The 174,735-nt window shown below is 52.4% G+C and carries 166 protein-coding genes and 1 pseudogene (1 of these 167 only partly in view); 78 read left to right on the forward strand and 89 right to left on the reverse strand.

What is annotated here, in order from left to right; translation table 11 throughout:
• From rsgA to recR, 4 genes are all read left to right on the forward strand, one after another.
• Positions 1-753: the 3' portion of a ribosome small subunit-dependent GTPase A gene (rsgA, locus tag EDD53_RS10680; protein WP_123793238.1), read on the forward strand. It extends 294 nt beyond the left edge of the window; only the last 753 of its 1,047 coding nucleotides appear in the window; the start codon falls outside the window, past its left edge; its stop codon occupies positions 751-753.
• A gap of 84 nt (positions 754-837) precedes the next feature.
• Complete coding sequence (locus EDD53_RS10685) at positions 838-2,604, forward strand: DNA polymerase III subunit gamma/tau (protein WP_123793239.1); 1,767 nt, start codon at positions 838-840, stop codon at positions 2,602-2,604.
• 75 nt (positions 2,605-2,679) lie between these two features.
• Positions 2,680-3,024, forward strand: a complete 345-nt coding sequence (locus EDD53_RS10690) for a YbaB/EbfC family nucleoid-associated protein (protein ID WP_123793240.1) — start codon at positions 2,680-2,682, stop codon at positions 3,022-3,024.
• A 9-nt stretch (positions 3,025-3,033) separates the two neighbouring features.
• Entirely contained in the window at positions 3,034-3,630 is a 597-nt protein-coding gene (recR, locus tag EDD53_RS10695; protein ID WP_123793241.1) for a recombination mediator RecR, read from the forward strand.
• Between the two features lie 59 nt (positions 3,631-3,689).
• Here recR and EDD53_RS10700 read toward each other — a convergent pair whose 3' ends face one another.
• Positions 3,690-4,424, reverse strand: a complete 735-nt coding sequence (locus EDD53_RS10700) for a DUF1013 domain-containing protein (RefSeq protein ID WP_123793242.1) — start codon at positions 4,422-4,424, stop codon at positions 3,690-3,692.
• Positions 4,425-4,571: 147 nt separating this feature from the next.
• On the opposite strand from EDD53_RS10700, the gene EDD53_RS10705 reads away from it, so the two are divergent.
• Entirely contained in the window at positions 4,572-5,213 is a 642-nt protein-coding gene (locus tag EDD53_RS10705) for a ribonuclease T2 family protein (RefSeq protein WP_123793243.1), read from the forward strand.
• A gap of 32 nt (positions 5,214-5,245) precedes the next feature.
• Here EDD53_RS10705 and EDD53_RS10710 read toward each other — a convergent pair whose 3' ends face one another.
• Positions 5,246-6,220 carry an NAD(P)H-quinone oxidoreductase gene (locus EDD53_RS10710; protein WP_123793408.1) on the reverse strand — a complete coding sequence of 325 codons (975 nt, stop codon included), beginning with the start codon at positions 6,218-6,220 and terminating at the stop codon, positions 5,246-5,248.
• Between the two features lie 11 nt (positions 6,221-6,231).
• Complete coding sequence (locus EDD53_RS10715) at positions 6,232-6,933, reverse strand: COQ9 family protein (protein ID WP_123793244.1); 702 nt, start codon at positions 6,931-6,933, stop codon at positions 6,232-6,234.
• 109 nt (positions 6,934-7,042) lie between these two features.
• Between EDD53_RS10715 and rpsU the strand changes: the two genes are divergently transcribed.
• The gene (gene rpsU, locus EDD53_RS10720) at positions 7,043-7,249 is read left to right on the forward strand and encodes a 30S ribosomal protein S21 (protein WP_058263026.1); all 207 of its coding nucleotides are present in this window, start codon (positions 7,043-7,045) and stop codon (positions 7,247-7,249) included.
• A 154-nt stretch (positions 7,250-7,403) separates the two neighbouring features.
• On the opposite strand, the gene EDD53_RS10725 is transcribed toward rpsU, so the two are convergent.
• From EDD53_RS10725 to EDD53_RS10770, 10 genes are all read right to left on the reverse strand, one after another.
• The gene (locus tag EDD53_RS10725) at positions 7,404-10,022 is read right to left on the reverse strand and encodes a nitrate reductase (protein ID WP_425464062.1); all 2,619 of its coding nucleotides are present in this window, start codon (positions 10,020-10,022) and stop codon (positions 7,404-7,406) included.
• Complete coding sequence (gene nirD, locus EDD53_RS10730; RefSeq protein WP_123793245.1) at positions 10,019-10,351, reverse strand: nitrite reductase small subunit NirD; 333 nt, start codon at positions 10,349-10,351, stop codon at positions 10,019-10,021. The genes EDD53_RS10725 and nirD overlap by 4 nt, the downstream gene beginning before the upstream one ends.
• Positions 10,348-12,780, reverse strand: a complete 2,433-nt coding sequence (gene nirB, locus EDD53_RS10735) for a nitrite reductase large subunit NirB (protein WP_123793246.1) — start codon at positions 12,778-12,780, stop codon at positions 10,348-10,350. Before nirB ends, nirD begins: the two co-directional genes overlap by 4 nt.
• A gap of 4 nt (positions 12,781-12,784) precedes the next feature.
• Entirely contained in the window at positions 12,785-14,461 is a 1,677-nt protein-coding gene (locus EDD53_RS10740; protein ID WP_123793247.1) for an ABC transporter ATP-binding protein, read from the reverse strand.
• Positions 14,462-14,466: 5 nt separating this feature from the next.
• On the reverse strand, positions 14,467-15,549 hold the full coding sequence (locus EDD53_RS10745) for an ABC transporter permease (RefSeq protein WP_123793248.1): 1,083 nt from the start codon (positions 15,547-15,549) through the stop codon (positions 14,467-14,469).
• 71 nt (positions 15,550-15,620) lie between these two features.
• The gene (locus tag EDD53_RS10750) at positions 15,621-16,979 is read right to left on the reverse strand and encodes a CmpA/NrtA family ABC transporter substrate-binding protein (RefSeq protein ID WP_123793249.1); all 1,359 of its coding nucleotides are present in this window, start codon (positions 16,977-16,979) and stop codon (positions 15,621-15,623) included.
• 271 nt (positions 16,980-17,250) lie between these two features.
• The gene (locus EDD53_RS10755; RefSeq protein ID WP_123793250.1) at positions 17,251-18,423 is read right to left on the reverse strand and encodes a CmpA/NrtA family ABC transporter substrate-binding protein; all 1,173 of its coding nucleotides are present in this window, start codon (positions 18,421-18,423) and stop codon (positions 17,251-17,253) included.
• Positions 18,420-19,004: an ANTAR domain-containing response regulator gene (locus EDD53_RS10760; RefSeq protein WP_123793251.1), complete on the reverse strand. Its 585-nt coding sequence runs from the start codon at positions 19,002-19,004 to the stop codon at positions 18,420-18,422. Before EDD53_RS10760 ends, EDD53_RS10755 begins: the two co-directional genes overlap by 4 nt.
• Positions 19,005-19,174: 170 nt before the next feature.
• Positions 19,175-19,843: a dioxygenase family protein gene (locus tag EDD53_RS10765; protein ID WP_123793252.1), complete on the reverse strand. Its 669-nt coding sequence runs from the start codon at positions 19,841-19,843 to the stop codon at positions 19,175-19,177.
• Between the two features lie 3 nt (positions 19,844-19,846).
• Positions 19,847-20,446, reverse strand: a complete 600-nt coding sequence (locus EDD53_RS10770) for a dioxygenase family protein (RefSeq protein WP_123793253.1) — start codon at positions 20,444-20,446, stop codon at positions 19,847-19,849.
• Between the two features lie 74 nt (positions 20,447-20,520).
• On the opposite strand from EDD53_RS10770, the gene EDD53_RS10775 reads away from it, so the two are divergent.
• On the forward strand, positions 20,521-21,309 hold the full coding sequence (locus EDD53_RS10775) for an IclR family transcriptional regulator (RefSeq protein ID WP_123793254.1): 789 nt from the start codon (positions 20,521-20,523) through the stop codon (positions 21,307-21,309).
• A gap of 2 nt (positions 21,310-21,311) precedes the next feature.
• Here the strand turns inward: EDD53_RS10775 and EDD53_RS10780 are convergent, their stop codons facing one another.
• Both EDD53_RS10780 and EDD53_RS10785 read right to left on the reverse strand, forming a co-directional pair.
• On the reverse strand, positions 21,312-22,190 hold the full coding sequence (locus EDD53_RS10780; protein WP_123793255.1) for a beta-keto acid cleavage family enzyme: 879 nt from the start codon (positions 22,188-22,190) through the stop codon (positions 21,312-21,314).
• A gap of 1 nt (position 22,191) precedes the next feature.
• The gene (locus EDD53_RS10785) at positions 22,192-23,529 is read right to left on the reverse strand and encodes an aspartate aminotransferase family protein (RefSeq protein WP_123793256.1); all 1,338 of its coding nucleotides are present in this window, start codon (positions 23,527-23,529) and stop codon (positions 22,192-22,194) included.
• Between the two features lie 80 nt (positions 23,530-23,609).
• On the opposite strand from EDD53_RS10785, the gene EDD53_RS10790 reads away from it, so the two are divergent.
• The 8 genes from EDD53_RS10790 to EDD53_RS10825 are packed head-to-tail and all read left to right on the forward strand — an operon-like array spanning position 23,610 to position 31,070.
• Positions 23,610-24,776 carry a CaiB/BaiF CoA transferase family protein gene (locus tag EDD53_RS10790; RefSeq protein ID WP_123793257.1) on the forward strand — a complete coding sequence of 389 codons (1,167 nt, stop codon included), beginning with the start codon at positions 23,610-23,612 and terminating at the stop codon, positions 24,774-24,776.
• Positions 24,773-25,648 (forward strand): SMP-30/gluconolactonase/LRE family protein, encoded by an 876-nt coding sequence (locus tag EDD53_RS10795; RefSeq protein ID WP_123793258.1) that lies wholly within the window; start codon positions 24,773-24,775, stop codon positions 25,646-25,648. The genes EDD53_RS10790 and EDD53_RS10795 overlap by 4 nt, the downstream gene beginning before the upstream one ends.
• Before the next feature lie 4 nt (positions 25,649-25,652).
• A complete protein-coding gene (locus EDD53_RS10800) occupies positions 25,653-26,552 on the forward strand; it encodes a dihydrodipicolinate synthase family protein (protein WP_123793259.1) in 900 nt (299 codons plus the stop codon).
• A complete protein-coding gene (locus EDD53_RS10805) occupies positions 26,549-26,833 on the forward strand; it encodes a (2Fe-2S)-binding protein (RefSeq protein ID WP_123793260.1) in 285 nt (94 codons plus the stop codon). The genes EDD53_RS10800 and EDD53_RS10805 overlap by 4 nt, the downstream gene beginning before the upstream one ends.
• Positions 26,833-28,233 (forward strand): NAD(P)/FAD-dependent oxidoreductase, encoded by a 1,401-nt coding sequence (locus tag EDD53_RS10810; protein WP_123793261.1) that lies wholly within the window; start codon positions 26,833-26,835, stop codon positions 28,231-28,233. The genes EDD53_RS10805 and EDD53_RS10810 overlap by 1 nt, the downstream gene beginning before the upstream one ends.
• Entirely contained in the window at positions 28,230-29,333 is a 1,104-nt protein-coding gene (locus tag EDD53_RS10815) for an NAD(P)/FAD-dependent oxidoreductase (RefSeq protein WP_123793262.1), read from the forward strand. The genes EDD53_RS10810 and EDD53_RS10815 overlap by 4 nt, the downstream gene beginning before the upstream one ends.
• Positions 29,330-30,106: an SDR family NAD(P)-dependent oxidoreductase gene (locus tag EDD53_RS10820; RefSeq protein WP_123793263.1), complete on the forward strand. Its 777-nt coding sequence runs from the start codon at positions 29,330-29,332 to the stop codon at positions 30,104-30,106. Before EDD53_RS10815 ends, EDD53_RS10820 begins: the two co-directional genes overlap by 4 nt.
• Before the next feature lie 22 nt (positions 30,107-30,128).
• The gene (locus EDD53_RS10825; protein ID WP_123793264.1) at positions 30,129-31,070 is read left to right on the forward strand and encodes a hypothetical protein; all 942 of its coding nucleotides are present in this window, start codon (positions 30,129-30,131) and stop codon (positions 31,068-31,070) included.
• 83 nt (positions 31,071-31,153) lie between these two features.
• Here EDD53_RS10825 and EDD53_RS10830 read toward each other — a convergent pair whose 3' ends face one another.
• Together EDD53_RS10830 and EDD53_RS10835 are read right to left on the reverse strand one after the other, a co-directional pair.
• Positions 31,154-32,113 carry an MBL fold metallo-hydrolase gene (locus tag EDD53_RS10830; protein ID WP_211331612.1) on the reverse strand — a complete coding sequence of 320 codons (960 nt, stop codon included), beginning with the start codon at positions 32,111-32,113 and terminating at the stop codon, positions 31,154-31,156.
• Between the two features lie 48 nt (positions 32,114-32,161).
• Entirely contained in the window at positions 32,162-33,616 is a 1,455-nt protein-coding gene (locus tag EDD53_RS10835; protein WP_123793265.1) for an FAD-binding oxidoreductase, read from the reverse strand.
• A gap of 146 nt (positions 33,617-33,762) precedes the next feature.
• Here EDD53_RS10835 and EDD53_RS10840 point away from each other — a divergent pair, with 146 nt between their 5' ends.
• Positions 33,763-34,419, forward strand: coding sequence for a GntR family transcriptional regulator (locus EDD53_RS10840; RefSeq protein ID WP_170162744.1), 657 nt, complete (start codon positions 33,763-33,765; stop codon positions 34,417-34,419).
• 55 nt (positions 34,420-34,474) lie between these two features.
• On the opposite strand, the gene EDD53_RS10845 is transcribed toward EDD53_RS10840, so the two are convergent.
• Positions 34,475-35,176, reverse strand: a complete 702-nt coding sequence (locus tag EDD53_RS10845; protein ID WP_170162745.1) for a TetR/AcrR family transcriptional regulator — start codon at positions 35,174-35,176, stop codon at positions 34,475-34,477.
• Between the two features lie 261 nt (positions 35,177-35,437).
• On the opposite strand from EDD53_RS10845, the gene EDD53_RS10850 reads away from it, so the two are divergent.
• Positions 35,438-36,475 carry an efflux RND transporter periplasmic adaptor subunit gene (locus EDD53_RS10850; RefSeq protein ID WP_246002357.1) on the forward strand — a complete coding sequence of 346 codons (1,038 nt, stop codon included), beginning with the start codon at positions 35,438-35,440 and terminating at the stop codon, positions 36,473-36,475.
• A 6-nt stretch (positions 36,476-36,481) separates the two neighbouring features.
• Positions 36,482-39,526, forward strand: coding sequence for an efflux RND transporter permease subunit (locus EDD53_RS10855; protein ID WP_123793268.1), 3,045 nt, complete (start codon positions 36,482-36,484; stop codon positions 39,524-39,526).
• 119 nt (positions 39,527-39,645) lie between these two features.
• Here EDD53_RS10855 and EDD53_RS10860 read toward each other — a convergent pair whose 3' ends face one another.
• On the reverse strand, positions 39,646-40,536 hold the full coding sequence (locus EDD53_RS10860) for a hydrogen peroxide-inducible genes activator (RefSeq protein ID WP_123793269.1): 891 nt from the start codon (positions 40,534-40,536) through the stop codon (positions 39,646-39,648).
• Between the two features lie 99 nt (positions 40,537-40,635).
• On the opposite strand from EDD53_RS10860, the gene katG reads away from it, so the two are divergent.
• Positions 40,636-42,813 carry a catalase/peroxidase HPI gene (gene katG, locus EDD53_RS10865; protein ID WP_123793270.1) on the forward strand — a complete coding sequence of 726 codons (2,178 nt, stop codon included), beginning with the start codon at positions 40,636-40,638 and terminating at the stop codon, positions 42,811-42,813.
• Between the two features lie 386 nt (positions 42,814-43,199).
• On the forward strand, positions 43,200-44,435 hold the full coding sequence (locus tag EDD53_RS10870; RefSeq protein ID WP_123793271.1) for a GAF domain-containing sensor histidine kinase: 1,236 nt from the start codon (positions 43,200-43,202) through the stop codon (positions 44,433-44,435).
• A gap of 39 nt (positions 44,436-44,474) precedes the next feature.
• On the opposite strand, the gene EDD53_RS10875 is transcribed toward EDD53_RS10870, so the two are convergent.
• The 4 genes from EDD53_RS10875 to EDD53_RS10890 all read right to left on the reverse strand — a co-directional run bounded on the left by EDD53_RS10875 (position 44,475) and on the right by EDD53_RS10890 (position 48,682).
• Positions 44,475-45,617, reverse strand: a complete 1,143-nt coding sequence (locus tag EDD53_RS10875) for a lytic murein transglycosylase (protein ID WP_123793272.1) — start codon at positions 45,615-45,617, stop codon at positions 44,475-44,477.
• Positions 45,618-45,785: 168 nt separating this feature from the next.
• Positions 45,786-46,214 (reverse strand): response regulator, encoded by a 429-nt coding sequence (locus EDD53_RS10880; RefSeq protein ID WP_246002358.1) that lies wholly within the window; start codon positions 46,212-46,214, stop codon positions 45,786-45,788.
• Positions 46,207-47,376: a GAF domain-containing sensor histidine kinase gene (locus EDD53_RS10885; RefSeq protein ID WP_123793273.1), complete on the reverse strand. Its 1,170-nt coding sequence runs from the start codon at positions 47,374-47,376 to the stop codon at positions 46,207-46,209. Before EDD53_RS10885 ends, EDD53_RS10880 begins: the two co-directional genes overlap by 8 nt.
• Before the next feature lie 115 nt (positions 47,377-47,491).
• Positions 47,492-48,682, reverse strand: a complete 1,191-nt coding sequence (locus EDD53_RS10890; protein WP_123793274.1) for an ROK family transcriptional regulator — start codon at positions 48,680-48,682, stop codon at positions 47,492-47,494.
• A gap of 182 nt (positions 48,683-48,864) precedes the next feature.
• Here EDD53_RS10890 and EDD53_RS10895 point away from each other — a divergent pair, with 182 nt between their 5' ends.
• From EDD53_RS10895 to EDD53_RS10905, 3 genes are all read left to right on the forward strand, one after another.
• Entirely contained in the window at positions 48,865-49,881 is a 1,017-nt protein-coding gene (locus tag EDD53_RS10895) for a sugar ABC transporter substrate-binding protein (protein WP_123793275.1), read from the forward strand.
• 133 nt (positions 49,882-50,014) lie between these two features.
• Positions 50,015-51,085 carry an ABC transporter permease gene (locus EDD53_RS10900; protein ID WP_123793276.1) on the forward strand — a complete coding sequence of 357 codons (1,071 nt, stop codon included), beginning with the start codon at positions 50,015-50,017 and terminating at the stop codon, positions 51,083-51,085.
• Positions 51,085-51,852: an ATP-binding cassette domain-containing protein gene (locus tag EDD53_RS10905; RefSeq protein ID WP_211331613.1), complete on the forward strand. Its 768-nt coding sequence runs from the start codon at positions 51,085-51,087 to the stop codon at positions 51,850-51,852. Before EDD53_RS10900 ends, EDD53_RS10905 begins: the two co-directional genes overlap by 1 nt.
• 93 nt (positions 51,853-51,945) lie before the next feature.
• Here the strand turns inward: EDD53_RS10905 and aptA are convergent, their stop codons facing one another.
• Positions 51,946-53,262, reverse strand: a complete 1,317-nt coding sequence (gene aptA / locus EDD53_RS10910) for an omega-aminotransferase AptA (protein WP_123793278.1) — start codon at positions 53,260-53,262, stop codon at positions 51,946-51,948.
• A 178-nt stretch (positions 53,263-53,440) separates the two neighbouring features.
• On the opposite strand from aptA, the gene EDD53_RS10915 reads away from it, so the two are divergent.
• Complete coding sequence (locus tag EDD53_RS10915; RefSeq protein WP_123793279.1) at positions 53,441-54,007, forward strand: cupin domain-containing protein; 567 nt, start codon at positions 53,441-53,443, stop codon at positions 54,005-54,007.
• 57 nt (positions 54,008-54,064) lie between these two features.
• On the opposite strand, the gene EDD53_RS10920 is transcribed toward EDD53_RS10915, so the two are convergent.
• From EDD53_RS10920 to EDD53_RS10985, 14 genes are all read right to left on the reverse strand, one after another.
• Entirely contained in the window at positions 54,065-54,871 is an 807-nt protein-coding gene (locus EDD53_RS10920) for a sugar phosphate isomerase/epimerase family protein (RefSeq protein ID WP_123793280.1), read from the reverse strand.
• A 54-nt stretch (positions 54,872-54,925) separates the two neighbouring features.
• Positions 54,926-55,903 (reverse strand): ABC transporter ATP-binding protein, encoded by a 978-nt coding sequence (locus EDD53_RS10925; RefSeq protein ID WP_123793281.1) that lies wholly within the window; start codon positions 55,901-55,903, stop codon positions 54,926-54,928.
• Positions 55,900-56,892 (reverse strand): ABC transporter ATP-binding protein, encoded by a 993-nt coding sequence (locus EDD53_RS10930; RefSeq protein ID WP_123793282.1) that lies wholly within the window; start codon positions 56,890-56,892, stop codon positions 55,900-55,902. Before EDD53_RS10930 ends, EDD53_RS10925 begins: the two co-directional genes overlap by 4 nt.
• A 1-nt stretch (position 56,893) precedes the next feature.
• Positions 56,894-57,769, reverse strand: coding sequence for an ABC transporter permease (locus EDD53_RS10935; protein ID WP_246002359.1), 876 nt, complete (start codon positions 57,767-57,769; stop codon positions 56,894-56,896).
• The gene (locus EDD53_RS10940; RefSeq protein ID WP_123793283.1) at positions 57,762-58,682 is read right to left on the reverse strand and encodes an ABC transporter permease; all 921 of its coding nucleotides are present in this window, start codon (positions 58,680-58,682) and stop codon (positions 57,762-57,764) included. Before EDD53_RS10940 ends, EDD53_RS10935 begins: the two co-directional genes overlap by 8 nt.
• 76 nt (positions 58,683-58,758) lie before the next feature.
• Complete coding sequence (locus EDD53_RS10945) at positions 58,759-60,384, reverse strand: ABC transporter substrate-binding protein (RefSeq protein ID WP_123793284.1); 1,626 nt, start codon at positions 60,382-60,384, stop codon at positions 58,759-58,761.
• A 309-nt stretch (positions 60,385-60,693) separates the two neighbouring features.
• The gene (locus EDD53_RS10950; protein ID WP_123793285.1) at positions 60,694-61,902 is read right to left on the reverse strand and encodes an aspartate transaminase; all 1,209 of its coding nucleotides are present in this window, start codon (positions 61,900-61,902) and stop codon (positions 60,694-60,696) included.
• A gap of 90 nt (positions 61,903-61,992) precedes the next feature.
• On the reverse strand, positions 61,993-62,766 hold the full coding sequence (locus EDD53_RS10955) for an SDR family oxidoreductase (RefSeq protein ID WP_123793286.1): 774 nt from the start codon (positions 62,764-62,766) through the stop codon (positions 61,993-61,995).
• A gap of 41 nt (positions 62,767-62,807) precedes the next feature.
• Positions 62,808-63,569 (reverse strand): LamB/YcsF family protein, encoded by a 762-nt coding sequence (locus tag EDD53_RS10960; RefSeq protein WP_123793287.1) that lies wholly within the window; start codon positions 63,567-63,569, stop codon positions 62,808-62,810.
• Positions 63,566-63,970, reverse strand: a complete 405-nt coding sequence (locus EDD53_RS10965; protein WP_123793288.1) for a hypothetical protein — start codon at positions 63,968-63,970, stop codon at positions 63,566-63,568. Before EDD53_RS10965 ends, EDD53_RS10960 begins: the two co-directional genes overlap by 4 nt.
• 1 nt (position 63,971) lies before the next feature.
• Positions 63,972-64,949, reverse strand: a complete 978-nt coding sequence (locus EDD53_RS10970; protein WP_123793289.1) for a 5-oxoprolinase subunit C family protein — start codon at positions 64,947-64,949, stop codon at positions 63,972-63,974.
• Complete coding sequence (gene pxpB / locus EDD53_RS10975) at positions 64,946-65,599, reverse strand: 5-oxoprolinase subunit PxpB (RefSeq protein WP_123793290.1); 654 nt, start codon at positions 65,597-65,599, stop codon at positions 64,946-64,948. Before pxpB ends, EDD53_RS10970 begins: the two co-directional genes overlap by 4 nt.
• Positions 65,596-66,972, reverse strand: a complete 1,377-nt coding sequence (gene accC, locus EDD53_RS10980) for an acetyl-CoA carboxylase biotin carboxylase subunit (RefSeq protein ID WP_123793291.1) — start codon at positions 66,970-66,972, stop codon at positions 65,596-65,598. The genes pxpB and accC overlap by 4 nt, the downstream gene beginning before the upstream one ends.
• Positions 66,969-67,403: an acetyl-CoA carboxylase biotin carboxyl carrier protein gene (locus EDD53_RS10985; protein ID WP_123793292.1), complete on the reverse strand. Its 435-nt coding sequence runs from the start codon at positions 67,401-67,403 to the stop codon at positions 66,969-66,971. Before EDD53_RS10985 ends, accC begins: the two co-directional genes overlap by 4 nt.
• Positions 67,404-67,637: 234 nt before the next feature.
• On the opposite strand from EDD53_RS10985, the gene EDD53_RS10990 reads away from it, so the two are divergent.
• Complete coding sequence (locus EDD53_RS10990; RefSeq protein ID WP_123793293.1) at positions 67,638-68,312, forward strand: 4-carboxy-4-hydroxy-2-oxoadipate aldolase/oxaloacetate decarboxylase; 675 nt, start codon at positions 67,638-67,640, stop codon at positions 68,310-68,312.
• A 302-nt stretch (positions 68,313-68,614) separates the two neighbouring features.
• On the opposite strand, the gene EDD53_RS10995 is transcribed toward EDD53_RS10990, so the two are convergent.
• Positions 68,615-69,124 carry a gluconokinase gene (locus EDD53_RS10995; protein ID WP_211331615.1) on the reverse strand — a complete coding sequence of 170 codons (510 nt, stop codon included), beginning with the start codon at positions 69,122-69,124 and terminating at the stop codon, positions 68,615-68,617.
• Positions 69,111-69,902 (reverse strand): SDR family oxidoreductase, encoded by a 792-nt coding sequence (locus EDD53_RS11000; protein ID WP_123793294.1) that lies wholly within the window; start codon positions 69,900-69,902, stop codon positions 69,111-69,113. Before EDD53_RS11000 ends, EDD53_RS10995 begins: the two co-directional genes overlap by 14 nt.
• A gap of 139 nt (positions 69,903-70,041) precedes the next feature.
• On the opposite strand from EDD53_RS11000, the gene EDD53_RS11005 reads away from it, so the two are divergent.
• The 3 genes from EDD53_RS11005 to gndA are packed head-to-tail and all read left to right on the forward strand — an operon-like array spanning position 70,042 to position 73,468.
• Positions 70,042-70,992 carry a 2-hydroxyacid dehydrogenase gene (locus tag EDD53_RS11005; RefSeq protein WP_123793295.1) on the forward strand — a complete coding sequence of 317 codons (951 nt, stop codon included), beginning with the start codon at positions 70,042-70,044 and terminating at the stop codon, positions 70,990-70,992.
• A 2-nt stretch (positions 70,993-70,994) separates the two neighbouring features.
• On the forward strand, positions 70,995-72,026 hold the full coding sequence (locus EDD53_RS11010; protein ID WP_123793296.1) for an L-idonate 5-dehydrogenase: 1,032 nt from the start codon (positions 70,995-70,997) through the stop codon (positions 72,024-72,026).
• 29 nt (positions 72,027-72,055) lie between these two features.
• Positions 72,056-73,468, forward strand: a complete 1,413-nt coding sequence (gndA, locus tag EDD53_RS11015) for an NADP-dependent phosphogluconate dehydrogenase (RefSeq protein WP_123793297.1) — start codon at positions 72,056-72,058, stop codon at positions 73,466-73,468.
• 82 nt (positions 73,469-73,550) lie between these two features.
• Here the strand turns inward: gndA and EDD53_RS11020 are convergent, their stop codons facing one another.
• Positions 73,551-74,456, reverse strand: a complete 906-nt coding sequence (locus tag EDD53_RS11020; protein ID WP_123793298.1) for a LysR substrate-binding domain-containing protein — start codon at positions 74,454-74,456, stop codon at positions 73,551-73,553.
• Positions 74,457-74,687: 231 nt separating this feature from the next.
• Between EDD53_RS11020 and EDD53_RS11025 the strand changes: the two genes are divergently transcribed.
• The 3 genes from EDD53_RS11025 to EDD53_RS11035 all read left to right on the forward strand — a co-directional run bounded on the left by EDD53_RS11025 (position 74,688) and on the right by EDD53_RS11035 (position 77,635).
• The gene (locus EDD53_RS11025) at positions 74,688-75,668 is read left to right on the forward strand and encodes a TRAP transporter substrate-binding protein (RefSeq protein ID WP_123793299.1); all 981 of its coding nucleotides are present in this window, start codon (positions 74,688-74,690) and stop codon (positions 75,666-75,668) included.
• A gap of 12 nt (positions 75,669-75,680) precedes the next feature.
• The gene (locus EDD53_RS11030) at positions 75,681-76,265 is read left to right on the forward strand and encodes a TRAP transporter small permease subunit (RefSeq protein WP_123793300.1); all 585 of its coding nucleotides are present in this window, start codon (positions 75,681-75,683) and stop codon (positions 76,263-76,265) included.
• 65 nt (positions 76,266-76,330) lie between these two features.
• Positions 76,331-77,635, forward strand: a complete 1,305-nt coding sequence (locus tag EDD53_RS11035) for a TRAP transporter large permease (protein WP_123793301.1) — start codon at positions 76,331-76,333, stop codon at positions 77,633-77,635.
• Positions 77,636-77,708: 73 nt separating this feature from the next.
• On the opposite strand, the gene EDD53_RS11040 is transcribed toward EDD53_RS11035, so the two are convergent.
• From EDD53_RS11040 to EDD53_RS11060, 5 genes are all read right to left on the reverse strand, one after another.
• A complete protein-coding gene (locus tag EDD53_RS11040; RefSeq protein ID WP_123793302.1) occupies positions 77,709-78,755 on the reverse strand; it encodes an L-idonate 5-dehydrogenase in 1,047 nt (348 codons plus the stop codon).
• Between the two features lie 10 nt (positions 78,756-78,765).
• On the reverse strand, positions 78,766-80,043 hold the full coding sequence (locus EDD53_RS11045) for a TRAP transporter large permease (RefSeq protein WP_123793303.1): 1,278 nt from the start codon (positions 80,041-80,043) through the stop codon (positions 78,766-78,768).
• Positions 80,043-80,540, reverse strand: a complete 498-nt coding sequence (locus EDD53_RS11050) for a TRAP transporter small permease (RefSeq protein ID WP_123793304.1) — start codon at positions 80,538-80,540, stop codon at positions 80,043-80,045. The genes EDD53_RS11045 and EDD53_RS11050 overlap by 1 nt, the downstream gene beginning before the upstream one ends.
• Positions 80,541-80,619: 79 nt before the next feature.
• Positions 80,620-81,597: a TRAP transporter substrate-binding protein gene (locus tag EDD53_RS11055; protein WP_123793305.1), complete on the reverse strand. Its 978-nt coding sequence runs from the start codon at positions 81,595-81,597 to the stop codon at positions 80,620-80,622.
• 26 nt (positions 81,598-81,623) lie between these two features.
• Entirely contained in the window at positions 81,624-82,340 is a 717-nt protein-coding gene (locus EDD53_RS11060) for a GntR family transcriptional regulator (RefSeq protein ID WP_246002361.1), read from the reverse strand.
• Positions 82,341-82,471: 131 nt separating this feature from the next.
• Here EDD53_RS11060 and uxuA point away from each other — a divergent pair, with 131 nt between their 5' ends.
• From uxuA to EDD53_RS11085, 5 genes are all read left to right on the forward strand, one after another.
• Positions 82,472-83,683, forward strand: coding sequence for a mannonate dehydratase (uxuA, locus tag EDD53_RS11065; RefSeq protein WP_123793306.1), 1,212 nt, complete (start codon positions 82,472-82,474; stop codon positions 83,681-83,683).
• Positions 83,680-85,149, forward strand: a complete 1,470-nt coding sequence (locus EDD53_RS11070; RefSeq protein ID WP_123793307.1) for a mannitol dehydrogenase family protein — start codon at positions 83,680-83,682, stop codon at positions 85,147-85,149. Before uxuA ends, EDD53_RS11070 begins: the two co-directional genes overlap by 4 nt.
• A 270-nt stretch (positions 85,150-85,419) precedes the next feature.
• Positions 85,420-86,481: a methionine ABC transporter ATP-binding protein gene (locus tag EDD53_RS11075; RefSeq protein WP_123793308.1), complete on the forward strand. Its 1,062-nt coding sequence runs from the start codon at positions 85,420-85,422 to the stop codon at positions 86,479-86,481.
• On the forward strand, positions 86,471-87,145 hold the full coding sequence (locus tag EDD53_RS11080) for a methionine ABC transporter permease (protein ID WP_123793309.1): 675 nt from the start codon (positions 86,471-86,473) through the stop codon (positions 87,143-87,145). Before EDD53_RS11075 ends, EDD53_RS11080 begins: the two co-directional genes overlap by 11 nt.
• A 39-nt stretch (positions 87,146-87,184) precedes the next feature.
• Positions 87,185-87,961, forward strand: a complete 777-nt coding sequence (locus EDD53_RS11085; RefSeq protein ID WP_123793310.1) for a MetQ/NlpA family ABC transporter substrate-binding protein — start codon at positions 87,185-87,187, stop codon at positions 87,959-87,961.
• 76 nt (positions 87,962-88,037) lie between these two features.
• Here the strand turns inward: EDD53_RS11085 and EDD53_RS11090 are convergent, their stop codons facing one another.
• Genes EDD53_RS11090 through EDD53_RS11115 form a run of 6 tightly spaced genes read right to left on the reverse strand, consistent with a single transcriptional unit; the run spans position 88,038 to position 93,817 of the window.
• A complete protein-coding gene (locus EDD53_RS11090) occupies positions 88,038-88,502 on the reverse strand; it encodes a phosphatase domain-containing protein (protein ID WP_123793311.1) in 465 nt (154 codons plus the stop codon).
• Positions 88,499-89,044, reverse strand: coding sequence for a histidine phosphatase family protein (locus EDD53_RS11095; RefSeq protein WP_123793312.1), 546 nt, complete (start codon positions 89,042-89,044; stop codon positions 88,499-88,501). The genes EDD53_RS11090 and EDD53_RS11095 overlap by 4 nt, the downstream gene beginning before the upstream one ends.
• Positions 89,041-90,108, reverse strand: a complete 1,068-nt coding sequence (locus EDD53_RS11100; protein WP_211331616.1) for an MBL fold metallo-hydrolase — start codon at positions 90,106-90,108, stop codon at positions 89,041-89,043. Before EDD53_RS11100 ends, EDD53_RS11095 begins: the two co-directional genes overlap by 4 nt.
• Positions 90,109-91,158 (reverse strand): ABC transporter ATP-binding protein, encoded by a 1,050-nt coding sequence (locus tag EDD53_RS11105; protein WP_123793313.1) that lies wholly within the window; start codon positions 91,156-91,158, stop codon positions 90,109-90,111.
• Positions 91,146-92,849 (reverse strand): ABC transporter permease, encoded by a 1,704-nt coding sequence (locus tag EDD53_RS11110; protein ID WP_123793314.1) that lies wholly within the window; start codon positions 92,847-92,849, stop codon positions 91,146-91,148. Before EDD53_RS11110 ends, EDD53_RS11105 begins: the two co-directional genes overlap by 13 nt.
• Positions 92,849-93,817 (reverse strand): ABC transporter substrate-binding protein, encoded by a 969-nt coding sequence (locus EDD53_RS11115; RefSeq protein WP_123793315.1) that lies wholly within the window; start codon positions 93,815-93,817, stop codon positions 92,849-92,851. The genes EDD53_RS11110 and EDD53_RS11115 overlap by 1 nt, the downstream gene beginning before the upstream one ends.
• Before the next feature lie 171 nt (positions 93,818-93,988).
• On the opposite strand from EDD53_RS11115, the gene EDD53_RS11120 reads away from it, so the two are divergent.
• Positions 93,989-94,753, forward strand: a complete 765-nt coding sequence (locus EDD53_RS11120) for a DeoR/GlpR family DNA-binding transcription regulator (RefSeq protein ID WP_123793316.1) — start codon at positions 93,989-93,991, stop codon at positions 94,751-94,753.
• Between the two features lie 29 nt (positions 94,754-94,782).
• Here EDD53_RS11120 and EDD53_RS11125 read toward each other — a convergent pair whose 3' ends face one another.
• Entirely contained in the window at positions 94,783-95,256 is a 474-nt protein-coding gene (locus EDD53_RS11125; protein ID WP_123793317.1) for an Lrp/AsnC family transcriptional regulator, read from the reverse strand.
• Between the two features lie 190 nt (positions 95,257-95,446).
• Here EDD53_RS11125 and EDD53_RS11130 point away from each other — a divergent pair, with 190 nt between their 5' ends.
• On the forward strand, positions 95,447-96,508 hold the full coding sequence (locus tag EDD53_RS11130; RefSeq protein WP_246002363.1) for a Leu/Phe/Val dehydrogenase: 1,062 nt from the start codon (positions 95,447-95,449) through the stop codon (positions 96,506-96,508).
• 78 nt (positions 96,509-96,586) lie between these two features.
• Here EDD53_RS11130 and EDD53_RS11135 read toward each other — a convergent pair whose 3' ends face one another.
• Genes EDD53_RS11135 through EDD53_RS11150 form a run of 4 tightly spaced genes read right to left on the reverse strand, consistent with a single transcriptional unit; the run spans position 96,587 to position 100,390 of the window.
• On the reverse strand, positions 96,587-97,567 hold the full coding sequence (locus EDD53_RS11135) for an ABC transporter ATP-binding protein (protein ID WP_123793418.1): 981 nt from the start codon (positions 97,565-97,567) through the stop codon (positions 96,587-96,589).
• Complete coding sequence (locus EDD53_RS11140) at positions 97,567-98,532, reverse strand: ABC transporter ATP-binding protein (protein ID WP_123793318.1); 966 nt, start codon at positions 98,530-98,532, stop codon at positions 97,567-97,569. Before EDD53_RS11140 ends, EDD53_RS11135 begins: the two co-directional genes overlap by 1 nt.
• Positions 98,529-99,443, reverse strand: a complete 915-nt coding sequence (locus EDD53_RS11145) for an ABC transporter permease (protein WP_123793419.1) — start codon at positions 99,441-99,443, stop codon at positions 98,529-98,531. Before EDD53_RS11145 ends, EDD53_RS11140 begins: the two co-directional genes overlap by 4 nt.
• Positions 99,444-99,457: 14 nt before the next feature.
• Positions 99,458-100,390 carry an ABC transporter permease subunit gene (locus EDD53_RS11150; protein ID WP_123793319.1) on the reverse strand — a complete coding sequence of 311 codons (933 nt, stop codon included), beginning with the start codon at positions 100,388-100,390 and terminating at the stop codon, positions 99,458-99,460.
• On the opposite strand from EDD53_RS11150, the gene EDD53_RS14860 reads away from it, so the two are divergent.
• The gene (locus EDD53_RS14860) at positions 100,332-100,496 is read left to right on the forward strand and encodes a hypothetical protein (RefSeq protein ID WP_170162732.1); all 165 of its coding nucleotides are present in this window, start codon (positions 100,332-100,334) and stop codon (positions 100,494-100,496) included. The two genes, EDD53_RS11150 and EDD53_RS14860, sit on opposite strands and share 59 nt — an antisense overlap.
• On the opposite strand, the gene EDD53_RS11155 is transcribed toward EDD53_RS14860, so the two are convergent.
• The 13 genes and pseudogenes from EDD53_RS11155 to EDD53_RS11215 all read right to left on the reverse strand — a co-directional run bounded on the left by EDD53_RS11155 (position 100,463) and on the right by EDD53_RS11215 (position 116,219).
• Positions 100,463-102,100, reverse strand: a complete 1,638-nt coding sequence (locus EDD53_RS11155; protein ID WP_123793320.1) for a peptide ABC transporter substrate-binding protein — start codon at positions 102,098-102,100, stop codon at positions 100,463-100,465. The genes EDD53_RS14860 and EDD53_RS11155 overlap by 34 nt on opposite strands.
• A 112-nt stretch (positions 102,101-102,212) precedes the next feature.
• On the reverse strand, positions 102,213-103,136 hold the full coding sequence (locus EDD53_RS11160) for a LysR family transcriptional regulator (protein ID WP_123793321.1): 924 nt from the start codon (positions 103,134-103,136) through the stop codon (positions 102,213-102,215).
• Positions 103,137-103,146: 10 nt separating this feature from the next.
• A complete protein-coding gene (locus EDD53_RS11165; RefSeq protein ID WP_123793322.1) occupies positions 103,147-104,190 on the reverse strand; it encodes an ABC transporter ATP-binding protein in 1,044 nt (347 codons plus the stop codon).
• Entirely contained in the window at positions 104,187-105,179 is a 993-nt protein-coding gene (locus EDD53_RS11170) for an ABC transporter ATP-binding protein (protein ID WP_123793323.1), read from the reverse strand. Before EDD53_RS11170 ends, EDD53_RS11165 begins: the two co-directional genes overlap by 4 nt.
• Positions 105,180-105,182: 3 nt before the next feature.
• Positions 105,183-106,180, reverse strand: a pseudogene (locus tag EDD53_RS15085) (ABC transporter permease).
• Positions 106,177-107,157 carry an ABC transporter permease gene (locus EDD53_RS11180; RefSeq protein ID WP_123793324.1) on the reverse strand — a complete coding sequence of 327 codons (981 nt, stop codon included), beginning with the start codon at positions 107,155-107,157 and terminating at the stop codon, positions 106,177-106,179. Before EDD53_RS11180 ends, EDD53_RS15085 begins: the two are co-directional and overlap by 4 nt.
• A 126-nt stretch (positions 107,158-107,283) precedes the next feature.
• Complete coding sequence (locus tag EDD53_RS11185; RefSeq protein WP_123793325.1) at positions 107,284-108,843, reverse strand: ABC transporter substrate-binding protein; 1,560 nt, start codon at positions 108,841-108,843, stop codon at positions 107,284-107,286.
• Positions 108,844-109,215: 372 nt separating this feature from the next.
• Positions 109,216-110,712 carry a mannitol dehydrogenase family protein gene (locus EDD53_RS11190; RefSeq protein ID WP_123793326.1) on the reverse strand — a complete coding sequence of 499 codons (1,497 nt, stop codon included), beginning with the start codon at positions 110,710-110,712 and terminating at the stop codon, positions 109,216-109,218.
• 123 nt (positions 110,713-110,835) lie between these two features.
• Positions 110,836-111,840 (reverse strand): ABC transporter ATP-binding protein, encoded by a 1,005-nt coding sequence (locus EDD53_RS11195; RefSeq protein ID WP_123793327.1) that lies wholly within the window; start codon positions 111,838-111,840, stop codon positions 110,836-110,838.
• Positions 111,841-111,848: 8 nt separating this feature from the next.
• Entirely contained in the window at positions 111,849-112,682 is an 834-nt protein-coding gene (locus tag EDD53_RS11200) for a carbohydrate ABC transporter permease (protein ID WP_123793328.1), read from the reverse strand.
• Positions 112,683-112,692: 10 nt separating this feature from the next.
• Positions 112,693-113,631, reverse strand: coding sequence for a carbohydrate ABC transporter permease (locus EDD53_RS11205; RefSeq protein ID WP_123793329.1), 939 nt, complete (start codon positions 113,629-113,631; stop codon positions 112,693-112,695).
• A gap of 147 nt (positions 113,632-113,778) precedes the next feature.
• On the reverse strand, positions 113,779-115,074 hold the full coding sequence (locus tag EDD53_RS11210) for an ABC transporter substrate-binding protein (RefSeq protein WP_123793330.1): 1,296 nt from the start codon (positions 115,072-115,074) through the stop codon (positions 113,779-113,781).
• Positions 115,075-115,187: 113 nt separating this feature from the next.
• The gene (locus EDD53_RS11215) at positions 115,188-116,219 is read right to left on the reverse strand and encodes a LacI family DNA-binding transcriptional regulator (RefSeq protein ID WP_123793420.1); all 1,032 of its coding nucleotides are present in this window, start codon (positions 116,217-116,219) and stop codon (positions 115,188-115,190) included.
• 441 nt (positions 116,220-116,660) lie between these two features.
• On the opposite strand from EDD53_RS11215, the gene EDD53_RS11220 reads away from it, so the two are divergent.
• Positions 116,661-117,245 carry a cupin domain-containing protein gene (locus EDD53_RS11220; protein WP_123793331.1) on the forward strand — a complete coding sequence of 195 codons (585 nt, stop codon included), beginning with the start codon at positions 116,661-116,663 and terminating at the stop codon, positions 117,243-117,245.
• Positions 117,246-117,413: 168 nt separating this feature from the next.
• On the opposite strand, the gene EDD53_RS11225 is transcribed toward EDD53_RS11220, so the two are convergent.
• From EDD53_RS11225 to dctP (EDD53_RS11235), 3 genes are all read right to left on the reverse strand, one after another.
• Positions 117,414-118,718, reverse strand: coding sequence for a TRAP transporter large permease (locus EDD53_RS11225; protein WP_123793332.1), 1,305 nt, complete (start codon positions 118,716-118,718; stop codon positions 117,414-117,416).
• On the reverse strand, positions 118,715-119,362 hold the full coding sequence (locus EDD53_RS11230; protein ID WP_123793333.1) for a TRAP transporter small permease: 648 nt from the start codon (positions 119,360-119,362) through the stop codon (positions 118,715-118,717). Before EDD53_RS11230 ends, EDD53_RS11225 begins: the two co-directional genes overlap by 4 nt.
• A gap of 80 nt (positions 119,363-119,442) precedes the next feature.
• Positions 119,443-120,447 (reverse strand): TRAP transporter substrate-binding protein DctP, encoded by a 1,005-nt coding sequence (dctP, locus tag EDD53_RS11235; RefSeq protein ID WP_123793334.1) that lies wholly within the window; start codon positions 120,445-120,447, stop codon positions 119,443-119,445.
• A gap of 419 nt (positions 120,448-120,866) precedes the next feature.
• Between dctP (EDD53_RS11235) and EDD53_RS11240 the strand changes: the two genes are divergently transcribed.
• From EDD53_RS11240 to EDD53_RS11250, 3 genes are all read left to right on the forward strand, one after another.
• Positions 120,867-122,156 (forward strand): 4-aminobutyrate--2-oxoglutarate transaminase, encoded by a 1,290-nt coding sequence (locus EDD53_RS11240; RefSeq protein ID WP_123793335.1) that lies wholly within the window; start codon positions 120,867-120,869, stop codon positions 122,154-122,156.
• Entirely contained in the window at positions 122,146-123,618 is a 1,473-nt protein-coding gene (locus tag EDD53_RS11245; protein ID WP_123793336.1) for an NAD-dependent succinate-semialdehyde dehydrogenase, read from the forward strand. The genes EDD53_RS11240 and EDD53_RS11245 overlap by 11 nt, the downstream gene beginning before the upstream one ends.
• Positions 123,619-123,860: 242 nt before the next feature.
• The gene (locus tag EDD53_RS11250) at positions 123,861-124,127 is read left to right on the forward strand and encodes a hypothetical protein (RefSeq protein ID WP_123793337.1); all 267 of its coding nucleotides are present in this window, start codon (positions 123,861-123,863) and stop codon (positions 124,125-124,127) included.
• A gap of 57 nt (positions 124,128-124,184) precedes the next feature.
• On the opposite strand, the gene EDD53_RS11255 is transcribed toward EDD53_RS11250, so the two are convergent.
• Positions 124,185-124,601, reverse strand: a complete 417-nt coding sequence (locus EDD53_RS11255) for an acyl-CoA thioesterase (protein ID WP_123793338.1) — start codon at positions 124,599-124,601, stop codon at positions 124,185-124,187.
• 307 nt (positions 124,602-124,908) lie between these two features.
• Between EDD53_RS11255 and EDD53_RS11260 the strand changes: the two genes are divergently transcribed.
• The 6 genes from EDD53_RS11260 (at position 124,909) to EDD53_RS11285 (ending at position 129,731) form a co-directional block, all read left to right on the forward strand.
• Positions 124,909-127,194 (forward strand): bifunctional salicylyl-CoA 5-hydroxylase/oxidoreductase, encoded by a 2,286-nt coding sequence (locus EDD53_RS11260; RefSeq protein ID WP_123793339.1) that lies wholly within the window; start codon positions 124,909-124,911, stop codon positions 127,192-127,194.
• On the forward strand, positions 127,191-127,934 hold the full coding sequence (locus EDD53_RS11265; protein ID WP_123793340.1) for an SDR family NAD(P)-dependent oxidoreductase: 744 nt from the start codon (positions 127,191-127,193) through the stop codon (positions 127,932-127,934). Before EDD53_RS11260 ends, EDD53_RS11265 begins: the two co-directional genes overlap by 4 nt.
• Entirely contained in the window at positions 127,931-128,353 is a 423-nt protein-coding gene (locus tag EDD53_RS11270) for an acyl-CoA thioesterase (protein ID WP_170162746.1), read from the forward strand. The genes EDD53_RS11265 and EDD53_RS11270 overlap by 4 nt, the downstream gene beginning before the upstream one ends.
• A gap of 15 nt (positions 128,354-128,368) precedes the next feature.
• Entirely contained in the window at positions 128,369-128,785 is a 417-nt protein-coding gene (locus tag EDD53_RS11275) for a RidA family protein (protein WP_123793342.1), read from the forward strand.
• Positions 128,775-129,161, forward strand: a complete 387-nt coding sequence (locus tag EDD53_RS11280; protein ID WP_123793343.1) for an acyl-CoA thioesterase — start codon at positions 128,775-128,777, stop codon at positions 129,159-129,161. The genes EDD53_RS11275 and EDD53_RS11280 overlap by 11 nt, the downstream gene beginning before the upstream one ends.
• 105 nt (positions 129,162-129,266) lie before the next feature.
• Positions 129,267-129,731: a MarR family winged helix-turn-helix transcriptional regulator gene (locus EDD53_RS11285; protein ID WP_123793344.1), complete on the forward strand. Its 465-nt coding sequence runs from the start codon at positions 129,267-129,269 to the stop codon at positions 129,729-129,731.
• Positions 129,732-129,764: 33 nt separating this feature from the next.
• On the opposite strand, the gene EDD53_RS11290 is transcribed toward EDD53_RS11285, so the two are convergent.
• From EDD53_RS11290 to EDD53_RS11300, 3 genes are all read right to left on the reverse strand, one after another.
• On the reverse strand, positions 129,765-130,574 hold the full coding sequence (locus EDD53_RS11290; RefSeq protein ID WP_123793345.1) for an SDR family NAD(P)-dependent oxidoreductase: 810 nt from the start codon (positions 130,572-130,574) through the stop codon (positions 129,765-129,767).
• Positions 130,571-131,413 (reverse strand): fumarylacetoacetate hydrolase family protein, encoded by an 843-nt coding sequence (locus tag EDD53_RS11295; protein WP_123793346.1) that lies wholly within the window; start codon positions 131,411-131,413, stop codon positions 130,571-130,573. The genes EDD53_RS11290 and EDD53_RS11295 overlap by 4 nt, the downstream gene beginning before the upstream one ends.
• Before the next feature lie 69 nt (positions 131,414-131,482).
• Positions 131,483-131,908 (reverse strand): cupin domain-containing protein, encoded by a 426-nt coding sequence (locus tag EDD53_RS11300; RefSeq protein ID WP_123793347.1) that lies wholly within the window; start codon positions 131,906-131,908, stop codon positions 131,483-131,485.
• Positions 131,909-132,250: 342 nt separating this feature from the next.
• On the opposite strand from EDD53_RS11300, the gene EDD53_RS11305 reads away from it, so the two are divergent.
• From EDD53_RS11305 to EDD53_RS11340, 9 genes are all read left to right on the forward strand, one after another.
• Positions 132,251-133,045 carry a cyclase family protein gene (locus EDD53_RS11305; protein ID WP_123793348.1) on the forward strand — a complete coding sequence of 265 codons (795 nt, stop codon included), beginning with the start codon at positions 132,251-132,253 and terminating at the stop codon, positions 133,043-133,045.
• A complete protein-coding gene (locus EDD53_RS14865) occupies positions 133,046-133,192 on the forward strand; it encodes a hypothetical protein (protein ID WP_170162733.1) in 147 nt (48 codons plus the stop codon).
• Positions 133,189-133,635, forward strand: a complete 447-nt coding sequence (locus EDD53_RS11310) for a MarR family winged helix-turn-helix transcriptional regulator (RefSeq protein ID WP_123793349.1) — start codon at positions 133,189-133,191, stop codon at positions 133,633-133,635. The genes EDD53_RS14865 and EDD53_RS11310 overlap by 4 nt, the downstream gene beginning before the upstream one ends.
• Positions 133,636-133,646: 11 nt before the next feature.
• Complete coding sequence (locus EDD53_RS11315; RefSeq protein WP_123793350.1) at positions 133,647-135,791, forward strand: thiamine pyrophosphate-dependent enzyme; 2,145 nt, start codon at positions 133,647-133,649, stop codon at positions 135,789-135,791.
• Between the two features lie 11 nt (positions 135,792-135,802).
• Positions 135,803-137,353, forward strand: coding sequence for an indolepyruvate oxidoreductase subunit beta family protein (locus EDD53_RS11320; protein WP_123793351.1), 1,551 nt, complete (start codon positions 135,803-135,805; stop codon positions 137,351-137,353).
• Between the two features lie 668 nt (positions 137,354-138,021).
• The gene (locus tag EDD53_RS11325) at positions 138,022-138,471 is read left to right on the forward strand and encodes a TRAP transporter small permease (RefSeq protein ID WP_170162747.1); all 450 of its coding nucleotides are present in this window, start codon (positions 138,022-138,024) and stop codon (positions 138,469-138,471) included.
• Positions 138,468-139,781, forward strand: a complete 1,314-nt coding sequence (locus EDD53_RS11330) for a TRAP transporter large permease (protein ID WP_123793353.1) — start codon at positions 138,468-138,470, stop codon at positions 139,779-139,781. Before EDD53_RS11325 ends, EDD53_RS11330 begins: the two co-directional genes overlap by 4 nt.
• Positions 139,782-139,838: 57 nt before the next feature.
• Positions 139,839-140,810, forward strand: coding sequence for a TRAP transporter substrate-binding protein DctP (gene dctP / locus EDD53_RS11335; protein ID WP_211331617.1), 972 nt, complete (start codon positions 139,839-139,841; stop codon positions 140,808-140,810).
• Between the two features lie 649 nt (positions 140,811-141,459).
• Positions 141,460-142,140 carry a GntR family transcriptional regulator gene (locus EDD53_RS11340; RefSeq protein ID WP_170162748.1) on the forward strand — a complete coding sequence of 227 codons (681 nt, stop codon included), beginning with the start codon at positions 141,460-141,462 and terminating at the stop codon, positions 142,138-142,140.
• A 74-nt stretch (positions 142,141-142,214) separates the two neighbouring features.
• Here the strand turns inward: EDD53_RS11340 and EDD53_RS11345 are convergent, their stop codons facing one another.
• The 10 genes from EDD53_RS11345 to EDD53_RS11390 all read right to left on the reverse strand — a co-directional run bounded on the left by EDD53_RS11345 (position 142,215) and on the right by EDD53_RS11390 (position 153,552).
• Positions 142,215-143,267 carry an aldo/keto reductase gene (locus EDD53_RS11345; protein WP_123793356.1) on the reverse strand — a complete coding sequence of 351 codons (1,053 nt, stop codon included), beginning with the start codon at positions 143,265-143,267 and terminating at the stop codon, positions 142,215-142,217.
• Positions 143,268-143,285: 18 nt separating this feature from the next.
• A complete protein-coding gene (locus EDD53_RS11350) occupies positions 143,286-143,639 on the reverse strand; it encodes a TIGR04076 family protein (protein WP_123793357.1) in 354 nt (117 codons plus the stop codon).
• An 18-nt stretch (positions 143,640-143,657) separates the two neighbouring features.
• Positions 143,658-145,637, reverse strand: a complete 1,980-nt coding sequence (locus EDD53_RS11355) for an ABC transporter ATP-binding protein (RefSeq protein WP_123793358.1) — start codon at positions 145,635-145,637, stop codon at positions 143,658-143,660.
• Positions 145,634-146,518 carry an ABC transporter permease gene (locus tag EDD53_RS11360; protein WP_123793359.1) on the reverse strand — a complete coding sequence of 295 codons (885 nt, stop codon included), beginning with the start codon at positions 146,516-146,518 and terminating at the stop codon, positions 145,634-145,636. The genes EDD53_RS11355 and EDD53_RS11360 overlap by 4 nt, the downstream gene beginning before the upstream one ends.
• Positions 146,515-147,435, reverse strand: coding sequence for an ABC transporter permease (locus EDD53_RS11365; RefSeq protein WP_123793360.1), 921 nt, complete (start codon positions 147,433-147,435; stop codon positions 146,515-146,517). Before EDD53_RS11365 ends, EDD53_RS11360 begins: the two co-directional genes overlap by 4 nt.
• 11 nt (positions 147,436-147,446) lie before the next feature.
• Entirely contained in the window at positions 147,447-148,952 is a 1,506-nt protein-coding gene (locus EDD53_RS11370) for an ABC transporter substrate-binding protein (RefSeq protein ID WP_123793361.1), read from the reverse strand.
• Positions 148,953-149,274: 322 nt separating this feature from the next.
• Positions 149,275-149,976: a GntR family transcriptional regulator gene (locus tag EDD53_RS11375; RefSeq protein WP_123793362.1), complete on the reverse strand. Its 702-nt coding sequence runs from the start codon at positions 149,974-149,976 to the stop codon at positions 149,275-149,277.
• Positions 149,977-149,988: 12 nt separating this feature from the next.
• A complete protein-coding gene (locus EDD53_RS11380) occupies positions 149,989-150,894 on the reverse strand; it encodes an ABC transporter permease (RefSeq protein WP_170162749.1) in 906 nt (301 codons plus the stop codon).
• A gap of 4 nt (positions 150,895-150,898) precedes the next feature.
• Entirely contained in the window at positions 150,899-151,873 is a 975-nt protein-coding gene (locus tag EDD53_RS11385) for an ABC transporter permease (protein WP_123793364.1), read from the reverse strand.
• Between the two features lie 77 nt (positions 151,874-151,950).
• On the reverse strand, positions 151,951-153,552 hold the full coding sequence (locus EDD53_RS11390; RefSeq protein ID WP_123793365.1) for an ABC transporter substrate-binding protein: 1,602 nt from the start codon (positions 153,550-153,552) through the stop codon (positions 151,951-151,953).
• A 126-nt stretch (positions 153,553-153,678) separates the two neighbouring features.
• On the opposite strand from EDD53_RS11390, the gene EDD53_RS11395 reads away from it, so the two are divergent.
• Positions 153,679-154,692: an ABC transporter ATP-binding protein gene (locus EDD53_RS11395; RefSeq protein ID WP_123793366.1), complete on the forward strand. Its 1,014-nt coding sequence runs from the start codon at positions 153,679-153,681 to the stop codon at positions 154,690-154,692.
• 2 nt (positions 154,693-154,694) lie between these two features.
• A complete protein-coding gene (locus EDD53_RS11400; RefSeq protein ID WP_123793367.1) occupies positions 154,695-155,711 on the forward strand; it encodes an ABC transporter ATP-binding protein in 1,017 nt (338 codons plus the stop codon).
• 20 nt (positions 155,712-155,731) lie between these two features.
• On the opposite strand, the gene EDD53_RS11405 is transcribed toward EDD53_RS11400, so the two are convergent.
• Positions 155,732-156,109 (reverse strand): RidA family protein, encoded by a 378-nt coding sequence (locus tag EDD53_RS11405; protein ID WP_123793368.1) that lies wholly within the window; start codon positions 156,107-156,109, stop codon positions 155,732-155,734.
• Positions 156,110-156,194: 85 nt separating this feature from the next.
• Here EDD53_RS11405 and EDD53_RS11410 point away from each other — a divergent pair, with 85 nt between their 5' ends.
• From EDD53_RS11410 to EDD53_RS11425, 4 genes are read left to right on the forward strand one after another with little or no spacing between them, the layout of a single operon-like run.
• The gene (locus EDD53_RS11410; protein WP_123793369.1) at positions 156,195-157,484 is read left to right on the forward strand and encodes an NAD(P)/FAD-dependent oxidoreductase; all 1,290 of its coding nucleotides are present in this window, start codon (positions 156,195-156,197) and stop codon (positions 157,482-157,484) included.
• Position 157,485: 1 nt separating this feature from the next.
• Positions 157,486-159,495, forward strand: a complete 2,010-nt coding sequence (locus EDD53_RS11415) for an alpha/beta hydrolase domain-containing protein (protein WP_123793370.1) — start codon at positions 157,486-157,488, stop codon at positions 159,493-159,495.
• A gap of 15 nt (positions 159,496-159,510) precedes the next feature.
• A complete protein-coding gene (locus EDD53_RS11420; protein WP_123793371.1) occupies positions 159,511-160,689 on the forward strand; it encodes a pyridoxal phosphate-dependent aminotransferase in 1,179 nt (392 codons plus the stop codon).
• The gene (locus tag EDD53_RS11425) at positions 160,686-161,114 is read left to right on the forward strand and encodes a hypothetical protein (RefSeq protein WP_123793372.1); all 429 of its coding nucleotides are present in this window, start codon (positions 160,686-160,688) and stop codon (positions 161,112-161,114) included. The genes EDD53_RS11420 and EDD53_RS11425 overlap by 4 nt, the downstream gene beginning before the upstream one ends.
• A gap of 350 nt (positions 161,115-161,464) precedes the next feature.
• Here EDD53_RS11425 and EDD53_RS11430 read toward each other — a convergent pair whose 3' ends face one another.
• Positions 161,465-162,028, reverse strand: a complete 564-nt coding sequence (locus tag EDD53_RS11430) for a nuclear transport factor 2 family protein (RefSeq protein WP_123793373.1) — start codon at positions 162,026-162,028, stop codon at positions 161,465-161,467.
• Positions 162,029-162,182: 154 nt separating this feature from the next.
• On the opposite strand from EDD53_RS11430, the gene EDD53_RS11435 reads away from it, so the two are divergent.
• From EDD53_RS11435 to EDD53_RS11500, 14 genes are all read left to right on the forward strand, one after another.
• Positions 162,183-163,331 (forward strand): amidase, encoded by a 1,149-nt coding sequence (locus EDD53_RS11435; protein ID WP_123793374.1) that lies wholly within the window; start codon positions 162,183-162,185, stop codon positions 163,329-163,331.
• Positions 163,328-164,467, forward strand: coding sequence for an acyl-CoA dehydrogenase family protein (locus EDD53_RS11440; RefSeq protein WP_123793375.1), 1,140 nt, complete (start codon positions 163,328-163,330; stop codon positions 164,465-164,467). The genes EDD53_RS11435 and EDD53_RS11440 overlap by 4 nt, the downstream gene beginning before the upstream one ends.
• An 11-nt stretch (positions 164,468-164,478) precedes the next feature.
• A complete protein-coding gene (locus EDD53_RS11445; RefSeq protein ID WP_123793376.1) occupies positions 164,479-164,850 on the forward strand; it encodes a hypothetical protein in 372 nt (123 codons plus the stop codon).
• Between the two features lie 3 nt (positions 164,851-164,853).
• The gene (locus EDD53_RS11450; RefSeq protein ID WP_123793377.1) at positions 164,854-166,146 is read left to right on the forward strand and encodes an aromatic ring-hydroxylating oxygenase subunit alpha; all 1,293 of its coding nucleotides are present in this window, start codon (positions 164,854-164,856) and stop codon (positions 166,144-166,146) included.
• Entirely contained in the window at positions 166,139-166,630 is a 492-nt protein-coding gene (locus EDD53_RS11455) for an aromatic-ring-hydroxylating dioxygenase subunit beta (protein WP_123793378.1), read from the forward strand. Before EDD53_RS11450 ends, EDD53_RS11455 begins: the two co-directional genes overlap by 8 nt.
• Positions 166,630-167,391 carry an SDR family NAD(P)-dependent oxidoreductase gene (locus EDD53_RS11460; RefSeq protein WP_123793379.1) on the forward strand — a complete coding sequence of 254 codons (762 nt, stop codon included), beginning with the start codon at positions 166,630-166,632 and terminating at the stop codon, positions 167,389-167,391. Before EDD53_RS11455 ends, EDD53_RS11460 begins: the two co-directional genes overlap by 1 nt.
• A gap of 10 nt (positions 167,392-167,401) precedes the next feature.
• On the forward strand, positions 167,402-168,361 hold the full coding sequence (locus EDD53_RS11465; RefSeq protein WP_123793380.1) for a PDR/VanB family oxidoreductase: 960 nt from the start codon (positions 167,402-167,404) through the stop codon (positions 168,359-168,361).
• Between the two features lie 11 nt (positions 168,362-168,372).
• Positions 168,373-168,876 carry a flavin reductase gene (locus EDD53_RS11470; RefSeq protein WP_123793381.1) on the forward strand — a complete coding sequence of 168 codons (504 nt, stop codon included), beginning with the start codon at positions 168,373-168,375 and terminating at the stop codon, positions 168,874-168,876.
• Positions 168,877-169,148: 272 nt separating this feature from the next.
• The gene (locus EDD53_RS11475; protein WP_123793382.1) at positions 169,149-170,159 is read left to right on the forward strand and encodes a TRAP transporter substrate-binding protein; all 1,011 of its coding nucleotides are present in this window, start codon (positions 169,149-169,151) and stop codon (positions 170,157-170,159) included.
• Positions 170,159-170,689 carry a TRAP transporter small permease gene (locus EDD53_RS11480; protein ID WP_123793383.1) on the forward strand — a complete coding sequence of 177 codons (531 nt, stop codon included), beginning with the start codon at positions 170,159-170,161 and terminating at the stop codon, positions 170,687-170,689. Before EDD53_RS11475 ends, EDD53_RS11480 begins: the two co-directional genes overlap by 1 nt.
• Positions 170,690-170,713: 24 nt before the next feature.
• Positions 170,714-171,994, forward strand: coding sequence for a TRAP transporter large permease (locus tag EDD53_RS11485; protein ID WP_123793384.1), 1,281 nt, complete (start codon positions 170,714-170,716; stop codon positions 171,992-171,994).
• 14 nt (positions 171,995-172,008) lie between these two features.
• On the forward strand, positions 172,009-173,028 hold the full coding sequence (locus tag EDD53_RS11490; RefSeq protein ID WP_123793385.1) for a ketopantoate reductase family protein: 1,020 nt from the start codon (positions 172,009-172,011) through the stop codon (positions 173,026-173,028).
• An 11-nt stretch (positions 173,029-173,039) separates the two neighbouring features.
• The gene (locus tag EDD53_RS11495; protein ID WP_123793386.1) at positions 173,040-173,795 is read left to right on the forward strand and encodes a class II aldolase/adducin family protein; all 756 of its coding nucleotides are present in this window, start codon (positions 173,040-173,042) and stop codon (positions 173,793-173,795) included.
• A 200-nt stretch (positions 173,796-173,995) separates the two neighbouring features.
• A complete protein-coding gene (locus EDD53_RS11500) occupies positions 173,996-174,448 on the forward strand; it encodes a MarR family winged helix-turn-helix transcriptional regulator (RefSeq protein ID WP_246002369.1) in 453 nt (150 codons plus the stop codon).
• Positions 174,449-174,735: the final 287 nt, after the last annotated feature.

The following is a 174,735-nucleotide window of genomic DNA, read 5'->3' on the forward strand; positions in this document are numbered from 1 at the left end:
ATTGCGGCCAATATAGACACGCTGTTCATCGTCACATCCTGCAATGCGGACTTCAATGAGGCCCGCCTAGAACGCTATGTCGCTTTAGCAATTGAAGCCGAAACGCGCCCTGTGATCGTGATGACCAAAGCCGACATGCCCCTTGGCGATCCCGCAGATTATGTCGCACGCGCTAAAGCCATATCGGATCGCGTCGAAGCTCTCGCAATCAATTCGAAAGCTAGAGATGACATCGATCGACTGTCTCAATGGTGCCAATCGGGTCAAACCGTGGCCCTTGTAGGATCTTCTGGCGTCGGAAAATCCACCATCGGGCGCACATTGACAGGCGAAGATTTACTAACCGCAGACATCCGTGAAGATGATGCGAAAGGCCGCCACACCACCACAGCGCGATCCATGCACTTGATGCATGCAGGTGGCTGGATGGTCGACACGCCAGGCATGCGCGAACTCGCTTTGCATGATGCAGCAGCAGGCATCGCGACGCTGTTTGAAGACATCACTGATCTTATCTCTGATTGTAAATTTTCAGACTGCCAGCATAAGACTGAACCAGGCTGTGCCATTCGCGCCGCTTTGGACAATGGCACATTGGATCAACACCGCTTGGAGCGCTGGCAAAAATTGCGCGATGAAGACGTGGAAAACACCGATACAATCGCGACAGCCAAAGAACGTGGGCGCAAGTTTAGCAAAATGCAGCGCACAGCCTTTAAGGCCAAGCGTATGCGCCGCGGCGACTTCGACTAAGCCTATCGAACCGCCCTCCCAACTTGGGTTGCGACTTTGCCCATTGGCGCATAGTTTAAGACCAAGAGTTTGAAGGATCCTGATATGACCGAAACGGACACTGGCTATAAAGTTCTGGCGCGCAAATACCGCCCTGAAACTTTCGCGGATCTTGTGGGCCAAGATGCGATGGTACGCACGCTGAAAAATGCCTTTGATGCGGATCGGATCGCGCAGGCCTTTATCATGACGGGCATTCGCGGCACGGGTAAAACCACCACTGCGCGGATCATTGCAAAGGGCCTGAACTGCATTGGCCCTGATGGAAACGGCCAGCCCACAACAGAACCTTGCGGTAAGTGCAAACCATGTATTGGCATTTCCGAGGGGCGTTTTTTCGACGTTCTTGAAATCGATGCCGCTTCATCAACGGGTGTCGATAACATTCGCGAACTCAATTCTATGGCGCGCACCCGCCCCGCCGAAGGGCGCTATAAGATCTTCATCATCGATGAGGTTCACATGCTTTCGACAGCAGCCTTTAACGCGCTGCTAAAAACGCTCGAAGAACCGATGGATCACACCAAATTCATCATGGCCACAACAGAAATCCGCAAAGTCCCCGTGACCGTCCTGTCGCGTTGTCAGCGCTTTGACCTTCGCCGTATTGAACCAGAAGTGATGATCGCCATGTTGCGTCGCATTGCCCAAGCAGAAAACGGTGACATTTCTGATGAAGCTTTGGCTTTGATCACCCGCGCCTCAGAGGGCTCAGCTCGTGATGCGCAATCCTTGCTGGACCAAGCAATATCGCATGGAGCAGGTGAAACCACAGTGGAACAAGTCCGCGCTATGTTAGGGCTGGCGGATCGGGGCCGAGTTCTAGATCTGTTCGATATGATCATGGCAGGCGATGCGGCGGGCGCTTTGGAAGAAATTGGCGGACAATACGCCGATGGTGCTGACCCCTTGGCCGTGATGCGCGATCTTGCCGACATCACCCATTGGGTATCTGTGATCAAGATTACGCCCAATGCCGCCGATGATCCCACCATTGGCCCTGACGAGCGCACGCGCGGGCTGTCTATGGCAGAACAAATTCCCATGCGTGTTTTGTCTCGGATGTGGCAAATGTTGCTAAAGTCGCTCGAAGAAATCGCAGCCGCACCAAATGCTATGATGGCCGCTGAAATGGCCGTGATTCGCCTAACCCATGTGGCGGATCTCCCCATGCCTGATGATTTGGTACGTAAACTTAATGACCAAAATCCTCCTCCCCGTCCGCCCTCTGGCGGTGGCGGGGTTGGCGCGCCTGCGGGGGGCGGTTCTGTCACCGCGTCTGGTCAATCTATGTCGGGTGGTCAAATCACCCATGGACCAACCATGAGTGGCGCTGCGGTCCAAGCCTTGGCACAAGCACCCGAAGAAAGCCTGGCCCGCTATGGCCGGTTTGAAGATGTCGTAGAACTTGTTCGCCATCACCGCGATGCCAAGCTTTTGATCGAAATCGAAAACTATGTGCGCCTTTCAAAATACGCACCGGGTAGAATTGAATTCGAACCCGCCGATGACGCCCCCCAAGATTTGGCTGCGCGTTTGGCCAGCCGCTTGCACGCTTTCACTGGTGTGCGTTGGGGCGTGACGATTTCACGTGCGCCTGATGGCACCAAGACGATTTACGAGGTCAAAAACGCCAAAGAGCTGGCCCTGCGCGAACAAGCCCGCGCCCATCCGATTGTTGCCAAGGTTTTTGAACTGTTTCCACAGGCCAAGATCGCCAACATCCGCACCCCCGAAGCCATCGCGCAAGAGGCCGCAGTTGAGGCTTTGCCAGAGGTCGAAGACGAATGGGATCCCTTCGAAGAAGACTAGCCCACTGGCAACCCCGCCTTGAAACAGTGGCGGTCACACCGTATCTCGATAGAGAAATCAAATAAGGAGAGCAGCATGCTCAAAGGACTTGGCGGGCTTGGCGATATGGCCGGCATGATGAAAAAAGCGCAGCAGATGCAGCAAGATATGGCTGACATGCAAGAGCAGCTGGAAAACGTGACGGTTGTCGGCGAAAGCGGTGCAGGCTTGGTCAAGGCGACAGCAAACGCCAAAGGCACGCTCACTGCGCTGGATATCGACCCATCCATTTTTCACCCCGATGAAAAAGAAGTGGTCGAGGATCTGATCTTGGCTGCGATCAAAGACGCGCAAGGCAAAGCCACAGCAAAAGCGCAATCTGAAATGGCAAAAATCACCGAAGGCCTTGGGCTTCCGGCTGATTTCAAAATGCCGTTCTAAGCCACGGATATGGACGCGGGCCGCAAAGACATTGATGCGCTGATCGATCTGATGGCCAAGCTGCCAGGGCTTGGGCCGCGCTCTGCCCGGCGTGCTGTTTTGCATTTGATCAAAAAACGCGGGCGGCTCATGGGGCCCTTAGCGGATGCGATGAAAGCCGTGTCAGAAAACGCCCGCGAATGCGTGAAATGCGGCAATATCGGCACGGGCACGATCTGCGATATTTGCGCCTCAGAAAAGCGCGCAACGGGTCAAATCTGCATCGTCGAAGATGTGGCGGACCTGTGGGCCATGGAGCGCGCTGCGGTGTTTCGCGGACGTTACCATGTGCTTGGCGGTACGTTATCGGCGCTGGATGCCATCGGCCCCGAAGAATTGCGCATCCCCCTACTGATATCGCGTGTGCGTGACGAAGGCATCACCGAAATCATCTTGGCATTGAATGCGACTATCGATGGCCAGACCACTGCGCATTACATCGCAGATGAACTCAGCGGCACCTGCACAGTGACATCGCTGGCCCAAGGCGTGCCTATCGGGGGTGAATTGGATTATCTTGATGACGGCACAATTACTGCCGCTTTGAATGCGCGCAAAGGGTTTTAAAAAGTCATAAAAAAAGGCCCGCAACACTGCGAGCCTTTTTTAAGTTATTCACCTTGCGCTTAGTCTTTGTCGTCACTGTCAGGCAAGTTGAAAAAGCTGTCTGCATCTGGAAGCGGCTCATCTTTTTCTTCTTCGGTATTCTCACCCAAAGTAAAGGCTTCGAGGCCTGAGATCGCTGTTGGGATACGTGGCTCTGCATCCATTTCCAAAGATTGCTCAGTGGACAACAATTTGCGGCGCTCGTCATCTGACATTGCGTTGCCTTCAGCTGCACGTTTGGCGGCGGCTTTTTGCACGGCCGCATCAAGTTCGGATTGCTTACACAGACCCAATGCAACAGGGTCGATAGGCTGCATGTTGTTGATGTTCCAGTGTGTGCGTTCGCGGATCGCTTGGATCGTTGGCTTGGTTGTGCCCACAAGTTTGGTGATCTGCGCGTCGGCCAATTCTGGGTGGAATTTCACCAACCACAAAATGGAGTTCGGGCGATCTTGGCGCTTAGACAAAGGCGTATAGCGCGGGCCACGGCGTTTTTCTTCTCCAGTTGCGGCTGGGTTGAATTTCAACGCCAAGCGCGACATCGGATCATTTTCCGCTTTGGTGATTTCAGCTTGGGTCAACTGGTTGTTGGCAATGGGATCAAATCCTTTCACGCCAGCAGCTACATCACCATCGGCGATGCCTTGGACTTCCAATTCATGCAAACCACAAAAGGCCGCGATCTGAACAAAGCTCAGCGTGGTGTTGTCAACAAGCCAAACGGCTGTGGCTTTCGCCATAATAGGTTTTGCCATGGATACTCTCCTTGAATACCGTAAATGCGAGGGCCCCAGATACAACTTCTCCGTCGCCTGAAAAGGCTTTCCCAGTAAGGGACGGTTCACATTGTGTGGGGAACTTGGGGACTGTATACTGCGAATAACGGCAAGAGGGAAGAGAAAATGCGTAAAGCAATCGTTACTGGGCTGCTGCTCGCTGGAGTGACCTTTGGCACACCAGCCTTTTCTGATGGCGAACGCGCGGGTGATTTTGATTACTATGTACTTGCAATGTCTTGGTCGCCAACGTGGTGCGCACTTGAAGGCGAAGATCGCAATTCGCCACAATGCGACCGCAAGCTTGGTTGGGTGTTGCATGGACTTTGGCCGCAGTATGAACGTGGCTGGCCCTCATATTGCAACACAAGTGAGCGCGATCCATCACGGCGTCAGACAGCTGCGATGGAAGATATAATGGGCACCGATGGTGCGGCTTGGTATCAATGGAAAAAGCACGGGCGTTGCGCAGGGCTGCCTGCCCAAGATTACCTAGACACCGCCCGTGATGCTTTTGATTCCGTGACCCGACCTGACGCATTTCGCAATCTAGACAAAGATGTTTTGCTGCCTGCATCCGTGGTTGAACAGGCGTTTATGAGCGTCAACGACGGGATGGACCGCGACGAGATCACAGTGACCTGCAAAGCCAACCGCATCCAAGAAGTACGCATTTGTCTGTCAAAAGATCTAGAATTGCGCAGCTGCGGTCAAGATACGATCCAAGACTGCACTTTGGACAAAGCACGCTTAGACCACATCGACTAGGTGGCAGCACCCATGGCAATCCATCTAACAGCTTAGGCGACTTTTAAAACGATTTTGCCGATATGCGCGCTACTTTCCATCAAGCGGTGTGCCTCGACCGCGTCATCCAAAGCAAATTCAGAATGAATAACGGGCGCGATTTGACCGCTTTCGATTAAGGGCCAAACTTGGCTGCGCAACTCCTGCGCAATCTTGGCTTTTGCAGCAATCGATTGGGGGCGCAGTGTTGATCCAGTCAAGGTCAGTCGCTTGGCCATTACGGGCAGAAAGTTGATTTCCGCCTTTGGCCCTGTCAAAAAAGCAATATTGACCAAGCGCCCATCGGGGGCCAGTGTCTGGATATTGCGGGCAATATAATCGCCCCCCACCATGTCCAAAATTACATCAGCGCCACCTTGTGCAGCTAGGGCTTTGACAAAATCTTCTTCATGGTAATTGATCGCCTGTTCTGCCCCCAATGCAACACAGGCCGCGCATTTTTCAGCCGATCCTGCTGTCACAAAGACCCGAGCCCCAAAGGCCTGCGCCAATTGGATAGCCGTTGTACCGATGCCAGATGAACCGCCATGCACCAATAGACGCTCCCCCGCTTTTAGGGCGCCGCGCATAAAAACATTCGTCCAAACGGTGAAAAATGTTTCGGGCAAACAGGCCGCATCGCGCTGAGAAAGCCCTTTCGGTATTGGCAAAACATGCGACGCTGGCGTCGCAACGAATTCCGCATAACCACCCCCCGGCACAAGCGCACAAACGTGATCACCGATTTGCACGCCAGACACGGCAGCGCCCATGGCGACCACTTCGCCCGACACCTCAAGACCCGGCAAGTCAGACGCACCCTTTGGTGGATCGTACGCACCTGCGCGCTGCAAAGCATCGGGGCGATTTACACCTGCATAAGCAGTTTTGATGACGACCTCATCGGCCAAGGGCTGCGGCACGGGGCGCTGGCACATCATCAAAACATCGGGCCCACCTGCACGTGTAATTTCAACGGCCTTCATCATATCTGGTCGCGTCACGAGGGGTCTCCTGTTTTCGTGCCAGGCACATCTGTCCGCCCTGCCCCTGCTGGCGCTTTGATCAAGCCAAACAACGCGTTTGGTAAGGCAAAGAGCGCCGCGGCCGCTTTGTTGTCGCGCAATCCTGCTTTGGCCTTTTCGATCGACATCACGTCTTCAATGCGGCGATCCAGAAACTCTTTGGTGTCCTTAAAGGCTTCGCTGTCATCCCCAAGCCAAAACAGAACGGTCGACGTGAACACCCCCGACAAGGTTGCGCGTTTTGTGTACCAATTCACATCGTCAGACGTGTCACCCAAGACCTGCCAAATGGCATCCGATGTTTCCCACACCAAACGCACGCCTTCTGGTGCATAGATGGGCAAAGAGAATAAAGACATTCCGCGACGCACCACTTCGCGGTCGACCGCTTGTATGCGCAACCACACACAGTGCGCGATCTTTTCGCTATAGCGCAAACCAGACATGTCAGCGGCCTGAACAGCGACCTGCATGGCGCGATCACCACCTTTATGATAGGCTGCGGCCAAATCAACTGAACCACGCGGCGCGGCAACCCGCGCCATTTGCGCAGAGATCCCCGAATCAGCCACCGCCGCCTGAAAGGTTTCGGCCCCCCAGCCATCGAAAACTACATGAGGAATGGCAGCTTCTACCAGTTTTTCACGGGTTGGATCGGGGTAAGCAGTGCTTTGCATCGGATCTCTCCTTTTGGACTAGGTCTATGGTAGACAAACTAGCGTGCCTTTGCTATAGGGCCAGTTCCTGCAATTCATGCAAATCTAACTAGGAAGGTGGTGACACCACATGCAGGTTAGCGTTCGCGACAACAACGTCGATCAAGCTCTCCGTGCCCTGAAGAAAAAACTTCAGCGCGAAGGCGTTTTCCGTGAAATGAAGCTTAAGCAACATTTCGAGAAACCCTCCGTCAAAAAAGCACGCGAGAAAGCCGAAGCCGTCCGCCGTGCTCGCAAGTTGGCTCGTAAAAAAGCTCAACGCGAAGGCATGCTCTAAAGCGCATCCAATCAAACTTGTAACTCAAGTTTAATTGGAAACGCTGTAGGATCGTTTCGATCTGACGTGCGAATGGTCTTTTTCGAAAGGCATATAAAAATAAGACCCCCGATGTTTGCGCATCGGGGGTTTTTCATTGCCTGCCTAAGTCGATTTATTGTGCAGCGATTGGCGTTTTAAGATTGGCCAAAATATCCGCCAACTCGGGCCTGCATGACCCGCAATTGGTGCCCGCCTGCAAGGCAGCACCGATTTGATCGACATCGCCCAAGCCACCCGTTTCGATGGCATTGATAATCGTATTCAGCCCAACGCCGAAACAAGAACAAATCACAGGCCCAGTATCAACACGATCAGCAGGCGCCTGCCCTGTGATCGCCTGATCAGGCAGTTCGGCCAAATAATCACGCATCACAGCAACGGGCTTGGGCGCGATGAATAAAGCCGCTTCGAGCCCGTGATCCCCGAAAAAGGCGACGCGAAAACCACCTTTTTTGGGATCATGCACCGATTGCATCGATAAATCTGTCAGCCCAAACAGTCTTTGCGCCGATTGCACCCAATCTTCAGGCGTATCAACGCCTGCCAGTTCACAACGCCAGCCCTTATCGGTGCGTGACTTTGCCCAATAGGCGCAATCGGGGGTGATATCGTGGCGCGACACAGCAAACCCGTACCACTGCGCATTGTAGCGCGTCACAGCCACGGCGGCGGCTTTGCTTTCAGGCTGGCCTGAAATCGGATCAACTGCATCAGGCACCAGTGCATCTATGCGCCCACTGGGAGCTGTTTCACCCGTCCAATGCATGGGCGCAAATGTTTGCCCGCGCCCCACGCGATCAGTGATCAAGGCACGCAAAATTGCACTACCAGTCGCATTGCGCACGCCAACAAGATCAGCTGATTGAATGCCAAGATCACGCGCATCATCGGGATGTATTTCGAGGAAAGGCTCAGCCAGATGCGCAGACAGACGGGCGGATTTTGCAGTGCGCGTCATCGTATGCCACTGATCGCGGTTCCGCCCTGTGTTGAGCCGAAAGGGGTGCGCTTCAGTGACAGGCGCAGCCAAAGAGCGCGCCGACAAAGGCAACATTTTACCCTTTCCATTCGCAGTGAAAAAGTTGCCTTTTTCAAAGAACCGCCCGCCTTGCTTAGCCGCGTCTGGCCAGCGAAATGGCTGTAAGGCGTCATAGTCTTGGGTCCCTAAATCGGCTTTATTCGAGATATCGAAATCACGCCCAAAGCCCCCTGCGATACCAGACAAGGCCGCATGTTCACGAAAGATTTGCGCTGGATTTTCATAGTCAAAGGCCTTGACCCAACCCATACGGCGGCCCACTTCGGCGATGATGGCCCAATCCGCGCGCGCAGATCCAGGCGCTTTTAACACGCTGCGCTGACGGCTGATCGTACGATCTGAATTGGTCACCGTGCCATCTTTTTCGGCCCAAGCCGCAGCGGGCAAAACTACAGTTGCCAATCTCGCTGTATCCGTTTGCCCTGTCACATCACTGACAACAGTAAAATCACACCCTGCAATGGCTTTTCTGACGGCATCCGCATCAGGCATGGAAACTGCAGGGTTGGTGTGGATGATCCAGAGCGCCTTGATATCGCCGCGCCCTACGGCACGAAACATATCGACGGCTTTGCGGCCTGCCGCTTGCGGCATTTCTGGGGCGTCCCAAAACTGGCGCACGGCATGGCGATGATCCGCGTTTTCTAAATCGAGGTGGCAGGCCAGCATATTGGCCAAACCGCCCACTTCGCGCCCGCCCATGGCATTGGGTTGGCCCGTGACCGAAAACGGCCCGCTGCCCGCAAATCCAATGCGCCCTGTGGCCAAGTGGCAGTTCAAAATAGCGTTTACTTTATCACTGCCAGAAACAGATTGATTGACCCCTTGGGAAAAGACTGTGACGACCTTTTCGCTGCTCAACCAAAGTTTTGTGAAGGCCTGCAAATCGGCATCGCTCAGGCCCGTTTGCGATACATCACAGGCCTGCGCAGCCTCTAAGGCTGCATCAAATCCATCCACATTGGCATTAACATACTCGGCATTCACCCCGCCTTGGGCATGGGTTTCGGCCAACAGATAATTGAACAGCGCAACATCACCACCTGAAGCAATAGCAAGGTGCAAATCCGCCCCATCGCAGGTCGCAGTGCGCCGTGGATCAACCACCACGATTTTCATCTGTGGGCGCTGCGCTTTGGCCGCTAAAATGCGTTGATATAAGACAGGATGGCACCATGCCAAATTAGACCCTGTCAGCACAATCACATCGGCAAGTTCCAAATCTTCATAGGTGCCTGGCACAGTGTCAGTGCCAAAAGCCCGTTTGTGCCCCGCGACTGTTGATGCCATGCACAGCCTTGAATTGGTGTCGATATTGGCTGTCCCCATAAAACCTTTGGCCAGCTTATTGGCGACATAATAGTCTTCGGTCAGCATTTGCCCCGACAGATAAAAAGCCACGCTCTCGGGCCCGTGTTTCGCGATTGTCTCTTTGAAACGGTCAGCGACCAATTGCAGCGTGCTGTCCCAATCTTTGGTGTTTCCATTGATCATGGGCGCGGTGAGCCGCCCTGAAAGTCCAACGGTTTCGCCCAAGGCAAGCCCCTTTGAGCACAAGCGACCAAAGTTGGCTGGATGATCTGGATCACCTTTTACCTCTAGCCCGCCTGTATCAGTCTTGCGCAAAAGAACACCACATCCAACCCCGCAGTAAGGACAGGTTGAACGCGTCAGATCGTCCATCTTACTCATGCGGCAGCTCGTGCGGAAACCGCTTCTGCATCCAGCATCAAACGGTCATTTTCCACCCGCAGCGGATAGGTTGGAATTTGCCCGTCATCTGCCCCTTGAGCTTGGCCAGTTTCGAGGGAAAAGACCCAATTGTGTAAAGGGCATGTCACGCTTTTGCCATGCACGATGCCTTCACTTAAAGGCCCGCCTTTATGGGGGCATTTGTCAGAGGCGGCAAAGACATCTGTCGCGCTGGTACGGAAAAGCGCCACACATCCTACGGGGGTTTTCACCAAACGCGCGCCACGCACTGGGATGTCATCGATATGTCCTACGTCGATCCAACTCATTGTGCTGCCTCCAAAGTGAGATCCGCGAGGGGTTGATATTTTTCAGCCTGTGCGGCGTGTTCTGCCCAAGGGTCTTTGCGGTAAATAGATTGCGATAGTTCAAAGCGTTCGACCAAGGCTGTGCGATTATCCAGATCGTCCACGACCTGTTCTTTCACCCAATCCAGCCCCACTTTCGCGACCCATTTGTACCCACGATCCAAATATTTCGCGTGCTCACGGTAAAGCTGCATATAGGCTGTGGTCACTGCGATGGCTTCATCTTCTGTGGCAACTTTGGCCAGCAATTCCGTTTCGCGTAGATCCATACCAGCAGCCCCCGCGACAGAGACTTCGTAACCTGAGTCAACGCAGATGATTCCCACGTCTTTACAGGTCGCCTCAGCGCAGTTTCGCGGACAGCCAGAGACGCCGAGCTTGAATTTATGCGGCGTCCAAGAGCCCCAGAGTTTCTTTTCCAACTTGATGCCAAGCCCAGTGCTGTCTTGTGTACCAAAGCGACAATGGTCTTTGCCGACACAGGTTTTCACTGTACGCAACCCTTTGGAATAAGCATGGCCCGACACCATCCCAGCTTGGTTCAGATCGTACCACATTGCTGGCAGGTCTTCTTTGCGCACCCCTAAAAGGTCGATGCGCTGACCGCCTGTGACCTTGACGGTTGGCACATTGTATTTGTCGGCAGCATCGGCAATGGCACGCAATTCATTGGCCGTGGTGATCCCGCCCCACATGCGCGGCACAACGCTATAGGTGCCGTCTTTTTGGATATTTGCGTGGTTACGTTCATTGACAAAACGGCTTTGCGGATCGTCTTGGTATTCTATCGGCCAATCAGCCAATAGGTAATAGTTGATCGCAGGGCGGCAGACGTGACAGCCATTTGGCGTCTTCCATCCAAGCTCTTGCCACACCGCATCTTGCGATTTCAATTCTTGGCTTTTGATCAAACGGCGCACATCTTCATGGGTCAGATCACTACAGCCACAAATAGATGCGGCGGCAGGGATTTTGAAATCATCCCCGAGCGTGACGGCCAACACTTGTTCGACCAAACCTGTGCAAGTCCCACATGATCCACTGGCTTTGGTAACTGCCCGCACATCGCCCAGAGTTGTAGCACCCTCTGCGATGGCATCGACGATCTGACCTTTACAAATGCCATTGCAGCCGCAGATTTCTGCGTCAGCCGGTAAGGCTGCAACGGCCTGCAACGGGTCCACAGTGGCCCCCTGCGCATTTGGCCCAAAGATCAATGTATCCCGCATGTCGGTGATGTCAGTCTTGTCGCGGATCAGACCAAAGAACCAATTGCTATCTGCCGTGTCACCGTAAAAGACAGCGCCGATAAGCGCGTTATTTTCGATCACCAAGCGCTTGTAAACGCCGCGCGCTGGATCGCGAAACACGATGTCTTCGCGATCTTCGCCTTCGGCAAAGTCACCCGCGGAAAACAGATCACAGCCCGTGACTTTCAGCTTGGTTGAAAGTTCTTTTTGCACGAAAGCAGCAGGCTTCCCAAGCAAGGTTTGCGCTGCAACTTTTGCTTGGTCATACAAAGGCGCGACCAGTCCAAACAACGCGCCGTTATGTTCAACACATTCGCCGACGGCTAAGATATTTTCATCACAGGTGACCATTTGATCGTCCACATGAATACCACGACCAACAGCAAGACCTGCGCTTTGCGCAAGGGCCACATTGGGGCGGATGCCAACAGCCATAACCAATAGATCACAGGGCAATTGCGTACCGTCATCCAAAAGTAGGGCTTTGACTTTGCCGTTTTCACCCAAGATTTCTTTTGAATTGGCGCCACATTTAACAGTGATGCCCTTTTCAATCAAAGCGCGGCGCAACAAGTAGCCAGCAGCTTCGTCCAATTGGCGCTCCATCAGGTGGCCCATGATATGCACAACGGTGACATCTACGCCACGTGCAGCCATACCTGCCGCGGCTTCAAGGCCAAGGAGCCCCCCACCGATAACCACAACCTTATTGTCAGCCCCAAGCCCCATCATCCGCTCGGTGTCTTCAAGGTCTCGGTAGGCAATTACACCGTCTAAATCACGGCCAGGCAATGGGATCATGAACGGGTTTGAACCCGTGCCAAGAACCAATTTATCATAGCTCAACACATCACCATTTTCGGCAGTAACCGTTTTTGCACATGTATCAATAGAGGCAATGCGTTCGCCAAATCGGCAGGTGATACCTTGATCCGCATACCAATCGTCATCATGGGTGACGATCTCTTGATAGGTCTTATCGCCAGCCAAAACGGGCGACAGCATGATGCGGTTATAGTTGCCGCGCGGTTCGCCATTAAACAGCGTAATATCAAAGGCATCAGGGGCCTCTTCCCCCAAAGTTTCGAGCATACGGCCCGTGGCCATACCTGCACCGATGACGATCAATTTCTGTGTCATGAATTTACTCCGCTGCAGCCGCGACGGGCTTTGGTGTTGGTTTTGCGCCATGCTCGTATTCCTCAAGGAAATCGAGAACTTCTTGGCGGTAATTGTAATAATCTGGATGTTGCAACAGCGCTTTGCGCGTGCGCGGGCGCGGCAGTTTCACATCAGTGATTTTGCCAATCGTCGCCTGCGGCCCGTTGGTCATCATCACCACGCGGTCGGCCAAAAGGATAGCTTCATCCACATCATGTGTTACACAGATGGCGGTCACTTTGGTACGTGACCACACCTCCATCAGCACCTCTTGCAACTCCCAACGCGTCAAGCTGTCAAGCATCCCAAAGGGTTCATCCAGCAGCAACAGTTTGGGTGACAGAGCAAAAGCACGGGCGATGCCCACACGCTGCTTCATCCCATTCGACAGGCTGGCCGCTTGTTTATCCATACTGTCTGCAAGACCGACCCTTTCAAGATAGTATTCAACCACATCTTGACGTTCAGCACGGGATGCTTTGGGGTAGACCTTATCGACCCCAATCGACACGTTTTCTTTGGCTGTCAGCCACGGGAATAGGTTCGGCGATTGAAACACCACGGCGCGTTCAGGGTCCGCGCCCTCAACGTTCCAACCATCCAAACGGATCGCGCCTTTTGAAATCGGGTTCAGCCCTGCGGCCATCGTCAAAACAGTGGATTTTCCACACCCAGAATGGCCGATCAGCGAAATGAATTCGCCCTTGTTCACCTTTAGATCAAAATCTTCGACGACAGTCAGCGGACCTTTCGGGGTTGGGTAGACTTTGTGCAGCTGCGAAAAATTCAAGAACCGATCTTCGATCATGCCTTCTTGTGCAGACTTGACCGCAGAAGGCACCCCATGGATCGGCGTCACATCCGGCAAGACCCGTGCTTCTTCGACTTTGGCTTCGATACCGATATCCATCAAATATTGCGTGATGGTATTGCGCAGCGCCTTGAACGCTTCGTCAGTGTTCATCGCCATGCGGTCACGCGGGCGTGGAATGTCGATTTCAAACGGGGCAGCCAAAGTGCCATCGGGGTTCAGCACAATCACGCGATCCGCCATTAAAATAGCTTCGTCCACATCATTGGTGATCAACAGGCAAGTCTTTTTATCTTGTTCCCAAATCTCAAGAATTTCGTCGGCCAAATTGGCTCGTGTTAAGGCATCAAGTGCCGACAAAGGTTCATCCAGCAACAGCATTTCTGGATCAAGCGCCAAAGCCCGCGCCACAGAAACACGTTGCCGCATACCACCCGATAACTCCGCAGGGCGGCGGCCTGCTGCATGCGATAGACCTACCATAGCGATGTAGTGGTCTGCTTTTTCAGAGCGCTGCGCTTTGTCCAACTTTGGAAAGGCTGTATCCACAGCCAGCATGATATTGCCCTTTACAGTGAGCCACGGCATCAAAGAATAGCTTTGAAATACCAAGCCGCGTTCAGGGCCAGGTCCAGAAATTGGCGCGCCTTTAAAGGTCACGGTTCCTGTGTCAGGCTTATCCAATCCCGCGATCATATTGATCAATGTGGTTTTGCCCGTGCCTGAAAACCCAAGGATTGCAACAAATTCCCCCTTAGCCACATCAAGTGAGATATTCTTCAAAATCTCAACCCGATCAGTCCCTTGGCCGTAGCCTTTGCACAGTTTGTCGAATGTCAGAATACTCATGGCGATTACCTGTTGTTCGAGAATGTGAAGAGGGATTGCAAAGCGAACATCACGCGATCCAACAAAAAGCCGATGATCCCAATGGTCAGTACTGCGACGATGATTTTGGCCAAAGATTGTGACGATCCGTTTTGAAATTCATCCCAAACGAATTTCCCCAGACCAGGATTTTGCGCCAACATTTCTGCAGCAATCAAAACCATCCAGCCCACCCCAAGGCTCAAGCGCAGGCCGGTAAAAATCAGGGGCAAGGCTGAGGGCAAGACGAGTTTGGTGATCTTGGTGTAAGTGTTCATTTTCAGCACTCGGCTGACGCTAACCAGATCCTTATCGATGCTGGCCACACCCAAGGCCGTGTTGATCAATGTTGGCCAAAGCGAACACAGCGTCACAGTAATGGCTGACACCAAAAATGACTTCGCAAACAGCCCGTCATTTGTCGCGTAAACCGCAGACACAATCATAGTCACGATGGGCAACCAAGCCAATGGCGACACAGGTTTAAAGATTTGGATCAAAGGATTGATGGCTGCGTTTGCGATAGGCGATAGCCCCGCCAAAATCCCCAAGGGGATGGCGACGGCAGAGGCGATCAAGAAACCAAAGAAAACAGTGCCAATAGATGTCCAGATTTGGTCATAGTAACTCGGAGCGCCCGTATAGCCGATGTCTTTGACCTCATCTGCGCGTCCCGCTGCGATGAGCTTGTCATTCCGCTCGGCGACGCGTTCCATAAACACGGCTTCGCGTTCAGCTTTGCGCACAGCATCTTGATGCAAGTTGACCGCTTCGGCCCACACAGCAGCAGGGCCAGGAATTGCACCGAGTGAGGTTTGAACCTTGGGCGCAAGCGTGCCCCACAGCAAAAGAAAGGCGCAGATGGCCAAAAGCGGTACACAAAGTAGACGCCAAATTTCTTTCACCTGCCCCTTGGGGTTGTCGCCAGCCGCCGCGCGCAGCAGCGGTGTGACCCAAGTCAAACCAATCACGCCAAACCATTTATCAGCGGTATTGATACGCGAAAAAAGACGGGCTTTGCGGGCTTCTTTTTTGGCTTCGATTTCAAAGTTGGGATCAACGGTGGTCATGGCACTTGGGCTCCGATTGGGCAAAACTTACAGGCAACTGTGCGAGCACCCCCGCACAGTCATTATTGAGATTATTCGACAGTATCGCCGACGACCGTTTGACCCGATTTCAAACCAATCGTGAGGCTATCGATATAGGCGTTTGGGGTGCGGCCGTCATAGATAACGCCATCGATGATATCACCCTCAGGCGTCGCTGGACGGTAGCCGTCAGTGTCCCATGGGAAATCAGCTTCATTGGCAAGACCCTCGTCAACAAGACTGCGTGCGGCAGCCAGATAGACATCTGGGCGGTACACGCTTTTGGCGATGTCATCATACCATTCGTCTGTTTGGGTTTCGGCAATTTGCCCCCAGCGGCGCATTTGTGTCAGGTACCAAACCGCATCTGAATAATAGGGGTATGTTGCGTTGTAGCGGAAGAACACGTTGAAATCAGGCACCTCGCGCACATCACCTTTTTCGTATTCAAACGTGCCCGTCATAGAGGCCGCGATCACGTCAGGATCAGCGCCAACATATTCAGGGCGGCTGAGCATTTCTACAGCTTCCATACGGTTGCCATTTTCGTTTTCATCCAACCACATGGCCGCGCGGATCAAGGCACGCACGATTGCTTTTGTCGTGTTGGGGTTTTCTTCGACAAACGCTTCGGTCAGGCCGAATACTTTTTCTGGATTGTTCTTCCAGATTTCATAGTCGGTCACCACAGGCACGCCAATGCCCATCGCCACTGCTTGCTGGTTCCACGGTTCACCCACACAGTAACCGTGGATGGTACCCGCTTCTAACGTGGATGGCATTTGTGGTGGGGGTGTCACGGATAGAAAAGCTTCGGCCGCAATTTGACCCGTGGTGTTGTCTGGGCTGTAGTACCCTGGATGGATACCACCTGAGGCCAACCAATAGCGCAATTCGTAATTATGCGTGGAGACTGGAAACACCATGCCCATCTTGAACGCTTCGCCGCGTTCGGCAAACTCTTCGATGACAGGTTTCAACGCTTCAGCGCTGATCGGGTGTTCTGGCAAACCATCAGGCTGGCTGGAAATATGTGGGCGCATCAAGTCCCAAACCTCGTTCGAAACCGTGATGCCGTTGCCGTTCAAATCCATCGAAAACGGGGTGACGATATTGGCTTGGGTGCCATACCCGATGGTTGCCGCGATCGGCTGACCCGCCAACATATGTGCGCCTTCCAGCGTACCGTCGATCACACCGTCTAGCAAAACTTTCCAGTTGGCTTGGGCCTCTAGGGTGACGAACAAACCTTCGTCAAAGAAATATCCCTGCTCGTAAGCCACAGCCAAAGGCGCCATATCGGTGAGCTTGATAAACCCGAAGGTCAACTCGTCAATTTCCAACTCCTGCGCAAAAGTAGGCGCGCAAAAGGCTGTGGTTGCCGCAAGAGACATTAAAATTTTTCGCATTGGTGTGTCCTTCATAATGAGGTCTGACAAGCTGAGGTGATGGGAACGCCAGAAAAACAAAAAAAGCCGCATCGATCCTGCGCTGGTATGCACAAGTTCGAGCGGCTTTGCTCATAGATCCCAATCAATGGGGAATTCTGCGACAGACACCGTTGTCCGTCTGGGTCCTAGTAAAGGTGAACTCCACGCGAGCAGGCAACCTGAATTTTTGTCAAACGGGGTAGGAATTCTGCATCCCAGCGCAAATGCAAAATTGGCGCCCGTTTATTAGTCACTCTGACGTATTTGGGTTAAAAATGCGCCGATCAAAAAACTGATTGGGCAAAAGAGACAAGCGACCAAAGCCAGAATCAACATCCTGAGGCGCGGCAAATCCGCCCTCCACCTTGCGCGCCTCGAGTGGCACATCCATGCCTGAGCCAGCCAAAGCGTCGCGAAAGAGATCGCCGCGAAACACCGAAGACGCAGCGCTTTGGGATTGCTCACGATCCAACCCAGTGCGGCGCGCCAATTGCAAGGCGATCCATTCGGCTTGCGATGTCCAAGGATATTGCGTTGCCCCGCCATGAAAGATCACAAACGACGACTGGCTGCGCCGTTCACCTTGGGGTGAAATGACAAACTGCCCCGTCAGGCCACGATCCAAAATATCAGCAGGCACATTTAAATAGCTGGGCCGCGCCAAGATTTCAGAGGCCACTGTCAAAGACGCAGGCTCAGATAGCCACCGCCCCGCGCGCACAACGGCTCGGATCAACTGATTGCGAAGGGCAGGATTTACCTCAGCCCAGTCGCTGCGCATGGCCAAGACCTTTTCAGGGGAAAACGACCAAATGGACGCCCCCGCCAAAAGCAGGGTTCCCAGCCCCTGTTCGACCGCTAAAGATCCCCAAGGTTCGCCGACACAAAACGCGTCAATTTCACCCATACGCATGGCTTTGCCCATCAACGATGGAGGAACGGTTTTGATATCGACATTTTGCGGCGCAGGCAGCCCCAGCGCATTGAGCCAATAAATCAATAATTCGGAATGCATTGAAAACGGAAAAGGCACACCAATGCGCAAAGGCGTAGCACTGGCGGCAATCAAAGCGCGCCCAGCAACGGCGGCATCGTTAAAGTCAAATGTATAGCCCGCGCCGCGCATCTTTTCTGCCAAAGCGTTGGTTACGCCGATCACAGTCCCATTGGCAGATAAAACACTCACGGCGGACATAGGCACCGCATGCCCCCCGAGCCCCAAAGACGCGGCAATCGGAACGGGCGATAACATATGGGCGGCATCCACAGCGCCAAAATTCAACATATCGCGCACAGATGACCAAGACGGTGCAGCACGCAGATCCAGATCCAGCCCTTCTTCGGCGGCGAAACCGAGCTCTTGCGCGATAATCAACGGGGCCGCATCTAAAAGCGGGACATATCCAACCGACAGCTGCGTCATGACAAAAGATCCGCCGCTGTCACCAAAGAATGCGCGACATCGGCAACCTTGCGTCCTTGATCCATCGCGGCGCGACGCAGCAAACCATAGGCTGCATCTTCATCCACGCCGCGCGCCTTCATCAAAAGACCTTTGGCGCGATCTATAACTTTACGGTCTTCTAAAGCACGTTTGGATTGTTCCAATTCATTGCGCAGGCGCCCGAACATATTGAACCGCGCGATGGCGGCATCAAGCACAGGCCGCAAGCGCCCAGCACTAAGGCCATCGACCACATAGGCAGACACCCCTGCTTCGATGGCTGCCTTGGCCAAACCATCCGTATCAGTATCAACAAACATCGCTACTGGGCGGCTCATCGGGTCAGAGGCAATGGTCAATTCTTCCAAACTGTCACGCGAGGGATTGCTGACATCAATCAACACCACATCTGGATTATAGGCTTTCACCTGACGCGCTAAACCTGTCGGGTCTTGTATGACTTTGATGTTCTCAAGGCCGATGTCGCGCAGGGCGTCAACAATGCTGTGGGCACGTTGCGTATCTTGTTCGACAACAATGATGGAAAGATGTTTTAACATATCTCTATGTGGGTCAGCCGCTGCACAGATGCAAAGCTCTAGTGGCTATTTTAACAGCACAAATCGCAAGGCGCCCATTTTTTGAGCACTCCGATATGTGACTTTATGCTATAGAGTTTGATTTGTGGGCAGGGCTTCCCCTGCCCCACATGTGTTTTGCTTGGAATTATCTATTCGAAAAACGTAGCATTGCGGCCACCCATCACGATGTCAAAATCAAATGCCTCATCGACATCCGCGCCTGCCACATCACGCGGCTTGCCGATGTTGCGTTCAAAAGCACCGCCCATCAAAATCGCCATTGGGTCTGCGGCATTGTTTGGCTCATCGGGAAAATACATCTGGGTGATCAAGCGCGAAGACCCACCGCTGATGGACATGTGAATATGTTTCGGACGCCAACGACCGATATCAGGGCGGGCAAGATAAGCACCAGGGCTGATGGCCCAGAACTTATAGCGCCCGTCTTCATCGGTTAGAACGCGACCTAGGCCAAGGTGGTTTTCATCCAATTTCAACCCTGAATGATCTTCGACATGGCGGTAACGACCGTAGTGATTGGCGCTCCAGATTTCCAGCAAAGCATTGGCCAAGGGGCGACCACTTTGCGTACGCACAGTGCCCGTCACTTCAATCGGGACACCCGCTGCACGTGGGCGATCAGGGGCTGTGCGGGTCATATCCCATTCATGAGACCGCGTGATAAACCGCGCGGGCACAACGGGTACAAAGCTGCTGCGCGCTTGTTCGGGGATCAATCGCAAGCGTTGGCGCGGTGTGCGCTGGTCTGATGTATTATCGGTTGGGCCAATGCCCAAAATGCGGCCTTGAGGGGTCATATCTCAGCTCTCCAAATCATCAAAGAAAGGGGTTTCGCCTGCGCCAGCCATAATGATGTCGAACACATAGACTTCGGCGCCACTGGCTGTACGCCCATCGTGACGGGCAATAAGTTTAGGCGCGTCATCGCCGACAGATTGCAAGACAGGGTCGGCATCGTTACCAGCGTGGTCGCTGAAAAACATCTGCGTCACAATGCGACTGATCCCATCAGAAAAGATGGTGATGGTGATATGAGGCGCGCGGCCATCTGTTGCACCAGGCAGTATGGTTTTAAATTCATATGCGCCAGAGGCGCTGCGCAGCCGACCGTAGCCGTGGAACCAAGGGTCAATATCAGGGTGGCCTTCGGTTTCAGGCGTTCGGTAGAGGCCCTTGGCATTGGCCTGCCAAAATTCCAAAATCGCTCCATTGGCCAGTTCCCCGTGGCGATCCAATACACGGCCGCGCAAAATAATAGGCGTACCTGCGGCTTGCCCGACCAAACCAGGATCAACCCGCGTCAGGTCCTCCAAGGCGGGATCCGCAAAATAGATCGGAAAATATGGCCCACAGGTGTCTTCGTTTGTGGGCGCTAAAAGATTGGATGCTGCATCACTCATCGAGTGTCCCCCATTGTCTTTGGTGTGTTTTGTAGATTAAACGCTATAGACCGCAACTGTGAAAGGGATTGCTTATGCCCAAGGCGTCCAACCATGATGTGTACTTTGTTCCCGGCTTGCATCGGGGGCTTCGTGTTCTCGAAATACTTGGCGCGGCTGATGCGCCTATGTCGCTCAGCGATATCGCCCGCGCGATGGAACTTAGCCGCTCGTCGGCCTTTCGCTTGGTCTATACATTGCGCCAGATGGAATTCATTCGCGAGGCAGAACAGACCAACACTTTCACCCTTGGGTCGCGGGTTTTGAACCTTGGATTTGCCTATCTCAACCAACAGCCGATCACCGCCATCGCGCGCCCCATATTGGAACGACTGCGCGATGAAACTGGCGTTTCGACCCACCTGAGCGTTTTGGAAGGGGATGACGTTTTGTATCTGGTCAGCCATCAAGCGCGGACTGGATATGTGTCGAACATGCGCACGGGCACCCGCACGCAAGCCTATGCCTCTGCCATTGGCTGGTGCTTGCTGGGGGCGTTGAACGCGGCGCAACTGCAAGACTTCGCCGCGCGTCAAACATGGAACAGGTTCACTGAACACACACCGCTGGATGCCGAGGCATTGATCGCGCGCGTCAATGCTGTGCGTGCCGACGGATATATCGTATCGCGTGGATTTCGCGAACCAGGCGGATCGAGTGTAGCCGTACCTGTGCGCGATAACACAGGCAATATTGCCGCCTGTGTGAACCTGTCTGGCCCCGACAGCGGGTTTGACTTCGACAAAATCCACAGCTTCTTTTTGCCCCAAGCCCAAAAAGCGGCGCAAGATATTGCGCGCGCTTTGGGGTATCAGGGCAGTTAAGATCACCCCGAAATTCCAAGGATGTCACGGGCCTCGTCGGTGCTGGCCAAATCGCCGCCCAAGTCGCCTATGATGCCAGCCGCTTTCGTGACCAATTGCGCATTGCTTTCACAGTACTGGCCCTTGGCGATATGGGCTGTATCTTCCATACCGATGCGAATGTGACCGCCCAATAACCAAGCTTGCGCTAGCATTGGGAAAGCATTGCGCCCGATTCCAAAAGCAGCCCATTGGGTGCCTTCAGGCAATTGGCTGACGAGATAGGCCATGGTGGCAGGATTGGCGACAGCGCCAAAGCGCACCCCCAAGACCATCTGCACCATCAAAGGCGTTTTCAACACGCCGCGTGCCACAAAGTCTTTCACCATATGCAAATCACCACTGTCGAATATTTCGATTTCAGGGGTGACGCCCGCGTTATAAATGCGCCCAGCCATGATTTCCAAATTTCGCGGTGTGTTGATCACAGAAGCTTGGCCCGACCACATGGTATTGAAATCCAATGTACAAATCTCAGGTTTGAGCGCTTCCACATGGGCGACACGTTTTTCGGGCACACAAAGAGTTGACCCTTCTGCGGCCACCTTAGGATCAATGTCAGACGGGATAAACCGCCCGCCTTCGCCCGTTGTCAGGTTCAGCAAAACATCTTTGTTTTCAGCGCGAATGCGTTCAAACAGTTCAGAATACAAATCAAGACGCATCGACCCTTTTGTCGTTTCTGGGTCACGCACATGCAGGTGAACGATTGCAGCGCCCGCATTGGCGGCATCCAAAGCCTGACGCGCAATCTGTTCAGGTGTGACAGGCAAATTGGGGCTGATTTCTGGCGTCATTAGGTTGCCAGTAATAGCGGCGGTCAAGATAGTTTTGCGTGCCATTTTATGCGTCCTTCCAATCAGAAACTGCGGCTTTAAGAGTCTCGACGATCAGATCAATTTCAGCTTCCGTAGATGTGTATGAGGGGGCCAAAAGCACGTGATCACCGTTTTTGCCATCGATGCAGCCTTGCGAAGGATATGTCATGACACCACGCGCTTTGGCGGCTGCACCGATCTGCATTGCCACGCCTTGAGCGGGATCAAAGGGGGCTTTCGTGTCGCGATTTTCCACCATTTCGATGGTCCAAAACAGTCCGCGCCCACGGATATCGCCCACATGCGGATGATCTTTGAAAGCCTCACGCAGACCAGATTCAAGCTGTGCGCCGCGTTTGATCACATTGTCCAAAAGGTTATCTTCTTCAATTACGTGCTGCACCGCCAAAGCGCCCGCCGTGGCAATCGCATGTGACATGTAAGTGTGGCCATTCCAAAGTTTGCCACTGCCATCCTTGATCACATTCACAACCTTTTCAGCCGCAAGAACCGCCGCAATGGGCTGGAACCCAGCGCCCAAACCCTTGGCCATTGTGGTGATATCGGCAGCGATGCCTTCTTGTTCTAGGGCATAGGTTGTGCCCGTGCGCCCCATACCGCTCATCACCTCGTCGGCGATCAAAAGCACGCCATGCTTGTCGCAGATTTCGCGAACCCGCGCCCAATACCCTTTGGGAGCAGGCTGGGTGCCCAAAGATGCGCCAACAACAGGCTCTGCGACAAAGGCCATCACAGTTTCCCCGCCTAACCGCGCGATTTCTGCATCCAAAAGATCTGCCATGCGGTATCCAAAATCTGTTTCATTCTCACCATCATGCTGCATACGATAAGGGTACGGCGCGTCAATGTGATTGACCTCGATCAAAAGCGGCGCAAAAGGCGCACGTCGCCCTGCATGACCGCCTGTCGCCAAAGCGCCCAGAGTGTTTCCGTGATAGCTGGGCTTGCGTGCGATAATTTTGTGGCGCTCAGGCTCACCTTTTTCAACGCAGTACTGGCGCGCCAATTTAAGCGCGGCTTCCATCGCTTCAGAGCCTGACCCAAGGTACATCACGCGCCCAGCGCCCGTCCCTTTGGGGGCGCGGTCAACCAAAAATGATGCCAAATCTTCGGCGGGTTTATTTGTAAACGACCCAGTGTGGGCGAAAGCCAGCTGATCAACTTGGCTTTTGATTGCTTCGCGCACCTTTACATTATCATGCCCAAGGCAGGAAACAGCCGCCCCACCACAGGCATCTAAGTAGCGCCGCCCCTGATCATCTATAAGATAATTTCCATCACCTGACACAACCACAGGCAAGTCAGACGCGAGGTCTCGGTGAAAAACGCTGCTATGGGTCATGTCGATCCCCTCTTTTGTCTTGTATATAAACTCACGTTTTGTATATTAAACAAAGGATCACATCGCAAGGCATATCTCTGATGACAAGCGCATTGAGCACCATAAAGGTTTTGGACTTAACACATGTGTTAGCAGGCCCCTTTTGCAGCTACCAATTGGGACTTCTGGGCGCAGATGTGATCAAGGTCGAAGATCCGAACAATCCAGATTGCGCAAGAGGGCGTGGACCTGACGATTCGCTAAATGCTGCTGGGCTTGGGCTGAACTACCAAGTGCAAGGCGGCAACAAACGCAGCCTTGCATTGGATTTACGCCAGCCCGAAGGCATCGACGTGTTTCGCGCCTTGGCCAAAAACGCAGATATCGTCATTGAAAATTATACCACTGGCGCTTTAGAAAAGTTGGGCCTTGGCTATGAGACCTTACACAAGATCAATCCAAGGCTGATCCATTGCTCCATTACAGGCTACGGGGATACAGGCCCACAAGCCGAACACGGCGCTTATGACAATGTTATTCAAGCCACCAGCGGCACCATAGCCCAATGTGGCGGCATCAAACCTGGCGTGTCTTTTGTAGATTATGCCACGGGCTATGCGGCAGCTTTTGCTGTGACAGCCGCCCTGACGCAACGCACACAAACAGGCAAAGGCACACATATATCTGTGTCAATGCTGGAGGTGGCCATGCAAATGATGGCGCCCGAAGCCGCGGCAGCACAGCACGCGGCACCTGTATCGCGCGGCAAAGAGGCAGGCATTGCAAGTTACGACACCAAAGACGGCCGCTTGATGTTAGGCGCATTTCGTCCTGTGCAATATCGCAAACTCGCAGCCCTATTCAAAAGCCTTGGCCACCCGCTGCCAGCTTTGGAAACAATCGCTGATTGGCCAGACGTCTGGGCCATAGATGAAAACACCAAAGCCGCAATCGGCAATATTTTCATGACTGCCGATGCTGACATGTGGGTTTCGCGTCTGCGTGCAGCGGATTTACCTGCAGAAAAATTTAAGACCTTAAGTGAAGCCGTAAATCTGCCCCAACTGGCAGCACGGGGCTATTTTCAAAACGGTCACGATGGCGCGGGCCCAGCCCTGCCCCTGACCGCGTTTCATTTGGGCGGCGAAAGTGCAACATTGCATAAAGCACCACCAGCCCTTGGCCAAGATTCACAGGAAGTTTTGATCGAAATGGGCTGGGATCAAGAGAAAATAGAAAAACTGTATGAAGCAGGCATCGTGACATGATTCAATTAACCGCCACACTTTGGACCGAACTGCCCGATGCGTTGCACCATACAGGGGAGCCATCGCCTTGGGCCAAAATGACACGCCCAGGCCTGCAAATGCATTCCTTTTTGGAGGCTGCTTTTTTTGACGCGGATAACAATCTGTGGCTCAGTGATGTGCCCTATGGGCGGGTGTTTAAAATCACACCATCAGGCCAGTGGACCACAGTGCACCAAATTGATGGCGAACCTCATGCTATGCGCATCGCGCCTGATGGGCGTCATATTGCGGTGGATTACAAACACGGCCTGATTGAACTCACAGGCAAAGCCGATTTTGATGTGATAAGCACAGGCGAACCTGAATTTTTGGGTCTGTCTGACATGACATACGGCGCTGATGATGCACTTTGGTTTACGGATAGCGGGCGATCAAGCCTCAGTGATCCAACTGGGCGCGTTTATCGTTGGCAAGATGACAAGTTGCGTTTGGTGCTTGATTGCGTGCCCTATTCCAATGGTATCGCAGTATCGCCTGACAATGCTTGGGTCTATGTGGCCGCCACCCGCGCCAATCAGGTTTGGAAATTTTCAACACGCCTGCCCGAAATAGGATCGCCCATGGTGGGGACATATTTACAACTGTCAGGCGGGCTTGGCCCCGATGGGCTGGCCTGTAACAGCCTTGGCTGGCTCGCCGTAGCTCAAGCCCAAGCGGGGCGTGCCTATGTCTATGACCCAATGGGCGATCTGATTGCCGACATTCGACTGCCGCGCGGCGCATGGACAACCTCAGTCACATTCGATCCGCTAGATCCTTATCGTCTCATCATCGTTGACGCCCAATTTGCTGGCGTTTTCACCTGTAACATCCCGAATTCTAGGACTTAATCACATGAAAAAAGAAGACCTTCACGGCTATGTCCCCGCCATCGCAACGCCCTTTAATGAAAAGGGTGACATTATGGAGGACGCTTTTGTCGATCTGTTCGAATTCCTCATTTCACGCGGCGCGACTTGTATCTGTATCGCGGGCGACAACGGGGAAAGCTGGGCTTTAAATGCCGAAGAACGGGGCCGTTTGGTGCGCTTGGCGAAAGACACATCCAAAGGCCGCGTGCCTGTGATGATGGGGATTTCAGCCCCAACCATCGATGCCTCATTGGCCTATGTGAAAGCTGCCGAAGACAATGGCGCGGATGTTTTGTTGTCCATGCCGCAGACCTATGTTTTGAAAGCATCCGAAGCAGAACTCATGGGCCGCTTCGATAAAGTATCAGCCGCAACAGATTTGCCGTTGGTGCTGTACAATTCACCCCGCCGTATGGGCTTTTCACTGACCATCGATCAAACTGAGACATTGCTGAACAACCACAATGTGATCGGCATCAAAGAAAGCCAGCGCGACTTTTTCTATCACACGCACCTGTTGGCGCGTTTGGGCGATAAATTGTCGGTCATGACTGGCCCTTGCCACTACATCATGCCTGCCTTTGGTCTGGGTGCGAAAGGCTTTATCGCCACGGGTCCAGAGTTCACCGATCTTTTGCCATCTGAAATGGCAAGCGTCGGCACTGGCGCCCCCGATGCGACATATCGCAAAGCGCACAACCAACTAACGGTTCTTTATGAACTCTTGATGGGTACAGCCACTTGGCCTGCCTCTTTCAAAGCGGCACTCAATCTGATCGGTCAACCAGCTGGTGTGCCACGCGATCCTGTGCATGCGGCAACATCTGCGGATATCGACAAAATCAAACGCACATTCGATCAATTGGGCATCTCATATAAATGATCCGACTTGTCCCAAACCAGTCAGACCAGATTGAAAGATCTGGTCTGGTGACCTTCTCGTTTGAAGGCAAGCCTGTGCAAGGGCACGCAGGCGAAATGCTTGTGTCTGCCTTGCTGCGTGCAGGGTATCTAAACCTGCGCCACGCCCCTATGGATAAAGCGCCGCGCGGGGCCTTTTGCTGCATGGGCCTGTGCCAAGAATGTGCTGTGCGTATTCAAGGCCAAACGGTTGAAGCCTGCCGCACCGAAGTCGCGGAAAATCTGATCGTGGAGCGCATCTGATGTCAGATCATTTTGATATCGCAATCGTCGGCGCGGGGCCAGCTGGCGGCAATGCCGCTTTAACGGCGGCGCAATCCGGTTTGCGTGTCGTTTTATTAGATGAACAACCTGCTGCGGGCGGTCAGGTTTGGCGCGGGAAATCTCCAAGCATTCTTTCCGCTCCGATGACGCCCGAGACCAAAGCAGGCAATGATCTGCGCCATGCAATAGACCAAAGCCAAATCAACCATATGTCGGGCACCCGCGTTTGGGACATCCGCCGCGATGGCGATAAGTGGTCATTGCAAATCCTGTGCGACGCGCAATCGTTGCAGATCACCGCGACATCTGTGATCCTTGCCACGGGCGCGCGCGAATATGTTCAGCCTGTGACAGGATGGACCACGCCTGGCGTCATCGGCCTTGCAGGTGCCACGGCTTTGTTCAAACAATCGCTCTCATTGCCTGGTGATAAAACTGTCGTGAGTGGCACAGGGCCGCTTGTGTTTTTCGTTGCCAGCGAAATTCGCCGATTGGGCGGCACTGTTGCGGCGATCGTGACGCCAAACACACGCGCCGATTGGGCACGCGCCTTGCCATCCATGTTGCAGCACCCCAAACTTTTGGCGCGGGGCGGGGTTTGGATGGCAGACCTGATGCTGGCGGGTGTGCCCATTCTTTGGGGGCATGCCGTGTCAAAGGTCTGTGGCGATGACCACGTAACATCTGTGCAAACCCAAGCTTTAGAAAGCGACAAACAAGGCCCCATATTCGAGGCCGACAGCCTATGCCTTGGGCACGGTTTGATTCCGCAAATAGAGGCAGCTCAGATGTTGGGCGTGCCCATCCATCATGACCCTGCTTTGGGCGGCTGGGTGCCTGATGTCTCCCCTGACGGCGTGACACCCGTTAAAAACCTTTATCTTTGCGGCGATGGTTGCGGTATTCGCGGCGCCCTTGCGGCGGGTCTTCAAGGGACACTCACAGGCGCACGTGTCGCGCGCGATTTGGGCAAAACAGCCCCTGCGCCGTCAATCCGAGCATGGCAACGCGCCGCAGGGTTTGGCAAAGCGATGACGGGCCTGAGCATCGTGAAACCAAAACTTGAAGCACTGACCAGCGACGACACGATCCTGTGTCGCTGCGAAAGTTTGAAACGGTCGGATATTCGCGCTGAAATCACCACAGGCGCAAAAAGCACCAATGCGGTGAAATCGGGGCGTCGTGCGGGCATGGGCCCTTGTGGAGGTAAATACTGCCAAACGGTGATTGCAGCTTTGATAGCCAAAGAAACTGGTAAACCTATCGGCGCCATTCCTCCGTCGACGCCGCGCCCTCCTTTGCGTCCTGTCCCATTAGGGCAAGCTGCAGGGGACTTTCATTATGATGACCTTCCCATCCCGAAACCGGCACCGCTATGACTGATCAAACGCACTATGACATCGCGATTATCGGGGGCGGCATTATGGGCTGTTCCACAGCATTGCGCCTTGCCTCAGGCGGCATGTCTGCCATCGTTTTGGACCAAGGCGATCTGGGCCAAGGCGCCTCTGGCGTCAACGCAGGCACGCTGAGTTTACAGATCAAGCGCGTCAAGTTGATGCCTTATGCTCTCAAAGGTCATCACCTTTGGGAAGAAATGGGCGATGCAGTGGGCTTTGCTAAAACCGGAGGATACACGCTGGCATTCAATGCGCGCGAAGCTGAAATGCTACACGAACGCCAAACAATGAAAGCCAAGGCAGGCGCGCCGATCGAATTTGTGTCGAACAACCGATTGCGTGCAGCAGAACCCAACTTGACCCAAAAAGTCCAAGCGGCAAGTTTTTGCCCCGAGGATGGCTATGCCAATTCATCTTTGACGGGGCAATATTACCGTGGTCGATTGCAAGACGCAGGCATCCCCTACCGTGAGGGCTGCAAGGTGACAGCCATCGATCAAGGCGCGGCCTTCACTTTGCACACAGCGCAAGGCAAGATCACAGCGACACGTATTTTACTGGCCGCTGGTGCTTGGCTAAAACCCTTAGCAGCCCTGTTGGATGTGGACCTACCTGTAAATGCACGGGTCAACACGGTGTCTGTAACCGAACGCATGCCCCCTTTGATGAGCAGCGTCATAGGGCACGCCACGGGCCTTTTGACCATGAAACAAAAAGCCAATGGCACAGTGTTGGTTGGTGGCGGGTGGCAAGGATTAGGCACGCCGCAAGACGGGCGCGGCACTGTCAACACGGCGACTGTAAAACCCAATCTTGCCCTTGCACAATATGCGGTGCCCGCCTTGGCTAAGGCCCGCGTGACACGGAGTTGGACAGGCTTTGAAGCGAATGTCCCAGATTTTTACCCGCTCGCAGGCGCATTGCCGAATGTGCCCAACGCCTTTGTGCTGGGATGCGTGCGCGGAGGCTATACCATCGGGCCTTACATTGGGCAGTTGATGGGAGATTCCATATTGGGCCGCGAGCCCGAAATGCCCCTGTTTGATCCAGGGCGCGATTTTGAAAAGGATACGATATGACCCAAGACCCAAGCCGTTTGGATGGAAAAGTAGCAGTGATCACAGGGGGTGGCAGCGGAATTGGCGAAGCAACAGCGCATGTTTTTGCGCAGGCTGGTGCAACAGTGATCGTCACAGGCCGTCGTATAGAGCCTCTTGAAAAAGTGGCCAAAGATATCGGCGGTCACGCGATTGCATGTGATGTGTCCAACCAAGATGACGTGCGCGCTATGTTCACCAAAGCCAAAGACATCGCAGGACGCGTCGACGTACTTTTGAACAACGCAGGCGGCCCCGGCCCTATCGCACCTGTTGCTGAGGTTGACATGAATGAATGGATAACCTGCATGAACATCAACTTGGTTGGTGCGATGTATTGTTTGCAAGAGGCCGCCAAAATCATGACCGCGCAGGGTTCAGGATCGATTATCAATATGTCATCCTTAATGGGCATCCAAGGCTACCCGATGAGATCGGCTTATGTTGCGTCTAAATTTGCTTTGATTGGCATCACTGAAACCATGGCCCGCGAACTTGGGCCTGTGGGGGTGCGTGTGAACGCCCTGATGCCTGGTGCTGTGTCTGGTGCAAACATGGACCGTATTTTGGCCAAACGCGCCGAAGCAGAAGGCCGCCCAGCCGCAGACATAGAACGTGAAAACTACACTGACGTTGCAGCCCTAAAACGCTGGGTCGCGCCAGAAGAAGTTGGCCGCGCAGCGCTTTACTATGCGAGCGATCTGAGCTCAGCCATCACTGGCGACAAAATGAAAGTAGATTGTGGACGTTTCTAACGCCACGAAGGGAGGATTTAGAATGAACATTGAAACTTTGACATTACCCTTGCCTCACGATTGGTTTGCCGCCCAAACGTCATTGCCGAAAAACCGTTTTCGCATGTCGCGTTTGAAATCAAGCGGCAGTGCGATGCAAGGTCTCGCCGCACGCGTTGCACAAGCGGCAGGGGCAGCAGATGTTGCCCCTTCAGATAGTACTTTGGACAGCGCGCAAAAACTTTTTGACAGCTACTTTCGGGTCGAACGTGCTGCGGGTTCGCCGGTGGATATGCTGCGTGCAGCCATGGCACAGGCTTTGCCTGTCTGTGTTGCTGATATCGAATCGGGCGCCGAACTGACCGAAGAACAGCTTGAGACTTTGGCGCGCGGTCTACACCGCCTTGCCGATTGGGCTTTGATTCCTGGGGATATGCCAGAGTTCACCCCAACCATCCGCACCGCCGATGCTTTGTTTCGTTGGAAGCAGCAACATCAGCTGTTTTTCTTGATCATTCACGGAATGCTTTATCTTTTACACGTTCTGGAAGAAGCTCTTGACCGCGAACACGCCCCAGTCACGCAAGCGATTTTGAGCGACTTTGCCGACCTGATGCAGGCATCGACTGTTGCCTTTCATCTTGCTGCGGATTTTTCTGCGGACAGCTACGAAAACCTGATCCGTCCTGATATGACAGCCCATGATCCGCATTTTTCAGGATTGTTTTATGCCGACCACAAAGAATTGGTCGTCAGCCTGCGCGTGCTAAAGCGTGTTCCTGATGATTTTGAAGAGGAATTGGCACGGATCAATGATGCGATCAGCGAAACATATGACGCACATGCCCGTGTGTGTTTGCGCTTTGTCGGGGACACAGCCAGCCTTGCATCGAAAGATGACAGTCGTGTCGCCGCCGAGAGCATTCGTGGTAAATATATGAACCGCACCAAGGTGATCGCGGGACTGAACAAACCGCGCCACTAAAAGATGACCACGTTTGATGGATAGAAAAAGCCCCGCAGAAAATTTCTACGGGGCTTTTTACATCTACGCCTGACTGACGCGATCTATTGTTTGCTTTTCTCAATTTCTAAACGCTCGACAGCGCCAGATCGTAGCGTTGCGATTTGATCCAATAGACCTTGGCGATTAACCATCACATGTGGATCGCCTTCGGCGCGCTCTGCCAAAGCCTGACGATCTTCATTTAGACCATTAGAAAATCCATGCGTGGTCAGGTGAACATCGATGCCTGCGTCACTATCTTGAGCACGTTCGTTCAGGTCATCCAGACTTTCGATAAAGGCCTCAACCTGCGATGGGCCTTCGATTGCATTCAGGCCCAGCCCCCCGATTGTGACCGCCCGATAGGTTTCACCTGCATCTTGAACGTCAAACATGTAAGACGCCGTGCCCCAAGTATGACCGGGAGTTTCCAGCGCCGTAAAAATGTTGTCGCCCAAGGTGATTTTGTCATCCGTGGCGACAACCAGATCAGTTTCGATCATATCCCAAGCGCGGCGCCCACCTTGCGATGCTGCGGCATCTTTGGCGGCTTCATCCCAGCCTTTTTGCGTCATCACAAAGGTCGCATTTGGCAAAAGCGGTTTCAAAGCCGCCGCCCCGCCCACGTGATCAAAGTGACCATGGGTCATCAAAACATATTTGATATCAGCAAGATCAGTGCCCGTTTTGGCAATATTTTCCAGCAGTGGCTTGGTAAAAGGACCATAAAGTGTGTCGATCAACACGGTGCCTTCCGTCGTGTGTACCAACCACGATGACACCCAACAAATGCCAACATAGTCAACATTATCAAAGGGCGCCCATGTGTCTTGGATTTGCGCCTCTGGTGTGCCGAGCCATTTCCCGAGATCTGGTGGCATTTGACCTGTACGGCCAAATTCACCGAACTTCGCCATGATCGGCCCTGAGGGACATCCATCAAACAGCGCTTGACCAAAAGCTGGCATGGCGGTTCCCATGGCCAAGGCAAGTGCCACCCCTTTTGCAATCTTAAATTTCATCGGTCTTCCTCCCTTTAGACTGCGCAAAATGCGCGGTTATTCTGTGCATTACACTGGAATAAACTTTCCTGGATTCATCAAGTTTTGAGGATCAAGAGCCTGTTTAATCAACCGCATAGCATCCAGTTGACTGGGCTCTTTTAGCTTCAGCATCACGTCAAGTTTGCTTTGACCAATGCCGTGTTCTGCTGAAAACGATCCGTTAAGACGCGACAACACCTCAAACGCATAGTCTTTGGCCGCTTCCAAAGGCAACTCATCCCAGTTTTTGCCTTTTGCAGCGGAAAGCGTGTAATGCAGATTGCCATCCCCGAGGTGTCCTACAGTAATGGGTTGAAACCCAAGCTCGGCCATTTTGACATCCATCTCAGCAACAAAATCGTGGATCACAGCCAAAGGCAACGAAATGTCCAAAAAGTAGGCTGGTCCATTTTCGGTGATTGATTCAAGGATCGATTCGCGCATTGTCCAAAGATCAATCCGCTGCTGTTCTGATTGAGCGATCATCGCATCCACGACAACCTCGTCTTCCATCAGCTCTGCCAAGGTGGCAAACACCAGATCTTGCAAACGGGTTTCCCCCTCTTCCCCGGGCTGTGCGTCATCTTTGCGATTTGATCCCACTTCGAAAAATATTCCTGTCTTAGCAGGCGCTTCCAAGGGGCGCTTTGTGTTTGGAAAAGCGTGGCAGATCACATCGATGGCCACATCTGGCATGTATTCAAAGGCCTCCACTGCGCCGCCTGTGCGATCTTGCAAAGCATTCAAAACGCGGGGCGCGTCGGCCAAAGCGGCCAAGGACAAAAAGCCCGTTGTGCGGGCTTGTGGCATTGCGGCAAGTTTAAAAACCGCAGCCGTGATAATGCCCAAAGTACCTTCAGCGCCGATCAAAAGGTTTTTTAAGTCATAGCCCGTGTTGTCTTTGCGCAGTCCTGTGAGCGCGTTGATGATTGATCCATCTGGCAGCACAGCTTCGATGCCGATGCAGGATTCACGGGTGGTGCCATATTTGACAACATTCGATCCCCCTGCATTTGTAGATAAAGCGCCGCCGATCATAGCGCTTCCCTGTGCGCCAAATGTGAGCGGAAAAACGAGATCGTTTTCGGCTGCGCATTCTTGAGCGTTTTGCAAAATAACGCCCGCTTCCAGCGTCATGCTGCGCCCATCAAGATCGAGATTTCGGATCGTATTCATACGCTCTAGCGATAGGATCAGGCTTTTGTCGTCAGGCAAGGACACCCCGCCGCCGCACAGCCCCGTGCGCCCGCTTGATGGCACGATTGAAACACCAAAGGCGTGGCATAGGGCAACGATTTGTGCCACTTCATCTGTGGACTTAGGGCGCACGATTGCGAGCGGAGTGCCAGAATGATAGCCTGTCCAGTCTTGGCGGTAAGGTGCGGCCAATTCGTCATCGCCAAGCATCACATGTGACGCCCCAAGGACTTTTACACAATCATTCAAAAAATCTGCGTGCTTTTGGTCCATCGTATCAGGCATTCAATTTGTCCTATGGTTTGATCAGTCGTTGATTGAGTCGCGCTCAAAACTACCATGTTACATGGTGGTGCAGGCTGTCAATTAACATTGACCAAACCATGACCCTAGGCCACAAAGTATCTGACCTTTATCTCAAGTGCAGGCATATGGACCCGATCCCGTTACAAACATCCGTTACCGAACAAACCGCGCAGCGCCTACGCGAAGCGATTATCCTAGGGGAATTCCCTCTTGGCACGAAGCTATCGGAGCAAAAACTAGCAGATCAATTGCAAGTCAGTCGGTCACCTGTGCGCGAAGCCTTGGTTTTGTTGCAAACTGAAGGGCTTGTGCGTGTTTTTCCAAAACGCGGGACCTTTGTTTTTTCGCCTGACGACAACCTAACGCGCGATTTATGTGAACACCGCACCCTGTTGGAAACCGCCTGTGTGGCTCTTGCCATCGAACGCAACCACGCCCGCCTTTTGAAAGACCTCAAAGCCAGTTTCACCCATATGCAAAACGCTGTAAGTGCCGAAAACACCATAAATTATTCCCGTGGTGATCTCGCATTTCATCGTGCCATCATCAAACACAGCGGCAATAGTTCGATGATAAAAGTCTATGAAACTACAATCGGCCCCATCATGGCGCTGCGCACGCATCTGTTTACCATTACGGGCATTCAGCTAGACAGATCCATGGAGCAGCACCAGCAGATCATAGAAGCCTGTGCCGCGAGAGATGTGGGCCGCGCTCAAGCTTTGTGCACGTCTCATATCCGCCACCTATCAGATCATGTATTTGAAGCGCAGCTCGGATAACCAAGTGGGCCTGTGGCATCGATTTGCGGAACACCACAAACACGCAAATACTGCGCTAATCTTGATCTATTGATGACTTTGCATTGATGGTGCTTTGAACCAACGAACAGGCTGCCGTGATATCCATTTCGGGCAAGGGTTTTTGTGCAATCTGCGCTGCTTCATCGGGGGATAGGCCGAGGCCGCGCAAGATAGCGGTGACCACATGTGATCCATGGGAATCGGACGCCTCGCCCAGACTCACGCGCAAAAATGCAAAAAGAGTTGCCCCTGCAACCATATCGAGTGCGACATTCAAAGGACCGTCAACAAAGCGGCCTTGATCAATGCCCTGTCGGATTTGCCGCGCCATGTAGCCGCTGATCAAGCGTTCAGGTCCAGCAGCTTCAAGCCCAACTTGGGTTATGAAACTGGCCAACAACGGATTGCTGCGCGCAAATTGGATCATCAATCCAATGCTCGCTGCGATTCTTTCAGCGGGATCTTCAAAATCACCTACGGCGTCATGAACCAGCGCGATAAATTCGTCGCGCAGCTGATCATTTACGGCCAAAAGCAATTCTCTGTTGCTTTGAAAATAATTGTAGAAAGTACCACGGGAAACACCTGCTGTTGCAATGACATCATCAATAGCAGACGCGCCAACACCTTTTTGCGCAAAGACAGGCATGGCACTTTCAATTAAACGCTGGCGCGTTTTGGCACGTCGATCCGCCCCTACCCGTTTACGATGATCTGTTTCTTGATCGCCTGACATCAGAATCTCCCTTGGCTCTCGCAGATAGCACATTTTCGTGAGGTTGGAAATGACACTTGCATCAAATTGACAAAAATGTCACTTCACAAGCAAGTTATTCCGACTGAGGTCTTGGCTCATTGCTAGGCATAGCGGCGGCGCACCAAATGAGTGCGGGTCGCAGCTTGTGCAAATCCACTTCAAGAGCGTGAGGTGGGTCGTTTTGTTAAGACTTCATCGGGCAAAGTCCCGCCTATGGCGAAGCACACAAAGGAATCTTCAATGAGACAACATCTCATGACTGCACTATTGGCCTGCATCTGCGCCCTGCCCACAACGGGCAACGCCCAATCACCGAACGTCAAACTTGAAACAGTGGTTTCAAATTCAGCCGAAGTACCACGCGTGTTCTTTGGGCGCGTTGTTGCGCGCGAAACAGTAGATCTTGCGTTTCAAGTCGGTGGTCAAATCGTCGAATATCCCGTCGAAGAGGGGACTGCGGTTAAAGCAGGTCAATTGGTAGCGCAATTGGATCAAGAGCCTTTTGAATTGGCGCTCGAACAAGCGACAGCCCAAAAGGTTCAAGCGGATCGCACAGCACAACGTTACCGTGAACTGGCGGGAAGCTCGGTCACGGAAACCACATTGCAAGACTCCGAAACTGATGCCGAACTGGCAGGAATTGCCTTGAGAACCGCCCAGCGCAACCTTGAGCAAACCACACTGCATGCGCCGTTTGATGGGATTGTTGCCGCACGCATCGTGTCAAACTATTCCACCGTTGCTGCTGGCACTTCGGTCGTGCGCTTGCATGACATGTCCGATCTACGGATCGAAATTGATGTGCCTGAAACCTTGGTACAAAGCGTTCGTCCTGGTCAATCGCTGAACGTGACTGCGCAATTCCCATCAATTGACAAAGCCTTTCCACTTGAGCTGCGCGAATTCAATGCTGAAACAGAACAAACTGGTCAAACCTACAGCATCACTCTTGGTATGACGCCACCTGAGGGCCTGAACATTTTGCCTGGTGCCTCTGCTAAAGTGACGGTTTATTTCAGCACTGGTGAAGAAGGCATCATTGTTCCAGCTTCTGCGATCATTACAGAAAATGACGGTTCAACCAGCGTGATGGTATTCGACCCCACGGGCGCGAATGAGGGCACTGTGACAACAACCCCTGTTGAAATCACTCCAACAGATACAGGCAAAGTCCGCATTCTGTCTGGTTTGAGCGACGGCCAAGAAATCGTCATTATCGGCGCAAATGCTTTGAGTGATGGCGACACTGTGCGCCGTTTCATCAGCTTCGAGGAGTAAGCTGTCATGAATATCGCACGCACATCCATCGACAGACCCATCTACACGTGGATCATTATGCTGATCTGTCTGCTTGGTGGCATCTGGGGTTTTAACTCACTTGGACGCCTCGAAGACCCAGCCTTTACCATTAAGACTGCCATCGTGGTCACGCAATATCCTGGTGCATCAGCTGAAGAAGTTGCTCTTGAAGTATCTGAACCTATTGAATCTGAAATTCAGAAAATGGGCGAAGTCGACGACATCCAGACCATGAACCAACCGGGTTTGTCATGGATCACCGTCAATATGCGCGATCAATATGGCGGCACTGAATTACCCGCGATTTGGACAAAACTACGCAACCGTGTAGGGGGTGCGGCCCTGCCCAGCGGAACATCCACACCCTTTGTGAACGATAGCTTTGGCGACGTCTACGGCATGTATTTTGCCGTCACAGCACCTGGATTTTCCAACGCTGAGATCAATAATCTTTCCGCATATCTTCGTCGCGAACTGTTAAGTGTTGAAGGCGTTTCAGATGTCGCGCTGTCGGGGGTGCCCAATGAAGTGATTTTTGTGGAACCTGACCTTGCGCTGTCCACCTCTTTGGGCATTTCAAGTTCGGTCATTCAAGGCGCGATTTCAGGCGCGAATGAAATGGTCGATGCAGGCCAAATTCAAACATCCGAAGGGCGCACTATTGTCCAGCGCCCACATGGTTCTGATAGCGAAGCAGAAATTGCGTCCCTCTCAGTGGGTATCGGTGGGAAGGTGGTAACACTTGACGACTTTTCCAATGTCTACCGTACGCAAGAAACCAACCCCGATCTCATCGTGCGTCACAATGGGGTTGCGGCCTTTACCTTGGGCGTTGCGGGTATTTCCAGCGAAAACATTGTTGAGGTGGGCAAACGTGTCGATGCGCATCTTGAAAAACTGCGTGTCGATATTCCCTTGGGTGTCTCAATCGAACCGATCTACCAGCAGCATACTGTCGTTGAAGATGCTTCAAATGCATTCTTGATCAACCTTGCCATGTCCGTGGCGATCGTTGTGGTCGTTCTCGCCATCTTCATGGGCTGGCAAGCCGCGGTTGTTGTGGGCTCGACACTCTTGCTGACTGTTGTCGGAACGCTTTTGTTCATGGCGCTAGGCGGCATTGAAATGGAACGGATTTCTCTCGGGGCACTTATCATTGCTATGGGGATGTTGGTCGACAACGCGATTGTGGTTGCTGAAGGCATGCAAATTGCGATGCGCAACGGCAAGTCATCGCGTGATGCGGCCACTGAAGCGTCGCAGAAGACGCAAATCCCTCTGCTTGGCGCGACGATTATTGGTATCATGGCATTTGCGGGCATTGGCCTGAGCCCTGATTCAACTGGTGAATTCTTATTTTCACTCTTTGCCGTGATCGGGATGTCACTGCTCTTGTCATGGGGGCTCGCCATCACAGTCACGCCTTTGCTTGGCCACTACTTTTTCAAACAAGGCGAAGCCGACCAAACCGACACTGGGTACAATGGCGCTTTGTTCCAAGTTTACGCCAAAGTTCTGCGGCTGTGCTTGCGTCTACGTTGGCTCGTTGTTGCAGCTTTGGTTGTGACGACGGTGGTCTGCTACGCGCTGTTTGGCCAGATCAAGCAACAGTTCTTTCCCGACAGCAACACGCCATTGTATTTTGTTCACTACAAGCTGCCGCAAGGGGCTTCTATTCACCAGACATCAGGCGATATTGCTGTGCTGGAAGAGTGGTTGGAAAAGCGTGAAGATGTGACAACAGCCACCTCTTTTATCGGCATGGGCGCTTCACGCTTTATGCTGACCTACAATTCTGAAGATCCTAACCCAAGTTACGGGCATATGATTGTTCGTGTATCATCTTTGGATGTCATCGAAGCTGAAATGGATGCGCTAGAAGCCTATGCCGCTGAGGCCATTCCACAAGGTGAATTCCGCGCAAAACGTTTGGCTTTCGGTCCAGGAAGCGGCGCGCCCATCGAAGTGCGGTTCTACGGTAAAGATGCTGATATTTTGCGCGACTTGGCAGATGAAGCCATCGAGCGGATGACAAATGCATCCGAAAACATCCTCACACCTCGTCAAGATTGGCGTGAACGTGAACTGGTTTTGCGCCCGATCTACGCAGATGATCGCGCACAAGATGCGGGGATTTCACGATCAGACATTGCAAGAACACTTGAGTTCGCGGTCGAAGGCTTGCCCACAGGCACCTTCCGTGAGGCTGACCGCCAAGTGCCCATCGTATTGCGCGCTCCGCAGGACGATATCGCCTTAACCGATTACGTCATTTACTCGGAAAGCGGCAAGGGCTTCGTACCTATGATGCAAGTCATTGACGGCTTTACATTCGAGGCCCAAGATACACTGATCTTCCGCCGTGATCGGGCCGATGTCATCACTGTTGGCGTGGATATCCCGCGTGACTTAACAGCAGCAGAAGTACAAGCCGAGATTCAAGAGGTTATTGAAGCCATGACCATTCCCGACGGATATTCGATGGAATGGGGAGGGGAATTGGAAAGTTCAAGCGATGCGCAAGCCTCACTTGGGAAACAATTGCCCTTTAGTATTATCATCATGGTTCTGATTTCCGTGTTGTTGTTCAACGCTTTGCGCCAACCAATCATCATTTGGCTGCTTGTGCCGATGTCCGTGAATGGTGTCAGCTTGGGGCTTTTGGCCACGGGAATTCCCTTTACCTTTACGGCTTTGCTGGGGCTTTTGTCATTATCAGGCATGCTAATCAAAAACGGCATCGTATTGGTCGAGGAAATCGATTTGACCCGCGAAGCTTCGCCTGAAATGTCACTGACCGATGCTATTGTTTCGGCATGCACATCGCGTTTGCGCCCAGTATTCTTAGCAGCCGCGACAACGATTTTGGGGATGCTGCCACTGATCAGTGATGCCTTTTTCAAATCTATGGCAGTCACGATTATGGGCGGCTTGGCCTTTGCATCGGTGCTAACATTGATCGCCGCACCTGTGCTGTACTACCTGCTGTTCGCCAAATCTGATGCCAAAGAAAAGGCAGCTGCGGCCTAAGTTGGCTGACAGAATTGCGCAAAGCCGCACTAAAAATCTAACGGGGTCAGCACGCTGCTGGCCCCGTTTTTTTACTCAAACACAGCTGCCATCACCCCAACAACTTCGAAACCTTAGACTCAAGTGGCGGCAGCCCTTCGCACGATATTTGCGATCTCGGTCAGCTTGTCAGCCAATGGGGTTGTCCTGCGCCAAACCATTCCGATACGCCGCGAAGGGCTAGGTGATTGGAACCGCGCGACCGACACATCTGCACGCTGGGTTTCTAAGGCAATTGCCATTTCTGGGATCAGCGTTATCCCCATGCCTGAGCCTACCATCTGCACCAAGGTGGACAGCGAACTGCCTTCCATCAGATAGCGCGGGCGCGCGACTGAAACATCGCAAAAACTCAGCGCTTGATCGCGAAAACAGTGCCCTTCTTCGAGTAAAAGCAGCCGCATGTCCTGCAAAACCTTCGGACTGGGCACGGGTTTGTCGATGTCATTTATAGGGCGAACAAGAACAAAATCTTCTTCGAACAGATCAATTTCTTGCAACGCAGGTTCTGATATCGGCAAAGCAACAATCGCCGCGTCTAGTCGCGAGTCTTGTAAATCTGCGATCAAAGATTTTGTCACAGATTCGCGCGGAAAGAGTTCAAGTGCAGGCATGGTTTCGGCCAGTGAACTCATCACCTGCGGCAAAAGATAGGGGGCGACAGTTGGAATAACACCTAGGCGCAACGCGCCTGTCAGCGGCCCCAAAGCAGATCGCGCGAGATCGGTCAGCTCACCAACTTGCACTAAAATCTGGCGCGCTCGCACTAAAAAAGTCTGGCCAAGACTTGTCAAATGAATGCGCCGCGCCCCACGTTCAACCAATGGCGATCCAAGCATTGCTTCCAATTCTTTAATTTGCACCGAAAGAGCTGGTTGGGAAATTCCGCAGGCCTCGGCTGCGCGACCAAAGTGTTCATGGCGCGCCAAAGCATCGAAATATCTGAGGTGTTTGAGGGTTAATCCAATCATAGGAAAAAGTTATCGTATTTAAAAGAATAATCAATTGGAATTTATAGAGATAGCAAGTTAGCCTGACTTAGAACGAGACAAATGTCACATGGAGGCAATATGGACGGAAGTAACACAAGCAAGGGCGGCTGCCCTGTAATGCACGGTGGCAACACTGGAATCGGCAACCATCCTGCGAAATGGTGGCCTAAAACGCTGAACTTGGACATTTTGCACCAGCATGATGTCAAAACGAACCCGATGGACAGCGATTACAATCACCGCGAAGCTGTCAAAGCGCTGGATTTCCAAGGCGTCTGGGACGATGTTGATAAACTTTTGACAGACAGCCAAGTTTGGTGGCCTGCTGACTGGGGTCATTATGGCGGCCTGTTCATTCGCCTGTCTTGGCACGCAGCTGGATCTTACCGTCTTGGTGATGGTCGTGGTGGCGCAGCAACTGGCAACATCCGTTTTGAACCGCTGAACTCATGGCCTGACAATGCCAGCCTTGATAAAGCGCGTCGCATTCTTTGGCCCGTCAAGAAAAAATACGGCAATGCTTTGTCATGGGCGGATCTTTTGGTTCTTGCTGGGACTGTGGCCTATTCGAACATGGGCCTAGAAGTCTACGGCTTCGCCTTTGGTCGTGAAGATATCTGGGGTCCAGAGATCGACATCAACTGGGGCCATGACAGTGAAATGCTAGCGCCAACCGATGAACGCGTCGAATCCGTGGAGGATGCAACCTCGCTGTACAATCCGTTATCAGCCTCACACATGGGGTTGATCTATGTGAACCCAGAGGGCGTAAACGGCAATCCAAACCCTGCTGAAACCGCGAAATACGTGCGAATGACCTTCTCACGCATGGCGATGGACGATGTGGAAACCGCTGCTTTGACAGTGGGCGGGCACACTGTTGGAAAGGCCCACGGCGGTCTCGCGGCTGACGAAGTAACGGGCGGCCCTGCAGATGGCGATGTCATTAATGCGGGCTTTGGTTGGAGCGATCCTGGCTTTGACGGTAACGCAAATACAGCCCACACATCAGGCCTTGAAGGCGCTTGGACAAGCAACCCAACGCAATGGGACAATGGCTATTTGGACTTGCTGTTCAAATACGAATGGGAATCCAAGAAATCACGCGCAGGCGCTTGGCAGTGGGAACCGATTGATATCGCAGAAGAGGATATGGTTCCAGACGCCACAGATCCTTCGATCAAGCACAACCCGATCATGACGGATGCGGACATGGCCATGAAGGTTGACCCTGTCTATCGTGAGATTTGCGAGAAGTTCCACAAAGATCCAGCTTACCTATCAGAAACCTTTGCAAAAGCATGGTTTAAACTGACGCACCGCGACATGGGTCCAAAAGCAAACTACTACGGTCCATTCGTGCCGAAAGAAGATTTGATCTGGCAAGATCCCATTCCTGCTGGCAACACGGATTATGACGTCAATGCAGTAAAAGCCCAGATTGCAGCGAGCGATTTGAGTGTCGCCGACTTGGTTGCGACAGCATGGGACAGCGCAAGAACATATCGCGCATCAGACATGCGTGGCGGAGCCAACGGCGCGCGTATCCGTCTCGCACCTCAAAAAGATTGGGCAGGCAATGAACCGCAACGTCTTGCGAATGTGCTTAGCGTTCTTGAACCTATCGCTGCAAAAGCTGGCGCATCTATTGCCGATGTCATCGTTTTGGCGGGCAATGTTGGCGTGGAAAAAGCCATCAAAGCGGCAGGTCATTCAATCGAAGTGCCCTTTGAAACTGGCCGCGGCGATGCAACTGACGAGATGACAGATGCTGACAGCTTTTCAGTTTTGGAACCTGTCGCAGACGGTTTCCGTAACTACATGCAGTCAGATTTTGGCACATCGGCAGAAGAGCTATTGCTTGATCGTGCACAGTTGTTGGGACTGACAGCCGCTGAGATGACTGTGCTTGTTGGCGGCCTTCGTGTTATTGGTGCCAACTTTGGTGGATCTAAACATGGGGTCTTTACACAGCGCGAAGGACAACTGACCACCGACTTCTTCGATACGATCACCGATATGGACTACAAATGGGCCACTGCCGCCGATGGTGGCACATATGTACTGAAAGACCGCGCAACGGATGAAGTGAAATACACTGCAACAAGCGCAGATCTTGTATTTGGATCGAACTCCATTCTGCGCGCCTTCTCTGAAGTCTATGCTCAAAACGGCAATGAAACAAAGTTTATCCGCGACTTTGTTGCTGCTTGGACAAAGGTCATGAACGCTGATCGATTTGATCTGTTGGCGTAACGCTTCGATGCTTTGAGCAGACAAGTTTGCCAAAGCGGCACAGCACATAAAAACAAGTAGGCCCCCACATGCGATCGTGATCGGTGTGGGGGCCTTTTTGAATGCTCCGCAATCGTATCCGATTTCCGCAATCCAAAAGCCCAATTCGATGAAGCGCAACTGCCCCTTCCCCTGATCCAGCAGCGTTTGTGAGGGTTAACCACAAGGTGACCACTCGATTAGACCCAAAGCGGGCTATTCCATCCCACCCAGCCCGCCTCAATTGGCACATGACGGAGCCTTGTCTCGGCGCAACAAGCCCACTATCGTAACTTTCGAACCGTGCCGACTATTCTTATCAAATGGGGCGCAGGTCTCATCGCAAAGCCAAGCTTGAGGAAGCCATAATGAATGATTTAGCCGAACGGCAAGCAACCATTCAGGACCATGCTGCCTTTTTGGAAGGAACGCACAAGTTCCAAAACGATATCGAAATGCTGGCCGATAGTGCTTTGATCGGCACGATTTTAGAAACCGTAATGTTGGCAACGAATATGCGATTTGCGGCCGTAGCACGGGTGACCGACGATCATTGGGTGGCCTGTCGTACGGTTGATGAGGTCAACTTTGGCTTACGTCCAGGCGATGAGATCGAAATCGAGTCAACCTTTTGTCAATACGTTCGCGACACTTCAACCAAGGTTGTTTTCAACGACACCGCGACCGATGACGCATATCGCGACCATCCTATTGCAGCTAAATTCGGCATCGTGAGCTATGCCTCTATCCCGATCCTTCGCAGCAATGGGACATTCTTTGGCACGCTGTGCGCCATCGACCCAGAACCACGCGATGTGCAGCAACCCCGCTCGATCGCGATGCTGGAAATGTTTGCCAATATCATCGGTCAAAGCCTTGAGGCAGAAGAGCGTTTAGAGGCACAAGAAGACATGGTCGCGCATGAGCGAAAGTTAAGTCGCATTCAAGAAGAATTCGTTGCGGTTCTAGGCCATGATTTGCGCAATCCAATTGCGGCGCTTGATGTCGGTTTCAGGCATCTAAGCAACGAACCGATGACAGAAAAAGCGCAAACCATCCTGCCGATGATGCGATCTTCACTGCGCCGTATGAACGATTTGATCGAAAACATCATGCTTCACGCCAAGGCGCGATTAGGGGGCGGCATTCGTATTACTGCGCTACCCAATGCTCCACTGGCCGAAGCTGTAACGCAGGTTGTCGAAGAAGCCCGTGCTGCAAACCCCAAGCATGAGATCACGCTGGATTTGAATTTCGATAGGCCAGTCAGTTGCGATGCGCCGCGTGTTGCGCAAGCGATTTCTAACCTTTTGTCGAATGCCGTTCGGTACAGCGCACCCAACACACCTATTTCCGTGCATGGCCTTGCAACCGAAGACGCGATCGAAATCAGTGTCGCGAACAACGGCCCCGAGGTGCCTGAAGATTTACGTCAAGATTTGTTCAATCCCTTCCAGCGCGGAGTGCACGCAGCAGGCGAAGGCTTGGGGCTTGGGTTATATATCGTATCGTCAATCGCCACAGCGCATAACGGTCGGGTCGAGGTCATTTGCGAACGTGACGTGACGACTTTCAGCTTCAAGATCCCCTTGCTGTCCACCTGATTGCAAACGCTCAGACATCTGCCAACTGGTGCCTAGATATCAAAGGCTACGCAGTAATTCTATCGAAGGTACGCCCGTCACGGGCAAGCCGCGGCTGCGTTGGTAGGCGCTGATTGCTTTTTGGCTATTCGGGCCAATCACGCCATCAACCCCATCCGTGTCAAAGCCAGCGGCCGTAAGGCGTTTTTGCAAGGCGACGCGGTCTTCCTTGGTCATCCCGTTTTCATCAGGCGGAAATGCTGTTCGCAATGGGCCAGCGCCGCCAATACGGTCTGCGAGATGGCCCACCCCGATCGCATAAGCATCCGAATTATTGTATCGTTTGAGCGCGCTAAAGTTGCCAGTCACAGCAAAGCGCGGACCGTTGGCTTGCGGTTGAACAATATTGCCTGATGATACTGTCGCACCGACTTCATTTCCCCATTTTACACCACGGGTCCAACCATTGCGCGCAAGGTAAGCGGCGGTTGATGCCAACGCATCGCTGGGGTCGTCTGACCAGATATCGCGCCGGCCGTCATTTGTAAAATCGACTGCAAAGGCTTCATAAGATGTGGGAATAAACTGCGTGTGCCCCATCGCGCCCGCCCAGCTGCCCGTCAAGCGATCCGCTGTGATATCCCCGTTTTGCAAGATCTTTAGCGCGGCGATCAATTGCTTTTCGAAAAACGCGCCCCGCCGCCCGTCAAATGCAAGAGTCGATGTGGCAGATACAACTGGAACGTCACCACGGCGTTCGCCGTAAAAGCTTTCCAGCCCCCAAATAGCCGCAAGTATTTCTGCATCTACACCATATCTGTTCTCAAGCGCGCTCAGCGTTGTCCTATGACGGGCAAAGGCTGTTCTTCCTTTTGTAATCCGTTCCTCTGAGACTGCGATGGCGAGGTAGTCTTCTAGGCTGCGCTTGAATTCAGTTTGGTTTCGGTCGCGGGTCACGACACCTGGAAGATAGCCTGTATTGCGAAACCCAGCGGAAAGCGTTGATTGTGACAGGCCATAGCTGGCAGCACGCCCGCGAAACGCCGCGACCCAAGCATCATAGGCAGGGTTTGCAACGGGTCGAAGATCGGCCGATAGTCCAGCGCCATTAGAAACACTGCGACCTACTGGCTTGATTGGACTACAGCCCGTCACGATGAGCGCTGCGATACCAATTCCGAAATGACGTCTTGTGAGATTCATTTTATGCCTCTGCCTGCTCGTTTTGATGACCACCGTACTTCAATTGGTCTAACATGCCAACGACAGCAGCAATGCCTGCAAGACGACAGGCTTAAAAGTGCTCAGTGCAGCGAAGCATCAACCCAGAAAGTGTCTCGGAAATTCGCGGCTATTCATAGAGCATAGGGTCTATTCAATGATCTCACTGTGCTTGGCTTGGAACAAAGTGCGCGCAGCAATTTCGAGTTGCGCGGCACACATAGGTTTATTCAGGAATTCTTTAATCATACTATAGTTCTTTGAGCGCTGCACATCCACGGGATCGAGGGATGTGGTCAGCATCATCACCACACAATCCGTGAAGGCTGGACCGAATTCGAGTACAGCAGCATCTAGGAAATCAAACCCACTCATTCGCGGCATATTCACATCGAGAAAGATGACATCTATCGGATCGCGATTTGGGCGTCTCAAGTAGTCTAACGCATCCTCGGCCATCTGGAAGCTCAACACATTATCAACAATGCCTGAACGTTTTATGATCCGCTTGTACAAGAGTTGATCAACGCGATCATCATCTATCGTCATGACTGTACCGATGCGCAAAGGCTTATCCATCGACTTTCTCCGCAAATTGCAGCGCAAATGTAGATCCGCTTATTCCGTTGGATTCTATCATGATTGCGGCTTGATGATTTTCCGCCACCCGTTTGCACAAAGATAGCCCAATGCCAGTGCCACCATATGTTTCCCTCAGGTTTAAGCGCGAAAACAGCCCGAACACCTGAGACTGATCTTCAGGTCGGATGCCAATACCGTTGTCACTCACTTTGATGGTGTGCATGCCGTTTTGCGTTTCAACGGATACTTTGACCTGCGGAACCGTGTTCGGCTTTTGAAACTTGATTGCATTGGCGATCAGGTTTTGAAACAACATCAAAAGTTGATTTTGCAAGCCATAGATGGTCGGCAAGGGGTCACATTCAATCTGAGCGCTGGTTGCCAAAATGTCAGCTTTTAGGTTTCGAAGGACATCGTTTAGGATCGTATTTAGATCGACCTGTGCAAAATCTTCCTTGGCACCGACTGTCCTAGAATATGTCAGCACATCTTCAACATGCCGTCCCATACGGGCGACGGTTTCGAGACCCTCGTCAACAAGGATTTGATTGTCCGCACATAGTTTATCGCGGTCTTCGTTGATTTCTTCTAAAATCATTCCAATCGTATTGGCTGGTGATTTTAAGTCGTGCGAAATGGCGTATGTAAATTCTTGCTGTTCGCGCCGCAGCCGTTCACTGGTGAGCATCGCCGCCTTGAGTCGCACCACATCAGACACACAACCCGCGATTTTTGTGGCACGCGCGATCTCATCATCGGTCCACAGGCGCTTGTCAGGCTGCATCATGCAAAGTCCCCCTAGAACTTCACCGCTTGGGGCTTCGATAGGGATACCAAGATAGGCCAAAGGCTGCTCGGGCGACAATGCTGGCGTACCGATCAGCAAAGGATGCTTATATGCATCAGTGACAATCACTGGCGCACGGGTGAGATAGACATGCTGACAGTAGGTCATGCCCATCGGAAGTTGGCGCAGGTCGACCAGTTCAGGCGGATGGCCAACTTGGCTTTTATAGTAAATTCGATCTTTTTCCAAATCAGCAATCGAGATATGTGCGACTGGCACCCCGATGAGTTCCGTCGCCAAGCTGGTAAGATTGTCGAAGCTTTCCTCTGGATCGGCATCAACCAATCCGAGTTCTTCTAATGTAAAATGCATTGTGCGAGGCACCTATTGTTTAGAGCTTCCCGCAATGCTGATGTCATAACCTTAAGGTAGGGTTGACGAAATAAATAAAAATCTGGGAAATTTCAGAAAGTTACGCTCAGACATATCAAGCGCTTGAGTTTGAGTTCAACAAAAATTGCTCTCGAATAGGTCCACATGCTGCGCCTTGGGCCCTCGCAGCCCCTCCGATACTGCCCGATTCAATTTTCGGCGGGATGAGACCACGCGTATCTTGGGTCACGACGTAGCGCCTGACGCGGCTAACCAATTCCTCACGGAAACTTTCGGGGAATGACCCATCAATCACGATTGCTTCGAAATCAATCACAGCACAAATAGACAAACTGGCCCGCGCCAATTCTTGGGCTGTTTGCAGTAACCAAGGTTCGACATAGCGCGCCAAACGATCCCAGCTTTCGGGATCATCCCAAAGCTGACGCGTATCGATATCCACTTCGCGCAGTCGCGTTTCCAACTGATGTATCGAAGCCGTATCAACCAATTGCATACTTTCGCCAAGCGGGCTGATACTGCGCAAAGATCCCAGCGCACCTGCGTTCCCCTGACGCCCCGCATAGACGGAATTGTTCAAAACTATTCCGCCTCCAACGAATGCTCCGATAAAGAAATAAGCGTAGTCGCGAAAATCGGGACCGCGGCCATAGGTGTGTTCCGCCTGACACGCGGCGGTAGCATCGTTCATGACCATAACGGGCAAAGAAGTAACCTTAGCCACCTCCGCAACCAAATCGACATCGCGCCATGACTGAAACGATTTCGCGGGCGCGCCGTCGAGATCAGTCCAGTTCCACATTTCAAATGGCGCTGCGATACCGATACCGCTGATCCGTGCGATCGCTTCTGGTGTCATTTTCGCTGTTAAGTCTTTTATACCCGATTTGAGAAACTCAAGAACCTTTTCTGGCACAGGATAATCATAAGTTACTCTCAATCGGCCAGTTGCGCCCCCGCGAAAATCCATCAAGATCAGATCGGCAGATCGGCGACCTATCTTGAGCCCAAATGAATATGCCCCGCCTGCGGCGAGACGCATGGGAATAGAGGGTTTGCCAACTTTTCCGCGAACAGGATCGCCACGTTCAATCAATCCCTCGGCTTCTAGACGGCGCAAAATGCCCGAAACTGTTGGTGGAGAAAGGCCGGCAAGCTTGGCGAGATCACTACCAGCGATAGCATCGTTGCGTTGTATCAACGACAATAGAAGGCGTTCGTTGTGGTCGCGCACGCCTTTCTGGCTTAAGCCAACACTAAGTGTTCTTACCATTTGGTCTTCCATCCCCTGCACTATACTTGCGCACTCCAAGGAGGAACATACACGAAATGCATTAATAAATAAAGTTAACTAATTAATTGACAGAAGCGCTAGAATCGCGTTTCTTAGAAAACAAGCGAAAGCCATGGGCGATCGTTCAGGGCCGAAGACATACTTCGGCGGGGAAAATAGTCTGGGAGGACATCATGAAAAAACTACTTATCGGTACGGCACTTGCTGCAATCACAACAGCTGGCTCAGCTATGGCTGACGATCACACATCAGCTTGCTTGATCACAAAAACAGATACCAATCCGTTTTTCGTAAAAATGCGCGAAGGCGCAACAGCGACAGCAGAAAAGCTTGGAATTAAGTTGAACTCTTACGCAGGTCAGATCGACGGCGACAACGAATCCCAAGTGGCTGCAATCGAAACCTGCATCGCAAACGGCGCGTCCGGTATCTTGCTCACACCGTCTGATTCAGCAGCGATCGTACCATCAGTAGAAGCTGCACGCGAAGCTGGTCTTCTGGTTATCGCCTTAGATACGCCTCTTGACCCAATCGACGCAGCAAATGCAACTTTCGCCACAGACAACTTCCTTGCGGGTGAATTGATCGGCGCTTGGGCCGCTGCATCCTTGGGTGAAGACGCCGCGAATGCTAAAATCGCTATGCTCGATCTGGCGATCAGCCAACCAACAGTTGGCGTTTTGCGCGACCAAGGCTTCTTGACCGGTTTTGGCATCGACACAGTAGACGTAAGCCAATGGGGTGACGAAACAGATGAGCGTATCATCTGCAACGAAGTCACATCAGGCAACGAAGAAGGCGGTCGCCTTGCGATGGAAAACTGTCTTGCTGTCGATCCTGAAATCAACGTCGTTTACACAATCAACGAACCAGCGGCTGCTGGCGCATATGAAGCACTGGCCGCAATCGGTCGTGAAGATGATGTGTTGATCGTGTCGGTTGATGGCGGTTGCCCAGGCATCAAAAACGTCGCAGATGGCGTTATCGGTGCGACATCTCAGCAATACCCACTTTTGATGGCGTCTTTGGGCATCGAAGCGATTGCACAATTCGCAGCGGACGGCACTTTGCCACAAAACACAGAAGGCAAAAACTTCTTGGACACAGGCGTTTCGCTGGTCACAGATAAGCCTGCTGAAGGTGTTGAAAGCATCTCTGTCGCTGAAGGCACAGATCTCTGCTGGGGCTAATCTTAAATTGAAATAACCACATTGGTTTTTCACCATTATGATTATGGGGCCAGCATCAGTGTTGGCCCCATAACATTCACGAGCCGAATACGCGGGCCTTTAGCCCAAAAAGACCATTAGGGGAGGATCGGCCATGGCCGAAGCTGACAATTACGAAGACACCGTAAAGGGCAAAAAAGAAGTGGATTTTGCCCAATTCGAAGACACTAAAAGTGGATTGCTTGGGCGCATCCAGCATGCTCTACATGTCAATCCAGCCCTCGTTCCCCTGATCATACTTGTTTTTGCAATCGCGCTTTTTGGCCTCTTGCTTGGACAACGCTTTTTCTCTGCGGGCACGCTCACCTTGATTTTGCAGCAGGTGCAAATCGTAGGCGTTTTGGCGGCCGCACAGACTCTTATTATTCTCACAGCAGGCATCGACCTTTCCGTTGGCGCAATCGCGGTGCTCAGCTCTGTCATCATGGGTCAGATGACATTCCGCTACGGTGTTCCAGCTGAGATCAGCATCTTGATCGGCTTCGCATTCGGCGCAGGCATCGGTGCTGTCAGCGGTTTTCTTGTCAGCCGTATTAAAATCCCACCCTTCATTGTGACTTTGGGAATTTGGCAGGTCGTATTGGCAGCTAACTACCTATTTGCAAACAACCAAACCATTCGTTCATCTGATCTACGTGCTGAAGCACCTGCTTTGTTGTTCTTGGGCAATCGTGTCGAAATTGGCGGCGCAAACTTTACCTTTGGCGTGATCTTAATGATTTTGATCTTTATCGCACTGGGCTACGCCTTACGCTCAACAGCATGGGGGCGTCACGTCTATGCGGTTGGAGATGATCCAGAAGCAGCACAATTGGCTGGGGTCAACGTCAAACGCACCTTGATGAGTGTCTACATGCTCACAGGTCTTATCTGCGCGGTTGCAGGCTGGGTCATGATCGGGCGCTTTTCATCCGTATCGCCATCGGCCTCCACTGGGGTGATCGGAAACATTCAGTCTATCACGGCTGTGGTGATCGGCGGGCTGTCACTGTTTGGCGGACGAGGATCGATTTACGGCGCACTATTTGGCGCAATGATTGTGGGCGTGTTTGAACTTGGCCTGCGCATGGCAGGGGCCGACCCACAATGGACGTTCATGTTGATCGGTATGCTGATTATTGGCGCCGTCGGATTGGACCAATGGATCAGAAAGGTATCAGCGTAATGGAACCCATTCTTTCAGGTAAAAATCTGGTCAAACGCTACGGCAAAGTGACTGCTCTCGACCACTGTGATTTTGAACTATACCCTGGCGAAATCCTGGCCGTGATTGGCGATAACGGGGCTGGTAAGTCTTCGCTGATCAAAGCTTTGTCAGGCGCCACAATTCCAGATTCAGGTGAAGTCTATCTTGAAGGCAAGCAGGTAAATTTCCGTTCACCTATTGATGCGCGCGGCGCGGGCATTGAAACGGTTTACCAGACCCTTGCGATGTCCCCTGCCCTGTCGATTGCGGACAATATGTTCATGGGCCGCGAATTGAAAAAACCAGGCGTGATGGGATCTGTCTTTGGACAATTAGACAAAAAGCGGATGCAAGATTTTGCCCGTGATAAGCTGTCTGAACTTGGCTTGATGACAATTCAAAACATCAACCAAGCTGTTGAAACGCTATCAGGCGGTCAACGCCAAGGCGTTGCAGTCGCGCGTGCCGCCGCCTTTGGATCAAAGGTCATCATCTTGGATGAACCGACAGCGGCGCTTGGTGTGAAAGAATCTCGCAAGGTGTTGGAACTGATCCTTGATGTGCGTTCGCGTGGCATTCCGATCATCTTGATCAGCCACAATATGCCGCATGTGTTTGAGGTCGCAGACCGTATTCATGTGCACCGCTTGGGCAAACGCCTATGTGTAATCGATCCAAAAGACTACACCATGTCAGACGCGGTGGCGTTTATGACTGGCGCGAAAGAAGCCCCAGTGGACGCTTGATAACGACTTCCTTCCCAAGGGAAATTGGCCAGCTTGTTTTACACAAGCTGGCCTTTCTTTTGCGTATAAAGTTCGCAAATCCAAACAGAATGCTTAGGCGATATTTTTCAAAACACCCGCGAGTTTGCCAAAGAGGGTTTGAATTTCTTCTTCAGAAATAATCAGCGGCGGCGAGAGTGCGATGATGTCCCCCGTGACACGGATCATCACGCCTTCGGCCCAAGCCGCCTTCATCGCTTCCATACCGCGCGCGCCGACAGCGCCCGCACGGCTTTCCAACTCAATCGCACCAACAAGACCCAAATTGCGAATATCTTTTACATGCGGAAGTCCCTTAAGGCTGTGCACACCGTCTTCCCATTTGGGGGCCATCGCCGTGGCGCGGGCAAACATGTCATTGTCTTCGTAAGACTTCAGTGTCGCAAGCGCTGCTGCTGTGGCCAACGGGTGACCTGAATAGGTATAGCCATGGAACAGTTCAATCGGCGTGCCAGTGTTGTCCATCGCTGAGTTGTAGATTTTCTCATCGATGATCACAGCGCCCATCGGCACCACCCCGTTGGTCAGGCCCTTGGCAGTGGTAATCAAGTCTGGTGTCACGCCAAAATATTCAGCCGCAGAGGCCTTTCCAAGTCGGCCGTAAGCGGTGATCACTTCGTCAAAGATCAACAAGATACCGTATTGATCACAAATTTCACGCAGGCGTTTGAGATAGCCAACAGGTGGCATCAAGACGCCCGTCGATCCCGCCATTGGTTCAACAATCACCGCAGCAATGGTGCTTGGGTCATGCAATTCGGCAATGCGCACAAGGTCTTCGGCAAGCTCGGCACCATGTTCGGGGCAGCCTTTGGTAAAGGCGTTCTTTTCAAGGTTATGTGTATGTGGCAGGTGATCGACACCCGTTAGCAACCCACCAAAGTGCTTACGATTGTTCACAATGCCACCCACAGAAATGCCGCCAAAACCGACACCGTGATAGCCCCGCTCACGTCCGATCAAGCGCGTGCGCGCCCCATCGCCACGCATACGATGATAATGCAGTGCGATTTTCAACGCCGTATCCACGGATTCAGACCCTGAGCCCGTAAAGAACACATGGTTCAGCGGATCGGGAAACATGCTGGCAAGTTTTGAGGCCAGTTCAAATGACTGCGGTGTGCCGAAATTAAAATGCGGCGCGTAATCCAAAGTCGCGACCTGTTTTTGCACGGCTTCGACGATCAATGGATCGTTGTGACCTGCGTTTACACACCACAGACCCGCTGTTGCATCCATAATTTGGCGGCCGTCTGCGCTGGTGTAATACATCCCGTCCGCCCCAACGATCATACGTGGATCGTCGTGAAAATCACGATTTGGCGTAAAGGGCATCCAAAAGCTAGACATCTTGTTTTGCGCTGCGGTCATAGCGAATCCTAAATCTGTTGGAGGGTGGCGTGATATGTGCCAATTGATATTGCTTTTCAATCATATTGAAGCGGTCACAAAACTAATCAAGCCTGATTTCACACCCACGAATTTATGTTGTTTTTGCGGGAACATGATGCAAAGTGATTTGTATAGAAAGCGGAAAATCACCAGAGCCATGACAGATTCAGCCTCAAACCACGATCAAATGGTCGCACGCCGCCTGCGCGTTGTGCGTCAAGCTCAAGGTCTATCCCAACGTGAACTCGCGCGGCGTACGGGGGTGGGCAGTGGTACGATCAGCCAAATTGAATCCAACACAACGCAGCCTTCTGTCGCGGTGCTCAAAAAGATCCTTGATGGCATTCCCATGGAACTCGCGACGTTTTTCAGCTTTGAATTACTCGGGGGCGATACGCCCGTATACCGTAAATCAGATCACGTGGATATCGGTGCGCGGGGGATCGAATATCGGTTGATTGCGGCCCAACGGCCCAACCGAAAAATCCAAATGCTGCATGAATTTTATCAGCCAGGAACAGCATCAGGGGGCCATCCGTTGGTGCATGAGGGAGAAGAATGCGCCGTAATCTTATCTGGCGTATTAGAGATCACAGTTGATGATGAAGTTTTCGTTCTGCGCGCAGGGGACGCCTATTATTTCAACAGCACACGCCCGCACAAGTTCAAAAACATTGGCGACACAGTCTGCGAAGTTGTCAGCGCCTGTACGCCAAGTTTTTGATCGAAATAGACGATCCCCCAACCAGTGTCAGGGGATCGCGTTTTTCAGTTTTAACGCTTATCCAACAATGGATTTCAAATAGGCAATGGATGTTGGGAAATCGTCCATTTCGTGCGGCTGGCAAGCTGCTTCCAAAACCAATGTTCCTTTGTAATCGTCGGCGATCAATGCTTCGACTTGACCTTTAACATCTGTCACGCCTTCGCCGTAACGCATCCAAACCATTTTGCCGTCAACCACAGCACCGTCTTTCAAGTGCACGTTGCGGATATAAGGTTTCAGCTTTTCATAGCCTGCGCGGAAATGTGTTTCTTCGGCTTCGTACAGATTGCCTGTGTCCCAAACATAACCGAAATCTGGGTGGTTCACCGCTTCAAGCAGGTTAAAACAAGCGTCAGATGTATCGGCCCAGCTGCCTGGCAGATTTTCAAGCTGCACAGTAAAGCCACGCGCCACAGCCACTTCAACCGCGTTTTTAATAAGCTCAACAACCTGTTCGAACTCATTTTCGATAGGTGTTTCTGAACGCGTTGGGCCGAAGACGATCAAGGTTTTAATCCCCATTTCATCAGCCAAATCCAAGCTCATTGGAAGCAAGTGATTGGTGTGAAGCGCCGTCAGTTCACTTTTCAACGGCACCTTAAACAAGCCGGGTGAAACAGCAGTATAGTTGATGTTAAAAGCTTTGGATTGCTCTTTCAAACGCGCGAAGGCATCGCCTTCGAACATAGGAAAACGCTTACCTTCGACAATGCGCAGTTCAAAAGAAGAAATGCCTTGTTCGGCTGCACGGCCAAAGATTTTTGGCAGACCCTCACTTGAGGCATCGGGGTAAACTTCATTGGTTACGCAAGTAATAATCATTTTTGGTCTTTCTTAGTCTGGATAGATGGGAGAGCATTCGCGCGGTTGCGCAAACTATTGATTGTAAAGATGGCAACTCACGGAACAGCCTGTACCGTGAGACCTAAGTGCAGGTGCTTGCGTGCTGCAAATATCACCTATGAAACGATGGCAACGCGGATGAAAAGCACAGCCGCTGGGCGGATTCAGTGGCGAAGGCACCTCACCTGTCATCGGAATTTCATCACGCTTTTCCGTCGGATCGGCAGATAAAGCGGCTGATAGCAGTGCTTCGGTATAGGGATGCGATGGGGCGTCAAAAACATCATCAGTCGGACCTTGTTCGACGATTTTCCCCAAATACATCACCGCGACACGGTCAGCCAGATAGCGCGTTGTCGCCAAATCGTGGGCCACAAGAATATAGCTAAGCCCGTATTCCGCCTGCAAATCTTTGAACAGATTGATGATCTGAGACCGAATAGAGACATCAAGCCCCGAAACGGGTTCGTCCAAAATAATCAAACGAGGGCGTGAAATAATCGCGCTGGCAATTGCGATACGTTGACGTTGCCCCCCTGAAAATTCATGGGGGAACTTACGCGCGTCTTGTGGGCGTAATCCAACAGCATCCAACGCTTCATTTACGCGGCGATCCACTTCGTTTGAGCCAACCTTTTCGTTTACAATCAGAGGCTCTGACACAAAATCGCCGATCCGAACGCGCGGATTAATTGACGACCAAGGATCTTGGAACACGGCTTGTACACGCGATCGGTAGGCCTTAAGCGCATCACCTTTGAGGGTATTGATGTCTTCGCCATCATATAAAATACGACCGCTGGTCGGATTTTGTAGCTTCAGCAAAAGCTGGGTGGTCGTGGTTTTCCCACAACCAGATTCCCCAACCAAAGCCAAAGTTTCACGCTCACAGATGTTGAAATTCAGATCTGTGGCCGCTTTGACCGTTTTGGTTTCACGTTTGAAAATACCGGTTTGAACATCAAAATGTTTGGACAGGTTTTCGACTTGTAGAATTGGTGTATTTGTCATTGGTCAATCACCCGCCAGCAGCTTGCTAAATGTTCTCCGTCGCCATCTGCGTCAAAAGTTGGCGGCAGCTCATTAAAGCAACGACTATCCGCCTTGTCACAGCGCGGTGCGAATGGGCAGCCCGTTAGGGTTTCCATCGGCGCAGGTGGCTGGCCCTTAATGGTACGCAGGCGCCCTTCGTGACCCCGCAATTTTGGAACCGCTCCGATGAGGGCTTCGGTATAGGGATGTGCTGGTTTGGCAAAAATGCGTTCGACAGTGCCAGATTCAACGATCCTGCCGTAATACATCACCACGATTTTATGGCACAGATTGGCGACGATCCCGAAGTCATGGGTGATAAAGATAATCCCCATACCTGTATCATCTTGCAGCTCTTTCAACAGGCGCAAATATTGCGCTTGCACAGTCACATCCAAAGAGGTGGTCGGTTCATCTGCAATGATGATTTTTGGTTCGCAAGAAATCGCAATCGCGCCGACAACACGTTGACGCATGCCGCCACTCAATTCGCCAGGATAGCAATCCACGCGGTGCTCTGGCGCGGCCACTTTCACTTTTCGCAGCGCATTGATCGCCCGTTCACGCATGGTCTTTTTAGGACCAGGCGCGTGCAGACTTAAGGCTTCGGAAATCTGATTTCCCACCGTAAAGGACGGATTGAGCGAGGTTTGCGGATCCTGTAAAATCATAGCGATTTCACTGCCGCGCACCTTGCGCATTTCGGCCTCCGACAGTTTTAAAAGATCGCGACCTTCCAGTTCGATACTGCCAGATTCCACCTCGGCTGCGTGCTTTGGTAAAAGCCGCACAAGTGACGTGGCAGTCATAGATTTGCCCGAACCAGATTCCCCAACAATGCCCAAGGTCTCGCCCTTGTTCAGCGTGAAATTATGACCGTTGACGGGGTAGAATGTGCCAGCTTTGGTTGAAATTTTCACTCGAAGATCTTTGACTTCAAGCAGCGGTGCCTCTTGTACATCGGTCATATTATACCTGCCTTTGTCGTGGATCGAGTTGTTCGCGCAGCCAGTCACCCAGCATGTTGGCCGACATTACGGTCAATAAGATTGCAAGACCTGGAAAGAAGGAAATCCACCAATCAGTCGCAATGAAATCACGGCCATCAGAAACAAGCAGTCCCCATGTGGGTGTTGGGCGAGGAATGCCGATACCCAAAAAGCTAAGGCTTGCATCCAGCATGATGGCGATACCGACTTGAAGGGTTGCCAAAACGACGATGGTGTTGAGAACATTCGGCAAAATATGACGAAACAGGATGCGAATATGCGAAGATCCTGCGACCTGTGACCGTGCTACAAAATCGCTCTTGCGCAGCAGTAACACTTCGGCACGTACTTGACGGGCGAAATAGGCCCAAAGCGCGAAGCCCACAACAATCACAACAGACAGAAAGCTTGCCCCAATCGCAGCAGCCAAAGCCAAGGCCAGCAGCATAGCAGGCAAAGCCAAGGAAATATCCACAAGGCGCATGACCAAACCATCGAACCAGCCGCGCGCATAGCCTGCGATTAAGCCCAAGGTCGTCCCCACGACCACACCAACAGTGATACCAATCAAGGAAACACTCAGCACGTACCAAGATCCGTGCAGGATGCGGCTTAGAATATCGCGGCCCAATCTATCAGTGCCCAGCATATATTCCCATGTGCCGCCGAACCCAACAGGGGGCTGCAAACGCGCACGTAGATTTGGCACATAGGGATCATGTGGCGCAATGTATTCTGCGAAGAATGCTGGGATAATGAAGACTGTGAGCAGGATCACAATCGGAATCAAGGGCAAGGACCGAAGTCGAAGCCAAAGGCGAAGAGCAGAGGCTCTTTTGACAGAAAGATCAGTCATTGCGAATCCTAGGATCGATAGCGACGTAGAGGAGGTCTACGACGAGGTTAGAAATCATGTAGATAACGGCGTAGGCCACGATCACAGCTTGAACGACGGGGAAGTCACGACCACGGATCGCTTCGATTGCAACCCAGCCCATTCCCGGCCATGAGAAAACCGTTTCGATCACAACAGAACCTGTCAGGATTGATGCAGCGAGAATGCCGAAATAGGTCAAAGGCACCACAGCCGCATTGCGCAAAGCATGTTTCCAGACCACGCTAAATTCGCCGACACCTTTGACACGCGCCAGTTTGATGTATTCCGCATCCAGCACTTCCAGCATGGCCGAACGCGTCAAGCGCGCAAGGGCAGACACTTGGAACCAAGCGATGGCAATCGCGGGCAAAATGGCATGTGCGAAAGTACCGGTGCCTGATGTTGGCAGCCAGCCCAACCAAACCGAAAACACCCAGATCAAAACGATCCCAAGCCAAAAGTTCGGAATAGATTGCCCCAAAAGCGCAAACATCTGTGCCCCATTGTCAACGGGGGAGCCTTTGTAAACAGCAGCAGCAACACCCAAAGGCAATGCCACAACAAGGCTGATCAAAATGGCGATACCACCAAGTTGTAATGTGGCTGGCATACGGGCCAGAACAAAGCCCATGGCGTCTTCGCCAGGCCATTTTAGTGAGGTTCCGAAATCTCCTTGGACAGCATTGCCCAAAAAGGTAAGATATTGTTGCCAAAGGGGTTTATCTAATCCCCAATCGCGAATGAAGGCATCTATTTGTTGTTTGGTCGCATCGTCTGGCAGCAAAGCATCAACAGGATTCCCTGAAAGATGCGTGAGTAAAAACACGATGATTGTGATGACCCAAAGCGCAAACAAGCTCGATCCGACTCGGCGTGCGAGGTATTTTAACACTGCGTATTCCTTGGAGTTTTGCGCAAATATTTGATGCGAAGCCCCCGAAAGGGCTTCGCGGATTGCACATTTGATCTTATTTCAAATCGATCAGTTCGAAGTGGCTAAGGCCTGAGGATGTAGATCCTGGGAAAGTCCAGCCTTCGACCAAATCGCTGCTGACAACAACAGTGGCAGGCACTGCCGCCATCGGGATATGCGCGTAGCTTTCATAGATGGATGTGAACATCTCATTCAAAATAGCATCGCGTTTTTCAGGGTCTGTTTCAGTCAACAATTCACCACCCAAAGCGTTGATTTCTGGGTCACCCAAATCGAGGTGTGGACTGGCGTGTTCAGTGAAAAAGATCTGAACCCCAAGGGCCGCAGGGCGCACTGGCGCATTGCGCATCGGGGTCACGAAATCAGCGGTAAAGCCGCGGATCGCCGTATTCCCTGTTGCCCAATCTTGTTCACGCATTTCGGTTTCGATACCGACCACATCAAGATAGGCCTGTACCAATTCCGCCATTTGAGCGAATTCTGGGTTCCCTGCGAGGCTGGTTACAACCAACGGAATCGCAGCGTTGTCAAAGGCTTCTGGGTATCCAGCCTCTTTCAACAAAGCCATCGCTTTTTCAGGGTCATAGCCGTAGTCTTCGTCGAAACGATCCGCAAGTTCTTGCGAGTAGCCAGGAAAACGTGGGTCCATCGTGTAGACAGGCAAAGCTTCGACGCCTTCACCGTAGAGCACTTCCAAAATACCATCACGGTCCAAAGCGCGGTTCACAGCTTCGCGCACGCGCGCATCGGCCCATGCGTAAGATGTAGCGTCACGTGTTTCTTCAGCTTCGGGCTTCATGAATTTACCCGTGAACAGCATAGTAGATTGCATCGCCCCCGCACTGGACGACAAAACAGTTTCACCCGCTTCAGCAGCGTCATCGCGTAGATCGCGTGGTAAAGTCACCGCATGGGCTTCGCCCGCGGCAAGCATAGCCAAACGTGTTGATGGCTCAGACACCCAACGGAATTCGATTTCGTCAAATTCAGGAGATGCGCCAGACCAGTGATCTTTGATCGAGCTAAATGTCATGGATTGGCCGACATCACGCCCTTCATATTTGAACGGGCCAGATCCAGCTGGCGCGGCCTCGTAGCCTTCCATGCCCTCTGCATCGAATTGCGCTTTGCTGTAGATCACCAAAGAACCGCGACCCGCATGTGAGAACAAGAAATCAGGATCAGGAGTTGGCAGATCGAAACGCACTGTATGATCATCGATAGCTGTCAAAGTGGTTTCTTTAAGTGCGCTGATACCGCTGAGTTTCGCGTCATCGCCTGTGTGAATTTCAAAGCTGTGTACAACATCAGCAGAGGTCACAGGCCCCCAGTCGTCGCTGAACACCGCATTTGGATGCAGTTTGAACGTCCAAGAGGTAAAGTCCTCGTTGTGTTCCCAGCTTTCAGCCAATTGACTGTTGTCATACTTGCCAGTCTCAGCGCTATTGCCTACCAGCGTTTGCATTGATGGGAAAATGAAGGCCCCTGTTGTGGTCCAATACAAATTGGAATCAGCACCCAAAGGGCTGACGGCGACAACAACTTTGTCCTGCGCCGTTGCAGCAGTAGACATGCCACCCGTCAAGATGGTGCCAGCCAAAAGCAGTGACGCTAATGCAGTTTTAGATTTCGAAGTAAACGTGGTCTTTTTATGTATCATGTCTCGTTCCCTGTTTTAAGAATTGACGTGTTGGCCCGATTTATTCGTGGCTCTGTTGATTCATTTCATCAGTATGAGGGGCTAAGATGGCGCGGTATAATACCCATCTCAGGTGATGACATTGCGTTTGGCTATGACTCAAACATTCATGTCTTCGATTGATCGCAAATAGGCGCCAAGATCGCCACATCAGCAGACACCATCAAGCGGAGTAAAGCCTGATGGGGCATACAGGTGATGCGGTCTGCGGTCCCTAATGCGAATAATATCCAGCCAAGATCAGGGGATACGATCTTGGCTGGAATACGGTTAGCTGAGCGCTGCGCAAGCCTCGGCAATTTTGGCGCAAGCGGCTTCGATCTCTTCCATAGAGGTCGCAGTCGAGATGCGGAAATACGGTTCAAGCCCATAAGCGCCCCCATGCACTGAAGCAACGCCAGCAGTGTCGAGCAAGTAGAGGCCGAAATCCAAATCGTTTTCGATTTTTTTGCCCTCTGGTGTGGTCTTGCCAATGGCACCTGCACAGCATGGGTACAGATAGAATGCACCATCAGGCAGCGTGCATGTGAGTTCTGGAATTGCGTTGATCAATTCATGGGCACGGTCACGGCGCGCACGGTAAACTTCAACAGCCTCATCAACGCCAGATTGATCCGCGGTCAAAGCGTAAGCTGCAGCAGCTTGGCTGACCGATGATGGGCAAGATGACATTTGCGATTGCAATTTGTTGATCGCATTAACCAATTCTAACGGCCCAACTGCGTAGCCAATCCGCCAGCCTGTCATAGCATAGGATTTAGACACACCGTTTGACACAAGCGCTTGGTTTTTCAACTCAGGGCAAACGCCCAAGATGCTGCACACATCAAAGTCTGCGTACCAAATGCGGTCATAAATTTCGTCACACATCACCAAAACATGGGGGTGCTTGACCAAAACATCACCCAATGCGCGCAACTCGGCGGCCGTATATGCCGCACCTGTTGGATTGGATGGAGAATTCAAAATAACCCATTTTGTTGCTGGCGTGATTGACGCTTCAAGCACTTCAGGCGTCAATTTAAACCCAACATCTTCACCACATTTCACGATCACGGGCGTGCCGCCATTGGCGATAACCATATCAGGGTAAGACACCCAGTAAGGTGCAGGAATGATAACTTCGTCACCCTCTTGAACAGTGGCCATCAAGGCCACAAAAAGCACTTGTTTCGCGCCACCGCCCACACAAATTTCGTTGAGTTCACAATCAATGTTCAACCGCGTTTTATAGTCATGTTGAACAGCTTTACGCAGCGCTTCGGTTCCGTTTACGGATGTGTATTTCGTATCGCCAGCGTTGATCGCTTCGATCGCCGCATCTTTGATGGACTGTGGCGTGTCAAAATCTGGCTCGCCCACTGTAAGGTTCAAGATTTCGCGCCCCTGCGCTTTCAGATCACGCACTTTTTGTGCGGCTGCAGTCGAGGGAGAAACGCGAATACTGGTAACGCGGTCTGCGAGTTTAATAGAGGTCAAGGCCTTGCTCCTGATGTTATTGTGGACCCTTTGGCCCAATGTCTGCGCTAAGGCTTTCACCGCAGATCGGCGAAAGCCCTGTCGCATTCTTTATTTTTTACCCGTCAAGATAACTTCATCACCGACGCGTTTCCCTGTGCGCAAGCCGCCTGGAACTTGCAGCGTTGGCAAAAGTTCGATCATACCGATATTGACGCAATTCGGTGTACCGACTGCATATTCAACAGCATCTGCCACGTCCGATACCTGCGGCATTTCCATACCTTCAAAGTATTTCTCTTTAGCTTCTTCAGCGCTAATCTTTTCAACACGCGCGAAGATATCTGTTTCAACACGACCAGGTGAGATTTCGGTCACACGCACGCGACGACCAAAGGCATCAACGCGCAGTTGGCGTGACACAGTATGCATCGCAGCTTTGGTCGCGTGATAGGCGATGTGGCCGCCGAATTCATAAAGACCCGCCATGGACGTAATGTTGACGATATGACCTGAATCGCGCTCCATCATGCCAGGCAACAGCAAGCGGCATAGGTGCAAACCAGCACGCAGGTTCACGTCGATCTGTTCATCGATATCGAATTCATCTGATTGCAAAATACTGCCTGGGCGTGACACGCCAGCACAGTTCACCAAAACATCGATATCAAGGTCTTTGACCAGCTCTGTAATCGCGGCTGTATCTGTAACATCGATAGCATGTGGGATAACGCCGCAAAGTTCTTTTAGCTCATCCAGTTTTTCAGCATTGCGCCCGACAGCATGAACGACCAGCCCTTTAGCGCGAAGACGTTCTGCAATGCCCCACCCCATACCTGCGGATGCACCTGTAACCAGTGCCGTTTTGTATTCTGAAAATGCCATGTGAGTTTTCCTTTGTTGTCGCGTTCGTAAGCGTGGGTTTGTTATTGTTGTGACAAAGGCGTGATTGCCCCGCCCTGTTTGGTGATTTCGGCGCGCAGACGTGTCGCAAGGTCCACAGCGCCAGCTGTGTCGGAATGAATAAGAATAGAGTCGACAGGCATGGGAATGACCTGCCCTGTGGTTGTCGTAAGCTCCCCAGTTTTCAAAACCTCGACAACACGTTCGACCACTTGCGCGGGGTCATGAATGACAGCGCCTTCTTGCGATCTGGGGGCCAATTGACCGTTTGGCAGATAGCCCCGATCAGCCAAAAACAAGCGCACAACACGCGCGCCACGGTCCAAAGCTGCCGCCTCCATCGCGCTGCCAGGCAAAGCCAAAAAAGCGATTTCAGGATCGAAATCCATCGTGGCACCCACGACTGATTTGGCGACATCAGGATCGCAACTGGCCAGATTACCCAAAGCGCCATGTGGATTCATATGCGTGATTTGGTGATCAGCCCTGCGGGCCAATCCTTCAAGTGCACCCAGTTGGTAGAGGATATGCGATTCAAGTTCTGGCAGCGGCATGTCGATCTTGCGGCGTCCGAACCCCAAGAGGTCTGGAAAGCTGACATGCGCCCCCAAATCCACACCATGTTCTCGCGCCAACCGAATGGTGCGGTCCATGATCATGGGGTCGCCCGCATGATAACCGCAAGCCACATTGGCGGAACTGATGTGCTGCATCAAAGCTGCATCATCGGCCACAGTGTAGGCACCATAGCCCTCACCAAGATCGGAGTTTAGGTCGATTTTCATTTGGATACCTCAAGATTAAACACAACATCACCAAAGCCAAAAACAGTGCCGCTTTCAGGGGCTGCCTGCATCACACGACCCGCAACGGGGGCCCCGACAACAGCCCGCGCGACACCATATTCGATGTACCCGAGCGTATCGCCCGCTTGGACCTCTGTGTCGGTGCCAATCTCGGCCAAACCATCATCAACGCCCCGTGGCAAAAACCGACCAATGCAAGGGCTTTTCGCAGATTTGGTTTGAACTTGAACGGGCGCGGGTGCTTGGGACAAAGCGCTGGGATGCGCTTGATGTTCAAGGTCAAGTTGCAGTGATTGATCAGCGGATTTCACTTCAAGCGAGGACACACCATTGGCACGCATCGCATCGATAAGGCGATCAAGGTCAGCCTGTACAAACATATCAATTCCACCCCATCATCTGTTGGGTCATCGCGGCCAGATCTTTGCGATACTGGTCCATCAGTAGGTCTTCGTCTTTTGCGGCTTGAGCCGCCTCCGCGAGAGTCACTTTTTCAAATCGCAACCTGTCACTGGGACGCGCTTGCCCAATACGCCATAGATCTTGTTCGATCACGGCAGCGATCTTTGGGTAGCCGCCCATGGTCGCAGAATCTGCCAGCTGAACAATCGGCTGCCCTCCGCCAGGCACTTGCACGATCCCAGGAACGATACCGTGTGAGCGCAATTCACCCGTTGTTTGGCGATCAAGTTCAGTGCCTTCTAAACGATAGCCTTGACGGTTGCTTTGTGCCGTGACTGTGTAGGCTTCTGACCAAAATGCAGCCTGCGCGGTGGCGCTAAAACTGTCGTGTTCGGAAGATGGCACAGCGCGCAAAACAATATCTGTATCGCCCAAACGCTTCGGAGAGGGTAAAGCCAGACTTAGGCCCAGCTTGGGCAAAACAGGCATATCTGATGCGCAGGGTTCAAGCTGATCATTTGCCGCAAGGACACGCCCTTCAAAGCCGCCAAAATTTTCGCGTAGCTGAGTGCTGAAGGACCCAAGGATTTGCGGCACATTGATACCGCCTGCCAGTGCCAGATACACCTGAGCGCCGTTCGTGATTGGGCCAAGGTTAAGGGTTTGACCTGCCTCAGCAACACCTGCAAAAGCACGTGGCAAAATACGGTCATCTAGGTGCGCATCGCAGGCCCCACCAACCAAGGCAAAAGCACAGCGCTTAGTGAATTTAAACGACGCTGGGCTCAGAGGAATTTCCAGCGTCGCAGCTGTGGCATCATTGCCCAGCATCAGGTTTGCAAGACTATGCGCCATGCGGTTCATCGCGCCCGCGCGCCCCAAGCCTTGTTTCCAATACCCATCCCGTCCTAGGTCTTGGATCGTCGCCAAAGGTGGGAGTGAAACAACTTCAATCATGCGATCACCTCCTTAGGCAAAAAGCGAATTCTATCGCCTGGTTGCAACAACGCAGGCTGTGGTTTGTTGGGGTCGAAAAACGATACTTCAGCGCTGCCGATTGTGTTCCAACCGCTGGGCCCAGCCGATGCCGATACACCCGTTTGCAAGCCAGCAACGGACAAAGACCCACCGGGCAAGCGCGGCAAAGGCACTTTACGTCGTGGCGTTTCCAAGCGCGGATCAAGTCCGCCAAGGTAGCAATATCCTGCATGACTGCCGACGGCATAAACCGTGTAATCTGATGCGCTGTGCAATTTGATCACCTGATCGATTGTCATATCGGTCATCTGCGCAACTTCAGCCAGATGTGGCCCGCCTGAGCCGCCATATGTCAGATCGATCTCAAGCAATTTTCCATCGACCTCGTGCCGTTTCCCTGTATTCCAAAGATCACAAAGGTCGCGTTCGATACGGTCTAAATCTTGGGGTACGTGATCCAATAAAAGGGTCAAATTTGTCATGCCCGGAACAGATTCCAGCACACCGTCCCATGTTGATGCAGCATGTGTGAGCGCCCAAATGCGCTCTTGATGCGTCAAATCAAAGGGGCAATCGACTTCGAACAAAACAGCACGGCTGCCAATCATAGATAGTCTGGTGGCGCTCATGACTGGGCCTCCGTTTTGTTGTCTCGATTATCAAGCCAATGTTCGAGGTGGTGAATGCTCACGCCCCCTTTGGCAAAGCCTGCGTCTGCTAAAAGCGCGCGGTGCAAAAGGATATTGGTGCTGACGCCCTCAATTTTCATTTCAGCCAAAGCGCTGCGGGCACGTGCCAAAGCTTCGTCGCGGGTCGCGCCATGCGTGATGACTTTTGCCACCATAGAATCGTAACTCGCAGAAATTTTGGCCCCTGTCGCAATATGCGTATCGACGCGCACACCCGGCCCACCCGGAACATGCATTAAATCGACTGTGCCTGGGCTGGGCGCGAATGTATCGGGGTCTTCGGCATTGATACGGCATTCAAAAGAATGCCCTTCTGTGCGCACATCGGACTGCGCGAGCGTCAAGGCCGCGCCGCGTGCCACATCGATTTGCATAGCAACGATATCAAGACCCGTAACCATTTCTGTGACGGGATGTTCGACTTGAATCCGTGTGTTCATTTCGATGAAAAAGAACTCACCGTTTTCATACAAGAATTCGAACGTGCCAGCGCCAACATAGCCGATCTCACGACAAGACGCGGCACAACGTTCACCGATTTTGGCGATCAAGGCGCGGTCGATATCTGGAGCGGGAGCTTCCTCGATCATTTTCTGGTGGCGCCGCTGCATTGAACAATCACGATCGCCAAGCCACAAAGCTGTCCCGTGGGAATCTGAGATGACCTGAATTTCCACATGGCGCGGCTTCTCAAGAAACTTTTCCATGTAGATATCGGGGTTGTTGAAATAGCGCTGCGCCTCTTGCTTGGTCAGCATAAATGCATCCGCCAAAGCGCCCGCGGATTTCACAATCCGCATGCCACGCCCACCGCCACCACCTGCGGCTTTTAAGATAACGGGATAGCCGATCTCATTTGCGATGCGTGTTATCTCATCAATGTCGTTGGGCAACACACTATCAGGGCCCGGCACGCAAGGCACGCCGCTGGCGATCATCGCTGTTTTGGCTGCAACTTTGTCTCCCATACGGCGCATTACATCAGCACTCGGACCGATCAATGTCAGACCCGCATCAGCAACGGCTTGAGAAAAGTCAGCATTTTCAGATAGAAACCCGTATCCAGGATGGATCATATCCGCGCCAGTGATTTTAGCTGCCGCCAAGATGGCTGAGATATTTAGATAGCTTTTTGAGGCCGTGGCAGGCCCGACACAAATCGCATCATCGGCAAGATCCAGATAGGCGGCACCGCGATCTGCTTCGGAAAATGCGCAAACAGCGCGCAAGCCAAGACGGCGACAGGCACGAATGATGCGCAATGCAATTTCGCCACGGTTGGCGATGAGAACGGTGTTTTGTGATTGTGTCATGGCTGCACCTCGAACAGGGCTGTACCCGCGTCGACCTGATCTCCGTCTTCAACAAGAATGGCTTTTACTGTGCCCGCCTGTGTGGCGGTGATAGAGGTCATCACCTTCATCGCTTCGATCATGCACAGCGTTTGGCCCAGCTCGATTGTATCACCTTCGCGTACAAAGACTGTGCCGTCAGATTCGCTGCTCAAATGACAGCACCCTGCCATCGGCGCGTCGATTGTTGGCGTCTTTGTAGCGGTCGCTGTCTGCGCTGTATCGACGGTCGGTTGCGGACTGTAAGGCACTGCGCCCTGCCCTGAAGCCTGCGACGTCACGCTGCGACGAATGCTTAGATCTGTGTCTGCTGTGCTTGTGGAAAACTCGGACAACCCGCGCGCTGCGGCCCATTCCATTTGTGCAATTATGGCTTCGATTTCGATCGGCATAAAAAGCTGATCCCTGTTTTTTGTTTCGTATTGTCATTCTTGCTTAGCACCGTCGCTTCGCAATGATGTCAGATCGGTTTTAGATGACCGCGTTTTTTTTTCGATATGACATGCATTGGAAATGCCGATCACGTCAGAGGCAGGTGATCTTATGCGCCAGCAAAGGAATTGGCTAAATTGGGCAGGACGATTGCTGCAAACAGGCAGCGCAAAATACACGGAAAGTACACCTAAATGCCACATATCATTACGAAATTCGAACGCGCAGATCCCGCTGACGTGAAAGCACTGTCCAAATTTGGCAGCGCCACAATCCACGAAGCACAAGGGCGTTCGGGCGCACTGAGTTCACGCATCAAGCCAATTCACCGCGATATGCGCGTATGCGGTCCAGCTTTCACCGTTGTGTCTGCACCACGCGACAACTTGATGTTGCAACTTGCCATTCACTACGCAAAAGCGGGCGATGTAATCGTTGTATCTGGCGGTGCTTACGAAGAAGCGGGTAGCTTTGGCGATGTGTTGGGCAACGCATGTGTGGCCAAAGGGATTGCGGGCGTGGTGACGGACACTGGCGTGCGTGACACTCAAGAATTGATCGCATTGGGTCTGCCTGTGTTTTCACTATCCGTTTGCATCAAAGGCACGGTGAAAGAAACTTTGGGTCAAATTAACGGTGACATCATTGTTGAAGGCGAAACCATTCGTCCTGGTGATGTGATTTGCGGCGATGCAGATGGTCTGGTCATGGTGCGCAAAGAAGAAGCAGCACGCGCCGCGAAACTGTCACAAGAACGCGAAGACACAGAAGCCGATTTCATCGAAGCCTATAAATCAGGTCGCACAATCATCGACGTCTGTAACCTAGAAGCTGTATTGAAAGCCAAAGGCCTGACAACAGATTTGTAAAAAGAACCTCCCAGTTCCTCGTCACCTTTAAGCAGTTTTGGGTGACACCTTTACCGCTCGGGCTTGCCTCGAGCGGTTTTTTTATGGCCACACTGTAAGGGTAGAAAATGAAGTGGCGTTCTGCGGGACAGCCGCTGACACCAAGGTGTCACCAAAAGGTTCGACATAATTTCAGTCGCGAATTCTGTCATTTTCGACAATTTCGCGACTGAATTTTTTGACATAAAACCCACGTCTTTTCAAATGAACATGTGGTCTAAATGCGTAACATGATCGAAGTGAAAACAGGGTGCCGCAGGGCTTTAGGACCCAAAGCCATCGACGATATTTTGCACGATGTCGTCGACAGATTGATCAATATTCACCACCAGACCGCGTTCGTCAGGCTGCATAGGCTCCAGCGTATCAAGCTGAGTGGTAAGCAGTGAGGGTGGCATGTAGTGATCTTTGCGATCATTGAGCCGCGAAAGCAAAAGATCACGGTCACCTGACAGGTGAACGAAAGCCAATTCGGGCAAGTTTGACTTTGACCGCAAGTGATCGCGATAGACACGGCGCAACGCGGAGCAGCCCAAAATCAAGCCATCCGCGGCCTTGGAAAGCTCGCTTGCGCAGACATCAAGCCAAGGCCAACGATCTTCGTCAGTCAATGGCTGGCCTGAACTCATTTTATCAACATTCTCCTTTGGATGCAGATCATCTGCATCCAGATAACGAAACCCTGTGAGGTCAGACAAAGCCTGCCCCACAGTCGATTTTCCGCAGCCTGAAACCCCTGCGATCACAAGATGGCGTGTTTTAAAGTGAGACACTGATCGCCCCGTCTACATACAAACAATGCCCGTTCACAAAACTGGATGCCGGCGAGGATAGGAAAACACAAGCACCTACAAGTTCTTCAACCTTGCCCCAACGCGCCGCAGGGGTGCGTTTTTCAAGCCATGCAGAAAACTCAGGATCGGCAACAAGTGCTGCGTTCAACGGTGTATCGAAATAGCCAGGCGCGATGGCGTTACATTGCAACCCAAAACCCGCCCAATCTGTCGCCATGCCTTTGGTCAAATTCGCCACAGCGCCTTTTGTAGCTGTGTAAGGCGCGATACCAGGGCGCGCCAAGGCGGTCTGAACAGAACAAATGTTGATGATTTTTCCTGATTTGCGTTCAATCATATGGCGCGCAACAGCCTGCCCGACGTGAAAGACGGATGCGACATTTGTTTGCAGCAACATATCGAACTTATCGGCAGGAAAATCAGCCAAGGGCGTGCGGTGCTGCATGCCTGCGTTATTAACCAAAATATCAATCGCGCCGTGATTTGCCTCGAAATCATCAACAGCGACACGCACCGCATCGTGATCGGTTGCATCGAACGGCAGTGTCAAAACATCTGCATCGGGCACTTCTTTGATCAAATCAGCATGGGCTTGCTTTAATTTATCTGTGTTGCGCCCGTTTAGGACAATTGCTGCCCCTGCTTTGGCCAAACCCAACGCCAAGGCAAAACCAATTCCCTGTGACGATCCTGTCACCAAAGCACGGCGCCCCGTTAATCCAAAGGCGGTCTCAAGAAAATTATTTGGTGCAGACATTGCGGTTCTCCAGTTTGGTGTCGACAAGTTGTTTTCATGTACATATGTTATCGTTAACAATTCAAGTCAAGAAGAACCTCACATTGGTGACTCGCACGATATCCCAATGGGTCAGTTCTCACGTTCAGGAGACGACAGCATGACAAAACCGATCATTCTACAAATGGGCGCTTACCCAGAATGGGACGAGATCCCATTAAACGCGCAATATGATGTACGCCGCTACTTTGATGCAGCAGACAAAGACGCTTTCCTTGCTGAGCACGGCAAAGACATTCGTGCGATCGCAACACGCGGCGAACTGGGCGCAACACGCGCACACATCGAAGCTTGTCCGAATCTAGAGCTGATTTCAGTTTACGGCGTCGGCTATGATGCTGTTGATCTGCAAGCCTGCCGTGACCACGGTATTAAAGTGACAAATACACCCGATGTTTTATCCGCCGATGTCGCTGATTTGGCTGTTGCGATGATGCTTGCCAGTTCCAGAAAACTGGTCGAAGCGGATGCATGGGCACGCAGTGGCGACTGGGAGAAAAAGGGCGGATTCCCACTCAACCGCCGCGTTTGGGGGCGTCGCGCTGGCGTTCTGGGCCTTGGACGAATCGGTCACGAGATCGCCAAACGTCTTGCTGGATTTGATATGGATATCTCTTACTCTGGCTCTGCCCCAAAAGACTACGGCAGCGCTTGGACCTTTTATAAGTCCCCTATCGAACTCGCGCAAAACTGTGATTTCTTGTTTATCGCATGTTCTGCCTCAGCCGCCACGCGCCATATTGTAAACCAAGATGTGCTGAATGCTTTGGGCGAAGAAGGCACAGTAATCAACGTGTCGCGCGCGTCTAATATTGATGAAGACGCTTTGATCAAGTCATTGGAAACAGGCACCATTGCAGGGGCCGCCTTGGATGTTTTCGAAGGCGAACCTGCGCTCGATCCAAGGTTCAAAACCTTGTCCAACATCGTTCTTCAACCACACTGTGGTTCTGGCACATTTGAAACCCGCAAAGCGATGGGTGCCTTGGTGCGTGAAAACCTAGACTGCCATTTCGCAGGCCGCCCCCTCCCAACACAAGTGGAGCTATAATCATGAAAGCTGTTGTTATTCATGACAAAAAAGACCTTCGTATCGAAGAAAGCCCTACCATGCCGCTTGGCGCGGGCGAAGTGCGTTTGAAAACAGCTGTGGGCGGCGTGTGTGGGTCAGACCTGCATTATTACAATCACGGCGGATTCGGCACTGTGCGCCTCAAAGAACCGATGATCTTGGGTCATGAGGTCTCTGGCCATGTGGTTGAATGCGCGCCTGATGTGACTGGATTGAAAGTGGGCGATCTTGTTGCCCTTTCCCCCTCACGCCCTTGCGGTAATTGCAAATATTGCCACGAAGGCTTGGCAAACCAGTGTGAAAATATGCGTTTTTACGGATCGGCGATGCCTTTCCCGCACATTCAGGGTGCCTTTCGCCAAGACATTGTAGCGCTTGCGTCTCAATGTGTTGTCGCCAACGGGCTAAGCGCTGGCGAAGCGGCAATGGCCGAACCTTTGGCTGTAACATTGCACGGGGTTAAACGTGCGGGCGACATTTTGGGCAAGCGCGTTTTGGTCACGGGCTGTGGTCCGATCGGGCTTTTGTCCATCCTGTCTGCTCGCTACGCAGGCGCATCTGAAATCGTTGCCACAGACCTGAGTGATTTCACCTTGGATATGGCACGCAAAATCGGCGCTGACGTGACAATCAACACAGGCACAACCCCTGACGGATTGGAGACATATGCGCAGGGCAAAGGCACATTTGATGTCTTGATGGAATGTACTGGCGTTGCCGCGGCAATCGCACCTGCAATCGCCGCAATGCGCCCACGTGGCGTGGTCGTTCAGTTGGGTCTTGGTGGCGACATGGCCCTGCCTATGATGCAAGTCACCGCAAAAGAGCTGGATCTACGCGGCTCATTTCGGTTCCATGAAGAGTTTGCGACAGGTGTTTCAGCCATGCGTCAAGGGCGCATTAATGTGAAGCCGCTGATCACCCATGAGGTGACATTGGAAAACGCCGAGGATGCATTCAAGATCGCATCAGATCGACGCTCAGCGATCAAAACCCAAATCAAATTCACATAGAATGGTATCGCCAAAGGGAGAGCCAAAGAATGACACATAAACCTGAATATGGCCTAATCGGTTTGGGTACGATGGGCGCAGCCTTGGCGCTAAATATAGCAGAAAAAGGCAATAAAATCGCGGTCTATAACCGGACCACCAAAGTGACCGACGAATTCATTGCCGCAAGCGGTGCCTTGCGTGATCAATTGGTTGCAACTGCGTCTTTAAAAGATTTCGTCGCAGCCATCCAAGCCCCGCGCAAGATCATCTTGATGGTGCCTGCTGGCCCAATCGTAGACGCGCAAATAGAGGCCTTGGTTCCTTTGCTGGATGCGGACGATCTCATTATTGATGCGGGCAACGCACATTATGCAGATACCAACCGCCGCTTTAAAGAAGCAGAAACAGCCGCCTATAATTTCCTTGGAATAGGTGTATCTGGTGGCGAAGAAGGTGCGCGCCACGGTCCATCCATCATGGTAGGTGGCGCGCAATCTGATTGGGAGGCTGTCGCACCAGTTTTGCGCGCCATTTCCGCGAAATACGAAGACACGCCCTGTGCTGAACACATGGGGGCTGGCGGCGCTGGTCACTATGTAAAGATGGTGCACAACGGCATCGAATACGCAGACATGCAAATGATTGCAGAAGCCTACGCCGTTTTTCGCGATGGATTAGGCTGGACCAGCACACAAGTTGCTGAAGCTTTTGAACAGTGGAACACAGGCCCGCTGGCATCTTACTTGGTCGAGATTTCGGGGAAAGTATCGCGTGCTACAGATCCTGTGACAGGCAAGGCAATGCTTGATGTTATTCTCGATCAAGCGGGTCAAAAGGGCACAGGCCGTTGGACCGCGATCGAAGCACAGATGCTAGGTGTGCCTGTTCCAGTGATCGAAGCTGCTGTGGCTGCACGCAACCTTTCAGCCAAGCGCGACACGCGGATACAAGGTGCTGAACGTTTCGGCAGCCCACTGCAGCCTTTGACATCAGATGACATCACACCCGAAATGCTGGAAAAAGCGCTGACCGCGGGCAAGATCTTATGCTACGCGCAGGGGTTCGAAATGTTGGATGCTGCGTCTCGCCATTTTGAGTGGTCTTTACCCATGTCAAACATCGCACGCGTCTGGCGTGAGGGCTGTATCATCCGGTCTGATATGTTAGGGGATATGGCCGAAGCGCTGGACAAATCAAGCTCACAAAACTTGATTTTCTCTGCGCCCTTCTGTGACATGTTGATGGATTGCGAAAGCGCATTGCGTGCCACAGTCTTGGCTGCGACCAAAGCGGGTATTCCGGTTCCCGCACTGGCAGCTGGCCTATCATGGTTCGACACCATGCGCACCGCCCGCACGCCTGCAAATATGATCCAAGCGCAACGTGATTTCTTTGGCGCTCACGGATTTAAGCGACTTGATGATGTGGACGCACCGCATGGCCCTTGGGCCGCACAATAAAAAGCCTAGCTTATAAAAAGCAAAAGCCCTGATCGTGACACGCATCAGGGCTTTTGTGTTTTCAATATGCGGCAAAATTCGACTAGGCGGACAGTTCTTTGGCCAGTTCAACCAAGCGATCTTGCACCACAGAGGCAGCTTCAGATTGCGGCAATTGGGCAGAAACGCACACCGACATATTGACGGTCATATTGGGTTTATGAATCCGCAGACTTTGCGCTTCGGGAATGCGCCTTTGGACGGCTCTCGCAGCAGATTGTGGCAAGATCGTCGCGCATAACCCCTCACCGATGGCATTCGATAGCACCGAAATAGATTCCGTTTCCGCGATAGGCCGTTTGTTCAGTCCTGCGCGGGCCAAAGTTGTGTCGATCACTTGGCGAATGGTATGGATCTTACTTGGCAACATCAAAGGCGTGGCCAGTGCATCAGAAAGTTTGATTTCGGACGCCCCTTCAATCAATGCCTTATCAGCAGTTACAAAGTGCAATTCTTCTGTGCAAATGCGCTTAAATTTTAAGCTAGGCATATTGCCAGGATCAAAGAGCAAAGCGACATCCATTTTGCCCGTCATCACCAATTCACTCATGGCACCGCCGCCGACATTTTCGTTAATATACAAAACGATACCAGGATACTCTTGGTGAATGGTGTGAATCAGCTGCGCCGCCAATAACGACCCTAGCCCCAAGGGCGCAAGTCCAACACATACAACGCCCGAAATTTCTTCCGACGCGCTGGCGATTTCAAGTTCGGTTTGATCAAGTTGGCGCAAAATCAACTGACAATGGCGGTATAACACCTTGCCTGCTTCAGTCGGAACAACACCACGTTTGGAACGCAATAACAAAGGCTTACCAAAATGGGTTTCCAATGCCGCGATCTGTTGACTCAAGGCAGGCTGCGCGATGTGCAAAATAGCGGAAGCCCGTGTGATGCTGCCGATATCGACAATCTTCACGAATGCGTTGAACCGTCTGATATCCATCATAATCCCCTATTGTAAGTCGCCTGCGGCTCGCTACGATTGCAGGCGTTGCATGTCAAGAATATGTCGCCTTCATACTCAAACGCAATCATGTCAGACCAAAGCGGTCTTATTCAAGCCTGTTCCGAGTTGATAGCGTTTCCTAGCGCTAGGTTCCATTTTGAATCACCTCAGCGAATGTTGGACATCAGTACCAGCACAGCAAATAACCAACCTACAGGGAGATGTGTCATGACCATCTTTAAATCGATCGCCTTGAGTGCCGCCGCCGCAATTTCCTTTGCCAGCATCGCCTCAGCCGAAACCAAATTGAGCCTTTCAGACGTTTTGCCTGAAGGTAACTTCCAAGTCGAAAATGCCAAAGTCTTTGCAGATGCAGTCGCAAAAGCAACTGACGGAGAGGTCACGATTACCGTAAACGCAGCTGGATCCCTTGGCTTCAAAGGCCCTGATCAATTGGGCGCGGTGCGTGACGGTCTAGTCGATATGGCTGACATCAACATCAGTCAGCAAGTTGGCTTGAATCCATTGTTTGGCGCTGAAGGTGTACCCTTCTTGGTGAGCTCAATGGATGAGTTGAAAGAATACCATTCTTTCTTGCGTCCAGAGTTTGAAAAGCTCGCGGAACAATACAACCAAAAGATCCTCTACATGGTGCCCTCGCCTGCGCAATATGTTTACCTGAAAGTCGAAGTCGATGACATCGACGGCTTTAAAGGTATCCCAGTGCGCGGTGCCGATAAGAACACTGTAGAAATCGTGACAGCAGTTGGTATGGCTGGCGTTGTGATGCCTTGGGGCGAATTGATCCCAGCTTTGGCATCTGGTCGCGTTGATGGTGTTGCGACATCGGCAACCTCTGGTGTGGATGGCAAATTCTGGGAATTTCTCGACTACATCTACCCAACAAACCACACTTGGGGCTCAAACGCTGTGACCATCAACTTGGACACATGGAACGAAATTTCCGAAGAAGACCGCGCAGCCATCGAAGCTGTCGCAGCCGAACTTGAACCAACGTTCTGGGATGTGTCTCGCCAAGGCGATTTGGATTCCATCGCAACGATGACCGAAAACGGTATGACTTTGGTGCCACTGTCAGACGATCTTTTGGCGGAAATCACTGAAAAAGCGACAACTGTGCAAGAAGAATTCTTTGAGCGCGTTCCTGCCGCAAAACCCATTGTAGATGCCTACCTTGCGTCTAAATAAGATTGAATACTTATGACTGAAAACTTCAACGGATCACATACCACACAATCCGTCGGACTGCCTGCGGCCCTGCAAAGGGCCGCAGATGCAGTTTCACTGGCTGGCGGTTGGATTGCAGGACTTTGCATCATCGGCCTTACGCTATTGGTTCTAATCGATACGGGCCTAGCTGGGCTCAGCCGCATCTTGCCCTTCTTGCCCAACGGCACGGGCATCGGCTGGGAATATAGCGCTTATTTGATGGGGTCAGCATTTCTATTGGGGTCAGGCATGACCCTACGCGCAGGCTTGCAGTTGCGTGTGGAACTCACCCTATCGCCAAACAGAAAGCGCCTGACCCATGTGCTGGAAACTTTCTCAGCACTCTTGGGAACGGTGATCACTGGATCACTCACCATTTGGTTGTTCAACTTTACCAGCCGCACCTATGGATACGGCGAAGTCTCAGACAGTTTTACGCCTTTGTGGATCCCACAAGCCGTCCTGACACTCGGCGCGGGAGTTTTGGCATTTCAAATGTTCGCACGCCTTGTGACATGTCTGTCAGGCGGGTCGATCAACAACCCAGATTTGGGCGCAGGCACCGCGATCAAATAAACTTACACGTATGACTGGCGCAAAATCACGTGCCAAAAACCAATACTAGACTCTAAGGAAATACCATGGGCGCTATCGTCTCCAGCCTTTTCGGGCTTCTGTTTGGCACGCTCGCATCGGGCGCTTGGATCGGCATCTCCTTGCTGACTACAGCCATCGGACTTGCACTGATTTTCACAGGCATCCCTGTCGACAAGTTGTTCCCACAATATGTGTTCAACATTCTAACCACGCCCGATCTTGTTGCTTTGCCTTTGTTTATTTTGATGGGCGAGTTTCTATTTCGCACTCGCCTCTCTCAGTCTCTGTTTTCGGGTCTGGCGCCATGGGCGGGCCTATTGCCCGGACGTTTGCTGCACGTCAATATCGTAGGCTGTTCCATTTTCGCAGCGATTTCAGGATCATCTGCTGCGACCACTCAGGTCGTTGGGCGCATGACCTTGAAAGAGCTTTTAAAGCGCGGCTACGACCCTGAGCTCGCAATCGGCGGCTTGGCTGGCGCGGGGACTTTGGGCTTCTTGATCCCGCCTTCGACAGTGATGATCATGTACGGCGTCTTGGCCAACGAATCTGTTTTGCGCTTGTTCACCGCCGGCTTTATTCCCGGTCTCTTGCTGTCTTTGGCCTTTGCCAGCTACATCATGATCCGCACCACTCTTAAACCAAGCTTGATCCCCGAAAGCGAACGCGCCTTGCGCCACATGCCCTTGAGCAAACGCTTTGCTGCGCTCAAAGAACTGGCGCCTGTGCTGTTCCTAATCCTATGTGTTTTGGGCTCTATGTACGGCGGCATCGCCACCCCATCCGAGGCTGCTGCTTTGGGTGTGTTAGGCGCATTCCTAGTGTCTTGGTCCCAAGGGTCGATTTCACTGCGCGTGTTGCGTGATGTTGTTTTGGGCGCAGTTCAAACATGTTCGGTTATGGGTATCATCATTCTCGGCGCGTCTGTTTTAGGCAATATCACATCGACACTCGGCATCCCTGCAGCAGTTGCAAATGTTGTGACAGCATTGGACCTTGCGCCGATCCTATTGATCATCGCTTTGATCGCTTTATACCTTGTGCTCGGGACAGTTCTGGAAGGCTTTTCGATGATCGCGACCACCCTTCCCGTGGTTCTGCCCTTGGTTGAAGCGGCTGGTTTTGACAAAGTCTGGTTCGGTATATTTATGGTGCTCGTGGTCGAGATGGCGCAGATTACACCCCCTGTGGCCTTTAACTTTGCCATCATCCAAAACATCACAGGACGCAGCACAAGCTATATTGCGCGTGTGACATTTCCATTCTTGGTGATCATGATCATGTTCGTGATCTTGCTGGCACTTTTCCCACAGATCGTAACGTTTTTCCCTGATTTGATCTTGGGCTAAACACTATCCATACATCACAAAACAAATGGCGCGCCCTAAGGCGCGCCATTTTACGCTTAACGATGATCGCTTTTTATGCGCCCCGTAGATCCAACTGAACCTTGATTGCAGCTTCTCTGTTCGAGGCCATTTTAAAGGCCTCTAACGCGTCCTCCATCGGATAGACTTGCGTCACCATCGGTGAAACATCTATCTTTCCGCTATTGATAAGCGCGACGGCCTCTGCAAACTCTGGATGGAAACGATGGGTGCCAACAAAGCGAATTTCCTTACCAACAATCGCGTTCACAGGCAGGCTTAGATTGCCCGCCACGCCCACTTGCACAATCCAACCACGCGGACGCACGACATCAATCGCACTGCGAATTGCAGGCTCAGCCGCCGAGCATTCAAACACCACGTCGAAACCTCCATTTTCGCCTGCGTAGTCTGCAAGCGCATCGGGAGAGGACGCGATATTGATACTTTGGGTTGCGCCCATTTCAAGCGCTTTGCTTAACGTGAAATCAAACAGATCGGTCACAATAATAGCAGCAGCGCCTTGGAGCGCGGTCACAGCGCAGCACAGCGCGCCGATCGGCCCTGCTCCCGTGACCAAAACCTTTTTACCTTTCAGGCTGCCCACTTGACTGGCGGCATGCAAACACACAGCCAAAGGTTCCGCACAGGCGGCACTCGATAGCGAGGTATCTGGGTCAACTTTAAAACACTGATCAACTGTGGCAAGCATCTGATTGCGCATCCCGCCTTGGACATGTGGCACGGTGCGCGCTGACCCAAGAAAACGCATATTTTTGCAATGCTGAAACTGTTCGAGATTGCAAAACTCGCAACTGTGACACGGCTGACTGGGGCAAACCGCAACGCGGTCGCCTGCGACCAGCGTCGAGACATTGCGCCCCACCGCCAACACGGTTCCTGACACCTCATGCCCAACAATGATAGGTTCGGTCACCCGAATTGTGCCAACGCCCCCGTCATGAAAGTAATGCAGATCAGAGCCACAAATTCCGCCATGAGACATGCCAAGCACGACTGTGTCGTCCGACACCTGCGGGGGCTCAATGGCATCGATCCTTAGATCATGTTTGGCGTGTAGAACACAAGCTTTTACGGACAAATCGTATCTCCTAGGGTAGTAGAACTGATGGCAACCAAGTTGCGATTGCGGGAACGTAAGACACCAACAGCAACACGCCGATATTGGTCAAAATGAACGGCGTAATAGCTTTCACAACGGGCGTCAGCGGCAATCTTGCGATGCCCGCGCAAACGAACAAACAGACACCCAACGGGGGGGTCGTCAAGCCGATCATCAAATTCAAAACAGCAAATGTAGCAAAGTGCAGTGGATCGATTCCGACAGATACAGCCAAGGTAAGAAGCGGCACAAACAAGATGATCAAAGCGGCAATCGTTTCCATAAACATACCGATGATCAGCAACAAAATGTTGACCATCAAAATGATCAAGAACTTGTTGTCGGTTACAGACAAGACGCCAGCGGCTATCGCTTGTGGAATGCGTTCAGACACCAAGATCCAGCCAAAAACATTGGCGAACCCGACCAAGATCAAAATTCCAGAAGCAGACACAGCACTGTCGACCATGATTTTGGGAATTTTGCGAATGGGCAATTCACGATAGATGAGTAACCCGACAAACATCGCGTACACACTGGCAACCACAGCTGTTTCTGTCGGTGTCGCGATACCGCTCAGCAACCCGTACAAAATAATGCCAGTCATCGCTATCGCCCAAAAAGCACCTGCGAAAGACCGAGCAATTTCACGGAACCCCTGCCACTCTTGTTTGGGAAAGTTCTTTTTTCGTGCGATAACATAGGTCGTTACCATCATTGCCACGCCCATCAAAACACCAGGAATAGCGCCCGCAAGAAACATCTTGCCCACGGAAATACCCGACAAAGCGCCCACGATAATCATCGGCACGCTGGGCGGAATGATGGGACCAACAGTTGAGGATGCCGCGGTCACCGCCGCAGAAAAATCGGCTGGGTAGCCTGCTTTTTTCATGCCTGGAATCATCACGCTACCGATAGATGCAGCGTCGGCCACGGCTGTGCCTGTGATGCCGCCAAACAACATTGACGCACCCACATTGGTCAACCCCAATCCGCCCCGTATCCAGCCCACCAACGCATTGGCAAAACGGATAATGCGCTCGGTGATTCCGCCGCTGTTCATCAGGTTTCCTGCTAAGATAAAGCCCGGAATACTCAGCAAAACAAACACGTCCATTCCCGCATACATTTTTTGTGGCATGACGACAACGGGGATGCCCATGGTGATCAAATAGCTTAACGAGGCGAGGCCAAGTGTGATTGCCACAGGGATGCCAACGACAAGGCCAAAAATAAAGACAGAGATCAGTATTAGCAGGCCCATTAGCTCAACTCCTCACGGGCATCAGCGCGCCCGTCATGCTTTAGAAAAATCATTTTGTAGGCGCGCAATGCAGCAAAAACAAAAAGCACGCAAAGTAGCAAAAATATGGAAAAGTGAACGAGATCCATACGCAGGCCCATTGCAGGCGATGTCTGAAAAGCACCGATTGAAACGTATTTCCAAGCGGGGGCTATTAAGATTGCGCACAAGAGCGCCGTCGCCAGCGCAGACAGCAAACGTAAGCGCCTAGGCCAACGGCGTGGAAGGGCTTCACAAACAATGTCGACATTCACAAGATCACCCGAGCGCAAGGACAGCCCAGCGCCAAACGCAACGAGGTACAACATTGCGTATCGCGTGAGTTCTTCGGTCCAAATAGGCGAGGCATCAAGTGTGCGAAAGATAACTTGCGTCAGGACTGCTGCGATCAAAACAAGAAACGACAGACCAACACCTAATCTGCACAACGTGAATATAAAACTCTCTACTTTTTTCATAACGCCGCCTATCGAGTGTATTTTAAATAAGCTGCCGGATTAGATCCGGCAGCTTTCTGGGAAGAACAGGAATGATCGCTTAGTTCGCGAATAGGTCTTCGACGATTGGCTTAATCTCATCCGAGACATTGGCCAAAACCGCATCCTTGGCTGCGGCTTGGAAGGCTGCGCCATCGACATCAACAAAGGTCATACCTTTTTCTTCAAGGTAAGCTTGGTCATTGGCGAGGCTTTCCAGCAAAAGATCACGCTCATAGGCTTGTGCTGTTGCTGCAGCTTCCATGACAGCGCTTTGATCTTCGGCTGACAATTTTGCCCATGTGGATTCAGCAATCGTCAGATAAATCCATGACCGCACATGTTCCGTTTGGTTCACATAGCCTTGCACTTCGTTAAAGTTCGCAGAGCGGATCAAAGCGAGCGGGTTTTCTTGCCCGTCGATTACACCGCTTTGCAGTGACGTAAAGACCTCGGAAAATGCCATCGGTGTGGGTGATGCGCCTAGTGCTTGCCAAACATCAACGAAAAGTGGCACATTTGGCACCCGCATTTTCATACCATCCAAATCAGCGGGCGTGGTAATTGCACGTTGCGATGTCAGATTACGCGGACCGCGTGCAAAAAATGCAATCGGGCGCACGCGCGATTTTTCGATGATCTGCGCTTCGATGTCATCACCGATGGGACCGCTGGCGACTTCATCCATATGCTCCAACGAACGATAGGCATACGGGACAGCCAAAAGTGCGGCCATAGGCGCCCAGTTTTGCAAGCTTTCACCCGTGATGGTCATATCCACAGTGCCAAGTTGCATCCCGTTGATCAGATCAATCTCTTTGCCCAATGATTCATTTGGAAAGACTTCAACCGCAATACGGCCCTCAGTCAGTGTGTTAAGTTCCTCCCCGAACTTAACAGCAGCAAGGTGCCATGAATTGTCTTCATTGGCCAAATGACCAAGTTTCAGCGTGACCTCTTGGCTGAACGCTGCAGTGCCTGCCATGATCGTCATACAGCCAACCGCTGCGAGTGTTGTAAGTTTGGTAAAAAGCCTCATTGTCTTCTCCTCCTAGAGTTTTGGGGCTACGTATCGCGCGGACTCCCGGGCGAGTTTTCGAAGTATTCAGGATAAATTTCGTGAACCTTCGGAAGTGATTTCAGAATTTCACGCAGGTGGGATCGCATCGCCTCTTCGGCTGCTTTCACATCTTGTTGCTCGATAAGATCGACAACCTGCTCATGTTGTTTCACCAAGGTAATGCTGGGAAATTCTTCAAACGTCATAAAGCGCACGCGATCCATCTGCGATTTGATCGCCTCTAAATAATCCCACGCCCGCGCCACACCTGCGGCCTGCGCGAGACTGCGATGAAAGCGCTCATCCAATTCGATGAATTGCAATGGGGATCCAGATGCAGCCTTATATTGATCTGCAATTTCTTGACGCAAATTCGCCACCAGTTCAGCATTGGGGCGAGACGCCAACTGCCGAATAATGTCGGCTTCTACGGCCTCACGCACAAATCGCGCGTTAAGTACGGCTTCGTAGTCGATTTTCTTCACAAAGGTGCCGCGCTGCGGGCGAATTTCCAAAAGCCCCTCATCCACCAAGGTGATAAATGCTTCTCGCACGGGCTGACGACTAACACCATATTCCTTTGCCAACTCAGGCTCAGACAAACGGCTCATAGGCTTAAGATTATTGCGAATAATGCGACTGCGCAGAACGACACGCAACTGCGGGCTGACGGCCTTTTGTTGGTCCAGCTTCCATGCATCTATATCGATCAATTCCAACAAAGCTTCGTCTCCTCGTGTTGATAAAATTTATAACCACCCACTTCCATACAAGTCAACACAATGTTATACTAAAGGTAGAGAATATAATTTTACCATTCAATATCAGAGACTAAGAAGATCGGGAGGCGAATATGAAACGCACTTGGAGATGGTTCGGCCCACATGACACGGTTTCAATCGATGACATGTTGCAAGCTGGAGTCGAAGCAGTTGTGACCGCTTTGCATCACCTACCCAACGGCGCAGTCTGGACAAAAGACGAGATCAAGTTACGCCAAGAAATGTTGAACCAAGGGTCAGGAAATCAACGACCAAACCTATCTTGGGATGTTGTCGAAAGCCTGCCAGTGTCCGAAGATATCAAACGCCAAACAGGTGATTGGCGCAGCCACATCGAAAATTACAAGCAAAGCATCCGCAACCTCGCAGACTGCGGAATTTTCACGATTTGCTACAACTTCATGCCTGTACTTGATTGGACCCGAACCAATCTTAGCCACGAATTGCCAAACGGCGCAAAATGTATGCGCTTTGATCTGATCGATTTCGTTGTTTTCGACATTCATATTTTACAGCGTGAGGATGCGGACAAAGACTATCCAACGGATGTTATCCAAGCAGCGGAGACACGCGCCAAGACTATGACTGCGGCAGATTGCACAGAGCTGCAAAACAATATTATTTGCGGCCTGCCCGGTGCAGAGGAAGGGTATTCCTTGGCAGACCTGCGTCAAAACCTCGACGCATATTCAAAGATCGACGACGAAACTTTGCGCAAACATCAGTATGAGTTTCTTCGCGAAATTGTGCCTCTCTCTGAAGAACTGGGGGTGAAACTCTGTTGTCACCCTGACGACCCTCCCTTCCCGCTTTTGGGCTTGCCGCGCGTTATGTCGACAGAAGCTGACTTTGAACGTTTGATCCGTACAGTGGATTCACCAGCCAACGGCATCACTTTGTGCAGCGGTTCGCTGGGCGTGCGCGGCGACAATGATTTGAGTGGTATGATGGATCGGCTCGGGCATCGCGTTCACTTTATCCATCTGCGCAACGTCGCACGCGAGTCTGAAAATATCGTCGGGTCCTTTCACGAAGCGGCACACCTAGAAGGCGCGACAGATATGGTGGCGTTGATCGCATCAATTTTGGCTGAAGAAAAACGGCGCAAAGCGGAGGGTCGCACCGATTGCAACATCCCGTTTAGACCTGACCACGGCCAAGACATTTTGAGTGACCTACGCGTCAACGGGCAACCTGGTTACCCCGCTGTCGGCCGCCTAAAAGGCTTAGCGGAACTTCGCGGTATCATCGCAGCACTTTCACATCCAAAGGTGAGCCAATGAACCTGCTTTCAAATGCCACATTAGCGTCGATCAAGGACACAGACCTAACCCCAAAATATGATCGCAGCGCGCATAAAGTCGGGATCGTTCATCTTGGCTTGGGTGCATTTCACAAGGCGCACCAAGCGGTTTATACCGACAGCGTTTTGGCACAGACGGGTGGCGATTGGATGATTGCAGGCATCTCGATGCGCAACAATCAAACGGCTGCTGACATTACAGCCCAAGATGGGCTGTATACAGTTATCGAAAAAGCCAGCGACACAGACCATGCGCGCGTTGTCGGCAGCATCGCACAAGCGCTCTGCGCCAATGACACGCCTGATCAGGTGTTGGCTATCCTGTGCGATCCCGCCACCAAGATCGTCACAACAACAGTCACGGAAAAAGGGTATGGCATCGACCGTGAAACAGGGGAAATCGACGTAAAAAATCCTGTGGTAGCACAAGACAAAACGCGACAAGAGCCGCCTAGGGGCGTACTTGGATTGATTGTCGCAGCGCTTCAAAATCGGCGCGCACTCAGCCTTGCGCCCTTTACTGTCTTGTGTTGCGATAACCTACCGCACAATGGCGCATTCTTGAAATCAGGTGTCGTGAGCTTTGCCCGACACGTCGATCCTGAGCTTGCGGAATGGATATCTGACAACGTTGCCTTTCCCTCGACAATGGTCGACCGAATAACACCTGCGCAATCCTCTGACACACTTGCAAGCGCACAAGCCTGCTTGCGTTTAATCGACACTCAAGCGATCGAAACTGAACCTTTTCATCAATGGATCATTGAAGATAATTTTCCAGCGGGCCGGCCCAATTGGGATCTTGCTGGGGCGATCTTTACCGATGACGTAGAGCCGTTTGAAATGATGAAGCTCAGATTGCTCAACGGCAGCCACTCATTGATCGCCTATGCTGGCGCTCTAAAAGGTCACAAATTTGTTCGAGACGTGATGAACGATGACACACTTTTGCGCCTTGTCCAAAAACACATGACATCAGCAGCAGCCACTTTGGCGCCGATTGAGGGCATAAACTTCACGCAATACGCTCTCGATCTTATTGCTCGATTTAAGAACCCGAACATCGCGCATGAAACACTGCAAATCGCGACGGACGGATCGCAAAAAATGCCGCAACGCATATTTGCGCCCGCTGTCGAAGCGTTGAACGCCGATAAATCCATCGCTCCCTTCGCCTTTGCAACAGCCTGCTGGCTCTGGTTTTGTCGTGGTGGTGACACTGCGACTTTGGGCCATCCCCTTCTCGACCCGAAGTCAGATGAATTGTCCCGCATTTGCAGCGCCGAAACACCTGACGAAATCATCAACGGACTGTTCGATTTAGACGGGCTATTGCCACAAGACCTGCGTAGATCTGATATCTGGCGCAATGAGTTGCGCGACTGTCTAAATCAGCTGTTCGCGGAGGGATTCGACAACCTTTGTGAAGCTGTCGCCAATCAATAATATGTGACGTCGGCGGCCCTCACCCGGGCCGCCGCATAGGCGGATCCGATCAAGAATATCAGTTGCGAACATCACAGGCAGTGCAGCCAGTTGATGCGCACTGCATGTCCCCCAAAATGCAAACCATGCAGAACAAATCAACGCCGACTATAGCGCGTTCGCGACTTTGTTCCTGATCTAAATTTAAAGGGGAATCGCCCTTGAACTTTACAGTCGAACGCTATCTACCTGTCGCCGAAAACACGTTCAAATTTGTCGGATAGAAAAACAATGTCAGACGCAAAATCGCAAGGTGCCTCAATCGTTTTTCAATCGGTTGAAAAGGCCTTTCACAAACCAGATGGCGGTTATGTTTCCGCTGTCTCAGATGCGTCTTTGACGGTCGATTCTGGTGCAATCACCGGCATCATTGGCCGCTCTGGTGCAGGGAAATCCACGATGCTGCGCATGGTCAACGGCCTTGAGCGCCCGACCTCTGGTCAGGTTTTGGTGGGCGGACAAGACGTAGGTGCAGCGCAGGGTGCCAAGCTGCGCGATATACGCCGCGACGTTGGGATGATCTTTCAGCATTTCAATCTGCTGGCTTCGCGCACCGTTGCGGGCAACATTGCCTTGCCGCTAGAAATCGCGGGCGTCCCTGCCGCAAAAATCAAAACGCGCGTGGCTGATTTGATCGACCGAGTTGGTCTTAACACTCAAAGCAATAATTACCCCGCTGAACTGTCTGGTGGGCAAAAACAACGTGTCGGCATTGCGCGCGCCTTGGCCACAGAACCCAAAGTATTGCTGTCTGATGAAGCGACCTCAGCACTTGACCCTGAGACCACGCAGACTGTTTTGACCTTATTGAAAGACATCAACCGCGATCTTGGTTTAACCATTTTGTTGATCACCCATGAAATGGCCGTTGTGCGCGATATCGCCAGTCATGTCGCGGTAATCGAAGGTGGTAAAATCGTCGAATCCGGAAAGACCTATGATGTATTTACTGCCCCCCAACACAAGACAACGCGATCTTTTTTATCGGGCGTCACGGGCGTAACACTGCCTGCGTTCATCAAAGGCCGCATGCTGAAGTCCCGCCCTTCGGGGGCCGCCAAAGAAGTTATGCGCGTGACTTTCGCTGGCACCCATGCCACCGATCCGATGCTTGCGCTTTTAACCCGTGACCTTGGGATCGAGGTAAACATTTTAGCGGGCGCTGTTGAAGAAATCGGCATCAAGCCCTTCGGAAATCTGCTTGTATCCTTGGATGCCGACAAGGCCAGTGACGCGCGCACCTACCTAGAAAAACACGGACTTTTAACGGAGGTGCTTGGCTATGTCAGCTAACTTGATCAGCCTGCTTATGGAAGCCACTTGGCAGACCTTATACATGGTCGCAATTTCCGCGGTGCTTGGCACCATTTTCGGTTTGCCTCTCGGCGTGTTTTTGGCGACATCCCAACGCGGCGAACTTTTATCACGACCCGTGATCAATAAAGTCTTGGGGTTGGTGGTCAACGCTGCGCGTTCGGTGCCTTTTATCATTTTGGTCGTCGCGATCATTCCCTTCACGCGCATGATTGCAGGCACATCTATCGGCACGACTGCGGCCATCGTGCCGCTCACCATCGCGGCCGTGCCCTTTATCGCGCGCCTCATCGAAAATGCTATTCGCGAAGTCGATAGCGGCTTGATAGAAGCCGCAAGAGCCATGGGTGCAACTCCGCTGCAGATCATTCGCAAAGTGCTGATCCCCGAAGCTTTGCCTTCCATCACCTTGGGCCTGACGCTCGCTGTCGTGAGTCTGATCGGTTATTCAGCGATGGTCGGCGCTGTCGGCGGAGAGGGGCTTGGCGATCTTGGCATTCGCTACGGCTACCAACGGTTCATGCCAGATGTGATGGCCATCGTTGTTGTCATTCTCGTTGTCCTTGTACAGCTTGTCCAATCCGTTGGGGAATGGATCGCAGCCAAGGTCGACAAACGAGCCCCTAAGGGTCGTGGGCAGTAGGCCCTCTTACTTTCTATTCTCACCAAGCAGGATTATAAAATGTTACGCCTTACAACACTCTCATCCGTTCTCGCACTTGCTGCGACTGCGCTTTTTGCTGACGAAATCAAAGTCGGCGTCTCTCCAGGTGAGCACGCGCAAATCATGGAAGTGGTTGCCAAAGTCGCCGCGCCCATGGGGCTGGATATCGACATCGTTGAGTTCTCTGATTACGTCATTCCAAACACAGCCTTGGCTGATGGTGATATCGAAGCGAACTCATTTCAACACGTGCCATATTTGAACAACCAAATGAAAGACCGTGGGTTTGAACTGGTTGTCATCGGCACAACCATCACAACCCCGATGGGCGTTTACTCTGAAAAAGTGAGTGACATTGCCGAGCTTGAAAAAGGCGCGCGCGTTGCTATCCCGAACGATCCGACCAATGGCGGCCGCGCATTGTTGTTGTTGCAAGATTTGGGTCTGATCACATTGGCTGATGGCACAGGTTTGGTGCCAAGCCCGCTCGACATTAATGACAACCCCAAAGGTTTGAAGTTCCTTGAGCTTGATGCGGCTCAACTGCCGCGCACCTTGGCCGATGCTGAAATTGCTGTCATCAACACCAATTATGCGAGCGCAGCAGGCCTAAACGCGAAAGACGATTCCATCGCGATGGAAAAAGCTGATGGCCCCTATGTAAACGTCATTGCAGTTCGCGAAGGTGACCAAGATCAAGATTGGGCGAATACCCTTGTAGATGCCTACCAATCCGACGAAGTCAAAGCATTCATCGAAGAAAATTTTGCAGGCTCTGTCATCACGTCTTGGTAAACTACGCCCCACAAATGCGGTGTTGAATCTCGATACCTAAGGCCCGTCTAACCTGCGTTAGGCGGGCCTTTTGGTTTCAAAAATCGCCCGGTGCACATTGCAAGCACACCAGCCCTTCGCCACGCCATGCGTCAACGACCGAACTTCGGTCATCAATGACGAGCCAAGGGTGGAAACCATCTGCTTGCATCTCTTTCAACGCACGACGCTTTACGACTGGATCTGAGGCTGCGTCCTGATCTTCATCACGCAGGTAGATGCCATCAAACGGCAGGTCGTGTTTATGCAGCCAAGCCACCGTGTGTTTTGCCCAACCTTTTGGTCGCCCAGAACAAATCAAAATTGTTTCACCGCTTTCTTTCAAGCGGCGCATCAGCTTTGCAATTGGGGCAATCGGAGCGGCTTGTGCCATCGCTAAATGAAACTCTTCCCAGTGTTTTTCAACGCCATGAACCAAATAGCCCAGTCGCTCTGCATCGAATTCTGCAAGTGTGCCGTCGACATCAAAAACCACACAGGGCGTTGCTGCTGTTTCGGTCATAGAGTTTTCTCCAGTATTGTATTGCCGTTTCTTTCGAACAAAAGCGGTATTGCATTGGGGGGACGCGGGCCAACATCGCCAGTTGTCCACAGCACACGCGCCGCACGGATTATGCCCGAGTGACACACCAAAACAGGCAATGTCCCGTCGGAGGTTGCGCAGATCAACGTAATCGTGTTTTGCACACGCAAAAGCATATCAGGCCAGCTTTCCCCTTGGTCCGGTGTCGCTGCTCTGGCGGGCTGGGCGCTTAACGGCTGCCCTTCGAACACACCCCAATCCCGTTCGCGCAAGCCATCGTGTATGTCGAACTCTCGATTTGGAAAAGCGAGTTGCGCGCTGTCTCGCGCCCGAACCAATGGACTGACATGAATCGAAGTCGGCTTTGGCCATGTTTTAACCGCGAGAGCCCGCGCCTGATCGCGGCCCAAGTGTGTAAGCGAAACATCTGTGACGCCTGCGATGATATCGTCTGCGTTGGCTGTGGTTTCACCATGGCGAACCAAACAGAAGCTACAGGATGGTAAAGGCGCTAAGGTCATAGGCGCACCCGATCGTGAAAGAATACCTCAGCAGCAAGCCCTTCGACCAAGTAGTCTTCAGGCTGAGTGCAAAATGCGGGGGCGAAACGTTTTGCGCCTAAGCGATTGAGCATTTTCACCTGATCTCGGAGTGGTGGATGCACATTCCACCGTTGAAAATACCCGCCAGGAACGCTGCAAATGCCACGCGCATGGGCCGTCATATGGCCAGTAAAAACCACATGCGCATCGCGTCCCAAACGTCCGCTTTCATGCCACGCGCGTACATAGCCCCAAGCGGCCCCGCCATCAGCATTGGGTGTATCACAGATCAAGAAACGCGCTTGCTCCATAGGGCCGCGATCAAAAAGCGGAGCAATTGTTTGGGCATCAGCGCTGACGGCACCACTGGTCAATGCTGCGCGCAGCGTGTCTTGGCATTCAGGGTCAAGCATAACGCTGTCGTATCCGTAACGACGGACCAGATGCAGCGCCATTTCGCCCGCACGGCCAGAAGGAGGAACAGGCAAAAGCACCTGCCCATCCACCCCATCCAACAAGGCGTTGAGTGCACAAAGCCGATCCGATTGCGGAACGTCATCCAGATGATAAGAGCAATCCAAAATCGCTGTGGCCGCTGGAGGCGGCACATCGAAGGTAAACCAATCGGATTCCTCGGACCAATCGCCCGAATAAAATAGCCCTTCACCCAGATCAAAGTGAAACCAGACACCGCCCATCGCATGGCCGTTGCGCCCTGTGGTTAGGGTGACGCCATGGATCATAGTTTCGCCCTGTTCAGGCAAAAGATGCACATTGGCTGCAGGGGGCAAAGCTTTGGCCGTTTGAGCGGTCGCATAGATGGGTAACCCCGCCTCAACAGCATAGGATGCACCGCCGATATGATCGATGTGATCATGGGTGATAAATACCGCATCAGCTCCCTCAAGCCACGCGGGATTGAAATGCGCGTTGGCTTCAGGACCAAAGCCGCAATCCAACAGCCAAATCTGGTCATCCACCGTCAACTGCATGCAGGCAGGGCCTTTGTCCCCGATGCCTGAAAGTACTCTGATGCTTTGCATTTAATCCTCTAAAAAAGCCCACGGTGTTGTGATTGTCAGGCCCAATTGGGCACCAACGTCGAAGCGCGCGCGCGTTTCTGCAAACAGGCGCGCACCGCAATCCGTCACCGTTTCCAGCAGGTATTTCCCGCCCATATAGGTGACCCGCGCGACCTTGCTACGCAGATCGCCATTCTCGGAGATCGTCAGATTTTCAGGCCGCAGACAGACATGACTGACCTGCACCTCTTGCTGTGCCGATTGTACCGCAACTTCGGTCCCAAATATGCGCGCGAGATGTGCATCTCCCGCATGCTTGAACTCTTGCACGGGAACGACAGTCCCACGCCCGACAAATTCGGCAACGAAGCGGTTCTTGGGGCGTTCGTATAGAATTTGCGGCGTGTCGAATTGTTGAATGCGGCCCTGATCCATCACCGCGATCCTATCGGCCATGGCCATAGCTTCGGCCTGATCATGGGTGACATAGATCATCGTGGCACCCGTGCGTTTGTGGAAGTCTGTAAAAACGCCCTGCATCGACGCGCGCAGAGCGACATCAAGATTAGCCAAGGGCTCATCCAGCAATACGGCACAGGGATCCGAGACAAGACAACGCGCCAAAGCCACCCTTTGACGTTGCCCGCCTGAAAGGTCCGAAGGCATACGGTCAGCGTAGTCCTCAAGCCCTGTAGACGCGAGTGCCGCATCTGTCTGCGTGGCAATAGCGGACTTGGAAAGCCTTCGAATTTCAAGCGGATAAGATACGTTGCGCCGCACCGACATATGCGGCCAAAGCGCGTATGATTGGAATACGAACCCGATGTTGCGGTTTTCAGGTGCAATATGTGCCCCTGTTTCGGCATTGGCCATTTCACGGGTGCCGATGCGGATACGTCCACTGCTTGGCTCTTCAAAACCTGCCAAAATGCGCAAAAGGGTTGTCTTGCCGCATCCAGACGGCCCCAAAAGTGCAACAAATTCGCCATCATCAAAGCGGGTTGTGATGTCCTGTAACGCAGGCGTGCCTGTAAATGTCTTGCCGACTGAAAATAGGTCTATGTCTGCCATGGGACAACTCCTTTGGGTAAACGCCCAGACAACAGTTGGATCAGTGCCATAAGCACCACGACCACAAAGACGATGGTCATAGCCAAGGCGCTGGCCATGCCAGTTTCGCCGCTGTCATCTAGATTGAAAATCACAACGCCCAATGTCTCGGTGCCTGAGGACCACAAAAGCGCAGAAACCGTGAGCTCATTAAATGCGGTGAGAAAAACAAGGATCGCGCCAGCCGCTGCCGCTGGTGCTGATAGTGGAAATATCACATCGCGCAGCCGCCGATAGAGAGACGCGCCAACCGATTGTGCGGCTTCGTCCATGCTGGGATCAAACTGCTTCAGGCTCGCCTGAACTGGGCGAAACATCACCGCAAAGAAACGCGCGAGATAGGCCAGAAATATAATCCAGATAGTTCCGTAGAGCGTGGCCTCGGTGAAGGGCAAATTGATCAGCAGCAAGATCATCGCAATAGACAAAACAACACCAGGCAAGGCGTAGGGGAGATCAAGCAGGCTATCGAACAAGCGTGCCAGCCGTGTTTTACGTCGCTCCATCAACCACGCCAAAGGCAGGCAGATCATCACCAAAGTGACAGAAGCACCTGCGGCCAAACCAAAGGAATTGGCAAAAGCCCGTGATGTGACCGGTTGGCGGAATAGAACTTCGTACCAAGAGGCCAACGTCACCGTGTCAAAGCGCAGCGTCACGCCGTAAGCAGGCACCAAAGATGTCGCCATCAGGCCAAACATGGGCAAGACCAGAATGGCAACGACAACCGACCAAAGTGCTATCTCGACAGGCAAACGAGCAGCGCCGAGCGGCAAGGCCAATGGGCGAGACGTACTGCCCACAAGGTGTAATTTCTGACGTGACTGACACAGGCGTTGCAACAATATGCCTGCCACGGCAACCGCCCCGATCAGCATCGCAAGCACAGAAACTTCAGCCAATACGGTCGTGCCCATGCCGGCCAGCTTTTGATATACGAGCGTCGGAAGTGTCGCATAACCTGCGGGAATACCCAACATTGCTGGGATGCCAAAATTGCCCAGCGCGGTCACAAACGTAATCGCTGTCCCTGCCGCCAGACTGGGCAAGGTCAACGGCATCACAACTTGCCACCATGTGCGCAATCCCTTTGCTCCACTGATGCGCGCGGCCTCAACCACGTCTTGCGGGATGGAACGCAGCCCAGCGCGCAGAGTCAAAAAAACAATCGACATGTGCTGGATACCCAGCAAAAAAATAATACCTTGCGGCGAATATAACGGTTGTGGCGCGCCAAGCGGAGGGGCGATGCCAAGTGTTTTCAACAACACAGATGATGGCCCCATGATTTGGGTCCAAGATAGGGCTGTGATTTGCGGAGGGATCATCATTGGGATCATGAGGCAAAAAACCAAGGCCGCTTTGGCGCGTAGATCCGTTAGCGCCACAAGGAATGCAAAAGCTGCGCCCAACACTAGCGATACCAAAGTACCGAAACCCGCAGTGATCATCGAGTGTTTTAAAGCGCTCAAGGTAGAGGGCTGCGCCAGTACATCGCGCACGAGGACAAAGCTCGGACTGCCCTGATAAGTGACGCCCTCAACAAACAGGCGCAAGACAGGGGCCAGCGTCAAACAGATCGCGACCAGCAAAATAGTATTGAACAGCCGAGCCTCGGACCGGCTGCTTCCATTTTGTTGAATGACATGCATCAGTCAGCGCCGAAAAGCTCTGCGAACTTGGCCTTATTGGCTTCGGCGTTTTCAAGGGCTTCGGCGGGGTCAAAGGCCATCAGTTTGATGTTTTCGCGCGCAGGGAATCCTTCAGGAACGCCCATATCGTCACGGGCAGGAATGTAGCCCATATCCAAAACCAGCTCTTGACCCTCAGTGCTCAACAAGAAGTCGACAAATTTCTGCGCGCCTTCGACATTCTTCGCAGAGGACATGATTGCCACGGGTTCAGTCACATAAGACACCCCTTCCTCAGGGAAGATAAAATCAACGGGCGAACCTTCAGCCTTGTTGCGGATCGCAAGGTAGTCGACGACCATGCCATAAGGCTTTTCGCCTGACGCCACAGCTTTGAACGTGCCGCCATTGCCGCCCTGCGCGCGGGCATCATTTTCAGCAAGCGTTTCGTAATAATCCCAGCCCAGCGTTTCATCGCCTGTCAGCGTGGCAAGGTGGATCAGTGCGGCCCCTGAATAAAGCGGTGAAGGCATCGCGATTTGCCCTTTGATGGCGCCTTGAGCAAGGTCATGCCAAGAGGTTGGCGCAGTTTCAACACCCGTGTTGTAAACGATCCCAGTGGTGATCAACTTGGTCGAATGGTAATAGCCGTCTGCTGAATGTAGCGCCGCGTCATATTCGCTAGACTCTGGTGATTTGTAAGCAGCCAAAAGACCCTCTTGCGCCATCCCTTCCAACGTTACGGTATCGGCGATCAACAACAGGTCAGGCTGGGGATTGCCAGCCTCAAGTTCGGCGCGCAGCCGCGCCATGAGTTTGGTTGTGCCATCGCGCACCCAGTCAACTTCTGTATCGGGGTTCGCAGCCATAAAAGCATCTACTGTGCGCTGCGCATCAGCATTGGGCTGCGACGTATAAAGCGTAATTGTGTCGGCCATGGCCGTGTTGGCCAAGAGCGCGAAAGCGGTGGTGGTGACGAAGGACTTCATGGGGCTCTCCTGAGATTCTAACTTTCGAACGAAAGCAATTCACGAGTCGCCTTATCCCTGAGAAAATTGACAGTTTTGTAACGGTTGAGTGAAACTTTTATTTATATTGCGGCACTTAGATCATTTCCCTACCCTTTCGAACAGTTTGATAATTTTTCAAAGGAATTTACCGTGAGACGGGATGTCACCCAGCGCAGAGATGAAATCATCGCGCTATTGTCTGAAAACGATGCGCTTTCAGCAAGCGGACTTTCGACTGAACTTGCTGTCTCGGTCCAAACGATACGCGCCGATCTGCGCGAACTGGATGAAGCTGGGCTTGTTCAACGTCGCAACGGCAATGTGCGGTTGCGCCAACAAAGCGAAAACATCGGATACCTCCCCCGCGAAGGCATCGCCCGACAGGAAAAACAGCGCATTGCCTTGGCCGTCAAAAACCTGATTCCGACGAGCGCAAGGCTGGCCTTGGGCACAGGCACAACTGTCGAAAACTGCGCGCGTTTTTTGGCGTCTCACAAGGACTTGTTTGTCGCTTCCAACAGTATCCACGCGGTGTGCGCCTTACAGCAAGCCCCGAATATCACAATCGAACTGGCGGGTGGGACAGTCAGGACGCGTGATCTCGATATGATCGGTGCGCCTGCGCTTGAATTCTTTGCACAGCACAGTGTCGATTATGCTGTTTTTAGCTGTGGTGGCTTATCTCACACAGGATGCTTGATGGATTATAACAGCGACGAAGTCGCCGCACGCAAGGCGATCACAAGCTGCGCAACAACCCGCATTCTGGTCATCGACAGCACGAAAAACGGATTGGACTTACCCTGTCAGACTGGGCATGTTTGGGATCTTGATGTCATCGTGACTGGGGCCCAGCTTTCTACCACTCTTGTCGAAAACTGTGAGCAACATAACTGCCAAGTGATCCAAGTCTGATCTGCGACAGTGCAGGCAAAGCGCGAACCCTAGCCAATATTATCAGGCACAAACCCTGTTTCGTTTTTAAAGCATTTCAATGAAAATGAAGATTTCGAATTTTGGATACCCTTTATTTTATACAGTTTGGAACTGAGAAAATCTTGGAACCCACGCGTTCCATTCACGGCAACTTTAATGAAACAGTCAAATTCGCCCGATGTCAGATGGACCTCCAGAACTTCAGGGATTTTGCTTAATTCTTCGCATAGCGTTGCGATTTGTGTACCCTCATCACGAGAGGCCGCAATTTCCACCAAAACGATATCAGAATAGCCCAGCATGGCGTGATCAATCACTGCCTTGTATCCTGAGATATACCCCTCGCGCTGCAACCGTTGTACCCGCTGCCAACATTGGCTGGTCGATAGGGCGACAATATCTGACAGCTGCGTATTGGAGATATTCCCGTTTTTCTGCAGTGTTTTAAGAATCCTAATATCTATGGAATCAAGCGTTTTCAAAAACTATCCTTTGCAAAAATGAGAATATATAAAATATTATCCTGCATTTTGACTGTGCAAACCCAATTTCGAACATTCATTCTGACCCAACCAGTTTAGGATCAAAGAGAGGCGTTCTAAAGTTTGTGATCAAGACGGTGCGGCGGCGGAGCAAATTCACATCCCGCGACCGACGATAAGGAAGTTCCCTATGATAAATGTTAAGCCCGCAGATATGATCCTGCGCGACCTTGCACCTCGCCAAGGATATCAACGACTGGTTGAGGCGAAAGACCACGCAACGGGCTTGCACGCGCTGGTGTCCATTCACTCGCTCCACCGCGGCCCTGCTGCAGGCGGGTGTCGAATGTTCGACTACGCCACATTTGACGACGCGGTACAGGATGTGCAGCGACTTTCCTTGGGAATGACCTATAAGAATGCAGCCGCAGATCTGCCGCTGGGCGGCGGGAAATCGGTCATCATTGGTGATCCTAAGCGCCATAAAACACCTGAGTTGATGCGTGCGTTCGGACGCTTGATCGACCATCTGGGCGGCAGCTATTACACAGCCGAAGATGTCGGCATTTCCCCGCAGGACATGGCCTATGTCGCACAAACAACCCCCTATGTCGCAGGGCTCGAAGGCGGAGAATTTGCCAGCGGCGACCCATCCCCCGTCACAGCACGAGGGGTGTTCTTGTGCTTGAAACAAACGCTATTGCATGCGCTTGGATCAGATGACCTAAACAACAAAACGGTTGCGATTCAGGGCCTTGGGCATGTTGGTATGCATTTGGCCACCTTACTGCACGGCGCAGGTGCGGATTTGATCGTGAGCGACATCAATAGCGAAGCAACACAGCATGCCGCACAAAAGCTTGGCGCTTTGGTTGTGCTTCCACAGGAAATTTTTCATCAGGATGCGGACGTTTTCGCCCCCTGTGCGATGGGCGGAATTTTATCGACAGATGTGATTGCAGGGTTGAAAGCGCGTTTTGTCGTTGGTGCGGCGAATAACCAGTTGGCCCACGAAACATGCGGCCAAGGCTTGCATGACGCAGGTGTTCTATATGCGCCGGACTACATCGTTAACGGTGGCGGTATTATCAATGTCGCGATGGAAATCCTGAAAATCAGCGATCCAGCGTATCGCGAAAATCGCGTGAACGGGCTGGCCAAAACTCTTGATCAGGTCTTTACAGCCGCAACCAAGGCGGGTGAGCCGCCGCATATCGTCGCTGACCGATTGATTAAACAGCGCCTAGCGTAGAAAAATCGTCATCGCCCTGTGCTCAAATTGCCCCATGCGCAACCGAACTGTGGCACTCAATAGGCGCCACAGTCATGCTTATAATTGACTGCAAAAAACCTGTGCATCACCAATTTTGCGCGAAGCAGGCCGCTCAATACGGCAGATATTTTGCGCCTTCGGGCAGCGCGTTTCAAACAAGCACCCAATAGGCAGATCAAGCGGGCTGGGCAAATCACCGTCAAGAATCTGGGGCACCACTTCAACGCGTGGATCAGCGACAGGCACAGCAGAAAGCAAAGCTTGGCTATAGGGGTGGGATGGCGACTTTACCACGCTCTCAGCGGGCCCATATTCCATCATTCCACCCAGATACATCACCAAAACATCATCCGAAATATGACGGACAATACCAAGGTCATGCGCCACAAAGATCAGCGTTAGATCCATCTCACGTTGCAATTCGCGCAGCAAATTTACGATCTGCGCCTGAATCGACACATCCAATGCAGACACAGGTTCATCGCAGAGCAAAACCCGTGGTTCGGCGGCCAGCGCACGCGCAATTCCGACCCGCTGACATTGACCGCCTGAAAATTCATGCGGATACCTATTGGCGTTTCTCCTTGGAATGCCAACCCGATCCAGCAGGCTCATGACCCTTTCGCGATGCTCTTGGGCGCTGCGTTTTGGGAAAAAGGCGCGCGATGGTTCTTCGACGATTTGAAATACAGTCATGCGCGGATTAAGCGATGCCACGGGATCTTGAAAAATCATCTGAACGGAGCGACGCAAGTTTAAGACATCAGATTTTTTTGCCGTATTGACGGTCTTGCCATCAAACTCAATTTGCCCTGCGGCCATCGGCACAAGACCTGCAACGGCACGGATCAGAGTTGATTTTCCGCACCCGCTTTCACCAACAACGCCCAAGCATTTGCCCGCGTGAATATCAAAGGACACGCCATTGACGGCATGTACCACATCCGGCTTTTGCCATGGCCACCCTTTAGAATTGGACATTTTAAATTCTACGCTTAAATCGCGAACGCGCAGCAATGGAGTGGATGGGTTAGGCATCATACCAACTCCTCTACGGGGCGCCAGCAGGCGCGTTGATGACGGATGTCACCGACAAGGGGCGGCAATTCCCTATCGCATTGCTCAGTTCTGTTTTCACAACGCGGCGCAAACGGGCAGCCAGGCGGTGGAACCATTTGATTTGGCGGCTGCCCTGCAATACTGCGCAAATCCCCCACCGCATCCTGAATGTTTGGGACGGCCCTAAGCAGCCCACGAGTGTATGGGTGTGAAGGTGTTTCAAACAAATCTAGGGTCCCTGCTTGTTCCATCACACGCCCTGCATAAAGCACCAAGGTCTTTTCACAGGCCCCAGCAACCACGCCCAAATCGTGCGTAATGAGCAAAACAGACATGTCGCTTTCGCGCTGGATTTCTTTGAGCAATGCCATGATTTGCGCTTGCACGGTCACATCAAGTGCTGTCGTTGGCTCATCCGCGAGTATCAATTTCGGACTGCACATCAGCGCCATCGCAATAACGATCCTCTGGCGCATTCCACCCGAAAATTCGTGTGGATAGGCCTTTAAGCGGTTCTTTGCATCAGGAATACGCACGGCATCCATCGCTTCCAAAACGCGTTTGCGGGCTGCTGCCCCTTTTAGACCCTCATGCTGTTCCAAGCTTTCATTGAGCTGACGTTCGATGGTCATATAGGGGTTGAGTGACGTCATCGGGTCTTGAAAGATCATCGCGATTTCTTTGGCGCGAATAGAATTCAATTCGTTTTGCTGCATCTCAAGTAGGTTCTTACCTTGGTAGGTAACAGTGCCAGAGGTACGCGCATTGCCCGCCAAAAGCCCTAAAACCGAGAGGGCGATCTGCGATTTTCCCGAACCGGATTCCCCCACCAAAGCAACAGTTTCTCCCGCCCCAATGGAAAAGGATACATCATTGACCGCCTTGACCACCCCATCAGGGGTTTGAAATTCAATCGACAGGTTTTCAGCTTGAAGCAAAGTCATGAGCGCTCCTTTGGATCAAGCGCATCTCGCAGCCCATCCCCGATGTAGTAAAGTGAGATTTGGTTCACCGCAAAGAAGACCGCGGGAAAGGCGAGTTGCCACAAAGTGCCATATGTCATGGTCGACGCCCCTTCGGAAATCAGGCCGCCCCAACTGGTTTGTGGTTCTTGGATGCCCACACCAAGGAAGGACACCAAGCTTTCGGTCATGATCATATCTGGGATGGTGATAGAGGCGTAGATCACAATGATCCAAAGCATGTTGGGCAACAAATGTTTGAAAATGATCTTGGTATCAGACAAGCCTAGCATACGCGCTGCTTCGATGAATTCACGGTTTTTCAGCGTCATCACCTGACCACGCGTGATCAAAAGACCCGCAGTCCAGTTCATGATCACCATCACGATGATCATCTGCTCAACAGAACGACCAAAAAATGCCTGCCAGACCACAAAGAAAATGATGTAAGGAATTGATAGCGTAATATTGTATGCAGCCATTATCAGCTGATCAATTCGCCCGCCATAATAGCCCGCGATGGCCCCAAAGGTCGCCCCGATGAGCACCGCAGCGATCCCCGCGATAAAGCCCACCATTAAAGATACACGTGACCCTTGCACAACGCGCGCATAAAGGTCGCGCCCCAGTTCATCGACACCAAACCAATGGCCGTTTTCCAAGCTAGGACCGCCTTGTTCTTTAACTTGGCCCAGCAAAGACCAGTCAATTTCTTCAATCGAAAACTGTGCCGCAAGGTTGCCAAAGATAGCAAAAAGAAAAACAAATGCCAAAAACAAAAGCGCAACAACTGCCATACGGTTTTGGAAAAAACGACGCCGCGCATCGGCCCAAAAGGAACGGCTGGACAGCATTTCTTCTGCTGCGGCCTGCGCGTAGTCTTCGCTGTTCATAGTTCTGCGCGCACTCATTTAAGGCCACTCCGCACTTTGGGATCAATCGCCGCATAGGCAAGATCCACAAGAAGATTAAGAACAAAGGTCAGCACGCTGTATAAGATTGCCAGACCCAAAATGACGGAATAGTCACGCGTATATGCCGCATCGATAAACTTTTGACCGATCCCACCTGTTGAAAAGAATACATCCACGAAGACCGATCCTGTGATCATGTAAACAAAGACGGGGCTCATGTATGAGATCACGGGCAGCAGCGTTGGTTTCAGCGCATGACGGATCAAGATGGTGCGTTCAGGCAGGCCTTTGGCCCGCGCGGTTCGGATATAGGGGGCCCCCAAAATTTCAAGCAAGGATGAGCGCGTGATCCGCGCGACATTGGCAAGATAAGACGTGCCCAATGCAACGGCAGGCATGATGATATAGCTCCAGTGGCCACCATTCCAGCCGCCGCCAGGCAACCAGCCCAACGCAAGCGTAAAGAGCAACACCAATAAAGGTGCCAGCACGAAATTCGGAAAGATCTGCGAGAAAATCGCAAACCCCGTCATAATGTAATCCCAAAAGCTATTTTGGCGCAGCGCCGCGACAACACCAAGCGGGATGCCAAGAGCCAAGACAAATACAGCGGACCAAAATCCATAAGTCAGCGTCACAGGAAAGCCCGCCGCGATCAAATCGTTCACCGTGTAGTCGCGCTGCGAAAAACTGGGGCCAAAGTCGAAATGAAAGACAATGTTTTTGATATATGTCCACAGCTGGATGTGGAGCGGCTGATCTAGACCATAGCGTTCAAGCACATTGGCCATAATAGCGGGAGGCAAGGGGCGCTCGGATGTAAACGGCCCACCAGGTGCTAGCCGCATTAGAAAAAAACATATGATTATGAGCGACAGCAAGGTCGGCACAACAGCAAGGCTGCGTCGCAAAGAGTATTTTAACATGGGGCACCTAACGCATGTCTTGCCGCCGGATGAACCGGCGGCAAGAGTGGCAGAAGTGAAAGAAGGGGAAAATTATTCAGCGACTTTGTACAAGTCTTTTGAATAGTACTTCTGCATTACGTTTTCGATTGGCCAACCTTTGACATCGCTCTTCAAGAGCATATTCGCAGAGTAGTGGTAGATCGGCACAACTGGCATTTCTTGCGAGACGATTTGTTCGATCTCGGTGTACAGAGGGCCTGTATCTTTAGATGTTTTGGCTGTCTCAAGCAGTTCATCAACACGCGCATTGTTGAATTTCGCATCATTGTAACCAGAATTGGATTGCAACAAATCTAGGAAAGTAGACGCTTCGTTGTAATCCCCACACCAAGCGCCGCGCGCCATGTCGTAGTTTTGATTACCACGGTTTTCCAAAAAGACTTTCCATTCTTGGTTCTCAAGCGTGACATCGATGCCCAGTTTTTGTTTCCACATTTGCGTGGCTACAATCGCGACCTGCTTGTGGCTTTCAGAGGAATTGTACAGGTAATTAAACGCAAGCTTTTCACCATCTTTCCCGTAACCTGCCTCAGCCATCAACTCCATGGCTTTCGCGTCACGCTCTGCTTGGGTCATCTTTGCATAGTCGATTTCAGGCGCATCGAATCCAGCCGTTGCGGCAGGTGTAAAGTGATACGCTGGGAACTGCCCCCCTTTGAGAACCTGATCCACAATCACGTTGCGATCAATCGCCAAAGACAAAGCTTGACGCACACGCACATCTTGGAAAGCCTCAGGCCCGCTAGCAAGGTTGTATGAGAAGTAATAGTTACACAAACGCGGCACAGCGATCGCTTCGCCAGGCAACTCTTCGTTCAACGCGGGGTACTGACCCGCTGGGATATCGGTTTTATCCAATTCATCCGCTTTATAACGTGTCAAAGCTTGGTTCTCGTCCCCGATAACCAAGGCGACCACTTTATCGAGAACTGTGTTGTCATTGTCCCAATACATGGTGTTGCGCTCACGTACGGACCGTTCTTTTACGACATGTTCGGTTAAGACATAGGCACCGTTGCCCACGAAGTTTTCAGGGCGTGTCCATTCATCACCATGGGCATCGATCACCCATTTTGGCGATGGGAATGTTGTTGAATGTGACACCATTTCTGCGAAATACGGCAATGGCTTGGACAGGGTGACTTCCAATGTAAAGTCGTCAATGGCTTTGACGCCAAGCGTGTCAGCATCCGCTTCGCCCGCAATGATTTCCGCTGCGTTTTCCAGCGACATCAGTTCCATATACCATGCGTATGGCGATGCGGTTTCTGGGCTCACCGCGCGTTTCCATGCGTAAACGAAATCGCCTGCGGTAACCGCTTTGCCATCAGACCATTTGGCCGTATCGCGCAGGTGGAAAGTGTAAACCAAATTGTCATCAGATACATCGTGATGTGTCGCCACACCCGGCACATTCGCGCCATCTGGACCTTGGTTGTACAGACCTTCAAACAGATCGCGTACGATGCCAGATCCGTCGCTATCTTCTACGATCTGTGGATCGAAACTCGTGGTCTCGTCCAGCAAACTATATGTATAGGTTTGCGTATCCGCCAGTTTGGTGCCCTCTGCAACCGTCGCAGCATAAGACGCGGTTGCCAGAAAAGTCGTGCCTGCGAGAACACCTGCAAGTGCGGCTTGTGAAATATTTTTATTTAGATTGACCATTGTCGTCTCCCAGTTGATTGAAGACAGGCTAGCGATTGAGGCTCAGACAAGGCCAATGCCAAGTTTGCATAACCTTATGTGCATAGCGCTAAAGCGTGAAAATGGCCTGAAATCAGGTTTTTTCGCCATATTTTGCCACAACTTCACTCCATAGCGCCTTTAATTTAGGCTTTTGGTTTTGCCGTGAGCGATAAAGACGGATTTCCAAAGGCGCTATAAAACTTTCATCACCAGCATGCACCAATGTGTTTTGCTCAATCGCGTCCGCACAGACTTTAGTTGGCAACCACCCAAGACCGAAGCCTTCTTGGATCAAGGCCATCACGGAATTGGACAAGGCGTTTTGACTCACAAGCAAAGTGGATGCTGTTCCGCTATGAGACGCCAGAATTTCATCGACAACAGGTCGCAACACCGAGGCTGATCCATAGGAAATCAAAGGTACCCGTGACTTTCCTCCATTGGGCAGGCGAAATAGAGGCGCGCCGTTTTCATCAGGTTTAGAGACAGGCAGCAAAGACTCTTTCGCGATCGTCACATAGTCGAACTGCCCCTTTGCGATGGAAGACAAAAATCCCATAGAAGGGTGCCAATAGCACAACATCAGATCACAATTGCCTTGCTGCATTTTACCAACGAACTTGCCTGCAGGCCAAGACACAGAGTCAAGCTCAACAGTCAAAAGTCCACGTTCGACAAAAGGCTCGATCAGACTACCGTTGTAACTGGTATACAGTGATTGGCTGGCCGCAATACGCAGCACGTTTTCATCTTCGACTTCGATCAAACGGCACTGTTCAAGCGCATCCTCCAATGACCGCAGCAAGGTTTCTGAGCGTTCTAAAAACAGTTCCCCCGCTGGCGTCAAACTCAGCGGAAGTGTATCGCGATTGATAAGGCGCGCCCCCACAAAAGCTTCAAGCGCCCTAATGCGGCGTGAAAATGCAGGTTGGCTCACATAGCGCAGCTCTGCGGCACGCGAAAAATTCTGCGTCGCAGCCAAGGCTATAAAGTCTTTCAGCCAATTGATCTCCAAAGCGTTTGCCCTATACCCAGTTCAACGCATCAACGCGTTCTTCTTCGACAGCATGACAGGCCACAACGGATCCGTCATCTTTTTGCAAAGGCATCGGTTTTTCACTGGCGCAGCGCGCGTCCGACAAAGGACAACGTGAACGGAACGGACACCCTGATGGTAAGTTGATCGGCGTCGGGATTTCCCCCTTGAGCCGAATATGGTTCGACCGATCGTCTTTCAGCTGCGGCACCGCCGACAGCAAGGCTTTGGTATAAGGGTGTTTTGGATTCGAAAACAAGGTTTGCGTGTCGGCAACTTCACAGATTGATCCCAGATACAGCACGATCACTTTGGTCCCAAAGTGTTCAACCACACTTAGGTCATGGGTGATAAACAGATAGGTCAGACCATGTGCTTCTTGCATTTCCAGCATCAGATTTAAAACCTGTGCTTGAATGGAAACATCCAAAGCTGAAATGGGTTCATCTGCGACGATAAATTCAGGGTCCACCGTCAAAGCGCGTGCGATGGCGATCCTTTGGCGTTGCCCGCCTGACAATTCATGGGCAAAGCGCGCCCCCCAAGCGGGGTCAATCCCAACGGATTTCATCACAGCCGCGGCTTTGTCTTGCAGCGCACCTTTGCTCATGCTTGGATTATGATAGCGGAGTGGTTCGGCCAAGGTTTGCCCGATGGTCATCCGTGGGTTCAGCGACGCATATGGGTTTTGAAAAATCATCTGGATTTTCTTGCGCAGGGGCAGCAAATCTTTGCCACGCAGCCCATCAATACGCTCACCGTCATAGTGAATTTCGCCACCACTAGGTGCGATCAATCCCGCAACCATACGTGCAACCGTGGATTTGCCACAGCCACTTTCGCCAACAACACAAATTGCGTCGCCCCGATCTACGTCAAACGAGATATTGTTTACGGCGTGGACAGCACGCGTTTCGCGCGTCAATTTTCCACTCGAGAACTTCAAGCTTTCGAGAAAACCTTGATCCAAATTAAAACGCTTCTCAAGCCCCTTAACGCGCAGCAAAGGGCCGTTTTCTTTGTCTAAGCTCATTGCGCTGCCTCCGAAGCCAGTTCTTTTTGCAGCCGATGTACCTCATGGCACGCGACAAAGCTTTCTCCCGATTGGCTGATATCAGGGACCTGAGATTTACAGGTTTCAGTGGCATGGTCGCAGCGCGGATGAAACGGGCAGCCTGACGGCATATCCGACAGGGTCGGCATCACGCCTGGGATTTGTTTTAACCGTTGGCCAGGTTGCGTTTGTTGCGGCAAGGCGCTGATCAAGCCTTGAGTATATGGATGCTGCGGGTCGTTAATAATCGAACGGGTTGGACCGTTTTCGATGATCCGCCCTGCATACATCACCATCGTGCGCTCAGTCACCTGAGAGACGACCCCGAGGTCGTGAGTAATCAAGATCAACCCAACTTGGTTGGACTGACACATTTCCAGCAGCAGTTCCATGATATCGGCCTGAATAGTCACATCAAGCGCTGTCGTCGGTTCATCTGCAATGATCAGTTTGGGATCAAGCAAAAGCGCCATAGCGATAATGATGCGCTGACGCATGCCACCTGAAAGCTCATGCGGGTATTGCTCAAACCGTTCTACTGGTGAAGGAATGTAGACTTCTTTCAGCTTCACCAATGCGATTTGACGCGCTTCTTCAAATGACAGCTTTCGATGCGCACGCAGCGTTTCAACCATTTGCTGACCGATCGTCAAAACGGGATTGAGGGTCACCATCGGATCTTGAAAGATCATCGCCATACGGTTGCCGCGCATATCCCGCACTTGCTTTTTCGACATCTGGGTGACGTCTTCACCCTCAAACAGGATTTGTCCACCGTCGATAAAACCCGGTTGGGACAAGAGATTCATCAACGCAAATCCAGTGATAGATTTACCCGCGCCGGATTCTCCGACGATTCCAAGCCGCTCGCCACGGGCAAGATCAAATGAAATTCCGTTGAGCGCTGTCAGAGCCCCAGTGCGGTTCGAAAATTTGACCGTAAGATCACGTACAGATAACAAAGACATGGGTTAACCTTTGTATAGTTTCGGGTTCAGAACGTCACGCATCCAGTCCCCCAGCAAATTGATAACCAGCACCAGCACCACCAGAACCACACCCGGAATGGCGGTAATCCACCAACTGCCCGAAAAGATATAGTCAAACCCCGAAGAAATCAGTGAACCAAGCGAGGGTTGGTTGGGCGGCATGCCCAAACCCAAAAAGCTAAGAGACGCTTCGGAAATGATTGCATTGGCCACTTGCACTGTCGAAATCACAAAAATCGGTGACAAGGAATTCGGTAAAATGTGGCGCACCATGATCCGTATAGGGCCGAAGCCCATGACCCTAGCTGCATCGACATATTCTTTCTTTTTTTCGGCCAAAACCGTGGCGCGCACGGTGCGGGCATATTGCGGCCATTCGGCCACGCCGATCACCCCAACCAAGAACAACACAGCATAGCGGCTAAAGACTTCAGAGCCAAAGACAGCCTGCGTGATCGCCAGAAATATGATCGCAACCATCAAGGTTGAGAATGACAATTGAATATCAGCAAGGCGCATCAAAAGACTGTCAGTTGAATATCAGCAAGGCGCATCAAAAGACTGTCAGTACGCCCACCGACATAGCCTGAAATCAGCCCAATCGAAATCCCAAGGAATGCCTGCAAAGCCACGGCACAAATCCCGATGATAATTGAAAGACGCGTGCCGTAGAGGATAGTCGAAAGCAAATCGCGCCCTTGATCATCCGTGCCCAACATAAACTCAGGCAAGGCGCCATCAATCCAAATGGGTGGATATTCACTGTTCATAATGTCGATCTGAGCAGGATCATAGGGGTCATAAGGCGCAATCCACGGAGCAAAAAATGCCGCGATGGTGATCGCTAAGAAAACCACCATCGACACAATTGCCACGGGGTTCCTGCGAAAAGAATAACCGATGTTGCTGTCACGCAGACGTGCCCAGCGCGACGGCGTTGATTTGAGCACAAAGCTCGGAACAGTAGCTGGATCACTCATGCGCCCATCCTCGCGAGGTTAATCGTTGGGTTAACAAGACCGTAAATCAAATCGACGATGGTGTTTGTCACCACGAAGATAAAACCAACAACGATCAGATAGGCCACGATCAGCGGTGTATCCACGCGGTTGACCGCTTCTAGAAACATCGCCCCCATGCCAGGCCAACTGAAGACGGTTTCGGTCAAAATTGTATAGGCAACCATCGTCCCGATCTGTACCCCGCCCACAGTGATGACGGGCAGCAGGGTATTTTTCAAACCATGCACAAAGTATATCCGCCACGGCGCGATCCCTTTGGCCTGAGCATAGCGTACATATTCACTTTGCAGAACATCCATCATTTCAGCGCGGATTAATCTAATAAACATCGGAAGCATAATGGATGACAGCGCGATAGACGGCATAATTATGTGCAGCCAACCGTCTTTGGTAGCAAAATTGGTTTCCCACGAGCCAAGCACATGCACAATTTCACCCCGCCCAAAGGATGGCATCCACCCCAGCTCAACAGAGAAAAAGAAAATCATCAAAATGGCAGTCAAGAAAACGGGAATAGACAGACCGACGATGGACAAAGATAGAATGATGCGCGTGATCGCCCCGTTGGGTCGGATCGCGGTATAAACGCCCAGCGGGATGGACAGCCCGATAATGAGTATCGTTGCACCGAAAACAAGTTCAAGCGTGGCTGGCAATTTCTTCAAGATCACATCAAGCGCGGGTTCTTTGAAGAAATAGGACGTTCCCAGGTCTCCCTGCAAAGCATTGCCCAAAAAGCGCATATATTGCACGAAAAACGGATCATTGAGACCCAGTTCATCCCGCAGTTGCTGACGGACCTCTTCTGAGACGGATTGCCCCACAAGTTCTCGTAGCGGATCACCCAAGTTACCTTGGATCGCAAAAGCGATCAACGAGATGACCAGCATAACTGCAATGGCCTGAAAAATACGTTTTACAAGATATGCAAACATCGTCGCCCCCCTGAACGAGCCCTGCCCCACGCAAACGCGTTGACGTAACTATAGAGAAAATTAGCGGGTGCGCATGATGGCGCACCCGCCTTGGGAATATCTAAGAAACTATAACTCTTAGCTACGTTATTCGGAAACCTTTAGGTCGCCAAAGTATGGGAAATTAAGCGCATTCACGATTTCTCCAGCGTTCATGCCATCTTTTGCACCCCATGCAAGGTTCTGCCAATGCAGCGGCACAAAGGCTGCTTCATCAAACAAGATTTGCTCAAGCTGCTGTAGATACTCAGTACGCTTGGCGATATCAGTTTCAGCGTTCGCCATATCCATCAACTTGTCTGCTTCTGGATTACAGTAACCGCCAGAGTTGTACTGACCGTTGCCTGTTTCTTCGTCACGACACGCCGTCAAGAATTGATGGAAGTTCGCAGAGTCTTCGGTATCGGCATGCCAACCGATCATCATCATATCTGCCGCACGTTCATCAAACGCAGGCCAGTATTGCGCTTTGGGTAAGGTCTGAAGATCGACTGTAATCCCGATTTGCGACAACATTGATGCCACAGCTTGCGCGATTTTATCATCGTTCACGTAGCGGTTATTTGGCGCCATCATAGAGATCGAGAAACCGTCTGCGTATCCCGCTTCTGCCATCAATTCTTTGGCTTTTTCAATGTCAAAACGTGGTTCAAGGCTTTCGATGTGACCTAGGTAACCCATTGGGGATGCCTGTGCGCCAACAGTACCGAAACCGCGCATAATACGATCAACGATGCCAGTGTTGTTCACTGCATAATCAACGGCCATGCGCACTTTTGGATCTTTAAACGCCTCGACGCGATCTTGGTTCATTTGGAACGTAATGATACGCGTGCCCGGCATAGTAATTAAATTTACGCCATCGGCTTTTTCAACACGGGCCAGATCGGTTGGTGGTACAGGCGCGATGAAATCAACATCACCAGATAGCAATGCTGCAACGCGTGTTGGGTCTTCTTTGATCGGTGTCAGGGTGATCTCATCCACATTGCCTTGTGAAGCCGTATCCCAGTAGTCATCGAAACGGTCAAAGACAACTTTCACGCCTTGCTCACGCTCGGAGACAACGAAGGGACCTGTGCCTGAAATGTTGCGTGATGCAAAGCTGTCGCCGTGCTTTACGATTTCGGATTTATTTTTGCCATCATCGGTTTCGCCGCTGTAAAACGCGCTGTCCATTGCGAATAAGTATGTCGCAGTGTGCAAAACCAATGGGAATGGTTCAGATGTTTTCAGATCGATTGTGTAGTCATCAACGACTTCGATGTCTGTGAATGGCGCAAAAATACCCTTGAAGTCTGGGCTTTCTTTTGCGCGATCAAATGTCCAATCCATGTCCTTGGCCGTGAAGGCATTACCAGAGTGGAATGTGACATCCTTGCGCAGGTTAAAGCGCATGGTTGTTGCATCAATTTGTTCCCAGCTTTCTGCCAAACGGCTTTCAAACTGCAAATCTTGTGTCCAGCGTACAAGCGGATCAAACACCATGTGGTTCAGTTGTAGCGTGCCACCAGACAATTGCTCATACGGATCAAGTGAAACGGGGTCGGCGTCATATGCAACTTTCACGGAGATGTCAGCAAATGCTGTCCCCGCAAGGGCTGCACTCAACGCGAGGCCCGCGACGCAATCTTTTAATTTCAACATAGGAATCTCCCTGATTTTATTTTTTATTGCGACAACACTCGCTCAAGCAGGCGAATTGGGCCAATACCTATTTTGCATAGCCCTATGCGTGCATTTTCACGATATAAATCAATGAGATGTATTTATGCGATACGTTTTGGACAACTTTTAAGCGCCGTGCCAATTTGAAAATCGCGCCACTTATTCGCAGATGTAAGCGCCTAGGCAGGCGACAGACCGAAGGATAAGACGGCAAAATACCCCGCTCCATAATTCATGGGCGGGGTATTTGCATTGTAGGCGGGTATGACGGTGAAAATCTGCAAGCTATCTTAGACTAGGTAACAGAAGACCCAACACATTGGAGCATCGGCGACTAAACTATAAAAGCACCTAGCGGTCTAAGTAGTCTTGCAAGGTCGCTGCAACACCACGATCCCAAATGGTTTTGAGCGATGCCGTAAACAGCGCTGAAAACTGGTCATTCTCGGCAAGATCACCATAAATCTGGCGCATATCGATCCAAACTTTAGGATCGCTTTTCGCGGCCAAGGCTGTGGTTTGCAGTTTAGCCCAAAACGGATCATTGGCTTCGATCTGGCTGCCGTCTTCTCTTGTGCCAGCACACATCCGCGCCCACATCGCTTGCACCAAAACGAGCCCATCAATTGGCGTGCCTGCACGCAACCCGTCCCGAATTGAGGGCACAATAAATCCTGGCTGGCGTGATGAGCCATCAAAGGCAACGCGCCGCGTTGTGTCGATAATTTTGGGGTTAGAAAAACGCGACTGGATCAGTTCAACATAGGTCTCGGGAGCCATGTTTGGCACCGCTTCGACATGCGGCGCGATTTCTGTGCTGGCAACCTTTGTGAAAAACGGACCGATCAGGTCGTGTTCCATACAGCCTGCAATCGTCTCGACTGAAAGAATTTCACCAGGAACAGCAATGACTTGGTGACCACCATTCAGGATGCGAATTTTCATAGCCTCATAGCTGTGAACATCATCCGTAAAGGTCGCACCAGAGCAATCCCAATCGGGACGTCCTGCGCAAAACGCATCCTCAATGACCCATTGGCGAAAGTTTTCGTGCGTGACAGGCGCTTGATCATCGATCCCGAAACCCTGCACCAAAGCCAATTCGTTTGGCCCCGTCGCAGGGACAATGCAATCCACCATAGAGTTGGGGAAAGTGCATTCCGTATTGATCCAATCAGCGAGCGCAGGATCTGTTAATCGCGCAAGCGATACGACCGTTTGCCGCATGATATCGCCATTTCCCAAAAGATTATCGCAACACATGCAGGTGAAAGGCCCCCTCCCCTCATCGCGGCGAACACGCAGCGCGGCAACAATAGCACCAAACGCAGTCTTGGGCGTCGCAGGGTTTTCGACGTCGTGTAGAATATCAGGGTGCGCCCCATCAAACCCCTTAGTTGCAGGATCAATGAAATAACCGCCCTCGGTGACCGTCGTTGCGACAATGCGGATTTCGGGCTTCGTCATTTGCGCGATGAGGGCTGCATTGCCTTCTTCAATCGGCAGATAATCGATCATGGACCCCACGACCTCAGCCGAACTGCCCGAGGGATCCAACTCAATCAATGTCGTCAGACAATCTTGTGCCAACAATTTGTCGCGCATCGCCGCATCATACTGGCGCACCCCAGCCCCTATGATGGCCCAATCAAGGGCTAAGCCGTCTTGCATCAAGCGGTGCAAATACCATGCTTGATGCCCACGATGGAAATTGCCTAGGCCGATATGCACAATGCCAGGCGTCAAAGCGTTGCGATCATACTGCGGGCGCGACACCTCAGCGGGCAGTTGGGTCAAATGCGCGTTGCTGAGTGTGAGGGGGGGGTGTTTTGTTACATACGCGTTCATAAGCTTATCCATTGTTCGCCGTCCACATGTTAGAAGTCCACCGCACTTTGCGCGGGTGATGCGGGTCTCAAGAGGCGGCGGACCAAACCTGTGCACGCCACCCCAAAATTTGTGCAGATTAGATCACTCGATCCGCATACCCTGAGCGTCAAAGCGATGCATACGCCCCTCATGTGGAGTCAGATAAATCGTGTCCCCGTGTGTCACAGCGATGTCGCCACTAATCCGAACAGTAAACATGTCACCCAAACCCGTGTCGTGAACATGGATAAAGGTGTCAGAGCCCAAGTGCTCGGCCACACCAACAGTGCCCTTCCAGATGCCACCTTCTGTACTGACATCAAGGTGCTCAGGGCGAATGCCGACTGAATGCGCATCGAATTTCGCAGCTTCTTCGCCAGAGAAAATGTTCATTTTTGGCGAACCAATAAACCCAGCCACAAAGATGTTACGCGGCTTGTGGTACAGATCCAGCGGCGAACCAACCTGTTCGATAACGCCGGCCTGCAAAACAACAATCTTATCCGCCATGGTCATCGCTTCGACCTGATCATGTGTCACATAGATCATTGTGGTTTTCATGCGTTGGTGCATTTCGCTGATTTCCAACCGCATTCCCACACGCAATGCCGCATCAAGGTTCGACAAGGGTTCATCAAACAAAAAGGCTGATGGATCGCGAACGATAGCGCGCCCAATAGCAACACGTTGACGTTGCCCACCCGATAACTGACCTGGTTTGCGATCAAGATAATCCACAAGGTTCAACGACTTCGCTGCGGCATCTACCTTTGCGTCGATTTCAGACTGGCTCATCTTTTCCATACGCAGCGGGAAACCGATATTTTTGCGGACAGTCATATGCGGATAGAGCGCGTAGGATTGAAACACCATGGCCAAGCCACGCTGGGCAGGCGGCACTTCGGTCACGTCTTTATCGTCAATCACAATCTTACCTGATGTGAGATCCTCAAGACCCGCAATCATACGCAACAAGGTCGATTTACCACACCCTGATGGACCAACAAAAACCGCGAATTCCCCGTCTTCGATCGTCAAATTGAGCGGCGGAATAACCTGTACGTCACCAAAGCTCTTAGTTGTATTTTCTAGTACAATGCGTCCCATGATATTTCCTATTTCACAGCGCCAAAGGTCAAACCTTGGACCAATTGTTTTTGACAGAACCAGCCCAGCACAACGATGGGCGCGATGGCGGCAGTCGATACAGCTGACAAGCGACCAAAGAACAGGCCTTCAGGTGCGCGGTTGCCTTCGATAAGTTTAGACAGTGTTGCGGCATCAATCGTGGTCAAGCGCACCGTCCAGTAGGCTTCGTTCCAGCAAAAAATGAAGCACAGCAATGCAGTCGATGCGATCCCACCCCATGCAAGCGGGATAAGAATTTCGCGGATTTCACCCCAAGTATTCACGCCATCCATTTTACCGGCTTCAATGATGTCCTTTGGGATTTCCTTGAAGTAGGTGAACAACATCCAAACGACGATTGGCAGGTTGATCAGACTAAGCACGAGAACGATCAGAAAGTGCGTATCAAATAACCCTAGGCTTTTGGCCAAAAACGTCATTGGGTAAAGCACCGCCGCCGCAGGCAGCATTTTGGTGGAGAGCATCCACATCAAGATGTCCTTTGTCGCCCGTGTTGGGTTAAAGGCCATCGCATATGCGGATGGAATGCCCACTGCCAGCGTAAACACCGTCGCCAAAACAGATGTAATCACCGAGTTTTGGGCAAAGCGCCAGTAGTCGTAATTATCCGTCATGTTCAGGTAGTTTTCCAAGGTTGGTGTGAACCAAATCAGAAATTCTGGCTTGACCGCATCCGCATCGGTTTTGAAGCTTGTGAGAACCAGCCAAAAAATCGGGAAGAAGAATAAAAGTCCAACGATCCATGCCAAAACAGGCCGGCCAAATCGTGAGGATTTTGAAGTATGTGCAACGATAGCCATGGGTCTGTTCTCACTCCATCAATGTCTTGCCGACCATACGCAGCAAGAAAATTGCTACGATATTGGCCAGAATGACTGCAAAGATTCCGGTAGCGCTGGCTGCGCCAATGTTATTGTTCGCAAATTCGCCAATCAGGTAAGGCAGGTTTTTGTTACCATTTCCGCGGCTGACAATTTCGATTTCGGCGTAGAGCGACAGGTGAAAAATCGCTTGGATCATCACAACAATCGCAATCGGGCGACCGAGGTGTGGCAAAGTTAGAAACCTAAACTGCGACCATGTGCTTGCACCATCCAAGATAGCTGCTTCTTTTTGTTGCTGATCTTCGGATTGCAAAGAGGTCATGAAAATCAACACCGCAAACGGCGTCCACTGCCACGTCACCATGATGATCACAGCCCAAGCCGAGGTCTGGGTGGCGCGAAACGAGATAGGCTGCAACTCAGGCCACATGCCAAAGAAGTTCCCGATCACAGGCGTCATGCGCAAAGCGTCCAGCAAACCGTTGATACCTTCGACTGCAACGCCTTGAAGGCCAAGTACTGGATCAAGGATCATGTTGATCCAAAGCACGGCATTCACCGCAGGCATCACGAAAAAGGGCGAAATCAGCAAGACACGCACAATGCCTTGGCCTGGAAAGGCTTTGTTGATCAACACGGCAATCAGCACGCCAAGGATCACGGTCAAAAACAAGATAGAGCAAACAATGAGCAAACTGTTTTGAATCGCCAAAAGAAAATCTTTGCTGTTCAAAACAAACTCGTAGTTGCCGAACCCACGCCAATTTTCAATGCTGGGCTTTGTCCATTCGGGACGGCGCAGGCTGTTTAAAACGTAGCGAATGAATGAAAAATATAGGGTCATGCTGAGGGGCACGAGCATCCAAATCAAAAGCAGAACAACTGCGGGTGTTTGGAGAAGCCGAGGGATGCGTCTGTCAGACATACCTTATCCTTCTGTCCAGCCATTGGGCGGACCTGTTAAGAATCTGAATTTCAAGAATTGTGGCACAAAGTATCGACGGACACACGATCACTGAGCCGTTTTGGATATAGAAGGGCCACGCTGTGGCCCTTCTAAAAACACTGTAACTTAGTAGTAGCCAGCTTCACGCATGATCGCATCAGCTGCAGATTGCGCATCTTCAAGAGCTTCTTCTACTGTTTTCGCGCCAGAAAGAGCCGCGGCCATTTCTTGTGCAACAGCAGACCCCACTTCTGGGAACTCAGGGATCGAAGCAAACTGAACACCTACGTATGGCTTGATGTCTGTTGCTTGTGGAGCAGCAGATTCAATTGCCTTCATTTCAGCGTCTGCAAAGGCTGCAACGGCTTGGAATTCAGGGATCGCGTAGGTGGATGCCCGTGTACCTGTTGGTACAGAACCCCAACCAAAGTCTGGGTGGTTGCCGACAGCTTGAATGTACTCTTTCGATGTTGCCCATTCAATGAAGTCCATTGACGCTTCTGCGTGCGGAGCACCCGCAGGCACAGCCATCGCCCATGCCCACAACCAGTTTGCACCGACTGGGTTCCCAGCATTTGGCGACTGAGCGTATGCAACACCGTCTACTTCCAAGAAGGACGCTGCGATTGTGGCATCAATCCACATGCCGCATTTGCCTTCGTTGTAAAGCGCTAGGATTTCGTTGAATGAGTTGCCTTCAGAACCTGGAGGTCCGTATGAACCGAGCAAGTCGACATACATGTTGATCGCTGCATTCCATTCATCTGAATCCAGCACAGGCTTCATTTCCGCGTCGAACCATGCGCCGCCGTATGAATTCACAACAGTTGTGATAAATGCCATGTTGTCGCCCCAACCTGGCTTGCCGCGCAAACATGCGCCGTAAACGCCAGCATCTGGGTTGTGCATCGCAGCCGCAGCTGCCGTGATGTTTTCCCAGCTGTCATTGTCTGTAATCGCAACACCAGCAGCATCCGCGAGGTCTTTGCGGTACATAACCATTGAAGATTCACCGTAGAAAGGTGCGGCATATAGGGTGCCGTCAGCGGACAGGCCGCCACGCATCGCGGGCAAAATGTCTTCTACATCATAGTCATCGCTAAAGTTGAGGGGCTCGATCCAGCCAGCCTGACCCCAAATTGGAGCTTCTTGCATACCGATGTTGATGATGTCGTATTGGCCGCCACCAGTGGCTGTGTCGGATGTGACCTGCTCGCGCAGAACGCCTTCTTCCAAAGATACCCAGTTAAGCTTTACGCCAGTTTCTTCTGTGTAAGCTTCAGCAACGGTTTGCATGTTGATCATGTGGCCGTTGTTAACGATTGCGATGGTCAGTTCACTTACGTGCCCATCAGCAAATGCGCCGCCAGCTGCAACGAACGTAAGCGCTGTAGCGCCAAGCATTGTGTGTTTCAAAGACATCCTGTCCTCCCTAGATCAGATGATGCTCCAACCTAAGGCGGGTATTCATTTGGGGTCAATCAAAAACTTTACGCGCGCAAAATTATTTTACTTTTTTCTATATATTCAGAAACTTAAGCGGACCCTCTTTTCACAAGATGTCCTTTGAATAAGGCAATCTCACGATCCCCCTTGCGCTCTTCCGTCTCGATTAAGCCAAGAATCGCATCCACGCTGCGCGCGGAAATCGCGCTGTAATCCTGCGAGACTGTTGTCAGGCTTGGGGATGTGTAACGCGAGAACGGATGGTCATCGTGACCTGCAATACGCAAAGCGCTATCCCCCCCCCGCCCGACTTGAATGCCCCCCTCATAGGCCGCAGATAACAAACCAATCGCAAGACGATCATTGGAACAGAGCACCGTATTTGTAGGTAGGTCCCGCTGCGCAATCATCTTGGACCCTTCGCGAAATCCTATTTCTTCAAAGTCCCAACCTTCCCCAGCCACTTGGATAAGGTTTGGCTCTTCCCCCCGCCGCGCCATCGCTGAAAGATATGCACTGCGACGTTTATAGGCATTGGGGTTCACGGGGGTTTTCATTTCAAAAAAGACAGGGGGCTCACCTGTCTCGCAAAGATAATCAACGATAACTCCGATGCTTTGCTCACTGTCTGACCCAAAGAATGCTTCGCCCACATCATCAAGGTTGTTATCAAACAATACCGTTGGGATTTCTTTCGAAAAGGCAGATAGCATATCCGCATTGGACGCGCGCCCCAAGGGGGCCAACAATACGCCCGCAGGTTTAATCGCCCGCAAGCTGTTAAGATTGGCGATTTCTTGATCAGGCCCGCCATGGGAACTGAGCAATAGTGGGTTATATCCCGCGTCGATGATGAGGCTTTCGATCGTGCGCGCAATCGCTGCAAAAAACGGGTCTATCAGGTTGGGAACCACCAAGCCTATATTTTTGGTCTGACGACGGTTTTGGTTCACGGCGTAAATGTTGGGCTGATATTCATATCGATCCAAAGCCGCTTCAATCTGCGCGCGCGTCGATTTGCGCACACTCGCAGGATCGTTAAAATATTTGGACACCGTGGGGCGCGAGATTCCGCAAACCCGTGCGAAGTCTTCCATGTTTTTAATTTTCTCAGCGGCCATACGCAGCATTTTCCACTCAATTTTCGCGCTTGCCCTTTCAGGCAATAGATTGTTCGCAATACGTTAACTCAGCCTCTAGCCACTTAAAAGCGTATTCAATTTAAACTTAATTTCAATGGGTTAAAATATGAACGCAATTTTTCGGAAACATTCGGACAAAACAGGACCACCAGAAAGGCGCGTCAGGCAAGGAATTGCGATCAATATTTTAGGGGCAATACTGGTGTCACGACAGGTTCAGTTTTCAGCGACACGATAGGATAACACGCCGCCAGATTATTGACGTAATGCCCTAGACGCATGATAATTCGCCAACATTGTTAAATATTTTGGTTGAATATCTTAGTTCAAACCGATCTATTGAGCAGCACATTCCGAAAGAACTAAAAAATCGTCAGAATGCCCCCAAAATGGCGTAGATTTCAGTGAGACAAAATTAAAATGACAGACTTTGATGTTGGCGCTCGCCTAAAAGCCATTCGCAAGGCGCGCAAAATCTCGCAACGCGAGCTTGCCACGCAATCGGGTGTCACCAACGGGCTGATTTCTTTGATTGAAGGCAACAAGTCGAGCCCTTCGATTTCATCCCTAAAAAAGATCCTCAGCGTTTTCAGCATGTCTTTGTCAGACTTCTTTGACGCAAGTCCCACAGACAACAGAAAATTTGCTTTCCGATTTGACGAAATGGTCGAAATCAACCCCGAACGGGTTTTCGAAGGCGGCACAGAAGAAGGCTTAAAGGCCGTATCCTTGCGTCGCGTTGGGTCAAGTTTTGAGCGCACTTTGCTCATGCTTTACGAAATCTATGAACCTGGTGCAGATACGGGGCCAGAATTATACGCACATGAAGGCGAAGAAGGCGGATTTGTCATCGAGGGTGAAATCTTACTGCAGGTGGGCGAGTCCACAGAGACACTAAAGGCAGGCGATGCCTATCAATTTGAAAGCACCCTGCCGCACAGGTTTCGCAATATCGGTGACAAAAGGTGCGTCTTAGTCAGCGCCTGCACACCTCCAACATTCTAAAGCGATCAAGACCCCGCGATTAGGCCCTATTTCTCCCCCGCAACACTTACGCGCATTGCAGGGGAAAACAGGGTCGCCTTCTGTATGAGAGATAGACCTCACGACGCAGGGCATCGAAGCCCCGCGACGATCAAAATGGTCATATGTTTATCATATTTTCAGTGGCATCTATTGAATGCCCATGAGCAACTTTGGCAACCAAAGCGACAGTTCAGGAATGAAGGTCACGATCAAAACCATAGGCAAGTGACCAAATGCCAAGAATTTTAGCGTGGGCCAGATATACTGATCCATGGTCAACTTCGCGACACCGCCCGCCATATACAGCATGGGTGCGCAGGGTGGGGACACGTTGCCAAGACCAAGGTTGGTGCCAACAATGGCTGCGAAATGGATCGGATGGATGCCCAATTCATTTGTGACCGGTAAAAAGATGATCGCCGCCAAAACACTGCCTGAAATATCGTCAACGATCATGCCGATAAACAACAGCACAAGGTTGATGAGCAACATGATCACGATCTTATTGTCAGACAAAGACACCAGCAATTGCGCAACTTCTTTTGGAACTTGCTGCAAAATCATTGCGCGGCTCATCATGAACAAGAAGAACAAAACAGTCATGATTGACCCTGTTGTGATCGCAGCCCGCACAATCGAGGTGGTAAAAGTTTTCAGCGTTAAGCCTTTGTAGATGAAGAACCCTACAGGGATCGCATAGACTAAAGCGATAGAGGCGGCTTCAGTTGGTGTTGCAACGCCCGAATAGATCACACCCAAGATAATCACAGGCATCAACAAGGCCCAGAATGCGCGGATGCCACTTTTATATACGTGCTTAGCAACTTCTGCGGGTGGCAGTTTATCTTCGACTTGGATGCTGTCGACGTTGCGCAAGAAAACAAAGTTCAACACGATATACACGACACCCAACATGATGCCCGGAATGATGGTCGACAAGAACGCCGCCCCAACAGACAGGCCACCCGTGATTGCGAAAACAATCATCGGAATAGACGGCGGGATCATCAAAGCCAAAACAGACGAACAAGCAACCAAAGCCGTGGCGTGGCCAGCTGGGTAACCTTCTTTCACCATACGCGGAATCATGATTTGGCCAATGGCAGCAATCGCCGCCGAGGACGATCCAGAAATCGCGCCGAACAATGCGCAGGTGATAACGGTCACAGCGCCAAGGCCGCCCTTGATCCTGCCGACAAAGGAATTGACGAAGTCCAAAAGGCGCTCAGAAATGCCCCCTTCGGCCATCAGGGTTCCCGCCAGAACAAAGAGCGGCAAAGCCAAGAGCGCAAAGCCCGATGTTGTTTGGTAAGCGTATGGAATTAAAAACGAAATGTCAGATCCCGTTGAAAGTCCGAACACCAATGCGCCTGTACCAAAGGCAAGTGCGATCGGCATTTCGGCCAAAAGCAGAACCACAACCAAAGCCATAGAAATAAAGAATAAGGTCATGATTTTTCCTCACCTTGAGGTGCCGTTGATTTCAAATCAAGAAACTGATTTGTGATTTGCAGAATGAAGTAAAAGACCATGCCGCCAAACCCGATGATGAGCGATGAAGACCACCACCATTTCGGCCAACGCATGTAAGAGCTCACGCGACCTTTTTCGATTTCGAAAATGGCATAACGAATGGCATAAAAGGCAAAAATAGACGCGGCGATGATACTTAGAAGAGTCAAAACAAAGCGTACCTTGCGTACAGTATGCGGGTTTTTGACAACAAGCGTTAGAATGCCACCGTGAATATGTTCGCCGTTGCGGGTGACATAGGCCATGCCCAGAAAGTAAAACCAAACGCCGAACAGCAGGCCGATTTCTTCGATGCCAACGAAAGGCGATAAAAAGACGTAGCGCAACAGGACCTGCGTAAACATCAATGCAGCGAGAGCGAGTCCGAAAAATACGAGGGCCCAGTAGATGATTTTTGCAAAGACCTGTTCAAAGGCCAGTACTTTTCCGTGAAACCCGTCGACGTCATGTTCGGGCACGGCCGTGATGTATTCTGGTGGCTCAGGATTTTCATTTTCGGCCGTATAGATATACGAATCCGACTGTACCGGTGATCGCGGATGTTGTTTGGATTCTCGAACCATGATTTTCCCCTATCAGTTCAAAGTAAGTTTCAAAACGTGACGCCGACCCAAAGGGCCGACGCCACAGTCGAGTAGGGGAATTACTCGATACCAGCAGCCACTCGCAATTTGCCCATGATTTCAGGGCCTACGAGTTTTTCCATTTCAGGCCATTCAGTTTCATAAATAATCGCTTTTGCAGCTTCCATTTCAGCGTCAGACAAATTCACGATGTTCACACCAGCTTCTTCTGCTTTTGCCAAAAATTCGTTGCTTTTTGCTTCAGCTTCTTCCCATGAAGCTTCGATCACTTCGTCAGCAACAGATTGGATTTTCGCTGCATCTTCTTCAGCGAGATCATCCCACCAGTCTTTGCTTACAAGCCAGAACGCTGTCTCGAAATAGTCGTTGGTTAGGATGTTTGTTTCCAACACGTCGCGCATATTGTATGTTTCAACAGCTGTTGAAAATGAACGTGCGTCAACAGTACCGAGCTGCAAAGCCGTGTAGACTTCAGACAATGGGATTGGCACAGCGGAGAAACCGAGGTTTGTAAAACGGTCGACCGCAATTGCAACACCAGGAACGCGGATTTTGATGCCGCTGCCGTCAGCTGGCAATGTTGTTGGAACTTTTCCAACGCCTTTGCGGATCACAACAGACCCAAAATCAGTTGGGATAAGGCCAATCGCGTGTAGGTCTAGATCATGAAGAATGTCATTGTAGATGCCGAGCATGTCAGAACCAGGGCCGTAGACTTTTTTCGCATCTTCCCAGTTGGAAACCACGTAACCGAGCCAAGACAAGTCAAGACGCTGATCGAAATCAGACGCGCCCCATGTCAATGACATTGGCACAACACCTTGCATGGATTGCTCGAACAATGATGTCCAGTCACCCAAATCACCAGCAGGGTGGTAGTCAACTTCAAGACCAGAATCATCACCAAGCTTTTCCATGAATGACTCAGAAATTGAGTGGAACACGTGATCTGTGTTCATTCCATGTGCCAAAATGAATGACTCATCAGCGGTTGCTGAAGTCGCGCCAGCTATAAGCGCCGCACCAGAGACAGCCGAAAGGACTAAGTTTTTAAAAGCGTTCATTTGAAACTCCCAGATTTTCATTTTTTTGTTGTTCGCACAGCCAAATTGAACAGGTAATTAAAAATAATCAACATCTTTTTGCTTTCACACATCTCAGCTACGCAAAATCTGGTATTTTTCGTTAAATTCTTCACTCTTGGCTTCTTTTAGCATCACACGCTGAAAACCAGAGTCTAAAAAATTGTCAGCTGACAAATCGCCACAATCGGTAAAAGGCGCGCAAACCGACCTGATTCCATCACTTAAACGCACAATATCCGCTTAAAATTACCGCAGATGCCCCAAAAAAGGCCACAACCACTGCGCCCGAGTCGCGACAATCGTCACCTCAAGTTATGATCAAAATAATAAACAATATTGTTGTTATAATAGACAAGCCACGCTAGCCTGAGTGCAAATCGAACAGCAAAGGCTTCACCATGAACAATGCACAAATCTCTGCCCGCAAAGACAACGCCATCGCCAAAGGCATTGGAATGCAAACACAAATCTACGCTGACAAAGCGTTGAACTCCGAAGTTTGGGATGTCGAAGGCAACCGCTACATCGACTTTGCCGCGGGAATCGCCGTGGTCAACACGGGGCATTGCCATCCAGCCATTATCAAAGCCGTACAAGATCAAGCAGCGCGGTTCACCCACACCTGCCATCAAGTTTTGCCCTATGAAAACTATGTGCATCTTGCTGAACGCCTAAATGAACTCACACCTGGCGACTTTGAGAAAAAGACAGCCTTTGTCACAACGGGCGCCGAAGCAGTAGAAAACGCCGTTAAAATCGCGCGCGCGCACACAGGCCGCTCCGCCGTGATCGCATTTGGCGGTGGCTTTCACGGCCGCACGTTTATGGGCATGGCGCTTACAGGTAAAGTCGTTCCCTATAAGCAAGGCTTTGGCGCAATGATGCCAGACGTGTACCATGTGCCATTTCCAATCGAGTTGCACGGCACATCAACACAAGATTCACTGGATGCGCTGAACAAGTTGTTCAAAGCTGACCTTGATCCTAGTCGTGTCGCTGCAATGATCTTTGAACCCGTGCAGGGCGAAGGCGGCTTCTACCCCGCCCCTGCTGACTTCGTTCGTGAAGTCCGCGCATTGTGCGATGAACATGGGATCGTGATGATTGCTGACGAAATTCAAACTGGATTTGCCCGCACAGGAACTGTCTTTGCAATGAATGGCTATGACGTTGCCCCAGACCTGACCACGATGGCCAAAGGTTTGGCAGGCGGACTGCCTTTGGCTGCCGTTTGCGGCAAAGCGTCGATCATGGATGCAGCCCAACCGGGCGGTCTTGGCGGCACCTACGGTGGAAACCCATTGGGCATCGCAGCCTCTCATGCAGTTTTAGATGTCATCAAAGACGAAGACCTGTGCGCGCGCGCAACTGAGCTGGGGTCACGTTTAAAACAGCGCCTCGAATCCATTCGCGCCCGCACACCAGAGATCGCTGATGTACGTGGGCCTGGCTTTATGGTCGCAGCAGAGTTCAATACAGCCGACGGATCAGCACCAAACCCCGAAATGACAGCGGCAGTCCGCGCAGAAGCCCTGTCACGGGGACTTATCTTATTGACCTGTGGCGTCTACGGTAACGTCGTTCGCTTCCTTGCGCCTTTGACCATTCCCGACGACATCATGGCAGAGGCACTTGATATTCTTGAAGCTTCAATTGACGCAGTGAAAGGAAAGCAAAATGCCAGCTAAAGCGAAGATCCTATCCCTGAATGATCCCAGCCTTTTAGAAACACGCGCCTATGTCGATGGCGCTTGGGTTACCGCCTCAAAGACCTTTGACGTGCGCAACCCTTCCACGGGCGATGTGATTGCACAGGTGAGTGATTTAACAGCCGCCGACACAGCCAAGGCGATTGATGCGGCTTATGCAGCAAAAGCGGATTGGGCAGCGCAGACAGGCAAAGAACGCTCAGCTATCTTGCGCAAGTGGTTTGATTTGATTGTCGAAAATGCTGACGATTTGGCCACGATTTTGACCAGTGAAATGGGCAAACCATGGGCCGAGGCGCGCGGTGAAATCATGTATGGCGCAGGCTACATCGAATGGTTCGCAGAAGAAGCAAAACGCATTTACGGCGATACCATTCCAGGCCACCAGCGCGACAAACGCATTGTTGTGCTCAAGCAACCTGTTGGTGTTGTAGGCTCGATCACGCCTTGGAATTTTCCAAACGCGATGATTGCACGCAAGGTCGCCCCAGCTTTGGCTGTGGGCTGTACTTTCGTGGCACGTCCAGCAGAACTGACGCCGCTTTCAGCGCTGGCCATGGCGGTATTGGCGGAACGTGCGGGCATTCCCGCTGGCGTGTTCAATGTTATCCCATCAACAGATAGTGCAGGCGTGGGGCAAGAACTTTGCGCCAATGAAAAAGTCGCCAAGATCACCTTCACAGGTTCGACACGTGTTGGCAAAATCTTGATGAAACAGTGTTCCGACACGATCAAAAAGATGTCTTTGGAGCTAGGCGGCAATGCTCCGTTTATTGTATTCGATGATGCAGATATAGATGCGGCTGTCGAAGGCGCTATGATCGCTAAATTCCGCAACAATGGCCAAACCTGCGTCTGCGCCAACCGTATTTACGTGCAGTCTGGCGTATACGATACCTTTGCTGAAAAACTGAAAGCCAAAACCGCAAGTCTGGCGATTGGCGATGGGTTTGCAGATGGCATCACCACAGGCCCGCTGATCAACACAGCGGCCAAAGAAAAAGTCGAAGATCACATTCAAGATGCGGTGTCCAAGGGCGCGAATGTCATCTTGGGTGGCAAGCCATCCAACCTTGGCGGAACGTTCTTTGAACCCACCGTCTTGACGGGCGTGACCCCCGACATGAAAGTGTCTGTCGAAGAAACTTTTGGCCCTGTCGCACCCTTGTTTAAATTCGAAGATGAAGCCGATGTGATCAACATGGCCAATGACAGCGAATTTGGCTTAGCCGCCTATTTCTACAGCCGCGACTTGGCCCGTGTTTGGCGTGTATCTGAAGCATTGGAAACAGGTATGGTCGGCGTGAATACAGGGTTGATTTCCACAGAAGTCGCCCCATTCGGTGGCATCAAGCAATCAGGCTTGGGCCGCGAAGGATCAAAATACGGGACCGAAGATTTCTTAGAAATTAAATACGTGTGCATGGGTGAAATCGCCTAGCAAGCGGCGCGGCCTACCACCATGGCCGCGCCCTCTCACTCTGCCGATCCGAATGACTGGCGGTGCATAGCTGTAAGATACCAACGCCCCAAACAAAAAGCATACGCATAAGGTCACGCTCATGGTTCTATGTCGAACCAATGCCGTGCAACGGGCCTCATTGAAAAAGCGCACTCTATAATTGTGTGAACATACCAGTGCTTTTTGATAGTCTTGGAAAAGGCGTCAACTGCGCATTCAGGATGCACCTTAAACTCGCAGCACTTGCCTGTGCACCTGCCCCCAATCAGCATCCACCCGAAGATGGCGGAGACACCCGCGATAAGGTCGGTGATCTGATTTCGCAACTTCAACAGACCGATCACATGCTGGAGGCAAAGGACGCCCTGCGTGGGCTGGTGGATATCACTGTAGGGATTGAACCTACGACCCCGAGTACATGTTTAAATGCATGGGGCATTGCCTTGGCACTGTTCAGTTATCAAGGGGATCCTTTTCACAAACCATAGAGCCGCGCGCAACACCAATGACGCGCCACGCTCAATAACCAAAACGGCATTGCATTCCTATGCAAGCTCGGGATGCAAATACCGCTCCAAACCTGCGCGACAGTCATCTGGCCATGGATGCGACTTATGATCTTTGGTTGATGTCATCACAATGAGCTGCTCGATTGTCCAAATGATCTCCCCATCCACCGTCACAACGGTATAAAGGTCCAAAGATGACTTCCCAATGCGACGGACATGAACGGCGAAATCTAAAGTATCGCCATAAACGGCCGGCTTTTTGAATTCGATGTTCATTTTCACGCTGGGCAGGCCGAGGTGACGTTCAAACATAAGCTCTTTCCAAGTCACGCCAAAGGACGCGAACATGGCCTCGTTCACATCAACAAGGTAGGATAAATACGCGGGATGGTAGGCGATTCCTGTGAGGTCACAATCGCCAAAACGCATAGGCTTGGAAATGTTGAACGGCATCTGATGTCCTTTAAACTTGAGGGGCGCGGGCCAGATCGACCCTTCTTTATAATTTATGTTTAAAATTTATTTAGTTGTCAAATAGCTTATAATCTCTTGGTTCAAGCATATAGAAAACTGTGCGTAAAATGCTTACTTTTGACCCAAAAAATTCGGATAATACGCAGGGATACACGGAAAGCCGCGCAGCCTTGGGAAATCTCATTGACATGCAAGGCGGTAGAATTTAACTTTAAGATTAAAGTAAATTGACTTTGAGACAGCCTGCCCAAGCCAGACAGGCGCGACATCTATAAAGGACTTAGCCATGAAGACAGCGATTCTCGGCGGCGGGCCAGCGGGCCTATACTTTGCGATTTCTATGATGTTGCGTGACACCACCCACGACATCACGGTCTTCGAGCGCAACAAACCAGATGACACATTCGGTTGGGGCGTGGTGCTGTCTGATGAAACGATGTCAAATTTCGAAGACAACGATCCAGTTTCTGAAAAAATGATCCGCGACAGTTTTGCCTATTGGGACGATGTCAAAACCGTGCGGGGCGACGAGGAAATGGTATCCAGCGGTCACGGGTTTTGCGGCATTGGACGCAAAAAACTGCTGCTGTTGCTGCAAGAACGCGCGCGCGAGCTCGGCGTTAAGCTGGAATTTGAAACCAACATTTCAGCCGAAAACATTCATCAGCTAAAGGATCAATACGATGTTGTCGTCGCAGCAGACGGGCTAAATTCCGCTACGCGCACAACATTCGAAGACAAGTTTCAGCCGCAGATCGATATGCGTCGCAATCACTTTGTGTGGCTCGGCACCCACCAAAAATTCGACGACGCCTTTACGTTTATTTTTGAAGACACAGAGCACGGTTGGATTTGGGCGCACGCCTATCAATTCGACGACGACACAGCGACCTTTATCGTTGAATGTGGGCCTGAGACCTACAAGGCCTTTGGCTTTGACACCCTGTCGCAGCAAGGCAGCATTGCCTTATGCGAAAAGATTTTTGCCAAACATCTGGGCGGCCACTCATTGATGACCAACGCCAATCACATCCGCGGCTCAGCTTGGATCAAATTCCCGCGTGTGACCTGCGAAAACTGGTACTTCGACAATGTCGTGCTGCTTGGCGACGCGTCAGCGACAGCGCATTTTTCCATCGGATCGGGGTCCAAGCTTGGCATGGAAAGCGCCATCATGCTGGCCGAAGAGTTGAACGCGAACAAGACGCTGCCAGATGCGCTGAAAACCTATCAAGACGAGCGCAAACTCCAAGTGTTGCGCGTGACATCCGCAGCACGCAATTCGACAGAGTGGTTCGAAGATGTCGAACGTTACCTTACCCTCGACATGATGCAGCTCACCTACGGGATGCTGACGCGATCCCAGCGGATCAGCCACGAAAACTTGCGGATGCGCGACCCTAAATGGCTGGCGTCCGCAGAAGAATGGTTCCAAAAACAAGCAGGCAGCACTTCCAAACGCAGTCCGATGTTTGCCCCGTTTAAACTGGGCGATATGGAGCTTGAAAACCGTGTCGTCGTCTCTCCAATGGCGCAATATAAGGCGACAGACGGCATGCCGAACGACTGGCATTTTGTGCACTACGCAGAACGCGCCAAAGGTGGTGCCGCGCTGGTGTTTACTGAGATGCTTTGTGTCAGCATGCAAGGGCGCATCACACCAGGCTGCCCATGCCTGACCCCTGAACAGGTGCCCGCTTGGAGGCGCCTGACAGATTTCGCGCATAACGAAACCAAAGCGAAAATCTGTGCGCAGATCGGTCATGCTGGCCGCAAAGGATCGACCCGCTTGGCGTGGGATGGCATCGACAAGCCCCTGCCCGAGGGCGAAAACTGGGATCTTTTGTCTGCCTCGGCACTGCCATTGATGGAGGGCAATGTTGTGCCCAAAGAAATGGATCGCGCCGATATGGATTTGGTCACAGAGCAGTTTGTTGCATCAGTCAAAGCCGCTGATGCTGCGGGCTTTGATATGATCGAAATGCACGCGGCCCACGGGTATCTGTTGGCCTCCTTTATCTCGCCCGTGACGAACAAACGCAGCGATGAGTATGGCGGCAGCTTAGAAAACCGCATGCGCTATCCGCTTGAAGTCTTTCATGCGATGCGCGCCGCTTGGCCTGCTGAAAAACCGATGACGGTGCGTATTTCTGCCCATGACTGGATTGAAGAAGGCGGCATCACGCCACAAGACGCCGTTGCCATCGCGCAGATGTTTAAGGACGCAGGCGTCACCGCAATGAACGTGTCATCTGGCCAAACAGACAAGGCCGAAAAGCCAATTTACGGTCGGATGTTCCAAGTGCCATTCTCAGATCGCGTGCGCAATGAAGTGGGCATTCCAACCTTGGTTGCGGGCAATATCTATGAACCGGATCACGTCAATTCCACACTGATGGCTGGTCGTGCAGATCTGGTGCTTTTGGCACGCCCGCATTTGGCCGACCCCTATTGGACGCTGCATGCGGCTGTTGAATTGGGCGACACAGAGCAAGAGTGGCCCGCACCATATGAGGGCGGCAAACGCCAAGCCAACACTTTGGCCGAACGCGCGAAAGCGATGGCAACATGAGTCTGCACGGCAAAACCGCTTTTGTGACCGGGGGCGGCTCAGGCGTGGGCGCGGTGATCGCGGTCATGCTGGCCGAGGCTGGCGCCTCCGTCACGATCTGTGGGCGCAGAATTGCACCTTTGCAAAGCATCGCGGTAAAACATGACAACATCACAGCCGTCGTCTGCGACATCACAGATGAAGCCGCCATATCTCAAGCCATTGCCACGGCGGAACCCGATATCGTCGTCGCCAATGCAGGTGCCTCTGAAAGCGCGCCGTTTGTACGCACGGAACTGGCAGCGTTTGAGCGCATGATGTCTGTGAATGTCACAGGTACGTTTTTGACGCTGCGCGAAGGTGCGAAGGCCATGAATGGCAAACCATGGGGGCGGCTGATCGCGATCGCCTCCACTGCTGGCCTCAAAGGTTATCCTTATGTGGCCCCCTACGCGGCTGCCAAACATGCTGTGGTTGGTATGGTGAAATCTGTCGCTTTGGAGCTGGCGCGCAAAGACATCACAGTCAACGCAATCTGCCCAGGCTTTTTGGATACCGAAATGACCGAGCGTTCCATCGCCAATATCGTCGAGAAAACGGGTCGCAGCTATGAAGACGCGCGCGGCAGCTTAGAGGCGACAAACCCCATGCACAAATTGGTGCCGCCAGAAGACGTGGCCCATGCGGTTTTATGGCTGTGCGCGCAAGGGTCGGATATGATCACAGGTCAGTGCATATCAGTCTCAGGGGGCGAAACGTGACGCAGGCCTTTACACTCTCACGGCAAGTGGAATTCAATCATTGCGATCCCGCTGGGATTGTCTTTTACCCAAGATACTTCGAAATGATTTCGTCCACCGTGGAACGCTTTTTTGCCGACGCCATAGGCCACAGCTGGCAGGATATGCTGGTGAACGACATGGGAACACCGACTGGCAGCATTGATGTGCGCTTTCGGGCGCCATCGCGTTTGGGGGATTGGATCGACATCACCCTCACCGTCTCACGCATCGGCACGTCTTCGGCTGTTTTGCAGTTTGAATGCACCAGCGCGGGCGAGACCCGCTTTACAGGCTCGATCACCATCGTCCACGCCAACACCACCACCGCGAAATCCGCGCCTTGGCCAGATGCTATCCGTCAAAAAATGGCGGCCTATCTAAGCCCACCTAACACTTAATCAGGAAAACGCTTTATGACCTCTCTTTCACCGCACATGTTCTTACAACCTGATGGATGGGCGCCTGCCAAAGGCTATGCCAACGGCATGATGGCCGAAGGCAAAATGGTGTTCACTGGTGGACTTGTGGGCTGGAACGCTCAGCAAGAATGGGAACACACCGATATGGTTTCGCAGTTCCGCCAGACGCTGGAAAACATCGTCGCAGTCCTTGCCCAAGCCGGCGCCAAGCCTGAACACCTTGTGCGGCTGACGTGGTACATTACTGACAAAAAAGAATATAACGACAACTTGCGCGGCTTTGGCGCTGCTTACCGTGACGTGATTGGGCGCCACTTCCCAACGATGGCAGTGGTACAGGTTGCAGGCCTTATGGAAGACGAAGCGCGTGTTGAGATCGAAGCCACTGCTGTGATCCCGCATGACGACTGACGCGCTTACACCCGCAACATTAATCACGGTCGCCCCTTATAGCGAGGCAACGCCAAGCGGCGCGATCTTTGGCGGCTGGATCATGTCGCAATTGGATCACGCGGCAGGGCTCGCAGGGCGCACCATATCTGGCGGCCCCGTTGTGATCGCCAGCATCCGAGAACTGAACTTTCTCGCAGCGCTCTTTGCGGGTGAGGCCCTCAGCGTCCACGTCAAACTCACGTGCAAAGGTAGCAGTTCGTTTAATGTTGCGGTGAATGCTTTTGCCAAAACAGGCCCCGAAGATCGGGGCATTTTTAGGGCAGATGTGTTGCTTGTGGCAGTTGATGGCGATGGAAAGTCGCGCAAATTTGAGCTTAGCGACGCCTCCGCTTGAAAAAGCGTGGCTTTCAACGTGATCAAAGCTGCTTTCACTTTGCCCTAAATCCCTCAGGCTGATATGTAGACGTGTCTGTCTGACACGTATTAATTTGGACGCTATATGAACACGCAATCTGATCACAAAATCAAAGACGCAGGCCTTGCGCGCCAACGCTTGCGGCTATGGCTGCAAATGCTGAAAGCCGTGCGTCACGTGGAAAGCGATTTGCGTGAAAAACTGCGCTCGGGCTATGACACCACTTTGCCACGCTTTGACGTATTGGCCGCTCTCTATGCGGAACCAAACGGCATGCGCATGAGCGAGTTGTCACAGCATTTGGTTGTGTCCAATGGGAATGTCACAGGCGTTGTTGAGCGCTTGGTGTCTGATGGCCTTGCAGAGCGCAAAAATATGGCCACAGATCGACGCGCCTTTTTGGTTAAAATTACCGATGAAGGGCGCGCGCTAATGGATGACATGACGGCTCAACACCTGAACTGGATCGATGACATGTTTGAGCAAGTGACCGAAGCGGATGCGGCGCGCGGCATTTCGATCATGTTGGACGTGCGCAACAAAGACTAAACGCCCCCGCCCGCAATTGGACGAGGGCAAATTTTAAAAGATGCCAGTCTCTTGGGCGACGCGTCGATAGCCTGCGCCAGCCGTGAACCCGCCATCAATCACAAAGTCTTCGCCCGTGATATAGGCCGATCCTTTTGACGCCAAAAACAGCACCAATTGCGCCACCTCATCGGCCTCGCCCGAGCGCTGCATCGGGGTCATATTGATCATCGGTTCCAAATGGGGGGATCCGCGATTGAGATCGGTCACAATCAACCCCGGACAAATCGCATTCACACGCACACCGTCGCGAGCATATTCCATCGCCGCGGACCGCGTAAGACCGCGCAACGCCCATTTGGACGAGGTGTAAGCAGGATCGTAATGCCCAGAAAAGCCGCTATTTGACGAAATATTGATGATACTGCCACCACCGCTCTCGATCATCATGGGCGCACAGAGTTTGATGCCCATAAAGGCCCCCGTTGCGTTGACATCCATGACTTTGCGCCATTCATCAACCGACATATCGCGGATGATTTTGCGATTGATGATCCCTGCATTGTTGACCAGAATATCCAGTCGCCCAGTCCATGATGTCACGGCATCAAGTGCCGCGACCCAAGCTGTTTCAGACGTCACATCAAGGGGTTGAAACCGAACATCGTAACCCGCATCCGTCAGGCGGCTTGCCAGTGCAACACCTTCGTCATTCAAAACATCGCAGATCAAAACGCTTGCGCCAGCACAGGCCAGAAGTTCGACCTCGACCGCGCCTTGGCCACGCGCTCCGCCCGTGACGATCGCCGTTTGGCCAGACAAATCTGACAATGCATTTTTGGCCTTTTCGAAGTCTACACTCATGCTTGCACCATCAACTGGCATTGTTCACCAAGACCTGAAGCGCCCAAAGTCACAACTTGCCCAGCGCGCAAAAACGTCGGTGGCTTCATGCCCAGACCGACACCAGGCGGCGTGCCCGTTGCGATGATATCGCCCGCTTCCAAAGTCATGAACTGAGAGATGTAATGCACAATGAACGCCACATCGAAAATCATTGTTTTGGTATTACCTGTCTGACGGCGTTCGCCATCCACATCCAACCACAAATCGATATTTTGGATATCGTCAAATTCGTCTTTCGTGACCATCCACGGACCAACGGGGCCAAAGGTATCGTGGCTCTTACCCTTGATCCATTGCCCGCCGCGCTCGGATTGAAAGCGCCGCTCTGACACATCATTGACCAAAGCATAGCCCGCGACATGATCCAAAGCACTTGCTTCATCAACGTATTTTGCACGGCTTCCGATCACGATCCCCAATTCGACTTCCCAGTCTGTCCGGTCCGAACCGCGCGGGATTTCCACATCATCGTTCGGGCCACAAAGAGAGGTCGGCGCTTTTGAAAACAACACTGGCTCTTCTGGAATATCTTTGCCAGTTTCGCGCGCGTGATCCGCGTAGTTCAAGCCAACACACAAGAATTTTCCGGGCCGCGCAATCGCGGACCCAATGCGTGGCTTGCCGTCGACAAGCGGCAGCGACGACAGATCAGCGGCGGCAATTTTTGCCAAACCCTCAGGTGAAAAGGCGCTGCCATCGATGTCAGTCACCACATCGCTCAAATCGCGCAGCTTACCATCGGCATCAAGAATTGCGGGGCGTTCGGCACCTATCGGCCCGTAGCGGAGAAGCTTCATAAAAAGTCCTTTCAAAGCGCGGCACTTGTCAGGAACAGTCCGTTCCAACGTGGCACGCTGATAATGTGATCAAGAACGGCGATAGCCTTCGAGGGCATCATCCGGCACCTCTGGCAGGTTGGTCACCAAGTTGTCAGGCGTGCGACAGGTCAACCAAACAAGTTCTTCTGTCGTGCTCATATTCACTTCGACGTGCGGCATGTAGGGCGGCACAAATACGAAGTCGCCTTCATGTAAGTCGGTGTATTCTTTGTAGTCATCACCAAAGTAAATCCGACCATGCCCCTTTAGAACGTAACCGCCCGTTTCACATTCTTCGTGATGATGTGGCGGGGAACGGTGACCCGGCTCATTGGTGACGCGTCCAAACCAGATTTTGGTTGCTGGTGTGTGCTGCGGGCTCACGCCAGATTTGCGAACACAATCGCCGGACTGCGAGGTGCCACCATCTAGCTCTGTCGCGCGCGTGACGACGGGAACAACTTTTTCGGTCATTGGAAATGCCTCCTGAATTTATTCACAGCAGCTCAGCTGCACTTGGCAAAATGTGGCACCATTTATTTTAAACTTCAAGCATTTTATGAAAGACAACGCATTCACACGCAAACAGCCCCATCGGTGAGTCGCCTGACTTCACCATGAGATTCTGCACTATTTTTCAGCTATATTGCGACTTTAAGCTCCGCGTGGTGACATTTTGTTGAGCGTAGAGCTCTCAATTCATGGGAAATTCCAAGAAAATTGCTCAAAAATAAATTTTGTTCTTGAAGAAAAATATTACATGCATTTGCATATACCTAAAGAAAATTAGAAAAGTCCCAACGGAGAATCATACCCATGACATCGCAAAATACGCTCGCAGAGGTCGCCACTGGTCTGCTCGATGGCTCGATCAAAGTGGTGGACTGCACCGCCCCCCTCGGCCCTGATACGCCCCTTTTGAAACTGCCTGAAGATTTCGCCGACAATACCCCTAAGATCGAGATCCATAAGATTTCTGAGTACGGGGATCGCGGCCCATGGTGGGCGTGGAACTGGCTGAAAATTGGCGAACACTCCGGCACACACTATGATGCGCCGCACCATTGGATCACTGGCAAAGACTTTCCTGACGGCTCTGTCGACACCATCGCGCCTCAAAACTTTGTTGCTCCAGCGAATGTCATCGATTGCTCAAAAGAAGCAGCAGAAGACAATGATTTCTTGCTGACTGTTGAGCACATCAAAGCTTGGGAAGCCGAACACGGCGACATCAAAGAAGGCGAATGGGTGCTGATGCGCACAGATTGGGATCAGTACAACACGGACGAAGACAAATACCTCAACGCAGATGAGAATGGCCCCCACACACCTGGCCCGACGGCTGAGGCGATCATCTACCTGATGGAAGATCGCAAAGCACTTGGATGGGGCACGCAGTGCATCGGCACCGACGCAGGGGCAGCGGGTGGATTTGAAATCCCGTTTCCGGCTCACAACCTTTTGCACAAGCATAACAAATACGGCCTCGCTTCTTTGGCCAACCTCAGCGAACTGCCCGCCAAAGGCGCAATTTTGATCGCAGCCCCGTTGAAAATCGTCAAGGGCACAGGGTCTCCGATCCGCGCGCTTGCCCTTGTGCCAACAACATAAGTGAGCCACGACATCGCCACATCAACCGACATCGCCATCATGGGTTCGGGCATCAAAGGCCCGTATCCCATCGGTGCATCCACCCACCCTAGATCTGGCCTTTCAGGCGGATCAGGGGTCTTAACCGCGAAAGAGCTGGGCGCATGACGGATTACACAGATCACCTAGAACAGTTCACCCCCTATTTGATGAACCGCATTACTGCGCGCTACAACAAAGGGGTCGAAGCGGCTCTCAAAGAGGCTGGAATATCTGTCGCGCAAATGCGGGCTTTGGCCTCTTTGGTCGAAGCGGGCCCCTGCACGATCACTGAGCTGTCCGTACTCACCGTCATCAAGCAATCAACCCTATCGCGCACTTTGGACACGATGGAGGCGGCAGGGCTGATTTTACGTATAGCGCAAGACAGCGACAGTCGCTTTCGCCAGATCAGCCTCACAGACGCAGGCCGCACAGCGTACGAGGCCGCTTGGCCGTCCATGCTGTCAATGAGCGACGTCATGCTGAATTCACTGAACGCCGACGAACGCGAGACATTCAACACTTTGCTTTTGCGGATCCTCTACGACATCCGCCACCACGACTTTTAAAGGAGCCAGACATGGCAGAACGTTCTTTCGCCAAGGAAGTCCAGAAACTGAAGATGGGCGCAGGCGAGACCTTCACTGGTGAAGGCATCTTGGCCATCACCAAGGCCCTGTTAGAAAACGGCGTGGGCTATGTGGGCGGCTACCAAGGTTCGCCGATTTCGCATTTGATGGATGTCTTGGCAGATTCCCAAGAGATTTTAAGCGAATTGGGTGTGCACTTTGAAGCCTCGGCCTCAGAGGCCACGGCCACGGCCATGTTGGCGGCCAGTGTGCACTATCCCATTCGCGGCGCTGTGACCTATAAGTCCGTCGTCGGCACGAATGTTGCCTCTGATGCCTTGTCGAACCTCGCCTCTGGCGGTGTGACGGGCGGCGCATTGATCATCATCGGCGAAGACTACGGCGAAGGGTCGTCGATCATGCAAGAGCGCACCTATGCTTTTGCGATGAAGTCTCAGGTCTGGATGCTAGACCCACGCCCCAATTTGCCCTCTATCGTGCAAGCGGTCAGCGACGGGTTTGAGATGTCGGAGATTTCGAACACGCCTGTGATGTTGCAAATGGGCATTCGGTCTTGCCACGTTCACGGGCACTTCGAAGCCCAAGACAACCAACGCCCAGACATGACGGTAAGTGACGCGCTGGAAAATCCCAAACGCGATTTGGAACGCATCGTCTTGCCGCCCGCGACCTACATTCATGAAGCGGAAAAGCTGAGCAAACGCCTGCCTGCTGCGCAAAAGTTTATCATCGACAAAGAGATCAACGAACGCTTTGGCTCCCCCAAAGGCAAAGTCGGGATCATCGTTCAAGGCGGCACCTACAATACGGTGATCCGCGCATTGAACCGCCTTGGTTTGGCCAATCTATATGGCGACACCGACGTCGACATGCTGGTGCTCAACTGTGTTTATCCTTTGGTACCGGATCAAATATTGGAGTTCTGCGAAGGCAAAGATGCCATTCTGGTCGTTGAGGAAGGTCACCCTAATTACATCGAACAACAAATCGGCCATATGCTTTTCCAGTCTGGAAAATCCGTCAAACTGGAGGGTAAAGGCACGTTGCCGATGGGCGGCGAATACACGGGCCAAGTGATGGTCGATGGCTTAGGCGAATTCTTTTCCACATATGCGCCAAAGATGCTGCCCGTGGCGAAGGTCACCACCAACGAAGAACCCATTCAGATCCCCGATTTGACCAACTCTTTGCCTGCGCGCCCACCAGGGTTTTGCACGGGCTGCCCTGAACGGCCTATTTTTGCTGCCACGAAACTGGTCGAAGAAGAGCTTGGCGAACACCACATCGCGTCTGATATCGGCTGCCACCTGTTTTCGATCATGCCGCCTTTTGACATCGGCGCGACCACAATGGGCTACGGTCTTGGACCTGCCTCTGCCTCGGCCTTTCACAACGCTGACAAAGAAGGGCGTCGGTCGATCTCATTCGTCGGTGATGGCGGATTTTGGCACAATGGCCTTACATCGTCAGTTGGCAACGCAGTGTTCAACAAAAATGACAATGTCATCGTGATCGTCGACAACTATTACTCTGCCGCGACAGGCGGCCAAGACATCCTGTCTTCGCGTGCGACCAACAAAACCAAGCAGACCCAAAATTCTATTGTCACCGCATGTAAAGGCATGGGCGTCAAATGGATTCGCCAGATCGATCACACCTATGACGTGACCAAAATGCGCGACACATTGAAAGAGGCTCTGACAACCCAAGTCGAAGGCCCGAAAGTCATCGTGGCGTCCTCAGAATGCATGCTCAACAAACAACGGCGCGTGAAACCGCAACTGGCCAAAGCCGCTAAAGACGGCAAACGCGTGGTCCGCCCACGCTTTGGTGTCGACGAAGATATATGCACCGGTGATCACGCCTGTATGCGCCTGTCTGGGTGCCCATCTTTGTCGGTGAAAGACACAGGCGATCCCTTGCGTGACGATCCGGTGGCCGCCATCGACCAGACCTGCGTCGGCTGTGGCAACTGTGGCGAAGTGGCTGATGCGGCTGTGCTTTGCCCATCATTCTATCAAGCTGAAATCGTGTCGAACCCCAGCGATTTTGAAAAAAGACGCGCCTCTCGCACAGGCAAAATCATCGGATGGTTGCAAAATCGTCGTGACGCCAAACGTGTGGCTTTTGCCTAAGGATCCTGCCCATGAATATCGCAACAAAACCCATCATCGCGCGCAGATCCCCCGGCCCTGACGGCGAGAAAATCATCACTTTGGCGGCCCTTGCTGTGGGCGGCCAAGGCGGCGGCGTTTTGACAAATTGGATCGTCGCCGTGGCCGAGGCCAATGGGTATCGCGCGCAATCCACCTCAGTCGCGGGCGTCGCACAGCGCACAGGGGCGACGATTTATTACATCGAAATGTGCCGCGACACAGGCCGCATGCCTGTATTTTCCTTGTCGCCCTCGATTGGCGACGTAGATATTTTGGTGGCCTCAGAACTCATGGAAGGTGGCCGCGCGATCATGCGCGGGTTTGTGACACCGGGGCGCACGACCTTGATCACATCGACACACCGCATCGCCGCCGTTTCTGAGAAAACCGCCCCAGGTGACGGGCGCATGGACGAAACGGATGTCTATGAGGCCATGGGTGTTGCCGCCGATCAACTGGTGGCCTTCGATATGGAAACCGTTGCCAAGCAAGCTGGATCGGTCATCTCGTCCTCACTTTTGGGCGCCCTCGCAGGATCAGGCGCCCTGCCATTTGATCGCGCAAGTTTCGAAGACATTATTCGCGCCTCAGGGCGTGGCGTCGACGCCTCATTGCGCGCCTTTGGCGAGGCCTATGACATCGCACGCGGCGACAAACCCGCGCCTGAAGCACCAACCGCCGAAGAACGCCCGCTGCCCGTTTTGAACGTGCCAGAGGGCCTCAAGGCATCATGGAGCGCACTTGAAAAACGCTTGACCGCTATGCCGCAAGACATCCACGAGATGACCGGACTTGGTGTGAAAAAAGTTGTCGACTATCAGGATGTCGATTACGGGCATCAGTATCTGGACATGGTTGAAAAAGCCGTCGCATTGGATGCCGCCCCCTATGAAATGAGCATCGCCGCTGCAAAATATTGTGCGCGGGCCTTGTGCTATGACGATCTCATTCGTGTGGCTGACATCAAAACCCGCGCGTCACGGTTTGAGCGCGTCAAAGACGAAGTTGTGGTCAAAGATGATCAGCTTTTGCGTCTAACCGAGTATTTTCATCCGCGCTACGAAGAATTCACCACAACGCTGCCACGGGCTTTGGGCCGCTTCATGCAAAATCGCAAAAGCATCGAAGCGTTTTACACAAAGTATCTCGACAAAGGCAGACGGATCCGCACCGACAGTCTGTCAGGGTATCTTGCGCTTTGGACCGTGTCGTCTTTGCGCCCTCTTCGACGCAAATTGCTGCGACATGACAGCGAAATGACCCACGCAAACACGTGGTTTTCCAAAACTCTAGAGATCGCGCAAACGGACAAAGCCTTGGCGACCGAAATGCTGACGAACTATCGCCTGATCAAGGGATATTCCGACACCCATACGCGCGGCATGTCCAAATTCGCGCGGGTCATGGGCGCGGTGGACTTGCTCAAAGGGCGCGCAGATGCCGCCGACTGGATGCGCCGATTGCGTACTGCCGCCCTTGATGACGTCGAAGGCGACAAACTGGATGGCGCTTTGCAAACCGTCAAAAGCTTTGCCGAGTAAGAGACATGACAAAGCCCATCGTGATCATCGGCGCAGGTATCAATGGGCTTGTGGCCGCAGCCGTTCTGGCAGCGCGTGGCAAGTCAGTTTAAGTCTTTGAACGGGACTCCAAGGCGGGCGGCTCGGTGCACACTGAAGCCTAAGCCTTGGGTCGGTTTTACCATGACGTGGCAGCGATGAACCTGTCGATTTTTCTGGCTCAGCTTTCGTGGCCAAGTACGGCGCGAAACTGGCCCAGCATGGTTTGGAATTTGCACCGATTTCAGGTCCCTTGGCGCAAGCTTTGGAAGCGGGGATTAGGTCGGCGTTTCAACGATTTTGGACGAGACGCTCCCTGCCTTTGTCAGAGTTAAAGGCATTGCACCCACTTTGGGACGCATCTGGCCTGTAAAAGGTCAAGCAAAAGTGGCTCCAGTCAAATAGGCATTTACTTTAGAAGTAAAGATGTTGAGGGCAATCAAAAGAGACCATCTTTGATGGTATTCGCCAAAAATCAAGCGCAAATGCCCTATTTAAGCGTATTTTGCAGACATGTTTGGAAGATCCACGCTTCATACGTGTTACTTTGGTCTAGTTTTATTTTAAGCTTGAATTAAAAATTCGCACAGCTATCGTAATTCCAAAAGGACGGACATCAGATGTTTATAAGGAATTCGATGAATTGGACTATGCGCTGTTTTGGAGCAGCTGCCGCAGTCGGCTTTGCCGCAATAGCGATCGTTGTGAGTGCGGATGTCGTGATCCGCAACCTCGCGATAGCACGGATCCCATGGATAAGTGAGTTCACTGAGTATCTACTGATGGTCTCGACGTTTCTAGGGGCCCCATGGCTGTTGCATGCGCATGGCCACGTGCAGGTCGATATTTTGCCGCGCGCACTCTCTCAGAGCAATGCGCGCCGTTTGGCGGTGGTTGCCAACGTCGCAGGACTTGCGATCACGGGGCTTTTGTTTTGGCGGGCCTGCTTGGTCACATTCGACACATGGCAACTTGGCTCTTTGGTGTTCAAAAACCTTGTTTTCCCTGAATGGTATTTACTAGCGCCAATTCTGATCTGTCTTGGGATGTGCTTTCTAGAATTTGCTTTGCGCCTGACTTTGAAGGATTACAATCAATGATTTGGTGGATTACATTGTCGATCCTTGGGGCAGTATTAGCCGGTCTTTTTGCGACAGGCCTGCCCGTAGCACTGGCATTTTTGGGAACAAATATAGTTGGAGCATGGATATTTCTAGGAGGGACATCGGGACTGGATCAGCTTGTGCGCAACGCTTCTGGTGCAGTCAGTTCATTTTCCTTAGTGCCCATTCCCTTGTTCATTTTGATGGGCGAACTGTTGTTCCACTGCGGACTGGCGTTCAAAGCCATTGAAGCTGTCGAACGGATGTTGAACCGTTTGCCAGCACGTTTGGCCTGTGTCACGGTGGTTGGCGGCACAGCATTTTCAGCTCTGTCAGGCTCATCTATTGCAAACACGGCGCTTCTCGGCAGCACTCTGTCGCAAGACATGATGAAACGCGGCTACTCAACCACGCTGTCGCTGGGCCCCGCGATGGCAACGGGCGGAATCGCGGTTCTGGTCCCCCCCTCTACCTTAGCAGTGATGCTAGGGTCACTCTCGGGCATTTCCATCACGCAACTGCTGATCGGCGGGATCGTTCCAGGTTTCCTGATGGCGGCTGGTTTCCTGTTATATGTCATCTTAGTAGGCGTCTTTGACCCAAACTCTGCGCCGCGCCAAGATACTGTACGGGTCTATACATTTCGCGAACGTTACGTGCCATTTTTGCGCGATGTTGTGCCGTTGTTTGGCATATTTGTCGCTGTAATTGGTGGGATGCTGTCAGGGATAGCAACGCCGACCGAGGCCGCCGCCCTAGGCGCTATGGCCGCATTTGTGGCGACTATCTGCTACGGAAAACTTTCATGGGATGCGTTGCGGGCCTCTTTGGCTGAGACTGCAAAAGTGTCGATTTCGATCTTGTTCATCATCGTCGCTTCCACCACGTTTTCTCAGATACTTTCATTCTCAGGGGCGACAACGGGGATGCTGTCACTCGTAACGGCCGTCGACCCAACGCCCATGACATTGATCTTGTCGATGCTGCTGATTTTGCTCTTGATGGGCTGCTTTATTGATCAAGTTTCGATGATGATGATCACAGTGCCGTTGTTTATTCCGCTCGCGCAGAGCGCGGGGATCGACCTCGTTTGGCTTGGCTTGATGATGCTCGTCGTTATCGAACTGGGCTTACTCACGCCCCCTTTCGGCATCTTGCTTATGGTGATGCAAGGCGCTGTCAAATCGGTTCCGCTGGTTCAAATCTACAAAGCGGCGCTGCCCTTCATACTGATCGAGATTCTGGTCCTAGGCTTGATGATTTTCTGGCCGGAACTCACAACGTTCCTTCCGTCACTCACCCGCTAGCCCAACCTTCACTCGCACTACAAGAACGCGAGGATGCTAACCAACAGGAGACTTCCATTGACCAAATCATTTCGCTCTCTAACCCTTGTGTCAGCGCTGACTTTGAGCGCATTCACCACTGCGACCCAGGCCGACGAAATTACATTGCGAGCCATTTCGGCCTTTCAGCCCAACACAGTATTCTCCGAACCGTTCGAAGTATTTGCCGATCGCGTGAATGAAAATGGTGCCGGAATCGTACAGATCGATGTGATCGGCGGACCCGACGCGATGCCTCCGTTTGAGATCGGCAATGCGCTACGCAACGGGGTGGTAGACATGGCCAACACGACGGCAGTGTATCACGCCAATCTGGTGCCTGAAGGCTTGGCCATGACGTTGACCAGTTTGTCGATGTCAGAACTACGTGCGAATGGCGGTTATGACCTGTTAGACGGAATCCACCGCGAGAAAGCCGGTATCCATTGGCTGGGTCGCCTTACCGAAAACGTCCCCTATCACATCTATCTGTCCGATGCGCCTGAGAACCTCGAATTCGAAGGTCTAAAGATTCGTTCGGTACCAATCTATCAAGCCTTTTTCAAAGGCCTTGGGATCAATACGATGCAAACCTCACCTGGAGAAGTTTACACAGCTCTAGAACGCGGCACGATTGACGGATACGCTTGGCCCGCAACTGGTGTGTTCGATCTCGGATGGCAAGAGAAAACAAAAGCCCGCGTTGATCCAGGCTTCTACCAAGTTGAAACAGGCGTCTATTTCAGTGAGAAAACTTGGGAAAAGCTAAACGATGAGCAACGCGTTTTCCTAGAATCACAGATGCTTCAGATCGAGTCAGAATCTGATCGCCTTATACCTTTGGCGGCCGCCGATATCGCGCGCCAAACCGAAGAAGGTATCGCGCCCTTGTCACTCCCTGAGGCGGAAGCCGCAGCATTTATCGAAATGTCAGTGGAAGAGGGCTGGAAGCCTGTCCTCGCAGCAAATCCCGAAGCAGGCCCTAAGCTGCGTGAGATGTTCTCTAAGTAAGCGGTGTTGCACCTTTACGATAAAAAACGAGGACGGCTGAACCATTCGGCCGTCTTTTTCTATGGACTTGTCGCGGATTATTCCCGTCTTTTTCGAGCAACGTTTGGACCTGTGCCCAGCGTAGATATACCGTTACTCGCGAGACATTTCCTTTAACCGCTCAGGCTTGGGAAGACGGAGATTTTCCTGAGCAAGGATCCCCGCGAGTTTCAACGCAAGCTGCGAATTCTGCGCCGCAGAAGATATTGGTCACCTTGCAAAGGCTTGCCGCTCTTTTGGGGTTGGCCGCGCCAGCTTTGACCTGTGTCGCAAGGCCTAAGCGGAGCGCGGCGAAGCAGGCCTGATTTACGCGCCGCCCATCTCAAAAGCACCCTCGGATTGGAACAATTGCGATCACTTGGATAGAGCGACGCAAAGAGATAGGAAGGACTGGCTTTAACGCGAACGTGTCGATGTTTACTTTGGTAAATGTCATGCTTTTTACAGGCTTGATCTAGTGACGCGACCGCCCGCTCTTGGCTTTGCGCTGATCGTTTCCTGTCAGAAAATTAGCACAATGTATTTTGAACCCTACCCTATTCACCCTGCGATCTTGTAACTTGCGCCCTTTCAACGGAAAATGAACTGCGAAGCACAGGATATAAATAGCGTGAGCACAACACATTCGTTAAACTTCACACCCGTTCGGCACGAAACGATCCAAGGCAGTGTGTATGAAGAACTGCGCACTATGCTGATGACAGGAAAGTTTTTGCCGGGCCAAGCGCTTAAGATCGCAGACCTCGCACACACCTTTGGCACGTCCGCCCAACCCGTGCGTGAATCTATTCGGCAACTGGTCGCAGAACATGCGCTGGATGCCTCGGCCAACAGATCCGCGCGGGTGCCAAAACTGAGCAACGTGCAACTTGAAGACCTGCGCCGCACGCGTCTTGCGCTTGAAAGCTTGGCCGCCGAACTTGCGGCCACGCAGGTCACACCAGACCAGATCGCACATCTTGAAAAGATTTTGGATGATGAATTATCGTCAGACGAAAACCGCGACATCATTTCTTCAATTTCGCGCAACCTTGATTTTCACTTTTCGTTGTACCGTTATTCCAAATCAGAGGTTTTGCCACCGCTGATCGAAAGCCTATGGATGCGCATTGGCCCCAACATTCGTACCGCTGCCGAATACTTTGACGCCCGCGAGGGGCGTGGCGCGGAAATGCACATTCAACTGATTGCAGCCCTGAAAGCCAAGGACGGCGCAGGGGCTAGACTGGCGATTGAAAATGACATCAACCGCTTTTTCGATTTGATCGCTGAAATCAGTCAACAAGACTGACCGCACAAGACAAAAGGCCAACCGACGACATTGGGCTGGCCTTTTGTTCGATACGACACTTGGTGTTGCGTGAATTAGTGTTCGCTGAGATTATATTTCATGATCCGACCATGGCGCCCATTGCGGTCACGTTCGACATCATAGCAATCACCATCCACAATCGAATTCCCATCAATGGCCGCCTGAATTTGTGCCATGTCATCGCTGTCGAGTTGCAGGTCGAACAAGGCAGCATGTTTGCCCAGATGCCCTCCATGGCGCACACCGACAATGATGCCAGCCACTTGCGGTTCGGCCAACATCGCACGCATCGCAACCGAGGCAATATCAACACCATGTTTGTCAGCGATCCGACGCAACAATCGCAACAAAGACTGAAACGCATCCCAGCCGCCAATGTCATCAATGATCAGTTTGTACTTGGTCAAAGACCGATTTTCCATCTCGCCAACGGGCTCGGCCACGCCCAACCATTTGTCGCTTAAAAAACCACCTGCAACGGTGCCATAGCACAGAATTTTGATGTTATTTGCCGCACAGAAATCGACCATCTTTTTGGTCGGGCGACGATCGATCAGTGAAAACTGGGTTTGGATGGTCGAGACATGAAAGCCAGAGGCCACAAAATCCTGCATCTGATCCGTGTTAAAGTTGGTTGTGCCAAGCTTGTCGATTTTGCCCTCTTTTTGGAAATCGCTAAGCCAGCTTGCCACCTCAAGATGACGCGGCACATCCATGTCCCACCAGTTGAACTGCACGAGGTCCAAACGATCCGCGTTCAAACGGCGCAGCGATCTGTCTATGGTCGCTTGCAAGTCACTTTTCTGGATCGTCGCGAGTTTATCAAGATCAGGCACGCATTTGGTATGAACCTTCAATAGGTCCAATAAATCATTGCGCCCCTTGGCTTTGCAATCGGCACGAAATGCCCCGATCAATTCCTCAACACCTGTATAAATATCAGCGCAATCAAAGGCAGTGATGCCCGCATCCATATAGGCATACATCTCTGCAATCGCTGTATCGCGGTCTACAGCGCCATGTCCGCCCGCAAGATGCCAGCTGCCTTTGAGAATACGGCTGATCTCATATCCGGGAGCCAAATTGGCGCGTTCTACTTTACTCATGGTGTCTCCTGCGGTCATTTATCCTTGCCCCTCCAAGGGCACGGCGGTTGTATCTGCATGGTCGAAACGGCGCGTGCCAATCCGTGTAATTCGCAACTGTGTGGGACAATTGGGATCGGGGCATGCACAATTCGCATCTGTGCTCATCCAGTCATTTGGGTGACAGGGGCGTTGTTTGGCGGCCAAAAGCGGCAAGACTGCGGACAAAGAATAGATCGAGAATCCCTGCCCCTGTGGCAAATGCAGCATTTCCCCACGCAACTCGAAATAATCGCCCTCCGCGCCGCAGTAAATTTTACCCGGGCCGCTGCGAACGACTTCAACCCTGAGGTCGTAAAGCTCGAAACTTCCGTCAGTATCGCTCTTAATCATGATGTACGTCCTTTGGCTTTAGGTTGGAAAATGACACGCGGCCGACTGCGGTCCGGCTTTCGTCAACCGCGGATCATCGATAGCGCACTTGGCCTGCGCACGCGGACAGCGCCCCGCGAAACTACACCCCTGCGGGGGCTTGAGCGGGTTTGGAAAGTCCACAGCTTTGCGTGGTTCCTCACCTTGACCAAGCTTGCCCAAAAGCAATTCGGTGTAAGGATGCTTTGGTGCGTGAAACAGGTCTTTACCCCGCCCAGCTTCGACAATGCGGCCAAAGTACATCACCGCCACACGATCCGACATCGCACGAATGACGTTAAGGTCATGAGAAATCATCACAAAAGTCAGTTGAAATTCTGCCCGCAAATCTTTGAGCAAATTCAAAATCTGCGCTTGAACGGAGACATCCAAGGCCGATGTTGGTTCATCACAAATCAAAATTTCAGGACGCAAAATCAACGCGGAAGCAATCGCAACACGTTGACGTTGCCCGCCTGACATTTGCGCAGGGAAATTCGCGGCCGTGCGCGCAGGCAGGCCACAAAGATCCATCATGCGTTTGACGTCGACCCTGCGCTCATCGGGCGTACCGATCTCATGAATATCAAGTGACAAGCGAATGGTTTCTTCGACCGTGCGACGCGGATTGAGCGATGAGTACGGGTCTTGAAAGACAGGTTGGACCAAACGGGCACGGCGTTTGCGATCAACCTTGGAAATCGGCGTGCCGTTGATCAACACCTCACCAGAGGCGGGTGCCTCAACGCCCAGCAAGGCCCTCGCCAGAGTGGACTTGCCAGACCCGCTTTCACCAACAAGACCAAGCACCTCGCCCTTGCGCACACCCAAATCAATACCGCGCAGCGCATGAACTTGCCCCTTGGTTCCAAACAACCCCTTGCGGACCTCATAGGTTTGCACAACACCTTTCACCTCAAGGGCAGGCATGGCCTGTGTGTCGTCAGAGACCTCTGCTTTGACAGCGGCAGGCGGCACAGGGTCGCGGTAGCGATTGTTGATATCTTCCATACTCAACGTACAGCGGATTGTCTGGCGGTCTGCCTCAGTTGACACAGGGACTGGCTGTGCGCAGCCATCATGCGCCAGCGAACAGCGCGCACGAAACTGACACCCATCATCTGAGTTGATCAAGGATGGAACAACGCCGGGCAAAAACCCTAAACGCGTGTTTGCATCCGCATCAGAATTCGGCACACAGCTGAGCAAAGCACGTGTATAGGGGTGCGCAGGTTGGCCCAAAACTTGGGCGCGTGTCCCAGATTCAACCACCTGCCCTGCGTAGACCACACAGATGCGATCGGCCACATCGCGCACCACGTCAAAATCATGGGTCACCAAGATGATCGCCAAGTTCAACCGTTTTTGCAGGTCTTTGAGCAGGGCAAGAATTTGTGCTGAAATCGTGCGGTCCAACGCCGTTGTCGGTTCATCCGCAATGAGCAAATCTGGCTCTGTCATAAGCGCCATCGCAATCATGACGCGCTGACGCAATCCGCCAGACAATTGATGCGGATATTGTGACAGGCGTGGTTCTGGATCGGCAATACCACAGGCATCCAACAACTCGATTGCACGCGCCGTGGCTTGTGCACGTGACAAAGATGGCTTGTGATGCATCAGCCCCTCGACCATTTGTTCGCCGATGGACCACGCAGGGTTAAGCGCCGTCATGGGTTCTTGAAAAATCATCGCGATACGATCACCGCGCAGCTTTTCAATCGCATGCCTCCCGCCCGCTGTCAGGTCGTGATCGCCAAACCGCAAATGCGTGGCTTTGGGTGTGGCTGCGGGGGGCAAAAGCCCCATCAAAGCCAGAGAAGTCATGGATTTTCCAGATCCCGATTCCCCAACGATACAGAGTGTTTCGCCCGCATTCACGTTCAAGCTGACATCGCGCACGGCAGCCAGTGGACCAAGCGGAGTGTGAATTGTCACGTTGAGATCGCGCACATCAAGTGTTGAAGATGAGATATTCATGAACGCCCCTTTGGAACAATAAGGTCACGCAGCCCGTCCCCCACGAGGTTGACAGCCAGAACCAGCAACATAATGGCAAGGCCAGCAATGGTGATGAGCCAAGGGTTGATCACCAAAAAGGCGCGCCCTTCGGACATCATTAGCCCCCAAGACGGCTCAGGTGCTTGAATACCCAAACCAAGGAAAGACAAAGCAGCTGCGGCTAAAATGCACTGCGCCATTTCGAATGTGAAAATAATGACGATATGGTTCAGAACATTGGGAAAAATTTCGCTGCGTAAGATACGCATTTCGCTGGCGCCCATGGCACGCGCGCGGATCACGTAATCTTGCGATGCGACCTGACGACTAGCTGTGCGCAAGACCACGGCAAAACGATCCCAATGCGTCACTGCAAGAACCACCACGACCACAAACACGCCTGAGCCCGCTATCTGCAAAATGGCCAAAGCCAACAAAAGGGATGGCAGCGCAAGGCGGATCGCGATGATGAAAGACACCGCACGATTTGCATAGCCTCCCATGACTCCGGCGACGACGCCAAGTGTTGTGCCAATCACTGTGGCCAGTGCAGCAGCCCCTAGCCCGACGATCAAAGAAATGCGCGTGCCGTAGATCAGACGCGACAGATAATCACGCCCGTACCCATCGGTACCAAAGGGATATTCCCATGTACCGCCCGCCCAGACGGGGGGCTTTAGTCGCGCCATAAGGCTTTGGGTATAGGGGTCATGCGGCGCGATAAATGGCGCGAACACAGCGATAAAGATAAAGCCTGTAAGCAGCACAAGCCCGATGCAAAACCCAGTACGCCCAGCCAGACGCGCAGGCAAAAGACGCGGAATTTTGCCGCGTGAAGAAGATGTGGAACTCAAGGTCATTGTTCGCTCGTCAATCTTGGGTCAAGGGCAGCATTCAATAGGTCAGAGACCACATTGAGCAGCACGAAAATAATGGCAACAATCAAGACAACAGCCTGCACAACGGGGTAATCCGAGCGCTGGATAGCGCTCCATGCCAGCAGGCCGATACCATTGAGCGAAAAGACACTTTCGACGACAATCGACCCGCCCAGCAAGAACCCGAACTGAACAGTCGCCACAGACACCACGGGCAAAATCGCGTTGCGCAGGGCATGTTTGAACAAGACTGTGCGCTCTGATAATCCTTTGGCGCGTGCCGTACGGATGTAATCTGACGATAAGACATCGATCATACCCGCACGCGAAAGCCGCAAAAAGACAGGAAAAACAAACCACGCCAGCGTCAAGGATGGCATCACATAACTTGCCGCCGATTGTGTGCCTGAGATTGGCAAAATACGGAAGGTGACGCCGAACAGTAAGATCAACAACAATCCCACCCAGTAAGATGGCATCGCTTGGCCCAAAACGGACAGGCCAAGACAAGATCGATCGAACCAACCATCCGGTTTCATCGCGCAATAAACGCCCGCAGGAATAGAAATCAGCAGGCCAAGCAACAGCGAGGCAACTGACAAGGTGGCGGTGACTGGCAGGCGTTCGAGAATAAGTGTCAGAACGTCCTCTTGCGAGAAATAGGATTGACCTAAGTCGCCGTGCAAAACACGCCCTGCCCAACTGAGATATTGCTGAACAAAGCTTTGATCGAGACCATAGACTTCGCGCAATCGTGCTGTGTCTTCGGCTGAGGCGTCGAGACCGCCCATAGCAACCGCAAGATCCCCTGTCGATTGCACCAATAAAAAGGCGATGATTGAAACCGCAACGCAGACCGCTGCGGCTTCAATAAGTTTTCTGACAAAATACGCGCCCACTGGTTCCGTCCTTATTTCCAGCCAGCCATGTAGATCAACGGATAACCGTCAGCAGCGGGTGTGAAATCAAGCCCTGAACGGTAGGCGTAGTTCGTCACTTTCGTCACCATCGGGATGTTCAAAACTTCATCGGCCATTTTGCCGAACCCAAGCGCGTAAAGACGCAGGCGTTCTTCTTCGTCGATGATTGATCCCGCTTCGGCGAACCACGCGTTGATTTCAGCGTCACCGATATAGTCGCCTTGCCCCTCTTCAAAGAAAAACGGCGTGATGGAGGACACATCGTAGACGCCATTTGACGGCCAAGGCACAATACCAACAGGGATTTCACCCGCAAAGTAGTCTTTGACCCAAGCTGTGGTTTCACGTTGATCCACCGTTGCCTCGATACCGATTTTGCGCAGATATCCAGTCACAGCTTCGGCAATACGTGCGTTTTCGGTAAAGGCTGCGATTTTCATCTCGAACCCGTCTGGGTATGCCGAGGCCGCCATGTATTCTTTGGCTTTTTCAACATTATACTCGTAGCCTGCAACATCTTGGATACAGCCGAATTGTTTCGGGTGGCACGAGGATTCAAGCGCGATACTGGCCGCACCTTGCATTACTTGCCCCACAACCGCGCGATCAATCGCGTGGATCATCGCCAGACGCACATTTTTGTCTTGTGTTGGATTGTCACCAGTGCGCGCATTTGGATCGAGCGACAAGAACGTGACAGTCGTGGAATCGCCAGACACTGTTTCGATGTCTGGGGACATGGTCAGCTGCATCATGTCATCGGGGGACAAACCCCAGACGAAATCAACCCGACCTGACGTCAATTCTGCCAAGCGCGTCTGCGGATCGGGCAAAGTCAAAACGGTGAGTTTGTCGAATTGAGGCTGGCCCCACTCCGCGTCGTAATAGGCTTCGTTGCGTTCGAATTCGACCATCTGGCCTGCTTCAAACCCAGTGACTTTGTAAGGACCTGTGCCGACTGGAGCGCGCCCGAATTCAGCGGCATCCATGGCTTCGTAGGTTTCGTTTGGCAAGATAAACAGGGTTTGGCTAAGGCGATCAATTGCAGATGGCGTTGGTTTGGACAGTTTCATACGGATAGAATACTGACCCGTCTTTTCAACGCTCTCGATAAATTTGTAATCCCCTTGAGCCGAGATCTTTGCATCTGGATTCTTGATCTGCGCCACGGTGTACACAACGTCATCTGCGTCAAAGGCTTCACCGTTGTGGAAGGTCACGCCTTCGCGCAGGGTGAAATCAATCGTTGTGGCATCGACCCAAGTCCATGATGTTGCAAGTGCAGGTTTGGCTTGGCCATCTGCAGTACGATACAACAGATGTTCAAGCACATTGCGCATGACCAGCTGCGCTTTGCCTTTGTTGGTTGCGTAAGGGTTCATCGACTCAAGTTGCGTATCATAGCCCCAAACAAGCGAGTTGTCGGCTTGGCCCGCGCAAAGACTGGCAGGGGCCAGTGTCATCATTGAGAGTGCAAATATTTTTAAATTTTTCATGTTGGTTCCTGATGGACATTAAAGGGAGTGCCGTAGGCCAGCATCTGATTGTTTGATCTTTGATCACAAATCAATCCTGTCCCCAAAATACCACCTGCGTCAATACAGTTTAATTTTAGACTTAAAATAGTTGGCTCGACTTTTGAAAAAGCTGATAAATGTTCGCTATTCAGGTCACAAAATAGCACTTTTGCCCAAAAACACGGCACTCACAGAACCATGTTCCGCAACTGCACCATCCGATACGCCAAGCCGCCATTACAAGCCAAATGGCGCAAGCCCTGCCTTGCGCCATCGAGGTCAATCGCTAGATTTTCCGCCGTTAAGTGGCAGATCCATCGGACAAAAAGCGTTGCACCAAATTGCGGGTTGCGACCACATCCTCATACATCGCAGCACGAAAGCGGGCCTTATCACGCCCCTCTAGGGCTGCAATCATGTCGTCATGGTGAATAGTGTAGTTCGACCTATAGTCAGAGCGCAGCAACTCAGTTGTTCTGTCGGACAAATACCGCACATATGCGCCACTGCGCAGCCACAGGTTTTCGATCTGGTTTGACAAAACATCATTGTTTGAGGCGTCATAAATTCGAAAGTGAAACGCTCGATTGGCGGCCAGCATCGCGATTATATCACCAGCCTCCACCGCTTCTTTATGAGTTTTAAGCAGCGCCTTTAACTCTGCGATTTCAATTTCGTCCATTTTGTCAAAGGCAATCTCAGCCGCACATGGTTCTAAAATCAAACGCACTTCGCAAATTTTACGCCATTCGTCACTGTCAAGATGAGGCACGACAGCTGTGCCAGTCGAAGAAATGCGCAATGCATTTTCGGCCGCCAAACGTCGCAACGCTTCGCGCACAGGCATATGAGAGGTCATGAATTTTTCGGCCAGCGCAGGAATGGTAAATCCCTGTCCCGCCTCGAAAGCTCCGGATACTAAGGCCTCGCGCAACTGATCATACACTTGATCTTGCACTGTGCGGCGGGTTTTGACCGGCTGAAATTTACTGCTCAGTTTCATCGTGCTACTTCTCTATCTTAATTTCGGATCAAGTCGATCACGAAGCCAATCGCCAAACACATTTACGCTGACCAGCAATATGATCAATATGGCCGATGGGAAAACGACTACCCACCATTCTCCAGAAAACAAATATCCATAGCCGACTTTGATCAAAGTTCCAAGAGATGGCTGACTGGCAGGCATCCCAAACCCCAAGAACGACAAGGTGGCTTCAGTCATAATTGCGAATGCGATATCCATCGTGGCCAAGACGAAGACAGGGTTTAACGAGTTCGGCATCACATGACGAAATAAAATACCAAAATGCCCACGCCCCGCCAACCGCGAGGCCATGACATAGTTTTTACCCGCCTCTGAAATCACCGCAGCACGAACCAGACGTGCAAAATGCGGCCAGTGCGATATGCCCAGCGCCAGAACGACAATGAAAAAAGCGGAGCTCTCTTGTTTGTTCACAGGAAACATGGACCGCGCTAATCCACCGATCAAAAGCGCCAAAAGCATCGCAGGAAATGTAAACTGGATGTCTGCCGCACGCATAATCACCGTTTCGATCCAACCGCGAAAGTAGCCAGACAACAGACCCAGTGTCAGCCCGATCAAAACGGACAACCCAACGGCCAAAAGACCAACAGTCAATGATGTGCGCAAACCAAGCATCAACAAAGACATGATGTCGGCGCCCTGGCTATCAGTCCCCAAAAAGTATCGCGCATCCCCTCCTGACATCCAACTTGGCGGCAGGTGGCTGTCGAATAAATCCAACGTGGCCAGATCATATGGATCCGTGGGCGCAAGCCATGGCGCAAACAAAGCGATCATGACCATCAAGAAAAGAATGATCGAGGCAAAAAGCACAAAGGGCTTGAAAGAAAGCGCGCGAACATGGCCGCGAAGAGCTATCATGGGAGTCATCAGATTACCCTTTCGACAGACGCACACGTGGGTCCGCCATGGCATAGAGAAGGTCAACGATCAGATTGATCGTGGCAAAAACACAAGCGATCAGCACAAGAAAGGCCGTGATCACAGGGATATCGGATTCGGTGAGCGCAGACAGGAACATCGTCCCCAAGCCAGGCCATTGAAACACTTGTTCAACCACCACAGCAAAGGCGATGAGATAGCCGATCTGAATGCCGCTAACGGTAATGATCGGCAGCAAGGTATTGCGCAGCGCATGACGGAAATGCACGACACGATCTTTGATGCCACGTGCGCGAGCAAAGCGGATGTAATCCATGCGCAGCACTTCTAACATCTCAGCGCGCACCAATCGCGCGACCAAAGCAACCTGAGAAATCGCCAGTGAAATGGCCGGCATGATCAAAGCGGCCAAACCAGAGGGCGTGAGCAACCCTGTGCTCCATCCGCCAATCATCACCGTGTCACCGCGCCCAAAAGAGGGCAGCCAGCCCAAGTTCACAGAAAATGCAAAGATCAACAGAATGCCGATCACAAATGTCGGCAGCGACACACCAATGATCGAGACCGTCATCAAAGCGCTGGCCCACCATGTTTCACGCCAAATCGCAGCAACAACACCGAGAGGAATTCCGACCGATAAAGAAATGATCAACGCCACCATTGCCAGTTCGAATGTGGCGGGAACGCGCTCCACAATAACGTCTGCAACAGGGCGTTGCGCCTTGTAAGACATACCAAAATCGCCAGTGAACGCATCCGCGATATAGGCGGCGTAGCGCACCACATAGGGGGCATCCAAGCCAAGCTCTTCGCGCAGTTCAACCCGCGCACTTTCCGGCGCCTCTAACCCCAAAATTGCGGTCACGGGGTCGCCTATGACTTCGCCCAGTTGAAAAGCGATCAAGCTCACAACAAAGATCACCAAAAACGCGTGACCGAGGCGGCGCACAAGATAAGATGCAGTCATTTCATGTCTTTCTTCTTAGGTCTGCCGTCATGTATGGACACAGCCCCGCACACAGCTTACGCGGGGCTGGTTTTCATTTACTCAGCGACAGTAACGTCACTCAGGACCACAGCACTATCGGCACGTACTGTGGCGTTGACCACGTCGTCCATTGCCCAAGTGATGAATGGCTGGTGCAAGTAAACTGCGTGCTGCTCGTCTTGTGCAATTTTTAGACCTTGGCGGTAAAGTTCTGTCCGCTTTTCAGGGTCAAACGACGACACAAGCTCGGCAAATGTGTCATCCAAGGCAGGGCTCGACCACATGGCCCAGTTTTGCTGACCCAGACCACTTTCAGTATCGCGGGTGTGCAACACGGCTGCAAAGGTATCTTGCACATCGCCAGAATTGCCCGCCGCACCAATCAAGTGGAACGAACTGTCAGGACCGTTCACCAGCATTTTGGCAAATTCAGGCCAAACCATTGCATTCACAGACACATCAATGCCGATCCGCGCCAAAAGCGAGGCAGAGGCACGACAGATTTCTTCGGCGTTGACATACCGCTCCAACGGACAATTCAATGTGGTGGCAAAGCCATCAGGATACCCAGCCTCGGCCAAAAGCGCCTTAGCTTGTTCGTAGTCAACAGGCTGACGGACATCCATGTCTTCGGGGTAGCCATAAAAGCCAGGCGCGGATGGCATAGAGAGTGCCTTGGCATGACCGCGCATCACCCGTTCAACAATGGCTTCGCTGTCAACGGCCAAGGCAATCGCCTTGCGCACACGCACATCTTTAAAGGGGTTCGCCTCAAGCGGGTTGCCCTCTTTATCATAGGTCGCCAGCGCAATGTCGCGGGTGCCGTCCATTTCCAATTCCATAAACAAACGTTGCGGTCCTTCGACCACAGCGAAACCATCTGTGCTTTCGATCCGCTCAATATCTTGCAGCGGCACATCCGTGATCAAATCCACCTCGCCTGACAGCAAAGCTGCCAGCCGTGTCGGCGCTGATCCGATTGCGGTGTACTCAGCACGATCCACATTGCCGCTAAACGTGCCCCACCATCCGTCATTTTTGACGAATGTGGTTTTTTCTCCGGGGATTTGCTCCTCTAGAATCATTGGGCCTGTGCCATTAGCGTGGCGTAATGAGTAGGCTTCGGTAGAATCCGACCCCAGGTCAGGCACGTCCAATACGCCATTGGTATCGGCCCACGCTTTGGACATGACGAACAGACGCGACAACTTCACTGGCATCACGGCATCTGGTGCAGACGTCACAATATCGACGGTCATATCATCAACCACATTGGCAGCAGTGATCTGTCCAAACAGAGATTTATAACGACGCGATGTAGATTGGCGCAGGATCGAAAAGGCGACATCTTCTGCGGTCATCAATGTTCCATCATGGAATTCGACCCCTTCACGGAGCGTCAAACGCCATGTTGCATCGCCTTTGTAGTCCCAAGCGGTCGCGAGACCAGGGATAAGCTCCATGTTCGGACCAAGTTCGACAAGGCTTTCGTAAGTTTGACGTGCGATTGCTGTTGTCAAAAAGTCATTCGTTGCATGTGGATCAAAAGTCAGCGGGGCCGTTGATCCAGCGTATTTCAAGGTCTCAGCTGCTGCGGAAAACGGAAGTGTCGCCGCAATAGCAACGCTGAGTAATGTTCTTAAGGATAGTTTTTTCATGATTTACTCCTGTTGGTGGTATGATCATGGCATAAAAGATCATTTGATCAAACCCTATTTACAAAGGACTTAAAAAAAGTCAGGTTAGATCATCAAATCGCAACCCTACACATCTGGATTGGCGCAATGTCTGCAACGAGACCTATTGAAAACACTGACAAACTGCTCGCGGACCCTGTCCTTACCGTCAAAGGGCTCAGCGTTGAGTTGCGGCGCAGAAACGACCGAATCCCCATCGTTCAGGATGTCAGCTATGAATTGCGGGCGGGCGAAATTCTCGGGATCGTCGGCGAATCGGGCGCTGGAAAATCCATGTCGGGCAACGCCGTCGCTGGCTTATTGCGCCCCCCCTTATATGTGTCACAAGGCGAGGTTCACCTAAACGCACAGCGTATAGACACCCTGCCCGCCAATAAATTAGTCAACATTCGCGGCAAACGGATTGCGATGGTTTTTCAAGACCCACTCACATCACTGAACCCCGTGTTCACCGTTGGCGAACAATTGGTGGAAACGATTGAGCGCCACACCCCAAGACGCGGCCAAGAGGCCAAAGATCGCGCGCAACTGCTGCTAGAGCAGGTCGGCATCCCTGCCGCAGCCGATCGACTGACACAGTACCCCCATGAATTTTCAGGCGGAATGCGCCAGCGCGTTGTCATCGCCCTTGCTCTTGCTGGTGAACCAGATGTGCTGTTCGCCGATGAACCAACCACCGCATTAGATGTGTCTATTCAAGCGCAGATCATTGCTCTGTTCAAACGTCTGTGCCGTGAAAAAGGGCTGGCAGCAGCGTTGGTGACGCATGATATGGGCGTGATAGCACAGGCTACAGATCGCGTGGCGGTTATGTACGCAGGTCGGATTGTCGAAACTGGCCCCACAGCCGAGGTCCTCAAAAATCCGCGTCACCCCTATACATCTGGATTGATGCAATCGATCCCAGAAATTGGTCGCCGCCTGCATCGTTTACCACAACTCCAAGGTGCCATGCCACGCCCAGGCCAATTGCCACAGGGCTGTGCCTTTTCAGATCGATGTGCATATGTCACCGATGCTTGCCGCAAAGCCGTGCCCAAAATGAGCGGTTCGAAATTTCATTCGGTGGCTTGCGTCCACCCTCTTACTCAGGAGGTTTGAATATGACCAACACGCCAACACAGATATACTCAGACGGAAAACCGTCCCTTTTGGACGTGATTAACCTTGGTCGCACCTACGGCGCACCGCAAAACCTTGTGCAAAAAGTCCTGCGCCAACCCGCACGGCAAGTCAAAGCGGTGCGCGGCATTGAATTCAACCTTCAGCCCAATGAAACACTTGCGCTTGTCGGAGAATCTGGGTGTGGGAAATCAACAGTTGCGCGCTGCGTTGCGGGCTTAGAGACCCCGACCGATGGCACTGTGCACTATCAAGGGACCTCGATGGAAGACATCGCACGCAGCGCTCTGCCCGCCCGTCGCGATGTGCAGATGGTGTTCCAAGACCCTTATTCGTCACTTAATCCACGCTGGCGAGTTGGGAAATCCATAGCCGAGCCGATACAGGTGTTGGGCATCGAAACGGACCCTAAAAAAGTCACAGTTTTGGTGGACAACCTTTTGACGCAGGTGGGGCTATCTCCACAGGACGCTGAAAAATATCCGCATGAATTTTCTGGTGGTCAACGCCAGCGCGTGGCAATCGCCCGTGCTTTGTCAACACGTCCAAAAATCATCATCTGCGACGAGCCCACGTCAGCTTTGGATGTGTCTGTTCAAGCGCAAATTTTGAATATGATGAAAGACCTGCAAGACGAATTTGGCATGTCTTACCTCTTTATCACCCATGATCTTGGCGTTGTCGATCATATCGCAGATCGGGTCGCGGTGATGTATCTGGGACGTATTGTCGAGATCGGCCCGCGCGAGGAAATTTTCAATCATCCCCGCCACCCTTACACGCGTATGTTGATTGAGGCTGTGCCGACATTAGACATCTCAGATGACGTCGCACCACCTGCTCTTGGGGAATTACCTGACCCTGCCAATCCGCCTTCTGGATGCTCGTTTCGCACGCGCTGTCCTTTTGCAGATGCGCGCTGTGCTGCCGAATTACCCGAATTGGAGCTGTTTGATAACCGTCAGATCGCGTGCTTTAAAAAGGAAGAGATCGCATGACTGCGACCTCTTCACCTTTGTTACTTTTGCAAACGCGCAGTGACTTCGATCTCGACTTTGATTTCGTCATTCACAAAGCCGCATGTCACAGTCGTGTTGGTCGGGCGCGGATCATCAAACACCGTGCCCAGATGTGTGGCAATCGGAATGATATCTTCACGCCGCGCCACATAAACACGCAAAGACACGATGTCTTTCAATGTTCCGCCAGCTTCGGCCATCGTTTCAGAAATGATCGCGAGCGACTTAACGGTCTGCGCAACAGCGTCATCTGCGTCAACTTCGCCCGCGACGTAACCCGCTGTTCCCGAAATGAAAACCCAATCGCCATCTACGATAGCGCGGGAGTAGCCGCCGATTTTTTCAAAAGGCGAACCGGATGAGATTGCATAGCGCACAAATAGCTCCTTTGTTGTTGTTTGATCAAACGATCATTGATACACTAAACTCAACATGTCAAGACAACGCGGGACCGCTTTTCCAATGACCCAACTGCAAGATACATTATGGCGCCGAACTGCGCGGGGCAGCTTTACCCCCGACACGCAGCTTCCAACGCATATCGATGTAGCGATCATCGGCGGCGGCTTTACGGGCCTCACCGCAGCTTACCACTTGGCGAAAGCAGGTAAATCCGTTGCTGTCTTTGAAATGTCAGCCCTCGGCGAAGGTGCAAGTGGCCAAAACGCGGGTTTTGTCGTGCCAAATTTCGCACTCATGGACCCTAAAGCGGTCTGTGCAAAGCTTGGCAAAGCGCGTGGCGATGCCTTGCTTGACCATGTGGGCGCAGGGGCTGATGCGGTGTTTGACCTCATCCGCGCAGAGGGCATTCAATGTGACGCAGCCCAAACAGGTTGGCTCAACCCTGCGGCAACTCAGGCTGATGCGCAAATGCTTCAGGCGCGTGCGGCGCTTTGGCGAACTCGAGGCCGCCCCGTCCGCTATTTGGGCAAAGACCAGATTCTCAAACAAACCAGCATGAAGATTTACCAAGGTGCGTTGCTAGATGACAGTGGCGGCACCATTCATCCATTGGACTATCTTTTGGGCTTGGCCAACGCGGTGCAACGTCACGGTGGACAGGTGTTTGATCACTGCGGCGTATCGCGGATGAAACGTGTTGGAAACGGTTGGCGCGTGCAGTTGCAAGACGGGCGCAGCCTGCCTGCGCAGTCGGTATTACTGTGCACCAATGCGTTTACAAGTGGCGCAGCACGCACATTGGGCAGTACCTCTGTTCCTTTGCGGGTCTATCAAGTCGCGACCAAGCCGCTTGATGCGCAAACAGCCGCGCGGATTGCCCCAGATCGCCGCCCTGTCGGCGACACCCGCAAGAACTTGTTCACATACCGTCTTGATCGCGACAATCGGTTGATCTCTGGCGGTATGGCAGCCATCCCCGTGGGGGCGAAAGCGCGTTTGGGCAAGACAATCGTTGCACGACTGGCCTCGGAACTGGCCTTGCCAGACACCCCTGAAACTGAAGTCGTTTGGACAGGCGTTGCCGCTGTCACCCCCGATTTTTTACCGCGCATCCACGCGATTGGTCCAAACGCTTTTGCTGGTATTGGCTGCAACGGGCGCGGCATCGCGATGACGGCGCAGTTGGGGCACACATTGGCACAAGCCGTTCTAGGCACCCCCACAAAAGATCTGCCTATACCGATGCGAAAACTTCGTAAAATTCCGTTTCACGCCCTATCCCCCATCGCGGCATCCGCGGGACTAATTAAAGCCCGCCTGACAGACGCGCTTACATCTTCCAAGGACTGATATGACACAAACAGAAATCATCACACTCGACATTGCATCCGACACAGCTTTTGCAAACGGCGAAAGCTATGGCGAGGTTGGCGCCTATAAAATGATTTCAGGGAAAGCGCAGCTTGCGATCAAACCCGAAGAAATCGGCGCAGACGGTTTTTTCGAACGTGATAAGGTCGCCACAGATGAGCAAGGCCGCATCCGTGCGCAGTCCGATGTCTTTATCCTAACGCCTGCGGATGCAGCCAAGGGCAATGGAACGATCATCTTTGAATTTATCAACCGCGGCAACAAACGCGCTTTGCAGTTTTTCAACGAAGGCACCCCCGGCAATGCCCCCAAAACCAAAGCTGATGGCGGCAATGGGTGGTTGATGCGCGAAGGCTATACCTTGGTCGTTGTCGCATGGCAGGGCGATGTGTTTCGCGGTGATGGCCGCATGTGTGTCGCGCTGCCGGGCTATGTCGATGATGCACCCACACGTGTGGCTGCAGAGTTTATCGTTGAGGATTTGAAAACCACGTTCTTGCCGCTCTCCACAAAAACAGGGACGCGCAGCTATCCGACCGCCTCACTCGACACCACAAAGGCACGGCTGACAAAGCGCCGCTATTCTGACAGCACCAAAATCGCTATCGCCCCCACTGCATGGGCCTTTGAGCGGATTGATGGTGATGCGGCTGGACTGGGCGCGGGCGATGTAATGGCCGCAGAGCAAGCGATTGTCCCTTGCCCCAGTCATATCCATTTGTTCGACGGGTTCCAGCCAGGTTGGCTATATGAACTGGAATATGATGCCACGTCCGCACTTGCACTGGATGTGGGTTTTGTCATCGTAAGTGAAACGCTGTCCTTTTTGCGTCACAGCACATCTGATGCAAACCCGCTAAAAGGTGCGATAACCACGGCGATCGGATGGGGGCGTTCGCAATCAGGGCGCGCGATCCGTGACTATCTGTGGCGCGGTTTTAACGCCGACCATGCGGGGCGCAAAGTGTTCGAAGGCATGTTGCCGCATATCTCGGGTGGCGGCAAAACCAACATGAACCGCTACACCAATCTGGTTGTCGCAGCATCACGCCAGCATGAAGACAAACTCAATCCGTCAGATCAATTCCCGTTTTCTTACGCCTCGAGCACCGACCATATCACGGGGCAAACAGATGCGATTTTACGCCATCCTGACAGCGACCCATTGGTGATCCACACGCACACAGGGTCTGAGTATTGGTATCGCCGCGGATCTTTGGTGCATACAGACAGCCAAGGCAATGACCTGCCACAGCCAGACGGTGTACGCATTTACACATGGGGCAGCTCACAGCACTGGTCCGACACGCGGGCTGCAAAACCGGTGAAAGGGCCGTGCAACGAGTTCTTTAACAACGTTTTCACCGCACCGTTTTTCCCTGCAACACTCGCGATGATGCGCGACTGGATCGTGGATGGAAAAGCACCACCGCCTTCACGTATTCCGATGGTTAGCGATGGCACTTTGGTCACGGCTGAGGCCTATCGCAAGGCCTTTCCAAATATCGGCGGCGTACTGGTGTCGAAGGGTGCAAATGATTTGCCATTCATCGATTATGGAGCAGGTTTTGCAACGGGTGCTGCCATCGCGCACCCACCTGTCGTGACCGATAAACACTACCCCGTTTTGGTGCCTGCGCCTGATGCGCTTGGCAATGATGTTGCAGGGCTTTTGGCGCCGATGGTGAAAGCCCCCTTAGGCACATACACGGGTTGGAACATACGCGGGCGCGGCCACGGGCATGGAAAGATCTTTTCCTTCATGGGCGCTTATATTCCACTGCCCGACACAGCAGAAGAAGCAGCTCTGACAGATGATCCACGCCCCGCAATCGCAGAGCTTTATCCAACAGCAGATGACTATACCGCCGCGATTTTAGCTGCGACAGACCAATTGATTGCCGATGGCTTCCTTTTACCTGACGCCCGCGACCGCTTCACAGAACTTGCTGCCAATTATGGCGCGATCAACCATTTTCACCGTTACTAAGAAAGTCAGGCACATATGAAACAGCTTGCAAAACGCATCACTCAGACCTCTCCGAAATCCTTTGGCATGTTCCAAAAAGCCTTTGAAACGGGTCGTGATGATTTGATCCATATGGAACTGGGAATGCCGTCCGCGGACACGCCAGAACATATCAAAGAGGCGACGATCTCTGCCTTGCGCGCTGGTAAAGTGCACTACTCAGACCTTGCGGGTCTGGGACATGTGCGCCAAGCGCTAGCTGAGAAGCTTGTGACCAAGAACAAGATGGACGTGGACGCGGACAACATCATCGTCACCAACGGCCTGACACATGGATCCTATGCCACGATCATGGCCTTTTTGGATGAGGGGGATGAGGCTATTTTACTTGAGCCATACTACCCCCAACATATCGGTAAGATCGAGTTGGCAGGTGCGGTGCCTGTAATTGCGAAACTGGATGCAGCCAATGATTTCCGCATTGACCCTGCTGCAATTGAGGCCAAACTCACACCTCGCACCAAGATGATTGTACTGATCAACCCTTGCAACCCAACTGGGCGGGTCTATTCACGCGAAGAGCTGCAATCGCTCGCTGACATCGCGATCAAGCATGATCTGATTGTGATGTCTGACGAAGTGTATGAAGATATTCTGTTTGACGGCGCCAAACATATTTCAATCGCCACTTTGGACGGCATGGCCGAACGCACGATCACACTGTTCGCCTTTACCAAAAGCTATGCGATGGATGGCTGGCGTCTAGGGTACCTTGTGGCCCCAAAAGTCGCGATCGGCGCATTGATGAAAATCACGACCAATGACGTCACGCACGTCAACACCTTCATTCAAGAGGGCGCGTTGGCGGCGGTCACGGGCGATCCTGCAATTTTGGCAGAGCTGATTGCCGAAGATTTCGAAAAGCGCCAAATGGTTGTGAGCCGCCTAAACCAAATACCTGGCATTACCTGCGCTTGGCCTGAGGGCACGATTTATGCCTTTCCCGATATATCTGGCACGGGCCTCAAAGCGCAAGAATTTGCCGAACGCCTGCTTGAGGACACAGGAGTCGTTGTTGAAGCTGGTAGTTTTTACGGCGAATGCGGCGAAGGCCATGTGCGGGTTTGTTTCGGCTCTGTATCGCTGGAGCAAATCGATACAGCCATGAAGCGCATTCAATCCATGGTCTCAAACCTTGTAAAGGCTGACGCGTGACGACGACATTTGAAACCTTTGCAGCGATTGTCGAGGCCTTTGGCTGTCGCTGCACCACCGTCTTATTGCATCACGAGGATGACGCAGAGCGTCTCTTTTCCTCTGATCATACCTTTGTATCCCCAACTGGGCGTAAACGGTTCGCTGATGCCCCCGCGATGGCACAGATGAAAGCGCAGCAAGCGCCCCAAAAATTCGAAGGGCTTGCCCAAATAAAACCAATGTTCAAAGAATGGGAAAAATTGGCTGAAACCGGCTACCTATGCTTGGTGAACCTACCTATTTTCGACGAACATGGAACCTTACAAGGGCAGGCCAATCTTGCTTTGCATGAAGGCGCGTTAGATGGATCGGATTTAGATGAGCTCAACAAAGAGGCGCAAAAACTCGCCCCCTTACTGAGTGCGGCCCGTGCCGCGCTTTGACGCCTTGCCCCATGGGGCGCTAACGGGGTCAAGACCGTTTTGACACACCTGTCTTGACCGCCTTGGGGCCCACCTCCCTCTAGACTGTTCGCGGTTTAGCTCCGGTCTTCTGCGAACAATATTATGACCGCCCACGCATGAATGTGAGTTCAACAGCTTGGCGGGCAAATGTGGGTGGGAACAGCCATGCGCCGCGAGAGGCCTGAAGATCTGTTTAAAAAGGAGCCACATATCATCAGCCCATTCTGTAGGTGACGTGGCGCCCATATTAATTTCGGCAACAGCAATACCAATTCTACGCCGTCACCGCCCAAGCAAATCTACACATCCGCACTGCAGCGCCCTCTTTTTTAGGGCTCCATCAAAACCGATGCTGACGGATAATCCGACGCCCAAGTGGCAGGTAGCGGCGCTACAAATACATTTTCGGTGCGGTTATGCGTAAAGCGCCAAGTCCCATCTTCGCATTTTTTGAATTTATTGAACAAACGCGATGACCGCATTAACGCCTTGCCATCAGAGAACAGCCACGGCTGCATGTGCACCCAATTCCCTTCTGCGGTCATCGCATCATCGGCAACACGGATTTGCTCCGATGTCAGATAATGGCAATTCAAAATCAGGGCTGGGTTCTGCTTGCCCCCCCAAAAGTTTTGGAAGTGTTTCTTCACCGCGTCCCAACCTTCAAGACGTCCAAACTGACCGTCGTAATATTCGCCAACACCCTCCCATACAGCTTCTGGTGCATAAAGTTCCATGATGCGATCAACACGCTCAGCATCATCCTTCACCCCGAACTCTGGGTTGGGCGTATCGCACAAAAACATATAGCGCGCCTGTAAACGGCGCACTGCAGCTTCGGCTTCGAGAATCGCCAATCGCGCTTCTAGAGCTTGAATTTTCTCGTTCATCATGTGGTTTGTCCTAACTGTGCGCGTTTTTTGCGCATTCGAAGTGCTTTCCGAGCGATATCAGAAATTAAATTAATATTCACGTAAAAATTGTTGACGCCCCTCAGGCTTGCAGTAATTTTACTGTAACTCTGCATCTTAAAACCATAGGGTCAACATGACTGTAGCCAGCGACAAATACTGCGCTTTAGCGCATACTCTAGACATGGGCGAAGGCGCCTTGAGAGTTGCGGTAAAAGACTGCATAGACATCCAAGGCACCGTCAGCGCCTGTGGCAGTGCGGCGCTGCGCAGCAGCCCCCCTGCACAGAAAAACGCCGCAGTGGTCGACGCGCTGTTGGCGCGTGATTGCACGATCATCGGCAAAGCCAATATGCACGAACTTGCCTATGGCATGACCGGTGTGAACGCAGCCTTTGGCACCCCCATCAATCCAAAGTGGCCAGACCGCATCCCAGGAGGGTCCTCTTCAGGATCTGCCGTCGCTGTTGCCGCTGATCTTTGTGATTTTTCCGTGGGCAGCGACACTGGCGGGTCCGTGCGCCAACCTGCCATCTGCTGCGGCGTCTATGGCATCAAACCCAGTTTTGGGCGCGTCAGCCGCGACGGTTGCCACCCTGCCCATAGCTCGCTCGATTGCATCGGTGTCTTCGCGCGCTCTATAGCGATGATAGAGACTGGCATGGAAACCATTGATCCCAGTTTCACCCGCGTATCACTGAAAAAACCACTGCGCGTGGCCCGCATTGACTGTAGCGCAGCCCCTGAAATTCAAACGGTTATTGACCGCCACTTTGGGGCTGAGCCAGTCATCCCCCTCCCCCAAATGAGTGCGGCCTTCGAGGCTGGCATGACCCTTATCGGCATCGAAGCGATCAGCGCTTATGGGACGTTTTTGGAACAGGGCGATGATTTGGGAACAGACGTGCGTGCGCGCTTGGAACACGCCGCAAAGATCCCCCCTAAAGCCTTTCTTGACGCCCAAAAAACACGCCTGCAGTTCACCAAAGAGGTGGACATGGCATTGACGCAGTTCGACGTGCTGCTCTGCCCAGCCCTGCCAATCATTCCGCCCACGCTTTTAGAGGCCAAAGACCCCGCGACGGTTCTACCGCTGACGAAGTTTTTGCGCCCCTTCAATCTCAGCGGGCACCCCGCAATCGTTTTGCCATTCACGGCTGGCCCTCAGGCTTTGCCCGCAGGCCTTCAACTCATTGGGCGCAAAGGAGAAGACGCCTTTCTCTGCGCAGCCGCCCACAAAATTGCATCGATCCTTACCGAAGCTCAACGGGAGACCACTCCATGACCATCGTATCCAGCGCGGCGCTGCAGCCGCAAACCAAACACGAGGTGCTTGAGAGCATCCGCAGCCGAGCATCTGAATTTCAAGAGCTGCGCCACATCCCGCAAGATGTCGTGGATCAATTCAAAGGGCTTGGCGTGTATCGCGCCTTTGTGCCCAAACGTTTTGGCGGCGATGAAAAAAGCCCCGCAGACTTTTGCCGTTTGATTGAAGACATCGCAGCGGCAGATGCCTCTGCAGGATGGGTCGCGAGTTTTGGTGTCTCCGCCACCTATCTGAGCACCCTACCCCCTGAGACCTACACTGAAATCTTCGGCAAGAACCCAGATACGGTGTTTGCCGGTGCCATGTTCCCCCCGCAGGCCGCAAAAACCGTGACGGGCGGCTACGAGGTCACGGGACAGTGGCCATGGGGCTCTGGCATCATGGGCGCAGATCTGGCGGGCGCAGGGATAAAGGTTGAGGATCAGCAGGGCAAACTGCCACTCATCGCGATCATGCCCAAAAGCGAGATTGAAGTGGTGGACACGTGGAAGACCATGGGTCTGCGCGCCACGGGCTCACATGACATCAAAGCCGAGGGTGTGTTTGTGCCGCGCGAATGGACATTTGTGCGCGGCGCCAAGCCAACCATGGATGACCGTATCTTCCGCTACCCGTCCATGGCACTCGCCTCTCAAGTTCTTGCGGTTGTGGCCCTTGGGGCTGCGCGCTCCGCGCTTGATTTCATCTATGAGGGCAGCGCACGCCAATCCGTGACAGGCGCGCCGAAACCCGGTGCGCGCCCCTATCTGCAAGCAGAATACGCCAAGGCGCGCGGCATGTACCTCGGCGCTCAGGCGCTGTTCTACGACACGCTCGAAGAGGGCTATGAAGAGCTTGCCCATCAAGAGACCGTGAGCCGTGAGATGCATATCCGTTTGCGTCTTGTCGCCTCAAAAGCGGCCAAAGACGGCGCCGAGGCGGCCCGCATGGCCTTTGCCCTTGGCGGCTCGGCAGCCATCAACGAAGGCCACCCGCTTGGCCGCTACATGCTCGACGCGGCCGGTGTCGCCCAACACGCTTTCCTGAGCGAAGGCACATGGACCGGCGCCGGCGCCGCCATGTTCGATGAACCCACCATGCCTGGTTACCCATAAGGATTTCTCCCATGACTGATAAAGCCCCCCTCCGTACGCTTCTTTGCTTCAACAACCACCCCACATTCTTTTCCCTGCCCTTCGATCAAATCGGCCCCGTCTGGACGGCAACGCAGGCGCTTATGATGGGCATAGATCAATTGGAAGGCGTTGAAATTGTTGGAACATTTGACGACGATCAAACCATGGTCGGGGCCACACAAGGCTTCCCTTACACATGGTACATCCTCGCAGATTTCCCAGACCGCGATGCAGTGCAAGCCGCTTGTAACCTGCTGCGCACCATCGTTGTCGGCGAAGGCAATGACCGCCTTTGGAAATACATGACCGTCGAAGCGCGCATGGGCCGTGCGCTTGAAATTCCTAAAGCGCACCGGAGCTAAACGATGTCCCTAGACACACCTAAATTCAGCGATCTCGACGCGATGTACGACGTTGAAAACGCCAAAGTCGCGACAGAAATGTACGAAGATCCGGCACTCTTCAAAGAAGAGATGGATAAGATCTTCAAGAAGACTTGGGTCTTTGTGGCGCATGAAAGTGAATTCCCCGACAAGGGGTCATTCAAACTGTCCCATGTCGGTTTGGACCCTGTGATCGTCGTGCGCGACCGCAAAGGCAAGATCCACTGTATGGTCAACCGTTGCCGCCACCGCGCGGCGACTGTCTGCGAAGTGAAAAAGGGCAAAACCTCTTCTTTCCAATGCCCATACCACGGCTGGGGATACGGCCTTGACGGGTCACTCCGCGCGGTGCCTTACCCAGAGCAATACGGCGATGATTTCGACAAATCTCAGCACGGCATGTTGAAGCTGCGCACGGAATCCTTCGAGGGCATGGTGTTTGCCACGTTCAACTATGATGCAGAGCCTCTCGTAGACTTCCTTGGCCCAGAAGTGTGCCGCTACATGACCTTGTTCATGAAGCAAGGTGGTGGCTTCCCTATCAAAGTGCTCGGTGAGCACCAGTTTTCTGTGCCAATGAACTGGAAAGTGCAGCTCGAAAACACCACCGACGCCTACCACTTCCCGATTGTGCACAAGTCCTTCATGCAAACGCTGGACGAGAAAACCGAAGACCTCTTTGCCTTTATGGACAAGAACGAGGGCTGGGTTGAAGATCTGGGCAATGGCCACTCGATCATGATGATGATGCCCTCGCGCGAAGACCTTGACGAGCGCATGGATGATCCGATTGAGCCGCGTTTTGAATGGTTGGCCGAAGAAATCCGCAAGGAAGGTTACAGCGAAGAGCAAGTCAAACGCATCGTGCTCGCGGTCGGCGGCCCTGGCTTCAACATGAACCTCTTCCCCAATGTCTCCTTCTCGCTGTCCTTCTTCCGCGTTCTGACACCCGTGTCTGTCGATCAAACCGATATTCGCCACATGGCGCTCGGCATGGACGGCGGCCCCCAGATTGCCAACCAAACCCGTTTGCGCCTTCACGAGCATTTCCAAGGCCCGATGGGCTTTGGCTCGCCTGATGATGCTGAAGTTTGGGAACGTGTGCAGCGCGGCACCCAAGGCGGTGAAGAGCTTAAAATCCTCGTCAATCGCGGCATGGTTGACGAAGAGCAAGGCGTGATGGGCCCTCGCGGTCATGTGAGCGCGGAAACCGGCATGCGCGCCGCCTATGGCATGTGGAAACGCATGATGGACGAAGGAGCTAACGATGTTTGACACCAGCACTTCCAGCACCAATTTACTTACAGAGGTGACAGAATTTCTGTGGAAAGAAGCCGATATATTGGACCGAAAGGCCTATGACACTTGGCTAGACCTGTGGCTCACCGAGGGGCTCTACATCCTGCCCATGGGCGACGGTGAAGATTACGAAAACCAGCTAAATCTCTGCTATGACGACGATAAAATGCGCCGCATGCGCATCGATCGTTTCAAACGCGGCTTCTCGATTTCCTCAGCGCCCGCCGCCGATACCGTGCGCACAGTCAGCCGCATCGTCATCGACAGCGTTGACGGAGACACCATTAAAGTGCGCGCCGCGCAGCAGGTGATCGAAGACAAATTCGGCCGTCAACGCATCTGGGCCGCCGATGTCTTTTTCACTTTGAAAAAAACCGAAGACGGATTTCTGATCGAACGCAAAATCGCAAAACTTCTCAACTCAGGGGGGATGCTGAACTCGTTCAGCTACTTGTTCTAATGGCGACACCTCTTCCAGATACCATCCAAACAGCCGTTGTGACCGGCGGTGCGCGGGGCTTTGGCGCAGAAGTGTGCCGCGCCCTTCACAAAGACGGATTTCGCGTCATCATCACTGATGTTGATCCGGGCCCCGATGCGGCAGCGCTTGCCTCCGAACTTGATCTCGCGGGCGAGACCGGGATGACCGCAACGCTTGATGTCTCCAAACCCGAAGACTGGCAGCGTGTATTGGACGAATGTGTCGAGCGCTACGGCTCTGTCGAGGTGTTGGTCAACAACGCAGCACGCACCGCCGTGCAGCCGCTCTTGGACATCGATCCGGCGGATTTTAACGCGATTATGGCCACCAATGCAGGCGGCACGTTCACGGGCAGCCAAGTCTTTGGCCGCCACTTCAAAGAACGCGAATATGGCCGCATCATCAACCTCGCCTCTCTGGCGGGACAAAACGGCGGCACGGCAACGGGGGCACATTATGCCGCGTCCAAGGGTGCAATTCTCACGCTGACGAAAATCTTCGCACGTGACTTGGCCCCCTTCAACGTCACCTGCAACGCCATCGCGCCCGGTCCGATGGACACGCCAATGGTGCGCGACGTGCTGGGCGAGAATATCGACAAAGCCATCGCCAATATCCCCGTGGGCCAGCTTGGCGATCCGATTGTTGTGGCCGACTTGGTGGCAATGCTCGCGGCACCACGCTCTGCTTTCGTCAATGGCGCCTGCTGGGACGTCAATGGCGGCCTTTACATGCGATAGGAGCAGATTGATGACGGAAAATACAACCACACTCACCGTTTCAAAGCGCATTGAGGATCGCGGCGACATCGCGCGTATCCAGTTGACTTCGAAAGATGGCAGCGATGTCAAAGCTTTCACCGCCGGCGCACATCTGGATATCTACCTGCCCAAGGAAGATATCTGGCGTCAGTACTCCTTATGCTCAGATCCAGCAGAAACCGGTTTCTATGAGATCGGCGTGCTTAAAGATCCTAACTCGCGCGGCGGCTCTGCGGCAGTACATCGCGACGCGATCGAAGGTGCCGAGTTCACCATCGAAGGCCCGCGTAACCACTTCCCGCTGGCAGAAAATGCAACCTTCACCGTTCTTTTGGGCGGCGGCATTGGCGTCACGCCGATGATTGCCATGGCGAAACGTTTGCATGCCTTGGGCAAGGATTTCGTTCTGCACTACTGCACGCGCTCCGAAAACCTGACCGCGTTCAGGGACGAGCTCGATGGATCGGGGTTTGCCGATAAAATCGCCTATCACTTCGATGACAAAGATGAAGCGCAACGCCTTGATTTAAAGCGCGATATTCCAGAGCCATCTGCGGGCACGCATCTCTATGTCTGCGGCCCGCAAGGGTTCATGGATTGGGTCATTTCCACCACCGAAGCGGCGGGCCATGCCCCTGAGAACGTTCACCGCGAATACTTCTCGGCTGATGTGGACCTCTCGGGTGACAGCTTCGAGGTCGAATGTTCCCAAAGCGGCATCACCGTCACGGTCGGGCCAGACGATACCATCGCCCGCGCGCTTGCCAAAGAAGGCATCAAGATCGAAGTGAAATGCGAAGAAGGCGTCTGCGGCACCTGTATCACCGACGTCTTGGAGGGCGACATTGAGCACCGTGATCAATTTCTCACCGAGGAAGAACGCGAAGATATGGATCAGATTTGCGCCTGCTGCTCGCGCGGCAAAGGCAAGTTGGTCTTGGAGATTTAGGAGACATGCAGATGGACTTAACTCAAAGCCAACTCGACTTTCGCGAAGGCATGAGCCGTATGGGCGCTGGCGTGAACCTGATCACGACGGATGGGCCCGCTGGCAAACATGGCCTCGTGGCCTCTGCCGTTTGCTCCGTGACCGACGCCCCGCCCACCCTCTTGGTCTGTGTGAATCGCAGCGCATTCGTGCATGACAAGTTGCTCGACAACCGCGCGCTCTGTGTCAACGTTTTGGCGGCGCATCACCAAGACCTGTCAGATGTTTTCGCGCGGTTTGTGCCCGGCGTTGATCGGTTTTCGCATGGCACATGGACCACAGCAAAGACCAACGCGCCCGTGTTGCAAGATGCCAATGTGGCCTTCGATTGCCGCATCGGATCCGTCGTTGAGCAAGGCTCGCATTCGGTGATGTTTTGCAACATTCAAGCGGTGCATCTACCGGAAAAATCTGATCGCGGCCTCGTCTACTTTAGCCGCGACTACCATCACTTAGAAGCGCACCAAGACGCTTAAACCATGGGCTGTCCCCACGGGGGCACTCCGGCGCTCCTTCTTCGATGCTTCATATAAAGCAGTCAGCCCCTTGCACTGCGTAACTTTTGATCGTCGCAAGGAATAGGGCGCAAATTCGCAGGTAAACGGCTGAAAATCTAGGAACGAACCGCCGGCCAATTTACAGTAGTTTTACTGCAAGTCAGCACAGGAATGAACCGTAACACCGAACCAACAGATCAGGCATGAAACGCATCAAAAGAAACTGCGCGCGTGCCGAACAGGGAAAAAAAATGAAACATCTATTTTCGACCATTGCTACAACGCTCATTTTCGCTAGTCCCACGTTTGCGGACACAACCCTCACCGTGGCCAATTGGTTGCCGCCATCTCACCCGCTGGTCTCAGAAGTGATCGTGCCCATGACAGAGCAGATCAATGAGGCGACAGGCGGCAGCGTGACCGCCAATATTTTACCTGCGCCCCTTGGACCGCCCCCCGCGCATTTTGACTTTGCCATCAATGGTGTGGCCGATATCACCTTTGGGGTGCAGGGCTATAACCCGGGCCGCTTCAAAACCACCAACATCGCAGAGGTGCCCTTCTTGGGCGACAGCGCCGAAGCCGTTTCTGTGGCCTACTGGCGCACCTTTGATGCGATGCTGAAAGATGCGGGAGAATATGACGGCGTGAAAGTGCTCGGCGTCTTCACCCACGGGCCGGGACAGGTCTTTGTCAAAGAAGCGGATACCAGCGCCACTGATCTTTTGGACGGGCAAAAATTGCGCGTCGGCGGCGGCATTGCCCATGAAGTTGCCACCGCTCTTGGGGCTGTGCCTGTGGAAGGTCCCTCGTCTAAAGCCTATGAGCTTTTGAGCCAAGGCGTCGCCGATGGTATTCTTTTCCCATATGAATCTGTGAATTTTTTCAAACTGATACCCCAGCTTGGCGAGGCGGTTTCCGTGCCAGGTGGCCTGTACAACACCTCCTTTTATGTGGTGATGAACAAAGGCAAATGGGAGAGCCTCACAGCTGAGGAACAAAGCGCCATTGACAGTGTGACCGGCGAAGCGCTTGCCCGTATGGCAGGCCAGATGTGGGACCGCGCGGATGCGTCAGGCCTCGACGCCATGGCAGGTCAAACCACCGTCACCCCAGCCTCTGAGGATCAGCTCGCAGCTTGGACAACCGCGCTACAGCCAGTGGTGGATGCGAAACTTGCAGAGGTGAGTGCCACAGGCCTGGATGGCGCGGCCGCTCTGGCCATGCTGAAGGCTGAAATCGCAGCCGTTGAAGCGGACTGATGCGCAGCGCGATCCCCACAGAGGTTCAGGAGGGGCGTGATAACGCCTCTTCTGAGCCTCACCTCTCACGGACGGGCATCGTTCTTGGGGGCTTAGGCGGTATTCTTTTGCTGAGCATGATGGGTCTTACCGTTTGCGACGTAATTGGGCGCTATCTGTTCAATGCGCCGATCGTTGGCGCCACGGAGCTCACCGAAATATTGCTCTGCGCAGTGATATTTCTGGGTTTGGGCGCTGTTTCACTGGCGCAAGATCATGTCACGGTGGATTTGCTCACGGAGAAAATGCCCAAGCGCACAGAACCGCTGCGTGAAGCCCTCACAGGTCTGTTCAGCGCGGTGATCTTGATGGTCGTCTCTTGGCGCATCTGGATCTATTCCGATCAAATTGGCGGCTATGGCGGGCAAACCACCAACCTTCATATACCGCTCGCACCGCTGGGCTATTTTTGCGCTATCTGCGCCCTGTGTGGCGCGCTCATCACCGCCCTTATCCCCCTCAGACGCCTTTTGAGCGCCTCCACACACTAGCCGCGACACAATAAAGGATTTCCCATGGAACACTGGCCTGTCGGAATGGCACTTCTTGCCACTCTTCTCTTTTTAGGTGTGCCGATCGCATTCGCGTTAACAGGCGTTGGCCTCATTGGCGTGGTGTCGATCATTGGCTGGGCCCCCTCTTTGGCCCTGCTAGGATCGGTGTTTTTCGACAATGGGCGCGACTACTCGCTGTCGGTGCTGCCGCTGTTTCTCATGATGGGCAACTTTGTGGTGCAATCAGGGATCGCGGCCGAACTCTACACCTCTGCCTATGCTTGGCTCAGACACCGTAAGGGGGGCTTGGCGACAGCCACTGTTGTGGCCTGCGGCGCGTTTTCGTCCGTATGTGGATCGTCTTTGGCCACGGCGGCGACCATGACCAAGATCGCCCTGCCCTCGATGCGTAAATTTGGCTATCCCGATCAGCTGTCCACCGCTTCCATTGCTGCGGGCGGCACATTGGGCATTTTGATCCCGCCATCGGTGATCCTTGTTTTCTACGGTATTTTGACCCAGCAAGACATTGGCCGCCTGTTTTTGGCCGGGCTTATTCCGGGCATCATTGGTGTTATCGGCTATTCCCTTGCCGTGCGCCTTTCGCTGCGTATGCAAAAAATTGACCTGCCCACCGAGGCCAAACTGCCCCTGAGCGAGCGCCTTATTGCGCTCAAAGGAACGGCTGGGGCTTTAGTGCTTTTTGCCTTTGTCATGGGCGGCATTTATCTGGGGGTTTTCACCCCGACAGAAAGCGCGGGCATGGGGGCTGGCGGCGCTTTGCTCTTGGTGATTTTAAAGGGTAAGTTCACGGTCCACTCCACGCTCAACGTATTGTTCGATACGATGAAAACCACCGCAATGATGTTTTTCATTCTGTTTGGCGCGCTCACTTTCACGAATTACGTGAACATGTCTGGCATGACGACAGACATTCAAAGCTTTATCACGCAAGTGACCACTGGTCCCTTAGGTTTCATCCTCGTCGTTCTATGCATCTACCTCGTGCTGGGCTGCTTTTTGGAAAGCCTGTCGATGATCATGCTGACAGTGCCGGTTTTCTACCCCATTGCGGCCAATCTGGGCATTGACCTGATCTGGTTCGGCATCTTCGTCGTAATGGTCACAGAAGTCTCCTATATCACCCCGCCCGTGGGCATGAACGCCTTCGTCTTGCGCTCCGTTGTGCCTGACGTGCGCCTCGGCACCATTTTCAAAGGTTTGGTGCCTTTCGTCTTCGTCGATGTACTGCGCATCTGCCTGCTCACGGCCTTTCCTGCCATCGTTCTTTTCCTCACCTAAATTTGAGACTTTTCATGACCACTCCCTACAAAATTGGCGTCATCGGCGCTGGAAACATCGGCACGGCAATGGCGGCCTTGCTGTCGCAATCTTCAGCCGAGGTCTGGCTGACTGCGCGCGGCGCACGGCTCAGCCAAATCAGCGCGCAGGGCGTCGTGCTTGATGAGCGCGGCAGTGAAATCCACGCCACGCCAAAGACCGCGCCACAGCTGCGAGAGCCGATGGACGCCCTATTTGTCTGCGTGAAATCGCAAAGCCTTGCGCAGGCCATCGCCCTCAACAAAGCCGCCATCACCCCTGAAACCTTGGTGGTCCCCATGGTCAATGGCCTGCCGTTTTGGTTCCATGCTCAGGCGGACCAGATGAACGCCATGCCGCTGCTCGATCCTGACGGGGCGCTATCAGGCCTGCTGCGCCCTGCTCAAGTGCTCGGCGCGGTGCTTTTGATGACCGTGCAAATGGATGCGCAAGGGCGCGCCACCTCCAGCAACACACCGACCCTCAGTTTGGGCTGCGTCAGTTCTGGCGCTGATGATGCGAAGATCGAAAAACTGGTGTCTTATTTGGACGCAAGCGGTGTGCGCACGGACGTCACCCCCGCTATTCGCGAAAAAGTCTTGGTGAAGTTGCTGGCCAATTTCACCACCAACCCCTTGTCGGCCCTCACAGGCGCGATGTTGGACGAGATTGGCACGGATCCCGCGTTGCGCGATATCGCTCTGGCGCTTGCCGATGAATTTAGAACCTGGGCTCTTGGCGAAGGTTTTGAGTTGCCGACAAACGCGTGGCTTGTCGATCTGCTGCAAGATGCCGGCGCCTTCCCCACATCGATGCTGCAAGACGCCCTTGCCGGCAAACCTCTCGAACTGGACGCCATTTGCCGCGCCCCCCACGCCCTCGCCGCCGCCAAGTCGCAGGCCATGCCGATGATGGCGCGCCTGCTTGAGGCGCTCAAAACCGACCAAACCCTCCCCCTTCCAAAACCGCAGGTAGAGGCGTTGATCCAATCCCTGCACAGACCGATTCCTGCCTGAAAGGACCCAATATGACACAGACACCATTAGACAGCGCCGCCCTGAGCGAAGCCGAGCTGCGGGTACAACTCGCCGATTTCTATCATCTCGTCAGCTACTTGGGATGGACTGAGCTGATCTTCAATCACATCTCCATGCGCCTTCCCGGTGAAGAGCATGCCTATCTCGTAAATCCTATGGGCCTGCACTATGACGAGGTCACGCCTGAGAACCTGCTGGTCGTGGGTGTCGACGGAAAGCTTCTGCGCGAGAGTCCCTACAAGCCAAACCCTGCGGGCTTTGCTTTGCACGGTGTAATCCACGAACATCGTCCCGATGTCGGATGTATTGCCCACACCCATACAACCCCGATCTCTGCGATGACCATGAAAGGGTTTGGTATCAATCACGACAGTTTCTACGGCGCACAGCTCTACGGACGTGTTGGCTATCACACCTTCGAGGGCATCACGATCTATGACGACGAGCGCGAGCGTATGCTGGAGTCGCTCAAGGACAAACATGTGTTGGTGCTGCGCAATCACGGTATTGCGGTCTGTGAAGCGGATATTCCGTTGACGTTTTTCCTCTTGTGGACGGTGCAGCGCGCGGCGGAAATTCAATGTGCAGCGGGCGGCATTCCTGGCCCAGACAACGCCTTGCCCGATGAGGTCAAACAAAAATGTGCCGATGATGCGCAGCGTTTGAAGGACAATGCGAGCTTTGCCACGTTGATGTTTGACGCGATGGTCCGCAAAATGAAACGTGATCGTCCTGAGTTTGCGTAACGCTGCCCCTGACCAAGTGAAAACGACACCAAAAATAACCAAAGGGCGAAAGCGTCGGCGTGCCCTTTGGTCTCGTATCGCCAATATTCAGCTAAAGCCAACAACCGTTCGCCCCTTGGCCAACTGCGTCACATTTCACGTTCTCATGGGGGTGAAATCTCTATATAGACGCTCTAGACTTCCACTTGGAGATATCTGTTGTGAGCTCAAACCACGATAGCCCGAACAAATTTAAGCAAAATTGGCCGTTTTTCTGGTTCAGCCAAATCAATGCGGCATACACGAATGTGTTAGAGCGTCGCATAAAGGCTTACGGCATTGATATCCCTCGCTGGCGTGCCATGATGAGCCTGTATGAAGACCAATACTTATCGGTGTCTGAAATTGCTGAATTTTCCGCTCAAAAGCTCAATACGACGACAAAGGTCGTTCAACGCATGATGAAAGACGGCTTGGTTTCGACGCGTGTCCGCCCTCAAGACGGACGCGTCACCGAAGTTTGCCTCACAGACAAAGGCGAGAAACTACGCAAGCAGGCGTTCACAGAAGCGCAGGCGGTTTTCGACGCAACTTTCAGTGAACTATCTGAGGGTGAGATACAGGACTTAAATACGACCCTATCTCGTTTGCACACACGACTTAAAGACCAGTAACTGACGCATCGCCCGCAAAGCATCGCTTGCGCTCCAATGGCTTTATCGAAGATGAAAATCAGGGATTTTCCACGCGCAGTACAGCAACCGATGAAAAACCGAACATGTCTAGCGCCCGATTTCGAAACCCGTAATTTTGAAATTCCCCAATAGAGTGACTGGTCCTGTTGGCCACACACCGAGCCGCAGCTAAACATGTGTGATGTCGTTTTGCGCTTAAAGGTTGGCTGTGAGCTTGGCATCGCAGGTCATAAGGCTTGGCTATGTTATCTGGTGAATTGGCAGAG

Origin of the sequence: Pacificibacter maritimus, from assembly GCF_003814915.1 — a bacterium.
GTDB lineage: Bacteria > Pseudomonadota > Alphaproteobacteria > Rhodobacterales > Rhodobacteraceae > Celeribacter > Celeribacter maritimus.

What these genes read in the sequence shown, in the direction of transcription:
- EDD53_RS10685 (WP_123793239.1), top strand. Translation starts at nt 838, where the DNA reads ATGACCGAAACGGACACTGGCTATAAAGTTCTGGCGCGCAAATACCGC.
- EDD53_RS10690 (WP_123793240.1), top strand. Translation starts at nt 2,680, where the DNA reads ATGCTCAAAGGACTTGGCGGGCTTGGCGATATGGCCGGCATGATGAAA.
- recR (WP_123793241.1), top strand. Translation starts at nt 3,034, where the DNA reads ATGGACGCGGGCCGCAAAGACATTGATGCGCTGATCGATCTGATGGCC.
- EDD53_RS10700 (WP_123793242.1), bottom strand. Translation starts at nt 4,424, where the DNA reads ATGGCAAAACCTATTATGGCGAAAGCCACAGCCGTTTGGCTTGTTGAC.
- EDD53_RS10705 (WP_123793243.1), top strand. Translation starts at nt 4,572, where the DNA reads ATGCGTAAAGCAATCGTTACTGGGCTGCTGCTCGCTGGAGTGACCTTT.
- EDD53_RS10710 (WP_123793408.1), bottom strand. Translation starts at nt 6,220, where the DNA reads ATGATGAAGGCCGTTGAAATTACACGTGCAGGTGGGCCCGATGTTTTG.
- EDD53_RS10715 (WP_123793244.1), bottom strand. Translation starts at nt 6,933, where the DNA reads ATGCAAAGCACTGCTTACCCCGATCCAACCCGTGAAAAACTGGTAGAA.
- rpsU (WP_058263026.1), top strand. Translation starts at nt 7,043, where the DNA reads ATGCAGGTTAGCGTTCGCGACAACAACGTCGATCAAGCTCTCCGTGCC.
- EDD53_RS10725 (WP_425464062.1), bottom strand. Translation starts at nt 10,022, where the DNA reads ATGAGTAAGATGGACGATCTGACGCGTTCAACCTGTCCTTACTGCGGG.
- nirD (WP_123793245.1), bottom strand. Translation starts at nt 10,351, where the DNA reads ATGAGTTGGATCGACGTAGGACATATCGATGACATCCCAGTGCGTGGC.
- nirB (WP_123793246.1), bottom strand. Translation starts at nt 12,780, where the DNA reads ATGACACAGAAATTGATCGTCATCGGTGCAGGTATGGCCACGGGCCGT.
- EDD53_RS10740 (WP_123793247.1), bottom strand. Translation starts at nt 14,461, where the DNA reads ATGAGTATTCTGACATTCGACAAACTGTGCAAAGGCTACGGCCAAGGG.
- EDD53_RS10745 (WP_123793248.1), bottom strand. Translation starts at nt 15,549, where the DNA reads ATGACCACCGTTGATCCCAACTTTGAAATCGAAGCCAAAAAAGAAGCC.
- EDD53_RS10750 (WP_123793249.1), bottom strand. Translation starts at nt 16,979, where the DNA reads ATGCGAAAAATTTTAATGTCTCTTGCGGCAACCACAGCCTTTTGCGCG.
- EDD53_RS10755 (WP_123793250.1), bottom strand. Translation starts at nt 18,423, where the DNA reads ATGACGCAGCTGTCGGTTGGATATGTCCCGCTTTTAGATGCGGCCCCG.
- EDD53_RS10760 (WP_123793251.1), bottom strand. Translation starts at nt 19,004, where the DNA reads ATGTTAAAACATCTTTCCATCATTGTTGTCGAACAAGATACGCAACGT.
- EDD53_RS10765 (WP_123793252.1), bottom strand. Translation starts at nt 19,843, where the DNA reads ATGACCCCTCAAGGCCGCATTTTGGGCATTGGCCCAACCGATAATACA.
- EDD53_RS10770 (WP_123793253.1), bottom strand. Translation starts at nt 20,446, where the DNA reads ATGAGTGATGCAGCATCCAATCTTTTAGCGCCCACAAACGAAGACACC.
- EDD53_RS10775 (WP_123793254.1), top strand. Translation starts at nt 20,521, where the DNA reads ATGCCCAAGGCGTCCAACCATGATGTGTACTTTGTTCCCGGCTTGCAT.
- EDD53_RS10780 (WP_123793255.1), bottom strand. Translation starts at nt 22,190, where the DNA reads ATGGCACGCAAAACTATCTTGACCGCCGCTATTACTGGCAACCTAATG.
- EDD53_RS10785 (WP_123793256.1), bottom strand. Translation starts at nt 23,529, where the DNA reads ATGACCCATAGCAGCGTTTTTCACCGAGACCTCGCGTCTGACTTGCCT.
- EDD53_RS10790 (WP_123793257.1), top strand. Translation starts at nt 23,610, where the DNA reads ATGACAAGCGCATTGAGCACCATAAAGGTTTTGGACTTAACACATGTG.
- EDD53_RS10795 (WP_123793258.1), top strand. Translation starts at nt 24,773, where the DNA reads ATGATTCAATTAACCGCCACACTTTGGACCGAACTGCCCGATGCGTTG.
- EDD53_RS10800 (WP_123793259.1), top strand. Translation starts at nt 25,653, where the DNA reads ATGAAAAAAGAAGACCTTCACGGCTATGTCCCCGCCATCGCAACGCCC.
- EDD53_RS10805 (WP_123793260.1), top strand. Translation starts at nt 26,549, where the DNA reads ATGATCCGACTTGTCCCAAACCAGTCAGACCAGATTGAAAGATCTGGT.
- EDD53_RS10810 (WP_123793261.1), top strand. Translation starts at nt 26,833, where the DNA reads ATGTCAGATCATTTTGATATCGCAATCGTCGGCGCGGGGCCAGCTGGC.
- EDD53_RS10815 (WP_123793262.1), top strand. Translation starts at nt 28,230, where the DNA reads ATGACTGATCAAACGCACTATGACATCGCGATTATCGGGGGCGGCATT.
- EDD53_RS10820 (WP_123793263.1), top strand. Translation starts at nt 29,330, where the DNA reads ATGACCCAAGACCCAAGCCGTTTGGATGGAAAAGTAGCAGTGATCACA.
- EDD53_RS10825 (WP_123793264.1), top strand. Translation starts at nt 30,129, where the DNA reads ATGAACATTGAAACTTTGACATTACCCTTGCCTCACGATTGGTTTGCC.
- EDD53_RS10830 (WP_211331612.1), bottom strand. Translation starts at nt 32,113, where the DNA reads ATGAAATTTAAGATTGCAAAAGGGGTGGCACTTGCCTTGGCCATGGGA.
- EDD53_RS10835 (WP_123793265.1), bottom strand. Translation starts at nt 33,616, where the DNA reads ATGCCTGATACGATGGACCAAAAGCACGCAGATTTTTTGAATGATTGT.
- EDD53_RS10840 (WP_170162744.1), top strand. Translation starts at nt 33,763, where the DNA reads ATGGACCCGATCCCGTTACAAACATCCGTTACCGAACAAACCGCGCAG.
- EDD53_RS10845 (WP_170162745.1), bottom strand. Translation starts at nt 35,176, where the DNA reads ATGTCAGGCGATCAAGAAACAGATCATCGTAAACGGGTAGGGGCGGAT.
- EDD53_RS10850 (WP_246002357.1), top strand. Translation starts at nt 35,438, where the DNA reads ATGAGACAACATCTCATGACTGCACTATTGGCCTGCATCTGCGCCCTG.
- EDD53_RS10855 (WP_123793268.1), top strand. Translation starts at nt 36,482, where the DNA reads ATGAATATCGCACGCACATCCATCGACAGACCCATCTACACGTGGATC.
- EDD53_RS10860 (WP_123793269.1), bottom strand. Translation starts at nt 40,536, where the DNA reads ATGATTGGATTAACCCTCAAACACCTCAGATATTTCGATGCTTTGGCG.
- katG (WP_123793270.1), top strand. Translation starts at nt 40,636, where the DNA reads ATGGACGGAAGTAACACAAGCAAGGGCGGCTGCCCTGTAATGCACGGT.
- EDD53_RS10870 (WP_123793271.1), top strand. Translation starts at nt 43,200, where the DNA reads ATGAATGATTTAGCCGAACGGCAAGCAACCATTCAGGACCATGCTGCC.
- EDD53_RS10875 (WP_123793272.1), bottom strand. Translation starts at nt 45,617, where the DNA reads ATGAATCTCACAAGACGTCATTTCGGAATTGGTATCGCAGCGCTCATC.
- EDD53_RS10880 (WP_246002358.1), bottom strand. Translation starts at nt 46,214, where the DNA reads ATGGATAAGCCTTTGCGCATCGGTACAGTCATGACGATAGATGATGAT.
- EDD53_RS10885 (WP_123793273.1), bottom strand. Translation starts at nt 47,376, where the DNA reads ATGCATTTTACATTAGAAGAACTCGGATTGGTTGATGCCGATCCAGAG.
- EDD53_RS10890 (WP_123793274.1), bottom strand. Translation starts at nt 48,682, where the DNA reads ATGGAAGACCAAATGGTAAGAACACTTAGTGTTGGCTTAAGCCAGAAA.
- EDD53_RS10895 (WP_123793275.1), top strand. Translation starts at nt 48,865, where the DNA reads ATGAAAAAACTACTTATCGGTACGGCACTTGCTGCAATCACAACAGCT.
- EDD53_RS10900 (WP_123793276.1), top strand. Translation starts at nt 50,015, where the DNA reads ATGGCCGAAGCTGACAATTACGAAGACACCGTAAAGGGCAAAAAAGAA.
- EDD53_RS10905 (WP_211331613.1), top strand. Translation starts at nt 51,085, where the DNA reads ATGGAACCCATTCTTTCAGGTAAAAATCTGGTCAAACGCTACGGCAAA.
- aptA (WP_123793278.1), bottom strand. Translation starts at nt 53,262, where the DNA reads ATGACCGCAGCGCAAAACAAGATGTCTAGCTTTTGGATGCCCTTTACG.
- EDD53_RS10915 (WP_123793279.1), top strand. Translation starts at nt 53,441, where the DNA reads ATGACAGATTCAGCCTCAAACCACGATCAAATGGTCGCACGCCGCCTG.
- EDD53_RS10920 (WP_123793280.1), bottom strand. Translation starts at nt 54,871, where the DNA reads ATGATTATTACTTGCGTAACCAATGAAGTTTACCCCGATGCCTCAAGT.
- EDD53_RS10925 (WP_123793281.1), bottom strand. Translation starts at nt 55,903, where the DNA reads ATGACAAATACACCAATTCTACAAGTCGAAAACCTGTCCAAACATTTT.
- EDD53_RS10930 (WP_123793282.1), bottom strand. Translation starts at nt 56,892, where the DNA reads ATGACCGATGTACAAGAGGCACCGCTGCTTGAAGTCAAAGATCTTCGA.
- EDD53_RS10935 (WP_246002359.1), bottom strand. Translation starts at nt 57,769, where the DNA reads ATGACTGATCTTTCTGTCAAAAGAGCCTCTGCTCTTCGCCTTTGGCTT.
- EDD53_RS10945 (WP_123793284.1), bottom strand. Translation starts at nt 60,384, where the DNA reads ATGATACATAAAAAGACCACGTTTACTTCGAAATCTAAAACTGCATTA.
- EDD53_RS10955 (WP_123793286.1), bottom strand. Translation starts at nt 62,766, where the DNA reads ATGGCATTTTCAGAATACAAAACGGCACTGGTTACAGGTGCATCCGCA.
- EDD53_RS10960 (WP_123793287.1), bottom strand. Translation starts at nt 63,569, where the DNA reads ATGAAAATCGACCTAAACTCCGATCTTGGTGAGGGCTATGGTGCCTAC.
- EDD53_RS10965 (WP_123793288.1), bottom strand. Translation starts at nt 63,970, where the DNA reads ATGTTTGTACAGGCTGACCTTGATCGCCTTATCGATGCGATGCGTGCC.
- EDD53_RS10970 (WP_123793289.1), bottom strand. Translation starts at nt 64,949, where the DNA reads ATGATTGAAGTTGTTTCACTCCCACCTTTGGCGACGATCCAAGACCTA.
- pxpB (WP_123793290.1), bottom strand. Translation starts at nt 65,599, where the DNA reads ATGAGCGCCACCAGACTATCTATGATTGGCAGCCGTGCTGTTTTGTTC.
- accC (WP_123793291.1), bottom strand. Translation starts at nt 66,972, where the DNA reads ATGACACAATCACAAAACACCGTTCTCATCGCCAACCGTGGCGAAATT.
- EDD53_RS10985 (WP_123793292.1), bottom strand. Translation starts at nt 67,403, where the DNA reads ATGCCGATCGAAATCGAAGCCATAATTGCACAAATGGAATGGGCCGCA.
- EDD53_RS10990 (WP_123793293.1), top strand. Translation starts at nt 67,638, where the DNA reads ATGCCACATATCATTACGAAATTCGAACGCGCAGATCCCGCTGACGTG.
- EDD53_RS11000 (WP_123793294.1), bottom strand. Translation starts at nt 69,902, where the DNA reads ATGTCTGCACCAAATAATTTTCTTGAGACCGCCTTTGGATTAACGGGG.
- EDD53_RS11005 (WP_123793295.1), top strand. Translation starts at nt 70,042, where the DNA reads ATGACAAAACCGATCATTCTACAAATGGGCGCTTACCCAGAATGGGAC.
- EDD53_RS11010 (WP_123793296.1), top strand. Translation starts at nt 70,995, where the DNA reads ATGAAAGCTGTTGTTATTCATGACAAAAAAGACCTTCGTATCGAAGAA.
- gndA (WP_123793297.1), top strand. Translation starts at nt 72,056, where the DNA reads ATGACACATAAACCTGAATATGGCCTAATCGGTTTGGGTACGATGGGC.
- EDD53_RS11020 (WP_123793298.1), bottom strand. Translation starts at nt 74,456, where the DNA reads ATGGATATCAGACGGTTCAACGCATTCGTGAAGATTGTCGATATCGGC.
- EDD53_RS11025 (WP_123793299.1), top strand. Translation starts at nt 74,688, where the DNA reads ATGACCATCTTTAAATCGATCGCCTTGAGTGCCGCCGCCGCAATTTCC.
- EDD53_RS11030 (WP_123793300.1), top strand. Translation starts at nt 75,681, where the DNA reads ATGACTGAAAACTTCAACGGATCACATACCACACAATCCGTCGGACTG.
- EDD53_RS11035 (WP_123793301.1), top strand. Translation starts at nt 76,331, where the DNA reads ATGGGCGCTATCGTCTCCAGCCTTTTCGGGCTTCTGTTTGGCACGCTC.
- EDD53_RS11045 (WP_123793303.1), bottom strand. Translation starts at nt 80,043, where the DNA reads ATGGGCCTGCTAATACTGATCTCTGTCTTTATTTTTGGCCTTGTCGTT.
- EDD53_RS11050 (WP_123793304.1), bottom strand. Translation starts at nt 80,540, where the DNA reads ATGAAAAAAGTAGAGAGTTTTATATTCACGTTGTGCAGATTAGGTGTT.
- EDD53_RS11055 (WP_123793305.1), bottom strand. Translation starts at nt 81,597, where the DNA reads ATGAGGCTTTTTACCAAACTTACAACACTCGCAGCGGTTGGCTGTATG.
- uxuA (WP_123793306.1), top strand. Translation starts at nt 82,472, where the DNA reads ATGAAACGCACTTGGAGATGGTTCGGCCCACATGACACGGTTTCAATC.
- EDD53_RS11070 (WP_123793307.1), top strand. Translation starts at nt 83,680, where the DNA reads ATGAACCTGCTTTCAAATGCCACATTAGCGTCGATCAAGGACACAGAC.
- EDD53_RS11075 (WP_123793308.1), top strand. Translation starts at nt 85,420, where the DNA reads ATGTCAGACGCAAAATCGCAAGGTGCCTCAATCGTTTTTCAATCGGTT.
- EDD53_RS11080 (WP_123793309.1), top strand. Translation starts at nt 86,471, where the DNA reads ATGTCAGCTAACTTGATCAGCCTGCTTATGGAAGCCACTTGGCAGACC.
- EDD53_RS11085 (WP_123793310.1), top strand. Translation starts at nt 87,185, where the DNA reads ATGTTACGCCTTACAACACTCTCATCCGTTCTCGCACTTGCTGCGACT.
- EDD53_RS11090 (WP_123793311.1), bottom strand. Translation starts at nt 88,502, where the DNA reads ATGACCGAAACAGCAGCAACGCCCTGTGTGGTTTTTGATGTCGACGGC.
- EDD53_RS11095 (WP_123793312.1), bottom strand. Translation starts at nt 89,044, where the DNA reads ATGACCTTAGCGCCTTTACCATCCTGTAGCTTCTGTTTGGTTCGCCAT.
- EDD53_RS11100 (WP_211331616.1), bottom strand. Translation starts at nt 90,108, where the DNA reads ATGCAAAGCATCAGAGTACTTTCAGGCATCGGGGACAAAGGCCCTGCC.
- EDD53_RS11105 (WP_123793313.1), bottom strand. Translation starts at nt 91,158, where the DNA reads ATGGCAGACATAGACCTATTTTCAGTCGGCAAGACATTTACAGGCACG.
- EDD53_RS11110 (WP_123793314.1), bottom strand. Translation starts at nt 92,849, where the DNA reads ATGCATGTCATTCAACAAAATGGAAGCAGCCGGTCCGAGGCTCGGCTG.
- EDD53_RS11115 (WP_123793315.1), bottom strand. Translation starts at nt 93,817, where the DNA reads ATGAAGTCCTTCGTCACCACCACCGCTTTCGCGCTCTTGGCCAACACG.
- EDD53_RS11130 (WP_246002363.1), top strand. Translation starts at nt 95,447, where the DNA reads ATGATAAATGTTAAGCCCGCAGATATGATCCTGCGCGACCTTGCACCT.
- EDD53_RS11135 (WP_123793418.1), bottom strand. Translation starts at nt 97,567, where the DNA reads ATGCCTAACCCATCCACTCCATTGCTGCGCGTTCGCGATTTAAGCGTA.
- EDD53_RS11140 (WP_123793318.1), bottom strand. Translation starts at nt 98,532, where the DNA reads ATGACTTTGCTTCAAGCTGAAAACCTGTCGATTGAATTTCAAACCCCT.
- EDD53_RS11145 (WP_123793419.1), bottom strand. Translation starts at nt 99,443, where the DNA reads ATGAACAGCGAAGACTACGCGCAGGCCGCAGCAGAAGAAATGCTGTCC.
- EDD53_RS14860 (WP_170162732.1), top strand. Translation starts at nt 100,332, where the DNA reads ATGAGCGACAGCAAGGTCGGCACAACAGCAAGGCTGCGTCGCAAAGAG.
- EDD53_RS11150 (WP_123793319.1), bottom strand. Translation starts at nt 100,390, where the DNA reads ATGTTAAAATACTCTTTGCGACGCAGCCTTGCTGTTGTGCCGACCTTG.
- EDD53_RS11155 (WP_123793320.1), bottom strand. Translation starts at nt 102,100, where the DNA reads ATGGTCAATCTAAATAAAAATATTTCACAAGCCGCACTTGCAGGTGTT.
- EDD53_RS11165 (WP_123793322.1), bottom strand. Translation starts at nt 104,190, where the DNA reads ATGAGCTTAGACAAAGAAAACGGCCCTTTGCTGCGCGTTAAGGGGCTT.
- EDD53_RS11170 (WP_123793323.1), bottom strand. Translation starts at nt 105,179, where the DNA reads ATGTCTTTGTTATCTGTACGTGATCTTACGGTCAAATTTTCGAACCGC.
- EDD53_RS11180 (WP_123793324.1), bottom strand. Translation starts at nt 107,157, where the DNA reads ATGTTTGCATATCTTGTAAAACGTATTTTTCAGGCCATTGCAGTTATG.
- EDD53_RS11185 (WP_123793325.1), bottom strand. Translation starts at nt 108,843, where the DNA reads ATGTTGAAATTAAAAGATTGCGTCGCGGGCCTCGCGTTGAGTGCAGCC.
- EDD53_RS11190 (WP_123793326.1), bottom strand. Translation starts at nt 110,712, where the DNA reads ATGAACGCGTATGTAACAAAACACCCCCCCCTCACACTCAGCAACGCG.
- EDD53_RS11195 (WP_123793327.1), bottom strand. Translation starts at nt 111,840, where the DNA reads ATGGGACGCATTGTACTAGAAAATACAACTAAGAGCTTTGGTGACGTA.
- EDD53_RS11200 (WP_123793328.1), bottom strand. Translation starts at nt 112,682, where the DNA reads ATGGCTATCGTTGCACATACTTCAAAATCCTCACGATTTGGCCGGCCT.
- EDD53_RS11205 (WP_123793329.1), bottom strand. Translation starts at nt 113,631, where the DNA reads ATGTCTGACAGACGCATCCCTCGGCTTCTCCAAACACCCGCAGTTGTT.
- EDD53_RS11210 (WP_123793330.1), bottom strand. Translation starts at nt 115,074, where the DNA reads ATGTCTTTGAAACACACAATGCTTGGCGCTACAGCGCTTACGTTCGTT.
- EDD53_RS11215 (WP_123793420.1), bottom strand. Translation starts at nt 116,219, where the DNA reads ATGGCCGCTGAGAAAATTAAAAACATGGAAGACTTCGCACGGGTTTGC.
- EDD53_RS11220 (WP_123793331.1), top strand. Translation starts at nt 116,661, where the DNA reads ATGACAGACTTTGATGTTGGCGCTCGCCTAAAAGCCATTCGCAAGGCG.
- EDD53_RS11225 (WP_123793332.1), bottom strand. Translation starts at nt 118,718, where the DNA reads ATGACCTTATTCTTTATTTCTATGGCTTTGGTTGTGGTTCTGCTTTTG.
- EDD53_RS11230 (WP_123793333.1), bottom strand. Translation starts at nt 119,362, where the DNA reads ATGGTTCGAGAATCCAAACAACATCCGCGATCACCGGTACAGTCGGAT.
- dctP (WP_123793334.1), bottom strand. Translation starts at nt 120,447, where the DNA reads ATGAACGCTTTTAAAAACTTAGTCCTTTCGGCTGTCTCTGGTGCGGCG.
- EDD53_RS11240 (WP_123793335.1), top strand. Translation starts at nt 120,867, where the DNA reads ATGAACAATGCACAAATCTCTGCCCGCAAAGACAACGCCATCGCCAAA.
- EDD53_RS11245 (WP_123793336.1), top strand. Translation starts at nt 122,146, where the DNA reads ATGCCAGCTAAAGCGAAGATCCTATCCCTGAATGATCCCAGCCTTTTA.
- EDD53_RS11250 (WP_123793337.1), top strand. Translation starts at nt 123,861, where the DNA reads ATGCACCTTAAACTCGCAGCACTTGCCTGTGCACCTGCCCCCAATCAG.
- EDD53_RS11255 (WP_123793338.1), bottom strand. Translation starts at nt 124,601, where the DNA reads ATGCCGTTCAACATTTCCAAGCCTATGCGTTTTGGCGATTGTGACCTC.
- EDD53_RS11260 (WP_123793339.1), top strand. Translation starts at nt 124,909, where the DNA reads ATGAAGACAGCGATTCTCGGCGGCGGGCCAGCGGGCCTATACTTTGCG.
- EDD53_RS11265 (WP_123793340.1), top strand. Translation starts at nt 127,191, where the DNA reads ATGAGTCTGCACGGCAAAACCGCTTTTGTGACCGGGGGCGGCTCAGGC.
- EDD53_RS11275 (WP_123793342.1), top strand. Translation starts at nt 128,369, where the DNA reads ATGACCTCTCTTTCACCGCACATGTTCTTACAACCTGATGGATGGGCG.
- EDD53_RS11280 (WP_123793343.1), top strand. Translation starts at nt 128,775, where the DNA reads ATGACGACTGACGCGCTTACACCCGCAACATTAATCACGGTCGCCCCT.
- EDD53_RS11285 (WP_123793344.1), top strand. Translation starts at nt 129,267, where the DNA reads ATGAACACGCAATCTGATCACAAAATCAAAGACGCAGGCCTTGCGCGC.
- EDD53_RS11290 (WP_123793345.1), bottom strand. Translation starts at nt 130,574, where the DNA reads ATGAGTGTAGACTTCGAAAAGGCCAAAAATGCATTGTCAGATTTGTCT.
- EDD53_RS11295 (WP_123793346.1), bottom strand. Translation starts at nt 131,413, where the DNA reads ATGAAGCTTCTCCGCTACGGGCCGATAGGTGCCGAACGCCCCGCAATT.
- EDD53_RS11300 (WP_123793347.1), bottom strand. Translation starts at nt 131,908, where the DNA reads ATGACCGAAAAAGTTGTTCCCGTCGTCACGCGCGCGACAGAGCTAGAT.
- EDD53_RS11305 (WP_123793348.1), top strand. Translation starts at nt 132,251, where the DNA reads ATGACATCGCAAAATACGCTCGCAGAGGTCGCCACTGGTCTGCTCGAT.
- EDD53_RS11310 (WP_123793349.1), top strand. Translation starts at nt 133,189, where the DNA reads ATGACGGATTACACAGATCACCTAGAACAGTTCACCCCCTATTTGATG.
- EDD53_RS11315 (WP_123793350.1), top strand. Translation starts at nt 133,647, where the DNA reads ATGGCAGAACGTTCTTTCGCCAAGGAAGTCCAGAAACTGAAGATGGGC.
- EDD53_RS11320 (WP_123793351.1), top strand. Translation starts at nt 135,803, where the DNA reads ATGAATATCGCAACAAAACCCATCATCGCGCGCAGATCCCCCGGCCCT.
- EDD53_RS11325 (WP_170162747.1), top strand. Translation starts at nt 138,022, where the DNA reads ATGCGCTGTTTTGGAGCAGCTGCCGCAGTCGGCTTTGCCGCAATAGCG.
- EDD53_RS11330 (WP_123793353.1), top strand. Translation starts at nt 138,468, where the DNA reads ATGATTTGGTGGATTACATTGTCGATCCTTGGGGCAGTATTAGCCGGT.
- EDD53_RS11345 (WP_123793356.1), bottom strand. Translation starts at nt 143,267, where the DNA reads ATGAGTAAAGTAGAACGCGCCAATTTGGCTCCCGGATATGAGATCAGC.
- EDD53_RS11350 (WP_123793357.1), bottom strand. Translation starts at nt 143,639, where the DNA reads ATGATTAAGAGCGATACTGACGGAAGTTTCGAGCTTTACGACCTCAGG.
- EDD53_RS11355 (WP_123793358.1), bottom strand. Translation starts at nt 145,637, where the DNA reads ATGAATATCTCATCTTCAACACTTGATGTGCGCGATCTCAACGTGACA.
- EDD53_RS11360 (WP_123793359.1), bottom strand. Translation starts at nt 146,518, where the DNA reads ATGACCTTGAGTTCCACATCTTCTTCACGCGGCAAAATTCCGCGTCTT.
- EDD53_RS11370 (WP_123793361.1), bottom strand. Translation starts at nt 148,952, where the DNA reads ATGAAAAATTTAAAAATATTTGCACTCTCAATGATGACACTGGCCCCT.
- EDD53_RS11375 (WP_123793362.1), bottom strand. Translation starts at nt 149,976, where the DNA reads ATGAAACTGAGCAGTAAATTTCAGCCGGTCAAAACCCGCCGCACAGTG.
- EDD53_RS11380 (WP_170162749.1), bottom strand. Translation starts at nt 150,894, where the DNA reads ATGACTCCCATGATAGCTCTTCGCGGCCATGTTCGCGCGCTTTCTTTC.
- EDD53_RS11385 (WP_123793364.1), bottom strand. Translation starts at nt 151,873, where the DNA reads ATGACTGCATCTTATCTTGTGCGCCGCCTCGGTCACGCGTTTTTGGTG.
- EDD53_RS11390 (WP_123793365.1), bottom strand. Translation starts at nt 153,552, where the DNA reads ATGAAAAAACTATCCTTAAGAACATTACTCAGCGTTGCTATTGCGGCG.
- EDD53_RS11395 (WP_123793366.1), top strand. Translation starts at nt 153,679, where the DNA reads ATGTCTGCAACGAGACCTATTGAAAACACTGACAAACTGCTCGCGGAC.
- EDD53_RS11400 (WP_123793367.1), top strand. Translation starts at nt 154,695, where the DNA reads ATGACCAACACGCCAACACAGATATACTCAGACGGAAAACCGTCCCTT.
- EDD53_RS11410 (WP_123793369.1), top strand. Translation starts at nt 156,195, where the DNA reads ATGACCCAACTGCAAGATACATTATGGCGCCGAACTGCGCGGGGCAGC.
- EDD53_RS11415 (WP_123793370.1), top strand. Translation starts at nt 157,486, where the DNA reads ATGACACAAACAGAAATCATCACACTCGACATTGCATCCGACACAGCT.
- EDD53_RS11420 (WP_123793371.1), top strand. Translation starts at nt 159,511, where the DNA reads ATGAAACAGCTTGCAAAACGCATCACTCAGACCTCTCCGAAATCCTTT.
- EDD53_RS11430 (WP_123793373.1), bottom strand. Translation starts at nt 162,028, where the DNA reads ATGATGAACGAGAAAATTCAAGCTCTAGAAGCGCGATTGGCGATTCTC.
- EDD53_RS11435 (WP_123793374.1), top strand. Translation starts at nt 162,183, where the DNA reads ATGACTGTAGCCAGCGACAAATACTGCGCTTTAGCGCATACTCTAGAC.
- EDD53_RS11440 (WP_123793375.1), top strand. Translation starts at nt 163,328, where the DNA reads ATGACCATCGTATCCAGCGCGGCGCTGCAGCCGCAAACCAAACACGAG.
- EDD53_RS11445 (WP_123793376.1), top strand. Translation starts at nt 164,479, where the DNA reads ATGACTGATAAAGCCCCCCTCCGTACGCTTCTTTGCTTCAACAACCAC.
- EDD53_RS11450 (WP_123793377.1), top strand. Translation starts at nt 164,854, where the DNA reads ATGTCCCTAGACACACCTAAATTCAGCGATCTCGACGCGATGTACGAC.
- EDD53_RS11455 (WP_123793378.1), top strand. Translation starts at nt 166,139, where the DNA reads ATGTTTGACACCAGCACTTCCAGCACCAATTTACTTACAGAGGTGACA.
- EDD53_RS11460 (WP_123793379.1), top strand. Translation starts at nt 166,630, where the DNA reads ATGGCGACACCTCTTCCAGATACCATCCAAACAGCCGTTGTGACCGGC.
- EDD53_RS11465 (WP_123793380.1), top strand. Translation starts at nt 167,402, where the DNA reads ATGACGGAAAATACAACCACACTCACCGTTTCAAAGCGCATTGAGGAT.
- EDD53_RS11470 (WP_123793381.1), top strand. Translation starts at nt 168,373, where the DNA reads ATGGACTTAACTCAAAGCCAACTCGACTTTCGCGAAGGCATGAGCCGT.
- EDD53_RS11475 (WP_123793382.1), top strand. Translation starts at nt 169,149, where the DNA reads ATGAAACATCTATTTTCGACCATTGCTACAACGCTCATTTTCGCTAGT.
- EDD53_RS11480 (WP_123793383.1), top strand. Translation starts at nt 170,159, where the DNA reads ATGCGCAGCGCGATCCCCACAGAGGTTCAGGAGGGGCGTGATAACGCC.
- EDD53_RS11485 (WP_123793384.1), top strand. Translation starts at nt 170,714, where the DNA reads ATGGAACACTGGCCTGTCGGAATGGCACTTCTTGCCACTCTTCTCTTT.
- EDD53_RS11490 (WP_123793385.1), top strand. Translation starts at nt 172,009, where the DNA reads ATGACCACTCCCTACAAAATTGGCGTCATCGGCGCTGGAAACATCGGC.
- EDD53_RS11495 (WP_123793386.1), top strand. Translation starts at nt 173,040, where the DNA reads ATGACACAGACACCATTAGACAGCGCCGCCCTGAGCGAAGCCGAGCTG.